Annotated in this window: 218 protein-coding genes, 4 tRNA genes and 9 pseudogenes (2 of these 231 running past the window's edge); 130 read left to right on the forward strand and 101 right to left on the reverse strand. The window is 67.2% G+C overall.

The window, feature by feature from the left end:
- On the reverse strand, positions 1–543 hold the 5' portion of the coding sequence (locus tag ATI37_RS04090; RefSeq protein ID WP_117237230.1) for a lipocalin family protein. It extends 444 nt beyond the left edge of the window; only the first 543 of its 987 coding nucleotides appear in the window; it begins with the start codon at positions 541–543; the stop codon falls past the left edge of the window.
- A gap of 62 nt (positions 544–605) precedes the next feature.
- Between ATI37_RS04090 and ATI37_RS04095 the strand changes: the two genes are divergently transcribed.
- The 3 genes from ATI37_RS04095 (at position 606) to aspS (ending at position 4,419) form a co-directional block, all read left to right on the forward strand.
- Positions 606–1,361, forward strand: a complete 756-nt coding sequence (locus tag ATI37_RS04095; protein ID WP_117237231.1) for a TatD family hydrolase — start codon at positions 606–608, stop codon at positions 1,359–1,361.
- Positions 1,362–1,637: 276 nt separating this feature from the next.
- Positions 1,638–3,002, forward strand: coding sequence for a magnesium transporter (gene mgtE / locus ATI37_RS04100; protein WP_117237232.1), 1,365 nt, complete (start codon positions 1,638–1,640; stop codon positions 3,000–3,002).
- A 148-nt stretch (positions 3,003–3,150) separates the two neighbouring features.
- Positions 3,151–4,419 (forward strand): aspartate--tRNA(Asn) ligase, encoded by a 1,269-nt coding sequence (gene aspS / locus ATI37_RS04105; RefSeq protein ID WP_117237233.1) that lies wholly within the window; start codon positions 3,151–3,153, stop codon positions 4,417–4,419.
- 42 nt (positions 4,420–4,461) lie between these two features.
- On the opposite strand, the gene ATI37_RS04110 is transcribed toward aspS, so the two are convergent.
- The 4 genes from ATI37_RS04110 to sdhC are packed head-to-tail and all read right to left on the reverse strand — an operon-like array spanning position 4,462 to position 7,655.
- On the reverse strand, positions 4,462–5,160 hold the full coding sequence (locus ATI37_RS04110; RefSeq protein WP_117237234.1) for a succinate dehydrogenase iron-sulfur subunit: 699 nt from the start codon (positions 5,158–5,160) through the stop codon (positions 4,462–4,464).
- A 9-nt stretch (positions 5,161–5,169) separates the two neighbouring features.
- Complete coding sequence (sdhA, locus tag ATI37_RS04115; RefSeq protein ID WP_117237235.1) at positions 5,170–6,903, reverse strand: succinate dehydrogenase flavoprotein subunit; 1,734 nt, start codon at positions 6,901–6,903, stop codon at positions 5,170–5,172.
- Position 6,904: 1 nt separating this feature from the next.
- Positions 6,905–7,300, reverse strand: a complete 396-nt coding sequence (locus tag ATI37_RS04120; protein ID WP_117237236.1) for a succinate dehydrogenase hydrophobic membrane anchor subunit — start codon at positions 7,298–7,300, stop codon at positions 6,905–6,907.
- Positions 7,290–7,655, reverse strand: a complete 366-nt coding sequence (gene sdhC / locus ATI37_RS04125) for a succinate dehydrogenase, cytochrome b556 subunit (protein WP_117237237.1) — start codon at positions 7,653–7,655, stop codon at positions 7,290–7,292. Before sdhC ends, ATI37_RS04120 begins: the two co-directional genes overlap by 11 nt.
- A gap of 280 nt (positions 7,656–7,935) precedes the next feature.
- Here sdhC and speD point away from each other — a divergent pair, with 280 nt between their 5' ends.
- From speD to ATI37_RS04145, 4 genes are all read left to right on the forward strand, one after another.
- Entirely contained in the window at positions 7,936–8,370 is a 435-nt protein-coding gene (gene speD / locus ATI37_RS04130; RefSeq protein WP_232822513.1) for an adenosylmethionine decarboxylase, read from the forward strand.
- An 80-nt stretch (positions 8,371–8,450) separates the two neighbouring features.
- On the forward strand, positions 8,451–9,596 hold the full coding sequence (locus ATI37_RS04135) for an NEW3 domain-containing protein (protein WP_117237239.1): 1,146 nt from the start codon (positions 8,451–8,453) through the stop codon (positions 9,594–9,596).
- A gap of 1 nt (position 9,597) precedes the next feature.
- Positions 9,598–10,521: an ABC transporter ATP-binding protein gene (locus ATI37_RS04140; RefSeq protein WP_117237240.1), complete on the forward strand. Its 924-nt coding sequence runs from the start codon at positions 9,598–9,600 to the stop codon at positions 10,519–10,521.
- Positions 10,511–11,467 (forward strand): ABC transporter permease, encoded by a 957-nt coding sequence (locus tag ATI37_RS04145; protein ID WP_117237241.1) that lies wholly within the window; start codon positions 10,511–10,513, stop codon positions 11,465–11,467. Before ATI37_RS04140 ends, ATI37_RS04145 begins: the two co-directional genes overlap by 11 nt.
- Positions 11,468–11,527: 60 nt before the next feature.
- Here the strand turns inward: ATI37_RS04145 and ATI37_RS04150 are convergent, their stop codons facing one another.
- Both ATI37_RS04150 and ATI37_RS04155 read right to left on the reverse strand, forming a co-directional pair.
- Positions 11,528–11,905: a cupin domain-containing protein gene (locus tag ATI37_RS04150; protein ID WP_117237242.1), complete on the reverse strand. Its 378-nt coding sequence runs from the start codon at positions 11,903–11,905 to the stop codon at positions 11,528–11,530.
- Entirely contained in the window at positions 11,893–12,519 is a 627-nt protein-coding gene (locus tag ATI37_RS04155; protein ID WP_117237243.1) for a phosphoribosyltransferase, read from the reverse strand. Before ATI37_RS04155 ends, ATI37_RS04150 begins: the two co-directional genes overlap by 13 nt.
- 86 nt (positions 12,520–12,605) lie before the next feature.
- Between ATI37_RS04155 and ATI37_RS04160 the strand changes: the two genes are divergently transcribed.
- Positions 12,606–14,279 carry a long-chain-fatty-acid--CoA ligase gene (locus ATI37_RS04160; RefSeq protein ID WP_117237244.1) on the forward strand — a complete coding sequence of 558 codons (1,674 nt, stop codon included), beginning with the start codon at positions 12,606–12,608 and terminating at the stop codon, positions 14,277–14,279.
- Here the strand turns inward: ATI37_RS04160 and ATI37_RS04165 are convergent.
- The 4 genes from ATI37_RS04165 to ATI37_RS04180 are packed head-to-tail and all read right to left on the reverse strand — an operon-like array spanning position 14,276 to position 17,396.
- Entirely contained in the window at positions 14,276–15,394 is a 1,119-nt protein-coding gene (locus ATI37_RS04165) for a cysteine desulfurase family protein (RefSeq protein ID WP_117237245.1), read from the reverse strand. The genes ATI37_RS04160 and ATI37_RS04165 overlap by 4 nt on opposite strands.
- Positions 15,395–15,841 (reverse strand): RrF2 family transcriptional regulator, encoded by a 447-nt coding sequence (locus ATI37_RS04170; RefSeq protein WP_117237246.1) that lies wholly within the window; start codon positions 15,839–15,841, stop codon positions 15,395–15,397.
- A 15-nt stretch (positions 15,842–15,856) separates the two neighbouring features.
- Positions 15,857–16,663 carry a metal ABC transporter permease gene (locus tag ATI37_RS04175; protein WP_117237247.1) on the reverse strand — a complete coding sequence of 269 codons (807 nt, stop codon included), beginning with the start codon at positions 16,661–16,663 and terminating at the stop codon, positions 15,857–15,859.
- Positions 16,656–17,396: a metal ABC transporter ATP-binding protein gene (locus ATI37_RS04180; protein ID WP_117237248.1), complete on the reverse strand. Its 741-nt coding sequence runs from the start codon at positions 17,394–17,396 to the stop codon at positions 16,656–16,658. The genes ATI37_RS04175 and ATI37_RS04180 overlap by 8 nt, the downstream gene beginning before the upstream one ends.
- A gap of 86 nt (positions 17,397–17,482) precedes the next feature.
- Between ATI37_RS04180 and acpP the strand changes: the two genes are divergently transcribed.
- The 6 genes from acpP to ATI37_RS04210 all read left to right on the forward strand — a co-directional run bounded on the left by acpP (position 17,483) and on the right by ATI37_RS04210 (position 23,595).
- Entirely contained in the window at positions 17,483–17,725 is a 243-nt protein-coding gene (gene acpP / locus ATI37_RS04185; RefSeq protein WP_117237249.1) for an acyl carrier protein, read from the forward strand.
- Positions 17,726–17,795: 70 nt separating this feature from the next.
- On the forward strand, positions 17,796–19,022 hold the full coding sequence (fabF, locus tag ATI37_RS04190) for a beta-ketoacyl-ACP synthase II (RefSeq protein WP_117237250.1): 1,227 nt from the start codon (positions 17,796–17,798) through the stop codon (positions 19,020–19,022).
- Positions 19,023–20,150 (forward strand): deoxyguanosinetriphosphate triphosphohydrolase, encoded by a 1,128-nt coding sequence (locus tag ATI37_RS04195; RefSeq protein ID WP_117237251.1) that lies wholly within the window; start codon positions 19,023–19,025, stop codon positions 20,148–20,150.
- Between the two features lie 22 nt (positions 20,151–20,172).
- Positions 20,173–21,363, forward strand: coding sequence for a 2-aminoadipate transaminase (gene lysN / locus ATI37_RS04200; protein ID WP_117237252.1), 1,191 nt, complete (start codon positions 20,173–20,175; stop codon positions 21,361–21,363).
- Positions 21,364–21,393: 30 nt separating this feature from the next.
- Positions 21,394–22,530, forward strand: a complete 1,137-nt coding sequence (locus tag ATI37_RS04205) for a phenylacetate--CoA ligase family protein (protein WP_117237253.1) — start codon at positions 21,394–21,396, stop codon at positions 22,528–22,530.
- A gap of 144 nt (positions 22,531–22,674) precedes the next feature.
- Positions 22,675–23,595 carry a carbohydrate kinase family protein gene (locus ATI37_RS04210; RefSeq protein WP_117238510.1) on the forward strand — a complete coding sequence of 307 codons (921 nt, stop codon included), beginning with the start codon at positions 22,675–22,677 and terminating at the stop codon, positions 23,593–23,595.
- On the opposite strand, the gene hisH is transcribed toward ATI37_RS04210, so the two are convergent.
- From hisH to ATI37_RS04225, 3 genes are read right to left on the reverse strand one after another with little or no spacing between them, the layout of a single operon-like run.
- Positions 23,566–24,162, reverse strand: a complete 597-nt coding sequence (gene hisH, locus ATI37_RS04215) for an imidazole glycerol phosphate synthase subunit HisH (RefSeq protein ID WP_117237254.1) — start codon at positions 24,160–24,162, stop codon at positions 23,566–23,568. The genes ATI37_RS04210 and hisH overlap by 30 nt on opposite strands.
- The gene (hisB, locus tag ATI37_RS04220) at positions 24,159–24,743 is read right to left on the reverse strand and encodes an imidazoleglycerol-phosphate dehydratase HisB (protein ID WP_117237255.1); all 585 of its coding nucleotides are present in this window, start codon (positions 24,741–24,743) and stop codon (positions 24,159–24,161) included. The genes hisH and hisB overlap by 4 nt, the downstream gene beginning before the upstream one ends.
- On the reverse strand, positions 24,736–25,779 hold the full coding sequence (locus ATI37_RS04225) for a pyridoxal phosphate-dependent aminotransferase (protein WP_117237256.1): 1,044 nt from the start codon (positions 25,777–25,779) through the stop codon (positions 24,736–24,738). The genes hisB and ATI37_RS04225 overlap by 8 nt, the downstream gene beginning before the upstream one ends.
- A gap of 172 nt (positions 25,780–25,951) precedes the next feature.
- Here ATI37_RS04225 and ATI37_RS04230 point away from each other — a divergent pair.
- Together ATI37_RS04230 and ATI37_RS04235 are read left to right on the forward strand one after the other, a co-directional pair.
- Positions 25,952–26,285, forward strand: a pseudogene (locus ATI37_RS04230) (HEPN domain-containing protein).
- Positions 26,242–26,595 (forward strand): annotated as a pseudogene (locus tag ATI37_RS04235) (nucleotidyltransferase domain-containing protein); the annotation flags it as partial. The pseudogenes ATI37_RS04230 and ATI37_RS04235, both read left to right, overlap by 44 nt.
- On the opposite strand, the gene ATI37_RS04240 reads toward ATI37_RS04235, so the two are convergent.
- A complete protein-coding gene (locus ATI37_RS04240; protein ID WP_117237258.1) occupies positions 26,587–27,528 on the reverse strand; it encodes a thiamine-phosphate kinase in 942 nt (313 codons plus the stop codon). The pseudogene ATI37_RS04235 and the gene ATI37_RS04240 overlap by 9 nt on opposite strands.
- 27 nt (positions 27,529–27,555) lie before the next feature.
- Here ATI37_RS04240 and ATI37_RS04245 point away from each other — a divergent pair, with 27 nt between their 5' ends.
- The 5 genes from ATI37_RS04245 (at position 27,556) to darG (ending at position 33,190) form a co-directional block, all read left to right on the forward strand.
- Positions 27,556–28,272 (forward strand): 2-phosphosulfolactate phosphatase, encoded by a 717-nt coding sequence (locus ATI37_RS04245; protein WP_117237259.1) that lies wholly within the window; start codon positions 27,556–27,558, stop codon positions 28,270–28,272.
- Positions 28,260–28,964 carry a WecB/TagA/CpsF family glycosyltransferase gene (locus ATI37_RS04250; protein WP_117237260.1) on the forward strand — a complete coding sequence of 235 codons (705 nt, stop codon included), beginning with the start codon at positions 28,260–28,262 and terminating at the stop codon, positions 28,962–28,964. The genes ATI37_RS04245 and ATI37_RS04250 overlap by 13 nt, the downstream gene beginning before the upstream one ends.
- A 9-nt stretch (positions 28,965–28,973) precedes the next feature.
- Positions 28,974–30,875, forward strand: a complete 1,902-nt coding sequence (locus tag ATI37_RS11565) for a tetratricopeptide repeat protein (protein WP_157969078.1) — start codon at positions 28,974–28,976, stop codon at positions 30,873–30,875.
- A 736-nt stretch (positions 30,876–31,611) separates the two neighbouring features.
- Entirely contained in the window at positions 31,612–32,094 is a 483-nt protein-coding gene (darT, locus tag ATI37_RS04260) for a type II toxin-antitoxin system toxin DNA ADP-ribosyl transferase DarT (RefSeq protein ID WP_232822514.1), read from the forward strand.
- A 13-nt stretch (positions 32,095–32,107) separates the two neighbouring features.
- Complete coding sequence (gene darG, locus ATI37_RS04265) at positions 32,108–33,190, forward strand: type II toxin-antitoxin system antitoxin DNA ADP-ribosyl glycohydrolase DarG (RefSeq protein WP_117237261.1); 1,083 nt, start codon at positions 32,108–32,110, stop codon at positions 33,188–33,190.
- 178 nt (positions 33,191–33,368) lie between these two features.
- Here darG and ATI37_RS04270 read toward each other — a convergent pair.
- Together ATI37_RS04270 and ATI37_RS04275 are read right to left on the reverse strand one after the other, a co-directional pair.
- Positions 33,369–33,444: transfer RNA gene (locus ATI37_RS04270), tRNA-Ala, on the reverse strand.
- Positions 33,445–33,481: 37 nt separating this feature from the next.
- On the reverse strand, positions 33,482–33,820 hold the full coding sequence (locus tag ATI37_RS04275) for a hypothetical protein (protein ID WP_117237262.1): 339 nt from the start codon (positions 33,818–33,820) through the stop codon (positions 33,482–33,484).
- Between the two features lie 63 nt (positions 33,821–33,883).
- Between ATI37_RS04275 and ATI37_RS04280 the strand changes: the two genes are divergently transcribed.
- From ATI37_RS04280 to ATI37_RS04365, 18 genes and pseudogenes are all read left to right on the forward strand, one after another.
- Entirely contained in the window at positions 33,884–34,522 is a 639-nt protein-coding gene (locus tag ATI37_RS04280) for a Rad52/Rad22 family DNA repair protein (protein WP_117237263.1), read from the forward strand.
- On the forward strand, positions 34,519–35,262 hold the full coding sequence (locus ATI37_RS04285; RefSeq protein ID WP_117237264.1) for a metallophosphoesterase: 744 nt from the start codon (positions 34,519–34,521) through the stop codon (positions 35,260–35,262). The genes ATI37_RS04280 and ATI37_RS04285 overlap by 4 nt, the downstream gene beginning before the upstream one ends.
- Positions 35,255–36,073 (forward strand): 16S rRNA (adenine(1518)-N(6)/adenine(1519)-N(6))-dimethyltransferase RsmA, encoded by an 819-nt coding sequence (gene rsmA / locus ATI37_RS04290; RefSeq protein ID WP_117237265.1) that lies wholly within the window; start codon positions 35,255–35,257, stop codon positions 36,071–36,073. The genes ATI37_RS04285 and rsmA overlap by 8 nt, the downstream gene beginning before the upstream one ends.
- Positions 36,074–36,239: 166 nt before the next feature.
- Positions 36,240–36,599, forward strand: coding sequence for an NADH-quinone oxidoreductase subunit A (locus tag ATI37_RS04295; RefSeq protein WP_117237266.1), 360 nt, complete (start codon positions 36,240–36,242; stop codon positions 36,597–36,599).
- On the forward strand, positions 36,590–37,135 hold the full coding sequence (locus ATI37_RS04300; RefSeq protein ID WP_117237267.1) for a NuoB/complex I 20 kDa subunit family protein: 546 nt from the start codon (positions 36,590–36,592) through the stop codon (positions 37,133–37,135). The genes ATI37_RS04295 and ATI37_RS04300 overlap by 10 nt, the downstream gene beginning before the upstream one ends.
- Positions 37,136–37,138: 3 nt before the next feature.
- Complete coding sequence (locus tag ATI37_RS04305) at positions 37,139–37,759, forward strand: NADH-quinone oxidoreductase subunit C (RefSeq protein WP_117237268.1); 621 nt, start codon at positions 37,139–37,141, stop codon at positions 37,757–37,759.
- Positions 37,756–38,973: an NADH dehydrogenase (quinone) subunit D gene (gene nuoD, locus ATI37_RS04310; protein WP_117237269.1), complete on the forward strand. Its 1,218-nt coding sequence runs from the start codon at positions 37,756–37,758 to the stop codon at positions 38,971–38,973. Before ATI37_RS04305 ends, nuoD begins: the two co-directional genes overlap by 4 nt.
- A gap of 8 nt (positions 38,974–38,981) precedes the next feature.
- A complete protein-coding gene (gene nuoE, locus ATI37_RS04315) occupies positions 38,982–39,527 on the forward strand; it encodes an NADH-quinone oxidoreductase subunit NuoE (RefSeq protein WP_117237270.1) in 546 nt (181 codons plus the stop codon).
- Positions 39,524–40,837: an NADH-quinone oxidoreductase subunit NuoF gene (gene nuoF / locus ATI37_RS04320; RefSeq protein WP_117237271.1), complete on the forward strand. Its 1,314-nt coding sequence runs from the start codon at positions 39,524–39,526 to the stop codon at positions 40,835–40,837. The genes nuoE and nuoF overlap by 4 nt, the downstream gene beginning before the upstream one ends.
- A 2-nt stretch (positions 40,838–40,839) precedes the next feature.
- Positions 40,840–43,190 (forward strand): annotated as a pseudogene (locus tag ATI37_RS12435) (molybdopterin-dependent oxidoreductase).
- A 23-nt stretch (positions 43,191–43,213) separates the two neighbouring features.
- The gene (nuoH, locus tag ATI37_RS04330; RefSeq protein WP_117238511.1) at positions 43,214–44,278 is read left to right on the forward strand and encodes an NADH-quinone oxidoreductase subunit NuoH; all 1,065 of its coding nucleotides are present in this window, start codon (positions 43,214–43,216) and stop codon (positions 44,276–44,278) included.
- Complete coding sequence (gene nuoI / locus ATI37_RS04335) at positions 44,275–44,823, forward strand: NADH-quinone oxidoreductase subunit NuoI (protein WP_117237272.1); 549 nt, start codon at positions 44,275–44,277, stop codon at positions 44,821–44,823. The genes nuoH and nuoI overlap by 4 nt, the downstream gene beginning before the upstream one ends.
- Complete coding sequence (locus tag ATI37_RS04340) at positions 44,820–45,353, forward strand: NADH-quinone oxidoreductase subunit J family protein (RefSeq protein ID WP_117237273.1); 534 nt, start codon at positions 44,820–44,822, stop codon at positions 45,351–45,353. Before nuoI ends, ATI37_RS04340 begins: the two co-directional genes overlap by 4 nt.
- Positions 45,350–45,637 carry an NADH-quinone oxidoreductase subunit NuoK gene (nuoK, locus tag ATI37_RS04345; RefSeq protein ID WP_117237274.1) on the forward strand — a complete coding sequence of 96 codons (288 nt, stop codon included), beginning with the start codon at positions 45,350–45,352 and terminating at the stop codon, positions 45,635–45,637. The genes ATI37_RS04340 and nuoK overlap by 4 nt, the downstream gene beginning before the upstream one ends.
- Position 45,638: 1 nt before the next feature.
- Positions 45,639–47,459 (forward strand): NADH-quinone oxidoreductase subunit L, encoded by a 1,821-nt coding sequence (nuoL, locus tag ATI37_RS04350; protein WP_117237275.1) that lies wholly within the window; start codon positions 45,639–45,641, stop codon positions 47,457–47,459.
- Positions 47,453–48,862 (forward strand): complex I subunit 4 family protein, encoded by a 1,410-nt coding sequence (locus tag ATI37_RS04355; protein WP_117237276.1) that lies wholly within the window; start codon positions 47,453–47,455, stop codon positions 48,860–48,862. Before nuoL ends, ATI37_RS04355 begins: the two co-directional genes overlap by 7 nt.
- Positions 48,859–50,142 (forward strand): NADH-quinone oxidoreductase subunit N, encoded by a 1,284-nt coding sequence (locus tag ATI37_RS04360; RefSeq protein WP_117237277.1) that lies wholly within the window; start codon positions 48,859–48,861, stop codon positions 50,140–50,142. The genes ATI37_RS04355 and ATI37_RS04360 overlap by 4 nt, the downstream gene beginning before the upstream one ends.
- Positions 50,143–50,292: 150 nt before the next feature.
- A complete protein-coding gene (locus ATI37_RS04365; protein WP_117237278.1) occupies positions 50,293–50,661 on the forward strand; it encodes a hypothetical protein in 369 nt (122 codons plus the stop codon).
- Here ATI37_RS04365 and ATI37_RS04370 read toward each other — a convergent pair.
- Both ATI37_RS04370 and rocF read right to left on the reverse strand, forming a co-directional pair.
- Entirely contained in the window at positions 50,654–51,139 is a 486-nt protein-coding gene (locus tag ATI37_RS04370) for a DUF2939 domain-containing protein (RefSeq protein ID WP_117237279.1), read from the reverse strand. The two genes, ATI37_RS04365 and ATI37_RS04370, sit on opposite strands and share 8 nt — an antisense overlap.
- 42 nt (positions 51,140–51,181) lie before the next feature.
- Complete coding sequence (gene rocF, locus ATI37_RS04375; protein ID WP_117237280.1) at positions 51,182–52,048, reverse strand: arginase; 867 nt, start codon at positions 52,046–52,048, stop codon at positions 51,182–51,184.
- An 88-nt stretch (positions 52,049–52,136) separates the two neighbouring features.
- Here rocF and ATI37_RS04380 point away from each other — a divergent pair, with 88 nt between their 5' ends.
- The 5 genes from ATI37_RS04380 to fabG all read left to right on the forward strand — a co-directional run bounded on the left by ATI37_RS04380 (position 52,137) and on the right by fabG (position 55,624).
- A complete protein-coding gene (locus ATI37_RS04380) occupies positions 52,137–52,673 on the forward strand; it encodes a DUF177 domain-containing protein (RefSeq protein WP_117237281.1) in 537 nt (178 codons plus the stop codon).
- A gap of 60 nt (positions 52,674–52,733) precedes the next feature.
- On the forward strand, positions 52,734–52,916 hold the full coding sequence (gene rpmF, locus ATI37_RS04385) for a 50S ribosomal protein L32 (RefSeq protein ID WP_117237282.1): 183 nt from the start codon (positions 52,734–52,736) through the stop codon (positions 52,914–52,916).
- 92 nt (positions 52,917–53,008) lie between these two features.
- Positions 53,009–53,977 carry a beta-ketoacyl-ACP synthase III gene (locus tag ATI37_RS04390; RefSeq protein ID WP_117237283.1) on the forward strand — a complete coding sequence of 323 codons (969 nt, stop codon included), beginning with the start codon at positions 53,009–53,011 and terminating at the stop codon, positions 53,975–53,977.
- Complete coding sequence (gene fabD / locus ATI37_RS04395) at positions 53,977–54,894, forward strand: ACP S-malonyltransferase (RefSeq protein ID WP_117237284.1); 918 nt, start codon at positions 53,977–53,979, stop codon at positions 54,892–54,894. Before ATI37_RS04390 ends, fabD begins: the two co-directional genes overlap by 1 nt.
- Positions 54,887–55,624, forward strand: a complete 738-nt coding sequence (gene fabG, locus ATI37_RS04400; RefSeq protein ID WP_117237285.1) for a 3-oxoacyl-[acyl-carrier-protein] reductase — start codon at positions 54,887–54,889, stop codon at positions 55,622–55,624. Before fabD ends, fabG begins: the two co-directional genes overlap by 8 nt.
- Positions 55,625–55,688: 64 nt before the next feature.
- On the opposite strand, the gene ATI37_RS04405 is transcribed toward fabG, so the two are convergent.
- From ATI37_RS04405 to ATI37_RS04415, 4 genes and pseudogenes are all read right to left on the reverse strand, one after another.
- A complete protein-coding gene (locus tag ATI37_RS04405; protein ID WP_117237286.1) occupies positions 55,689–56,522 on the reverse strand; it encodes an ABC transporter ATP-binding protein in 834 nt (277 codons plus the stop codon).
- A 57-nt stretch (positions 56,523–56,579) separates the two neighbouring features.
- Positions 56,580–57,515, reverse strand: a pseudogene (locus ATI37_RS04410) (ABC transporter substrate-binding protein); the annotation flags it as partial.
- 8 nt (positions 57,516–57,523) lie between these two features.
- Positions 57,524–57,817, reverse strand: coding sequence for an IS4 family transposase (locus ATI37_RS12005; RefSeq protein ID WP_332871153.1), 294 nt, complete (start codon positions 57,815–57,817; stop codon positions 57,524–57,526).
- Positions 57,774–58,427 (reverse strand): hypothetical protein, encoded by a 654-nt coding sequence (locus ATI37_RS04415; protein WP_232822445.1) that lies wholly within the window; start codon positions 58,425–58,427, stop codon positions 57,774–57,776. The genes ATI37_RS12005 and ATI37_RS04415 overlap by 44 nt, the downstream gene beginning before the upstream one ends.
- A 255-nt stretch (positions 58,428–58,682) precedes the next feature.
- Here ATI37_RS04415 and rpmH point away from each other — a divergent pair, with 255 nt between their 5' ends.
- Genes rpmH through prmC form a run of 6 tightly spaced genes read left to right on the forward strand, consistent with a single transcriptional unit; the run spans position 58,683 to position 62,085 of the window.
- Positions 58,683–58,829 (forward strand): 50S ribosomal protein L34, encoded by a 147-nt coding sequence (rpmH, locus tag ATI37_RS04420; protein WP_117238512.1) that lies wholly within the window; start codon positions 58,683–58,685, stop codon positions 58,827–58,829.
- Between the two features lie 35 nt (positions 58,830–58,864).
- Positions 58,865–59,164, forward strand: coding sequence for a ribonuclease P protein component (rnpA, locus tag ATI37_RS04425; RefSeq protein ID WP_117238513.1), 300 nt, complete (start codon positions 58,865–58,867; stop codon positions 59,162–59,164).
- A 5-nt stretch (positions 59,165–59,169) separates the two neighbouring features.
- Positions 59,170–59,418, forward strand: coding sequence for a membrane protein insertion efficiency factor YidD (gene yidD, locus ATI37_RS04430; protein WP_117237287.1), 249 nt, complete (start codon positions 59,170–59,172; stop codon positions 59,416–59,418).
- Positions 59,415–60,707 (forward strand): YidC/Oxa1 family membrane protein insertase, encoded by a 1,293-nt coding sequence (locus ATI37_RS04435; RefSeq protein WP_117237288.1) that lies wholly within the window; start codon positions 59,415–59,417, stop codon positions 60,705–60,707. The genes yidD and ATI37_RS04435 overlap by 4 nt, the downstream gene beginning before the upstream one ends.
- A 9-nt stretch (positions 60,708–60,716) precedes the next feature.
- Positions 60,717–61,304, forward strand: coding sequence for a Jag family protein (locus tag ATI37_RS04440; RefSeq protein ID WP_117237289.1), 588 nt, complete (start codon positions 60,717–60,719; stop codon positions 61,302–61,304).
- Complete coding sequence (gene prmC / locus ATI37_RS04445) at positions 61,267–62,085, forward strand: peptide chain release factor N(5)-glutamine methyltransferase (RefSeq protein ID WP_117237290.1); 819 nt, start codon at positions 61,267–61,269, stop codon at positions 62,083–62,085. The genes ATI37_RS04440 and prmC overlap by 38 nt, the downstream gene beginning before the upstream one ends.
- Here the strand turns inward: prmC and ATI37_RS04450 are convergent.
- Together ATI37_RS04450 and lptB are read right to left on the reverse strand one after the other, a co-directional pair.
- A complete protein-coding gene (locus ATI37_RS04450; protein ID WP_117237291.1) occupies positions 62,032–63,441 on the reverse strand; it encodes a DUF3084 domain-containing protein in 1,410 nt (469 codons plus the stop codon). The two genes, prmC and ATI37_RS04450, sit on opposite strands and share 54 nt — an antisense overlap.
- Positions 63,442–64,170, reverse strand: a complete 729-nt coding sequence (gene lptB, locus ATI37_RS04455) for an LPS export ABC transporter ATP-binding protein (RefSeq protein ID WP_117237292.1) — start codon at positions 64,168–64,170, stop codon at positions 63,442–63,444.
- A gap of 53 nt (positions 64,171–64,223) precedes the next feature.
- Here lptB and gltX point away from each other — a divergent pair, with 53 nt between their 5' ends.
- Together gltX and ftsY are read left to right on the forward strand one after the other, a co-directional pair.
- Positions 64,224–65,630: a glutamate--tRNA ligase gene (gene gltX / locus ATI37_RS04460; RefSeq protein WP_117237293.1), complete on the forward strand. Its 1,407-nt coding sequence runs from the start codon at positions 64,224–64,226 to the stop codon at positions 65,628–65,630.
- A 140-nt stretch (positions 65,631–65,770) separates the two neighbouring features.
- Positions 65,771–66,685 (forward strand): signal recognition particle-docking protein FtsY, encoded by a 915-nt coding sequence (gene ftsY / locus ATI37_RS04465; protein ID WP_117237294.1) that lies wholly within the window; start codon positions 65,771–65,773, stop codon positions 66,683–66,685.
- Here ftsY and ATI37_RS11570 read toward each other — a convergent pair.
- A complete protein-coding gene (locus ATI37_RS11570) occupies positions 66,682–66,831 on the reverse strand; it encodes a DUF5522 domain-containing protein (protein WP_157969079.1) in 150 nt (49 codons plus the stop codon). The two genes, ftsY and ATI37_RS11570, sit on opposite strands and share 4 nt — an antisense overlap.
- Before the next feature lie 29 nt (positions 66,832–66,860).
- Here ATI37_RS11570 and ATI37_RS04470 point away from each other — a divergent pair, with 29 nt between their 5' ends.
- Together ATI37_RS04470 and ATI37_RS04475 are read left to right on the forward strand one after the other, a co-directional pair.
- Positions 66,861–67,271, forward strand: coding sequence for a disulfide oxidoreductase (locus ATI37_RS04470; protein WP_198665502.1), 411 nt, complete (start codon positions 66,861–66,863; stop codon positions 67,269–67,271).
- 338 nt (positions 67,272–67,609) lie between these two features.
- On the forward strand, positions 67,610–70,123 hold the full coding sequence (locus ATI37_RS04475) for a cation-translocating P-type ATPase (protein ID WP_117237296.1): 2,514 nt from the start codon (positions 67,610–67,612) through the stop codon (positions 70,121–70,123).
- A gap of 21 nt (positions 70,124–70,144) precedes the next feature.
- On the opposite strand, the gene ATI37_RS04480 is transcribed toward ATI37_RS04475, so the two are convergent.
- Together ATI37_RS04480 and ATI37_RS04485 are read right to left on the reverse strand one after the other, a co-directional pair.
- Positions 70,145–70,858 (reverse strand): hypothetical protein, encoded by a 714-nt coding sequence (locus ATI37_RS04480; RefSeq protein WP_117237297.1) that lies wholly within the window; start codon positions 70,856–70,858, stop codon positions 70,145–70,147.
- A gap of 9 nt (positions 70,859–70,867) precedes the next feature.
- Entirely contained in the window at positions 70,868–72,970 is a 2,103-nt protein-coding gene (locus ATI37_RS04485; protein WP_198665503.1) for an ATP-dependent helicase, read from the reverse strand.
- A gap of 34 nt (positions 72,971–73,004) precedes the next feature.
- Between ATI37_RS04485 and ATI37_RS04490 the strand changes: the two genes are divergently transcribed.
- Both ATI37_RS04490 and ATI37_RS04495 read left to right on the forward strand, forming a co-directional pair.
- Positions 73,005–73,898, forward strand: a complete 894-nt coding sequence (locus tag ATI37_RS04490) for a phosphohexomutase domain-containing protein (RefSeq protein WP_117237299.1) — start codon at positions 73,005–73,007, stop codon at positions 73,896–73,898.
- Entirely contained in the window at positions 73,895–74,848 is a 954-nt protein-coding gene (locus tag ATI37_RS04495; RefSeq protein WP_117237300.1) for an MBL fold metallo-hydrolase, read from the forward strand. The genes ATI37_RS04490 and ATI37_RS04495 overlap by 4 nt, the downstream gene beginning before the upstream one ends.
- 98 nt (positions 74,849–74,946) lie before the next feature.
- On the opposite strand, the gene ATI37_RS04500 is transcribed toward ATI37_RS04495, so the two are convergent.
- The 4 genes from ATI37_RS04500 to ATI37_RS04515 form a co-directional block, all read right to left on the reverse strand.
- Positions 74,947–75,822: an HD domain-containing protein gene (locus ATI37_RS04500; protein ID WP_117237301.1), complete on the reverse strand. Its 876-nt coding sequence runs from the start codon at positions 75,820–75,822 to the stop codon at positions 74,947–74,949.
- A gap of 73 nt (positions 75,823–75,895) precedes the next feature.
- Positions 75,896–76,717 carry an enoyl-CoA hydratase/isomerase family protein gene (locus ATI37_RS04505; RefSeq protein ID WP_117237302.1) on the reverse strand — a complete coding sequence of 274 codons (822 nt, stop codon included), beginning with the start codon at positions 76,715–76,717 and terminating at the stop codon, positions 75,896–75,898.
- A gap of 1 nt (position 76,718) precedes the next feature.
- Entirely contained in the window at positions 76,719–77,426 is a 708-nt protein-coding gene (locus tag ATI37_RS04510) for a phosphorylase family protein (protein WP_117237303.1), read from the reverse strand.
- Between the two features lie 14 nt (positions 77,427–77,440).
- Entirely contained in the window at positions 77,441–78,070 is a 630-nt protein-coding gene (locus ATI37_RS04515) for an ABC transporter ATP-binding protein (RefSeq protein WP_117237304.1), read from the reverse strand.
- A 92-nt stretch (positions 78,071–78,162) separates the two neighbouring features.
- On the opposite strand from ATI37_RS04515, the gene ATI37_RS04520 reads away from it, so the two are divergent.
- Positions 78,163–78,906 carry a 2-phosphosulfolactate phosphatase gene (locus ATI37_RS04520; protein WP_117237305.1) on the forward strand — a complete coding sequence of 248 codons (744 nt, stop codon included), beginning with the start codon at positions 78,163–78,165 and terminating at the stop codon, positions 78,904–78,906.
- On the opposite strand, the gene ATI37_RS04525 is transcribed toward ATI37_RS04520, so the two are convergent.
- Genes ATI37_RS04525 through ATI37_RS04535 form a run of 3 tightly spaced genes read right to left on the reverse strand, consistent with a single transcriptional unit; the run spans position 78,863 to position 81,674 of the window.
- Positions 78,863–80,179 carry a dipeptidase gene (locus tag ATI37_RS04525; RefSeq protein ID WP_117237306.1) on the reverse strand — a complete coding sequence of 439 codons (1,317 nt, stop codon included), beginning with the start codon at positions 80,177–80,179 and terminating at the stop codon, positions 78,863–78,865. The two genes, ATI37_RS04520 and ATI37_RS04525, sit on opposite strands and share 44 nt — an antisense overlap.
- A complete protein-coding gene (hspR, locus tag ATI37_RS04530) occupies positions 80,176–80,874 on the reverse strand; it encodes a heat shock protein transcriptional repressor HspR, fused homodimer type (protein WP_117237307.1) in 699 nt (232 codons plus the stop codon). Before hspR ends, ATI37_RS04525 begins: the two co-directional genes overlap by 4 nt.
- 41 nt (positions 80,875–80,915) lie before the next feature.
- Positions 80,916–81,674 (reverse strand): IclR family transcriptional regulator, encoded by a 759-nt coding sequence (locus ATI37_RS04535; RefSeq protein WP_117237308.1) that lies wholly within the window; start codon positions 81,672–81,674, stop codon positions 80,916–80,918.
- A gap of 97 nt (positions 81,675–81,771) precedes the next feature.
- On the opposite strand from ATI37_RS04535, the gene aceB reads away from it, so the two are divergent.
- On the forward strand, positions 81,772–83,334 hold the full coding sequence (aceB, locus tag ATI37_RS04540) for a malate synthase A (protein WP_117237309.1): 1,563 nt from the start codon (positions 81,772–81,774) through the stop codon (positions 83,332–83,334).
- A 66-nt stretch (positions 83,335–83,400) separates the two neighbouring features.
- Positions 83,401–83,613 carry a CDGSH iron-sulfur domain-containing protein gene (locus ATI37_RS04545; protein ID WP_117237310.1) on the forward strand — a complete coding sequence of 71 codons (213 nt, stop codon included), beginning with the start codon at positions 83,401–83,403 and terminating at the stop codon, positions 83,611–83,613.
- Here ATI37_RS04545 and ATI37_RS04550 read toward each other — a convergent pair.
- Positions 83,607–84,680 (reverse strand): radical SAM protein, encoded by a 1,074-nt coding sequence (locus ATI37_RS04550; protein WP_117237311.1) that lies wholly within the window; start codon positions 84,678–84,680, stop codon positions 83,607–83,609. The genes ATI37_RS04545 and ATI37_RS04550 overlap by 7 nt on opposite strands.
- A gap of 18 nt (positions 84,681–84,698) precedes the next feature.
- On the opposite strand from ATI37_RS04550, the gene ATI37_RS04555 reads away from it, so the two are divergent.
- Genes ATI37_RS04555 through wecB form a run of 5 tightly spaced genes read left to right on the forward strand, consistent with a single transcriptional unit; the run spans position 84,699 to position 88,938 of the window.
- A complete protein-coding gene (locus tag ATI37_RS04555; RefSeq protein WP_117237312.1) occupies positions 84,699–85,541 on the forward strand; it encodes a phosphotransferase family protein in 843 nt (280 codons plus the stop codon).
- Positions 85,542–85,551: 10 nt separating this feature from the next.
- On the forward strand, positions 85,552–86,178 hold the full coding sequence (gene upp, locus ATI37_RS04560) for a uracil phosphoribosyltransferase (RefSeq protein ID WP_117237313.1): 627 nt from the start codon (positions 85,552–85,554) through the stop codon (positions 86,176–86,178).
- Positions 86,175–87,263 carry an MraY family glycosyltransferase gene (locus ATI37_RS04565; protein ID WP_117237314.1) on the forward strand — a complete coding sequence of 363 codons (1,089 nt, stop codon included), beginning with the start codon at positions 86,175–86,177 and terminating at the stop codon, positions 87,261–87,263. Before upp ends, ATI37_RS04565 begins: the two co-directional genes overlap by 4 nt.
- Positions 87,260–87,823, forward strand: a complete 564-nt coding sequence (locus ATI37_RS04570; RefSeq protein WP_117237315.1) for a Uma2 family endonuclease — start codon at positions 87,260–87,262, stop codon at positions 87,821–87,823. The genes ATI37_RS04565 and ATI37_RS04570 overlap by 4 nt, the downstream gene beginning before the upstream one ends.
- Complete coding sequence (gene wecB, locus ATI37_RS04575; RefSeq protein ID WP_117237316.1) at positions 87,820–88,938, forward strand: non-hydrolyzing UDP-N-acetylglucosamine 2-epimerase; 1,119 nt, start codon at positions 87,820–87,822, stop codon at positions 88,936–88,938. Before ATI37_RS04570 ends, wecB begins: the two co-directional genes overlap by 4 nt.
- Here wecB and ATI37_RS04580 read toward each other — a convergent pair.
- Positions 88,913–90,109, reverse strand: coding sequence for an MFS transporter (locus ATI37_RS04580; protein WP_117237317.1), 1,197 nt, complete (start codon positions 90,107–90,109; stop codon positions 88,913–88,915). The genes wecB and ATI37_RS04580 overlap by 26 nt on opposite strands.
- 84 nt (positions 90,110–90,193) lie before the next feature.
- Between ATI37_RS04580 and ATI37_RS04585 the strand changes: the two genes are divergently transcribed.
- The 5 genes from ATI37_RS04585 to ATI37_RS04605 are packed head-to-tail and all read left to right on the forward strand — an operon-like array spanning position 90,194 to position 95,957.
- Positions 90,194–91,306 carry a site-2 protease family protein gene (locus tag ATI37_RS04585; protein ID WP_117237318.1) on the forward strand — a complete coding sequence of 371 codons (1,113 nt, stop codon included), beginning with the start codon at positions 90,194–90,196 and terminating at the stop codon, positions 91,304–91,306.
- 32 nt (positions 91,307–91,338) lie between these two features.
- Positions 91,339–92,328: a TAXI family TRAP transporter solute-binding subunit gene (locus ATI37_RS04590; protein ID WP_117237319.1), complete on the forward strand. Its 990-nt coding sequence runs from the start codon at positions 91,339–91,341 to the stop codon at positions 92,326–92,328.
- Positions 92,329–92,386: 58 nt separating this feature from the next.
- Positions 92,387–94,531, forward strand: coding sequence for a TRAP transporter permease (locus tag ATI37_RS04595; protein WP_117237320.1), 2,145 nt, complete (start codon positions 92,387–92,389; stop codon positions 94,529–94,531).
- Positions 94,532–94,554: 23 nt separating this feature from the next.
- Positions 94,555–95,532: a TAXI family TRAP transporter solute-binding subunit gene (locus ATI37_RS04600; protein ID WP_117237321.1), complete on the forward strand. Its 978-nt coding sequence runs from the start codon at positions 94,555–94,557 to the stop codon at positions 95,530–95,532.
- A 2-nt stretch (positions 95,533–95,534) separates the two neighbouring features.
- Positions 95,535–95,957 carry a hypothetical protein gene (locus tag ATI37_RS04605; RefSeq protein WP_232822446.1) on the forward strand — a complete coding sequence of 141 codons (423 nt, stop codon included), beginning with the start codon at positions 95,535–95,537 and terminating at the stop codon, positions 95,955–95,957.
- Here the strand turns inward: ATI37_RS04605 and ATI37_RS04610 are convergent.
- Together ATI37_RS04610 and purU are read right to left on the reverse strand one after the other, a co-directional pair.
- Positions 95,954–97,162 carry a S1C family serine protease gene (locus ATI37_RS04610; protein ID WP_117237322.1) on the reverse strand — a complete coding sequence of 403 codons (1,209 nt, stop codon included), beginning with the start codon at positions 97,160–97,162 and terminating at the stop codon, positions 95,954–95,956. The two genes, ATI37_RS04605 and ATI37_RS04610, sit on opposite strands and share 4 nt — an antisense overlap.
- A gap of 46 nt (positions 97,163–97,208) precedes the next feature.
- Complete coding sequence (gene purU / locus ATI37_RS04615; RefSeq protein ID WP_117237323.1) at positions 97,209–98,066, reverse strand: formyltetrahydrofolate deformylase; 858 nt, start codon at positions 98,064–98,066, stop codon at positions 97,209–97,211.
- Between the two features lie 19 nt (positions 98,067–98,085).
- Between purU and rraA the strand changes: the two genes are divergently transcribed.
- Complete coding sequence (gene rraA / locus ATI37_RS04620; protein ID WP_117237324.1) at positions 98,086–98,580, forward strand: ribonuclease E activity regulator RraA; 495 nt, start codon at positions 98,086–98,088, stop codon at positions 98,578–98,580.
- Here the strand turns inward: rraA and mutL are convergent.
- A pseudogene (gene mutL, locus ATI37_RS04625) lies at positions 98,489–100,103 on the reverse strand (DNA mismatch repair endonuclease MutL). The gene rraA and the pseudogene mutL sit on opposite strands and share 92 nt — an antisense overlap.
- The gene (gene mutS, locus ATI37_RS04630; protein ID WP_198665504.1) at positions 100,100–102,535 is read right to left on the reverse strand and encodes a DNA mismatch repair protein MutS; all 2,436 of its coding nucleotides are present in this window, start codon (positions 102,533–102,535) and stop codon (positions 100,100–100,102) included. The pseudogene mutL and the gene mutS overlap by 4 nt, the downstream one beginning before the upstream one ends.
- 146 nt (positions 102,536–102,681) lie before the next feature.
- Between mutS and ATI37_RS04635 the strand changes: the two genes are divergently transcribed.
- The 3 genes from ATI37_RS04635 (at position 102,682) to ATI37_RS04645 (ending at position 105,122) form a co-directional block, all read left to right on the forward strand.
- The gene (locus ATI37_RS04635; protein ID WP_117237326.1) at positions 102,682–103,905 is read left to right on the forward strand and encodes a sulfite oxidase; all 1,224 of its coding nucleotides are present in this window, start codon (positions 102,682–102,684) and stop codon (positions 103,903–103,905) included.
- 81 nt (positions 103,906–103,986) lie between these two features.
- The gene (locus ATI37_RS04640; RefSeq protein ID WP_117237328.1) at positions 103,987–104,682 is read left to right on the forward strand and encodes a c-type cytochrome; all 696 of its coding nucleotides are present in this window, start codon (positions 103,987–103,989) and stop codon (positions 104,680–104,682) included.
- Positions 104,679–105,122, forward strand: a complete 444-nt coding sequence (locus ATI37_RS04645; protein ID WP_117237329.1) for an MOSC domain-containing protein — start codon at positions 104,679–104,681, stop codon at positions 105,120–105,122. The genes ATI37_RS04640 and ATI37_RS04645 overlap by 4 nt, the downstream gene beginning before the upstream one ends.
- Positions 105,123–105,183: 61 nt before the next feature.
- On the opposite strand, the gene ATI37_RS04650 is transcribed toward ATI37_RS04645, so the two are convergent.
- Positions 105,184–106,827: a bifunctional metallophosphatase/5'-nucleotidase gene (locus ATI37_RS04650; protein WP_117237331.1), complete on the reverse strand. Its 1,644-nt coding sequence runs from the start codon at positions 106,825–106,827 to the stop codon at positions 105,184–105,186.
- 398 nt (positions 106,828–107,225) lie between these two features.
- Between ATI37_RS04650 and ATI37_RS04655 the strand changes: the two genes are divergently transcribed.
- The 10 genes from ATI37_RS04655 to ATI37_RS04700 all read left to right on the forward strand — a co-directional run bounded on the left by ATI37_RS04655 (position 107,226) and on the right by ATI37_RS04700 (position 118,347).
- Entirely contained in the window at positions 107,226–108,566 is a 1,341-nt protein-coding gene (locus ATI37_RS04655; protein ID WP_117237332.1) for a glutamine synthetase family protein, read from the forward strand.
- Positions 108,567–108,671: 105 nt separating this feature from the next.
- Complete coding sequence (locus tag ATI37_RS04660; RefSeq protein ID WP_117237333.1) at positions 108,672–109,844, forward strand: branched-chain amino acid ABC transporter substrate-binding protein; 1,173 nt, start codon at positions 108,672–108,674, stop codon at positions 109,842–109,844.
- Between the two features lie 68 nt (positions 109,845–109,912).
- A complete protein-coding gene (locus ATI37_RS04665; RefSeq protein ID WP_117237334.1) occupies positions 109,913–110,881 on the forward strand; it encodes a branched-chain amino acid ABC transporter permease in 969 nt (322 codons plus the stop codon).
- Entirely contained in the window at positions 110,878–112,206 is a 1,329-nt protein-coding gene (locus ATI37_RS04670) for a branched-chain amino acid ABC transporter permease (RefSeq protein WP_117237335.1), read from the forward strand. Before ATI37_RS04665 ends, ATI37_RS04670 begins: the two co-directional genes overlap by 4 nt.
- Complete coding sequence (locus tag ATI37_RS04675; RefSeq protein WP_117237336.1) at positions 112,203–112,982, forward strand: ABC transporter ATP-binding protein; 780 nt, start codon at positions 112,203–112,205, stop codon at positions 112,980–112,982. Before ATI37_RS04670 ends, ATI37_RS04675 begins: the two co-directional genes overlap by 4 nt.
- Entirely contained in the window at positions 112,979–113,710 is a 732-nt protein-coding gene (locus tag ATI37_RS04680; RefSeq protein WP_117237337.1) for an ABC transporter ATP-binding protein, read from the forward strand. Before ATI37_RS04675 ends, ATI37_RS04680 begins: the two co-directional genes overlap by 4 nt.
- 54 nt (positions 113,711–113,764) lie before the next feature.
- A complete protein-coding gene (locus tag ATI37_RS04685) occupies positions 113,765–115,273 on the forward strand; it encodes a glutathione ABC transporter substrate-binding protein (protein ID WP_117237338.1) in 1,509 nt (502 codons plus the stop codon).
- Positions 115,274–115,324: 51 nt separating this feature from the next.
- A complete protein-coding gene (gene nikB / locus ATI37_RS04690) occupies positions 115,325–116,245 on the forward strand; it encodes a nickel ABC transporter permease (RefSeq protein WP_117237339.1) in 921 nt (306 codons plus the stop codon).
- Entirely contained in the window at positions 116,238–117,257 is a 1,020-nt protein-coding gene (locus ATI37_RS04695) for an ABC transporter permease (RefSeq protein WP_117237340.1), read from the forward strand. Before nikB ends, ATI37_RS04695 begins: the two co-directional genes overlap by 8 nt.
- A 40-nt stretch (positions 117,258–117,297) precedes the next feature.
- Positions 117,298–118,347 (forward strand): protease complex subunit PrcB family protein, encoded by a 1,050-nt coding sequence (locus ATI37_RS04700; protein ID WP_117237341.1) that lies wholly within the window; start codon positions 117,298–117,300, stop codon positions 118,345–118,347.
- Here the strand turns inward: ATI37_RS04700 and ATI37_RS04705 are convergent.
- From ATI37_RS04705 to ATI37_RS04730, 6 genes are all read right to left on the reverse strand, one after another.
- Positions 118,304–119,488, reverse strand: coding sequence for a bifunctional folylpolyglutamate synthase/dihydrofolate synthase (locus ATI37_RS04705; RefSeq protein ID WP_117237342.1), 1,185 nt, complete (start codon positions 119,486–119,488; stop codon positions 118,304–118,306). The two genes, ATI37_RS04700 and ATI37_RS04705, sit on opposite strands and share 44 nt — an antisense overlap.
- A gap of 3 nt (positions 119,489–119,491) precedes the next feature.
- Positions 119,492–121,294: an ABC transporter ATP-binding protein gene (locus ATI37_RS04710; protein WP_117237343.1), complete on the reverse strand. Its 1,803-nt coding sequence runs from the start codon at positions 121,292–121,294 to the stop codon at positions 119,492–119,494.
- Positions 121,291–123,024 carry an ABC transporter ATP-binding protein gene (locus tag ATI37_RS04715; protein WP_117237344.1) on the reverse strand — a complete coding sequence of 578 codons (1,734 nt, stop codon included), beginning with the start codon at positions 123,022–123,024 and terminating at the stop codon, positions 121,291–121,293. Before ATI37_RS04715 ends, ATI37_RS04710 begins: the two co-directional genes overlap by 4 nt.
- A gap of 80 nt (positions 123,025–123,104) precedes the next feature.
- On the reverse strand, positions 123,105–123,935 hold the full coding sequence (locus ATI37_RS04720) for a hypothetical protein (protein WP_117237345.1): 831 nt from the start codon (positions 123,933–123,935) through the stop codon (positions 123,105–123,107).
- Positions 123,936–123,940: 5 nt separating this feature from the next.
- The gene (locus tag ATI37_RS04725) at positions 123,941–124,930 is read right to left on the reverse strand and encodes a M20/M25/M40 family metallo-hydrolase (RefSeq protein WP_117237346.1); all 990 of its coding nucleotides are present in this window, start codon (positions 124,928–124,930) and stop codon (positions 123,941–123,943) included.
- Positions 124,930–125,583: a response regulator transcription factor gene (locus ATI37_RS04730; protein ID WP_117237347.1), complete on the reverse strand. Its 654-nt coding sequence runs from the start codon at positions 125,581–125,583 to the stop codon at positions 124,930–124,932. The genes ATI37_RS04725 and ATI37_RS04730 overlap by 1 nt, the downstream gene beginning before the upstream one ends.
- Before the next feature lie 42 nt (positions 125,584–125,625).
- Here ATI37_RS04730 and ATI37_RS04735 point away from each other — a divergent pair, with 42 nt between their 5' ends.
- From ATI37_RS04735 to ATI37_RS04790, 12 genes are all read left to right on the forward strand, one after another.
- The gene (locus tag ATI37_RS04735) at positions 125,626–126,846 is read left to right on the forward strand and encodes a class I SAM-dependent RNA methyltransferase (protein WP_117237348.1); all 1,221 of its coding nucleotides are present in this window, start codon (positions 125,626–125,628) and stop codon (positions 126,844–126,846) included.
- A gap of 81 nt (positions 126,847–126,927) precedes the next feature.
- A complete protein-coding gene (gene aroQ / locus ATI37_RS04740; RefSeq protein ID WP_117237349.1) occupies positions 126,928–127,368 on the forward strand; it encodes a type II 3-dehydroquinate dehydratase in 441 nt (146 codons plus the stop codon).
- Positions 127,369–127,370: 2 nt separating this feature from the next.
- The gene (locus ATI37_RS04745; protein ID WP_117237350.1) at positions 127,371–127,796 is read left to right on the forward strand and encodes a cupin domain-containing protein; all 426 of its coding nucleotides are present in this window, start codon (positions 127,371–127,373) and stop codon (positions 127,794–127,796) included.
- A 78-nt stretch (positions 127,797–127,874) separates the two neighbouring features.
- Positions 127,875–130,292: a DNA gyrase subunit A gene (gyrA, locus tag ATI37_RS04750; protein WP_117237351.1), complete on the forward strand. Its 2,418-nt coding sequence runs from the start codon at positions 127,875–127,877 to the stop codon at positions 130,290–130,292.
- Positions 130,292–130,603 carry a divalent-cation tolerance protein CutA gene (cutA, locus tag ATI37_RS04755; protein WP_117237352.1) on the forward strand — a complete coding sequence of 104 codons (312 nt, stop codon included), beginning with the start codon at positions 130,292–130,294 and terminating at the stop codon, positions 130,601–130,603. Before gyrA ends, cutA begins: the two co-directional genes overlap by 1 nt.
- Positions 130,600–131,028: a nucleotidyltransferase gene (locus tag ATI37_RS04760; RefSeq protein ID WP_117237353.1), complete on the forward strand. Its 429-nt coding sequence runs from the start codon at positions 130,600–130,602 to the stop codon at positions 131,026–131,028. The genes cutA and ATI37_RS04760 overlap by 4 nt, the downstream gene beginning before the upstream one ends.
- The gene (locus ATI37_RS04765; RefSeq protein WP_117237354.1) at positions 131,025–131,249 is read left to right on the forward strand and encodes a hypothetical protein; all 225 of its coding nucleotides are present in this window, start codon (positions 131,025–131,027) and stop codon (positions 131,247–131,249) included. Before ATI37_RS04760 ends, ATI37_RS04765 begins: the two co-directional genes overlap by 4 nt.
- 76 nt (positions 131,250–131,325) lie before the next feature.
- Complete coding sequence (locus ATI37_RS04770; RefSeq protein WP_117237355.1) at positions 131,326–131,934, forward strand: helix-turn-helix domain-containing protein; 609 nt, start codon at positions 131,326–131,328, stop codon at positions 131,932–131,934.
- A gap of 22 nt (positions 131,935–131,956) precedes the next feature.
- Complete coding sequence (locus tag ATI37_RS04775; protein WP_117237356.1) at positions 131,957–132,604, forward strand: DUF502 domain-containing protein; 648 nt, start codon at positions 131,957–131,959, stop codon at positions 132,602–132,604.
- Between the two features lie 12 nt (positions 132,605–132,616).
- On the forward strand, positions 132,617–132,979 hold the full coding sequence (locus ATI37_RS04780; RefSeq protein WP_117237357.1) for a hypothetical protein: 363 nt from the start codon (positions 132,617–132,619) through the stop codon (positions 132,977–132,979).
- A complete protein-coding gene (locus tag ATI37_RS04785) occupies positions 132,976–133,650 on the forward strand; it encodes a response regulator transcription factor (RefSeq protein WP_117237358.1) in 675 nt (224 codons plus the stop codon). Before ATI37_RS04780 ends, ATI37_RS04785 begins: the two co-directional genes overlap by 4 nt.
- Positions 133,651–134,901: a sensor histidine kinase gene (locus ATI37_RS04790; RefSeq protein ID WP_117237359.1), complete on the forward strand. Its 1,251-nt coding sequence runs from the start codon at positions 133,651–133,653 to the stop codon at positions 134,899–134,901. It abuts the gene before it with no gap.
- On the opposite strand, the gene ATI37_RS04795 is transcribed toward ATI37_RS04790, so the two are convergent.
- The 14 genes from ATI37_RS04795 to ATI37_RS04865 form a co-directional block, all read right to left on the reverse strand.
- A complete protein-coding gene (locus tag ATI37_RS04795; protein WP_269801869.1) occupies positions 134,898–136,034 on the reverse strand; it encodes a Wzz/FepE/Etk N-terminal domain-containing protein in 1,137 nt (378 codons plus the stop codon). The genes ATI37_RS04790 and ATI37_RS04795 overlap by 4 nt on opposite strands.
- A gap of 20 nt (positions 136,035–136,054) precedes the next feature.
- On the reverse strand, positions 136,055–137,425 hold the full coding sequence (gene wbaP / locus ATI37_RS04800) for an undecaprenyl-phosphate galactose phosphotransferase WbaP (protein ID WP_117237360.1): 1,371 nt from the start codon (positions 137,423–137,425) through the stop codon (positions 136,055–136,057).
- Positions 137,426–137,486: 61 nt separating this feature from the next.
- Positions 137,487–138,440, reverse strand: coding sequence for a GDP-L-fucose synthase (gene fcl / locus ATI37_RS04805; RefSeq protein WP_117237361.1), 954 nt, complete (start codon positions 138,438–138,440; stop codon positions 137,487–137,489).
- On the reverse strand, positions 138,433–139,482 hold the full coding sequence (gmd, locus tag ATI37_RS04810) for a GDP-mannose 4,6-dehydratase (protein ID WP_117237362.1): 1,050 nt from the start codon (positions 139,480–139,482) through the stop codon (positions 138,433–138,435). The genes fcl and gmd overlap by 8 nt, the downstream gene beginning before the upstream one ends.
- Positions 139,479–140,225 carry a WecB/TagA/CpsF family glycosyltransferase gene (locus ATI37_RS04815; protein ID WP_117237363.1) on the reverse strand — a complete coding sequence of 249 codons (747 nt, stop codon included), beginning with the start codon at positions 140,223–140,225 and terminating at the stop codon, positions 139,479–139,481. Before ATI37_RS04815 ends, gmd begins: the two co-directional genes overlap by 4 nt.
- 12 nt (positions 140,226–140,237) lie before the next feature.
- Positions 140,238–141,428, reverse strand: a complete 1,191-nt coding sequence (locus tag ATI37_RS04820; RefSeq protein ID WP_408646644.1) for a glycosyltransferase family 4 protein — start codon at positions 141,426–141,428, stop codon at positions 140,238–140,240.
- Positions 141,355–142,656 carry a hypothetical protein gene (locus ATI37_RS04825; RefSeq protein ID WP_117237365.1) on the reverse strand — a complete coding sequence of 434 codons (1,302 nt, stop codon included), beginning with the start codon at positions 142,654–142,656 and terminating at the stop codon, positions 141,355–141,357. The genes ATI37_RS04820 and ATI37_RS04825 overlap by 74 nt, the downstream gene beginning before the upstream one ends.
- Complete coding sequence (locus tag ATI37_RS04830) at positions 142,640–143,716, reverse strand: glycosyltransferase family 4 protein (protein WP_198665505.1); 1,077 nt, start codon at positions 143,714–143,716, stop codon at positions 142,640–142,642. The genes ATI37_RS04825 and ATI37_RS04830 overlap by 17 nt, the downstream gene beginning before the upstream one ends.
- Positions 143,717–143,793: 77 nt before the next feature.
- Positions 143,794–144,945, reverse strand: a complete 1,152-nt coding sequence (locus tag ATI37_RS04835; protein ID WP_117237367.1) for a glycosyltransferase — start codon at positions 144,943–144,945, stop codon at positions 143,794–143,796.
- Entirely contained in the window at positions 144,938–146,056 is a 1,119-nt protein-coding gene (gene glf, locus ATI37_RS04840) for a UDP-galactopyranose mutase (protein WP_117237368.1), read from the reverse strand. The genes ATI37_RS04835 and glf overlap by 8 nt, the downstream gene beginning before the upstream one ends.
- Positions 146,046–147,278 carry a flippase gene (locus ATI37_RS04845; protein WP_232822449.1) on the reverse strand — a complete coding sequence of 411 codons (1,233 nt, stop codon included), beginning with the start codon at positions 147,276–147,278 and terminating at the stop codon, positions 146,046–146,048. The genes glf and ATI37_RS04845 overlap by 11 nt, the downstream gene beginning before the upstream one ends.
- Positions 147,279–147,407: 129 nt before the next feature.
- The gene (locus tag ATI37_RS04850; protein WP_198665506.1) at positions 147,408–149,729 is read right to left on the reverse strand and encodes an NAD-dependent epimerase/dehydratase family protein; all 2,322 of its coding nucleotides are present in this window, start codon (positions 149,727–149,729) and stop codon (positions 147,408–147,410) included.
- Complete coding sequence (locus ATI37_RS04860) at positions 149,729–151,123, reverse strand: UDP-glucose dehydrogenase family protein (RefSeq protein ID WP_117237370.1); 1,395 nt, start codon at positions 151,121–151,123, stop codon at positions 149,729–149,731. The genes ATI37_RS04850 and ATI37_RS04860 overlap by 1 nt, the downstream gene beginning before the upstream one ends.
- A gap of 12 nt (positions 151,124–151,135) precedes the next feature.
- Complete coding sequence (locus tag ATI37_RS04865) at positions 151,136–152,113, reverse strand: mannose-1-phosphate guanylyltransferase (protein ID WP_117237371.1); 978 nt, start codon at positions 152,111–152,113, stop codon at positions 151,136–151,138.
- A gap of 54 nt (positions 152,114–152,167) precedes the next feature.
- On the opposite strand from ATI37_RS04865, the gene ATI37_RS04870 reads away from it, so the two are divergent.
- Complete coding sequence (locus tag ATI37_RS04870; protein ID WP_117237372.1) at positions 152,168–153,550, forward strand: phosphohexomutase domain-containing protein; 1,383 nt, start codon at positions 152,168–152,170, stop codon at positions 153,548–153,550.
- On the opposite strand, the gene ATI37_RS04875 is transcribed toward ATI37_RS04870, so the two are convergent.
- From ATI37_RS04875 to ATI37_RS04885, 3 genes are read right to left on the reverse strand one after another with little or no spacing between them, the layout of a single operon-like run.
- Complete coding sequence (locus ATI37_RS04875) at positions 153,527–154,297, reverse strand: class I mannose-6-phosphate isomerase (protein ID WP_117237373.1); 771 nt, start codon at positions 154,295–154,297, stop codon at positions 153,527–153,529. The two genes, ATI37_RS04870 and ATI37_RS04875, sit on opposite strands and share 24 nt — an antisense overlap.
- Before the next feature lie 10 nt (positions 154,298–154,307).
- Entirely contained in the window at positions 154,308–155,414 is a 1,107-nt protein-coding gene (locus ATI37_RS04880; protein WP_117237374.1) for an LptF/LptG family permease, read from the reverse strand.
- Positions 155,411–156,031: a hypothetical protein gene (locus tag ATI37_RS04885; RefSeq protein WP_117237375.1), complete on the reverse strand. Its 621-nt coding sequence runs from the start codon at positions 156,029–156,031 to the stop codon at positions 155,411–155,413. Before ATI37_RS04885 ends, ATI37_RS04880 begins: the two co-directional genes overlap by 4 nt.
- Positions 156,032–156,566: 535 nt before the next feature.
- Here ATI37_RS04885 and ATI37_RS12010 point away from each other — a divergent pair.
- A pseudogene (locus ATI37_RS12010) lies at positions 156,567–157,019 on the forward strand (O-antigen ligase family protein); the annotation flags it as partial.
- A gap of 990 nt (positions 157,020–158,009) precedes the next feature.
- On the opposite strand, the gene ATI37_RS04900 reads toward ATI37_RS12010, so the two are convergent.
- Complete coding sequence (locus tag ATI37_RS04900; RefSeq protein ID WP_117237377.1) at positions 158,010–158,828, reverse strand: apolipoprotein A-IV repeat region-like domain-containing protein; 819 nt, start codon at positions 158,826–158,828, stop codon at positions 158,010–158,012.
- A 9-nt stretch (positions 158,829–158,837) separates the two neighbouring features.
- Positions 158,838–160,445 carry a hypothetical protein gene (locus tag ATI37_RS12440; protein WP_117238517.1) on the reverse strand — a complete coding sequence of 536 codons (1,608 nt, stop codon included), beginning with the start codon at positions 160,443–160,445 and terminating at the stop codon, positions 158,838–158,840.
- A 22-nt stretch (positions 160,446–160,467) separates the two neighbouring features.
- Here ATI37_RS12440 and ATI37_RS04910 point away from each other — a divergent pair, with 22 nt between their 5' ends.
- From ATI37_RS04910 to ATI37_RS04925, 4 genes are read left to right on the forward strand one after another with little or no spacing between them, the layout of a single operon-like run.
- Complete coding sequence (locus tag ATI37_RS04910; RefSeq protein ID WP_117237378.1) at positions 160,468–160,947, forward strand: hypothetical protein; 480 nt, start codon at positions 160,468–160,470, stop codon at positions 160,945–160,947.
- A 10-nt stretch (positions 160,948–160,957) separates the two neighbouring features.
- On the forward strand, positions 160,958–161,674 hold the full coding sequence (locus ATI37_RS04915; protein WP_117237379.1) for a (Fe-S)-binding protein: 717 nt from the start codon (positions 160,958–160,960) through the stop codon (positions 161,672–161,674).
- Complete coding sequence (locus tag ATI37_RS04920; protein ID WP_117237380.1) at positions 161,658–163,052, forward strand: LutB/LldF family L-lactate oxidation iron-sulfur protein; 1,395 nt, start codon at positions 161,658–161,660, stop codon at positions 163,050–163,052. The genes ATI37_RS04915 and ATI37_RS04920 overlap by 17 nt, the downstream gene beginning before the upstream one ends.
- Entirely contained in the window at positions 163,042–163,605 is a 564-nt protein-coding gene (locus tag ATI37_RS04925; RefSeq protein ID WP_117237381.1) for a LutC/YkgG family protein, read from the forward strand. Before ATI37_RS04920 ends, ATI37_RS04925 begins: the two co-directional genes overlap by 11 nt.
- Here ATI37_RS04925 and lepB read toward each other — a convergent pair.
- On the reverse strand, positions 163,598–164,404 hold the full coding sequence (lepB, locus tag ATI37_RS04930) for a signal peptidase I (RefSeq protein WP_117237382.1): 807 nt from the start codon (positions 164,402–164,404) through the stop codon (positions 163,598–163,600). The two genes, ATI37_RS04925 and lepB, sit on opposite strands and share 8 nt — an antisense overlap.
- Positions 164,401–165,156, reverse strand: coding sequence for a patatin-like phospholipase family protein (locus ATI37_RS04935; protein ID WP_117237383.1), 756 nt, complete (start codon positions 165,154–165,156; stop codon positions 164,401–164,403). The genes lepB and ATI37_RS04935 overlap by 4 nt, the downstream gene beginning before the upstream one ends.
- 47 nt (positions 165,157–165,203) lie before the next feature.
- Between ATI37_RS04935 and ATI37_RS04940 the strand changes: the two genes are divergently transcribed.
- The gene (locus ATI37_RS04940; RefSeq protein WP_117237384.1) at positions 165,204–165,977 is read left to right on the forward strand and encodes a serine/threonine-protein kinase; all 774 of its coding nucleotides are present in this window, start codon (positions 165,204–165,206) and stop codon (positions 165,975–165,977) included.
- On the opposite strand, the gene ATI37_RS04945 is transcribed toward ATI37_RS04940, so the two are convergent.
- Entirely contained in the window at positions 165,974–167,071 is a 1,098-nt protein-coding gene (locus ATI37_RS04945; protein ID WP_117237385.1) for an N-acetylmuramoyl-L-alanine amidase, read from the reverse strand. The two genes, ATI37_RS04940 and ATI37_RS04945, sit on opposite strands and share 4 nt — an antisense overlap.
- Before the next feature lie 48 nt (positions 167,072–167,119).
- Here ATI37_RS04945 and ATI37_RS04950 point away from each other — a divergent pair, with 48 nt between their 5' ends.
- Together ATI37_RS04950 and ATI37_RS04955 are read left to right on the forward strand one after the other, a co-directional pair.
- The gene (locus tag ATI37_RS04950; protein ID WP_117237386.1) at positions 167,120–167,536 is read left to right on the forward strand and encodes an OsmC family protein; all 417 of its coding nucleotides are present in this window, start codon (positions 167,120–167,122) and stop codon (positions 167,534–167,536) included.
- Positions 167,536–168,294, forward strand: coding sequence for a type III pantothenate kinase (locus ATI37_RS04955; RefSeq protein WP_117237387.1), 759 nt, complete (start codon positions 167,536–167,538; stop codon positions 168,292–168,294). The genes ATI37_RS04950 and ATI37_RS04955 overlap by 1 nt, the downstream gene beginning before the upstream one ends.
- Here ATI37_RS04955 and ATI37_RS04960 read toward each other — a convergent pair.
- Positions 168,257–168,622, reverse strand: coding sequence for a hypothetical protein (locus ATI37_RS04960; protein ID WP_198665507.1), 366 nt, complete (start codon positions 168,620–168,622; stop codon positions 168,257–168,259). The two genes, ATI37_RS04955 and ATI37_RS04960, sit on opposite strands and share 38 nt — an antisense overlap.
- A gap of 66 nt (positions 168,623–168,688) precedes the next feature.
- Between ATI37_RS04960 and ATI37_RS04965 the strand changes: the two genes are divergently transcribed.
- The 13 genes from ATI37_RS04965 to ATI37_RS05025 all read left to right on the forward strand — a co-directional run bounded on the left by ATI37_RS04965 (position 168,689) and on the right by ATI37_RS05025 (position 180,859).
- A tRNA-Asp gene (locus tag ATI37_RS04965) sits at positions 168,689–168,765 on the forward strand.
- 1 nt (position 168,766) lies between these two features.
- A tRNA-Phe gene (locus ATI37_RS04970) sits at positions 168,767–168,842 on the forward strand.
- Between the two features lie 640 nt (positions 168,843–169,482).
- On the forward strand, positions 169,483–170,898 hold the full coding sequence (locus ATI37_RS04975; RefSeq protein ID WP_117237389.1) for an HD-GYP domain-containing protein: 1,416 nt from the start codon (positions 169,483–169,485) through the stop codon (positions 170,896–170,898).
- Positions 170,899–170,948: 50 nt separating this feature from the next.
- The gene (locus tag ATI37_RS04980; RefSeq protein WP_117238518.1) at positions 170,949–171,443 is read left to right on the forward strand and encodes a DUF5317 domain-containing protein; all 495 of its coding nucleotides are present in this window, start codon (positions 170,949–170,951) and stop codon (positions 171,441–171,443) included.
- A 57-nt stretch (positions 171,444–171,500) separates the two neighbouring features.
- Entirely contained in the window at positions 171,501–172,505 is a 1,005-nt protein-coding gene (locus ATI37_RS04985) for a homoisocitrate dehydrogenase (RefSeq protein ID WP_117237390.1), read from the forward strand.
- Between the two features lie 193 nt (positions 172,506–172,698).
- Positions 172,699–173,832, forward strand: coding sequence for a type IV pilus assembly protein PilM (pilM, locus tag ATI37_RS04990; protein ID WP_117237391.1), 1,134 nt, complete (start codon positions 172,699–172,701; stop codon positions 173,830–173,832).
- Positions 173,825–174,445 carry a flagellar protein FliT gene (locus ATI37_RS04995; RefSeq protein ID WP_117237392.1) on the forward strand — a complete coding sequence of 207 codons (621 nt, stop codon included), beginning with the start codon at positions 173,825–173,827 and terminating at the stop codon, positions 174,443–174,445. The genes pilM and ATI37_RS04995 overlap by 8 nt, the downstream gene beginning before the upstream one ends.
- A gap of 98 nt (positions 174,446–174,543) precedes the next feature.
- A complete protein-coding gene (locus tag ATI37_RS05000) occupies positions 174,544–174,849 on the forward strand; it encodes a hypothetical protein (protein ID WP_408646646.1) in 306 nt (101 codons plus the stop codon).
- A gap of 713 nt (positions 174,850–175,562) precedes the next feature.
- Positions 175,563–175,793, forward strand: coding sequence for a hypothetical protein (locus ATI37_RS12020; RefSeq protein ID WP_117237393.1), 231 nt, complete (start codon positions 175,563–175,565; stop codon positions 175,791–175,793).
- Between the two features lie 5 nt (positions 175,794–175,798).
- A complete protein-coding gene (locus ATI37_RS05010; protein WP_408646678.1) occupies positions 175,799–178,051 on the forward strand; it encodes a secretin N-terminal domain-containing protein in 2,253 nt (750 codons plus the stop codon).
- Between the two features lie 56 nt (positions 178,052–178,107).
- A complete protein-coding gene (aroC, locus tag ATI37_RS05015) occupies positions 178,108–179,259 on the forward strand; it encodes a chorismate synthase (protein ID WP_117238519.1) in 1,152 nt (383 codons plus the stop codon).
- 9 nt (positions 179,260–179,268) lie between these two features.
- On the forward strand, positions 179,269–179,826 hold the full coding sequence (locus tag ATI37_RS05020) for a shikimate kinase (protein WP_117237395.1): 558 nt from the start codon (positions 179,269–179,271) through the stop codon (positions 179,824–179,826).
- A complete protein-coding gene (locus ATI37_RS05025) occupies positions 179,804–180,859 on the forward strand; it encodes a 3-dehydroquinate synthase (RefSeq protein ID WP_117237396.1) in 1,056 nt (351 codons plus the stop codon). The genes ATI37_RS05020 and ATI37_RS05025 overlap by 23 nt, the downstream gene beginning before the upstream one ends.
- On the opposite strand, the gene rsmF is transcribed toward ATI37_RS05025, so the two are convergent.
- On the reverse strand, positions 180,856–182,223 hold the full coding sequence (gene rsmF / locus ATI37_RS05030; RefSeq protein ID WP_117237397.1) for a 16S rRNA (cytosine(1407)-C(5))-methyltransferase RsmF: 1,368 nt from the start codon (positions 182,221–182,223) through the stop codon (positions 180,856–180,858). The two genes, ATI37_RS05025 and rsmF, sit on opposite strands and share 4 nt — an antisense overlap.
- Before the next feature lie 102 nt (positions 182,224–182,325).
- Between rsmF and ATI37_RS05035 the strand changes: the two genes are divergently transcribed.
- Complete coding sequence (locus tag ATI37_RS05035) at positions 182,326–182,700, forward strand: 4'-phosphopantetheinyl transferase superfamily protein (RefSeq protein ID WP_117237398.1); 375 nt, start codon at positions 182,326–182,328, stop codon at positions 182,698–182,700.
- Positions 182,701–182,781: 81 nt separating this feature from the next.
- Here ATI37_RS05035 and ATI37_RS05045 read toward each other — a convergent pair.
- Positions 182,782–183,367 (reverse strand): annotated as a pseudogene (locus ATI37_RS05045) (lysophospholipid acyltransferase family protein).
- Between the two features lie 78 nt (positions 183,368–183,445).
- On the opposite strand from ATI37_RS05045, the gene der reads away from it, so the two are divergent.
- Positions 183,446–184,744, forward strand: coding sequence for a ribosome biogenesis GTPase Der (gene der, locus ATI37_RS05050; RefSeq protein WP_117237399.1), 1,299 nt, complete (start codon positions 183,446–183,448; stop codon positions 184,742–184,744).
- A 153-nt stretch (positions 184,745–184,897) separates the two neighbouring features.
- Here der and ATI37_RS05055 read toward each other — a convergent pair.
- Positions 184,898–185,625, reverse strand: a pseudogene (locus tag ATI37_RS05055) (SIR2 family NAD-dependent protein deacylase).
- Positions 185,626–185,669: 44 nt separating this feature from the next.
- Here ATI37_RS05055 and ATI37_RS05060 point away from each other — a divergent pair.
- The 3 genes and pseudogenes from ATI37_RS05060 (at position 185,670) to ATI37_RS05080 (ending at position 190,045) form a co-directional block, all read left to right on the forward strand.
- Positions 185,670–187,118, forward strand: a complete 1,449-nt coding sequence (locus ATI37_RS05060; protein ID WP_117238520.1) for an NAD(P)H-hydrate dehydratase — start codon at positions 185,670–185,672, stop codon at positions 187,116–187,118.
- 1,327 nt (positions 187,119–188,445) lie between these two features.
- Positions 188,446–189,323: pseudogene (thrB, locus tag ATI37_RS05075) on the forward strand (homoserine kinase).
- A complete protein-coding gene (locus ATI37_RS05080) occupies positions 189,308–190,045 on the forward strand; it encodes a DUF4388 domain-containing protein (RefSeq protein ID WP_117237402.1) in 738 nt (245 codons plus the stop codon). The pseudogene thrB and the gene ATI37_RS05080 overlap by 16 nt, the downstream one beginning before the upstream one ends.
- A gap of 28 nt (positions 190,046–190,073) precedes the next feature.
- Here the strand turns inward: ATI37_RS05080 and ATI37_RS05085 are convergent, their stop codons facing one another.
- The 3 genes from ATI37_RS05085 to ATI37_RS05095 are packed head-to-tail and all read right to left on the reverse strand — an operon-like array spanning position 190,074 to position 190,895.
- Positions 190,074–190,157 (reverse strand): 30S ribosomal protein THX, encoded by an 84-nt coding sequence (locus tag ATI37_RS05085; RefSeq protein WP_117237403.1) that lies wholly within the window; start codon positions 190,155–190,157, stop codon positions 190,074–190,076.
- 9 nt (positions 190,158–190,166) lie between these two features.
- Complete coding sequence (gene rpsT, locus ATI37_RS05090) at positions 190,167–190,460, reverse strand: 30S ribosomal protein S20 (RefSeq protein ID WP_117237404.1); 294 nt, start codon at positions 190,458–190,460, stop codon at positions 190,167–190,169.
- A 57-nt stretch (positions 190,461–190,517) separates the two neighbouring features.
- Positions 190,518–190,895, reverse strand: coding sequence for a hypothetical protein (locus ATI37_RS05095; protein WP_117237405.1), 378 nt, complete (start codon positions 190,893–190,895; stop codon positions 190,518–190,520).
- Positions 190,896–190,917: 22 nt separating this feature from the next.
- Between ATI37_RS05095 and tyrS the strand changes: the two genes are divergently transcribed.
- A complete protein-coding gene (gene tyrS, locus ATI37_RS05100; protein WP_117237406.1) occupies positions 190,918–192,219 on the forward strand; it encodes a tyrosine--tRNA ligase in 1,302 nt (433 codons plus the stop codon).
- On the opposite strand, the gene ATI37_RS05105 is transcribed toward tyrS, so the two are convergent.
- The 23 genes from ATI37_RS05105 to ATI37_RS05215 form a co-directional block, all read right to left on the reverse strand.
- Positions 192,216–192,770, reverse strand: coding sequence for a Rieske 2Fe-2S domain-containing protein (locus ATI37_RS05105; protein WP_117237407.1), 555 nt, complete (start codon positions 192,768–192,770; stop codon positions 192,216–192,218). The genes tyrS and ATI37_RS05105 overlap by 4 nt on opposite strands.
- 2 nt (positions 192,771–192,772) lie before the next feature.
- A complete protein-coding gene (locus ATI37_RS05110; protein ID WP_117237408.1) occupies positions 192,773–193,756 on the reverse strand; it encodes a tetratricopeptide repeat protein in 984 nt (327 codons plus the stop codon).
- Complete coding sequence (locus tag ATI37_RS05115; RefSeq protein ID WP_117237409.1) at positions 193,753–194,175, reverse strand: cytochrome c-type biogenesis protein; 423 nt, start codon at positions 194,173–194,175, stop codon at positions 193,753–193,755. Before ATI37_RS05115 ends, ATI37_RS05110 begins: the two co-directional genes overlap by 4 nt.
- Positions 194,172–194,705 carry a TlpA family protein disulfide reductase gene (locus ATI37_RS05120; RefSeq protein WP_117237410.1) on the reverse strand — a complete coding sequence of 178 codons (534 nt, stop codon included), beginning with the start codon at positions 194,703–194,705 and terminating at the stop codon, positions 194,172–194,174. Before ATI37_RS05120 ends, ATI37_RS05115 begins: the two co-directional genes overlap by 4 nt.
- On the reverse strand, positions 194,702–196,633 hold the full coding sequence (locus ATI37_RS05125) for a heme lyase CcmF/NrfE family subunit (RefSeq protein WP_117237411.1): 1,932 nt from the start codon (positions 196,631–196,633) through the stop codon (positions 194,702–194,704). The genes ATI37_RS05120 and ATI37_RS05125 overlap by 4 nt, the downstream gene beginning before the upstream one ends.
- Positions 196,630–197,058, reverse strand: a complete 429-nt coding sequence (ccmE, locus tag ATI37_RS05130) for a cytochrome c maturation protein CcmE (protein ID WP_117237412.1) — start codon at positions 197,056–197,058, stop codon at positions 196,630–196,632. The genes ATI37_RS05125 and ccmE overlap by 4 nt, the downstream gene beginning before the upstream one ends.
- 91 nt (positions 197,059–197,149) lie before the next feature.
- The gene (gene ccsA / locus ATI37_RS05135) at positions 197,150–197,836 is read right to left on the reverse strand and encodes a cytochrome c biogenesis protein CcsA (protein WP_117237413.1); all 687 of its coding nucleotides are present in this window, start codon (positions 197,834–197,836) and stop codon (positions 197,150–197,152) included.
- A 57-nt stretch (positions 197,837–197,893) separates the two neighbouring features.
- Positions 197,894–198,559: a heme exporter protein CcmB gene (locus ATI37_RS05140; protein WP_117237414.1), complete on the reverse strand. Its 666-nt coding sequence runs from the start codon at positions 198,557–198,559 to the stop codon at positions 197,894–197,896.
- 41 nt (positions 198,560–198,600) lie between these two features.
- Positions 198,601–199,170, reverse strand: coding sequence for an ABC transporter ATP-binding protein (locus ATI37_RS05145; protein ID WP_117237415.1), 570 nt, complete (start codon positions 199,168–199,170; stop codon positions 198,601–198,603).
- 40 nt (positions 199,171–199,210) lie between these two features.
- Positions 199,211–199,879 (reverse strand): cytochrome c biogenesis protein CcdA, encoded by a 669-nt coding sequence (gene ccdA / locus ATI37_RS05150; protein WP_117237416.1) that lies wholly within the window; start codon positions 199,877–199,879, stop codon positions 199,211–199,213.
- A gap of 9 nt (positions 199,880–199,888) precedes the next feature.
- Entirely contained in the window at positions 199,889–200,437 is a 549-nt protein-coding gene (locus ATI37_RS05155; protein ID WP_117237417.1) for a c-type cytochrome, read from the reverse strand.
- Positions 200,430–201,713, reverse strand: coding sequence for a sulfite dehydrogenase (gene soxC, locus ATI37_RS05160; RefSeq protein ID WP_117237418.1), 1,284 nt, complete (start codon positions 201,711–201,713; stop codon positions 200,430–200,432). The genes ATI37_RS05155 and soxC overlap by 8 nt, the downstream gene beginning before the upstream one ends.
- A 67-nt stretch (positions 201,714–201,780) precedes the next feature.
- A complete protein-coding gene (locus tag ATI37_RS05165) occupies positions 201,781–203,067 on the reverse strand; it encodes an FCSD flavin-binding domain-containing protein (RefSeq protein ID WP_117238521.1) in 1,287 nt (428 codons plus the stop codon).
- 13 nt (positions 203,068–203,080) lie between these two features.
- On the reverse strand, positions 203,081–203,932 hold the full coding sequence (locus tag ATI37_RS05170) for a translation initiation factor 2 (protein ID WP_117237419.1): 852 nt from the start codon (positions 203,930–203,932) through the stop codon (positions 203,081–203,083).
- Positions 203,929–204,366, reverse strand: coding sequence for a rhodanese-like domain-containing protein (locus ATI37_RS05175; RefSeq protein ID WP_117237420.1), 438 nt, complete (start codon positions 204,364–204,366; stop codon positions 203,929–203,931). The genes ATI37_RS05170 and ATI37_RS05175 overlap by 4 nt, the downstream gene beginning before the upstream one ends.
- A 2-nt stretch (positions 204,367–204,368) precedes the next feature.
- A complete protein-coding gene (gene soxA, locus ATI37_RS05180) occupies positions 204,369–205,163 on the reverse strand; it encodes a sulfur oxidation c-type cytochrome SoxA (protein ID WP_117237421.1) in 795 nt (264 codons plus the stop codon).
- Between the two features lie 2 nt (positions 205,164–205,165).
- Positions 205,166–205,729: a sulfur oxidation c-type cytochrome SoxX gene (gene soxX, locus ATI37_RS05185; RefSeq protein WP_117237422.1), complete on the reverse strand. Its 564-nt coding sequence runs from the start codon at positions 205,727–205,729 to the stop codon at positions 205,166–205,168.
- Positions 205,726–207,447 (reverse strand): thiosulfohydrolase SoxB, encoded by a 1,722-nt coding sequence (gene soxB / locus ATI37_RS05190; RefSeq protein ID WP_117237423.1) that lies wholly within the window; start codon positions 207,445–207,447, stop codon positions 205,726–205,728. Before soxB ends, soxX (ATI37_RS05185) begins: the two co-directional genes overlap by 4 nt.
- The gene (soxX, locus tag ATI37_RS05195; RefSeq protein WP_117237424.1) at positions 207,444–208,016 is read right to left on the reverse strand and encodes a sulfur oxidation c-type cytochrome SoxX; all 573 of its coding nucleotides are present in this window, start codon (positions 208,014–208,016) and stop codon (positions 207,444–207,446) included. Before soxX (ATI37_RS05195) ends, soxB begins: the two co-directional genes overlap by 4 nt.
- Positions 208,017–208,025: 9 nt before the next feature.
- Entirely contained in the window at positions 208,026–208,811 is a 786-nt protein-coding gene (gene soxA, locus ATI37_RS05200; RefSeq protein WP_117238522.1) for a sulfur oxidation c-type cytochrome SoxA, read from the reverse strand.
- A 50-nt stretch (positions 208,812–208,861) separates the two neighbouring features.
- Positions 208,862–209,188 carry a thiosulfate oxidation carrier complex protein SoxZ gene (gene soxZ, locus ATI37_RS05205; RefSeq protein WP_117237425.1) on the reverse strand — a complete coding sequence of 109 codons (327 nt, stop codon included), beginning with the start codon at positions 209,186–209,188 and terminating at the stop codon, positions 208,862–208,864.
- A 12-nt stretch (positions 209,189–209,200) separates the two neighbouring features.
- Entirely contained in the window at positions 209,201–209,653 is a 453-nt protein-coding gene (soxY, locus tag ATI37_RS05210; protein ID WP_117237426.1) for a thiosulfate oxidation carrier protein SoxY, read from the reverse strand.
- On the reverse strand, positions 209,646–210,068 hold the full coding sequence (locus tag ATI37_RS05215) for a thioredoxin fold domain-containing protein (protein ID WP_117237427.1): 423 nt from the start codon (positions 210,066–210,068) through the stop codon (positions 209,646–209,648). Before ATI37_RS05215 ends, soxY begins: the two co-directional genes overlap by 8 nt.
- Before the next feature lie 256 nt (positions 210,069–210,324).
- Here ATI37_RS05215 and ATI37_RS05220 point away from each other — a divergent pair, with 256 nt between their 5' ends.
- The 6 genes from ATI37_RS05220 (at position 210,325) to ATI37_RS05245 (ending at position 215,286) form a co-directional block, all read left to right on the forward strand.
- On the forward strand, positions 210,325–210,771 hold the full coding sequence (locus ATI37_RS05220; RefSeq protein WP_117237428.1) for a c-type cytochrome: 447 nt from the start codon (positions 210,325–210,327) through the stop codon (positions 210,769–210,771).
- Positions 210,772–210,829: 58 nt separating this feature from the next.
- Entirely contained in the window at positions 210,830–211,780 is a 951-nt protein-coding gene (locus ATI37_RS05225; RefSeq protein WP_117237429.1) for an ABC transporter ATP-binding protein, read from the forward strand.
- Positions 211,777–212,388, forward strand: a complete 612-nt coding sequence (locus ATI37_RS05230) for a thiamine diphosphokinase (RefSeq protein ID WP_117237430.1) — start codon at positions 211,777–211,779, stop codon at positions 212,386–212,388. Before ATI37_RS05225 ends, ATI37_RS05230 begins: the two co-directional genes overlap by 4 nt.
- 39 nt (positions 212,389–212,427) lie before the next feature.
- Positions 212,428–212,503 (forward strand) — tRNA-Lys (locus tag ATI37_RS05235).
- A gap of 42 nt (positions 212,504–212,545) precedes the next feature.
- Positions 212,546–213,568, forward strand: a complete 1,023-nt coding sequence (locus ATI37_RS05240; protein WP_408646647.1) for a DUF815 domain-containing protein — start codon at positions 212,546–212,548, stop codon at positions 213,566–213,568.
- 65 nt (positions 213,569–213,633) lie between these two features.
- The gene (locus tag ATI37_RS05245; RefSeq protein ID WP_198665510.1) at positions 213,634–215,286 is read left to right on the forward strand and encodes a GmrSD restriction endonuclease domain-containing protein; all 1,653 of its coding nucleotides are present in this window, start codon (positions 213,634–213,636) and stop codon (positions 215,284–215,286) included.
- 36 nt (positions 215,287–215,322) lie between these two features.
- Here ATI37_RS05245 and ATI37_RS05250 read toward each other — a convergent pair whose 3' ends face one another.
- The gene (locus tag ATI37_RS05250; protein WP_117237433.1) at positions 215,323–216,981 is read right to left on the reverse strand and encodes a CTP synthase; all 1,659 of its coding nucleotides are present in this window, start codon (positions 216,979–216,981) and stop codon (positions 215,323–215,325) included.
- 128 nt (positions 216,982–217,109) lie between these two features.
- Here ATI37_RS05250 and rplM point away from each other — a divergent pair, with 128 nt between their 5' ends.
- Positions 217,110–217,343, forward strand: partial view of a 50S ribosomal protein L13 gene (gene rplM / locus ATI37_RS05255; RefSeq protein WP_117237434.1) — the 5' portion only. The gene runs 189 nt beyond the window's last position; only the first 234 of its 423 coding nucleotides appear in the window; the start codon lies at positions 217,110–217,112; the stop codon falls past the right edge of the window.

A 217,343-nucleotide genomic window follows, 5' to 3' on the forward strand; every position in this document is an offset into this window, starting at 1 on the left:
CTCCCTAAGGATCTGGCCCCGGACCAGGGCCCGGGTGTAGGACTGGTAGTAGAGGCGCCCCGTCTCCTCCGTGCCCGAGTAGCCGGGAGGGTGGACCACGGGGGGCTTCAGGGGGAGGAAGAGGAGGTCCACCCCCTCGGCCTGGAGGCGGAACCCCGCTCCCTCTCGGAAGAGGCGCCAGCCGGAAACCTCTAGCCTGGGCCCGGGCTCCGCCTGGCCCCTTCTCGCGAAGAGGTCCTGGTCGGAAACCTCCAGGAAGCGCCTCTCCCCCGTGCGCAGGTCGGTGAGGGCCAGGTGGGCGGCGTGGAAGGCGCCGAAGAGGCTTCCCGGCAGGCCCAGGATGCGGAAGGAGGGCGGGGCGTAGGCCTTGAAGAAGGCGAAGTGGAAGGCGTAGGGGTAGGCCCAGCCGGAGGCGTACCACCACTCCAGGGGGGCGGGCTTGGGGTCCCAGTCCTCGGGGTCGGGAAGGCGCCTTGGGTCCACGCCTACGAGGACCGGGGCACAAGCGGCGAGGAGGAAAACCAGGAGGAAGGGGCGCTTCATATTGGTATCATTCTACCCATAAGGCCTAGCCCCACCCTGGGGCCTGGGTTACAGTGGGGGCGATGACCGACACCCACGCCCATCTGGACTTCCTGGAGCCCGAGGAGCTTTCGGAGGCCAGGGCCCACCTCCCCGAGCTCAAAGCGGTCCTCACCCTGGGAGTGGACCCAAGGCGCTGGGAGAGGACCCTGGAGCTAGCCCAGGGTAATGTCTACGCCGCCTTCGGCCTCCACCCCACCTCTGCCCACCTCCTCTCCCCCGAGGTGGAGGAGGCCTTGAGGCACTATGCCCGAGGGGAGAGGGTCCGGGCCATCGGGGAGACGGGGCTGGACTACTACTGGACCCCGGAGACCAAAGGGGCCCAGCTCAAGGCTCTGGACTTCCAGGCGGCGTTGGCCGAAGAGCTCGGGCTTCCCCTTGTCCTCCACGTGCGGAGCCGGGACGGGAGGGCGGAGGAGGATCTGGCCGCCTGGCTCCTCCTCCATAGGCCCAGGAAGGTGGTCCTCCACGCCTACGGGGGCCATCCGGCCCTGGAGGAGGCGGGGCTAGAGGTAGGGGCCTACTTCAGCTTCGCCGGGCCCCTCACCTACAAGAAGAACGAGGCCCTTAGGGAGGCGGCGAGGAGGCTTCCCCGGGAGAGGCTCTTGGTGGAAACCGACACCCCCTTCCTCCCCCCAGAGCCCCATAGGGGTAAGAGGAACCGCCCCCTCTACATGCGCCACACCTTGCAAAGGCTCGCCGAGGTCCTGAGCCTTCCCTTCCCTGAGGCCGAGGCCCTCACCGACGAGAACGCCAAGGCCTGTTTTGCTTGGGCCTAATCCACAGGGTTGACAAAACCTCCCTCACCCCCTACCCTGAAAAGGGTGTGCGGAGAGGAGGTGAAACCAAGGTGCGAGAAGAAAGCCCGCGAAGTCACCCACGCCCTTGGGAAGCCTCCCCCTCCACCTGCCCTTCCCCCTAAAACCCCCAACCGGCTCTCCCAAGGGTGAGGCCAACGGCTAAAGTTGCCCCTAGGCGCCGTCCTCGTAGGTCGCGCTCGAGGGATATGGCCTGGAACGTCCGTTTAAATAAGGAAACCCTTGTGAGGTTGAGCCATGCCTTTGGTCTGCCGGAACCTCATGAGCCTGTTGGAGGAAGGAAACCTGCAGAGCGCCAAGCTCCTCCTGGGGCAAGCCAGCCTCCAGGAGATCGTGTTTTGCCTTAGGCTGTTGGAGTCCCCCCGCAGGGCCCTCGTCTTCCGCCTACTGGACAAGGAGCGGGCCCTGGCCGTCTTTGAGGCCTTGGACCGCTCCGAACAGGCCGAGCTGGTCAAGGCCATGGAGGACCCCGACCTCCTGCCCCTCCTGGAGGGCCTGGAGGTAGAGGAGCGGGTAAGGCTTTTTGAGGAGCTCCCCGCCAAGGTGGTCAAGCGGCTCCTGCAGGAGCTCTCCTCCGAGGCCCGGGAAGGGGTCAGCCTGCTCCTGGGCTACCCCGAGGGTAGCGCAGGCCGGGTGATGAACCCGGACTACCTGGCCCTCCCCGAGGAAACCACGGTGGAGAAGGCCTTGGAGCGGGTGGAAGACTCCCTCCTTCCCACAGAGAACCTGGAGGTGGTCTTCGTGCTGGGGCCGGGCAGGATTTACCAGGGCTACGTGCCCCTGGCCCGGCTCGTCAAAGGAGACCCCCAAACGCCCCTAAAGGACCTGGCGGTGGCCGGGGCCGCCGTCTCCGCCTACGACTCCCAGGACCAGGTGGCCGAGCTGTTCAAGCGCCACCAGTACCCCCTGGTGGCGGTGGTGGACAAGGAGGGGCGGTTGGTGGGGGCCATCGATGCCGGGCGCGGTGTGGAGCTGGTGGAGGAATACGAAGCCCAGCGGCTCACCACCTTTGGGGGCATCCTTCCCACAGGCGGCCCCGACGTGGACTACCTCAGGAGCCCTCTAGGCGTGCTCTTCCGGGCCCGGGTGGTCTGGCTGGCCCTTCTGACCCTCTTCGGGGTCATCACCTCCACCTACGTGGCCCAACAGGAGGAGATCCTGGAGCGCGCCATCGTCCTCGCCGCCTTCATCGCCCCCATTATCGACATGGGGGGGAATACGGGCAGCCAGGCGGCCACCCTGGTCATCCGCTCCCTGGCCCTGGGGCAGGTGCGGCCGCGGCTCAGGGACTACCTCCTCATCCTCAAGCGGGAGGTGCCCGTGGCCCTGAGCCTGGGTATCGCCATCGGCCTGCTGGAGGCCGTCCTGGCCTTCTTCTCCAAAGGCGTGGGGTGGGACATCCTGCTGGTGGTGGGTCTGGCCATGGCCACGGTCACCATCCTCGGGGGCTTGATCGGCTCTGCCCTTCCTGTCCTGGCTAAGCGCCTCGGCGCGGATCCCGCCACGCTAAGCGGCCCCGCCATCACCTCCATCATGGACCTCCTAGGGGTCTTCATGTACTTCGGCTACGCCTACCTCCTTCTGGGCCACCTGCTGGAGTGAGCAAGGGAGGCCTTGACCCGAGGGGCCAGGGCGCTTAGAGTTGGACCTAACATGCGCCCTCGCCTAGGCAACGAAACCTAGAAGGGGGGCCAGGGCCTAGCCCCCCCGGCAAGCCGCGGCCGGGGGGGTTTCGCGTAAGGAGGCAAAGATGCGGGTTCTGGTCAAGGACTTGGCAAACCACGTGGACAAGGAGGTGGAGCTCTGGGGGTTCTTGCACTGGCGAAGGGACCTGGGCAAGGTGCAGTTCCTCCTCCTCCGGGACCGGAGCGGGGTAGTGCAGGTGGTCACCGGAGGCCTAAGGCTCCCCCTCCCTGAGTCCTCCCTAAGGGTTAGGGGGGCAGTGGTGAGGAGCCCCAAGGCCCCGGGGGGCCTCGAGGTCCACGCCAAGGAGGTGGAGGTCCTCTCCCCCGCCCTGGAGCCCACCCCGGTGGAGATCCCCAAGGAGGCGTGGCGGGCCCATCCCGACACCCTCCTGGAGTACCGCTACGTCACCCTGAGGGAGGAGAAGGCCCGCGCCCCTCTAAGGGTGCAGGCCGCCTTGGTACGGGGTTTCCGCCGCTACCTGGACCGGCAGGACTTCACCGAGATCTTCACCCCCAAGGTGGTTCGGGCCGGGGCCGAGGGGGGCTCGGGCCTCTTCGGGGTGGACTACTTCGAGAAGCGGGCCTACCTCGCCCAGTCCCCCCAGCTCTACAAGCAGATCATGGTGGGGGTCTTTGAACGGGTCTACGAGGTGGCCCCCGTGTGGCGCATGGAGGAGCACAACACCAGCCGGCACCTCAACGAGTACCTCTCCCTGGACGTGGAGATGGGCTTCATCGGGAGCGAGGAGGACCTCATGCGCCTGGAGGAGGAGCTCCTCCAGGAGATGCTGGAGGAAGCCCTCACGGCCGCAGGCCGGGAGGTCGCCCTCCTCAAGGCGGAGTGGCCCTCCCTCCCCGAGGAGATCCCCCGCCTGACCCACGCCGAGGCCCGAAGGATCCTCAAGGAGGAGCTGGGGTACCCCGCGGGCCAGGACCTCTCGGAAGAGGCGGAAAGGCTCCTCGGCCAGTACGCCAAGGAGCGCTGGGGCTCAGACTGGCTCTTCCTCACCCGCTACCCTAGGGCCATCCGCCCCTTTTACGCCTATCCCGAGCCGGACGGGACCACCCGGAGCTTTGACCTCCTCTTCCGCGGCCTGGAGATCACCTCCGGGGGGCAACGCATCCACCGCCACGAGGACCTGTTGGCAAGCCTGGAGGCCAAGGGCATGGACCCGGAGGGCTTCCAAGGCTACCTCGAGGCCTTCAAGTACGGCATGCCCCCCCACGGCGGCTTCGCCATCGGGGCGGAAAGGCTCACCCAGAAGCTCTTAGGCCTCCCCAACGTCCGCTACGCCCGGGCCTTCCCCCGGGACCGGCACCGGCTCACCCCCTAAGAGCCCCGTCCTGGCCTAGGCCAGGGTGGGACCCCGAAATCCTTAGAACCGGTCAAAGAGGATGGCCCGCTTGACCTCCTCGATCAGTTGGGTCACGGAGATCTCCCGGGGGCAGGCCTCGGTGCAGTTGTAGGCGGTGCGGCACCGCCAGACCCCGCTCCCCGAGCCCAGGGCCTGGAAGCGCTCCCTTTTCCCCCGGTCCCGGGAGTCAAAGAGGAAGCGGTGGGCCTGGACGATGGCCGCAGGGCCGATGTAGGTGCCGTTGGTCCAGAAGACGGGGCAACTCGTGGTGCAGGCGGCGCAGAGGATGCACTTGGTGCCGGTGTCAAACCGCTCCCTTTCCTCCGGGGACTGGAGCCTCTCCCTCTGGGGCGGGGGCTCGTCGTTGATGAGGTAGGGCTTCACCGCCCGGTAGGCGGCGAAGAAGGGCTCCATGTCCACGATGAGGTCCTTCTCCACGGGGAGGCCGCGGATGGGCTCCACGGTGATCACGCTTCCCACGTCCTTCACCAGGGTCTTGCAGGCCAGGCGGTTCCTACCGTTGATGAGCATGGCGTCGGAGCCGCAGATGCCGTGGCCGCAGCTCCGGCGGAAGGCCAGGGTGCCGTCCTGGTACCACTGCACCTTGTGCAGAAGGTCCAAGACCCGGTCCCAAGGCTCGGCCTCCACCTGGTAGGTGCGCCACTCGGGCTTCCCGTCCTTGCTGGGGTCAAACCGGAGCACCTTGAGGGTGACCTGCATGCCGCCTCCCTAGTAGGTGCGGGCCTTGGGCTCAAAGCGGCCCAGGACCACGGGCTTGTACCGGAAACAGACCTTGCCGTCCCCCACCTTGTAGGCCAGGGTGTGCTTGAGCCAGTTCTCGTCGTCCCGCTCGGGGTAGTCCTCCCGGGCGTGGGCCCCCCGGGTCTCGGTGCGGTTCAGGGCGGAGTGGACCAAGGCCTCGGAGACCTCGAGGAGGTACCCCAGCTCCAGGGCCTCTACGAGCTCGGTGTTGTAGACCTCACCCTTGTCCTGGATGGCGATGCCCTTGTAGCGGTCCATGAGCTCCTTGAGGATCTCCACCTGCTTCTTGAGAAGCTCCCCGGTGCGGAAGACGGAGGCGTGGTCCATCATGGACTGCTGCAGCTCGGCCCTAAGGGCCGCCACCCGCTCCTTGCCCGCAGAGCTCTTGATGCGCTCAATCCGCTCCCGGCTCGGACCCAGGTGCTCCCGGCTCAGCTCCTGATAGTCCGCATCCTTGGCGAAGCGCGCGGCGTGAATCCCCGCCCTCCTGCCGAAGACCACCAGGTCCCCCAGGGAGTTGGTCCCCAGGCGGTTGGCCCCGTGGAGGCTCACGCAGGCAGCCTCCCCGGCGGCGTAGAGGCCGGGGACCACGGTGTTCCTCTCGTCCCGGATCACCTGGCCCCACAGGTTGGTGGGAATCCCCCCCATGGCGTAGTGGGCGGTGGGCATGACCGGCACGGGCTCCTTCAAGGGGTCTACCCCCAGGTAGATGCGGCTGAACTCGGTGATGTCGGGGAGCTTCTTCTCGATGACCTCCGGGGGCAGGTGGGTGAGGTCCAAAAGGACGTGGTCCTTCTTGGGCCCTACGCCCCGCCCCTCCCGCACCTCCAGGTACATGGCGCGGGAGACCAGGTCCCGGGGAGCCAGGTCCTTGATGGTGGGGGCGTAGCGCTCCATGAAACGCTCCCCTAGGGCGTTTCTGAGGATCCCCCCCTCGCCCCGGGCCCCTTCCGTGAGGAGGATGCCCAAGGGGTAAAGCCCCGTGGGGTGGAACTGGTAGAACTCCATGTCCTCCAGGGGAAGCCCCCGGCGGTAGAGGATGGCCTGGAGGTCCCCGGTGAGGGTGTAGGCGTTGGAGGTAACCTTGTAGATGCGGCCAAACCCCCCGGAGGCGATGATGAGGGCCTTGGCCTGAAAGAGGTGGAGCTCGCCACTGGCGAGCTCATAGGCCACCAGGCCCTTGGCTGCGCCGTCCTCAACGATTACATCGGTGACGTGGAACTCGTTGTAAAAGGTGATGCCCGCCTTGACGCACTGCTGGTAGAGGGTCTGGAGGATCATGTGCCCGGTGCGGTCAGCGGCGTGGGCCGCCCGGTGCACCGGGGCCTTGCCCCAGTCCTTGGTGTGCCCCCCGAAGCGGCGCTGGGCGATCTTCCCGTTGGGCAGGCGGTCAAAGGGGAGGCCCATGTGCTCAAGCTCGATCACCGCCTCGATGACCTCCTTGGCAAAGACCTCGGCGGCGTCCTGGTCCGTGAGGTAGTCCCCCCCCTTGATGGTGTCAAACATGTGCCACTCCCAGTGGTCCTCCTCCACGTTGCCCAGGGCAGCCCCTATCCCTCCCTGGGCGGCTCCCGTGTGGCTCCTGGTGGGGTAGAGCTTGGAGACCACCGCCACGTCCGCACCCTCCCTGGCCGCATACAAGGCGGCGGCCAGGCCCGCCCCGCCCCCGCCCACCACGATGACCTCGTGCCTGTGCGCCATATCACCTCACCCCGAAATCGTGGTTGAAGAGGCTGAAGCTCCCCAAGACGAAGATGAAGGCCAGGAGGCTATAGCTCACCACCTTGGCCCAGAAGCGCTTGGCCGGATCCCGGACCCAGTCATCCAGCACGTAGCGAAGCCCATTGCCCCCGTGGAGGAGGGCCAGGGCCAGGATGAGCCAGTCGTAGATCTTCCAGGTGGTCTGGGAAAGCCTCTGGACCACGTAGTCGTAGTCGATCTTGTTCAGGTCCATTAGAATGGCGTTCATCCACATGTGCCCGATGATGAGGAAGACCAGCACCACCCCGGAGATGCGCATGAAAACCCACCAGTAGAGCTCCAGGTTGGAGCTAGCCTCGAGGCGGGCCTCCTGGTACCGCTTGGACTTAATCGCCATGTCCGCCTCCCAGAATCCCGCCGCCGATCCTGATCACAAAGGGCAGGTAGAAGACCAAAAAGAGGACCCAGACCCCGTACCAAAGCGCCCGCTGGTGGCGCACCCCCCAGGAGGTGAAGTCCATGAGGATAATCCTCAGGCCATTGAACCCGTGGTAGAGCACCCCAGCGATGAGTACGAGGAGGCCCACCTGGAACACGGGCTGGTGGTAGAACTTCATCAGGGCATTGGACACCTCTGGGCCCCACATGGCGCTGGCGATGTTGGACACGTGGAGCACAAGGAAGACCAGGATGCCCAGGCCCGAGATCCGGTGGAGGTAAAACGCCCACTGCCCTTCCCTTCCCCTGTACATGACACCTCCTTGCCAACTGCCATCATACCACCTCCCCTACGACCCCTGAGCGTTCCCTAGACCAAAAAGGCCACCATATACCCCGTTTCCGTATCTAAAGCCCACCAACACGGGGAAATCCTCCCCGATCCCCCACCCCCCACGCCCCGGGAGGTGCCTAGGGGAGGGAAGCCAGGGATTCCTGCGTCAGGACAAGGTATTGACAGGGGGGGGAGGGGGGGGATAATGGGGGGCGTGCCGCAGGGGATACCCCGGGGGGCACGGGAAGGAGGTGGTCGCGGTGGAACTCTTCGGATTCGGTCCTCACCTGATGGTGGACGGCTACGACGCCAGTCCCGAGAAGCTCCAGGATGCCGCGCTGGTGCGGCGGGTCCTGGACGAGCTCCCCGAGGAGATGGGGATGACCAAGGTCCTGCCTCCCTTCGTCTATAGGTACGGCCGGGATGGGGAGGACGGGGTCACCGGGGTCGTGATCATCGCCGAAAGCCACATCGCCATCCACACCTTCCCCAAGAAGCGCTTCCTCTCGGTGGACATCTTCTCCTGCAAGGCCTTTGACATGGCCCAGGTCTTGAGGCGGCTAGCCGAGACCTTTGACATCGGCCGCTACGCGACCTACATGATCCACCGGGGCAAGGAGTTCCCTAAAGACCCCGAGCTGGCCCAAAAGATCGTCCTGGGGGAGCGGGAGTACTTGGAGGCTCGGGTGGGTTAGCCCTCCTCCCCCAGGGGCTACGGGCCCTTTTCATTGGACGCTCATGGTTTGTGCCTAGCCTTGATGGAGGAGGCTTAGGTATGTTGCGGAAACTGCTGACACTGGCCCTCCTAGCCCTCGGTCTAGCCCTGGCCCAAGGTTTTCGCGGCCTCTCCCTGGGAACCCCTTACCCCGAGATGGGCGTTCAGCCTGGGGAGAGCGTGAACCTCACCCTCACGGTGAAGAACCACGGCCTTTCCCCAGGGGTGGTGCGCCTGTCCCTGGCCGAGGTCCCCCAGGGCTGGCAGGCCAGCCTCGTGGGAGGCGGAAGGCTGGTCCGGGCGGTGTACCTGGCCCCAGATGGGGAGGCCACCGTGACCCTCAGGCTCCAGCCCCCTAGGGAGGTGAGCCCGGGAACCTACCGCTTCCTGGTGCGGGCTGAGGGCCTAGGCCAGACGGCCAGCCTGCCCATCGCTTTGGTGGTGGGCCAGGGCCTGCCCCAAAGGCTCGCCCTCGAGGCCGAGCTGCCCATCCTCAGGGGCCCACCCACGAGCGCCTTCCGCTACCGGGTTACCCTGAGGAACGAGTCCGACCGCGACCTTCTGGTCTCCTTGGAGGCCGAGGCCCCCCAGGGCTTCCAGGTCACCTTCACCCCCGCCTTCACCGGCCAGCAGGTGACCAGCCTGCCCATCCGGGCCGGGGAGAGCCGGGATCTGGACGTGGAGGTCTCCCTGCCCCGGGATACCCAGGCGGACACCTACGGCCTAACCGTCCGGGCGGTGGCCGGGGAGACCAGGGCGGATCTGGGGCTTACCTTGGAGGTCACCGGCCGCCCGGAGGTGCGCTTCAGGCCCAAGGAGGGGCGGTTCTCCGGCCAGGTGACCGCCGGTAGGGAGAACGCGCTGAGGCTGGTCTTGCAGAACGAGGGGAGCGCTCCCGCCAGGAACCTCTCCTTCAGCGCTTTCGAGCCCTCGGGCTGGGAGGTGAGGTTCGAGCCCGAAAGGATAGACCTCCTGGAACCTGGTCAAGAGGAGGAGGTCACCGCCCGGGTCAAGCCCTCCAACAGGGCGGTGACGGGGGACTACATGCTGACCTTCTCCCTGAGGGGGGACGAGGGCCTCTCCACCACCATGGACTACCGGGCCACGGTGGTGCGCTCCACCCTCTGGGGCCTGGTAGGCGTGGGCCTCATGGCCGTGGCCCTCGTGGTCCTGGGCTTGGCCGTGAACCGGTTTGGCCGGAGGTAACATGGCGGTCATCGCGACCCGGGGTCTCACCAAGCGCTACGGACAGGTGGTGGCGGTGGAGGACCTGGACCTGGAGGTGGAGGAGGGGGAGGTCTTCGGGCTCCTGGGACCCAACGGCTCAGGGAAGACCACCACCATCCTCATGCTCCTGGGCCTCACCGAGCCCACCTCCGGGGAGGCCCGGGTGCTAGGCCTGGACCCCATGCGGGAACCCCTCAAGGTGAAGGCCCGGGTGGGCTACCTCCCGGACCAGGTGGGGTTTTACGGCGAGCTCACCGCATGGGAGAACCTGCGCTACACCACCAGGCTCCTGGGCCTCCCCGAGGCCGAGGCCAAGGCCCGCATGGAGGAGGTGCTGCGGCGCATGGGGCTTTGGGAGGTGAGGGACCGGCGGGTCTCCGCCTTTAGCCGGGGCATGCGCCAACGCCTGGGCCTGGCCGAGGTGCTCCTCAAAAGGCCAAAGGTGGCCATCCTGGACGAGCCGACCCTGGGCCTGGACCCGGAGGCAGCCCGGGAGTTTTTGGACCTCATCAAGGGCCTGAAGACTGAGGGGATCACCATCCTCCTCTCTAGCCACCTCCTCCACCAGGTACAGGAGATCTGCGACCGGGTGGGTCTCTTCCACAAGGGACGCCTGGCCCTCTTGGGCACGGTGGAGGAGCTCGCCGCCCGGGTCCTGGGTGGGGGGTACGAGGTCTTGGTGGAAGCAAGCCCCGGCCTGGCCGATTCCTTCCGTGGCGTGGAGGGGGTGGGCCGGGTGGAGGCCGAAGGGGGGCGGTACCGGGTCCTGGCCATCCGGGATGTGCGGGCCGAACTGGCCCGCATTGCTACCGACCACGGAGCCCTTCTAAGCCTAGCCCTAAGGAGGCCCAGTCTGGACGAGGTCTATGCGCACTACTTCAAGGAGGTAGCCTATGCGGCGTGAGGGCTCCCCCTGGACTGGGCTTTGGGCGGTCTTTTTCAAGGAGATGGCCGACCACCTCTCGGGGCTCAGGATGCGGATCCTCGAGGTCCTTGTCCTCCTCTCCGCCCTGGCCGCCGTCTACACCGGCACCCAGATCCTGCGCCAGACCGTAGGCGAGGATCCCTACCTCTACCTCAAGCTCCTCACCACCGCCCAGGACCCCCTCCCCTCCTTCGTGGGCTTCCTCTCCTTCTTCGTGCCCCTAGCGGCCATCGCCCTGGCCTTTGATGCGGTGAACGGGGAACACAACCGCGGCACCCTCTCCCGGGTCCTTTCCCAGCCCATCTACAAGGACGCCCTCCTCTTCGGCAAGTTCCTGGCGGGGCTCGGTACCCTGGCCGTTCTCCTTTTGGCCCTCCTCCTTTTGGTCTTGGGTTTGGGGATCTTCACCTTGGGGGTGCCCCCCGGTGGGGAGGAGGTAGCCCGGATCTTCTTCTTCCTCCTAGCCACTCTGGTCTACGCCGCAGGCTGGCTGGCCTTGGGCCTCCTCTTCTCCGTCCTCTTCCGCCAGCCCGCCACCGCCGCCCTGGCTGCCATTGGGGTCTGGCTCTTCTTCGCCGTGTTCTTCCCCATACTCACGGATATAGCCGCAAGCGCCCTCTTCCTCCGAGCGGATCCCCTAGACCCAGAAAGCCAGCTTAGGCAGGCCAACCTGGCCCTGTGGTTCTCCCGCCTCTCCCCCAACACCCTCTACGCCGAGGCCCTCACCGCCACCCTGAACCCGGCGGTGCGCTCCCTGGGGCCCATCCTCATCACCCAGCTGGAAGGAGCGATCCTGGGCACCCCCTTGCCTTTGGGCCAGAGCCTCCTCCTCATCTGGCCCCAGCTCACCGGCCTCTTCGCCCTGGCCGTCCTCCTCTTCACCCTGGCCTACGTGGCCTTCCAGCGCCAGGAGGTGAGGGCCTAGCTCATTCGGTGCATATGCCCCTCTGGGGCCCCCACCACGGCCCAAGCCGTGGTGGGGTGCTCAGTCTAGCCACTCCGTGGCGTAGGCGCCCGTCTTGGGGATGATGCAGAGGAACTCCACGGGCTCCTCCCCTTCGTTGGCGTAGGCGTGGGGGGTTTCCGGGGGGATGAAGACCGCCTGTCCCGCGGAAACCTCCCGCACCTCCTCCCCCAAAACCACCTTCATGCGTCCGGAAAGCACGTACTGCTCGTGCTCGATGGTGGGGTGCTTGTGCTTGGGGATCCGCCCTCCGGGGAGCAGGGTGAACTTGCGCAGGACGAAGTGGGGGGCCCCCTCCTCGGGACCGATGAGGACCTGGATGAAGGCCTTCTCCCCCCGCTCCACGGGGCGGGCCTCGAGGCTCGCCACCTGCTTGACCACGGGCCTCATGCCGCCCATTGTAACAGAAGGGTCTCCACGTCCTCGTCCGTGACCTCGCCGAAGTCCATGTAGTAGGTCCCTACGGCGGCGAAGTCCGGGGGGGTGGAGAGGGCCAGAGCTTCCGCCCTTTCCTTTAGCCTCTCCACCGCCTCGGGGCTGGCCACGGGCACGGCCACCACCAGCCTCTTGGGCTCTTCGGCCAGGATGACGCTCAAGGCTGCCTCCACCGTGGACCCGGTGGCGATGCCGTCGTCCACCAAGACCACCTCCCTCCCCTTCAGGGGGACCTTAGGCCGCACCTTGCGGTAACGCTCGGCCCGCCTGCGGATCACCTCCTTCTGCCGGGCTGCCTCCCGTTCCAGGTAGCTCTGGTCCGCATACCGGAGGGCGTAGGGCTTCAGGACCGGTTCTCCCCTTTCCCCCACCGCTCCCAGGGCGAACTCCGGGTTGCCAGGGGCTCCCAATTTGCGCACCAGGACCACGTCCAGCTCGCCTCCTAGGCCTCGGGCCACTTCATCCGCCACCACCACCCCGCCCCGGGGGACGCCCAGGACCACGGGGCGCTCCAGGCCCAAAGGCTTCAGGGCCTCGCAAAGAAGCGAACCGGCGTGCCGACGATCGCGGAAGCGCATGGGAAACCTCCTTTTTCATGGTACACCCTCTGAGGCTTGAACTAAGTATAAGGCCTTTGGTAGGCTGTCGGGGAAGGAGGAGAGCTATGGTGAGCCCCAAACCCTGGCTGGCCCACTACAACCCTGGCGTACCCCATGGGGTAGAAGTTCCCCCCACCCCCCTTTGGCGCCTCCTGGAGGAGAGCGCCCGCCGCTTCCCGGGGAACATAGCCCTGGAATTCCTAGGGAAGACCCTTACCTACAGCGAGCTCTGGGACCAGTCCCGGCGCTTCGCCCAGGGGCTGAAGGACCTGGGGGTGAAGCCCGGGGACCGGGTGGCCATCGCGCTCCCCAACACCCCCCAGTTCGTCATCGCCTTCTTCGGCACCCTCCTCGCCGGGGGCGTGGGGGTGAGCGCGAACCCCCTTTACACCCCAAGGGAGCTTAGGCACCAGCTCCAGGACGCCGGGGCCGAGACCCTGGTCATCCTGGACCACCTCCTGCCTCGCTACTTGGAAGTGGAGCGGGAAACCCCGGTAAAGCAGGTGGTGGTCACAGGGATCAAGGACTTCCTCCCCTTCCCCAAAAACCTCCTTTACCCCCTGAAGGCCAGGAGGGACAAGCTCCCCCTGGGTTTTCCCAAGCGGGAGGGCTTCCACGCCTTCACCGACCTCCTGAAGCGCCCCCCCGCCACCCCCCACGCTTCGGACCCCGAGGACCTGGCCCTCCTCCAGTACACCGGCGGCACCACGGGGATTTCCAAGGGGGCCATGCTGACCCACCGGAACCTGGTGGCCAACGTGCAGCAGATTGACGCCTGGGACCCCACCTCCAGGGAGCTCTTGGGCAAGGGGGTGATGCTGGGGGCCCTTCCCTTCTTCCACGTCTACGGCATGACCGTGGCCATGAACCATGGCCTCTTCTCGGGGTACAAGATCGTCCTCCTACCCAGGCCCGAGATCCGCGCCATCGTGGAGGCCATTGAGAAGCACGGGGTGACCCACTTCCCTGGGGTCCCCACCCTCTACGTGGCCTTCAACACCTTCCCTGGCGTGGAGGGGCGCAACGTGAAGAGCATCCGCATCTGCCTCTCGGGGGCCGCGCCCCTGCCCGTGGAGGTGGCCAAGCGCTTTGAGGAGATCACCGGGGCCAGGCTCATCGAGGGCTACGGCCTCTCCGAGGCCAGCCCCGTGACCCACTCCAACCCCGTACTGGGCGAGGTCAGGAAGGGGTCCATCGGCCTACCCCTGCCCGGCGTGGAGGCCAAGGTAGTGGACGAGGAGGGCCATGAGGTGCCCCTAGGCGAGGTGGGCGAGCTCATCGTCAAAGGTCCCAACATCATGAAGGGCTACTGGAACCGCCCGGAGGAGACCCAAAAGGCCCTCAAGGACGGCTGGCTCTTCACCGGCGACCTGGCCCGGATGGACGAGGACGGCTACTTCTACATCGTGGACCGCAAAAAGGACATGATCATCGCCGGCGGGTACAACATCTACCCCCGGGAGGTGGAGGAGGTCCTCTACGGGCACGAGGCCGTCCAGGAGGCGGCCGTGGTGGGCATCCCCGACCCCTACCGCGGGGAGACCGTGGCCGCCTTCCTCGTCCTGAAGGAGGCCTACCGGGGCAAGGTCACGGAAAAGGACATAGAGGCCTTCTGCCGGGAGAACCTGGCCGCCTACAAGGTGCCCCGCATCATCCAGTTCCGGGAGAGCCTCCCCAAGTCCAGCGTGGGCAAGATCCTGAGGCGGGAGCTCAGGGACGAGTTCGCCAAGAAGGCCTAGGCCCGGGCCCGGCGCACCGCTTCCCGGAAGGCCTCTATGGCCCGGTCCACCTCCTCTGGAGTGGTGAAGCGCCCCAGGGAGAAGCGCAAGGAGGCCCGGGCCTCCTCCCGGGAGCGGCCTAGGGCCAGGAGGACGTGGGAGGGCTCGAGGCTCCCCGCCGAGCAGGCGGAGCCCGAGGAGACCGCCACCCCCAGGAGGTCCATGGCGAGGAGCAGGGCCTCCCCGTCCGCCCCCTTCACCGTGACGTTCACCAGCCTGGGGAGGCGCCTCTCCGGGTGGCCGTTCAGCTCCACCCCCTCCACGGAAAGGAGCCCCGCCTCGAGGCGCCTCCTCAAGGCGAGAAGCCGCTCGCCCTCCTCAGGGAGGAGCCTGTAGGCCTTCTCTAGGGCTACCGCCAGGCCGTGGGCCAGGAGGGGGCTCTGCGTCCCCCCCCGCCTCCCCCCCTCCTGCTTCCCGGGGACCAAGGGGAAGAGCTCCACCCCCCGGCGCACCAGGAGGGCCCCGATCCCCTTGGGCCCGTAGAACTTGTGGGCGCTCAGGGAGACCAAATCCGCCCCCACCTCCTCCACGCGGAAGGGCACCTGGCCCACGGCCTGGACCGCATCCGTGTGAAAGAGGGCTCCCCCATTGTGGGCCACCTCAGCCATGGCCTTCACGGGGTAGAGGTTCCCGAGCTCATTGTTGGCGGCCATGACGCTCACCAGGAAGGTGTCGGGGCGGAGGGCCTCCGCCACCTGCTCCGGGTAGACCATGCCCAAGGGGTCGGGCCTGAGGTAGGTCACGGCGAAGCCCAGCCCCTCCAGAAGCCTCAGGGCCCCGAGAAGGGCGCTATGCTCCACCGCTGTGCTCACCACGTGTCCCTTCCCCCGGGCCAGGGCCACCCCCAGGATGGCCAGGGCATCCGCCTCCGAGCCCGAGGCGGTGAAGACCACCTCCCGGGGGCGGACCCCAAGGAGGTGGGCCACCCGCTCCCGGGCCCCCTCCAGGATCCTCCGGGCCTCCTGGCCATAGCGGTGGACGCTATTGGGGTTGCCGAAGACCCCCTCCACCTCCCGCATGGCTTCCCCCACCTCGGGGTCTAGGGGCGTGGTGGCGGCGTAGTCCAGGTAGGCCATTTAGCTAGCAGGCTGGAGCTGGATCAGGCGCCTGGCCTCAATGAGCTTCCTCTCCTCAATGAGGTCCTTCAAAGTGGTGCTCCCCAGGACGTGGCGCATGGCCTGGTCCACCCGCTTCCAGAGGAGCTCCGTAGAGCACTGCCCCACCTGGGCGCAGGACTCGGGGTCCTCGATGCAGGAGACGGGGGCCAGGCTCCCCTCCAGGGCCTCCACCACCTCGAGGGCCGTCACCCGCTCCGGGGGCTGGGCCAGGCGGTACCCCCCCTTGGCCCCCCGCACGGAGCGGATGAAGCCAGCGCGGCGCAGTTGGGCCGCGATCTGCTCCAGGTAGTGCTGGCTGATGCCCTGGGCCTCGGCCACCTCCTTGAGGGGCACCGCCTTGGGGGCGCGGAGGCCAATCTCCACCAGGGCCCTCAGGCCGTATTGCGCCTTCGTGGAGACCCACATGGGACCAGTATACACCTATTTCCCGCCCGAGAATCTGGATTTTGCAAAGGCCAAGGCAAAGAGCAGGGCCTGGAAGAGGACCACGCTGGCCCCGCTGGGCCAGTCCAGGAGGAAGGAGGAGAAAAGCCCGCCAAAGGTGGAGAGGAGGGCGAGGAAGAGGGAGAGGAGGGTCATGCCGGCGAAGGTGCGGGCAAGAAGCCTCGCCGCCGCCCCGGGGATGACCAGAAAGGCGGCCACCAGGATCAGGCCCACCACCTTGACGGCCAGGACCAGGCTCACGGCCAGGAAACCGGAGAGGAGGTAGTTGTGCCAGACCACCGGAACCCGGTCCGCCAAGGCCAGCTCCCGGTCAAAGGTAGCGTAGGCCAGGGGGCCCCAGAAGGGCAGGAGGGCCAGGGCCAGGAGGACCATGAAGGCCACCGTCAAAAGGTCCCAAGGCCCCACGGCCAGGAGGGAGCCGAAGAGGTAGCCCATGACGTCCCCCACGTACCCCTTGGCCTTGGTCAAGAAGATGGCCCCTAAGGCCACGGACAGGGCGAAGAAGACCCCGATGGCCGTGTCCTCGGAAAGCTCGGTGCGCTCCTTGACAAAGGTGATGGCCAGGGCCACCAAAAAAGTGAAGGGAAGGGCGAACCAGAGGGGCTCCCCCCTGAGGAAGAGCCCCAAGGCCACCCCGGCGAAGGCAGCGTGGGCCAGACCATCCCCCAGGAAGGAGAGCCGCCTTTGCACCACCAGGGGGGAAAGGAAGCCCGAAAGGATGGCCAAAAGGACCCCCGCCAGGAGGGCCCGCTGGAAGAAGGGGTAGCCCAGGGCCTCAACCACGGCCTCCCTCCAGGAAGAGGCCGTGGGCGTGGCCCACGTGGCCGTAGGCCTGGCGTAGGCAGGCCTCGGTGAGGGCCCTTTCGGGAGGACCGAAGCCCATCACCTTGCGGTTCATCACCAGGACGTGGGTGGCGTGGTGGGCGGCCTCCCAGTCGTGGGTGATCATGAGGACCGTGGCCTCTGAAGTTTTCTGGTACAAATCCAAGTGATGGTAGAGATCCACTTCCCCTACCCGATCCACCCCAGTAGCGGGCTCGTCCAGGAGGAGGAGGCGGGGCCTCCGGATGAGGGCCCGGGCTAGGTAGACCCGCTGCAACTCCCCCCCGGAAAGCCGCCCGAGGGGGCGGAAAGCCAAGTCCTCCGCCCCCACCTGCCCCAGGGCCCTCAGGCCTTCCTCCCGTTCGGAAGGGCCGATGCGGAAGGGCCAGCGCCGCCTGAGCCCGGTGAGGACCAGCTCCAAGGCCAGGGCGGGGAAGGAACGGTCAAAGGTCTTGATCTGGGGCACGTAGCCGAACCAAAAGGGGTCCGCTTGGGAAAGGGGCTGGTCAAAGACCCGCACCTCCCCGAGGAAGGGCACAAGGCCCAGCACCGCCTTCAAGAGGGTGCTCTTCCCCGCCCCGTTGGGCCCCACCACGGCCACGAAGGCCCCCTTGGGCACAGAGAGGCTTATCCCCTCGAGGGCCCAGAACTCCCCAAAGCGCACGGAGAGGTCCCGGATTTCCAGGGCGGACACACCTGAGATGGTACTGGATTCTCAATATCCCGTCAAGGTAGGGCGCTGCCCCAAAGGCCGTGGTAAAATCCCGCCGGGAGGTTTGCATGAGCGAGCAGGAGATCTTTGAAAAGGTGCGGGGGGTTATTGCGGACAAGCTCCAGGTGGAGCCGGAGAAGGTGAGCCTCGAGGCCCGCTTCATCGAGGACCTGGGGGCGGACAGCCTGGACACCGTAGAGCTCATCATGGGCCTGGAGGACGAGTTTGGCCTGGAGATCTCCGACGAGGAAGCGGAGAAGATCCGCACCGTCAAGGACGCCGTGGCCTACATCCAGACCAAGCTAGGCTAACCCCGCTTATCCCGCCGGGCGGGAGCCTGGGTTCCCGCCCGGCCCTTTCCTTCCAAGGTATACTGGCCCCATGCAGCGCGTGGTCGTCACCGGCCTCGGGGCTCTCACCCCCATCGGGGTGGGCCAGGAGGCCTTTCACCAGGCCCAACTGGAGGGCAGGAGCGGGGTCAGGCCCATCACCCGCTTTGACGCCTCTCCCCTCCCCGTGCGCATCGCCGCCGAGGTGGACGTGGACCCCGAGGACTTTTTGGACAGGAAGGAGCTCCGCCGCCTGGACCGCTTCGTCCAGTACGCCCTGATCGCCGCCGAGCTGGCCCTAAAGGATTCCGGGCTGGAGCTGGAGGCGGTGGACCCCAGGCGGGTGGGCACCCTGGTGGGCACAGGGATCGGGGGGATGGAGACCTGGGAGACCCAGAGCAAGGTCTTCCTGGAAAGGGGCCCAAACCGCATCAGCCCCTTCTTCATCCCCATGATGATCGCCAACATGGCCTCGGCCCACATCGCCATGCGCTACGGGTTCCAGGGGCCCTCCTCCACCACCGTCACCGCCTGCGCCACGGGGGCCGATGCCCTGGGAAGCGCCATGCGCATGATCCAGCTGGGGGAGGCGGACCTCGTCCTCGCCGGGGGGACGGAGGCCGCCATCACCCCCATGGCCATCGGGGCCTTTGCGGTGATGCGGGCGCTTTCCACCAGAAACGAGGAGCCCGAGAAGGCCAGCCGCCCCTTTACCCTCTCCCGGGACGGGTTCGTCATGGGGGAGGGGGCCGGGGTCTTGGTCCTAGAGGCCTACGAGCACGCCAAGAAGCGAGGGGCGAGGATCTACGCTGAGCTTTTGGGCTTTGGCCGCAGCGCCGACGCCCACCACATCACCGAGCCCCACCCCGAGGGTGTAGGGGCCGCCTTGGCCATGGAGCGGGCCCTGAGGGACGCCCGGGTGGACCCGGAGAGGATAGGCTACATCAACGCCCACGGCACCTCCACCCCCATAGGGGACCGGGCGGAGGTCCTGGCCATCAAGCGGGTCTTCGGGGAACATGCCAGGAGGCTTATGGTCTCCAGCACCAAGAGCATGGTAGGCCACCTCCTGGGGGCCGCGGGGGCGGTGGAGGCCATCGCCACGGTCCAGGCCCTCTACCACGGGGTCATCCCCCCCACCCTCAACCTCGAGGACCCTGACCCCGAGCTGGACTTGGACTTCATCCCCGAGCCCCGGGAGGCCCGGGTGGACTACGCCCTCTCCAACTCCTTCGCCTTCGGCGGGCAGAACGCCGTCCTCCTCTTCGGGCGGATCTAGATGCTCTTTGAGCGGGAAAGGCTTTTGGAACTGGAGGAAGGCCGCCTCGCCCCCTACGCCCAGAAGGCCAGGGACACCCGGGGGCGGGCCCACCCGGAGCCCGAGTCCCGCTACCGCACCCCCTACCAGAAGGACCGGGACCGGATCCTCCACACCACCGCCTTCCGCCGCCTGGAGTACAAGACCCAGGTCTTCCCCAACTGGGCGGGGGACTACTACCGCACCCGCCTCACCCACACCCTGGAGGTGGTCCAGGTGGCCCGCTCCATCGCCCGGGCCCTGGGCCTCAACGAGGACCTCGCCGAGGCCATCGCCCTCTCCCACGACCTGGGCCACCCCCCCTTCGGCCACACCGGGGAAAAGGTCCTGGACAGGCTCATGCGGGAACATGGGGGCTTTGAGCACAACGCCCAGGCCCTCAGGATCCTCACCCACCTGGAGGAGCGCTACCCGGACTTTCGCGGCCTCAACCTCACCCACGAGGTCCTAGAGGGGATCGCCACCCACGAGACCGCCTACGCTCCGGGCTTCAAGCCCCTCTACGAGGGGCAGGGGACCCTCGAGGCCCAGGTGGTGGACCTGGCGGACGCCCTCGCCTACGCCGCCCACGACCTGGACGACGGCCTCCGCTCGGGCCTCCTCGCCCCCGAGGAACTTTCCCAGGTCACCCTCCTCGAGGCCCTGGCCCAGGAGGAGGGGCTCGCCCTCTTCCCCCTCACCGAGCTGGGAAGGCGGGTCCTTGTCCGCCAGCTCCTGGGCTACCTGATCACCGAGGCCACGGAGGCCACCCATAGGAGGGTGGAGGCGGCGGGGGTGGGGAGCGCCGAGGCCGTGCGCCGCCACCCCGAGCGCCTGGCGGGCCTCTCCCCCGAGGGGGAAAAGGCCCTGGGAGAGCTCAAGGCCTTCCTCATGGAAAGGCTTTACCGCCACCCCAGGGTCTTGGAGGAGAGGCGGAAGGCGGAGATCGTCCTCACGGAGCTCTTCCAGACCTACGCCCGCTACCCGGAGCTTCTCCCTCGGGAGGTCCAGGCGCGGATGGAGGCGGAGGGGCTAAGGGCCGTCTGCGACTACCTGGCGGGGATGACGGACCGGTACGCCCTGGAGGCCTACCGCCGCCTCTTCCCCTAGCCCTTAGGCGTAAACTGGTGGGGTGAAAACCCTAGAGTGGGATACCCTATTTGGCCAAGGCGCCGAGCGGATCCAGGCCTCCACCATCCGGGAGCTCCTCAAGCTCACCCAACGCCCCGGGGTCATCAGCTTCGCCGGGGGGCTCCCCGCCCCCGAGCTCTTCCCCAAGGAGGAGGCGGCCCTAAAGGCGGCGGGGATCCTCAGGGAGAAGGGCGAGGTGGCCCTGCAGTACGGCCCCACGGAGGGCTACCTCCCCTTGAGGGCCTTCGTGGCGGAGTGGCTTGGGGTAGGGGTGGAGGAGGTCCTCATCACCACGGGAAGCCAGCAGGCCTTGGACCTCATGGGCAAGGTCTTTCTGGACGAAGGGGCCCCGGTCCTCCTCGAGGCCCCCAGCTACCTGGGGGCCATCCAGGCCTTCCGGGCCTACGGCCCCCGCTTCCTCACCGTGCCCGCGGGGGAGGAGGGGCCAGACCTAGAGGCCTTGGCGGAGGTCTTCAGGGAGCGCCCCCGCTTCCTCTACCTCATCCCCTCCTTCCAGAACCCCTCGGGGGGCCTGATGCCCCTTCCCGCTCGGGAGAGGCTTCTGGAGATGGTGATGGAGAAGGGCCTCCTCGTGGTGGAGGACGACGCCTACCGGGAGCTCTACTTTGGGGAAGGCCGCCTTCCGAGCCTCTTTGAGCTCTCCCGGGAGGCGGGCTACCCTGGGGTGATCTACCTCTCTAGCTTCTCCAAGATCCTGGCCCCAGGCCTCCGGGTGGCCTTCGCCGTGGCCCACCCCGAGGTCCTCCTCAAGCTCACCCAGGCCAAGCAGGGGGTGGACCTCCACACCCCGGCCCTCAACCAGATGCTGGTCCACGAGCTCCTGAAGGAGGGCTTCCAGGAGCGGCTTGAGCGGGTCCGGCAGGTCTACCGGGAAAAGGCCAGGGCCATGCTGGAGGCTCTGGAGAAGGAGATGCCCAAGGAGGTGGCCTTCACTAGACCCCAGGGAGGGATGTTCGTATGGATGAGGCTTCCCAAGGGGCTTTCCGCGGAGGCCCTGTTGTGGAAGGCCCTGGAGGAAAACGTGGCCTTCGTGCCGGGAGGGCCCTTCTTCGCCTTAGGGGGCGGGGAGAACACCTTGAGGCTCTCCTACGCCACCATGGATGGGGAGCGCATCGCCGAGGGGGTGCGCCGCCTGGGGAAGGCCCTGAGGGGCCTCCTCACCCCCGCCTAAGGGTATAATCCCCGCCAAAGGAGGCCTGGTATGGAAAGGCTTTCCCGGCTGAGGGCGGTGCTCAAAGCGGCCAAGGACCACCCGGTCTACCGGGAGAAGTTCAAGGACCTGGACGCCGAGAAGGTGACCCTGGAGGACCTCGAGGACCTCCCCCTCACCACCAGGGAGGAGTGGGTGGCCTTCCTCAAGGAAAACCCCAGGCCCCCAGAAGGGGCGAGCCTCATGCACCTCACCCCAAGCCCCCTCCTGGGCTGGATGCCCGAGTACCTGTCCCAAGAGGACCTCCGCTACCAGGCCGAGGCCCTGGCGGAGCACTACCGCCGTCTGGGCCTCGTGGGCAAGAAGGTCCTGGTGGCCTTCAGCTACCACGTCCTCGCCGGGGGATGGCTCTTCCACCAGGCCCTCTGGCGGGCGGGGAACCTGGTCTTTCCCCACGGGCCCGGGGAGGCCTCCCGCATCGCCGAGCTCGCCCAGGCCTACGGGTTTGACGTCCTGGTCACCAACCCCTCCTTCGCCCTCAAGGTGGGGCAGGCGGGGGGGCGCTTCCCCCTCCTCCTCGCCGGGGGGGAGCCCTTCACCTCGGTGCCGGGCTTCCGGGAGCGGGTGGAGGCCGCCTTGGGCGGGGTGGCCCTGGACGCCTACGGGACCAGCGAGCTCGGCATCGTGGCCGGGGAGCGGCTGGAGAAGGACGGGCTTTGGGAGGTCCCGGAGATGGCGGTCCTCGAGGTCCTAGACCCCGAGACCCTAAGGCCCGTGGCCGATGGGGAGAAGGGGGAGCTGGTGGTCACCGCCCTAAGCCGCACCCTGATGCCCATGGTGCGCTTCCGCACCGGGGACCTGGCCATCGCCCTTAGGCGGGAAGGCCTCACCGTCCTGCCCCGGGGGGTGTTCGGCCGCACGGACGCCATGGTCAAGGTCAAGGGGGTGAAGCTCTACCCCACGGAGCTCGCCCCCATCCTGGCGGGCTTCGGCCTGGACCCCAAGGGCTTCCAGGTGGTGGTGGAGCGCAAGCTGGAGGGGACCGATAAGCTCATCCTCCGCCTCAAGGCGGAGAAGGTGCCCCCGGACCTTCTGGAGGCCATCGGCAAGGCCACCGGCCTCAAGGTGGACGAGGTGGAGCTGGCGGGGGAACTCGAGGGCGGCCTGGTCCAGGACCGGCGGTTCTAAGCGTCCCTACAAGCCCCCAACCCCGCCCTCGGGTGGGGGCTTGTTAATCCCCTCTCATGAGGGGAGGGTATACTCTTGGCTAAAGCAAAGGGGCCCTTGCGGTATAGTGAGGGCAAACCCTGTCCTTGGGCAGAAGGAGGCATGATGCGGTTTTTCGTGTTGGGCGATGTTTCCGTGGACCTGCTCTTCTTCGTGGAGCGCATCCCCGAACCCGGGGAGGAGCTCCCCTCCCGTAGGGCCCTCATGAAGCCGGGAGGGGCTGGGGGAAGCCTGGCGGCCCAGCTTTCCAGCCTGGGCCACCGGGTCTACCTGGCGGGCCGGGTGGGCCAGGACCCCTTTGCCGAGCTAGCCCTGAGCCGGGTGCGGGAGGTGGGGGTGGACCTGCGCCATCTCCAGGAAGACCCGGAGCGCACCACGAGCTCGGTGCTCATCCTCGTGGTCCCGGGAGGAGAAAGGGCCATGGTGAGCACGGAAGGGGCAAGCCGCTATCTAGACCCCTCCCTCTTCAAGCCCCGCTTCCTGGACCAGGCAGATGCCCTCGTCCTCTCCGCCTATGCCCTGGTGGGGGGGCCTTCCCGGAGCTACGCGGCGGAGGCCCTCGAGGCCGCCAGGAAGCGGGAGATGCCCATCTTCGCCGACCTGGGCACGGGGGCGGTGCGGGTGGCGGGGAAGGAGCTCCTCAAACACCTCAGGGGGGTGAGCTGGCTCCTCATGAACCAGACCGAGCTCCTGGCCCTCACCGGGGCCCCCTCCCTCTCCGAGGGGGTGGCAAGGTTACGAATAGAGGGCTTCGCCCACCTGGCCATCAAGGTGGGGGCCATGGGCTCCATCGTGGTCACCCCGGAAGGGGAGGAGCTCGTGGACCCCTACCCGGTGGAGGACATCGTGGACTCCACCGGGGCCGGGGACGCCTACACCGCCGCCTTCGCCCACGCCATCCTCTCGGGGAAGAAGCCCGTGGAGGCAGCCCGCCTGGCCAACCTGGCGGGGGCCCTGGCGGCCACGGGCCTGGGGGCCCAGGGGAGGCTGATCCGGCTAGAGGACCTGGAAGTGGCCTCGGGCTAGGGCCAGGAAGGCCAGGCCCGCCCGCCCGCTCTTCTCCGGGTGGAACTGGGGGGCGAGGAGGTTTTCCTTGGCCAGGAGGGCGGTGAAGGGGGTGCCCTCGTACTCCCCGGTCCCCAGGGAATGGGGGGTCAGGGGGCCGTAGTAGGAGTTGGCGAAGTAGAAGTGGCGGCCCGATAGGGCGGAAAAGGGGCCTTCCAGCCTGACCCGGTTCCAGCCCATCTGGGGCACCCGCCCCCGGGGGAAGCGGCGCACCACCCCGGGGAAGAGGCCGAGGCCCCTCACCCCAGGGGCCTCCTCGCTCTCCGCGTAGAGGATCTGCATGCCCACGCAGATGCCCAAGAAGGGGAGGCCCCTTTCTATGTGCGCCAGGACCCTTTCCACGAAGCCCGAGGCCCGGAAGGCGGCCATGACCTGGCCGAAGTGCCCCTGGCCCGGGAGGACCAGGAGGCTCGCCTCCGGGCTGGCCCTGGGGTCCAAGGAGACCGTCACGGCGAAGCCCGCGGCCTCGAGGGCCTTGGCGGCGCTCCGCAGGTTCCCCGAGCCGTAATCTATGAGGAGGGCCTTCATAGCACGCCCTTGGTGCTGGGAAGCCCCTCCCCGGTGATCCGGGTGGCCCGGTGGAGGGCCCGGGCCAGGGCCTTGAAGCTAGCCTCCACCACGTGGTGGGCCTCCCGCCCCGAGAGGAGCCTCAGATGCAGGGTGAGCCTTCCATGGTTTACGAAACCCCTAAGGAACTCCCGCAGGTGGTAGTGGTTCACCCCGCCCGCCTCCCCCACCACGGGCCACTCCTCTGGGCGGTACTCCAGGTGGGGCCTCCCCGAGAGGTCCAAGACGCAGAGGACCAGGGTCTCGTCCATGGGGGCGAAGGCCTCGGCGTAGCGCTCCAGGCCCCTCCCCTCCCCCAGGGCCTCCTTTAGGGCCAGGCCCAGGGCGATGCCCACGTCCTCCACCAAGTGGTGCACGTCCACCTCGAGGTCCCCCTTGGCCTCCACCTCCAGGAGGAGGCGCCCGTGCCGCTGGAGCTGGAGGAGCATGTGGTCCAGGAAGGGAAGCCCCGTGGCCACCTGCCCCCCCACGGGGCCGTCCAGGCCCAGGCGCACCCTCGCCCAGGTCTCCATCGTGGCCCTCTCCACCAAGGCCTCACGCATAGGCCATCGCAAAGGCCGCTCTTAAAAAGGCCTCCATCTCCTCCCCTAGGCCAATGGTCACCCGGATGCACCCTTCTAGGCCCGGGTAGCGGTCCTGCCGCCTTACCAGGATGCCCTGGCGGAGGAGGTGGGCGTGGGCCCCCTCGGCATCCGGGGTGCGCACCAGGAGGAAGTTGGTGCGGCTGGGGTAGGGGCGCCAGAGGGGGTGCTGGCTAAGCCTCCCGTAGACCCTATCCCGCTCCAAGCGCACGTAGGCCGCCACCTCCTCCGCATAGCCCGGGTTCTCCAGGACCACCTCCAAAATGGCCCCGGTGTGGGCGGGGAAGGCGAAGGGGGGAAGCACCTCCCGCACTGCCCCCGCCACCTCCGGGCTCGCCAGGAGGTACCCCGCCCGGATGCCCCCCAGGGAGAAGGCCTTGGAGAAGGTGCGCAGGAGGGCCACGTGGGGGTTTTCCCGCCCCAAAGGGGAAAAGTCCGTCCCGGAGAACTCCCGGTAGGCCTCGTCCACCACCAAGAGCCCCCCCGCCTCCCGGGCCCTTTCCGCCAGGGCCCAAAGGGCCTCCCTCGGGAAGAGGACCCCCGTGGGGGCGTGGGGGTTGGGGAGGAAGAAGACCCCCCCGGTGAAGGCGGAGAGGAGGCCTTCCAGGTCCAAGGCGAAGCCCTCCCCCAAGGGCACGGCCCGGTAAGGGGTCCCCGCCACCCTGGCGGCGTGGGCGTAGTGGGGGAAGGAGGGGCTTAGGTCCAAGACCCTTTCTGCCGCTACCGCCAGGGCCAGGATGAGGAGGTTGGACCCTGGGGAGAGGACCACCCCCTCCTCCGGCCAGTCCCAAAGGGCAGCTAGCCGCCTTCTCAGGCCTTCGGCATGGATCTCCGGGTAGCGGTTCCAGGGAAGGCGGGCCATACGCCTCAGGGCCTCCTCCTTAAGGGCATGGGGCAGGTCAAAGGGGCTCTCGTTCTGGTCCAGCTTGATGGGGGCCTCCACCCTAGCATAGGGGTAAGGGGAAAGACCCCGGAGGTGCGCCTTGAAGGCCCGCATATGGGGCAGTATACCGGGTAGACTGGAGGGGTGAACCGGGCTAAGTACCCCACCGCGGCTTTCGCCGCGGTGGGGGCCCCCAAAAAGCCCTCCCAAAGCCCCGTCTTGGACCTCCCATTTGCGAAACGGAAGCGCGGGTACTTAGCTGTTGCAGGCGGAAAGGGACCTGGAGATGGCCGAGATCGCCCGGGGAGCGGGAAGGCGCGAGTGGGCCTGCTTCGCCGCCCAGCAAGCGGCGGAGGGAGAAAGTTAAGGCCCTTCACCTGCACCTGGGCCAGGAGGCCTGGGGGCAGCCCATCGCCCGCCTTCTCAGGGAGCTTCCCCTAGAGGCGCCCCAGGACCTGGTGGAAAAGGCCCGGTATCTGGACAGCCTCTACATCCCTACCCGTTACCCCGACGCCTTCCCCGAAGGCCCTTCTGCGGAGCACTACGGTCCCCTTCAGAGCCAGGAGGCCCTGGGCTATGCCCGTGAGATCCTTGCGTTCGTCCGTGCTCCGATGGCCTAGCCGGGAGGAGGTGGAGGCGGCCCTCCGGGCCTGGCTAGCCCGCCATCCCATCCTAGGTCTCCTAGCCCTGGGCTACTTCGGCTCCTACGCCCGGGGGGACCACGGGGTGGGGAGCGATCTGGACCTGGTCCTGGTGGTGGAGGCCTCGGAGCTGCCCCCATGGCAGAGGGCGGCCCTACTCCCCCTCGAGGAGCTCCCCCTGCCGGCCGAGGCCCTGGTCTACACCCTGGCCGAGTGGCGGGCGCTCCCGAGGCGAAGCCCCCGCTTTGCCAAAACCCTCGAGCAGGAGGCCCGATGGCTCCTAGGGCCGGAAGTGGTCGTAGCCCCTTCGGGGGATGGGGCTACCCCTGAGGTAGACCCCCGCCCCCTCCCCCACCCGCCCGGCGCGGAAGAGGGGTAGGCCCGCCCCTTGCGCCCTGGACAAAAGGGCCTCCTCCGCCTCGGGGGGCACCAGGAGGACCGCCTCAAACTCCTCCCCCCCGTAGAGGACCAGCTCCAGGGCCTCTTCCTCGCCCCCCGCGAAGGCCAGGACGTCGGGGTGGAGGGGGAGGGCCTCGAGGTCCACCCGCACCCCAAGCTCGGAGACTTGCCAGAGGGTTTCCGCCAGGCCGTCGGAGGAGTCCAGGCCCCCCCGGGGGAGGCGGGCAAGGGCCAGGAGCTCCCGCCTGGGCAGGGGGTAAAGGGCGGCCTCCAGAATCTTAGGAAATCCTTCCAGGGAAAGCCCCTGGTAGTGGGCGCGGATGCCGGCCCCCGTCCGCCCCCAGCGGTCGCCAGCCAGGTAGAGGAGGTCCCCGGGAAGGGCCCTGCGGGGAAGGGGGGCCTCGCTTCTGGCAAAGCCAGAGACGGTGAGGGCCACCTCCTCCCCGGCGTTGGTGTCCCCGCCAAGCAGGGGGGCCCCAAGCCGCCTGGCGGCCTCCGCCGCCCCCTGGACCAGCTCCAGGGCGAAGGCCTCCTCGAGGTCCGGAGGGAGGAAGAGCCCCAGAGTGAAGCCCAAGGGGCGGCCCATCTTGGAGAGGAGGTCGGAGGCCGTGGCCGCCACCCCCCTGAAGCCCACCTCAAAGGGCCCCATGCCCAGGAGGGCCACCTCCCGGTAGAGGAAGCCATCGGTCTTGAGGAGCCAGGCCTCCTCCCCCACCCACACCCCTCCGGCATCGTCCCCAGGGGGGAGGGGGGCTCCCTCGGGGTAGCCCAAAGGGGCCAGTTTCTGCAAAAGGGCCCGCTCCCCTAGGTCTCTAAGCCGCATACACCCAGGCTACGGTATCATGGCGGGGTGTGCCGGGTTGACCTGTGCCTGAGGCCTGCCCCCGGACCCCTTTTCCTGGTGGAGGTCCTGCCCGCGGGAAGCGTCCTCACCCTCCTCCTGGCCCAGGGGGCCAAGGAGGTCTGGGTGGCCCCAGGGCCTAAGGTGGCCCGCCTCTTGGGGGCGGAGCTTGGGGAGGAGGCCCTCCTCCTGGGCGAGGTAGAGGGCTTTCCCCCAGAGGGCTTCCACGGAAGGCTCTCCCTGGTGGATCTGGAAGGGGCCGAGGTAAGGGAGAAAAGGGCCATCCTGGTGGCCCCCCTCCTGAACGGAAGCCTCCTCCTGGAGGAAAAGGAGGTGTTTCTGGCGAACCTCAGGAACGCCAAGGCCGCCCTGGAGCTGGCTCGAGGCCTCGAGGGGCTCACCCTCCGCCCCGCAGGGGCCCCAGAGCCCCTCCTTTCGGCCCTGGTGGCAACGGGCTTCTTCCAAAGGAGGCTCTTTCCCGAAAGCCCCACCACCCTGGCCTCCGCCCTCCTCAAGGCCTTCCCCGACCCCCAGGAAGCCCTCTTCCAGAGCCCAGAGGGCCAGGCCCTCCACAAGGAGGGGCGCACCGAGGAGCTGGCCCGGGCCAGCCTCATCGGGATGGACCCCGTGGTGCCCAGGCTGGCCGAGACCCGCTTCTTCCCCAAGGAGGCCTTCGGCCTCACCCAGGACCGCTTCGCCCAGAGGTTCGTGGCATGGCCCGCCTAGAGATCCTGGGCCTCCCCCTGGACCCCGTGGACATGGAGGAGGCCCTCCTTCGCATCGGAGGGTTTCTGGAAGAGGCCAGGACCCACCAGGTGGTCACGCTGAACCCCGAGATGGCGGTGCGGGCTCAGGAGGACGAGGCCCTTAGGCGGGCGGTCCTCGAGGCCGATCTCATCACCCCGGACGGGGTGGGGATCCTCTGGGCCGCCAGGCGGCTTTGCGGGGTGGTCCTAAAGGAGCGGGTCACGGGGGTGGACCTCACCCTGGCCCTCCTCCGGCGCTTCCCCGGGCTCAGGGTCTACCTCCTGGGGGGGAAGCCCGGGGTGGCGGAGCGGGCGGCTAGGGAGGCGGAGAGGCTTGGGGCGAAGGTGGTGGGCTTCCACCACGGCTACTTCCGGGAAGAGGGCCCCGTGGTGGAGGAGATCGGGAAGAGGGCCCCGGACCTCCTCCTGGTGGGCATGGGGGAGAGGCAGGAGGCCTTCATCCGCCGCCACAAGCCCCACCTGGGGGCCCGGGTGGCCTTGGGGGTGGGGGGCACCCTGGACGTGTTGGCGGGGGAGGCCAGGCGCCCGCCCCCATGGGCGCAGAGGCTGGGGCTGGAGTGGCTTGTACGGGTGGGCCTAGACCCCAGGCGTTGGCGGCGGGCCCCCAGGCTTTGGCGCTTCGCTTACCTTGTCCTCAGGGAAGGGCGCTAGACTGGTTCCATGCGCTCCCTAGCCCTTTCCCTCTTCCTGGGCCTCGCCCTGGCCCAGGGCTTGGTCCTCCCCTTTGAGGGCCCCAAGGGGCACAGCCTGGCCCAGGCCTTCGCCCAGGGGCTTGGGGCCCCGCCCCCTACCCTCCTCGCCCTCCTCCTCCCCGAGCTCCCCTGGCGGGACGGGTACGACCTCACCGGAGGGCTCTACTCCAAGGCGGGGGCCCGGCTGGCCCAGGCGGTAACGGGGGCGGACTGGGTCCTCCTGGGGCAGGAGGAGGAAAGGGGTCTCAGGCTCTTCCTGGCCCGGAAAGGGGGGGTAAGGGAGGGCCTCTTCTCCAGCCCGGAAGTGGCCTGGCTCTGGCTCCAGGGGGAGGGCCTGGCCCCCAGGCTTAGCCCCCTCCCCACGCCCAAGGAGGACGAAGCCCGCCTCCGGGCCCTGGCCCAGGGAGAGGACCCCGACCCCCTCCACCAGTCGGCTTTGGACCTGAGGGCGGGCCGGGGAGCGGGGCTTCTCGTGGGGCTTCTTCCCGAGAGGCTCCTCCTCTTTTGGCAGGGGCGGCTCCCTCGGGCCTACGTCGCGATCCGGCTCTTCGCCGAGGGAAGGCGGGAAGAGGCCCTGAAGGAGGCGGAGGCCCTCCTCGCTGGGGACGTCCTGGAAAGGACCGCGGCCCACCTGGTCCTTAGGGCCCTCGAGGACCCCCGCTGGCCCAGCTCGGCCCGGGCCCTGGCGGAAGCCTTCCCGGAACTCCCCCTGGCCTGGGAGGAGGTGAGCTTCGCCGCCTTCGGGGAGGGGAACGGGGAAGAGGCCCGGGACGCCCTCCTCAAGGCCCTCCGGCTCAAGCCCGACTCCTGGCTCTACTGGACCAACCTGGGCTGGGCCCATTACCTCACCGGGGACCTCCCCCGGGCCATCCTGGCCTCGGAGCGGGCGGTGCGGCTTCTCCCCAACGCCACCGCCTTCTACAACCTGGGCCTTTTTCGGGCCATCTACGGGGACTACCTGGGGGCCAAGACCGCCTACGACCGGGCCCTGAGGCTGGACGAGGGGGAGGACTTCGGGGAGGCCCTAAAGGACCTGGAGGCGCGCAAGGAGCCCCTCACCCTCTTCTTCCGGGCCTACCTCTCCGAGCGGGCGGGGCTCCCCGCTAAGGAGCTCTACCAGGCCTTCCTCGAGGCCTACCCCAAACACCCAGCCGCCTTCGCCGCCAGGCGGGCCTTGGCCCGGACGGAGGGGGTAGGGCTGGAGCTCTCCGTGGAGAAGCTCACTCTGATCCCCGGGGACCTCGAGGCCCGTCCCTTCCGGGCTGGGGAGGCCGTCTTCCCCGAGGTGCGCCTCTTGGGCAGCCCCTACCTCCCCCGGGGAACCCTGGAAACCCGCCTCCTGCGGGAGGGTGAGGAGCTGGACCGGGCGGAGAAACCCCTGGGCTTTCCACCCCTTACCGTGGGCCTTAGGGAGGTGGCCCCGGCCCTCATCCTTCCCGAACCGGGGCGGTACACCCTGGAACTCCGCTATGGGGAGGCGAGGGCCCTCCTCCCTCTGGAAGTGGGCCCGCCAAGCCTGGCGAGGAGGCTCTACGCCCTGGGTCTGGAGGCCCGCGACCTGGCAGACCGGCCCCTCCTCACGCCCAAGGAGGCCTTGGGCCTCGAGGGGGAGAGCCTCCTTTTGGCGAGAACCCTAACGGTCCTCCAGGAGGCCGCTCCCCTGGCCACCTCTCCCCTGCTCCTCACCCCCCTGACCAGGGGCCCGTACCAGGGGAGGAGCGTCCAGGAACTCCTCCTGACGGCTAGCCCCGAGGTGGCCCGGGCCTTCTACGAGGCCGTCCTGGCGAGCCCCGAACTCCTGGGGGGAAAGGATGTGGTGAACGCCTTCGTGGAGTGGATTCTAAGGCTTCAGCAAAGAGAAACCCCTTAGAGCCAAGCCGTTGCCTAACCCAAAGCCGGACCGCTTCACGGATGGCATCCATTTCCCGGAGCATGCGCACCATGGTGAAGCGGTGGCCCGTCTTCTGGGCCCAGAACTGGCTGACACCCTCCTTGCAGGTCTCCGGGGTTTGCGCCAGGTACTCCCCCTTGTACTCCACCACGAGGAGCTTGCCATTCCGCAACATGGCCAGAAAATCGGGGAAGAAGTTGCCTCCGGGGTAAGGAGGGCGAAAGGCGTAGCGCCAGGTGGGGTAGTTGCACACCCAGAACTCCACCTTGTCTAGGTCGTCCAGAAGACGGGCGTAAACTCCTCCGTGCCGTCCTTGAGCAATGCACACTTGAACTCCTTCCAGAACGATCTCTCCACTCGCCCTTAGGGGCTGGGGGACAAAGTCCAGGTGGGCGTCCCGATTGGCCAGGCTCCACCCCCCTCTAGGAAGTGATCGGCCTCCAGGTGCTCCCTGTGCCAGACAGGGAGGGGCACCTCTAGCACCCTGCCCTCCTAGGAGGAAGTGCGAACGGTTTGGGGAAGCTTCTTTCGGTCCTGCTCTACCAGTCCTCCTCAGTATAGGTGGAACCATGCCACAGCAAAACCCGGCTTATCCGGTACCCACGCCCATCTATCACATTACCCACCTGGATAACCTCGAGGGCATCCTGCACAAGGGGGGCTACTCCCCTACTCCCAAAGGCCCCCCTCACGGCAAAACGTAGCCTACGGGCACATCCAGGCCCGCCGGGCGCAAGTCGTAGTACCCGTGGGCCCAAGGGGCAAGCTCCACGATTATGTGCCCTTCTACTTCTGCCCCCGTTCCCCTATGCTTTACGCCATCCACACAGGGTGGACCGACTACCAAGGGGGCCAGCGCCCCATCCTGCACTTGGTCTCGTCTGTGCAAAAGGTAGCGCAGGCCCACCTACCCTTTGTGTTCACGGACCGGCATGCAGCCGTGAAGTACGTTCGCTTCTTCCAAAAGCTGGAGCACCTGAAGACCTTGAACTGGCAGGCCATCCAGGCCTTCTACTGGGCTGAGGTGCGCGAGGAGAAGCAGACCGAGTTCTTGGTAAAAGGCCTTTTCCCATGGGCGCTGGTTGATGAAATCGGCGTGATAGACGAATCTATCCAGACCCAAGTGCAGGCCATCCTCGCCCGGTTCCCCCATCTTCCACACCCCTCGGTGCGGGTGTACCGGAACTGGTACTATTAGGGGAGGGGGGCTTATGTTGTGCTTCGTGCGAGGCAACCTCCTCGACGCACCAGTAGAGGCCCTGGTCAACACGGTGAACACCGTGGGGGTCATGGGCAAGGGAGTAGCCTTGCAGTTTAAGCGCGCCTTTCCCGACAATTACCAGGCCTACGTAAAGGCTTGCAGGCGAGGTGAGGTTCAGATTGGGCGCATCTTCGTCCATGACCGGGGCCCCTTGGTCCAACCCCGCTACATCTTTAATTTCCCCACCAAAAAGCACTGGCGCCATCCCTCTCGTATGGAGTACATAGAGGAGGGGCTCAAAGATCTGGTGCGCCAGATCCAAAAGCTTGAGGTCCGCTCCATCGCACTGCCCCCCTTGGGAGCCGGAAACGGAGGTCTGCCCTGGACCGAGGTCAGACGGCGCATTCAAGAGGCTCTGGAGCCGCTCAAGGGCGTAGAGATCTGGGTCTACGAGCCAGCGGAAGACCCCAAAGCCCATCCCATCACCCCCCTGAAGGCCAAGCCCCCCCTTACCCCCGCCCGGGCCGCTTTGCTCAAGCTTTTCTGGCTATACGGGGCCCTTAGGGAGCCCCTAGGCCGCCTCGAGGCCCAGAAGCTGGCCTACTTCCTCCAAGAAGCCGGCCTAGACCTGAGGCTTGCCTTCGTCCGCAAGCAGTTTGGCCCCTATGCTGAGCCCCTAAACCATGTGTTGGCCCGCCTCGAGGGCCACTACATTCAGGGCTTTGGGGACCGCACAGGTGCTTCCCAAATCCACCTCGGGCCTCAGGCTCTGAACGAGGCCGTTCTCTTCCTCGCCGACCACCCCAGGGCTGACGAAGCTGCTACCCGGGCGGCGGAATGGGTCAAGGGATTTGAAACCCCCTACGGCTTAGAGCTCCTGGCCACAGTGCACTGGGCCGTGCGGCACGAAGCGGCTAGGGACTGGGTCAGCCTGCAAAAGGGACTCCAAGCCTGGAGCCCCCGCAAGGCCACCTTTCCCAAGACCCACCTCCAGGTGGCCCTAGATGCCCTCCTAAAGCGGGGCGCCCTCCGCCCAGAGGAGTGGCGAGACCGCCCCCCTAAACTACCTGCCAACGTCGCCCAGGAGGCCTAGCTAACCCCCGCCTTCCCCTCGCTAAAGCTCGCTCAAAGTCAGCTGGCTGGCTAAGGTTAGCCAGGAAGGAGCGGAAGCCAACCTTATCCCCAAAGGTGTTTGGCCCTTTGCTACATCCATAGCTACAGTACGCCGCCCCCCGGGCTCTTCCCAGGGGGCGAAAACATCGTCCTAGAGCTGGTGGAGCCGACGGGACTCGAACCCGTGACCTCCTGAGTGCGATTCAGGCGCGCTCCCAGCTGCGCCACGGCCCCACGCGCCCTACATGGTAGCGGGGGGCCCAGGGCTTGTCTAGTCCCCTTCCTTGAGGCGCACCTCTATCCGCCCCTTCTTGTCCTTCACGGAGAGCTTGGCCTTGGCCCTGCCCTTGCGGTACTCCGCCTTCCACTCGTCCTTCTTCACCTCGTACTTGGTCCTAACCCAGCCCCGGCGGCGCAGGTCCTCGTCGTGGTAGCGGAAAATGGCCTCGGCCCTAGAGAACCTATAGACCACCAATACCCCCTGGGGCTCGGAAACCCGCTCCACCACCACGGCTTGGGGGAAGAGTTCAAAGGTGAGGCTTCCGGAAACCCGGACCTCGAGGGCCCAACCCAGGGCCATAAAGGGAAGGAGCCAGAAGATCCTCCGCATGGGCCCCACCCTACGGTCAAAGCCCCAGGGGGAGATGAGAGCGGGCTAAAGTACAATAGAAGTATGGACGAAGTCTGGTGGAGGCTTGCCGAACCCTTTCCCCCGGGGGAGGTTCAGTGGCGGATTGAAGCCCTTTCCAAGGATAGGCGCAGGGCCTTGGTGGTGCCCTACGTGGACGCGCGCACCGTCTTGGACCGCCTGGACAAGGTGGTGGGCCCCGAGGGCTGGCACGACAGCTACGAGGTCCTCGCCGACCAGGAGCGGGCCCTCAAGGACGAACGGGGGGAGCGCCGGGAGCGGGTGGTGGAGGTGAAGTGCCGCCTCACCGTCCTCGGTGTCAGCAAGGAGGACGTGGGGGAGGGGGACTCCCTCAAGGCCGCCTTCTCCGATGCCCTAAAGCGGGCCGCGGTCAAGTTCGGCGTGGGGCGGTACCTCTATCGTCTGGAGAAGCAGTGGGTGGACTACGATCCCGAGAAGGGCCGCTTCACCCCACCCGCCCTCCCCGAGCCCGAGGCCCAGGGGAGGGAGGAAGGGGAAAAACCCGAGGCCTACCGCCTCATCGACCAGCTCCTGGAGCGCCTCAAAGAGAGGGGCCTGGGTAAGGAGGTGGCCAGGATCGTGACCAAGTACGGGGGCTACGGCAAGACCCCCGAGGAGACCCGCCGCCTCTACAGCGAGCTAAGGGCCCTCTTGAAGGGATGAGGGTCATCGCCGTCGGGGACCTCCACGGGGACTTCCCTGCCCTATGGCGCCTCCTCAGGGCGGAGGGGCTTGCGGACTCCAGGCTCCGACCTGCGGAGGGCCTGCGCTTGGGGAGGGTGCACCTCATCCTCCTAGGGGACCTGGTCCACCCCAAGACCCAAAGGGACTACGAGCGCCTCACGGGGCTTTCCCCCTATGACCCCCAGGACCCCGCCCACCTGCGCCTAGCGGCGGGGGCCCAGATCCGCGAGCTCTTCCGCCTCAAGGCCTTCCAGGAAGGGGCGGGGGGGCACGTGACTATCCTCTTGGGTAACCACGATGAGGCCGCCCTAAGGGGGGAGCCCATCCTGGGCAACCGGCACCTCAGGCACCTGGAGTTCCACCCCGAGCACGGGGGCAAGGCCTTGCCCGAGGCCTTGAAGGCCTGGTTCGCCCGTTTCCCCCGCGAGCTTGTGCTCTCGGGTGTCCACTTCGCCCACGTGGGGCCGGTCCCCTGGCTCCAGGAGTATGGCGAGCTCTTCTACGCCCAAAGCGAGCCCAAGACCTGGTGGTTCCGCACCCCGGACTACGTGGAGCGCATGGGCTTTCGCTTCGGCGTCTACGGCCACGTGCCCATGAAGGAGGGGATCCTCCTCAGGGACCGCTTCGCCCTCATCGACGCCCTGGACCTGGGGGAGTACCTGGAGCTAGACCCTGAGGCAGAGCCCCTCAAGGTTCAGGTGAAGCGCCTCCATGGCTAACCTCCTCGCTTCCCCCAAGGCCGTGAAAGAGCTTCTTGCCCGGCACGGCCTCTTCGCCGACAGGCGCCTCGGGCAGAACTTCCTGGTGTCCGAGGCCCACCTCCGCCGCATCGTGGAGGCGGCCAAGCCCTTCACCGGGCCCGTGTACGAGGTGGGGCCAGGGCTTGGGGTCCTGACCCGGGCCCTCCTCGAGGCCGGGGCGGAGGTGGTGGCCATAGAGAAGGACGAGCGTCTAGAGCCCCTGTTGGAGGAAACCCTGAAGGGCCTTCCTGTGAAGCTAGTCTTCGGGGATGCCCTGGCCTACCCCTGGGAGGAGGTGCCGGAGGGAAGCCTCCTGGTGGCCAACCTGCCCTACGGGATCGCCACCCCCCTGGTCACCCGCCTCCTCAAGTCGGGCCGCTTCGCCCGCCTGGTCTTCCTGGTGCAGAAGGAGGTGGCCGACAGGATGACGGCAAAGCCCAAGACCCCCGCCTACGGCCTCCTCTCCCTCCGGGTAGCCCACCACGCCGAGGCGGAGAGGCTTTTGGACCTCCCCCCCGGGGCCTTCCTCCCCCCGCCCAAGGTGTGGAGCTCCTTGGTGCGCCTCACCTGCAAGAAGGTGCCCGATGACCCCGGGCTTTTTGCCTTCCTCGAGGCCGCCTTCGCCAAGAGGCGCAAGACCCTCGCCAATGCCCTGGCCTCCGCAGGTTACCCCAAGGAGAAGGCGGAAGCGGCCCTTGCCGCCCTGGGCCTGCCCAAGGCCTCGCGGGCAGAGGAGCTGGACCTGGAAACCTTCCGAAAGCTGAAGAACCTGCTTTGCCCTCTGGTGTAGCCTTTTCCTAGGCCTAAGCATGCGCCCTACACCGACCTTCCCCGACCTGTGTAACCTCTTCCTCCCTGTCCGGGGGCAGGAGTTGTAAGATGGGCGGGAAGTGAGGGGGGCCTAAGGGGGGTGTCGAGGCCCTACCTCGTGAAGAGATGCACGAAAGGAGGGGACCTTGGCGCCGATCGCAGAGTACGTGAACATCCTGATCTACCTGGGGGTGGCCCTCTTCATCGGGGTGGCGGCCCTCGTGGTGGGGGCCCTCCTGGGCCCCAAGAGGCCGGGACGGGCTAAGCTCATGCCCTACGAGTCGGGGAACGACCCCGCCGGGGAGGTGAAGCGGTTTCCCGTCCACTTCTACGTGGTGGCCATGCTCTTCATCCTCTTTGACGTGGAGATAGCCTTCCTCTGGCCCTACGCCGTGAGCGCCGGGGAGCTTGGCCTCTATGGCTTCATAGGGGTGGTGGGCTTCACCCTGCTCCTCCTCGTGGGGTTCCTCTACGAGTGGTGGAAGGGGGTGATGCGGTGGCACTGAAGGACCTCTTTGAGAGGGATGTCCAGGAGCTAGAAAGGGAGGGCATCCTCTTCACCACCTTGGAGAAGCTGGTGGCCTGGGGGCGGAGCAACTCCTTGTGGCCCGCCACCTTTGGCCTCGCCTGCTGCGCCATCGAGATGATGGCCTCCACGGACTCTAGGAACGACCTGGCCCGCTTCGGGAGCGAGGTCTTCCGCGCCTCGCCCCGGCAGGCGGACGTGATGATCGTGGCCGGGCGGCTTTCCAAGAAGATGGCCCCGGTCATGCGCCGGGTCTGGGAGCAGATGCCCGACCCCAAGTGGGTCATCTCCATGGGGGCCTGCGCGAGCTCCGGGGGGATGTTCAACAACTACGCCATCGTCCAGAACGTGGACTCGGTGGTCCCCGTGGACGTCTACGTGCCCGGGTGCCCCCCTAGGCCCGAGGCCCTCATCTACGCGGTGATGCAGCTCCAGAAGAAGGTGCGGGGCGAGGCCAGGAACGAGCGAGGGGAGAGGCTTCCCCCCGTGGCCGCCTGGAAGCGGGCAAGGGGGTGAGGGATGCGGCTCCATCGCGTTTTGGAGGAGGCTAGGGCCAAAGGCTATCCCGTGGAGGACAACGGCCTCGGCAACCTCTGGGTGGTCCTGCCCAGGGAGCGCTTCAAGGAGGAGATGGCCCACTACCGGGACCTGGGCTTCAACTACCTGGCGGACATCGTGGGGCTGGACTACCTCACCTACCCAGAACCCAAGCCGGAGCGCTTCGCCGTGGTCTACGAGCTGGTCTCCCTGCCGGGGTGGAAGGACGGGGACGGGAGCCGCTTCTTCGCTCGGGTCTACGTGCCGGAGAAGGACCCCCGCCTGCCCACGGTCACGGACCTCTGGGGAAGCGCGGGCTTCCTGGAGCGGGAGGTCTACGACCTCTTCGGCATCGTCTTTGAGGGCCACCCCGACCTCAGGAAGATCCTGACCCCGGAGGACCTCGAGGGCCACCCCCTGCGCAAGGACTTCCCCCTGGGGGAAACCCCCACCCTCTTCCGCGAGGGGCGGTACATCCTCCCCAGCGAGTTCCGGGCTAGCCTCACCGGGAAGGACGCTGGCCTTACCCTCTACCGCGGAGGAAGCCGCAAGGGCTACCGCGCCCTTTGGGCCGACCTCGTGAAGGCCAAGGAGGCCCAATGAAGGACTACCTGGAACTGGATGCCCCCCCAACTGAGCCCCGGGAGCTCCGCACCGAGGTCATGACCCTGAACGTAGGCCCCCAGCACCCCTCCACCCACGGGGTCTTGCGCCTGGTGGTGACCCTCTCCGGGGAGGAGGTCTTGGAGGTGGTGCCCCACGTGGGCTACCTCCACACGGGCTTTGAGAAGAACATGGAGCACCGCACCTACCTCCAGAACCTCACCTACACCCCCCGGATGGACTACCTTCACTCCGTGGCCCACGACCTGGCCTACGCCCTCGCCGTGGAAAAGCTGGTGGGAGCGGTGGTGCCCAAGAGGGCCGAGACCATCCGCATCATCCTCAACGAGCTTTCCCGCCTGGCCAGCCACCTGGTCTTCCTGGGGACGGGGCTTTTGGACCTTGGGGCCCTCACCCCCTTCTTCTACGCCTTCCGGGAGCGGGAGGCCATTTTGGACCTCTTCGAGTGGGTCACGGGCCAGCGCTTCCACCACAACTACATCCGCATCGGCGGGGTCAAGGAGGACCTCCCCGAGGAGTTCGTCCCCGAGCTCAAGAAGCTCCTCGAGGTCCTCCCCCACCGCATCGACGAGTACGAGGCCCTCTTTGCCGAAAGCCCCATCTTCCACGAAAGGGCCCGGGGCGTGGGGGTGATCCCACCCGAGGTGGCCATCGGGCTGGGCCTCACCGGGGGCTCCCTCCGCGCCAGCGGGGTGAACTACGACGTGCGCAAGGCCTACCCCTACGGGGGCTACGAGGCCTACCGGTTTGAGGTGCCCCTGGGGGAGAGGGGGGACGTCTTTGACCGCATGCTCATCCGCATCCGGGAGATGCGGGAGTCGGTGAGGATCCTAAAGCAGGCCCTGGAGAGGCTGGAGCCCGGGCCCATCCGCGACCCCAACCCCCAGATCACCCCGCCCCCCAGGCCCCTCCTGGAGACCTCCATGGAGGCTGTCATCTACTTCTTCAAGCACTACACCGAGGGCTTCCACCCCCCCAAGGGGGAGGTCTACGTGCCCACGGAGTCGGCCCGGGGGGAGCTCGGCTACTACATCGTCTCCGACGGGGGGAGCATGCCCTACCGGGTCAAGGTGCGGGCTCCCAGCTTCGTGAACCTGCAAAGCCTCCCCTACGCCACCAAGGGGGAGCAGGTGCCTGACCTGGTGGCCATCATCGCCAGCCTGGACCCCGTGATGGGGGACGTGGACCGATAGGAGGGAAGATGGGCTTCTTTGACGACAAAAAGGACTTCCTGGAGACCACCTTCGCCAAGTACCCCCCCGAGGGGCGCAGGGCGGCCACCATGCCCCTCCTGAGGCGGGTACAGCAGGAGGAGGGCTGGATCCGACCCGAAAGGGTGGAGGAGATCGCCCACCTCGTGGGCACTACGCCCACGGAGGTCCTGGGGGTGGCGAGCTTCTACTCCTACTACCAGTTCGTGCCCACGGGCAGGTACCACCTCCAGGTCTGCGCCACCCTAAGCTGCAAGTTGGCCGGGGCGGAGGAGCTTTGGGACCACCTCACGGAGAGCCTGGGCATCGGTCCCGGGGAGGTGACCCCGGACGGGCTTTTCAGCGTGCAGAAGGTGGAGTGCCTGGGAAGTTGCCACACCGCCCCCGTGGTCCAGGTGAACGACGAGCCCTACGTGGAGTGCGTGACCCGGGAAAGGCTCAAGGCCCTCCTCGAGGGCCTAAGGGCGGGCAAGCGCCTGGAGGAGATCGCGCTTCCCGGGAGGTGCGGCCACCACGTGCACGAGGTGGAGGGATGACGGGCCCCATCGTTTCCGGTCTGGACCCCCGCTTTGAGCGGACCCTCTACGCCCACGTGGGCAAGGAGGGCTCCTGGACCCTGGACTACTATCTGGCCCAAGGCGGGTACGAGACGGCCAAGAGGGTCCTAAGGGAGAAGACCCCGGAGGAGGTCATAGAGGAGGTGAAGCGCTCGGGGCTCAGGGGCCGGGGCGGGGCAGGCTTCCCCACCGGGCTCAAGTGGAGCTTCATGCCCAAGGACGGGAAGCAGCACTACCTCATCTGCAACGCCGACGAGTCCGAGCCCGGAAGCTTCAAGGACCGCTACATCCTGGAGGACGTCCCCCACCTCCTCATCGAGGGGATGATCCTTTCGGGCTACGCCATCCGGGCCACGGTGGGCTACATCTACGTCCGGGGGGAGTACCGGCGGGCGGCGGACCGCCTCGAGGCCGCCATAGGGGAGGCCCGGGCCCGGGGGTATCTGGGGAAGAACCTCTTCGGCACGGAGTTCTCCTTTGACCTCCACGTCCACCGGGGGGCTGGGGCCTACATCTGCGGGGAGGAGACGGCCCTCATGAACTCCCTGGAAGGCCTAAGGGCGAACCCCCGGCTCAAGCCCCCCTTCCCTGCCCAGTCGGGGCTTTGGGGCAAACCCACCACCATCAACAACGTGGAGACCCTGGCCGCGGTGGTACCCATCCTGGAAAGGGGGGCGGACTGGTTCGCCCAGATGGGCACGGAGGGGTCCAGGGGGATGAAGCTCTACCAGATCTCGGGGCCCGTGAAGCGCCCCGGGGTCTACGAGCTCCCCATGGGGACCACCTTCCGCGAGCTCATCTACGAGTGGGCGGGAGGCCCCTTGGAGCCCATCCAGGCCCTCATCCCCGGCGGGTCCTCCACCCCGCCCCTCCCCTTCACCGAGGAGGTCCTGGACACCCCCATGAGCTACGAGCACCTGCAGGCCCAAGGCTCCATGCTGGGCACCGGGGGGGTGATCCTGATCCCCGAGCGGGTGAGCATGGTGGACGCCATGTGGAACCTGACCCGCTTCTACGCCCACGAGTCCTGCGGCAAGTGCACCCCCTGCCGCGAGGGGGTGGCGGGGTTCATGGTGAACCTCTTCGCCAAGATCGGCACCGGGGAGGGTGAGGAAAAGGACGTGGAGACCCTCGAGGCCCTCCTCCCCCTCATCGAGGGCCGGAGCTTCTGCCCCCTGGCCGACGCCGCCGTCTGGCCGGTGAAGGGCTCCCTGAAGCACTTCAAGGACCAGTACCTGGCCCTGGCGCGGGAGAAGAGGCCCGTGCCGAGGCCTGCTCTCTGGAGGTGAAGGTGGTCCGGGTCAAGGTCAACGACCGCATGGTGGAGGTGCCCCCGGGCACCAGCGTCATGGACGCCGTCTTCCACGCGGGGTACGACGTCCCCCTCTTCTGCTCGGAGCGTTACCTCTCCCCCATCGGGGCCTGCCGCATGTGCCTGGTGCGGATCGGCCTCCCCAAGCGGGGGCCGGACGGCAAGCCCGTCCTGAACGAAAAGGGGGAGCCGGAGATCGCCTGGCAGCCCAAGCTCGCGGCGAGCTGCGTCACCGCCGTGGCCGAGGGGATGGTGGTGGACACCCTCTCGGACGTGGTGCGGGAGGCCCAGGCGGGCATGGTGGAGTTCACCCTCCTCAACCACCCCTTGGACTGCCCCACCTGCGACAAGGGCGGGGCCTGCGAGCTCCAGGACCGGACCGTGGAGTACGGCCTCTACGAGAAGCACTACCAGAAGGACCCCCTCGCTCTCCCCGTCTACACCCGCTTTGAGTTCACCCGCCGCCACGTGGACAAGCACCACCCCCTCTCCCCCTTCATCGTCTTGGACCGGGAGCGGTGCATCCACTGCAAGAGGTGCGTGCGCTACTTTGAGGAGATCCCCGGGGACGAGGTCCTGGACTTCATCGAGAGAGGGGTGCACACCTTCATCGGCACCATGGACTTCGGCCTCCCCTCCGGGTTTTCCGGCAACATCACCGACATCTGCCCCGTGGGGGCCCTTCTGGACCTCACCGCCCGCTTCCGTGCCCGGAACTGGGAGATGGAGGAGACCCCCACCACCTGCGCCCTCTGCCCCGTGGGGTGCGGGATCACCGCCGACACCCGGAGCGGGGAGCTCCTTAGGGTGCGGGCCCGGGAGGTGCCCGAGGTCAACGCGATCTGGATCTGTGATGCGGGCCGCTTCGGCCACGAGTGGGCGGATACGGGCCGCCTCAAAACCCCCCTGGTGCGCAAAGGGGGGAGGCTAGTGGAGGCCACCTGGGAGGAGGCCTTCCTAGCCCTGAAGGAGGGGCTTAAGGGGGCGAGGGGGGAGGAGGTGGGGCTCTACCTGGCCCAGGACGCCACCCTCGAGGAGGGCCTCATGGCGGCCGAGCTCGCCAAGGCCCTCAAGACCCCACACCTGGACTTCCAGGGCCGCACCGCCGCCCCGGCGAGCCTCTTCCCCGCCGCCACCATGGAGGGCCTCCTGGAGGCCGACTTCGCCCTGGTCCTGGGGGACCCCACGGAAGAAGCCCCGGTTCTCCACCTGAGGCTTTCCGAGTTCGTCCGGGACCTCAAGCCCCCCCACCGCTACGCCCACGGCACCCCCTTCGCCGACCTGAGTATCAAGGAAAGGATGCCCCGCCGCACGGACAAGATGGCCGTCTTCGCCCCCTACCGCACCCCCCTCATGGCGTGGGCGGAGGTCCATGGGGTCCACGCCCCAGGGGAGGAGCGGGAGATCCTCCTAGGCCTCCTAGGGGAAAAAGCGGGCGGCGAGGCGGTGGAAAAGGCCAAGGCCCTGTGGGAAAGGGCGCAAAACCCCGTCCTCGTCCTGGGGGCAGGGGTCCTGCAGGACACCGTGGCCGCGGAGAGGGCCAGGCTCCTCGCCGAGCGCAAGGGGGCCAAGGTCCTGGCCATGACCCCGGCGGCGGGCGCCCGGGCCTCGAGGTCATGGGCATCTGGCCTGGGGAGAAGGGGGCGGCCTGGGACGAGCCCGGAGCGCCTTTCGCCTACTACGGCTTCGTGCCCCCCGAGGAGGCCCTCAAGGGCAAGCGCTTCGTGGCCATGCACCTGAGCCACCCCCACCCCCTGGCGGAGCGGTACGCCCAGGTGGTCTTCCCCGCCCCCACCTTCTACGAGAAGCGGGGGCATATGGTGAACCTGGAAGGCCGGGTCCTCCCCCTGAGCCCCGCCCCCATAGAGAACGGGGAGGCGGAAGGGGCCCTGCAGGTCCTGGCCCTCCTGGCCGAGGCCCTGGGGGTGAGGCCCCCCTTCCGGCTCCACCTGGAGGCGGAAAAGGAGCTTCGGCGAAGGAGGGTGCCCGAGGCCATGGGCCTCCTCGCCTACCGCACCAAGGCCCTCCGCCCCAAGGCCCAAGGGGGGCGGCTCTACCTAAGGCCCAGCATGTGGAAAGCCCATCAGGCCGTTGGCAAGGCCGAGGAGGCAGCGCAACCCGAGCTATGGGCCCACCCGGATACGGCCCGGGCTGAGGCCCTCCTCGAGGGGGCCCTGGTGGCGGTGGAAACCCCCTATGGCCGTACGGAGGCCCGGGTGGTCCACCGGGAGGACCTCCCTAGGGGCTTCCTCTACCTCTTTGCCCTGGGCCCGGCCGCAGGACTTCGCGTGGAGGGCCGGGTCCTGGTGCCCGCAGGGGGTGAGGCGTGAGCTACCCCGTAGACCCCTACTGGATGGTGGCCCTGAAGGCCCTCTTGGTGGTCATCGGCCTCCTCACCGCCTTCGCCTTCATGACCCTCATTGAGAGGAGGCTTTTGGCCCGCTTCCAAGTCCGCTTGGGCCCGAACCGGGTGGGGCCAGGGGGGCTTTTCCAGCCCATCGCCGACGCCATCAAGAGCATCTTCAAGGAAGACATCGTGGTGGCGCAGGCGGACAGGGTCCTCTTTGTCCTCGCCCCCCTGATCAGCGTGGTCTTCGCCCTTCTGGCCTTCGGGGCCATCCCCTTCGGACCCCCAGGGAGCTTTTTCGGCTACCAGCCCTGGGTCATCAACCTGGACCTGGGCCTCCTCTACCTCTTCGCCGTGAGCGAGATGGCCATCTACGGCATCTTCCTGGCGGGCTGGGCCTCGGGGAGCAAGTACAGCCTCCTTGGGTCCCTCCGCTCCTCCGCAAGCCTCATCTCTTACGAGCTGAGCCTAGGGGCCGCCCTTCTTGCCCCCGTCCTCCTGGTGGGGAGCCTGAACCTCAACGACATCGTCAACTGGCAAAAGGAGAACGGCTGGCTCTTCCTCTACGCCTTTCCCGTCTTCCTGATCTACGCCATCGCCGCCCTGGCCGAGGCCGCCCGTACCCCCTTTGACCTTCCCGAGGCGGAGCAGGAGCTGGTGGGCGGGTACCACACGGAGTACAGCTCCATCAAGTGGGCCCTCTTCCAGATGGCGGAGTACATCCACCTCATCACCGCGAGCGCCCTCATCCCCACCCTCTTCCTGGGGGGCTGGACCATGCCCTTCCTGGAGGTCCCCTACCTCTGGATGTTCGTGAAGATCGCCTTCTTCCTCTTCCTCTTCATCTGGATCCGGGCCACTTGGTTCCGCTTGCGCTATGACCAGCTCATCCGCTTCGGCTGGGGCTTCCTCTTCCCCGTGGCCCTGGTCTGGTTTTTGGTCACCGCCCTGGTGGTGGCCCTGGGCCTCCCCAAGGTCTACCTCCTCTACCTCTCCGCCCTAAGCTTCCTCGTCCTCCTGGGGGCCCTCCTCTATAGCCCCAAGCCTGTACGCAAAGGAGGTGGCGCATGACCCTGAAGGCCCTGGCGCAAAGCCTGGGGATCACCCTCAAGTACCTCTTCTCCAAACCCGTTACCGTCCCCTACCCCGACGCCCCCGTGGCCCTGAAGCCCCGCTTCCACGGGCGGCACGTCCTCACCCGGCACCCCAACGGCCTGGAGAAGTGCATCGGCTGCTCCCTCTGCGCTGCCGCCTGCCCCGCCTACGCCATCTACGTGGAGCCTGCGGAGAACGACCCGGAAAACCCGGTGTCGGCGGGGGAGCGGTACGCCAAGGTCTACGAGATCAACATGCTCCGGTGCATCTTCTGCGGCCTCTGTGAGGAGGCCTGCCCCACGGGGGCCATCGTCCTGGGTTACGAGTTTGAGATGGCGGACTACCAGTACTCCGACCTGGTCTACGGCAAGGAGGACATGCTGGTGGAGGTGGTGGGCACGAAGCCCCAGCGCCGCGAGGCCAGGATCACCGGCAAGGGGGTGAAGCCGGGCTACGTGGTGCCCTACGTCCGCCCCGAGCTGGAGGGCTTCCAGGCCCCCTTGGAGGGGAGGAAGCCATGAGTTTGCTAGAAGGTCTGGCCACGCTTCTCCTCCTCGTTAGCGGGGCCTTGGTGGTGACCCTAAGGAACGCCATCCACGCCGCCTTGGCCCTCATCCTGAACTTCCTGGTCCTGGCTGGGGTCTACGTAGCCCTGGACGCCCGCTTCCTAGGCCTGATCCAGATCATCGTCTACGCCGGGGCCATCGTGGTCCTCTTCCTCTTCGTAGTCATGCTCCTCTTCGCCGCCCAAGAGGCGGTGGGCTTTGACCCCTTGGTGGGCTCTAGGCCCTTGGCCGCTCTCCTGGCCCTGGGCGTGGCGGGCCTCCTCCTTTCGGGGCTCTTTGGGCTTGGGCTCGTTTTTGGGAAAGACCTCCAAGGCGGCCTGCCCCAGGCCTTGGGCCCCCTCCTCTACGGGGAATGGCTCTTTGTCCTCCTCGCAGTGGGCTTCCTCCTCATGGTGGCCACGGTGGTGGCTGTGGTCCTGGTGGAGCCCAGTAGGCCCCCTGGGGCCCCAAAACCTCAGGAGAAGGAAAAGGAGGTCTCGCGATGAGCTTCCTTTACGCCTCCGCCCTTCTCTTCGCCCTGGGGGTCTACGGGGTACTGACCCGCAGGAGCGCCATCCTGGTCTTCCTCTCCATCGAGCTTATGCTGAACGCCGCCAACCTCTCCCTGGTGGGCTTCGCCCGGGCCTACGGCCTCGAGGGCCAGGTGGCCGCCCTAATGGTTATCGCCATCGCCGCCGCCGAGGTGGCCGTGGGCCTGGGCCTCATCGTGGCCATCTTCCGCCACCGCAAGAGCACTGCGGTGGACGAGCTTTCCGAGCTTAGGGGGTAGTGTGGCGCTTCTATCGGTAATCCTCCTTCCCCTCCTGGGGTTCGCCCTCCTGGGCCTCCTGGGCAAAAGGATGCGGGAGCCCTGGCCCGGGGTCCTGGCCTCGGGGTTCGTCCTCCTCTCCTTCCTCATCGGGGTGGGCCTCCTCCTCGGGGGCGGGGCCCGCTTCCAGGCGGAGTGGCTTCCCGGCATCCCCTTTAGCCTCCTCCTGGACAGCCTCTCCGGCCTCATGCTCATCATCGTGGCGGGCGTGGGCTTCCTCATCCACGTCTACGCCATCGGGTACATGGCAGGAGACCCAGGCAATAGCCGCTTCTTCGCCTACTTCAACTTCTTTATCGCCATGATGCTCCTCCTGGTCCTGGCCGACAGCTACCCCGTCATGTTCATCGGCTGGGAGGGGGTGGGGTTGGCCAGCTTCCTCCTCATCGGCTTCTGGTACAAGAACGCCCAGTATGCGGACAGCGCCCGCAAGGCCTTTATCGTGAACCGCGTGGGGGATCTGGGCTTCATGCTGGGCATGGCCATCCTCTGGGCGCTTTACGGGACGCTTTCCATCAGCGAACTCAAGGAGGCCTTGGAGGGCCCCTTGAGGAACCCCAGCCTCCTGGCCTTGGCAGGCCTCCTCCTCTTCCTGGGGGCCATCGGCAAGAGCGCCCAGATCCCCCTCATGGTCTGGCTTCCCGACGCCATGGCCGGCCCCACCCCGGTCTCCGCCCTCATCCATGCGGCCACCATGGTGACCGCGGGGGTCTACCTCATCGCCCGGAGCTCCTTCCTCTTTAGCGCCCTTCCCGATGTATCCTACGCCATTGCCGTCATCGGCCTCCTTACCGCCTTTTATGGGGCCCTTTCCGCCTTTGGCCAGACGGATATCAAGCGGATCGTGGCCTATTCCACCGTCAGCCAGCTGGGTTACATGTTCCTGGCGGCGGGGGTGGGGGCCTACTGGGTGGCCCTCTTCCACGTCTTCACCCACGCCTTCTTCAAGGCCCTCCTGTTCCTGGCCTCGGGGAGCGTGATCCACGCCCTGGGCGGGGAGCAGGACGTGCGCAGGATGGGCGGGCTTTGGAAACATCTGCCCGCAACCCGATGGCACGGCCTCATCGGGGCCCTGGCCCTGGGCGGGCTTCCCCTCCTCTCCGGCTTCTTTTCCAAGGACGCCATCCTCGCCGCCACCCTCACCTACCCCTTTGGGGGGGTGGGCTTCTACCTGGGAGCGCTTCTGGTGGCGGCCCTCACGGCCATGTACGCCATGCGCTGGTTCGTCCTGGTCTTCCTGGGGGAAGAGCGGGGCCACCACCACCCCCACGAGGCCCCGCCCGTGATGCTCTGGCCCAACCACCTCCTGGCCTTAGGCTCCCTCCTCGCGGGGTACCTGGCCCTGCCCCATCCTTTCCCCAACGCGCTGGAGCCCTTCCTGAAGCCCGCCTTGGCGGGGCTTAAAGCCCAGCACCTCTCCCTTCTAGCGGAGTGGGGCCTCATCGCCCTATCCGCCCTGGTGGCCCTCCTCGGGCTTTGGTTTGGCTACACCTTCTTCCAGAGAAAGGTCCTCCCCGGCTGGTACCTGGACTTTGAAACCTGGAGCCGGGAGGCCTTCTACGTGGACCGGGTCTACAACACCCTCATCGTGAACCCCTTGAAGGCCTTGGCGGAGTCCCTCTTCTACGGGGACCGGGGGCTTCTTAGGGGCTACTTCGGCCTGGGCGGCTTGGTGCGGGAGGTGGGCGGGACCTTAAGCCGGATCCAGATAGGCTATCTCAGGGTCTACGTCCTCCTCTTCGTCCTGGGGGTGCTGGTCCTCTTGGGGGTGATGCGGTGGTAATCCTGGCCATCCTCCTACCCATTCTCTTCGGAACGCTCCTCCTTTTGGGGCTTCCCCGGACCCTGGGGGTCTTGGGGGCGGGCCTCGCCTTCCTCCTCAACCTCTTCCTCTTCCTGAACCATCCTGGCGGCGTGGCTTACGAGGTAAGGGCCCCCCTCCTGCCCCAGGCGGGGGTCTACTGGGCCTTCGGGCTAGACGGGCTTGCCGCCCTCTTCTTCGTCACCATCGGGCTCACCGTCTTCCTGGGAGCCCTGGTGGCCCAGGTGGAAGGGCGTTTCCTAGGCCTCGCTCTCCTCATGGAAGGGCTCCTCCTCGCCCTCTTCGCCGCCCAGGACCTCCTCGTCTTCTACCTCTTCTTTGAGGCGGCCCTGATCCCCGCCTTCCTCATGCTCCTCTTCTACGGGGGCGAAGGGCGGCTTAGGGCCCTTTACACCTTCCTCCTCTTTACCCTGGCGGGGTCTTTGCCCATGCTAGCGGCCATCCTTGCGGTGAAGGCCCTGGGAGGGAGCCCCACCTTCCTCCTCGAGGACCTCCTGGCCCACCCGGTGGGGGGCGGGGCTGCTCTCCTCGTCTTCCTGGGCTTCGCCCTGGCCTTCGCCATCAAGACCCCCCTCTTCCCCCTGCACGCCTGGCTTCCCCTCTTCCACCAGGAGAACCACCCCTCGGGCCTGGCGGACGCCCTGGGGACGCTCTACAAGGTGGGGGTCTTCGCCTTCTTCCGCTTCGCCATCCCCCTGGCCCCCGAGGGCTTCGCCCAAGTCCAGGGGCTCCTCCTTTTCCTCTCGGCGCTTTCCGCCCTCTACGGGGCCTGGCTGGCCTTTGCCGCCAAGGACTTCAAGGCCCTCCTGGCCTACGCCGGGCTTTCCCACATGGGGATGGCTGCCTTGGGGGTCTTCTCCGGGACGGAGGAGGGGGCCTTGGGCGGGCTCTACCTCTTGGCGGCAAGCGGCGTCTACACCGGGGGGCTCTTCCTCCTGGCGGGGAGGCTTTACGCCAGGACCCGCACCCTGGAGATCGGCCGCTTCCGGGGCTTGGCGCAAAGCGCTCCTGGGATGGCCGCCTTGGCCCTCTTCCTCTTCCTGGCCATGGTGGGCCTGCCCGGGCTTTCCGGCTTTCCCGGGGAGTTCTTGACCCTCCTGGGGATCTACAAGGCCAGCCCCTGGCTCGCCACCTTGGCCTTCCTCTCCGTGATTGCCTCCGCCGCCTACGCCCTCACCGCTTTCCAGAAGACCTTCTGGGAGGAGGCCACCTGGTCCCTGGATGACCTCAAGGGGGCAGAGTGGGGCTTCGCCGTCCTTAGCGTCTTGGCCTTGGTCCTCATGGGGGTCTTCCCCGGTTTCTTCTTGGAGGGCCTGAAGCCCCTGGCGGAGGCCTTTGTCCGGATCCTTGGAGGTGGCGCATGACCCTTTTGGTGCTCGCCCTCTTCTCCGTGGCCCTCACCCTCCTGGGCTTCCTCGTCTCTGTGCCCCTTTTCAAGCGCCTGGTGATCCTGGGCCTCTCCCTAAGCCTCCTCTCCCTCCTCCTCACCTGGGGAAGGCCCTTCGCCTTCGGGCCCTACGAGGTGGACGGGGTCTCCCAAACCTTCACCCTCCTCGCCCTCATCGGGGCCCTCTGGACGGTGGGCCTAGTGCGCACGGGGCGGTTTGAGTTCTACCTGCTGGTGCTCTACGCTGCCCTCGGCATGCACCTTCTCGCCTCCACCAAGAACCTCATCCTGATGCTCGTGGCCCTCGAGGCCCTCTCCCTCCCCCTTTACGCCCTGGCCACCTGGCGGAAGGGACAGGGCCTCGAGGCGGCCCTCAAGTACTTCCTCCTGGGGGCCCTGGCCGCGGCCTTCTTCCTCTACGGGGCCGCCCTCCACTACGGGGCCACGGGGAGCCTCGAGGCGGGGACCCCGGGGGAAGGCCCCCTCTACGCCCTGGCCCTGGGCCTCCTCCTGGTGGGCCTGGGCTTCAAGGTGGCCCTGGCCCCCTTCCACTTCTGGACCCCGGACGTCTACGGGGGAAGCCCCACCCCAGTGGTCCTCTTCATGGCCACGGGGGTGAAGGCAGCCGCCTTCGCCGCCCTCCTCCGGGTGGCGGCCCCTGAGGTCCTCGGGGGCCTCACCCTTCTCGTCGCCCTCTCCGTGGTCCTGGGGAACCTAGCGGCCTTGGTGCAGAAGGAGGCCAAAAGGCTCCTCGCCTACAGCTCCATCGCCCATGCGGGCTATATGGCCCTCGCCCTCTACACCGGGAACGCCGGGGCCCTGGCCTTCTACCTCCTCACCTATGTCCTCGCCACGGGGCTCGCCTTCGCCGTGCTCTCGGAGATCTCCCCGGACCGCATACCCCTGGAGCGCCTCCGGGGCCTCTTCCACAAAGACCCCCTCCTGGGCCTCGCCCTCTTCCTCGCTTCCCTCTCCCTCCTGGGCCTGCCCCCTTTGGCGGGCTTCTGGGGCAAGTACCTGGTCTTCACCCAGGCCGCCGAGGCGGGGGCCTGGGAGCTTCTGGTCCTGGCCTTGGTCACCACCGCCATAAGCGCCTACTACTACCTAGGCCTGGGGCTTGCGGTCTTCCAGAGGGGGGAGGCGGAGGCCAGGCCGAGGCCCATCCCCCGGAGCCTGGCCCTCCTCGCCGCCCTCTCCCTCCTCCTCCTGGGCCTCTTCCCCGGGGTGATCCTGCCCGCCCTGGCGGCTGGCGGCTAGACCGTTGGCCTTCCGAGAGGGCCCTTCGGGGCCCTCCGGTTCTCCTTTCCCCCGCCACCTGGGCGCCCCAGAAAAGATCCCCCCACGCAGCAAAGCAGGCCCTTCGTGTTGCCAGGTTTCCGCGCGGGCGCTTAGACTGGAAGGCGAGGGATGGAAGACCCCAAGCCCCTTCTTTTTCGGGACCCTCTGGCCTATGTGGCCCGGGAGGCAGAGGCCTGGAACCCACCCCTGCGGGGCGCTTGGCTTCTTGGGGTGGTGAGCGGTTTCCTTTGGCCCGAGGCCCCACCTCCCAAGGACCTCGCCGCCCTCTTCCGCCGCCTCCAGGGAGCCTGGCGGGAAGCCGAGACCTATTTCCTGGAAACCGGCTTGGACTTCCCCCTTCTGGTGAGCGAGTGGGCCCGGGAGGCCTTGGAGGACCGCAGGGCCCAGCGGGCTGGCCCGCCTTACGGGGAGCTGAGGGCGGTCTTCTGCTTGGGCCAAGGGGTGGGCCGGGCCCTGAAGCGGCGCTTCCCTAGTTGAGGCCGAGCTTCATGGCCACCACCCGCCAACGCAGGCCCTGGCGCTCCAACACGAGGCCGGCGTTGGGTTCGTCCTTGTGGTGAATGAAGGCTCGGTCCAGGCCCTGAAGGCGGAGCCGCCAGTTGCGCACCTCCTCCAGGGGGACTTCCCCCGGCTCCTGGCCCGTGCCCAAGGCCGCTAGGCCCTCTGGGGTCAGGAGGGCGTCTACCAAGGCATTGACGAGGCCCGCGGCCAAGAGGGTGCCCAGGGCGGCGAAGGGGTCTTGCTGCTGCCGGAGGTCCTGCAGGATCTTGGCGTTCAGATCCGCCTTTAGGCCCTCACGTACCCGGGGGAAGTCCACGTACCGCTCCAAGGCCTGGGCATCCTGCCGCTCTACCGCCGCCACCAGGTTCCTCAGGGTGAGGAAAGGGGAAACCACCAGGTACCCGGCCCCAAGGGCCACCACCAAAATGCCGGCCAGGATGAGCCTCGCCTTCATGCGAAGAAGATACCACATATACCCCCCGTGGGCCTTAAGGATTTATAGAATCCGCTTACCCAAGAGGCTCAGGGCCAGGCCCACCATCATCTCGGCGGTGCGGTTTCTCTCGTCCAGGATGGGGTTCACCTCCACCAGGTCCAGGCTTTGCACCCGGCCGGAGAGGGCGAGGATCTCCATGAGGAGGTGGGCCTCCCGGTAGGTGAGGCCCCCGGGCACCGGGGTGCCCACCCCTGGGGCTAGGGTGGGGTCCAGGGCATCGGCGTCCAAGGAAACGTGGAGGGGAAGGTCGGAAAGGCGCTCCAGGACCTCCTCGGCGATGCGGGCCATCCCCAAGCGGTCCACCTCGTGCATGGTGTAGACCCGAACCCCCAGCTCCTCGAGGAGGCGGGCCTCCCCCGGGTCCACGCTTCTGACCCCGATGAGGACCACGTCCTCAGGGTCCACCGCCCGGAAAGCCTCCGTGAGGCGGGCATGCCCCAAGCCCGTGAGCACCGCCAGGGGCATGCCGTGGACGTTTCCGGAGGGGCTGGTCTCCGGGGTGTTGAAGTCGGCGTGGGCGTCCACCCAGACGACCCCAAGCCGCCTTTGGACCACCCCGGACACCGAGCCCATGGAAAGGGAGTGATCCCCCCCGAGGACAATGGGGAAGACCCCCTCGGGCAGGGCCTTGAGCCTTTCCTTGAGCTCCAAGGCCGCCTGGCGGACCTCCTCTAGGTAAGGCCCCTTCCTCCCCCGCAAGGTCTCCGCCAGGGGCACCCGTACGTTTCCCAGGTCCTCTACAGCGAAGCCCAGGGCTTCAATCCCCTCAAGAAGCCTGGCGTAACGGAGGGCAGAAGGCCCCATGTCCACCCCGCGCCGCCCCGCCCCCAGGTCCATGGGCACGCCCACCACGGCCACGCGTTCCATGGGCTAGAGGGTAGCAGAAAGCCCTATGCGCTGCCCAGGAAGTTTATGCCCCATAGGAAAAGGGGGGAGCGGCGCTATACTGGTGGGGATGGACTACCGCGAGGTGGCAAGCATCAACCTGGCCCGCCTCTTGAAGCAGGGGGGTACCGCACGCGCCTCGGGGGCGGTACGGGAGGCCTTCCACGTGGGCAAGGAGCGTTTCCCCCTGGAGGGGGAGGCCTCCTGGAAGGCGAGCGTCGCCTCCGTGGGCGGGCACGAGTACTGGCTTTCCGGGGAGGTGGAGGGGGTGGTCCTCATGGAGTGCCGCCGCTGCCTCAAGCCCACCCCCACCCATGTGCGCGCCTACTTCCAGCACCTCCTCCGCTACCAGCCCGGGCTCAAGGAGGTGGTCTTCCACGAGGAGGCGGAGGACGAGTACTACGCCTTTGGGGAACCCGACCTGGACCTTCTGCCCTTCCTCACCGAGGCCTTTGTGAGCGAGATGCCCCTCACCGCGCTCTGCCAGGAAGGGTGTCGGGGCCTCTGTCCAGTGTGCGGGGTGGACCGCAACCTGGTGGACTGCGGCCACGAGGCAAAGGCCTACCACCCCCTCCTGGGCCTCAAGGACCTCCTTCCCGAACCCTAGGGCTTCTGCTATACTGCCTAGGGTTTGGCGGGGGCATCCGCCCCTCACGGAGGACTGGAGATGGCCAAGCACCCGGTACCCAAGAAGAAGACCTCTAAGGCGCGGCGCGACGCCCGCAGGAGCCACCACGCCCTCACCTCCCCGACCCTGGTCCCCTGCCCCGAATGCAAGGCGATGCGTCCCCCCCACACCGTCTGCCCCGAGTGCGGTTACTACGATGGGCGGAAGGTCCTGGAAGTCTAGACCCGGTCAAGGTAAAGGGGGGGCCGGAGAGCAGGCCCCCAACCCTTTTCGGGCCCGCCGGGTATAGTGAGGCCCATGACGGGAGGTCAGGCATGAGCGGCATCCTGGCCCTGGGGGCCTACGTGCCCCAAAGGGTGATGAAAAACGAGGCCTTTGAGGCCTACCTGGACACCTCCGACGAGTGGATCGTGACCCGCACGGGGATCCGGGAAAGGCGGATCGCCGCCCCTGAGGAGTACACCTCGGACCTGGCCTTCAGGGCGGTGGAAGACCTCCTCCGGCGCCACCCCGGGGCCCTCGAGGGCGTGGACGGGGTCATCGTGGCCACCAACACCCCGGATGCCCTCTTCCCCGACACCGCCGCCTTGGTCCAGGCCCGCTTCGGCCTGAAGGCCTTCGCCTACGACCTCCTGGCGGGCTGCCCCGGCTTCGTCTACGCCCTGGCCCAGGCCCACGCCCTGGTGGAGGCGGGGCTTTCCCGGAAGGTCTTGGTGATCGGGGCCGAGGCCCTCTCCAAGATCCTGGACTGGAACGACCGGGCCACCGCCGTCCTCTTCGGGGACGCAGGGGGCGCGGCCGTGGTGGGGAAGGTGCGGGAGGGCTACGGCTTCCGCTCCTTCGTCCTGGGGGCGGACGGCACGGGGGCCAGAGAGCTCCACCACGCCTGTGTGGCCCCCAGGCTTCCCGATGGCACCTCTATGGGAAAGCGCCTCCACATGAACGGCCGCGAGGTCTTCAAGTTCGCGGTGCGGGTGATGAACACCGCCACCCTCGAGGCCATAGAGAAGGCGGGCCTCACCCCCGAGGCCATCAAGGTCTTCGTGCCCCACCAGGCCAACCTGCGCATCATTGACGCCGCCCGGGAGCGCCTGGGCCTCCCCTGGGAACGGGTGGTGGTGAACGTGGACCGCTACGGGAACACCTCCACGGCCTCCATCCCCTTAGCCCTCCAGGAGGCGGTGGACGAGGGGCGCATAGGGGAGGGCGACCACGTCCTCCTGGTCTCCTTCGGGGCCGGGCTCACCTGGGCCGCCGCGGTCCTCACCTGGGGAGGTGCCTGATGTACGCCGCCCTTTTCCCCGGGCAGGGCTCCCAGAGGTTGGGCATGGGCCAAGCCCTCTACGGGGCCTCCTCCGCCGCCAGGGAAGTCCTGGACCGGGCCGAGGCCGCCCTCCCTGGCCTCCTCAGGCTCATGTGGGAGGGGCCGGAGGAGGCCCTCACCCTCACGGAGAACCAGCAGCCCGCCCTCCTCGCCGTGGGCTATGCCGCCTACCGGGCCTTTCTGGAAGCGGGGGGCAAGGAGCCCCTCCTAGCCGCCGGCCACTCCCTGGGGGAGTGGACGGCCCACGTGGCGGCGGGCACCCTGGCGCTGGAGGAGGCCCTCCGCCTGGTGCGCCTCCGGGGGCGGTACATGCAGGAGGCCGTCCCCCCGGGGGAAGGGGCCATGGCCGCCATCCTGAAGCTTTCCCGGGAGGAGGTTGAGGAGGCCGTAAAGGGCCTAAAGGGGGTGGAGATCGCCAACCTCAACGCCCCCGAGCAGACGGTGATCTCCGGGAAGAAGGAGGCGGTGGAAAGGGCGGCCGAGGCCCTGAAGGCCAAAAGGGCCCGGGTGGTCCTCCTCCCCGTCTCCGCCCCCTTCCACTCCTCCCTTATGGAAAGCGCCCGGGAGCGCCTAGCGGAGGACCTGGCCCAGGTGGCCTTCAGGAAGCCCCGTTTCCCCGTGTATTCCAACGTAACCGCCAGGCCCGAGGAGGACCCCGAGCGCATCCGGGGCCTCCTCCTCGCGCAGATCACCTCCCCCGTGCGCTGGGTGGAGATCCTCTGGGACATGGAAAAGCGGGGGATAAGGCGCTTTTTGGAGTTCGGAAGCGGGGAGGTCCTAAAGGGCCTGGTGGCGAGAACCCTAAACGAGGCGGAGGCCCTAAGCGTTGCAGACCCTGAAAGCCTGAGGAAGGCGCTGGAGGTGGCCCATGCGTAAAGCTTTGGTCACGGGAGCGAGCCGGGGCATCGGCCGGGCCATCGCCCTGAGGCTGGCGGAGGACGGCTTTGCCCTGGCCATCCACTATGGGCAGAACCGGGAGAAGGCGGAGGAGGTGGCGGAGGAGGCCAGGGGGCGGGGAAGCCCCCTGGTGGCCCTCCTGGGGGCCAACCTCCTCGAGGCCGAGGCGGCCACAGCCCTGGTCCACCAGGCAGCCGAGGTCCTAGGGAGCCTGGACACCCTGGTCAACAACGCCGGCATCACCCGGGACGCCCTCCTTTTGCGCATGAAGGACGAGGACTGGGAGGCGGTCCTGGAGGCCAACCTCTCCGCCGTCTTCCGCACCACCCGGGAGGCGGTGAAGCTCATGATGAAGGCCCGTTTTGGGCGCATCGTCAACATCACCAGCGTGGTGGGCCTCCTGGGCAACCCGGGGCAGGCCAACTACGTGGCCTCCAAGGCGGGCCTCATCGGCTTCACCCGGGCGGTGGCCAAGGAGTATGCGGGAAGGGGCATCACCGTGAACGCCGTGGCCCCCGGCTTCATAGAGACGGAGATGACGGCCAAGCTCCCCGAGGAAGTGAGGAAGGCCTACCTGGCCCAGATCCCCGCCGGGCGCTTCGGCCGCCCCGAGGAGGTGGCCGAGGCCGTGGCCTTCCTGGTGTCGGAGAGGGCGGGGTACATCAACGGCCAGACCCTGTGCGTGGACGGGGGGCTCACGCCCCACTAGGCGCCCCGGCGGGGCAAGGGCCTTGGGAAGAGGCGTTGCCAACGCCCCCCATGGGCGTTAGAGGCTACATGAAGCGCTTCCGCCGCTTGTAGGCCTTGACCTCCCTGAAGCTCTTCCGGCCGCCTCCCTTGGCGACCCCCAGGTAGAACTCCTGCACGTCCGGGTTTTCCAAAAGGTAGTCCCGGTCGCCCTCGAGGACCACCCGGCCCGTCTCCATGATGTAGCCGTAGTGGGCCACGGAGAGGGCCATCCGGGCGTTTTGCTCCACCATCAAGACCGTGACCCCCTCCTCGGCGTTGACCCGGGCCACGATGTCAAAGATCTCCCGCACCAAAAGGGGGGCGAGGCCCAAGGAGGGCTCGTCCAAGAGAAGGAGCCTCGGCTTGGTGAGGAGGGCGCGGCCGATGGCGATCATCTGCTGCTCGCCCCCGGAACAGTACCCGGCCAGGCGGTGCCGCAGATCGGCAAGGCGGGGAAAATAGTGGTAGATGCGCTCCAGCTCCCCCCTGAGGTCTGCCCCCCTCCGCGTCAGGGTGCCCACCAGGAGGTTCTCCTCCACCGTGAGGTGCTTGAAGACCCGCCGCCCCTCGAGGACCTGGACGATGCCGAGCTTCACGATCTCCTCAGGGGGGCGGCCTTGGATGGGCTCCCCCCGGTAGAGGATCTCCCCCCGGACCACCTCCCCGTCCTCGGGGATGAGGAGGCCGGAGATGGCCCTAAGCGTGGTGGTCTTTCCCGCCCCGTTGGGGCCCAGGAGAGCGGTGATGTACCCCTCCGGCACCTTGAGGGAGACCCCCCGGAGCACCTGGATGATGTCGTGGTAGACCACCTCGATGTTGTTGACCAGAAGCAGGATGGGCCCCAGGTCCTCGGGACGGGTGGGGTTTAGGGTGTCCATGCCTGGCCTCCAGGGAAGGGGGCCTAGGACAAAGCCCCAGGCCCCCTAGGGGATGGACTACCTCCCGTAATGCACCCTGCGGAAGAGGGCCGAGGTAAAGGGGTCGGTGATGGGCACGAACCGGCCTCCCTGGGCCTCGAGGATCCTCAGGCCCTCGGCCCCGGTGCGCTCGCTTCGGGTGAAGTCCACCTCAATCCCCTGCTTGGTGGAGACCGCAAGGCCAGGCCTGAAGGCGGCCGGCCCGTTCATGCCGACGATGGCCTGGTAGACGGTCTCGTTGGTGATGCGCCGGAAGCGCTCCTGGGCCCGCCGCATGGCCTCCACGGCGATGGCTGCCGCCAGCATCCCGGCGGCGTAGTTGTGGTTTTGGACGTAAGCCGCGGGCCGGCCAAAGCGGCCGATCAGCTCCCGCTGCAGGCGGATGCCCGGGGTGTCCTCCTCGGGGGTGAAGTAGGGGCTCGCCCAAAGGAACCCCTCCGCCGCCTCCCCCGCCAGCTGCAGGAGGTCCACCCCGCCGGTGTACACCGCCCCCAGGTGGCGGATCTGGCCGGAAAGGCCCAGGCGCCGGGTGTCCCTCAGGATGTTGGCCACGGGCCCAGCCACGTTCTGGTGGACCACGAACTCCACCCCGGCCCCCTCAAAGCGGCGGAGGAGGGCGGTGTTGTCCAGGTTGCCCGCCCCCACCTCCTGCACGTCCACGATCTGCAGGCCCAGCTGCTGGGCCGCCCTGCGGGCCGCCTCCACGGGGGCCCGGCCGAAGGGGGAGGGGTGGACCACCAGGGCCACCCTGGCCCCCCGTTTCTGCCTGGCGATGTGCTCCAGGAGGGCCACCACCTGTTCGGAGTAGGTGGAGACGGGGATGAAGAAGTAGTCCCCATTCGGGGGGTCGATGAGGCCCACGTGGTTGGAGGCGGGCATGGTCACGATCCTGAGCTCCTGGACCAGGGCCTTCATCTGGAGCATGGCCCCGGTGGAGTAGCCCAGGTAAACGGGGCAGGACTTTACCCAAAACTTCCCTCCTCCTCTTCCAAGGCCTCCTTGGTGACCTCGTAGTTGAGCAGGCGGACCAAGCCCCGCAAGAGCAGGTAGGGACCATCCCGCTCACTGGCTATCCCCAGCTTTCCCCCAAGCCGCAAAAGGAGACCCTCCAAGGCACCCCCAGACCGCCGCACCTCCCAAAGAAACACCGCCAGCCCCAGCAAAACAGCCACCCCCTTGCGAATCCGGCTAAGCCCCCGCACCGGAAAGCTCTCAAGCCCCAACCCCGCCTTCAGAAGGCGGAAAAACTCCTCCACCCCCCACCGCCTCCGGTACATCTCCACCACCCGCAGCGCCTCCCTCTCCCCCCTCACCTCCAAGCCGGTCAAAAGCCACCACTCCCCCCGCCTCCCCAAAGCCGGTATCCGGCTCACCACCAGATGAAGCCTCCGCCCCTCCACCTCCCTCCATCCCAGCCCAAGCTCCACACCCCAGCACCTGCCCAAACACCTTCCGGTCGTCAAAACCCCGGTCCGCCACGTACACCAGCCGCCGCCCCTCCCCCCCAAGAACCCCCCGCGCCCCCGCAATGGCCCGCTCCACCTCCCGGGGCAGGCTGGCAAACCCCCGCTCCCCGTAGGCCACCAGGTGGGCGTACCCCACCAGCCGCCCCTGGACATCCATCCCCAGCGCGGTCAGGAGCTCATACCCGGTCTCCCGCTTCCTCCCCACCCGGGCTATCCCCTCCAGGGCCAGGACGCTCTCCCGGCACACCCTCTCCAGGAGGGCCTCGGCCCCCACCCGGGGGTTGGCCAGGAAGCGGTAGAGGGCTTCGGCCTGGTGGAAGGGGCGCTGGAGGTGGGAGGGCAGGGTAGCCACCATCTCGCTTACCCGGGCAGAGCCCGCAGCCAAGAGGCCTCGGCTCATCTCCTCCAAACGCCTGAAGAGCCGCTTATCGGGGGAAAAGGTCGGCCAACCGGGCCGTGAACTCGTGGAGCCTGCTCTCTGCAACCTTGAGCGCCTTCATGGCTCAACTTCGGCTCCGAAATCTACCACGCAGGCAGGATGTGGGTAAAGTCCTGTATGCTGCCCGGGTGCAAAAACCCGTTAGACCAGGTACAGGGCCCCTTGTGCTACACTCTTTAGGGTATTGGGGCCCATGGGGCCCGGGGAGGGAAATGGATGAAAAGGACCTGGCAGCCCAACCGGAGGAAGCGGGCCAAGACCCACGGCTTCCGGGCCCGCATGCAGACCCCAGGCGGCAGGAAGGTGCTAAAGCGCAGGCGGCAGAAGGGCCGCTGGCGCCTGACGCCCAAGGTGAGCGGCTAAAGAAGAGCCCCCTTCCGGGGGGAAAGCTGCTTTCCCTGAAGGGGGACCGCGCCTTTCAGCGCCTGCGCAAGGGCAAGGCGGGTTGGGGGCGGTTTGTCGGCGTGAGGTGGCTTCCCGCCCCGGAGGTCCGGGTGGGTATCGTGGTCTCCAAGAAGGTGGGCAAGGCGGTAGTGCGCAACAAGGTCAAGCGGCGCCTGAGGGAGATCCTCCGCCGCCTCCACCTGCCCAAAGCCCACCTCCTCCTGGTGGCGAGCCCCGAGGCCCGGGAGGCCACCTACGCCGAGCTCTTCCAGGACGTGGTCCGGGCCCTCAAGAAGAGCGGGCTGATACAATAGGCAGCGTGCGTGGCCTTTTGATCCTGATGGTGAAAGCCTATCGGCGGCTCATCTCCCCCCTGAAGCCCAGGACCTGCCGCTTCCACCCCACCTGCTCCGCCTACGCCCTCGAGGCCCTGGAACGGCACGGGGCCCTTTGGGGAAGCTACCTGGCCCTAAGGCGCCTCCTGAGGTGCCACCCCTTCCACCCCGGGGGGGTGGACCCTGTACCCCTGGCCGTTCCCCCTAGGAGGGCCAAGGAGGGCCAGGGATGAGGTGGCTTCTCGCCTGGGCCCTCCTTCTCCTCCCCGCCTGGGCCCTCGAGGCGGGCTTCAAGGAACTAGACGTCAACGGGGACGGGGTTTTGGAGAAGATCGCCGTAACCAACCTCATGGACCTGGCCTTCAACGAAAAGGGCGAGGTGGTGGGCTGGTACGTGAAGACCTACAAGGGCACCGTCATCGGGGACTACGCCAGAGCCCCCAACCTGGCGGCCAACGGGCCTGTCCTGAGCCCGGCGGGCTTCATCCCTTTGAAGGCGGACTTCCGAGTGGAAAACGGCCGCCTCCTGGCCCACTTCCAGGGGGAGGAGGGCACCCTCACCTACGAGATCGCCACCGGGCGCTACACCGTGAGGGTTCGGGCGGACTTCCCCCTCACCCTGAGGCTGTCCGCCCAGGGCACCCCCAAGGTCCTCCTGGAGGGCCAAGAGGAGCCCCTCCCCAGCGGGGAGGGCAGCCTCCGCTACCTGGCCTGGCAGACCCGGCCCAAGGCGGGCTACGCCCTGGTGGCCTTTGGGGAAGGGCCCCTCGAGGGCAGGCTGGTGGGGAGGGAGGGGGAGGTTAGGCTGTCCCCAGGCCAAACCCTGAAGGTCTACGGCGGGCAAAACGAGCTGGTGCGCTTCCATGTGGAGGGCCTTCTCTCCCTGCCTGGCCTCTTCTTACCCAACATCTGGGGCCAGCTCTCCTTGGGCCTCCTCTGGATCATGGAGACCGCCTTCCGCTACACGGGGAACTGGGGCCTGGCCATCCTCTTCCTCACCTTGGTGGTCCGCCTCCTCCTCTGGCCCCTCATGCACCAGCAGTTCAAGAGCATGGCGGAGATGCAACGCCTCCAGCCCCTCATCCAGAAGATCAACCAGAAGTACAAGGACGACCCCAATAAGCGGGCTGAGGCTACCATGAAGCTCTACCAGGAGCACAAGGTCAACCCCGCCGCTGGGTGTCTGCCCCTTTTGCTCCAGATGCCCATCCTCTTCCTCCTCTGGAAGGTGATCTCCAGCTACGAGTTCGGCCAGGGCCTCCTCTGGATCCCGGACCTGGCCCTGCCCGACCCCTTCTACATCCTCCCTCTCCTCTACGTGGTCTCCACCTTCCTCTCCACCTGGCTCTCCGCCCAAGGCAACAAGGACCTGATCCGGCAAAGCCTCTTCATCAACCTCATCTTCATCTTCCTGGTGCTGCAGTTCCCCTCCGGGGTCACCCTCTACTGGGTGCTCTCCAACCTCGTTGGCCTTGGCCAGCAGTGGCTTATCAACAAGAGCCTGAAGCCCCTGAAGGCGTAAACTTGGGCCATGGAGGAGAAGAAAAGGAGCATTGACGACCTCCTCTCCGACCTGGGCGTCTTGGAAGAGGGCTCGGTGGAGGTGGGGCTGAGGGAGGCAGGTAAGGAAGCTAGCCACAAAGGCCCCAAAGAGGTGCTGGAAGAGTTTCTGATAGGCCTTCTCCTCCGCCTGGACCCCGCCCACTACGTGGAGGTGCGCCAGGAGGGAAACCTCCTCAGGGCGGAGGTCAAAGGCGGGGACCTGGGCCGCTTCATCGGCAAGGAGGGGCGCACCCTGAAGGCCGCGGAGTACCTGGCAGGGGTGGTCCTGGCCAAGCACTTCGGGGGGGGCTACCGGGTGGTCCTGGACGCCGCCGGCTACCGAAAGCGCCAAGAGGACAGGATCCGCAAGCTGGCGGAAGAGGCCGCCCTCACCGTGGAGCTTACGGGCGAGCCCCTGCCCCTACCCCCCATGCGCCCCTCGGAAAGGCGCATCGTGCACATGCTCCTCAAAAACCACCCCAAGGTGACCACGGAGAGCCAAGGGGAGGGGGAGGGGCGGCACGTGGTGGTCTACCCCCGTGATAAGGCTCCTCCGGGAGCTAGAGAGGAGGCTTGAGGCGGCGGGCCTCCCCAGGGGGGAGGCCCTGGACCTCCTGGCCCTGGCAGCGGGCCTTTCCCGGAAGGCGCTCCTCCTAAGCCTCCCCCAGCCCCCGCCCCCAGGAACGGAGACAAGGGTCCAGGACCTCCTCAAGAAGCGGCTTTCCGGCTACCCCCTCCAGTACCTCCTGGGGGAGGTGGAGTTCTTCGGCCTCCCCCTGAAGGTGGCCGAGGGGGTCCTAATCCCCAGGCCAGAAACCGAGGGGCTGGTGGAGCTGGCCCTAAGCCTTCCCCTCCCCCAAAGGCCCCGCATCCTGGACGTGGGCACGGGCACGGGGGCCATCGCTCTGGCCCTAAAGCGGCACCTTCCCGAGGCCGAGGTCCACGCCACCGAGGTGGACAAGAAGGCCCTGGCCCTGGCGCAGGAGAACGCCAGGCGGCTCGGCCTGTCCATCCGCTTCCTCGAGGCCCCCCTCACGGGGGGGATGGGGGACCTGGACCTCATCGTGGCCAACCCCCCCTACCTCCCTGAGGCCTACCGGGAGGCGGCCCCCAAGGAGCTTGCCTTTGAGAACCCCCTGGCCCTCTATGCAGGGCCAGAGGGGCTCTCCGTGGCCCGCCCCCTGGCCAAGGAGGCCCGGGAGGCCCTGGGGCCCGGGGGCTTTCTCCTCCTGGAGATGGCCCCAGAAAACGCAAGGCTTCTGGCGGAGGAACTGAAGGCTTTGGGCTTCCAGGAGGTGGAGGCGCTACGGGACCTGGCGGGCCGGGAACGGTACCTCCGGGCCCGGCGGCCCTCCTAGGAGTTGGAAGGCGAGCAGCGGCCTCTCCGTGGTCCAGAGGTCCTTGGCCGCCACCACCCCTACCCGCACCACCCCCGTCCTCCCTTGGAGCTGGACCAGGCCCCGGGCCAGCTCCTCCGGGGAGGGGAAGGCGGTGTACTCCGGGGGGAAGCCCGCCTCCAGGAGCTTTCCCCTGACCTCCTCCCCCAGGCGCTCCAAGACCTCCTGGTTGCGGGCTGGGGTGGCGAGGCGGAAGGTGGCGGTGGCCAGGGCTTCCCCGGCAGAAAAGGCCTTCCTTTCGGGATAGAAGCGCACCCGCACCAGAAGCCTCCCCTCCTCGTACCCAGCCCCCTCGAGGACCGCCACCCCAGGCCCCCGCACCTCCCCCCCTAGGAGCTCCGCCCCCCGGAACCCCTGGAGGAGGGCCCGGCGCTCCGCCACCCGCTCCAGAGCGGTCCTTCCCTCCTCTGCCCCTAGGCGCACCTCCCCCAGGTAAAGCCCCTGGCTCAGGCGCAAGAGCCTTTGGGAAAGCTGGCTCCGCTCCCCGGCCAAGGCCTCCGTCTGCTGCGAGAGGGCCCGCACCCGGGCCTCGGCCTGGGAAAGCTCCCTCTGCGCCTGGGCGAGCCGGGAGCGCGTGGCCTCCAACTCGCCCTGGAGGGCCCGGCGCTCCCGCCGCACCTCCTCCAGACGGGTCTGCAGGAAGGCCAGGTCGGCCTCGAGGCGGCCCCTCTCCTCCTCCAGGCGCCTCCTTTCCACTTCCGCCTTCTGGGCAGCCTCCTCCAGGCCCTTAAGCCTCGCCTCCAGGGCATCCAGGGCCTGGGCCCTCTCTTCCAGGGCCCTGTCCTTGGCCGCAAGGGCCCGTTCCCGCTCCTGGAGGAGGGCAGCAAGCCGGGCCCGTTCCGCCTCCAAACCGGCCTTCTCCCGCTGCAAGACCGCCACCCTGGCCTCCAGGGCCCCCGCCTCCTCCTCCAGGCGCTTTCTGAGAGCGTCCGCCTGCTCCAAGGCCTGGGCGAGCTCCCTGCGCTCCGCCCTCAAGGCGTTGAGCTCCGCCAGGGCCCGGGCGGCCTCCCCCTCCATGGCCTCCTTGGCCCTCAAGAGGGCCTCCCGTTCCCCTTTTAGCCGGTCCCGCTCCTGGCGGATGGCCTGGGCCTCGAGGATGGTCTCCCGGGCCTCGCGGAAGACGAGGAGGAAGCCCAGGTAGCTGAAAAGGGCGATCCCCACCCCGGTGAACACCGCCACCAGGGTGGCCGTCTGCCTGGGCCTCAGGCCCAAGAGGCGGTAGTGGCGCTTCCCCGCCCACTTGGCCACCCGGTCCCCCAGGTAGGCCACCAGGGCGGAGAGGAGGAGGATGAGGACGAGGAGGGCCCAGAAGGTCATCTAAAGCTCGTAGTCTTCCCCCAGGTAGTGCCGCCGCACCCCCTGGTCCTTGGCGAAGGTCTCGGGGTCGCCGTGGAAGAGGATCTCCCCATCGTACATCACGTAGACCCGGTCGGTGATGGCCAGCGTCTCCCGCACCGCATGATCGGTGATGAAAATGCCCACGCCCCGCCTCTCCCTAAGCTCGGCGATCACCTTCTGGATCTCCCGCACGTTCTTGGGATCCACCCCGGTGAAGGGCTCGTCCAGGAGGATGAAGTCGGGGTCGGCGGCTAGGGCTCGGGCCATCTCCAGCCTCCGCCTCTCCCCCCCGGAGAGGGTGTAGGCCATGCGCTCCTTGAGGTGGTAGATGGCCAGTTCCTCCAGGAGGGCCTTGGCCCTCTCCAGGCGCTCCTTTTTGGATAGGGGCCGGAACTCCAGGACAGCGAGGAGGTTCTCCAAGGCGGTCATGCGCCGGAAGGCGCTGGGCTCTTGGGGCAGGTAGCCCAGGCCCAACCGGGCCCTTCGGTACATCGGCAGGTGGCCGATCTCCTGCCCTTTCAGGAAGATGCGCCCCCCCGTGGGCCTTACAAACCCCACCACCATGTAGAAGGTGGTGGTCTTCCCCGCCCCGTTGGGGCCAAAGAGGGCCACGATCTCCCCCCGCTTGAGGAAAAGGTCCGCCCCCTTCACCACCTCCTTGGGGCCATAGCGCTTCCTGAGTCCCTGGGCCACAAGCTCGCCGTCCATCGCCCTCAGGCTAAGGCCTAACCTTTAGCCTCGGGTGAGATAATGGGCGAGGTATGGTGGTGACCCGCATCGCCCCAAGCCCCACGGGGGACCCCCACGTGGGCACGGCCTACATCGCCCTCTTCAACCACGTCTGGGCCAGGAAGAACGGGGGGCGCTTCATCGTCCGCATCGAGGACACAGACCGGGCCCGCTACGTGCCCGGGGCCGAGGAGAGAATCCTGGCCGCCCTGAAGTGGCTCGGGATCCCCTACGACGAGGGGCCTGATATCGGTGGGCCCCGCGGGCCCTACCGCCAGTCGGAAAGGCTTCCCCTCTACAAGGAGCACGCCGAGGAGCTCCTCAGGCGGGGGTGGGCCTACCGGGCCTTTGAAACCCCGGAGGAGCTGGAAAGGATAAGGCGGGAAAAGGGGGGCTACGACGGCCGCGCCCGGGACATCCCCCCTGAGGAAGCGGAGGAGCGGGCCAGGCGGGGGGAGCCCCACGTGATCCGCCTCAAGGTGCCCCGCCCCGGCGCCACCGAGGTCCGGGACGAGCTGAGGGGGGTGGTGGTCTACGACAACGGGGAGATCCCCGACGTGGTCCTCCTCAAGTCCGACGGCTACCCCACCTACCACCTGGCCAACGTGGTGGACGACCACCTCATGGGGGTCACCGACGTGATCCGGGCCGAGGAGTGGCTGGTCTCCACCCCCATCCACGTCCTCCTCTACCGGGCCTTCGGCTGGGAGGTGCCCAGGTTCTACCACATGCCCCTCCTCCGGAACCCCGACCGGACCAAGATCTCCAAGCGCAAGAGCCACACCTCCTTGGAGTGGTACAAGGCCGAAGGGTTCTTGCCCGAGGCCCTCAGGAACTACCTGGCCCTCATGGGCTTCTCCATGCCCGATGGGCGGGAGATCTTCACCCTGGAGGAGCTCATCGCCGCCTTCACCTGGGAGAGGGTCTCCCTGGGGGGACCCGTCTTTGACCTGGAAAAGCTCCGCTGGCTGAACGGGAAGTACATCCGGGAGGTCCTCTCCCTGGAGGAGGTGGCCGAGCGGGTGAAGCCCTTTTTGGAGAGAGCGGGCTTCTCGTGGCCCGACGAGGCCTACCTGAGGCGGGCCGTGGCGCTCATGCGCCCCCGGTTTGACACCCTGAAGGAGCTCCCGGAGAAGGCCCCCTACTTTTTCACCGAGAGCTACCCCTTCTCCGAGGGGGCCAGGGCCAAGCTGGAGGAGGGCCTCGGGGTCCTGAAGGAGGTCTTTCCCCTCCTAGAGGCTCAGGAGAACTGGGGCGAGGCCGCCCTGGAAGCCTTCCTCCGGGGCTTCGCCGCCGAGCGGGGGCTAAAACTAGGCCAGGTGGCCCAGCCCCTCCGGGCCGCCCTCACGGGGAGCCTGGAAACCCCAGGCCTCTTTGAGATCATGGCCCTTTTGGGAAAGGAGCGGGTGATAGCCCGCTTGCGCCGGATTCTTTCGTAAAGGAGGCCGAAAGCCAAGCTATACTGGAGGCGTGAGGAAGGTTCTTCCGTGCCCCTCCCCTGGCCCCTTGACCGAAGCCGTATGCGGCTTCGCCGGCTTTCCCAAGGCCTGGCGCTTTGACCTGAGCTGAACTTCCGCTGATGGGCTTCTTCGACCGGCTAAGGGCGGGCCTTGCCAAGACTCGGGAAAGGCTCCTCAAGGCCATCCCCTGGGGCGCCCCCCCCGAGGAGGTCCTGGAGGAGCTAGAGGTGGCCCTCCTCGCCGCCGACGTGGGCCTTCCCGCTACCGAGCAGATCCTGAAGGAGGTCCGGGCCTCGGGGCGGAAGGACCTGAAGGAGGCGGTGAAGGAAAGGCTCGTGGGGATGTTGGAGCCGGACGAGCGCCGGGCCACCTTACGCAAGCTAGGCTTCAACCCGCAAAAGCCTAGGCCGGTGGAGCCCGGGGGCCGGGTGGTCCTGGTAGTGGGGGTGAACGGGGTGGGCAAGACCACCACCATCGCCAAGCTGGGCCGCCACTACCAGGAGCTGGGCAAGCGGGTCATGTTCTGCGCTGGGGACACCTTCCGGGCCGCTGGGGGAACCCAGCTTTCCGAGTGGGGAAAGCGCCTTTCCATCCCGGTGATCCAGGGGCCCGAAGGGGCGGACCCCGCCGCCTTGGCCTATGACGCCGTCCAGGCCATGAAGGCCCGGGGCTACGACCTCCTCTTTGTGGACACCGCGGGCCGCCTCCACACCAAGCACAACCTCATGGAGGAGCTGAAGAAGGTAAAGCGGGCCATCGCCAAGGCGGACCCCGAGGAGCCCAAGGAGGTCTGGCTGGTGCTGGACGCGGTCACTGGGCAAAACGGCCTGGAGCAGGCCAAGAGGTTCCACGAGGCCGTGGGCCTCACCGGGGTCATCGTCACCAAGCTGGACGGCACCGCCAAGGGCGGGGTCCTCGTCCCCATCGTGCGCACCCTCAAGGTGCCCATCCGGTTCATCGGGGTGGGCGAGGGCCCGGACGACCTCCAGCCCTTTGACCCCGAGGCCTTTGTGGAGGCCCTCCTCGAGGCCTAGCCCTCCCCTTCCTCCCCTTTCCAGGGGCAGTGGCGGCATCCCGATCCACAGCAGTAGCCCCGCCTCCGGTGGTAGGCCTCGGTGAAGACCATGCGCCCATTCTCCCAGTAGAAGTCTTCCCCCTCCTTCAGGTCCTCTCCTTGCACACCCCCAGTTTAGGGGTATGCTGGGGCCGATGAAGCGCGCCCCTCTAATCCTCAGCTTCGCCTGGGTGGTGGCCCTGGTGGCCACTCTGGGAAGCCTCTACTACTCGGAGGTGCGGCTCTTCCTCCCTTGCGAGCTCTGCTGGTACCAGCGCATCTTCATGTACCCCCTGGTCATCCTCCTGGCCATGGCCCTCTGGCGGCAGGACTTCGGGGTCTGGCCTTACAGCCTGGCCTTCTCCCTCGTCGGGGGAAGCTTAAGCGCCCTGCACCTCATCCAGCAACGGTTCCCTGACCTCTTCACCCTGGCCTGCAAACCCCCGGTGCCCTGCACGGTGGAGTACATCCCCAGCTTCCCTATCCCCCTGCAGGCCCTCATCGCCTTCACCCTCATCGCCCTCAGCATGGTGCTCCTCGCCCGGGAAGTCCGCGCACCGAGGTGATCCCAGTGCCCCGTAGTTCCCACCCATCTCGTCTGGGCGTCGCCCGTGGGGTCCAAGGCCCCGGCCAGGCCGTCTGGAATGCAAGGGCCCCCTGTCGTTCGCTCAACCCTCAGGGGCTGAACTGGGCGGAAGGAGGGGTGGCGCCCAGGGCCAGGACCCTGGGGCTCCCCCCTTCGTCCTGCCCACCGGTATTCAGCTACACAACCGAAAAGGAGAACTGGATCATGGTATGATCGCCAAAAGGATGGCCGATCGGGGCAGTTGAGCCGGCGCCCGGCAGGCCTTTCCAATAGCCCCTTGAAGGCCAGGTCCTGCTCGAAAGGGTTCAGAACATGGGAATGGGTTACAAAACGCCACACCGCATAACCGCCGAGGAAGTCCTCCAGGAACTGGAGACCACCCCTCTTGGCCTTTCCGAAGCGGAAGCCCAAAGGCGGCTCCAGGTCTACGGGCCCAACGAGTTGGAGGAGAAGAAGGAAAGCCTGTGGGCCCTCTTCGCCAGGCAGTTCACGAACCCCCTTATCGTCATCCTGATCGTGGCCGGCTTTCTGGCCCTCTTTCTAGGAGATTGGTACGACACCCTGGTGGTGTGGGGCCTGGTGCTGCTCAACGGCATTCTTGGGTTCTGGCAGGAGCTCAGGGCCCAGGCCTCCATAGAGGGCTTGAAGGCCCTGACCAGGCAGAGGGTCCGCGTCCTGCGGGAGGGTGTGGAGAAGGAGGTGGACGCCTCCTTGCTGGTGCCGGGGGATGTGATCCTCCTCGAGGAGGGGGACGTGGTCCCCGCGGACACCAGGCTCCTGGAGGCCACCGGCCTCATGGTGGACGAGGCTATCCTCACCGGGGAGTCGGTGCCAGTGGAAAAACACGCCCATGCGGTCCTGGAGGACGACACACCCATCTACGAGCGGGTCAACTGCGCCTACAAGGGCACCGTAGTTGCCCGGGGTAAGGCCCGGGGCGTGGTCTTCGCCACGGGTGGGAACACCCAGATGGGCCTCCTGGTCAGCAAGCTGGAGACCAAGGCCCCGCAGAGCCCCCTAACCCTGGCCCTGAGCGACCTGGCGAGGAAGTGGGTTCTGGTCATCTCCCTGATCCTCACATCCCTGGTCCTGGTGGGGCTGGTCCAGGGCAGGGAGTGGCAGAGCCTGGTGTTTCTCGCCGTAGCCCAGCTGGTCTCCGCGGTGCCCCATGGGCTTCCCATCGTGATCACCCTGACCCTGGTCATAGGCGGGATCTTCCTTGCCAGGAACAAGGTCTTGGTGAGGCACCTGCCGGCGGTGGAGACCCTGGGAAGCGCCACCTTCATCTGCTCCGACAAAACCGGAACCATAACCGAGGGCAGGCTCCAGGTGGCGGGCCACCACGCCCTGGAGGAGGAAGCCCTTTACCTCTGCGCCGCCTTGGCCAACGACGCCGATGGGGAGAAAGGGGATGCCATAGACCTGGCCCTGTTGCGGTGGCTGGAGGGCGAGGGCATAAGCTGGGTGGAGTACCGGGAGGCCTACGAGCGGACGTGGGAGTACCCCTTTGACACCACCAAAAGGCTGATGGCCGTGGCGGTGAGGAACGGACCCCACCACGACGTGTACGTGAAGGGGGCCTTTGAGAGCCTGCTCAAGATGGCCGAGGGCGCCCCGGCTGAGCTGCAGAGGATCCACGACAGCCTGGCGGAGCAGGGCCTGCGGGTCCTGGCCTTCGGGAAGGGCACGGCCTCCTCCCCGCCCCAGAGCATAGAGGCCGTGAGGATCCGGATCGTCGGGTTAGTGGGCTTTCTGGACCCCCCCAAGGAAGGGGTTAGGGAGGCGGTGCGGAAGGCCAAGGGGGCAGGCATCCGGGTGCTGATGATCACCGGGGATAACCTCCTCACCGCCAAGGCGGTGGCGCGGATGGTGGGCCTGTACGAGGAAGGGGACACCGTCTTGGAGGGCAGGGAGCTCGCCCAGTACACCGATGAAGAACTCTACCCCCTGCTGAAAAAGGCCAGCGTGGTGGCCAGGGCCCTCCCCGAGGACAAGCACCGCATCGTCAGGGTGCTGCAATCCAAGGGCGAGATTGTGGCGGTCACCGGGGACGGGGTAAACGATGCCCCTGCCCTCAGGGCGGCGGATCTGGGCGTGGCCATGGGCTCGGGGGCCCAGGTGTCCAAAGACGCCTCGGCCATGATCATCACGGACAACAACCTCGCGGTGATCGTCCAGGCCATCATGGCGGGGAGGCAGATCACCACCAACATCGCCAAGGTGATGCGGTACCTCTTTTCCACGAACATATTCGAGGTGCTCTACATAAGCTCCTCCATCCTAGCGGGGCGGCCCCTTCCCCTCTACCCCACCCACATCCTCTGGATCAACCTGGTGACCGACGGCGTCCTGGACAAGGCTTACCCCTTCACCCGGCACGAAGGGGACCCGATGAAGGAAAAGCCCAGGCGGCCCCGCGAGGTCTTCACCGGCAGGAGGCAGTTGGGGTTCATCTTCTTCAACGGCGGTTTTATGGCCGCCGCCCACTTCGTCCTCTTCGGCCACCTCCTCGAGACCTACGACTACGAGACCGCCATCACCATAAGCTTCGCCTCTGCGGCCATTAGCCAGTGGGCCGTGGGCCTCCAGGAGGTGGGCCTCAGGCCCATACTCCTGAACCCCCTGGCCTACCTCCGGCTCAACCCCTATATTTACATAGGCCTGGCCCTGGGGATCGTGCTCCAGGGGCTGGCCCTTTTCGTCCTCACCGACTTCTTCAGGCTGGTGCCCTTGGGCTGGGAGGAGCTCAGGCTGGCCTTTGTGGTGCCCCTCCTGACCTTCGTGGCCCTGGAACTCAGGAAGTGGGTCCTGTACCTCAGCCGCCGGGAATGAGCCCGGGGAGGTTCCCAAACCCTAAAGGGCGTACCCGAGCCCCTCCAGGACCGCCCTGGTCCGGAAGTCCCAAACCTCCTCCGGACCGTGGGCCTCCAGGACCCGCTCCCGCACCCCCCGCTCCACCGGGGCCAGGGCCAGGAGGGTGTGGAAGGGCTGGAGGAGGCTCAAGGGCAACCTGCCCCCGGCGAAGATAACGAGGTCCGCCTTTAGGGCCAGGGCGTGCACCTCCTCGGGCCTCAGGGCCACGTGCCCCCGGGCCCTTTCGGGCAGGCGGGCCAGGAAGCCATCCCCCTCGGCGAAGCTTCCCGCCGCCACCGAGACCCGCCCCAAGGCCCTCAAAAAGGGGGCCAGGGGGGCGCGCAGCGGCCCAAGCCAGAGGGCCTTGGCCCCGGGAAAGGCGGCGGAGAGGAACCGCTCCAGGGCCAGGCCCTCCGTGTAGTGACCGAGAAGCCCGAAAGCCCCGGCCACCACCAGGTCCACCCGGCCCGCCTCCTGGGCCTCGGCCTCAAGGCGCACCCCCTCAGGGGGAGCCAGGGCCTCCTCCAGGACCATTCCGGCGAAGTCCAAGGGCCTCAGGCACGGGAGGGCCTCCCAGGGGTCCAGGGCCTCCACCGGGTAGGGGAAAAGGGGGAGGCGGTTTGCGGCGATGGCCGCCGCCAAAGGGTCAAAGAAGGTAGAGGCTTCCCGGTAGAAGACGGGAAGGGGTCTTGCCTTGTGGTAGGGGGGCCACATGCCGGCCTCCTAAGCGGGCCTCAGGTCCGCGTACTTCAGGGAGAGGCGCTTGAGCCCCACCCCCTCAAAGTGCACGGTGACCTCGTCCCCCAAAGCCGCCACCACGGTGCCGGGGCCGAAGCGGGGGTGGACCACCTTCTCCCCGCCCCGGAAGGCCCCGGGGAGGGCCCGGTGGGGGGGCGGGGTGGGTTTCCTGGATGCGCCCCGGTAGGGGTCGTAAAGCTCGTAAAGGCCCTCCCCCACCTCCTTCAGGAAGCGGCTTGGGCGCACGGGCTCAGGGCGGCCGTAGACCTCCCGCTCCCCGGCGTGGGAAAGGTAAAGCCTATCCTGGGCCCGGGTGACCCCCACGTAGAAGAGGCGGCGCTCCTCCTCGAGGCCCTCGAGGGTGGCGAGGGAGGAGCGGTGGGGCAGAAGCCCCTCCTCCACCCCCACCAGGAAGACCACGGGGAACTCCAGCCCCTTGGCGTTGTGCAGGGTCATGAGGGCGACCCGCCCCTCCGCCTGGGCGGGCTCCTCCGCCCGGGCGGTGAGGGCCACCTTGTCCAGGAAGTCCATGAGGCCCTCCGCCTCCCTGGCGGCCCTTAGGAGCTCCTCCACGTTCTCCAGGCGGTCCTCGGCGTCCTCGGGGTAGGCCTCCTTCAGGTAGGTGGGGTAGTCCGTGGCCAGGAGGAGGTGGCGGAAGAAGGCCTCCGCCGGGCCGAAGGCCAGGTCCATGAGCTCCTCCATGAGGGCCAGGAAATGGCGCAAGGGCTCGGGGCGGGGAAGGGCCCCCGCCGCCACCTTCAGGGCCTCAAAGAGGGGCAGGCCCCGTTCCTGGGCGATGGTCTGCATTTTCTCCAAAGTAGCCGGGCCGATCCCCCGGGGCGGGGTGTTGAGGACCCGCTTCAGGCTCACGGCATCCAAGGGGTTCAGGCTCAGGCGGGCGTAGGCCAGGAGGTCCTTCACCTCGGCCCTTTCGAAGAAGCCCACGCCCCCCACCACCCGGGCCGGGATGCCCCGGCTCGCCAGGGCCTGCTCCAGGAGGCGGCTTTGCGCGTTGGTGCGGTAGAGAACGGCCACCCGGTCGTAGGGGGGCCCGAGCCTCCCGATCTCCTCGGCCACGAAGCGGGCCTCGTCCCGGGCGCTCTCCGCCCGGTAGAGCCGCACGGGCTCCCCGCCCCTCTTTATGGGCCTTAGGGTCTTCTCCAGGCGCAGGGCGTTCTTGGCGATGACGGCGTTGGCGAAGCGGAGGATGGCCTCGGTGGAGCGGTAGTTTTCTTCCAGGCGGTAAACCCTGGCCTCCGGGTAGTCCCGGGTGAAGTCCAGGATGTTCCTTATGTCCGCCGCCCGGAAGGAGTAGATGCCCTGGTCCGGGTCCCCCACGGCCATGAGGTTGGCCTCCTCCCCCGCCAGAAGCCGGGTGAGGCGGTACTGCACCGGGCTCGTGTCCTGGTACTCGTCCACGTGGATGAAGCGGGTTCGCTTCCTGACCCGCCTCAGGACCTCCTCGTCCCCCTCGAGGAGCCTCAGGGCGTAAAGGAGGATGTCCCCGAAGTCCAAGGCCCCTTGGGACTTGAGGGCCTCCCCGTAGCGGAGGAGGACGTCCTGAAGCCTGCCCCGGGAAAGCCCAGCGTAGAACTCGGGCAGGTCGGCGAGGAGGCCCTCCGGGGCCACCCCCTGGTTCTTGGCCCGGTCCAGGAGGCTCTTGATGGGACCAGGTTTGGCGGAAAGGCCAAGCTCCCTGAATATTTCCTTCAGGAGAGCGGCCTGGTCGTCCTCGTCGTAGACCACGAAGCCGGGCTTCAGGCCCACCCGCTCCCCATAGACCCTGAGAATGCGGAGGGCGGCGGCGTGGAAGGTGGAGACCCAAACCTCCCCCGCCCCCCTTACCATGGCCCTGAGGCGGGCTTTCATCTCCTCGGCGGCCTTGTTGGTGAAGGTGACCGCCAGGATCTCCGAGGGGAAGACTTCCCGCCTTTGGATGAGGTAGGCCACCCGGTGGACCACGGTGCGGGTCTTGCCGCTCCCCGCCCCCGCCACCACCAAGGCGGGCCCCTCAAAGTGAAGGACGGCCTGGCGCTGGGCCTCGTTCAGGGAGGAAAGCACGTCTTCTCCAGAATGCGCCTCGCCCACGGGGGTGAGTCTACCACGGGGTAGACTCTAAGGCATGGAGCTCTACCCCACGCCCGAAGGCTTCGTAGGCGAGATCGCCAAGGGCTTCACCTTCCAAGGGGTGGCCCGCCTGGCGGCGAGCTTCGGCCAGGCGCTCCTCGCCGAGGGGCAGAGGAGGGTGGTGGTGGGCCACGATGCCCGCTTCCTAGCCAACGAGATGGCTGAGGAGGCCGCCCGGGTCCTCTCGGGCCTGGGCCTGGAGGCCTACCTCCTGAAGGGCCCCGCCCCCCTTCCCCTCTTCGGCTTCGCCCTGGAGACCCTGGAGGCGGGGGGCTTCTACCTCACCGCCAGCCGCAGGCCCGCCCGCTTCCAGGGGGTGAAGCTCCGCCTAGGGCCGGGAAGGCCCCTTCCCGGGGAGGCCCTTTCCCTGCCCGAGGCCCTCCCTAAGCCGGGAGGCTTCGCCCCCTTGGACCTGCGCCAGGGCTACTCGGACCTGCTGGCGAGGAGCCTGGGGGAGGCCCCGAAGGACCGGGCCGGGGTGGTCTACCTGGACGCCATGGGCGGGGCCGGTGGGGGGATCCTGTCCCAGGCCTTTCGGGCCCTGGGGCTTGCGGCCGAGCTTCGCGAACTCCACCCCCTCCCCCACCCCCTCTTCTACGGGGTGGACCCCGACCCCAGGCCGGAGAACCTCAAGACCCTCAGGGCCCTCCTCAAGGCCCAGGAACCCCCGGCGGTGGGCTTCGCCCTGGACGGGGACGGGGACCGCTTGGCGGTCTACCAGGTGGGCGGGGAGGCCCTGCCCCCGGAGGAGGTCCTGGCGGGGCTAAGGGAGGCCCTGGGGGGCCTCGAGGTGGAAGCGGACGGGGAGGGGGGCTTCCGCTTCCCCTGGCACCTCCCGGAAAAGGATCCCTTCCTGGCGGCCCTCCTCTTGCTGAAGGTGCTCTTGTGAAGGAGATTCTCCCGGGCGTTTACCTCCTTCCCGTCCCCATCCCCTACCCCCTGAAGACGGTGAACCTGTACCTCCTGAGGGGGAGGGAGGAGGTGGCCCTGGTGGACACCGCCTTGGGCACCCGCACGGCCCAGGGGACTTTGGAGCTCTACCTGGCGGAGCTTGGCCTCTGCTTCGCTGACATCCAGGCCGTCCTCCTCACCCACCACCACCCCGACCACTACGGCCTCGCCGGGTTCTTTGAGGGGCTTGGGGCCAGGGTCTACCTGCACGAGGAGGAAATCTCCAGGGGGCACCGCTTCTGGCGGGAGCCTGCCCTGTTTGAGGCAGGGGGCTGGCGGCTCTTTCTGGACCACGGCACCCCGGAGGAGGCCCTTTTGGGCATCCGGGAGACCATGGGGAAGACCCGGGAGCGGGTCCACCCCCCGGAAAACCCCATCCCCCTGAAGGACGGGGAGGTCCTGGAGGTGGCGGGAAGGCGCCTGAAGGCGGTCTGGACCCCCGGCCACGCCGACGGGCACGTGGTCTTCCTCCTGGAGGAGGAGGGCGTGCTCCTGGCGGGGGACGCCCTACTGGAGCGGGTCTCGCCCAACGTGGGCCTTTGGGCCTACACCCGGGAAAACCCCCTAGCGGACTTCCTCCGCTCCTTGGACCTCCTTGGGGAGCTCCCCGCCCGGGTGGCCTACGCCGGCCACTTCGGCCCCATTCCCCAGGTGAGGAAGCGCGCGGAGGAGCTAAAGGCCCACCACCAGGAACGCCTTTCGGCCCTCCTCGCCCACCTGGACCGCCCGCAAACCGCCTGGGAGCTCTCCTTGAAGCTCTTCCCGCAAGAGCTGGACACCGCCGGCCGCCGCTTCGCCTTCGCCGAGACCCTGGCCCACCTGGAGTACCTGCGCCAGGAGGGCCTCCTTTCGCGGGAAGGCCCCCCCTACCGCTACTTCCGCCCCTAGGTGCCTGTGGGGAAGCCCCCCAGCACGGTTCCCCGCCCCTGGTGCCCGAGCGGGTCTTCCCTGGGGCCCCCACCGTGGCGAAAGCCACGGTGGGGTACCTAGTCCAGGACGAAGCGGTCCTCCCTTTCGTGCAGGCGCACCCGGTGGACGATGCGCTGGTCCTGGCCCCCGTTCCCCTCGGTCATGGCCACCACGGTCACGTAGGAGCGCAAAGGGCTCCTTAAGACCTTCTTGGTGAGGGTTTCCTCCACTTGGAAGATCCCGGCGGAGTTGTTCATGAGGACCTGGATCTCCACGGGCACCCTCTCCCCCTTCAGGATGCGCACCTCGTCCACGGCCAGGGCGCTGATGGAGTGGATGTCTATGCTCCCCAGGGCGAAGGCCTTCCGCCCCCGGCCCTTGGTGATGTCGGTGCCGTCGGCCACGGCGGTGATGCCGGCCTCGAGGGTCAGGGGCTCGGGGTTCAGGTCGTGGCAGTAGATCCCGTGGAGGATGAGGGCGCGGAGGGCGGTGCGCTGCTCGGGATCGGGGTAGATCTTCTCCAGGATGCGGTTCAGGATGGGCAGGGCCAGGGTGACCCCGAAGGCCTCGTGCCCCACCCGGTGCACCCCGTTGCCCAGATCGTGGAGCATGGTGGAGAGGAGGACCACCAGGTAGGCGTCCTCCAACTCCCCGGCCCCGGACTCGAGGGTGTCCAGCCTCACCCCTGCCTCGGCCAGGAGGCGCAGGACGGCCACGCCCGCCGCCCCCGTGAGGAGGGCGTGGACCCGGCCGTGGTCGTTGTAACCCAGCTTGCGCACGGTGAGGTAGTTGGCCATGTTCCACCCGGCCCGGGCCTCGGGGTCCTGGATGAGGAGCTCGTAGGCCCTAAGGGCTTTGGGAAAGGCCTTCAGGTACTCGCGGATGGCCTGATCCGCCTCCACGTACAGCTTGGCCTTGGGGCTAGCTACGTGGACCACGCGCCCTTCCGCCATGAGTCATCCTTACCTTACACCACTACCGGCGGGAAAAGGACGCCCCAAGGCTCCGAGGGCCCCGGGGGTGGCGTTACTCCCCCTTGAAGTGGGGCGGCCGCTTCTCCAAAAAGGCCCGCACCCCCTCCTTCATGTCCTCGGTGGCCGCGGCGTAGCCAAAGAGGTCGGCCTCGATCTCCAAGGCCTCGGAAAGGTCCAGCCCCTCACCCCGCACCACGCTCTCCTTGGCCAGGGCCAGGGCAACGGGCCCGTTCTTGAGGATCTTCTCCGCCAGCTTCTTGGCCTCTTCCAGGGCGTCCTCCCCCACCCGGTTCACCAGGCCCATGCCCAAGGCCTCCTCTGCCGACACGTGCCGCCCGGTGAGGATCAGGTCCAAAGCCCGCCCCCGGCCAATGAGGCGGGGCAGGCGCTGGGTGCCGCCGAAGCCGGGGATGAGGCCCAAGCCCACCTCGGGAAGGCCCAGGCGGGCGTCCTTGGAGGCCACCCGGAGGTCGCAGGCCAGGGCCAACTCCAACCCTCCGCCCAAGGCGTAGCCGTGGATGGCGGCGATGGTGGGGATGGGCAAGGCGGCGATCTCGGCGAAGACCCCTTGGCCCAAGAGGGCGTACTCCCGGGCCATGAAGGGGTCCTTGAGGGCGGCGATCTCCTTGAGGTCCGCCCCCGCGGCGAAGGCCTTCCCCTCCCCGGTGAAGATGGCCACCCGGGCCTCGGAGTCTTGGGCGATGACCTCCACCACCTCGGCGAGTTCCCGCAGGAGGTCTTGGGAGAGGGCGTTCAGGGCCCCGGGCCGCTTTAGGGTGACCAGGGCGACTCCCTCCTCCACCCCGTAGGAGAGGTGGGCAAACTCGGGGATCTCTAGGACGAACTCGCGTTCCTGCTCATGCTCGTGGGCCATCTCACACCTCCAAAAGGGCCCTTAGGGCCACCTCCACCATACGGCGAACCCCCTCCCAAAGGACCTCCTCCCGGGCCAGCTCCGGGTCGCCGATCCGGTTGGAGACCGCAAGGATGGCCCCGGCCCGCACGCCCCGCATCTTCCCAAGGAGGAAGAGGGCGCTGGCCTCCATCTCAAAGGCCAGCACCCCAAGGCGGCTCCAGGCCCCGGCCCCCTCAGGGGTGGTGGCGTAAAAGGCGTCCTCCGTGGCCACCAGGCCCACGTGGTGGGGGTAGCCCAGGGCTTCCGCCCCCCTCCAGAGGGCCAGGAAGAGCCCAGGGTCGGGCACGGGGGCATAGGGGCGGCCCTCCAGGTACTGGCGGGTGGCCCCGTCCAGGGGCACGGCCCCTTGGGGGATGACCAGGTCCCCGGGGGCCAGGGCCGCGTCTAGGGCCCCGCAGGTGCCCACCCTTAGGAGGACCCGGGCCCCAAGCCCAATGAGCTCCTCGGCCACGATGCTGGCCGAGGGGGCCCCCATGCCCGTGGTCTGCACGGAGACGGGAACCCCCTGAAAGCGGCCAGTGAAGCCCAGAAGCCCCCGGTTAGCGGTGTAGAGGACGGGGTCCTCGAGGAAGGTCTTGGCGATCCACTCCGCCCGGCCCGGGTCCCCGGGGAGGAGGACCCGCTCGGCCACCTCTCCCGGCCTTCCCCGCACGTGGATGGGGCTCATACCGCCTAAGGATACTACAGCCTGAGGGCGGGAAGGCCTTCCACCAGGGCCTCGTCGTGGGTGGCCAGGACCAAGGCCGCCGCCACCTCCCGGGAAAGTTCCAGGAGGAGCCGCAGGACCTCCTGGGCCTGGCGGCGGTCCAGGCTGGCCGTGGGCTCATCGGCGAGGAGGAGGCGGGGCCTCAGGTAGAGGGCCCGGGCCACGGCCACCCGCTGCCTCTCCCCCCCAGAAAGCCTCTGGGGGAAGAAGTGGGCCCTTTGGGAGAGGCCGAGGCGCTTCAGAAGGGCCAAGGCCCTTTCCCGGTCCACCCGGCCCACCAGGTACCCCGGGGCCAGGACGTTCTCCAAGGCGGTGAGCTCGGGGAAGAGGAAGTGGTGTTGGAAGACGAGGCCCAAAAACCCCAGCCGCCTCCTGGCCAAAACCCCCTCGGAAAGCCCGCGGATGGCCTCCCCCTCCCAGTAGATCTCCCCCTTCTGCAGGGGAAGGAGCCCCGCCAGGAGGTGAAGCAGGGTGGTCTTGCCGCTTCCCGAAGGCCCAAGAAGGGCCAGGACCTCCCCGGGCCCAAGGGCGAAGGAAACCCCCTGGAAAAGGAAACCGTCCCCGTAGGCGAAGCCCAGGTTCCGCGCCTCCAACACGGGGTTCACGCCCCCATCCTCTAGGCAAAGGATGAAGCTTCGGTTAGAGTGGGAGCCGACGCTTGGCGGGATCGCCTGCGGCTTTTTGTAGGGGAGGAAGCGTGCGCCTCAGGGTAGACCCCTTGCCCACGGAAGCGCTGGTGTACCCCGATGTGGTCCTCGTGGTGGACGTGATCCGGGCCACCACCACGGCCGTGGCCCTTCTGGAGACGGGGGCGGAGGCCTTGTACCTCACGGCGGGCCTCGAGGCCGCAAGGGCCTTCAAGGACGCCGACGTCCTCCTCTCCGGCGAGGTGGGCGGGCTTAAGCCCCCGGGGTTTGACCTGGGGAACTCCCCCCGGGAGGCCCTGGGGGCCCCCGTAGGGGGGAGGATCGTGGTCATGAGCACCACCAATGGCACCAAGGCCGTCCACACCGCCGCCAGGACGGCCAAGCACGTCCTCCTCGCCTCCCTCTACAACGCCCACGCCGCCGCCAGGCTGGCCCGGGAGCTGGCCACGGAGGAGGTGGCCATCCTCTGCGCTGGGAAGGAAGGGCGGGTGGGCCTGGACGACCTCTATGCCGCCGGGGTCCTGGCGGAGTACCTGGGCCTCATGGGGGAGGTGGAGCCCGAGGACGGGGCCCGGATCGCCCTGGCCGTGAAGCGGGCCTACGGGGACCCCCTGGAGGCCCTAAGCCTCTCCGCCGCCGCCCAGGCCCTGAGGGCGGTGGGCCTGGAAGGGGACGTCCCCTTCTCGGCCCAGGTAGCCAAGAGCCCCATCGTCCCCGTTCTTTCGGGGCGGGTGGGGGAGGCCTTGATCTTCAAACGCGCCCTGCCCCAAGAAGTTCGTAAAAACGCCGGATGACGGCGATCCCCCTCTCCAGGTTGACGAGGTCCAGCTTCTCGTTGGGGGCGTGGAGGTTGTCGTCGGGAAGGCCCAGGCCCAGGAGGACGATGGGGGCGGAAAGGGCCTCCTTGAGCTCCGCCACCACCGGGATCGTCCCCCCCTCCCGGGTGTAGACGGGCGGGCGGCCCCAGACCTCTTCCAGGGCCTGGGCCATGAGGCGCATGGGGGGGCTATGGGGATCGGTGAGGACGGGCCTCCCCCCGTGGAGCCTCTGGACCCGAAGGCGGTAACCGGGGGGGCAGACCTCCTTCAGGTAGGCCTCCGCCAACTGGGCCACCTCCTCCGGGTCCTGGTCGGGGACCAGGCGCATGGAGAGCTTCAGGCCGGCCTCCATGGGGATCACCGTCTTGGAGCCCTCCCCCTGGTAGCCGCCAAAGACGCCATTGGGGTCCAGGGTGGGCCGGGCCCAGAGCCGCTCTAGGGGGCTAAATCCCTCCTCCCCCGGAAGGACCTCCACCCCGAGCTCCCCCTTCAGGGCCTCCTCGCTAAGCTTGGGCCAGAGGGCCTTCTCCTCCTCGGGGACGGGCTGGACCCTCTCGTAGAAACCGGGGATGAGGATCTTCCCCGTCCTCTCGTCCTTGAGGCGGGCCAGGATCCACCCCAGGGCCTGGATGGGATTGGGGGCCACGCCGCCGAAGGCCCCGGAGTGGAGGTCCCGCTTAGCCCCTTGGAGGCGCACCTCCAGGTAGCAGAGGCCCCGGAGGCCATAGGTGAGCGTGGGAACCCCGGGGGCGAACATGGCCCCGTCGGAGATGAGGGCCACATCCGCCAGGAGCTTCTCCCGATGGGCTCGCACGAAGGGGAGGAGGTTGGGGCTTCCGATCTCCTCCTCCCCTTCCACCAGGAACTTCACGTTGACCTCGGCCTCGAGGCCCTCCAGGGCCGCCACGTGGGCAAAGAGCTGCCCCTTGTCGTCCGAGGCCCCCCGGGCGTAAACCCTCCCCTCCCGCACCGCGGGGGAAAAGGGGGGGCTTTCCCAGAGCTCCAGGGGGTCTGGGGGCTGGACATCGTAGTGGCCGTAGACCAGAACCGTGGGGGCCCCCTCCCGCACCAGGCGCTCGGCGTAGAGGATGGGGTGGAGGGGGGTGTCGTGGAGCTCGGTGCGAAAGCCCAGGGCCTTTAGCCTCTCCTCAAGCCAGAGGGCCGCCCGGCGCACCTCCTCCCTGCGGGCGGGGTCGGTGGAGACCGAGGGGATGGAAAGCCATTCCAAAAGGGGCTCTAGCGCCTTCACGGACCCATGCTACTCCCTCGGGGCAGGCCCTTGCCCTCCTCCAGGAGGAGGAGCTTGAGCCGGGCCACCTCCGCCTCAAAGCGGGCCTGGAGGGCCTCGAGCTCGGCCCTGAGGCGCATGATCTCCTCCACCCCCGCCAGGTTCACCCCAAGCTCCTGCGTCAGACGCCGGATCTCCCTCAAGCGCTCAATGTCCCGCTCCGAGTAAAGCCTCGTCTTCCCCCCAGAACGCCTCGGCTTGATCAAACCCTTCCGCTCATAAAGGCGCAGGGTCTGGGGGTGCATCTCCACCAGCTCCGCCGCTACGCTGATGATGTAGACGGGACGGTCCTTGGAGGAGGGCTTTTCCGTTTCCCCGGGGGCGGGGAGGGCCTTGCGCTCCAGCTCCCTGAAGCGCTCCCCGATCTCCGCCTTGAGCCTGACGATCTCCGCCTCAAAGCGGGCCTGGAGGGCCTCGAGCTCGGCCCTGAGGCGCATGATCTCCTCCACCCCCGCCAGGTTCACCCCAAGCTCCTGCGTCAGACGCCGGATCTCCCTCAAGCGCTCAATGTCCCGCTCCGAGTAAAGCCTCGTCTTCCCCCCAGAACGCCTCGGCTTGATCAAACCCTTCCGCTCATAAAGGCGCAGGGTCTGGGGGTGCATCTCCACCAGCTCCGCCGCTACGCTGATGATGTAGACGGGACGGTCCTTGTCCATGGCCCTTAGCCCCTTCCGCTAAAGCCTCCTAACCTAAGTTATTATACGGGCCCTGTGAAGCCTAGGCGCAGGGAAGCTCGCCTGGCCGCCTCCACCACCCGGGGGGCCAGGCGGTGGGCCTCCTCTAGGGAGAGGCGGCTTGCGGGGGCGGAGAGGGAGAGGGCCGCCACCACCTCCCCCCCAGGGCCGAAGACGGGAGCGGCCACGCACCGCACCCCGAGCTCCTTCTCCTCGTTGTCCAGGGCGTAGCCCTGGGCCCGGACCCGCTTTAGCTCCGAAAGAAGGGCCTCCCGGCAGGTGAGGGTGTTGGGGGTGTAGGCCTCCAGGGAAAGCCCCTCGGGCACCCCCCGGTAGGCCAGGAGGACCTTCCCCACCCCCGTGGCGTGGAGGGGAGCGCGGCTTCCGGGGGCGGTGAAGAGGCGCACCAGCTTCTTCCCCTCCGCCTGGTCCAGGTAGAGGGCCTCGAGGCCCGCCATCACCGCCAGGTTCACGCTCTCCCCAAGTTCTTCCGCCAGGGCCTCCATCTCGGGGCGCACCGCCTGGAGGAGGTTCTGCCTGGGGTAGGCCTGGCCTACGGCGAAGGCCCGGGGGCCCACCCGGTAGACCCCGCCCCCCTCCTCCACGAACCCCCTCTGGGCCAGGGTCTGGAGGAGGCGGTAGAGGGTGCTCTTGGAAAACCCCGTGGCCCTCGCCAAAGGGCCAAGCCCCGCCTCGCCGAGCCCGGCCAGGGCCTCGAGGACCAAAAGCCCCCTTTCCAGGGTCCTCACGCCCTGGGCACCCCTTTCCCTGGGCCTGGGCATGGCCCCAAAGTAGCACGGCCCCGCTTGTTTTTCAATATAAGAAAAACTATTTTGCTCCTTGACAAACTCCATCCCTCTCCCTTAGGCTTGGGGCACCATGAAGGGCGTGGAGATCCTCAAGGACCACCCCCTGTTAGGGGAAGTGCTCACGGAAGAGGCCCTCCGGTTCGTGGCGGCCCTGCAGAGGGAGTTCAACCCCGTGCGCAAGGCCCTTTTGGAGCGGCGGAAAGCGCTTTGGGAGCGGTACAAGGCCGGGGAAAGGCCGGACTTCCCGGAGGAGACCGCCTTTGTGCGGGGAGGGAGCTGGCAGGTGGCCGAGGCTCCGCCCGACCTCCTGGACCGCCGGGTGGAGATCACCGGCCCCGTGGACCGGAAGATGATCGTGAACGCCTTAAACTCCGGGGCCAAGGTCTTCATGGCCGACTTTGAGGACGCCCTCTCCCCCACCTGGGACAACGTCATAAGGGGCCAGAAGAACCTCTACGATGCGGTGCGCCGCCAGATAGACTTCGTCTCCCCAGAGGGCAAGGAGTACCGGCTCAAGGAGAAGGTGGCCACCCTGGTGGTGCGCCCAAGGGGCTGGCACCTCCACGAAAAGCACGTCCTGGTGGACGGGGAGCCCATGTCCGCCAGCCTTTTTGACTTCGGCCTCTACTTCTTCCACAACGCCAAGGAGCTCCTAAGCCGGGGAAGCGGCCCCTACTTCTACCTGCCCAAGCTGGAGAGCCACCTCGAGGCCCGGCTTTGGAACGAAGTCTTTAACTTCGCCCAGGACTACCTGGGCCTCCCCCGGGGCACCATCCGGGCCACGGTGCTCATTGAGACCATCCTGGCGGCCTTGGAGATGGAGGAGATCCTCTTTGAGCTCAAGGAGCACGCCGCCGGCCTCAACGCCGGGAGGTGGGACTACATCTTCAGCTGCATCAAGAAGTTCGCCACCACCGCCCCCATCTTCCCCGACCGGGCCCAGGTCACCATGACCGTCCCCTTCATGAAGGCCTACACCGAGCTCCTGGTGAAAAGCTGCCACATCCACGGGGCCCACGCCATCGGGGGCATGGCCGCCTTCATCCCCAGCCGCAAGGACCCCGAGGTGAACGAAAGGGCCTTCCAGCAGGTCAGGGCCGACAAGGAGCGGGAGGCCTCCCAGGGCTTTGACGGCACCTGGGTGGCCCACCCCGACCTGGTGCCCGTGGCCATGGAGGTCTTTGACCGCTATCTGGGGGATAGGCCCCACCAGAAGGAGGTGAGGCGGGAGGACGTGGAGGTGAGGGCCGAGGACCTCCTCAACTTTGAGGTGCCCGGGGGGAAGGTCACGGAAGGGGGCCTCAGGAACAACATCTCCGTGGCCCTCCAGTACCTGAACCAGTGGCTTCTGGGCAACGGGGCCGCCGCCATCTTCAACCTCATGGAGGACGCGGCCACCGCCGAGATCAGCCGGGCCCAGCTCTGGCAGTGGGTGCACCGGGGGGCGAGGCTCGAGGACGGCCGCACCGTTACCCCGGAGCTTTACCAGGAGATCAAGGAGGAGGAGCTCGCCAAGCTGGGGGAGCGGGAAAGGGAGCGCTACCGGGAGGCGGAGGAGATCCTGGACCGGCTGGTCCTCTCCCAGGAGTTCACCGAGTTCCTGACCCTGGTGGCGTACGAGTACATCGATTAGGGTCTAGGGTCGGGGGGTTTTGCAAAGGCCCTTGATCCTCGGCTCTGGACCCTTGACCCTAGAGCTGTGCGCCTGCGCTTTCGGGAAAACGGGCCCTACGTCCTGGACCTGCCGGAAGGGGCCACCTTTCGGCTGAACGGCCAGGAGATGCGTCTAGAAAAAGCCAAACTGGCCCTTTGCCGCTGCGGGGGGTCCAAGAACAGGCCCTTCTGCGACGGCACCCACAAGGAGCAGGGCTTCCAAGGGGAGGCGGGGTACCTGGAGGCGCAGCCTCAGTAGAGAAACTCCCGGATGTCATAGCGGGCCGCCCGGAGGCCCATCCTCCGGATGGCTTCTGCCCAGAGGGAAAGCTCCGCCTCCACCTGGGGAAGGGGCTCCAGCCCCAGGGCGGCGTAGGGGGTACCCGGGATCTCCTGGAAGGGGGAGAGGTAGACGATATCTCCCCTATCCAGGGGAAGCTCTGCCAAAAGGTTGAGGCTCTCCTCCCGGTGGGCCTTTCCGTAGGCCTTCCCCCCCGCCCCCACCATGAGGATGACCCCAAGGCCGAGGCCCGCCCCCTTCAGGGCCCGGGCCAGGGGCAGGACCTCCTTGGGGTGGCCGGGCTTCCCCAAAAGGGCGAGGAGGGGGGCATGGCCCGTCTCCAGGCCGATGTAGACCCGCCTCAGGCCCAGGGCGTAAAGCCTCGCCCACCAGGAGGCCTCCTTCCTTACCCCCGCGAAGAGGTCCAGAAAGCCCAGGACGGGCTCCCGGGGAAAGCGCCTCCCCACCTCCTCTAGGAGGGGAGTGAGGGGCTCGGAGAGGGCCAGGGCGTTCCCGTCCGCCAGGAAGACCCCCCGCCGCAGAAGCCGCCCCCGGCCCAGGAGGTCCAAGACGGCCTCCACGTGCCCTCCGAACTCCGCCGCGCTCCGCTTCTGGAAGGGGCGGTCCTGGTAGAAGGAGCAGAAGGCGCAGCGGTTCCAGGTGCAGCCCGTGGTGGCCTGGAGGACCACGGAGAGGTAGGCGTCGGGGGGGAGGATGCCCACGGGCCAAAGGTAGGCCCTCCGGTAGGGGGTGGGGTCCAGGAGGGCCTCTGGGGTCCACCTCAAGGCCTCCCGCCGCCGCTCCGGGTCCTGGAGGTGGCGCCGGGCCAGGTCCAGGGTCTCCCCGTAGATGGCCAAAGCCTCCTCCCGGGGAAGCCGCCGCCTCTTCCTCTCCCCTTCCCGAAAGCGGAGGTGGAGGCTCCCGTCCAGGGCCCTTTTGTAGGTGAGCCCCTGGCGAAAGTAGTGATAGGGCCGCCCCTCCCGGTCCAAGGAGAGGACCCGGTCCCCTAAGGAGAGCGTGGTGGCCTCGAGGCGGAGGAGCTCCACAGGGCTAGAATAAGCCCCGTGGCCGTGGCCGCCCTCAAGGGCCTCCTCCCCGAAGAAGGCTTCGCCCGCCTCACCCCCCTGGGGGGGTTTGAGGCCCGGGTCTACACGGACGGGGAAAGGGTCTACAAGGTCTACGGGCGGGAAGAGGCCCACTTGGCGGCCCTCGAGGCCAGGCGCATGGCCCGGGCGGGGCTTGGGGACCTGGTCCTGGGGGTGGTGGAAGCGGAGGGGCAGGGGGTTCTGGTCACCCGGCGCTTCCCCGGGAAGCCCTTCTCCCCCGGGGCTTTCACAGAAAGGACCCTGGCCGCCCTCTCCCACCTCTTCCTCGCCCTCCACCGCCTGCCCGAACCCGGGGTGGTGACGCGGGAGGAACTCCTGGAGCGGCTTGAGCGCTTCTGCGAAAGCCTCCACCCCGTCCCCGAGGCCCTGGACCTTCTCCGCGCCCTGAAGCGGGAGGTGGACCTGGCCGCCGGGGTGGAAAGGCGCTTCTGCCACCGGGACGCCTGGGCGGGAAACCTCCTCCTGAAGGATCCAGGGGCGGAGGGCCTCGAGGTCCTGCTGGTGGACTGGGTGCGCTCAGGCGGGGACGACCCCGCCCGGGACCTGGCCCTCCTCAAGACGGGAAGCCTGGACCTCCTAGGGGAGGCCAGGGCCCGGGCGGCCCTCTTCCGCCTGGGCCGCTTCTACCCTCTAGAGGTGCGGGAGCGCCTGGCCTTTTACGTGCCCCTCACCTACCTCCACGACCTCCACTGGTTCCGCGGCAAGCGGCCCGAGGGGTTCCCGGAGGCCCTTAGGGAAAAACTGCCCAAGGCCCTCGCCTTCTTCCAAGACTGCTTTCCCCGGAAGGGGAAGGCGTGTTAGGCTCCTTGGGATGAGGATCACCCTGGTGGACCACCCCCTGGTCCAGCACAAGCTGGCCCACCTTCGGGACAAGGGCACGGGCGCCAAGGACTTCCGGGAGCTAGCCCAGGAACTCTCCCTCCTCATGGCCTACGAGGCCATGAGGGACCTGGAGCTTACCGAGACCACCGTGGAAACCCCCGTGGCCCCCGCGCGGGCAAAGGTCCTTTCCGGCAAGAAGCTCGCCCTGGTGGCCATCCTACGGGCAGGGCTGGTCATGGTGGAGGGCATCCTCAGGCTCATCCCCCACGCCCGGGTGGGGCACATCGGGATCTTCCGGGACCCCGGGTCCCTGAAGCCCGTGCCCTACTACGCCAAGCTCCCCGCTGACATCGCCGAAAGGCGGGTCTTCCTACTGGACCCCATGTTGGCCACAGGGGGTAGCGCCAGCCACGCCCTCTCCCTCCTGAAAGCGAAGGGGGCTGCGGGCATGAAGCTCATGTGCCTCATCGCCGCCCCGGAAGGGCTAGAGCGCATCGCCCAGGACCACCCCGACGCCGAGGTGGTGGTGGCGGCCATCGACGAGCGCCTCAACGAGCACGGCTACATCGTCCCCGGCCTGGGCGACGCCGGGGACCGCATCTACGGCACGAAATGACCGAGATCCTAAAGCGCATCGGGGTGGCCGAGCCCACGGGATCCGGTTGGCTCACGGTAGTCTTCGTCTTCCTCCTGGCCCTCTTCTTCACCTGGCGCTTCATCCCCCATGTGCGCCGCTTCGCCCTCAAGGTGGGCTGGGCCGACCTCCCCAACGAAAGGCGCCTCAACCAAAAGCCCTTGCCCAACGCCGGGGGGCTGGCCGTCTACGGGGGGGTGGTCCTAGCCCTGGTGGCAGCCGCCCTTCTCAGGCCCATCCTGGTGGAGGGGGTCCTGATCCAGGTCCTGGCCATCCTCCTGGGGGGAGCCTGGCTGGTCCTGGTGGGTTTCATCGACGATCAGTTTGGCCTTCCCCCCCTTTTCCGCCTCCTGGCGCAGACCCTGGCCGCCCTTCTCCTCATGGCGGTGGGGGTCCGGTTTGAGGCCGCCTTCGGCACCCCTTTGGACCCGGCCTTGGGCCTCTTCCTCACCTGGCTCTGGGTCGTGGGGATCACCAACGCCCTGAACCTCATGGACGGGCTGGACGGCCTGGCGGGGGGCATCGCCTACATCAGCGCCATGAGCCTCCTCTTCGTCTCCGCCCAGTTTCCCTTCTGGGCGGCGGGCACCTTGGTCCTCTCCGCCCTGGCGGGGGCCGCCCTGGGCTTCCTCAGGCACAACCTCCACCCCAGCCGCATCATCCTGGGGGATGCTGGGGCCTACTTCCTGGGCTACACCCTCGCCGCCACCGCCCTCCTTGGCCAACTGAAGCTCACCACCTTCCTGGGCCTCCTCCCTCCCGCCCTCTTCCTCCTCCTCCCCATCCTGGACACCACCCAGGTGGTGGTGCGAAGGCTCCTAAGGGGACAGAACCCCCTTTCCACCCCCGGCAAGGACCACATCCACCACCGCCTCCTGGCCCGGGGGCTTTCCCAGAGGCGGGTGGCCTTCGTCCTATGGGGGTTGGCCCTCCTCTTCAACCTTCTGGCCATGGCCTACCTGGGGATGCCCTGGGAGGCCATCCTGGCGAGCCTCCTGGCCATCCTCCTCGGCCTGAGCTGGGTCACCTACCGCAGGCTCAGGGCCCTCCTAAGGGAGGTAGAATGAGGGCCGTGGTCAGGCGGAGGCCCTTCACCGCCAAGGAGTACCACCGCCTCCTCGAGGCCGGCATCCTGCGGGAGGACGACCGGGTGGAACTCATTGAGGGGGAGATCCTGGAGATGAGCCCTATCGGTAGCCGACACCTGGCCGCAGTGAACCGGATCGCCCGGCTTTTCTTCCAGCGCTTCGGCGACCGGGCCATTGTCAGCGTGCAAAACCCCATCCACCTAGACCCCCGAAGCGAGCCCCAACCTGACCTCACCCTCCTCAAACCCAACCCCTCCGACTACGCCGAGGCCTTACCCACGCCCCAAGAGGTCCTGCTCCTGGTGGAGGTCATGGACACCTCCCAGGCCTACGACCGGGAGGTGAAGCTCCCCCTTTACGCCAGGGCGGGGATCCCCGAGGTCTGGCTTTTGGACCTCGAGGCCCGCCGCCTAGAGGTCTACCGAAAGCCCACCCCGGAGGGCTTCGCCGAGGCCCGGGCCCTGGGCCCTGAGGAAACGGTGGCTCCCCTGTCCTTCCCCGAGGCCCGCCTCCCCGTGGCCCACCTCCTCGTCCCATGAAGCGGGTGGTCCTGGCCTTCGGCACCCGGCCCGAGGCCACCAAGATGGCCCCGGTCTACCTGGCCCTGAAGGAGACTCCCTATATAAAACCCCTGGTCTTCCTCACCGGCCAGCACCGGGAGCAGCTCCAGCAGGCCCTCTCCCTCTTCGGCATCCGGGAGGACCGCAACCTGGACGTGATGCAAGAGCGCCAGGCCCTCCCCGACCTGGCGGCCCGGATCCTGCCCCAGGCAGCCCGGGCCCTCAGGGAGATGGGGGCGGACTACGTCCTGGTCCACGGGGACACCCTCACCACCTTCGCCGTAGCCTGGGCGGCCTTCCTCGAGGGCCTGCCCGTGGGCCACGTGGAGGCGGGCCTCCGGAGCCACAACCTCAAGGAGCCCTTCCCCGAGGAGGCCAACCGCCGCCTCACTGACGCCCTCACCGACCTGGACTTCGCCCCCACCCCCTTGGCCAAGGAGAACCTCCTCAAGGAGGGGAAGCGGGAGGAGGGCATCCTGGTCACGGGCCAGACCGGGGTGGACGCCGTCCTCCTGGCGGCCCGGCTGGGAAAGCTCCCCGAGGGCCTCCCCCCTCCCCCCTACGTCACCGTCACCATGCACCGCCGGGAAAACTGGCCCCTCCTCCCCGAGCTCGCCCGGGCCCTGAGGAGGGTGGCTGAGGCCTTCCCCCACCTCAACTTCGTCTACCCCGTGCACCTAAACCCCGTGGTGCGGGAGGCGGTTTTCCCCGTCCTCAAGGAGGTAAACAACTTCGTCCTCCTCCCCCCCCTGGAGTACGGCCCCATGGCCGCCCTCATGCGGGAAAGCCTCCTCCTGGTCACGGACTCCGGGGGGTTGCAGGAAGAGGGGGCGGCCCTGGGCGTGCCCGTGGTGGTCTTAAGAAACGTCACGGAGCGGCCCGAAGGGCTTCAGGCGGGCATCCTCAAGCTGGCGGGCACCGACCCCGAAAGGGTCTTCCAGGTGGTCAAGGGGCTCCTGGAGGACCCGGAGGAGCTTGCCCGCATGCGCCAGGCCAAGAACCCCTACGGGGACGGAAAGGCGGGGGTCCGGGTGGCCCGGGGCGTGGCCTGGCGGCTGGGCCTCGGCCCTAGGCCGGAGGACTGGAGACCCTAGGCCAGGGCTTAAGCTGGTAGAGCCCCAGCGCAAGGACCGCTCCCCCCAGGACCAAGGCGGCCCACCGTCCCCCTAAAAGCTCAAAGAGGAGCCCCGTGAGGTAGGCCCCTAGGGGCCCCGTGCCCAGCATCACCAGACTGTAGACGGCCATGACCCGGCCCCGGAGACGGTCGGGTACGGCAAGCTGCACCAGGGTGTTGGCGTTGATGAGGACGGAGATCATGCCAAACCCGCCGAGGGCCAGAAAGAAGGGTGCCCAGAGGGGGTAGGGCAGGAAAAGGCCCAGGTGGGCCAATGCCAGGGCGAAGACCCCGAGGAGGAGCCGGCCCGGTTTCGGCCTCCCCGTGAAGGCCATGACCAAGGCGGCCAGGAGGGCCCCCAGCCCCACGGCGGAGAGCAAGAATCCATACCCTGTGGCGGAAAGGCCCAAGACGAGCCGGGCGTAGGCGGGCACCAGGGTTTGGAAGTTCATCCCGAGGAGGCTAGCGAAAAGGACCAAGCCCACAGCCCGGCGCACTAGGGGGTGGGCGAGGACAAACCCTATTCCCTCCTGGGCCTCCCACCACCAGCGCCCGTTCCCCCCCTCCCCTCCGGGCCCCGGAGGCAGGCGCAGGAGGACAAAGACCAGGGGCAAGAAGGAAAGGGCGTTGGCCAGGTAGGCTACCTCCACCCCGTAGAGGGCGATGAGAAGCCCGGAGAAGGCCGGCCCCAGGAGGCGGCTTAGGTTAAAGCCAAAGGAGTTTAAGGCGATAGCCCCCGGGTAGCGGTCCCGGCTCGCCAGCTCCACGGTGAAGCTTTGGCGAACCGGCAGATCCATGGCGTTCAGGGCCCCGTAGAGGAAGGCGAAGATCAAGACGTGAGCGTAGCGCACGAGCCCGGTGAGGATGAGGACGGCCATGAGGAGGGCCAGGAGCATCATCCCCCCTTGGGTGAGGAGGAGGAGGTTCCGCTTGGGGTAGCGATCCGCCAGGACCCCGGCGGGCAGGGAGAAGAGGAGAGCGGGCAGAAACTGGAGGGCCACCACCAGGCCGAGCCTCTCCGCACTCCCCGTGAGGAGGAGGACCAGCCACGCCTGGGCGGCAGCCTGCATCCAGGTCCCCATCTGCGAGGTGAAAAGGGCCAGCCAGTAGGTGCGGTAAAGGGGGTCCTTGAGAAGGGCCAGGGCCAGCACCTCCCTAGCTTACGACTGACCGCCCAGTCAACTCCAGCCCCGTGCCACGGGGACCTACACGCCACGGGGACCTATACTGGGAGCATGCTGCAACGCGGCTTTCCCCTCTTGCGGATTCTGGGCATCCCCGTCCACTTGGACTTCACCTTCCTCCTCATCCTGCCCCTCCTGGCCTTCCTCATCGGCCGCAACCTCCCCCTTTACCTAGGGCTCTTCGGCCTGCCCCGGGACCCCAGCCTCCTCGAGGGTCAAACCCCCTACCTCCTGGGCCTTGCGGCCGCCTTGGGCCTTTTCCTCTCCGTGCTGCTGCACGAGCTGGGCCACGCCCTCACCGCCCGGCACTTTGGCATCAAAACCCAGCGCATCACCCTCTGGCTGCTGGGCGGGGTGGCCCAGATGGAAAGGATTCCCAAGGAGCCCAAAAAGGAGTTCCTCATCGCCATAGCTGGACCTCTGGTGAGCTTCGCTCTGGCCATTCTCTTCTGGCTCCTGCGCCAGGAGGCGGGGGCCTTGGGCTTCCTCACCCATTACCTGGCCCTGGTGAACTTCATCCTGGGTGTTTTCAACCTCCTCCCCGCCCTGCCCTTGGACGGGGGACGGGTCTACCGGGCCCTCCTAGCCACCCGGCAGCCCTACGTGAAAGCCACGCAAAAGGCCCTGACCCTGAGCCAGGTGGTGGCCTTCGTCCTGGGGCTCTTCGGGCTTCTGGTCCTGAACCCCTTCCTCATCCTCATAGCCTTTTTCGTGTACATGGCCTCGAGGGCCGACGCCGAGGCCACCTTCCTGGCCCAGGCCCTGGAGGGCCTGAAGGTCAAGGACCTCATGACCCAAGACCCCATCGTGGTCCCCAAGGACCTGCCGGTGGCCGAGCTGCTGCAGCTCTCCCTGGCCCACCGGGTCTCCGGCTTCCCCGTGGTGGAGGCGGGGCGGGTCCTGGGGGTGGTGGGCCTCGAGGGCCTGGAGGGGGCGGACCCCATGGCCCCTGTGGACCGCTACCTGCAGGAGCCTCTCCTCCTCTCCCCCGAGGACTCGGCCCTAAGCGCGCTGCAGCGGATGGGGGAGCGGAACTACCCCCGGGCCTTGGTGATGGAGGGGGAGGCCCTTTTGGGTATCCTCAGCAAGACCGACCTCTTGAGGGCCTTCCAGGTGCGGCTCCTAGGGCTTTCCTCCCTTGACAAGCCCAAGGGTATGGGGTAGGTTAGAGGCGCAAAAGTATACGGGAGGTAGGCATGAGGAGAGTCCTTCTTGTCATCGGTCTGCTGGCCCTGGGTCTGGCCCTGGCCCAAAAGCCCAGGGTCATCATCGGCACCGGAAGCACCGGCGGGGTCTTCTTCTTCTACGGCACCGCCTTGGCGGACATCTACAACAGGGCTGGGGTGGCGGAGTTCCAGCCGGTGCAGACGGGGGGCTCCTACGATAACCTCCTCCTCCTCCGGGACCGCACCGACCCCAGGAACAACACCTACTACTGCGCCCTCACCACCACGGACTCGGCCTTTGTGGCCTACAACGGAGAGGAACCCCGCTTCCGGGCCCGGCCCGCCAGGGACCAGAGGGTCCTCTTCTACATGTACCCCTCCTTCATCCACCTAGTGGCCAGCGAGAAAAGCGGCATCAAGGTCATCCAGGACCTGAGGGGCAAGCGGGTCTCTACCGGCCAGCCCGGCTCCAGCACGGAGAACCTGGCCCTCTTGGTCCTCCAGGCCGCGGGGGTGAGGCCGGAGACCTTCGCCAAGCGGGAGCGCCTCCCAGTGGCCGAAGCGGCCAGAGCCCTAGGGGAGGGCACCCTAGACGCCTTCTTCTGGGTGGGGGGCGTGCCCACGGGCTCGATCGTGGAACTGGGCCAAACCCTGGCCCGAAAGGGGGACCGCATCTACCTGGTGCCCATTGACCCGAAGAGCACCACGGCCCAGGTGGCCCTGAAGCGCTTTCCGGGCCTCTTGGACCCCACGACGGTCCCCAGAGGGGTGTACAACACCCGCACGGATGTGCCCGGCCTGAACACGGGGAACATCCTGGTCTGCCCAGAAAGCCTACCCAGGGAGGTGGTCTACGGAATGATGAAGGCCACCTTTGACAACCTGGACACCCTGAGGAGCGCGGTGGCCGCTGCCCGGGACACCTCCATCCAAAACACCGCCAGGCTCTATGGCCAGCTGGCCATCCCCTTCCATCCCGGGGCCGAGCAGTACCTGAGGGAAGCGGGAGCCATAAGGTAACGGAGAAAGCCCCTTTCAGGCCCGGGCGACCGCCCTGGGCCCCTTTTGGAGGCAAACGATGGCGGAAACTTCCAGTCCCATTCCGCAAAGCCCCCTAGGGTGGCTCGCACGGCTAGTCCTCATCCTGGGTTCCCTCTACAGCCTCTACCTGGTCCTCCACCCCTTCACCCCCCTGGCCAAGGCCCAGATTGACCTCCTGGACATCGTCCAGCTTCAGCGGAGCACCCACGTCCTCTTCCTCCTCCTGGGAGCCTACCTGGTGAGCTTCTTCGCCCCCCCCAGAAAGGCCACGCCGGGGGCCTGGGTCTTCCTGGCCTTCAGCCTGATCCCCCTCTACAGCTTCCTCTTTCCCAGGCCTCCCACCCTGGAGCTGCCCCTCGAGGTCCGCCTCTTCGGCCTCCTGGTCTGGGCGGTGGCCGTCCTCCCCGCAGTGGTCCCCAGGCTCCAGCGCCCCACGGCCCTCCTGGGGGCCCTTTTGGCCATCCTCCCCACCTGGTACCAGGCCCGGTACTTTGAGGAGCTGGTCTACCGGGCGGTGATCCCTGAGGCCTGGGACGCGGGGATGAGCCTCACCCTCATCCTCCTCCTCCTGGGGGTGGTCTACCGGCTCCTGGGGCCGGTGATGCCCGTCCTCGTCCTCTTCTTCTTCAGCTACAACCTCCACGCCCAGCTCTTCCCCGGGGCCTTCCGGGGGGCGCCCCAGCCCGTGGACCTCCTCCTGGGCAAGAGCTTCAACGAGACCGAGGCGGGGATCTACGGCCTTATCACCGGGGTCTCGGTCAAGTACCTGGTCTACTTCACCCTCCTCTCGGGGATGATCACCGCCTTGGGCCTGGGGCGGGTGGTGGCCAACATGGCCCTGGCCCTGGTGGGGAAAAGCCCCGCCACCCCCGGCCGGGTCACCGGCCTCGCCGGCACCTTCATGGGGATGTTCTCGGGCTCAGGGGCCGCGGACACCCAGTTCGTCTCCACCCTGACCAAGCCCCTTTACGAAAGGGCCGGCTACGACCGCCTCACCGCCGCCGGGATCGCCGCCACCGCCGGCACCATTGCCCTCATCATGCCCCCCATCATGGGGAGCATCGCCTTCATCATGGTGGAGATCCTGGAGATCCCCTACCTCAAGGTGATGGCCATGGCCCTCGGGCCCGCCCTCCTCTACCTTCTCGCCATCCTGGCCTTCAACGAGTTCTACGCCCGCAAGGCGGGCCTGCCCGCGGTGGCCACGGAGATCGGCATGGCCCGCCGAGCCTACGTCCTCCGCTATAGCCCCATCTTCCTCCCCATCCTCCTCATCGTGGTCCTCCTCTACCTGGGCTACGAGGTGCGCACCGCCGCCAGCCTAGCCCTTTTGGGCTTCATCCTCCTGGCCTACCTGGACCCCACCCTGAGGCCCAAGGGGATCGCCCCCATCTTCCGGGGCCTCGAGGAGGGCTTCCGGGCCCTCCTCCCCATCGGCACCGCGGTGACCTCCGCCAACCTCATCTTCTCCATGATGGTCATCTCCGGCCTGCCCTCCAAGTTCAGCCAGCTCCTGCAGCAGGTCTCCGGGGAAAGCCTCCTCCTCGCCACCCTGATCACGGCCATCTTCAGCCTGATCCTGGGCATGGGGGTCCCCCCCACGGCCACCTACGTCCTCACCTCCGCCCTCACCGCCCCGGCCATCATCGCCCTGGCCACCAAGAACTTCACCGCCTTCGGCCTGGATCCCGAGGCCGCCAGGGTGGCGGCGATCTACGCCACCCACATGTTCCTCTTCTACTACGCTGTCCTGGCGGACGTGACCCCGCCCGTGGCCCTCTCCGGCTACGCCGCCGCCAGCGTCTTCGGCACCCACCCCCTCCCCACTGGGGTCTACGCCGCCCGGGTGGCCCTATCCAAGTACCTGATCGGCTTCTTCTTCCTCCTCTCCTACACGGGCACGGGCCTCCTCATCCTGCCGGTTTTGGAAACCCTGCCCCCTGAGAAGGCCTGGCCCATCATCCTGGAGCGCTTCCTCTCCGTGGGCTTGGGAATCGTCTACCTCTCCGCCGCCGCCGCCGGGTTTACCCGGAGGCCCCTAGGCCGCCTCGAGGCCTGGACCCTGGGGCTCCTGGCCCTCCTCCTCTTCATCCCCCAGACCTCGTTGAACCTCCTGGGCCTCCTCCTGGGCCTTCCCTTCTTCCTCAAAGGGGGCTTGACGGGGCTCTGGCGGAGGGCGTAGGGTAAGCGAGAAAGGAGGCAAGGATGCTACGTGCCCTGTTGGTCATCGTGGCACTTTCCGGCCTGGCCTTGGCCCAGAAGCCCCGGGTGGTCATCGCCACCGGAGGGGTGGGCGGGGTCTACTTCTTCTACGGCACGGCCCTGGCGGAGATCTGGAACCGGGCAGGGGTGGCCGAGGCCCAGGCCACCCAGACCGCCGCCTCCATAGATAACCTCCTCCTCCTGGAAAACCGCACCGGGGGCGGCACCTACTACTGCGGCACCGTTCTGCCCGACTCCGCCTACCTGGCCTACACCGGGGAGCACGAGCGCTTCCGGGGCCGGCCGGCGAGGAGCACCCGCATCCTCTTCGCCATGTACCCCAACTTCCTCCACGTGGTCACCCGGGAGGGGGCGGGAATCCAGGTGGTCCAGGACCTGAAGGGGAAACGGGTCTCCACCGGGGCCCCAGGCTCGGGCACCGAGGTGCAGGCCCTCCTGGTCCTTCAGGCGGCGGGGCTTTCCCCCAGGGATTTCGCCAAGCATGAACGGCTCGGGGCGCAAGAGAGCGCCAGCGCCCTGGCCGAGGGCACCATAGACGCCTACTTCTGGTCCGGGGGCCTGCCCACGGGCTCCATCACCGAGGTGGGGGCGAGCCTGGCCCGCAGGGGCCAGCGGCTCCACCTGGTGCCCATAGACCCCAGGGGCACCGTGGCCCAGAACTTCCAGAGGCGCTTCCCCGGCCTGGCGGGCACGGGGGTCATCCCCAGGGCGGTCTACGGGACCAGGGGCGACACCCCCACCCTCACCTTCTGGAACCTCTTCGTCTGCCCGGCAAGCCTGCCGGAGGAGGCTGCCTACGCCCTGACCAAGGCCACCTTTGACAACGTGGAAACCCTGAGGAACGCCGTGGCCGCTGCCCGGGACACCACTTTGGAGAACGCCGTGCGCTTCGTGGGCGGCACCATCCCCTACCATGAGGGGGCCCTGCGCTACTTCCGCGAGGTGGGGGCCCTGAGGTAGCGGTGTGGGCCCTAAGGCGGGAAAGCTCCCTGGCCCGGCTCCTCCGGAGCTGGGCCTTTTGGCTCATCCTCCTGGCCGCCTCCCTCCTTCGGGTGGTGGAGGTGGAGGCCGAAGGGGAAAGGGCCTACCTGGTCCTCCTCCCCTTTGAGGAAGCCCGGGTGGAGTTCGTGAACTCGGTGACGGGAAGGCCGGTCCTCCTGGAGTTCCGCCCCCTCTTCCGCTTCCAGGACTTCCGGGCCTACACCGATCCCGAGACCGAGGCCTACTACACGGGGGGGACCTATCCCTGGAACCAGGCCCTGGCCAAGGAGAGGCGCAAGGCGCTTCGCTACTGCTCGGAGTCGGGCCTGGCCCTACGGCTTGGGGGGGAGTGGTTCCGGGTAGAGGGGGGGTGCGTGGGCCTCCGCCTCCTCTTCCCCCCCTAGCGGATCACCTGGGGGACCACCCTGACCGTGAGGGTGCGCCCCTGGCGGAAGACCTCGAGGGCCACCGCCTCCCCTGGCCTCTTGGCGTAGAGGACCTGGCGGAGCCTTGCGATGGAGGTGAGGGGCACCCCATCGGCCCTTAAGAGCACGTCCCCGTCCACCCCCACCTGGAGGGCCTCCCCCGTGGGCAGGGCGAGGTTGGCGAAGCGGGAGGGGGCTCGGAGGCCCGCCCTTTGGGCGGGGCTGTTCCGCTCCACCTCCTGGACCATGAGGCCGGTGTCCGGGAGGCCGTGCTGCCGCCTCAGCCTCTCCGGATAGAGGGATAGGGGGACGAGGGAGACCCCGAGGCGGGGGCGGCTGCGGATGATCTCCTCCGCGGTGAGGACCCTCCCCGCCTTGAGCTCCGGCAGGTACTGCTTGACCAGGTTGATGGGCAGGGCGAAGCCCACCCCAGCGAACTGGGCGGCCCCGAACTGGCCCGTGGGGGTGAGGATGGCGGTGTTGATGCCGATGACCTCCCCCCGGGAGTTGAGGAGGGGCCCCCCGGAGTTCCCGGGGTTGATGGCGGCATCGGTCTGGATCACCTGGGGTACCAGGCCGGTCTCGTCCCCGATGGCCCCGGGGTTCTCCCGGATGGCGGAGACGATCCCCTGGGTCACGGTGAACTCCAGGCCGAAGGGGTTCCCCAGGGCGATGGCCTTCTGGCCCACGCGGATCCGGTCCGAGTCCCCGAGGACCAGGGGCACGAGCCTCTCCCTGGGGGCCTCCACCCTCAGGAGGGCCAGGTCCAGGGGCGGGGCTGCGCCCACCAGGCGGGCCTGGTACTCCTGGGGGTCGCCGTGAAACCTCACGGTGATGCGGCCCGCCCCCTCCACCACGTGGTGGTTGGTGAGGATGTGCCCCTCCCGGTCTATGACGAAGCCCGAGCCCGTCCCCCGCTGGGGGGGCACCTGGAGGAAGGGGGCGAAGAACTCAAACCCCGGGGGCAGGGGAAGGCTCTGGGGCCGGGTGACCACGGCCACGAAGACCACGCCCCTGCCGTAGCGCTCCACGATCTCCACGGTGTTCCGCTCGTACTCCAAAAACCCCTGGTCCCCAAGGGGGGCCTGGGGCCTCCCCTGACCGCTGGAAAGCCCCCACCAGAGCACCCCCCCCGCCAGGGCGGAGAGGGCCAGAAAGCCCACGAAGGAACGGCCAAGGTTCATGGCGTACCTCCCAGGCTCACCCTACGCCCCACGGGTTAGGGGGGGATTAGACGAAGACCACGGTCTTGTTGCCGTGGACCAGGATGCGGTCCTCCAGGTGCCAGCGCACGGCCCGGGCCAGGACGGTGCGCTCCAGCTCCCGGCCTAGCCGCTTGAGCTCCTCCACGGCGTGGCGGTGGGAGACCCGGGCCACGTCCTGCTCGATGATGGGGCCCTGGTCCAGCTCCTCGGTGACGTAGTGGGCCGTGGCCCCGATGAGCTTCACCCCCCGCTCGTAGGCTTGGCGGTAGGGGTCGGCCCCCGCGAAGGCGGGGAGGAAGGAGTGGTGGATGTTGATGATGCGCATGGGAAAACGGGTCACGAAGGCGGGGGAGAGGATCTGCATGTAACGGGCGAGGACCAGGAGCTCCACCCCCGCCTCCTCCAGGAGGGCCAGGATCATGGCCTCGGCCTCTTCCTTCCTCCCCTTCGCCACGGGGACGTGGTGGTAGGGGATGCCGAAGCGCTCCACCTCCTCCCGGTGGTGGGGGTGGTTGGAGACCACCAGGCGGAGGTCCATGGGAAGCTCCCCCACCCTGTAGCGCCAGAGGAGCTCCAAGAGGGCGTGGGCGGGCTTGGAGACCAGGATGGCCGTGCGCTTCCTTTCCGAGGCGAAGGCCAGGCGCCAGGCCATGCCGAACCGGTTGGCCACCACCTCCTGGAAGGCCCGCTCCAGGGCGGGGCGGGCCAGGTCCAGGTGGGAGGCGGTGAAGGCCACCCGCATGAAGAAGGTCCCCCCTTCGGGGTCGGTGGAGTGCTGCTGCAGGTCGGTGATGTTGGCCCCGTGGGCGTAGAGGAAGCCGCTGACCGCAGCGACGATCCCCGGCCGGTCAGGGCAGGTGATGAGGAGGCGGGCCTCGTCCATCCTGGGGTACTATACCGCCATGACGCTTTCCACCGCGGACCTCTGCGACCTCTACCCGGAGGCCGTCCTCCTCCGGCCCATCTTTCAGGACTTTGGGGGGAAAGGGCGTTTTGCCGGAAGGGTGCGCACCCTGAGGGTCTTTGAGGACAACGCCCTGGTGCGAAAGGCCCTCGAGGCCGAGGGCCAGGGCCAGGTCCTGGTGGTGGACGGGGGCGGCTCCCTGCGCACCGCCCTCCTGGGAGGGAACCTGGCCCGGCTGGCCCTGGAGCGGGGCTGGAGCGGGGTGGTGGTCCACGGGGCGGTGCGGGACCGGGAGGAGCTGCGAAGCCTTCCTCTGGGGGTCAAGGCCCTGGGGGCGGTGCCCAGGAGGAGCGCCAAGGCGGGCCGGGGCCTGGTGGACGTGCCCGTGGCCTTCGCCGGAGCTAGGATCCTCCCTTCGTGGTTTCTCGTGGCCGATGGGGAGGGGATCCTCCTCCTCCCCGAGCCCCCGAGCGGCGGCCAAAGCGGCGGATGAGGTCCTCCTCCTTCAGGGCCAGGAGGACGGGCCGGCCGTGGGGGCAGACCCAGGGGGTCGCACAGGCCAGGAGGGCGTCCAGAAGGGCCTGCCCCTGGGCCTGGGCCAGGGGGTGGCCCGCCTTGAGGGCGGGGAGGCAGGCCAGGCGGGCCAGGAGCCCCTTCAGCCCCCTCCCCTCCCCCCGCAAGGCCTCCTTGAAGATCTCGGGCAGGAGGAGGGGGTAGGGGTGGAGGAAGGAGGGGGCGGAGAGGAGGCGCACCCACCCGGGGCCGAAGGCCTCCCAGGCGAAGAGGGGGTAAGGCCCCTCGGGGAGGAGGGCCGCCTCCTCCGGGGTGAGCTCCACCAGGACCGGGTAGGGTAGGGGCGCGAGGCCCTCGTTCTGGAGGCGGGCGAGGAGCTCTTCAAAGAGGACCCGCTCGTGGGCGGCGTGCTGGTCCACCACGTAGAGGGTGTCCCCGGCCTCGGCCAGGAGGAAGCTCCCCCGGAACTGGCCCAGGTAGCGCAGCCGGGGCAGGCCGGAAGGGGCGGGGGCCTCGAGGGGGAGGGGGGCCTGGGCTCGGGCAGGGCCCGGGCTAGGCCGCGCCCGCGCAGGGCCTCCCTCAGGGCCTCCTCCAAGAAGGCCTCCGCCCCCGGGCCCAGGGCCACCTCCTCCTTCCTGGCGTCCAGGCGCAGGCGGAAGGCCCCGGGGGGCAGGGTGAGGTTCAGGACCCCCACGGGGTGGTGCCCCTCGGGGAGGAGGTCGCGGTAGGCCCGGCGCACCGCCCCCAGGGCCGCCTCGGGGAGGAGCACGGGCCTGCCGTTTACCGAAAGGAAGAGCAGGTCGGGCCGGGTGCGGGAGGCCTGGGGGCCGGAGAGGAGGCCGGTGAGGGCCATGCCCCCTCCCCTGTGCTCTAGGGGGAAGAGCCTCTCGGCCAACAACCGGCCGAAGGCCAGCCTGGCCGCCTCCCCCAGCCCCGACCCGGGGAAGAGGAGCCTCGCCTCCCCCTCCAGGAAGAGGGCCAAGGAGAGGTGGGGGTGGTGGAGGAGGTAGCGCCTGAGGAGGTCCAAAACCCCTCTGGCCTCCGCCCTGGGGTCCCTGGCCTCCCCGGCGAAAAGCCCCAGGACCTCCACCCGGGTGCCCGGGGGGCGGGCGCGGGCCGCACCGCCACCGCCTCCCCCTCGGCCACGAGGAGCCCCCCGCCCACCTGCCCCCGGGGGCGGGAGCGGATCCTGAGGGAAGCCGCCTGCCTCAGGGCGTAGAGGGCCTGGCCGCGAAAGCCCAGGGTGGTGATCCCCATCGGGTCTTGGAGCTTGCTGGTGGCGAAGGGCTCCACGGAGAGGGGAAGCTCCTCCAGGGGAATCCCCTCGCCGTCGTCCTCCACCACCAGCCTCTCCAGCCCCCCGCCCCAGAGCTCCACCCTGACCCGCCTGGCCCCGGCGTCCAGGGCGTTTTCCAGAAGCTCCCGCACGGCGTCCCTCACGGAGAGGAGGACCTCGCCCCGGGCCAGGAGCCCCCGGAGGCTTTCCGGAAGGGGCCGGATCACCCCTTCATGCTACCCAAGGGGGCCCCCAGGGCCAAGGCCCTGAGCTCGTGGAGGAGGCGGAGGGCCTCGAGGGGGGTAAGGCGGTCGGGGTCCAGGGCGAGGAGCCTCTCCAGGACCCCTTCCAAGGCTCCCTCCCGCCTGGCGGAGGCGGCCCGGAGGAGGGCCCGGGCCCGCTCCACCACCCCCTGGGGCAGGCCCGCCAGGGAGGCCACCTCCACCCCGTAGCTCTTGGAGGCGGGGCCGGGGAGGACCTGGTGGTAGAAGACGAGCCCCCCCGCCTCCTCCTTGGCGGCCACGTGGAGGTTCTTGAGGCGGGGGAGGGCCAGGGCGGTGAGCTCAAAGTAGTGGGTGGCGAAGAGGCCGTAGCACCGCCTCTCGTGGAGGGCCTCGGCCACCGCCGTGGCGATGGCCACCCCGTCCAGGCTGCTGGTGCCCCGGCCCACCTCGTCCAGGAGGACGAGGCTCCTCTCCGTGGCCTCCCTTAGGATCAGGGCCACCTCCTCCATCTCCACCATGAAGGTGCTCTTCCCCCCAGCCAGGTCGTCCGAGGCCCCGATGCGGGTGTAGATGCCGTCAAAGAGGGGAAGCTCGGCCTCCTCCGCGGGCACGAAGCTCCCCACCTGGGCCAGGAGGGCGATGAGGGCGGTCTGCCGCAGGAAGGTGGACTTCCCCGCCATGTTGGGCCCCGTGACCAGGACGAGGTCGTGGGCCATCTCCAGATCGTTGGGCACGAACTCCGTGCGCCTTTCCACCACAGGGTGGCGCCCGGCGCGGATCCGGAGGCGATCCCCGAAGCGGGGCCTCACGTAGCCATGGCGCACGGCCACCTCGGCCAAGGCGGCGTAAACGTCTAGCTCGGCCAGGATCCTGGCCGCCTCCCTCAGGGCCTCGGCCTCCTTTTTGGCCCTTTCCCGCAGCGCCAGGAAGACCTCCTCCTCCCGGCGGCGGATCAGGGCCTCGAGGCGGTAGAGCTCCCGCTCCCGCTCCCGCATCTCCGGCAGGGCGTAGCGCTGCCGGTCCTTGAGGGTCTGGACGGGGCGGTACTCGGGGGGCACCCTCTCGTAGTAGGGCCGCGTCACCTCCAGGTAGTAGCCGAAGACGGCGTTGTACCCCACCTTGAGGGTGGGGATCCCCGTCCTCACCCTCTCCCGTTCCTCCAGCTCCGCGAAGTAGGCCACCCCCTCCCCGTGGGCCCGCCTCAGGGCGTCCAGCTCCGGGTCGTACCCCGGGCGGATGAGGTGGCCCTCGGAGAGCTTCGGGGGAGGGTCCTCCACCAGGGCCGCCCTGAGCTCCTCCAGGAGGGGCGTCAGGTCGGGAAGCCCCGCCTCCTCCCCCAGGAGGGCCCAGAGCTCGGGAAGGACCTCCAGGCTCCGCCTAAGGGCCCCGAGGTCCCTGGGGCCCGCCCGCGAAAGCTCCAGCCGCGTGGCCAGGCGCTCTAGGTCGCTCAGGCGAAAGAGGAGGCGGCGCACCCCCTCCCGCAAGCTCCCCTCCCGCACGAGGCCTTCCACCCGGGAAAGCCGGGCCTCGAGGGGGCCCGGGTCCAGAAGGGGGTGGCGGAGCCAGGCCTGGAGGAGCCGCCTCCCCGGGGCGGTTCGGGTCTCGTCCAGGATGGATAGCAGGGTGTCCTGGCCCCGCATGGGCTCAAAGACTTCCAACGCCCTTAGGGTGGCCTCGGGCAGGCGCATGAAGGCCCCGGGGTCGTAAGGGCGGAAGGGCTGGAGGCTCAAACTCCCCCCTTGGGTCCTCTGGGCGTAGGCCAGGAGGGCCCCCCGGGCCCGCCTCAGGGCCAAAGGCCCCTCCCCCTCGGGCGCAAAAGGGGCCTCGGAGAGCATGACGGGAAAGCGCTTCCTGAACTCTTCCAAAAAGGCCTGGTTCTCCAAGAGCTCCGGGGCCAGGAGGACCTCCGCGGGACGGTGGCGGAAAAGCTCGTCGTAAAGGGCGCTTTTGCTCCTGAGAAAGGTCCCCTTGAACTCCCCGGTAGAGACGTCCATGAGGGCCAGACCCCACCCGTCCCCGGTGGCGATGGCCGCTAGGTAGTTGGCCTCCCGGGGAAGCAGGCTCTCCTGGACCAGGGTCCCAGGGGTGAGGAGCTGGGTCACCTCCCGCCTCACGAGCCCCTCCGCCTCCTCAGCAGACTCCACCTGGTCGGCGATGGCCAGGCGGAAGCCCATCTTCAAGAGCCTCCCGGCGTAGGCGTCAAAGGCCCTCAGGGGGATCCCCGCCATGGGGGTGGTGAAGTCCTTGCTGGTCTTGTGGGTGAGGACAAGGCCCAGGGCGCGGGCTAGCCTCTCGGCGTCCTCCCCGAAGCACTCGTAAAAGTCCCCCACCTGGAAGAGGAGGAGGTAGTCCGGGTAGCGGTCCCTGAGCTCCACGTACTGCTGGAGAAGGGGGGGAAGGGGGCCCGGGCCTTCGCCCTTGAGCATGCCTCCCATCTTAACCCGCCCGGCCGGAGGGAGGCCCAAAGGGCTACGAGGGCATACCCTCGCCCCCTACCCTTGACAGGATGGGATTGCAGGGGTATAGTCTTGGGTAAGTTGAATGAGGTAGGGACAAAAGTTCCCTAGAGAAGGAGGACCGTATGGAGAGGCTAGATCGGCGCACGACCCTGAAGCTCATGGGTATGGGGGCTGCCCTTTTGGCAGCCGGACCCCGGGCCTTCGCCCAGCAGGCCCCCACCGCGGACCAGTTGGTGAGGGGGAAAAACCCCAGGCTGCTCGTCCTCTCCCAACGCCCCGTGGTCCTGGAAACCCCCTATGACCTCCTGGTGACCCAGCCCGAGAGGACCTCCAAGGAGATCCTCTTCATCCGCAACAACGTGGACCTCCCCGGTTACAACACCGTGGAGGGGGCGAGCCTGGAGGGCTGGAAGATCGAGGTGGGGGGCCTCCTGGACAAGCCCTTCACCCTGGAGGCCAGGGAGCTCCTGGCCCTGCCCCAGACGGAGGTGGCCATGGTCCTCCAGTGCTCGGGGAACGGGCGCTCCCTCTACAACCCCCGCCCCTCCGGCAACCCCTGGGTCCGGGGTGGGATGGGCAACGTCACCTTCCGTGGCGTGAGGCTCAAGACCCTCTTGGAGAGCAAGGGGGTGAAGCTGGGGGAGAAGGCCCTTTTCATCACCGCCCACGCCAGCCGCCAGGGAGGCGCCCCCGAGTTCGTCAGGAGCGTCCCCATCCACGCCTTGGAGAACGCCCTCCTGGCCCTTTCCATGAACGGGGAACCCCTGGCCGCCGTCCACGGGGGGCCGGTGCGCCTGGTCTTCCCCGGCTACTTCGGAGTGAACAACGTGAAGTGGGTGGAAAGGATCGAGTTCGCCGACGCGGAGAACACCACCCCCGAGCAGATGCCCCGCTACCGGGTTCCCGTCATCCCCAACACCCACCTCCCCTTCCTGCCCCAGGAGCCCGGGAGCCGCTACCCCTATAGCTTCACCAACTCCCGGCCCAACTGGCTGGTGAACGTGAACAGCTTCATCTTCGCCCCCCTCGAGGGCCAGACGGTGGAGGGCCCCTACGTGCGGGTGGAGGGCGTGGCCTTCAACGACGGCATTGTCCCCATCGTGAGCGTGGAGGTCTCCACCAACGGCGGGCGCACCTGGTCCCGGGCCAACCTCGCCACCCAGGAGAGGACCTTCAGCTGGGTCGGCTGGCGGACCACCCTCCTCCTCCGCTCCGGGCAACACGAGGTCATGGTGCGGGCCTGGGACGCCGCCGGGCGCAGCCAGCCCCTGGACGGCAACCTCGCCTGGAACGAGCGGGGCTACGAGTGGAACGGCGTGATGCGGGTCAAGTTCAACGTGGCCTAAGGCCCGCCATCCCCCGGCCTGGGGTCCAGCGAGGGTATAGGGGGGCACAAAGCCGATACCCCTTTGGAGTAGATTAAGAACATGGATAAGCGCGCCTACTTCCTAGCCCTGCCCCTTCTCGGGCTTCTGGGCTACCTGGCCCTAGGGCAGCACACCCTGCCCGAGGGACCGGGGAAGGACCTCGTCCTGGCCAAGTGCCAGGCCTGCCACGACATCGGCCTGGTGGCCCGGGAAAGGCTTTCCCGGGACCGGTGGGACGCGGTCATAGAGGAGATGGAGCTTCAGGGCCTAAGGCTCACCAAGGAGGAGCGGGAGGCCATCCTGGACTACCTGGCCACCTACCTGGGCCTCACCCCACCCCCAGAGGCGCCCCCCGACCCTGGGGCCCAGGAGCCTAGGACAGGAGCCCAGGTCTACGCCGCCTGCTCCGGCTGCCACGGCCCCCAAGGGGAAGGCAACCCCCCGAACTTCCCCCCCCTTAGGGGCCACGTGGAGGTCCTCCTGAAGGCAGAAGGGGGGCGGGAGTACCTGGCCCTGTCCGTCCTCTTCGGCGTCATGGGGAGGATCACCGTCTTGGGCCAGACCTACGAAGGGGTCATGCCCGGCTTCACCTGGCTCAGCGACGAGGAGATCGCCCTGGTGCTGAACCACCTGGCCTCCTGGGGAGCCCCCCAGGGCTTCAAGCCCTACACCCCCGAAGAGGTAAAGGCCCTGCGGGCCAAGGCCCTCACCCCGGAGAAGGTCCTCGAGGCCCGCCGGGCCCTGAAGCTGCCATGACCGGAAAAGTCCTCTCCCTCCACCTGGGCAAAGGGCCGGGCCTCCCCAAACCCCAGGTGGAGGCCTTGGAGCTGGTGGCCGGGCTTGGGGCCCTGGGGGACCGGCACGCGGGCCAGGACCCCGATCGGGCGGTCCTGGTGGCGGGCCTTCTTGCCTACGAGAAAGCCAAGGGGGCGGGCATCATCCTGCCCTATGGGGCCCTCGGGGAGAACCTCCTCCTGGACCTGGACCCCCATGGCCTTCCCCAGGGGGCCAGGCTCCAGGTGGGGGAGGCCCTTTTGGAGCTCTCTTACGCCTGCACCGTGTGCAAGAGCCTCTCCCAGTTTGACCTGAGGCTTCCCAAGCTCCTCTACGGGGGGCGGGGGCTCTATGCCCGGGTCCTCCAGGGGGGTAGGGTGCGGGTAGGGGACCCCGTGAGGGTCCTGACCCTCGCAGGGTAGCCCCGGCGGCCGGGGCCGCCGGGGCGGGTCCCATCCCAGCCTGTGCCGGGACGGAGCGGCGTCAGACCCCCACCAGGCCCGGCACCCCGTGGGCAGGCCTTCCCCCCCGGGGCTCGTTCAAGACCTCAATCCGCCCCTCCACCTGGGCCTCCACCGCCCTCAACTCCTGGATGTAATCCATAAAGGCCTCGGCATCGGCGAAGCCGGTGTCCGCCCTGAAGCCCTGGGCCTCCCTAAGCACGGTAAAGCCGTCGCCACCTGCGGCGATGAAGCTGTTCACCACCACCCGGTAGGTGGCCTCGAGGTCCAGAGGAACAAATCCCCCTTCGGTCCTCACCTCCACCCGCACCACCCGGCTCCCCGCGGGGCGGGAGAGGTCAAAGGCGTAGCGGAGGCCCGCCACCTGGAGGAAGCGCCCCGCCGTCCCCTCCCACTGGGAAACCCCGTTCTCCAGGGCGGCCAGGATCTCCCTCCCCTTCAGGTCCATGACCACCAGGGTGTTGCCGAAGGGCAGGACCTCGTAGACCTTGCCCACGGTGATGGGCCCCTTGGGGATGGAGGCGCGGATGCCTCCGCCGTTCTGGAGGGCGATCTGGGTCCTGGCGCTCCGGGTCTTCCACAGCATCCCCTCGGCGATCAGGTTCCCCAGGTTGCTCTCCCGCCTGCGGACGATGGCCCTCTCCCCCACCAGGTCCACCCTGGCCTCGGCGATGACCTGGGCCACGAGGGCCGCCACCGGCTGGGCGTAGGCCAGGAGGGCCTCCTTGGCGAAGAGGTCCTCGGGGGCCACCTCGGGGGTCATGAGGAGGGCCTCCCCCCTATAGGCCACGAGCTCCCCCCTGGGGCCAAAGGTGACCTCGAGGAGCCCCACCACCTTCCCCCACTCCCAGGCCTGGACCACCAGGACGTCCTTGCCCTCGGGGTTCTTCACCACCGTGGGGTAAGGGCCCTGGGGCCGGAGCTCCGGGTGGGGGAAGCTCCCCAGGAGGGTGTGGGAGTGGCCGCCCACGATGACCTGGGCCCCCACGAGCCTCCTCGCGAGCCTCAGGTCCTCCCCGTAGCCCAGGTGGGAGAGGACGACGATCTTGTTCACCCCCCTGGCCAAAAGCTCGTAAATGGCCTTCTGGGCGCTCTCGTAGGGGTCCAGAAAGGCCACCGTGGGGCCGGGGTTGGAGATCTCCTTGGTGTCCGGGGTGGTGAGGCCCACGACCCCCACCCTCTCCCCGCCCACCGGGACCACGGCGTAGGGGGTGAATAGGCCCTGGAGGCGGGGCTCCCGGCTCGCGTCCACGTTGGCGGAAACCACCCTAAACCTCGCCCCCCGGAGGAAGCGGGCCAGGCCCTCGGGGCCCAGGTTGAACTCGTGGTTGCCCAGGGCCATGACCCGGTAGAGCATCCGGTGCATGAAGTAGCGGTCCGCCAGGCCCCGGTACTGGTTGAAGTAAAGCGTCCCCTGGAAGACATCCCCAGCGTCCAGGAGGAGGAGGTTCCTCCGCTGGGCCCGGAGGCGGTCAAAGAAGGCCACCCGCTGGGCCACCCCTCCCACCTTGACCTTGTTGCCGGACAGGGTGAGTTCCATGGGCTCCAGGTGGGCGTGGGTGTCGTTGGTGTGGGCCAGGGTGAGGGTGAAGCCCCCCTGGGCCCGGCCCAAAGCCGACAGGCCCAGGGCACCGATACCCGCCTTTAGAAGATGGCGCCTTTCCATACATTTCCATCGTATCAGCGCTCGGTCAGAGAGCGGTCATAGACGGACTGGGTTATCCAAGAGCTTCCCCTCCTCCCCGTCGTCCACGAGGGCCATCCCCTTGAAGGCGGGGACACCCGAGACGGAATCCAAGGGGCATCCCAGGACCTGGTTCGCCCAAACCCCCTGGGAAGGCTTCCTCTAGACGAAGGTGTCTTTGGTCTAGTTGTAAGGCGAAGTGTGGACACGGAGCACTGGGCTTTATACCGTAATCATTCTTCATAACATTCGCACAGGTTGTTTTGCACAAAAGGGCGGAAAACTTGACTTAAACCCGAGGATAGGGTAGCCTATCTGTGACAAAGGGCTAACGACCTTTGTCCAAAAGTCCAATAAGGTCGGTACAGGAGGTTAGGGAGATGGGGCAGACTAAGGCAGAGATCCTCAAGGCGCTCAAGTCGGAGAACGTGCGTTTCCTCAGGCTGCAGATCACGGACATCCTGGGCGTGGTCAAGAACGTGGAGGTGCCCGAGTCCCAGTTTGAAAAGGCCCTGGACGGGGAGATCATGTTTGACGGCTCCTCCGTGGAAGGCTTCACCCGCATCGAGGAGTCGGACATGCTCCTCAAGCCCGACTACGACACCTTCGTCATCCTCCCCGAGACCCTGGAGGAGCCGGGGAAGGGCCGGGTGGCCCGCCTCATCTGCGACGTCACCTACCCCGATGGCCGCCCCTTTGAGGGGGACCCCCGGTTCGTCCTCAAGCGGCAGATCGAGCGGCTGAAGCGGCTTGGCTTTGACAACATGTACGCCGGCCCCGAGCCCGAGTTTTTCCTCTTCCTACGCACCCCCGAGGGCCTCCCCACGGTGGAGACCCACGACAAGGCGGGCTACTTTGACCTGGCCCCCATCGACAAGGGGGAGGAGGCCAGGCGGGACATGGTGAACACCCTGGTGGCCATGGGCTTTGAGATCGAGGCCAGCCACCACGAGGTGGCCCCGGGCCAGCACGAGATCGACTTCAAGTACGCCGATGCCCTCACCACCGCGGACAACATCGCCACCTTCAAGTGGGTGGTCAAGCGCATCGCCCTCAACCACGGCCTCCACGCCACCTTCCTCCCCAAGCCCATCCGGGGGATCAACGGCAGCGGCATGCACACCCACCTTTCCCTCTTCAAGGACGGGGAGAACGCCTTCTTTGACCCCAACGCCGAGTACCAGCTTTCGGAAACCGCGCTCCACTTCATCGCCGGGCTTCTGGAGCACGCCGAGGGCATGGTGGCGGTCACCAACCCCCTGGTGAACTCCTACAAGCGCCTCACCCCAGGGTACGAGGCCCCCACCAACATCGCCTGGTCCGCCGCCAACCGCTCGGCCATGATCCGCATCCCTGCCCGCCGCGGTGTAGGCACCCGGGCGGAGCTCCGGATGCCCGACCCCTCCTGCAACCCCTACCTGGCCCTGGCGGTCATGGCCGCCGCGGCCGCGGACGGCATCGAGCGCAAACTCCTTCCCCCACCCCCCATCCAGCGCAACATCTACCAGATGAGCGTCCGGGACAAGCGCAAGCACAAGATCCGGGAGCTCCCGGGGACCCTTAGGGAAGCCCTCGAGGCCCTGAGGAAGGACCCCGTGATCCGGGAGGCCTTGGGGGAGCACGTCTACGGCCATTTCCTCCAGGCCAAGCAGATGGAGTGGGACGACTACCGGGTCACGGTGCACGAGTGGGAGCTGGACCGGTACCTGGCCACCTACTAGGGGGGTTGGCCTAGGGTCAGGCATAAACTTGCGGCTAGGCATTGACAAGTGCCCCCCCTCCCCCTATAGAATGGTCCCGCAACACGGACACGTGCGGAGGTACCTATGAGAAAGATCGGCCTTCTGGTAGCAGGTGCAGCAGCCTTGGGGATGGCCCTAGGCCAGGCCAACGTCATCAAGATCGCCACCCAGTCCCCCCTCTCGGGGCCCCAGGCGGCTTTGGGGGAACAGATCCGCCTGGGGGCGGAGCTGGCCATCGAGGAGGCCAGGGCCCGCTTCAGGGCTTTGGGGTTTGAGCTCCAGCTGGTCCCCTACGATGACCAGGCCAACCCCGACGTGGGCGTGGCCAACGCCAACCGCATCATCAACGACCCCGACATCCTGGGCGTGGTGGGCCACCTGAACTCCGGGGTGGCCATCCCCGCCAGCGAGGTCTACGCCCGGGTGGGCCTGGTCATGGTTTCCCCGGCCAACACCGCCCCCCGGGTCACGGACCGCAGGCTGCCCAACGTGAACCGCATCTGCGGCCGCGACGACGTCCAGGGACCAGTGGGGGCGGAGTACGCCTTCAACAACCTAAGGGTTAGGAACGTCTTCGTCATCCACGACAAGACCGCCTACGGCCAGGGCCTGGCGGAGGAGTTCCGGAAGCGCCTCGAGGCCCTGGGCGGCAGGGCAGTGGGCTTCGTGGGCACCGAGGAGCAGGCCAACTTCGTACCCATCATCAACCAAATCCGCGCCGCCCGGCCCACCCCCGAGCTCATCTACTTCGGGGGCATCTACAGCCAGATCGGCCCCTTCGCCAAGCAGCTGAGGGAGCGGGGGGTCAGGACCCGGCTCATGGGCGGGGACGGCCTGGACTCCAGCGAGTTCGTGCGCCTGGCTGGGAGGGAGAACGCCGCCGGCACCTTCTACACCACGGTGGCCGGTCCCGTTTCCGCCTTCCCCAAGGCCCGGGAGGTGGCCCAGAGGTTCCGCCAGCGCTACGGCAGGGAGATCGAGGGCTTTGGCATCTACGCCTACGACTCGGCCAACGTGATCCTCGCCGCCTTGGAGAACGCCATCCGGGCCGCAGGGGGCCGGAAGCCTACTCGGGAGCAGGTGAGCCAGGCGGTGCGCCAGCTGCGGATGGAGGGGCTCACCGGAAGCATTGAGTTTGACGACAAGGGGGATAACCGGAAGGCCCGCTACTTCGTCATGCAGGTGGCCGAAACCGGCAACTGGGCGGAAAACCGGGTGATCCGGACCATTGAGATGGCAGCCCCCGGCTCCCGCTAGACTTCGGGTGCCTGGCCCAAGGGGGGTGGCCTCCGGGCCACCCCCTTGGGCCAGGGAAAGGAGGCACCTTGCTAGAGCAAATCCTAGCTCTCTTGCCCCAGGTCATCTTTGATGGTCTCGTCCTGGGCTTCGTCTACGCCATGGTGGCCCTGGGGTACACCATGGTGTACGGGGTCCTGGAGCTCATCAACTTCGCCCATGCGGAGATCTTCATGATTGGGGCCGTGGTGGGGGTGGAGGTCTTCCGCTACCTGGGCCCCCAAATAGAAAACGGCCTCATTCTTCTCCTGGTGGCCCTGATCCTGGCAGGGGCCATCTCGGGGGCCACCGCCATCCTGGTAGAGCGCTTCGCCTACCGCCCCCTACGGAAGCGGGGCACCACCAACCGCCTGGTCCCTCTGGTCACGGCCATCGGGGTCTCCTTCGTCCTCCAAGACCTGGTCCGCCTCATCGAAGGCCTTTGGCACAACGAGTTCTTCCTACGGATGCGCACCGTGGAGGACCTCGAGGGCTCCTTTGACCTCTTCGGGGGGGCCATCTTCGTCCAGAGCAAGTCCCTCATCGTCATCGTGGTCTCCATCCTCATGCTCCTGGGCCTCACCTACTTGGTGAACCGCACCAAGCTGGGGGTGGCCATCCGGGCCGTGGCCCAGGACCTGCAGACCGCAAGCCTCATGGGCATCGACCCCGACCGGATCATCTCGCGCACCTTCCTCATCGGGGGCTCCCTGGGCGGGGTGGCCGGGGTCCTCTTCGCCCTGCAGTACACCATCATCACCCCCTATGTGGGCTTCCTGCCCGGCATCAAGGCCTTCACCGCCGCCGTCTTGGGCGGCATCGGCAACATCCCCGGGGCCATGCTGGGCGGGCTTGTCCTGGGGCAGCTGGAAAACTTTTTCGGCACCTATCTCCCCATCCTCACCAACGGCAACTTGGGCACGGAGTACAAGGACGTGGTGGCCTTCCTCCTCCTCGTCTTCATCCTTTTGGTGCGGCCCCAGGGCCTCCTGGGCCAGGTGGTGCGGGAGAAGGTATGAGCGGGCTTTCCTTCCTCCTCAGCCTGGCCTATCTGGGCCTGGCCCTCTGGGCCCCCGGGGCCCTGAGCAACCTCTTCGGCCTAGGGGCGCTAGGGGCGACCGCCCTCTTGCGCCTCCCCCCCCAGACCCGCATCCTTAACCTGGCCCTCCTCACCCTGGCCTTCACCCTGGGGCTCTGGCGCTCCGGCAACACCCTGGGCCTCATCGGCCTGGTGGGCATCCTGGTGGCCCTCTCCACCCTGCCCCGCATTCCCACCTGGATCCGGGCCCTCCTGGGCCTGGCCATCCTCCTCATCTCCGTACCCCTAGCGGGCTTCGCCAACACCTTCATCTTTGAGCTAGGCATCCAGATCGGCATCTACGCGGCCATGGCCCTGGGCCTCAACGTGGTGGTGGGCATGGCGGGGCTTTTGGACCTGGGCTACGCCGCCTTCTTCGCCGTGGGGGCCTACACCTGGGCCATCTTCGGCAGCCCCCAGGCGCAGAACTTCATGCAGGGGAACTTCCCCCTCCCTGGGGAGTACATGTACCCCTTCATGCTCATCGCCATCGTCACCACCGCCATCACCGGCCTCCTCATCGGCCTCCCCGCCGTCCGCCTTCGGGGGGACTACCTGGCCATCGTCACCCTGGGCCTGGGGGAGGTGGTGCGGATCCTGGCCAACAACCTGGACCACCCCATCAACCTCACCAACGGCCCCCAGGGGATCACCCCGGTGGAGCGCCCCCCCATCGGCTGGTTTGAAGACCTCATAGGGTCCCTGGGGATCCAGCTGGACGCCACCACGGACTACCAGCTCTTCTTCTACCTCCTGGTCCTCCTCATGATCGGGCTCGTGGTCCTCGTCAACCTCAACCTGGCCAACTCCCGCTTCGGCCGGGCCTGGGCGGCCATCCGCGAGGACGAGATCGCTGCCCGCTCCATGGGCATCCCCCTTCTGCCCACCAAGCTCATCGCCTTCATGACCGGGGCCGCCTTCTCCGGGGCCATGGGGGTCATCTTCGCCGCCCAGCGCACCTTCGTCTCCCCCGAGTCCTTCACCCTCCTCGCCTCCATCACCATCCTGGCCATGGTGATCCTAGGGGGGATGGGCTCCATCCCCGGGGCCATCCTGGGGGCCGCGACCCTCACCATCCTGAACCTGGACATCCTCAAGACCTTTAGCGAGTTCGTGCGCACCAACCTACCCCAGATCCCCAGCCAGGTGGACCCCGCCAAGTACGAGCGCCTGGTCTTTGGGCTGATCCTGGTGCTGATGATGATCTTCCGCCCCACCGGCCTCATCCCAGAAAGGCGCCACCGGGCGGAGATGGAGGAAGAATGAAGGCCCTCGAGGTGCAAGGGGTCACCAAACGCTTCGGCGGTCTGGTGGCGGTGGACAAGGTGAGCCTGGAGGTGAGCGAGGGGGAGATCTTCTCCGTCATCGGCCCCAACGGCGCCGGCAAGACCACCTTCTTCAACCTCCTCACCGGCATCTACGCCCCCGACGGGGGCCGCATCTTCCTCTTCGGCAAGGACGTGACCGGCCTCCCCCCCGACCGCATCGCCAGGGAGGGGGTGGGGCGCACCTTCCAGAACATCCGCCTCTTCGGGGCCATGACCGTCCTGGAAAACCTCCTGGTGGGGATGCACATCCACATCCGCGTACCCTACTTCCACGCCCTCTTCCGCACCCCTCTGGCCCGGCGGGAGGAGAGGCGGGCCAAGGAGGAGGCGGAGAGGCTCCTGGACTACGTGGGCCTCCTCCACCGCAAGGACGAGCTGGCCAGAAACCTTCCCTACGGGGAGCAGCGCAAGCTGGAGATCGCCCGGGCCCTGGCCCTGAGGCCCAGGCTCCTCCTCCTGGACGAGCCCGCAGCGGGCATGAACCCCAGGGAGACCGAAGAGTTGCAACACTTCATCGGGCGCCTGCGGGAAGAGCTCGGGATCACCATCGTTCTCATCGAGCACGACATGCGCCTCGTCATGCGCCTCTCCGACCGTATCGCCGTCTTGGACTATGGGGCCAAGATCGCCGAGGGCATGCCGGAGGAGGTGCGCAAGAACCCCAGGGTCATCGAGGCCTACCTGGGTAAGGGGGCCGCGGGAGGTGCCGCATGAGCCAGGGGGGCCGCAGCGTAACCCTGGAGCTCAAGGAAATCCACACCTACTACGGTCACATCCACGCCCTAAAGGGCGTCTCCCTCCGGGTGGAGCAGGGGGAGATCGTGACCCTCATCGGTTCCAACGGCGCGGGGAAAAGCACCACCTTGAGGACCATCAGCGGCCTGGTAAAGCCCAGGAAGGGGGAGGTTCTCTTCCAGGGAAAGCCCATCCATCACCTCCCCGCCCACCAGATCGCGGCCCTGGGAGTGGGGCACGTGCCCGAGGGGCGGAAGATCTTCCCCAGGCTCACCGTGGAGGAGAACCTGGAGATCGGGGCCTACCTGGAGAAGGACCGCAAGGTGGTCCAAGAGCGCAAAGAACAGGTCTACGCCCTCTTCCCCCGCCTCTACGAGCGCCGGGGCCAGAAAGGGGGGACCCTTTCCGGGGGCGAGCAGCAGATGCTGGCCATCGGCCGGGCCCTCATGCAAAATCCGGGGATTCTCCTCATGGACGAGCCCTCCATGGGCCTGGCCCCGGTCCTGGTGGAGGCCATCTTTGAGACCATCCAAAAACTGAACCGGGAGGGGAAGACCATCCTCCTGGTGGAGCAAAACGCCCGCATGGCCCTGCAGATCGCCCACCGGGGCTACGTGCTGGCCACGGGGGAGATCACCCTCTCCGGCTCCGCCAGGGAGCTTGCGGAAAACCCCGAGGTGCAGAGGGCCTACCTGGGGGAGGGCTAGGGCCTTGCCCAACCCCGGGGGAGGCCGGTATAGTGGCAGGCGTAAGGAGGAAACATGCGCAGGTTTTTGGCTATCCTAGGCGTTTTGGCCCTCCCTTGGACCCTAGCCCAAGGGAGGCTGGTGGTGGCCCAGGGCACCGACCCCATCACCCTGGATGCCCCCCTGGCCCAGGATTCCCCCTCGGCCACCGTGGTCACCCACATCAGCGAGACCCTTTTCGAGCTCACCCCGGAAGGCCGGATCGTCCCCCACCTGGCCGAGGGGCACAGCTTCGCCGACGGGGGCCGGACCCTCACGATAAGGCTCCGCCGGGGCATCACCTTCCACGACGGAACCCCCTTCAACGCCGAGGCGGTCAAGTTCAACCTGGAAAGGTTCGTCTCCCGGGAGCTGGCCAGCCCCTTCGCCTTCCTCCTCTCCGAGCTGGAGCGGGTGGAGGTGGTGGACAGCCACACGGTGCGCCTCCGCCTCAAAAACCCCTTCGCCCCCATCCTGGCCCACCTCACCCACAGCTCCACCGCCATGCAAAGCCCCACCGCCATAGGGCGCCTGGGGGCCCAGTACCGGGACAACCCCGTGGGCACGGGACCCTACCGCTTCCAGGCCTGGCAGAAGGGGCAGTACGTGGACCTGGTGCGCAACGAGAACTACTGGGGCCAGAAACCCGCCATCCCCCAGGTGCGCTTCGTTCCCGTGCCCGAGGGCACCACCCGGGTGGCCCTGGTGGAGACGGGGCAGGCCCACGTGGCCGTGCGCATCCCGCCCCAGGACATCCCCCGCCTCCAGGCCAACCGGGCGGTCCAGGTGGTGCGCAGCCCCAGCCTTAGGACCATCTACATCTACTTCAACACCCAGCGCCCCCCCTTCAACGACGCCCGGGTGCGCCAGGCCATGAACCACGCGGTGAACCGGGAGGAGATCCTCCAGTTCGTCCTGGGCGGGATCGGCCGTGTTTCCGATGCCCCCATCGCCCCTGGCATCTTCGGCTACGCGCCCGTGGGCCAGTACGAGTTCAACCCCGGGCGGGCCCAGGAGCTTCTGCGCCAGGCCGGGGTGAGCACCCCCTTGCGCATCACCCTGCACTGCCCCACGGGCCGGTACTTCCAGGACATCCAGGTGTGCGAGGCCATCCAGGGCCAGCTCCGCCGCGTGGGGGTGGAGGCCACCATCCGGACCCTGGAGTGGGGGGCCTACCTCCAGGAGACCCAGCGCCCCTTGCAGGAGAACCGCATCCAGATGGCCATGCTGGGCTGGGGCGCGGTGACCGGGGACGCGGACTACGGCCTCTACCCCCTCTTCCACTCCAGCCAGTGGGCCCCGGGCTTCAACCGGGCCTTCTACAGGAACCCTGAGGTGGACAGGCTCCTCGCCCAGGCCCGTATCTCCACCCTGCCCCAGGGGCGCCAGTCCCTCTACAGGGAGGCCATGACCCGCATCTGGCAGGACGCCCCCTGGCTCTTCCTCCACTCCGAGCTCCAGGTCACGGCCATCCGGCAGGAGGTCCAGGGCTTCATCGTCCACCCCACGGAGCGTTACCTGGCCTACCAGGCCAGCTTCCGCTAAGGCCATCCCCCCGCGGGCGGTGGGAAGCCCCCGCGGGGCCTTTTCCTGCCCATGACCGCGTACCTCCTCCGGCGAGCCCTCATCGCCCTGCCCACCCTCTTTGGGGTGGTGGTCCTGGTCTTCCTCATGGTGCGCCTGGCCCCAGGGGACCCCGCTGTCCTCCTGGCGGGGGAGTTCGCCACCCCGGAGACCCTCGAGGCCATCCGGGCCCGCTACGGCCTGGACCGAAGCCTGCCGGAGCAGTTTCTCATCTACCTAGGGGCCCTGCTCCGGGGCGACCTGGGGGAGTCCGCCCGAAGCCGCCGCCCCGTGCTGGAGGAGCTCAAGACCTACTTCCCCAACACCCTGGAGCTGGCCTCAGCCGCCATCCTGGTGGCCGTGCTCACCGGGATTCCCCTGGGCATCCTGGCCGCCCTGAGGCCGGGAAGCGGCCTGGACCTCTCGGTGATGGTCCTGGCCCTCCTCGGGGTCTCCATGCCCGTCTTCTGGTTCGGCCTTCTCGCCATCCTCATCTTCTCCGTGGAGCTGGGCTGGTTCCCTGTGGCGGGGAAGGGGACCTTGGCCCACCTGGTCCTCCCCGCCATCACCCTAGGGATCAACGCCACCGCCCTTCTTGCCCGCATGACCCGGGGGACCCTCCTGGAGGTCCTCTCCCAGGACTACATCCGCACCGCCCGGGCCAAGGGGCTCGCCGAGCGGGTGGTCGTCTTCAAGCACGCCCTGAGAAACGCCCTGATCCCCGTGGTCACCGTGGTGGGCCTGGAGTTCGGCACCCTCCTCGCGGGCGCGGTGATCACCGAGACCATCTTCGCCTGGCCGGGGCTGGGGCAGCTCCTCGTGGGCTCCATCCTGGCCCGGGACTACCCCGTGGTCCAGGGGGCTGTCCTCCTGGTGGCCATCACCTTCGTCCTCATCAATCTCTTGGTGGACCTCCTCTATGCCACAATAGACCCGCGGGTGCGCTATGACTAGGCCCTGGCGCCGCTTCCGCCGCCACCGCCTGGCCCAGGCGGGCCTCCTCCTCCTCTCCCTCTACCTCCTGGGGGCGCTCTTCGCCCCCTTCCTGGCTCCTTACGGCCCCTACACCCAAGACCTCCGCTCCGCCTACATCCCGCCCTTGGCGGGCCTCTCCTTCAGGGGGCCGGAGGGGGAGTGGGGGCTTTGGGTGAGCCCCGCCTTCCGCCACCCCCTCGAGGGGGTCCAGGTGCGCTGGGAGGAGAGGTACCCGGTGCGGTTTTTCGTCCGCGGGGAGGCCTGGACCTGGCTTGGGGTGAGGGGGGAGGTGCGGCTTTTCGGGGTGGAAGGACCCGCCCGCCTCCACCTCCTGGGCACGGACGAGCAGGGCCGGGACCTCTTCTCCCGCATCCTCCACGGAATCCCCATCTCCCTGAGCATCGGCCTGGTGGCGGTGGGGATCGGCCTCCTCCTCGGCACCCCCCTGGGGGCCATCCCCGCCTACCTGGGGGGGAGGTGGGACCTCCTGGCCCAGAGGCTGGTGGACATCCTCCTGGCCTTCCCGGGCATCCTCCTGGCCATCGTCCTGGTGGCCGTCCTGGGCCCGGGGCTTCTGAACGGGATGATCGCCGTGGGGATCGCCGCCGTCCCCGTCTACGCCCGCCTGGTCCGGGGGGTGGTCCTGAGCCTCAAGGCCCTGGACTACGTGGAGGCCGCCCGGGCCCTAGGGGCCTCCCACAGCCGCGTCCTCCTCCGGCACGTCCTCCCCAACGCCCTCACCCCCATCCTGATCCAAAGCAGCCTGCAGATGGCCATCGCCATTCTCTTCGCCGCCGGGCTGGGCTTCCTGGGCCTTGGGGCCAGGCCCCCAGAGCCCGAGTGGGGGCTGATGCTGGCCCGGGGGCGGGAGTACCTGGCGGTGGCCCCCCACGTGGCCACCTTCCCCGGCCTGGCCATCGTGGGCCTGGTCCTGGCCTTCAACCTCCTAGGGGATGCCCTCCGGGACGCCCTGGACCCGCGCTCAAGGTAGGCTAAAGGAAAGGCCCTAGGGCATGGGGTATCATGGCCCCATGGGTAGAGCCCTTCTCCTCCTCCCCCTTCTTCCCCTCCTCGCCGCCTGCCAGGTGCTGGAGGGCACGGGCTACCGGGTGGCCGAGGCCCAGCTCCTCTTCCCCGAGGCCACGGAACGCTGGACCTACTTCTACGGCGAGCCCCGGGAGGTGCGGCTTGGCGGGAGGAGCCTGAGGCTGGAAAGCGCCACGGGGGAGAGCCTTTGGGCCGTCCCCGGGGCCCTTTGGGTGGACGGGAACCCTCTCCTAAGGGAGGTGGGCCCCGCCCTTAGGCTCCAGGTGGAGGCGGTGCGGGGGATCTCCGGGAGCCTTTTGGAGGTGCGCACGCAAACCCCCTTGCGCTCCAGCTGGCTTTACGACGGGGCGGGCTGGGTGCGCCTCACGGGAAACCTTAGGCAGGGGGAGAGGCGCGCCCTGGTCCAGCCCATAGGCTACCAGACCCCCGAGCTCCAGGCCTTCACCGGGAGCGAGGCCCGGGTCCTCCTGCGCGAGGTGCTGGCCCGGAGGGCCGGGCGGCAGGTGGTGGTCTTTGAGCTGGCCGAACCCCTCCTGAGGCCCCTGTCCCTGGACCCTGCCCCGGACTTCTACCGGGCAGGGGCCCTCCTGGTCCAGTACGGGCTTAGACTGGAGTTCGTGGCCCCTCCCCCTCCCCTCTTCCGCATCCTGGACCGAGGGACCAACGCCGCCTACCCGGAGACCGAGGCCCGGGCCTACCTGGCGGGGAACCCCACCCGCTTCGCCGAGGTCTGGAACCTGGTGGTGGGCAACCGCCTCCCCCGCCCCCCCGCCCCCCCCGTGGACTTCCGCACCCGGAGCGTGGCCGCCTTCTTCTGGGGGCTGAAGCCCACGGGAGGCTACGGGATAGAGGTCGTGGGGGTGACCTACGCCGGGGACACCGCCCGGGTGGTCCTGAACCTCACAAGCCCCAGGCCCGGGGCCATCGTCACCCAGGCCCTCACCAGCCCCTACGTGCTCCTGGAGCTGGAAAGGGTGCGCCGGGTGGTCTTCACCGATCCTGGAGGCAGGATCCTGGGGGAGGCCCGGGAGTGAGCCTTCCCAAAAGGACCCCCACCAGGTAGAGGGAGCCCGTGGCCAGAACGGGAAGCCCGTCCTCCCTCGCCCGCGCCACAGCATGGAGGAGGGCCTCCCAAGGGTCGGGGAGGAAGGGCGCCCCCAGCTTCCGCCCCAAGGCCCCCTCCCCCGCCAGGGTGTAGCGGACGCTCTTCGCCTTGGGGAGGAGGTGGGCTAGCACCCCCTTCACGTCCTTCCGGGGAAAGGCCCCGAAGAGGAGGTGGTAGGCGGCAAACTCCCGGGCCAAGGCCTGGGCGGCGGGGGGGTTGTGGGCCCCGTCCAGGTAGACCTCCACCCCCTCGAGGAGAAAGCGCTCCAGCCGCCCCGGGTGGCGGGCGGCCCTCAGCCCTTCGGCGATGGCCCCCTCGGGGAAACCGAGGAGGCGGAGGGCGGCAGAGGCCAGGCGGGCGTTGGCCTCTTGGAAGCCCCCCTTCAAGGAAGGGAGGGCGGGGAGGCTAAAGAGGGGGTCCTCGGGGTCCAGGAGGTGGAGGGGGGCCCCTCGGGAGCGGGCCACCTCCCGGATGACCCGTAGCCCCACCCCTTGGGCCCCCGTGACCACGGGGACCCCTTTTCGGATCGCCCCCGCCTTCTCCCGGGCCACGGCCTCGAGGCTCCCCCCCAGGGCCTCCAGGTGGTCCTCCCCCACGTTGGTGATCACGGTGAGGACCACCCGGGAAAGGGCGTTGGTGGCGTCCTTCTCCCCCCCCACCCCCGCCTCCACCGCCGCCAGGGCCACCCCCACCTCCCGGAAGTGGCCGAAGGCCAGGGCGGTGGCCAGGTCAAAGAACCCTGGGGGCTCGGGGAAGGCCTCCTCCTTGGCCCAGCGGACGAAGGCCACCACCCCCTCCTCGGGGATGAGGCCCAGGTGGGTGCGGATCCTCTCCCGGAAGTCCAGGAGGTGGGGGCTAGTGTAGGCCCCGTAGGGGAGGCCCAGGGCGCGGAAGGCGGCCTCCAGGTAGGCCACCACGCTCCCCTTGCCGTTGGTCCCCAGGACGTGGACCGCGGCAAAGGCCCCCTCGGGGTGGCCTAGGCGGGAGAGGAGGGCCCGCACCCTCCCCGTGCCCCTCGGGCCCTGCCGCCTCCTCCAGTAAAGCCAGTCCAAGGCCTCCCCGTAGGTCATGGCCTACTCGGCGTACTGCAAACGGTACAAGGTGGCGTAGTACCCCCCCTTCTCCAGGAGGGCCTCGTGGCTCCCCTCCTCCAGAAGCCGCCCCTTGCGGAAGACCAGGATCCGGTCCACCTGGCGGATGGTGGAGAGGCGGTGGGCGATGAGGATGGAGGTCCGCCCCTCCATGGCCTTTTGCAGGGCCTCCTGCAGCCTCCTCTCCGTCTCCGAGTCCACGCTGGCCGTGGCCTCGTCCAGGATGAGGAGGACATCGGGGCTATGGAGGAGGGCCCGCACCAGGGCGAGAAGCTGCTTCTCCCCCGTGGAAAGCCCCGCCCCCCGCTCCCCCAGGAGGGTGTGGTAGCCCTGGGGCAGGTGGAGGATGGCCTCGTGCACCCCCAAGAACCGGGCCACCTCCACCACCCGCTCCTCGGGGACGGCGGGGTCAAAGAGGCGGAGGTTGTCCAGGACCGTGCCCGAGAAGAGGAAGGGGTCCTGGAGGACGAGGCCGATCCTGCGCCTCAGCTCCTCCTGGCGGTAGCTCCGCACGTCCTCCCCGTCTATGAGGACCTGGCCCCTTTGGGGATCGTAGAAGCGGGCGATGAGGCTCACCACGCTGGTCTTCCCCGCCCCCGTGGCCCCCACCAGGGCCACCTTCTCCCCGGGGCGGATGCGGAAGGAAACCCCCTTCAGCACCCAGTCCCCCTCCTTGGGCTCCACCCCCTTGGGGGTGTAGGCGAAGTAGACGTCCCGGAAGGCTACCTCCCCCCGGAAGCGGGGGATGGGCCTGGGGTCCTTGGGGTCCTCGAGCTCCTCCTCGGCATCCAGGACGCCGAAGATGCGCTCGGCGCTGGCCATGGCCCCCTGGAAGAGGTTGAACTTGTCCGAGAGGTCCTGGAGGGGCTGGAAGAGCTGGCGGGTGTAGTCCACGAAGGCCACGAGGAGGCCTAGGGTCACCATCCCCTGGACCACCTGCCCCCCGCCGTAGAAGAGGAGGCCCGCCACGGCCAGCTCCCCCAGGAAGCCCACCACGGGGAAGAAGAGGGCAAACCAGCGCACGATCTCCAACCAGGCCTGGAGGAGGTCCCGGCCCAGGCGGTCAAACTTGCCCTCCCGCTCCCCCTCCCTGACGAAGAGCTGGACCGTCTCCACCCCGGAGAGGTTCTCCTGCAGGGCGGCGTTCAGCCGGGCCAGGCGGAGGCGCATCTCCCGGTAGGCGGACCGCATGCCGTTGCGCACCCAGGCGGTGACCCAGAGGAGCACGGGGACCACGAGGAGGACCACCAGGGTGAGCTCGGGGCTCAGGACGAACATGAAGGCCAGGAGGCCCAGGATGGTGAAGAGGTCGGCGATCACCCCCACGAGCCCCCCGGTGATGAACTGGTTGATGGCGTCCACGTCGGAGGTGGTCCGGGTCATGAGGCGGCCCACGGGGTTCTTGTCGTAGAAGCCCGGGTGGAGGCGCATGAACTTGGCGAAGAGGGCGCTCCTCAGGTCAAAGAGGACCCGCTGGCCCACCCACTGGATGAGGTAGGTCTGCCCGTAGGTGGCGGCGAAGTTGAGGGCCCGCACCAGGAGGAAGCCCAGGCTGACCCAAAGGAGGAGGGAAAGCCGCTCGGCGGGGGGCTTCTCCTCCGTGGGCACCAGGGCCCCGTCGATGGCCCACTTGAAGAAGAGGGGGGTGGCGGCGGCGGTGAGGGTGGTGAGGAGGAGGAAAAGGAGGGCCAGGGCTACCTGGGAGCGGTAGGGCCTGAGGTAAGCCAGGATCCGGGCAAAGAGAACCCGGTCAAAGGCCTTGGCGTAGGCGTCCTCCCCGCTCACTCCTCCACCTCCATGCGCTGGAGACGGTCCAGCTCGGCGTAGAGGCCCCCGGCCTCGAGGAGGCTCTCATGCGTCCCCTCCTCGGCGATCCTCCCCCCGTCCAGGACGATGATCCAGTCGGCGTGGCGCAGGGTGGCCGTGCGGTGGGAGATGAGGAAGGTGGTCTGGCGGCCCAAGACCCCCTTCAGCCCCTGGAGGATCCTGGCCTCGGTCTCGGCGTCCACGGCGCTTAGGGCGTCGTCCAGGATGAGGACCTTGGGCCCCTTGGCCAGGGCCCGGGCCAGGGCCACCCGCTGCCGCTGCCCCCCGGAAAGCGTGATCCCCCTCTCCCCCAGGACCGTCCCGTAGCCCTGGGGGAAGGAGAGGATCTCCTCGTGGATCCCGGCAAGCCGGGCCGCCCACTCCACCCTTTCCCTATGGGGCTCCTCCAGGCCGAAGGCGATGTTCTCCAGGAGGGTCTCGCTGAAGAGGAAGGGCTCCTGGGGGGCCACGCCCACCGCCTGGCGGAGGACCCTTAGGGGAATCCTCTTGGCGGGGTACCCCCCCACCCAGACCTCCCCCTCCGTGGGGTCCAGGAGCCTGGGGACTAGGGCGGCGAGGAGGCTCTTCCCCGAGCCCGTGCGCCCGGTGATCCCCAGGGTCATCCCCTCGGGGACGGTGAGGGTGATGTCCTTCAGGACCCACCGCTCCCCGAGCCTCAAGCCCACCCCCAGGAGGCGCACCTCCCCCGAGAGGTCCGCCACCGAAAGGGGCAGGGGGGCCTCGTCCCTGATCCTGGGCTCCTCGTCCAAAAGCTCCAGGAGGCGCCTTAGGCTGGTGAGGCCCCGCTGGTACATGGCCATCACCCAGCCCAGGCCCAGGATGGGCCAGGTGAGCTGGGCCAGGTAGGCGTTGAACTGGACCAGCTGGCCCAGGGTGAGCTCCCCCCGCACCACCATCCCGCCCCCCACCCAAAGGACGGTGAGGAAGGCGAAGCCCATGAGAAAGCCCAGGAGGGCCTGCATGGGCCCCTCCACCCGGGCCAGGGCCAGGCTCCTCGCCACGTAGGCCCGGTTGAGGTCCTGGAAGCGGGCGAGCATCCGGCCCTCGAGGGCGTACCCCTTCACCACCCGGATGCCGCTGAAGGCCTCCTGGGCCAGGGTGCTGATCCGGTCAAAGGCCTCCTGGGCCTCGCGGTAGCGGCAGTCGATGAGCCGCAGCAGGTAGAACATGGCGAGGGCGATGGTGGGGAGGATCAGGGTGAGGTAGAAGGCCAGCGAGGCGTTCACCGCGTACATGGAGAGGAAGGCCAGGAGGACCAGCACGGAGAGGCGGCTTCCCATCATGACCCCGGGGCCCACCATGTCCCGCACCGCGGAGAGGTCGGTGTTGAGGCGGTTCATCAGGTCCCCCACCCGGGTCCCCTGGTAGAAGCCCCGGTCCAGGCGGAGGAGGTGGCGGAAGAGGTCCTTCCTGAGGTCGTACTCCACCCGGCGGCTGGCCGCGACCGAAAGCCGGCGCATGTAGTAGGAGAGAAGGGCGGAAGCCCCGCCGGAGAGGAGGAGGAAGAGGGCGTAGCGCCCATAGTCCCCCCCCTCGCCTATGGCGTCCACCGCCAGCCGCAGGAAGTAGGGGCTTAGGACGAAGAAGGAGATGGAAAGGAGCCCAGCCCCCACCCCCAGGAGGTAGGGCTTTCGGTAGGGGGCCAGGTAGGGGAGGAGGCGGGCCAGGGGGGCTGACCGCTCGGTCATACCTTCCAGTCTACCCCTTCCCCGACCACCCGTAAGGGGGTGGACGCTGGGTCCCGGGGTCCCTAGGGGTCCACTGTGGCCTAGACCCCCATCTCCCGCCTCAGGGCCCCAAGCTCCTCCCCCCAGTCCTCCCCTAGGGTGAGGAGGCGGTAGGGCTTGGAAAGCCTCCTCGCCGCCCGCCTCAGGACCCCAGGGATGGGGGGGCAGGCGTAGGAGACCACGAGGAGGAGGCCTTTCACCTGGCCCAGGCGGTGGAGGTAGTGGACCATGCCGAGGAGCTCCCGGTCCGTGGGGAGGTCCATGGGGAGGAGCCTTTCCCCCTCTTCCCTGAGGCGCTCCGGGGGCAGGTCGGGGAAGTGGGGGAGGAGGCCCACCTGGGCCAGGGCCTCCCGCACCCGCTCCCGGAAGCCCTCCTCCTCCAAGAGGTAGGGCTGGGCCACCACGCCCACGCTCCCCCCTAGGGTCTTCGGGGGGGGTGGGGGCTTGAGGAGGCTTTTGGTCTGGTCCAGGGCCCGGCCCACCCGCATGGGGTTTTGCGTGAGGATCTGCCCCACCTCCCCCGCCCGGCCCAGGACCTTCTCGGAGAGGGCCGCGGGCACCTTCAGGACCGGGGGAAGCCCGGGGTAGTAGCGCCGCAGGGTGGCCTCGAGGTCCAGAAGCCAAGGGCACTGCCCCCCGCCCCGCTGGGAGTCCACCCCGCCCTGGAGGTCGGGGAGGAGGAGGTAGTCCACCCCCTGGGCCTTCAGGGCCTCCACCTGGGCCAAAAGGGCCTGGACCGGGAGGCAGTAGGGCTGGCGGAGGTCCGGCGGGGCCTCCGCCCGGACCACCTCCACCCCCAGGGCCTTCAGGTAGGCCTCCCAGAAGCCCAGGTACCGCCGGGAGAGGAAGCCCTCCAGAACCCCTACCCGCATACGCCCTATCCTACGCCAAGGGCCTTGAGGAGGGCCAGGAGGGCCCTCCTCCCCTCCACGAGGCTTTGCGGCAGGACCCACTCCTCCTCGGTGTGGGCCCCACCCCCCCGGTAGACCCCCAGGGCCAGGGCGGGGATCCCCCGCTCCACCGCGGCGCCGGCGTCCGTGGAGCCCGCCTGGAACTGGGGCTTCTCCCCGATGCTCCTGAGGGCCTCCTCGGCCGCACGCCTCAAGGCCTCCGTGGCCGTGTTCCCGGCGGGCCTCCTGCCCAGGACCTCCAGGACAAGCTCCACCCGGTGCCGCCTGGCCACCTCCTGGAGGAGGCCCTGAGCCTGGGCAAAGAGGCGGTCCATGTGGGGGGCCTCTAGGGCCCGGACCTCCAGGAGGGCCGAGGCCTCCTGGGGGATGGCGTTCACCGCCTCGCCCCCTTTTAGGCCGCTGGCGTTTAGGCTCGCCTCCTTTTCCCCCAGGAGGAGGGAGTGGAGGGCGGCAAGCCCCTCGGCCAGGGCGAAGACGGGGTTCGGCGTCCCCCTGTCCCCCCAGGCGTGCCCCCCAGGGCCCAGGAGGCGCACCCGAAAGCGCACCGAGCCCAGGGCCCGGTCCACCACCCCGGGGAGGTACCCGTCCACGGCCACCACCACCTCGGGTTCCAGGGCCGCCACCAGGGCCCTCGCCCCCCTCAGGTTCCCCAGGCCCTCCTCCCCCACGGTGAAGCCCCGCACCACCCCGGGGATCTCCGGCAGGGAGAGGAGGACGGCCACCCCGCTGGTGTTGTCCCCCACCCCGGGGCCGTAGAGCCGCTCCCCGGACCGCCTAGGGGAAACGGGTGGCAAGACGGTGTCCAGGTGGGCCAGGAGGAGGACCCTCCCCTCCCCGGCGAAGACGTTGCCCACCCCGTCCCTCCGGGCCCCGGGGAGGCGCCCGGCCACGAAGGCCCCCCGGGCCTCCTCCCCCGCGATGGGGGCGAGCTCCAGGAGCAGGCGGATGGGGTCCACTACTCTTCCGGCTCAGGCTGGGCCAGGCCCTCCCGGATGGCGTAGAGGGCGGCCTGGGTGCGGTTGTTCAGGTGGAGCTTCTGGAAGATCTCGGAAAGGCGGTTGCGCACCGTCTTCTCCGAAAGCTGGAGCTCGGCGGCGATCTCCAGGTTGGTGTACCCCTGGGCCACCAGCTTGAGGATCTGGATCTCCCGCTCGGAGAGCTCCGCGTGCAGGGGGGCGCTGGCCTCCCTCTTGGCCCGGAAGTCCCGGATGATGCGCCCGGCGAGCTCCGCGTCCAGGAGGACCTCCCCGGCGTAGACCTGGCGGATGGCCTCAATGAGCTCCTTGGCGTCCGTGTCCTTCAGGAGGTACCCCCTGGCCCCCGCCTTCACCGCCTCAAAGACGTAGGCATCCTGGCGGTACATGGTCAAGATGATGACCTTGGCCTGGGGCCACTCCTGGAGGATGGCCTGGGTGGCCTGCACCCCGTCCAGGCCCGGCATCTGGATGTCCATGAGGATCACGTCGGGCTTGGCCTCGAGGACGTGCCTTAAGGCCTCCCAGCCGTCCTTGGCCTCCCCCACCACCCGGAAGTCCCCCTCGGCCTCTAAGAGGCTCCTCAGCCCCTGCCGGAAGAGGGCGTGGTCGTCCGCTAACACGATGCGAATCACTTCCCCATCTTAGCGCCAAGGCCCTCGGGGTAGGGTAAGGGGATGAGGGTTCTCGTGGAGAAGCTCGTCCCCGGGGGGTACGGCCTGGCCCGCACGGCGGAGGGGGCGGTTTTGGTCAAGGGGGGGCTTCCCGGGGAGGAGGTGGAGGGAAGGCCCGTGCGCCGCAGGGGGACCCTCTTCCTAGAGGACGCCGCGGTCCTCAAGCCCCGCCCCGACCGCTACCCCCACCCTTTGCCCCCTTCGGCCGACCTCCCCCTCCGCTACGAGGCCCAGCTTCCCCTAAAGGAGGCCCTGGTGGCCGAGGCCCTGGAGCGCCTCGCCAAGCTCCCTTTCCCCCTGAGCCCCATCCGCCCCTCGCCCAGGGCCCTGGGCTACCGCACCGCCGCCCAGTACGCCCGCCACCCCTTGGGGGGGCTGGCCTACCGCCTTCCGGAAAGCCAAAGGCTCGTCCGGGTGGAGGAGGACCCCCTCCTGGCCGAGCCCTTGGCCTGGGCCCTGGGGGTCCTTAAGGCCTGGCCCCTTCCCGTGGAGGAGGTGGCCTTAAGGGGAAGCTTCCTGGAGGGCAGGGTCCTCCTCGGGCTCATCGGGGGCTCCCCGGAGGCCCTGAAAAGGCCCGCCAAGGCCCTGGTCCAGGAGGGCTTCGCCGGGGTGGTCTGGGCCGAGCCCTCCCCCAGGGGGCGCTTCCGCGGCCGGGTCCGCCCCCTCCACGGGGAGGCCGCCCTCCTCGAGGCCTTCGGCCCCCTCACGGCCACGGTGAGCGTGGCGGGCTTCGCCCAAGTGAACCCCCTGGCGGCGGGCCTCCTCCTGGATGAGGCCCGGGACCTGGCCCAAGGGGGCGGAAGGGCCCTGGAGCTCTATGCGGGCTCGGGCCTCCTCTCCCTCCTCCTCGCCCCCAAGTTCAACGAGGTGGTGGCCATTGAGATCAGCAAGGAGGCGGTGGGGCGGGGGGAACGGGACCGGGCGCGGCTTGGGGTGGAAAACGTCCGCTTCCACCGGGGGGACGCCCGGGAGGCCCCTCGCTTCGGGGCCTTTGACCTGGTGGTCCTGGATCCCCCCAGGGCCGGCCTTTCCCCCGAGGTGCGGGCCTACCTCCTCCAAAGCCGCCCCAAGGCCATCCTCTACATCGCCTGCGACCCCGCCACCTGGGCCCGGGACGTGGGGGAGCTCAGCAAGGGAGGCTACGTTCTGGCCTTCGCCCGGCCCTACGACTTCTTCCCCTTCACCCACCACGTGGAGGTCCTCTCCCTCCTAAGGCTAGGGTAGGGGGTCTCCCCGGGGGCCACCACGTGGGTCTGGGCCAGGGCCAAAAGGCGCATGGGCGTATCCTAGGGGAAAGGAGCCCCTATGGTCCTGGTCCTAAACGGCCCCAACCTGAACCTCCTGGGCAAGCGGGAGCCGGAGCTTTACGGCAGGACGACCCTGGAGGAGCTCGAGGCCCTCTGCGAGACCTGGGGGGCGGAGCTTGGGCTTGGCGTGGTCTTCCGCCAGAGCAACTACGAGGGCCAGCTCATAGACTGGATCCAGCAGGCCCACGGGGAGGGCTTCTTGGCCATCGTCCTGAACCCGGGAGCCCTCACCCACTACTCCTACGCCCTTCTGGACGCCATCCGGGCCCAGCCCCTTCCCGTAGTGGAGGTCCACCTCACCAACCTCCACGCCCGAGAACCCTTCCGAAAGCACTCCGTCACCGCCCCCGCCTGCCGGGGAATCGTCTCCGGCTTCGGCCCCCTCTCCTACAAGCTGGCCTTGGTGTACCTGGCCGAGGTCCTGGAGGTGGGAGGTTAGGGATGGAGATCCATCGCCTGAGGAAAACCGAAGGGGGCGCCTCAGGCTGGTTCTCGGGGCAAGTGTACCTGGAGGTGCTGGTGCCAGCGAGGCCCGAGGGGGAAAGCCTCTTCCTGGTGCGCTTCGCCCCCAGGGGCCGCACGGCCTGGCACACCCACCCCCAGGGCCAGGTGCTCTACGTGGCGGAAGGGGTGGGTCTGGCGCAAAGCCGGGGGGCGAGGGCCCAGCTCCTCCTGCCGGGGGACATGGTGGTCTTCGCCCCCGGGGAGGAGCACTGGCACGGGGCCCTTCCGGACCGCTTCATGGCCCACCTGGCCCTGCAGAAGGCCGACGGGGAGGGCAAGACCGCCTACTGGGGGGAAGAGGTGGCGGAGGAGGCCTACCTGGAGGCGGCCCGGGAGGCCCTCGAGGCCACCCCACTTCTTTAGAATCCCACCCACTATAGCCCCGTCTCCCAGGGGTGTGCTATACTGAGAGGTGGCGTCTAAACGCCCTTTAGGAGCGCTATGGCCCAGGTCTTACCTGTAGAAATCACCGAGGAACTCAAGCAGAGCTTCATCAACTACGCCATGTCCGTGATCGTGGACCGGGCCCTCCCCGATGTCCGGGACGGGCTCAAGCCGGTCCAGAGGCGCATCCTCTTCGCCGCCTACCAGGAGGGGGTCCTCCCCAACCGCAAGCACGTGAAGAGCGCCAAGGTCGTGGGCGAGGTCATGGGCAAGTACCACCCCCACGGGGACGCCGCCATCTACGAGGCCCTGGCCCGCCTGGCCCAGCCCTGGAACCTCCGCTACCCCCTCGTGGACGGCCAGGGGAACTTCGGCTCCATCGACGGGGACCCCCCGGCCGCCCAGCGCTACACCGAGGCCAGGCTCTCCCCCCTAGGGGCGGAGATGCTCTTGGACATGGACAAGGAGACGGTGGACTTCCGCCCCAACTACGATGGCTCCCTTAAGGAGCCCGAGGTCCTGCCCGCCGCCATCCCCAACCTCCTGGTAAACGGCGCCAGCGGCATCGCCGTGGGCATGGCCACGAGCCTCCCCCCCCACAACCTCTCCGAGGTGGTGGACGCCCTGGTGGCCATGATCGACAACCCGGGGATCACCCTCGAGGAGGTCCTGCGCCACCTCCCCGGCCCCGACTTCCCCACCGGGGGGAAGCTCTCCAAAAGGGGCATCCGGGAGGCCTACGCCACGGGCCGGGGGAGCCTGAAGCTCAGGGCCAAGGTGCGGGTGGAGGAGAAGGGCTCTAGGCCCATGCTGGTGGTCACCGAGATCCCCTACCAGGTGAACAAGGCGGGCCTCATCGCCCAGATCGCCGCCCTGGTCAAGGCCAAGAAGATCGAGGACATCGTGGCCCTAAGGGACGAGTCCGACCGCCAGGGCCTCCGGATCGCCATAGAGCTCAAGCGGGGGACCAACCCCCAGGTGGTCCTCAACCAGCTCTACAAGCACACCGCCCTCCAGACCTCCTTCACCGTGAACCTCCTGGCCATCGTGGACGGGGAGCCCAAGGTCCTCCCCCTCCTCGCCCTCATGCGCCACTACCTGGACCACCGCAAGGAGGTCCTAAGGCGCCGGAGCCTCTTCGACCTCAAGAAGGCGGAGGAAAGGGCCCACGTTCTGGAGGGCCTCCTCCTCGCCCTGGACCACATCGACGAGGTCATCGCCCTGATCCGGGCCTCCGAGGACGCCCCGGCCGCCAGGCGGGGCCTCATGGAGCGCTTTGGCCTATCCGAGGCCCAGGCCCAGGCCATCCTGGACATGCGCCTCCAGCGCCTGGTGGCCCTGGAAAGGGAGAAGCTCCAGGAGGAGTACCGGGAACTCATGGAGGAGATCGCCCGCCTCAGGGCCATCCTGGAGGACGAAGGGCGGCTATGGGGCGAGGTGAAGCGGGAACTCCTCCGGGTCAAGGAGCGGTACGGGGACGAAAGGCGCACCCTCCTCACCGAGTTTGAGGAGAGCTTCAGCCCCGAGGACCTCATCGAGGACGAGCCCATGGTCATCACCCTCACCGCCCAAGGGTTCCTGAAGCGCCTCCCCCTGGAGGCCTACCGGGCCCAAGGAAGGGGCGGTAAGGGCCTCCTGGCGGGCAAGACCAAGGAGGAGGACGAGGCCATAGGGGTCTTCGTGGCCGACGCCCACGACGATCTCCTCCTCTTCACCCAAAGGGGCCGGGTCTACCGCCTCAAGGTCTACGACCTCCCGGAGATGGGCCGCCAGGCCCGGGGGGTGCACGTGAAGACCCTCCTGCCCCTCTCCGAGGAGGAGGAGGTGGCCGCCCTCCTCCCCGTGCGGGGCCTCGAGGGGGAGGGGTACCTGGTCTTCGCCACGGAAAGGGGCCTCGTCAAGCGCACCGCCCTCAAGGAGTACGCCAACCTGGGCACAGGGGGCCTCATCGCCATCCGGCTCCAGGAGGGGGACCGCCTGGTGGGCGTGGCCCTCTCCGCCCCCGAGGAGGAAGCCATCTTGGCCACGCAGGAGGGCCAGGCCATCCGCTTCCCCCTGGAGGAGGTGCGGGCCACGGGCCGGGACACCCAGGGGGTGGTAGGCATCCGCTTCAAGAGGCCCCAGGACCGGGTGGTCTCCCTGGTGACCGTGAGCCCCGGGGAGCTGGTGGACCTCCTCTCGGTGAGCACCCGGGGCTACGGCAAGCGCACCCCCCTCCAGGAGTACCCCCTCCAGGGCCGGGGCGGGATGGGGGTCATCACCTACGCCCCCTCCGTCAAGGTGGGCCGCCTGGCCGCCCTCCTCAAGGTCCGGGGGGAGGAGGACCTCCTGGTCCTCTCCAAGCGGGGCCTCGCCCTCCGCACCCCGGTTTCTGAGATCCGCCAGGCTTCCCGGGCCACGGCGGGGGTTAGGATCATGAACCTCCCCGAGGAGGACGAGATTGCTAGCGCCTTCGTGGTGGAGGAGGAGAAGTGATGGAGGAGGTGGTCCTGATCACCGCCCCCAACGAGGAGGTGGCCAAAGGCCTCGCCCGGACCCTGGTGGAGGAGCGGCTGGCGGCCTGCGTGAACCTGGTCCCCGGCCTCACCTCGGTCTACCGCTGGCAGGGGGAGGTGGTGGAGGACAAGGAGGTCCTCCTCATCGCCAAGACCACCACCTTCGCCTTCCCGAGGCTTAGGGAAAGGGTGCTCGCCCTCCACCCCTACACCGTGCCCGAGATCATCGCCCTCCCCATCGCCGAGGGGCACGGGGCCTACCTGGCCTGGCTTAGGGAGAACGTGGGATGACCGAGGACATGCTGGACTTTCTCCGGGCTCTCCACAGGGCGAGAGCCAGGTTTTTGGTGATCGGCGGCTACGCCCTGGCCTTCCTGGGCCGCCCCCGCTTCACCAGGGACCTGGACCTCTGGGTGGACGCCAAGGAGGCGGAAAGGCTCCTAAACGCCATCCGGGACTTCTTTGGTGGGGACGACCTTGGGCTCACCCTAGAGGACCTCTCCACCCCGGGGGTGGTCCAGCTGGGCTACGCCCCCAACCGCATCGACCTAGTTCTCCTGGAATCCCCCTCCTTTGACGAGGCTTTCGCTCGGAGGAGGACCTACGAGGTGGCGGGAGTGGAGGTCTCCGTGGTCCACCCCGAGGACTTCAAGGCCCTGAAGCGGGCCTTCGGCCGGCCCGTGGACCTCCGGGACCTGGAGGAGCTGGAGCCATGAGGCGAATCCGGCCCATCGCCCGCAGGTTCCCCCTGGAGGAGGCGCCAAACGATCTGGCCGAGTGGCGGACCCTCTCCGTGGAAGAAAGGCTAAAGGCGGTCTTTGAGATGGCCCTCTTCTGGGCCAGGTGGGAGATGGAGGAGGCCAGAAAGCGGGGGGAGACCCCGGAGATCGCCCTAGACCGCCTCCTCCCCGTGGCCCGGAGGCGGCCCCTAAAGTAACCCGGGCTAGATTTTTTCAACTCCTAGGTTTACAAAATCCCCGGGGCCGTGGTAGCCTGGGGGTAAGGAGGAAGCTATGACCCAGGCCCGCGAAACGGTGAGCTTCAAGCCCGGCGAGGTTATCCTCTACCCAGGGGTCCCCGGTCCCCGGGACCGGGCCTTCAGGGTGCTCGAGGGCCTCGTCCGCCTCGAGGCCGTGGACGAGGAGGGAAACGCCCTCACCCTGCGCCTGGTCCGCCCCGGAGGCTACTTCGGGGAGGAGGCCCTTTTCGGGCACGAGCGGGGCTACTTCGCCGAGGCGGTGACCGGGGTGCTCCTGGAGGCCCTGCCCAAGGAGCCCACCCCGGAGGAGGTGGAGGCCCTGGCCCAGCACCTGTCCCAGGCCCTTTCCGAGTCCTACCGCCGCATTGAGCGCCTGGCCACCCAGCGCCTCAAGAACCGCATGGCGGCGGCCCTCTTGGAGCTTTCGGAAACGCCCTTGGCCAAGGAGGAGGAGGGGGCCATCGTCCTCCACGCCACCCACGACGAGCTGGCCGCCGCGGTGGGGAGCGTGCGGGAGACGGTGACCAAGGTCATCGGCGAGCTTTCCCGGGAGGGCTACATCCGCTCCGGGTACGGCAAGATCCTCCTCAAGGACGTAAGGGGCCTTAAGGAGCTGGCCCAAAGCCGCGGGGACGGCCGCTAGGCGCTTTGGTAAACTGGGAGGCATGCGGCTTAGGCAACGCCTCCTCACCGGCCTGGTCACCCTCCTCCCCCTCCTGGTCACCCTGTACTTCCTGGGCTGGGTCTACACCTATTCCGGAGGGTACATCCAGACCGTCCTCCGCCTGGTGGACTTCGAGGTGCCCCGGGCCTACCAGCCTGCCCTCCCCTTCGTGGGCCTCTTCCTGGCGGGGGTCCTCATCTACCTGGTGGGGACCCTGGCGGAGAACTACCTGGGAAGGCGGTTCATCCACTCTCTGGAGCGCTCGGTCCTCCTCATCCCCATCGTGCGGGACATCTACAAGGCGGTGCAGCAGATCGCCCACACCCTCTTCGGCCAGAAGGAGGTGCAGTTCAGCCGGGCGGCGGTCATCGAGTACCCCAGGCGGGGCCTCTACGTCCTCTGCTTCGTGGTCCAGAGCGTGGAGGGCCGCCTCCCCCCTCTACCCGAGGGGTACACCGCCGTCCTGGTGCCCACCAGCCCCGTGCCCGCTAGCGGCGTGGTCATCCTGGTGCCCTCCGAGGAGGTCATTCCCCTGGAGATCAGCGTGGAGGAGGCCCTGAAGTACGTGGTCTCCGCGGGCTTCCTCCTCCCCGAGAAACCTTCAGGCCCCTTAACCCCCCTCCCACAAAACACCGCTAGGCCCTCCTAGAATGGGGGAAAGATGCGGCGGCTTCTCCCCTTGGCCCTCCTCCTCTCCGCGGCCCTGGCCGCCTTTCCACCCCTCTTCGGCCCGGCCCTGCCCCCGGGGACGGAGCTCAGGCTCTCCTCCCCCGACCTCCGCACCCTCCACGGGGCCTGGCGGGTGGAGGGGAAAACCTTGAGGCCCCTCTCCCCTCCCCTCCCCCCCAGGCCGGGGCAGGAGGTCCAGCTCCTCCTCTCCCTCCCTGGCGAGAGGCCCAGGGCCTTCCCTGCCCTGGCGGAGCGGGGGGATGTCCTCCTCCTCTGGGAAAGGGAGCGGGTGAGCCTCCTCAGGCTCCTCAGGGAGGTCTACGGCCTCGCTCCCCCGGATAGGCTCTGGCCATGAAGCGGATCCTCCTCATCGAGGACGACCCCGAGGTAGCCCGGCTGGTGGAGCTGGAGCTCAAGGAGGCGGGCTTCGCCGTGGACTGGGCCAAGAGCGGCATGGAGGGCCTGGTGCGCCACCGGGAAAGGCGGCCTGACCTGGTGATCCTGGACCTGGGCCTTCCCGACCTGGACGGAGGGGAGGTGGCCCGCAGGATCCGGGCCACCGACGACACCCCCATTCTGGTCCTCACCGCCCAGGACGCCGTGAGCCGCAAGGTCTCCCTCCTCTCCGAGGGGGCGGACGACTACCTGGTCAAGCCCTTCCACCCCGCAGAGCTCCTCGCCCGCATCCAGGTGCAGCTCAGGCACCGGGAGGGGAGCGAGGTCCTGGCGGTGGGGGAGCTGGAGCTCTACCCCAAGAGGCGGCAGGCCTTCTTCCGCGGGCAGGAGGTCAGGCTCTCCCCCAAGGAGTTTGACCTCCTCATGCTCCTCATGGGCCGCCCAGGGCGGGTCTTCCCCCGGCAGGACATAGAGGAGAAGGTCTGGGGCCGCCCCCTGGGCAAGGACTCCAACGTCCTGGACGTGCACATGGCCAACCTGCGGGCCAAGCTGAGGGAGGCTGGGGCCTACGGCTACCTGCGCACGGTGCGGGGGCTGGGCTACGCCCTCCGCCCTAAGGGGGAAGGGTAGGTGCTCCCCTTCCGGGCCCGGCTCTTCCTCGCCTTCAGCCTCCTCTGGCTCCTCTTCCTAGGGGGGGCCTTCTTTCTGGCGGGCCGGGGGGTGGAAGGGGCCTTGCGGGGCTACCTGGAGGCCACCCTCCTAGCGGACGCCAGGCAGGCGGCGGAGGCCTACGGGAAGGGGCAGGCGGGCACCCTCCTCGCCACCGGGGGGGTCTACCTCCACCTCTACGCCGAGGACGGGGAGCCCCTGGTCCTCACCCGGGAGGACCACCGCCTCCCCAAGGAGGCCCTCAGGGCGCTGGGGGACACCCCCAGGGTCTTTTGGGCGGAGGGCTTCGCCTGGACCGCGGCCCGCACCCCCTTGGGCCTCCTCGCCCTCACCGCCGAGGCCAAGCCCATTGAGGGGGCCCTCTCTGCCCTGAGGCGGGCCCTCCTAGAGGCCTTCTTCCTCCTCTTCCCCTTGGGGGTGGCCCTGGTCTACCTCACCGCCCGCCTGGCCACCAGGCCCCTGGAGGAGGCCGCCAGGGAGATCGGGGGGAGGAGCCCCGAGCGCCTGGACCCCATCCCCCTCCGCCTCCCCCAGGACGAGTTCGGCCGCATGGTGGAGGCGGTGAACGCCCTCCTCCAGGCCCTGAAGGAGGCCAAGGAGCGGGAGCGGGCCTTCCTGGCCCAGGTGAGCCACGAGCTCCGCACCCCCCTCACCGTCCTCCTGGGCCACCTGGACCGCCTGGAGAGGAACCCCCTGGGCCTCGAGGGCCTGAGGACCGCCCGGGCCACGGCGGAGAGGATGCGCCGCCTGGTGGGGGACCTTCTGGACCTGGCCCAGGGGGAGGTGGGCTTCGCCCTGGACCCCCACATCCTGGACCTGAAGGCCCTGGCCCTGGAGGCCGCCCGGGAGCAGGGGGTGGCCTTCCACGGGGAGGAGGCCGAGGTCCTGGGGGACCCGGATCGCCTCCTCCAGATGCTCCGAAACCTCATCGCCAACGCCGTCCGGGCCGCGGGGCGGGAAGGGGTGCGGGTGCGGGTGAGGAAGACCCCCCCCTTCGGCCTGGTGGAGGTGGAGGACGAGGGACCAGGCATCCCCCAAGACCTCCTCCCCCACCTTTTCCAGCCCTTCCGCAAGGGCCCCGGCGGGGGCACCGGCCTCGGCCTCGCTGTGGCCCAGGCCATCGCCAAGGCCCACGGGGGGGAGGTAGAGGCGGAAAGCGCCCCCGGCAGGACCATCTTCCGCGTGCGGCTTCCCCTTCTGGAGGAGGACTAGGCGGGGGCAGGCTCCCCCTTGGGCCTAAGGGCCTCGGCCACGAAGGCGGCCATCACCCCCAGCATCAGGCCCAGGCCCAGGGCCAAAGCCAGGAAGAGGCCGCGCCTGGGGGCCACCTTCTCGTAGACGGGGTAGGCGGGGGCCAGCACCGAGGCCCATTCTCCCTGCGAACGTGCGAGGCGGATCTCGCTAGCCTGTTTATTCAAAGCTAGGTAGATCTCCTTGGCACGAGCGACCGCTTCGTCTAGAGCCGCCAGTTCCTCCTCTGCCTGAGCGATACGCTCCTGGAGAACCCTTATGCGCTCTTCCAACCTTTGCAGTTGAAGTTCCAAGCGTTTTTTTTCAGCTAGAAGAGCCTGGCGTTCTCCTCCTTCTGCCAAGGTCAGGCGGTCCTCTATCTCGTAGATTCTCCTGAGAATCCGGAGCCTCTCTCCATACGGCTCATCACCACCTGCGTTGGATAAGGTAAGCAAAATCGCCTGCTGTCCAGAGATTTGAATACCCTGTATGAAATCCAGCTCAACCCTGTCCTGCAACAGCGTGGTCTTGCGCATGAAGGACTGCCTGCGCTCCAGGGCCTGACGATAGCCCTCCTCGGCCAAAGTGAGCTCCGTCCGGAGGCCCTCTTCCACCCGCTGCCAGTTTTTCTGGAAAAAAGCGTCCACCTCACGCTTAACGGCGTCCGCCCAAAGGTTTGCCGCTCTGGCGGCCACCTCCGGTTCGGAAGCTTTCACGGTCAGGCGTACCCATAAAGTGGTGCCTGCCCCCCTATTGCTCATGTCCTTCAAAGAGAAATCCTTGCGTAAGCGATCCGCTCCCCGGAAAACGTCCGCAGCCCGCCATCTGAGAGGGAGTTCGCCCTCTTTGTCCAAAGCCTCCCAAACTGGCCCCAAAACCCCTTGGGAAAGGGCTACATCCTTAACGGACTCAAAAGTGACGCTAGGGACCTGCTGACTGGAGGAACCTATAGCCAAGGTGGCCGTGGAGGCGTAGGTGGGCTCGGCGATCAGGAAGCCGTAGATGAGGGCCAGGGCGGCGAGGATAAGGGGAATGGCCCAAAGGTAGGTGAGGTGCCGCTTGAGCACCTCCACGATGTCCCGTAGGGAAAGCTCCTCTTGGGGGGTCTCCACCATAACTTCCCCCAGTCTAACGCTCAGTACGCCCCTTTGCGGGTGAGGACCACCCAGACCGTGCGGGCCAGGATGTGGAGGTCCAGCCAGATGGACCAGTTGCGGATGTAGTAGGTGTCCAGGGCCTCCTGGACCTCGAGGTCCCCCTCGCTCCGGACGGAAACCTGCCATAGCCCCGTAAGGCCAGGTAGGACGCTTCGCCTCAGCTCCCGGAACTCCGGGCTGAACTTCTCCAGGTGGTACCGGGGAAAGGGCCTTGGCCCCACCAGGCTCATCTCCCCTTTCAGGACGCTGAAGAGCTGGGGAAGCTCGTCCAGGCTGGTACGGCGGAGAAACTGCCCCACGCCGGGGAGAACCCGGGGGTCCTCCTTGAGCTTGAAGAAGCGCTCCCACTCCTCCCGGGCCTGGGGGTTTTCCTCCAGGTGGCGCTGGAGGCGCGCCTCCGCATCCGGATACATGGTGCGAAGCTTAAGGATGCGGATGGTGCGCCCCTGGTACCCCTCCCGCTCCTGGGTGAAAAAGGCGGGCCCAGGGCTTACCCGCTTGATCCAGAGGGCCGCTAAACCCATCACGGGCAGGGCGAGAAGGGTAAGGGGAAGGCCCAGAAGGTAGTCCAGAAGGCGCTTTAACACCCAATTCCTGCGAAGGAGGAGGTTCTTCTTCACCTCCAGCCCCAAGACCCCTCCCAGGTCCCGGCTGGAAACCCAAAGGCTCTGGAGGCCGAAAAGGTCTGGGATCAGGATCACGTGGGGAAAGGGCAGGCCTTGCAGGAGGGCGGCGAGCCTCTCCCGGCCCACCCCCGGCATGGCCAGGATGGCGTAGCGTATCCCCCCCTTGCGGAAGGCCTCCACCTGGTCCACCCCCCCCTCAACGGGAATCCCTTCCACCTCCGTTCCCCACTTGGCGGGGTCGTCGTCCAGGAGGGCCACGGGGCGAAGGCCCAGAACAGGGTCTTCCCTCAGTTTCCTAACCACCAAAGCCCCCGTCTTTCCCGCCCCAAGGACAAGGACCGGAACCCCCCAAAGGCCCAGCCGGGCCAGGACCTCCCGGGCCAAAGCCCCTCCCAAGGGGACGAGAACCAGGGAAAACCCCATGGCCAGAAGGAGCACCCCCCGGCTCCAGCCTTCCTGGATGAAGAGCCAGTTCCAAGCGATAAGGGCCAGGAAGAGGAGCAGGGTGACCTGGACCTTCCGCCGCACCCTCTCCACGGCGGGAAGCCCATAGCCGGGGTAAAGGCCCGCCAGGGCGTAGCCCAGGGGGAAGAGGAGGAGAGCCCAAGCCACGGGGAGAAGGGCCTCGAGGGGCACCTGGACGGGAAGAAGAGCCCCTCGCACCAGGTAGGCCAGAAAGAGGGAGGCCTCGAGGGCCAGGGCATCAAAGAGGAGCAACGCCATGCCGGCCCACTTCCCATCCCTCGAGGGCGGGAGAGGGAGGTTTTTACCCCGTGTTTTAACTTCAGGCTTTACCAAGGCCCCGTGCCCCCACCCAGTTGTTTCTAAACCACGCATAAGTTTGCCGCAAACCCTCCTCCAAGGAAACCTTGGGCCGCCACCCCATGGCGAAGAGGCGGGAAACGTCCAGAAGCTTTCTGGGGGTGCCGTCCGGCTTAGTGGGATCGTAAACGATCTCCCCTTCAAAACCCACCACACGGGCGATGAGCGAAGCGAGTTCCCGGACGCTTATGTCCTCGCCCACTCCCACGTTGATGATCTCCTCCTCCTCGTAGTGGCGCATGAGAAAAACGGCGGCGTCCGCCAAGTCGTCCACATGGAGGAACTCCCGCCTAGGAGTCCCCGTGCCCCAGACCACCACCTCCTTCTGCCCCGCCTCCTTGGCCTCATGGAATTTGCGGATAAGGGCAGGTATCACGTGGGACGTTTCCAGATCAAAGTTGTCCCCTGGCCCGTAGAGGTTGGTGGGCATTAGGCTGATGGCCCGGAAGCCGTACTGGCGGCGGTAGGCTTGAACCATCTTGATCCCGGCGATTTTGGCCACGGCATACGCCTCATTGGTGGGCTCCAGAGGACCGGTGAGCAAGTACTCCTCCTTCATGGGCTGGGGTGCGAGCTTGGGATAAATACAGCTAGAACCCAGGAAAAGCAGCTTCTTGACCCCATAGCGGTAAGCAGCGTCGATGACGTTGGTCTGAATGAGGAGGTTCTCCCGGATGAAGTCGGCCGGATAGGTGGCGTTAGCCAGGATACCCCCCACCTTGGCCGCGGCTAGGAAAACGTACTCCGGCCGCTCCTCCTCAAAGAAGCGGTAGACGGCCCGCTGATCGGTGAGGTCAAGCTCTTGGCGCGTTCTCAGCACCAGGTTTTCATAACCCTCCGCCCGTAACCGGCGCAGGATGGCCCCCCCCACCAAGCCCCGGTGACCAGCCACGTAAATCTTGGACCCCTTATCCACGATCCACCACCCCCAGAAGGGCGATCCGGTGCCCCGCGTCCACCAGGGTGCGCTCTTGTTTGGCGAGCTCCAGGTCATGTTCCACCATGCGGCGCACCAATTCCTTGAAGGTGACTTTAGGTTGCCAACCCAACCTTTCTCGGGCCTTAGAGGCATCGCCCAATAGGAAGTCCACCTCTGTGGGCCGGAAGTAGCGGGGGTCAATCTCCACGTGAGCGGAGGGGTCCAACCCCAGAAGCCCAAAGGCTTCCTCTAGGAACTCCCGCACCGAGTGGGCCTCCCCGGTAGCCACCACATAGTCGTCGGGCTCGGGTTGCTGGAGCATGAGCCACATGGCCTCCACGTAGTCCGGGGCATAGCCCCAGTCCCGTTTGGCTTCCAGGTTGCCCAGGTAAAGCTTCTTTTGTAACCCCATCTTGATGCGACCCGCAGCCCGGGTAATCTTTCGGGTGACAAAGGTTTCCCCACGCCTTTCCGACTCGTGGTTGAAAAGGATACCGTTTGCGATGAAAAGGCCGTAGGCTTCCCGGTAGTTCACAGCGTACCAGTAGGCGGCCACCTTGCTCACCGCATAGGGGCTCCGGGGATAAAAAGGGGTCTTCTCGTTCTGGGGTGGCGGGGCAGCGCCAAACATCTCCGAAGAGCCGGCCTGATAGAAGCGCACCTGCCTGCCCCAGGTCTGGGCGTAGTCCCGCACCGCTTCCAGCAGCCTCAAGGTTCCCAAGGCCACCACATCCGCTGTGTACTCGGGTTGCTCAAAAGAAACCTTGACATGGGACTGGGCCCCCAAGTTGTAGATCTCGTCCGGCTGAACCTTTTCAAGGATGCGCCTGAGCCCGGTGCCGTCCGTCAGGTCTCCGTAGTGAAGAAAAAGTTGCGCACCCGGTTCGTGGGGATCCCGGTAAAGGTGGTCTATGCGGCTCGTGTTAAAAACGCTGGAACGCCGGATGATGCCGTGAACCTCATACCCCTTGGCAAGGAGAAACTCGGCGAGGTAGCTGCCGTCCTGCCCCGTGATGCCAGTAATCAAAGCCCTTTTCATGCAAACCTCCGCATCCGCGTTAACTCCAAAAAGACCAAAAGGAGAAAACGGGGATTGTGCTTAAGGTAGCGGCGCCAAAGCCGCCCGGGCTCCTGGAAAAACCTGAAGAGCCACTCCAAACCCATCCTCTGCATCCAGGCTGGAGCCTGACGCACCCGCCCCGCATGGAAATCAAAGGCGGCCCCCACACCCAGCATCACCGCCCGGACCTTGCCCTTGTGCTCGGCCATCCACCGCTCCTGCTTGGGACAGCCCAGCCCCACGAAGAGGATCCGGGCACCCGAAGCGTTGATCTCCTCCGTCACCCTTTTGTCTTCCTCAGGGGTCAGGGCGCGGAAGGGAGGGCTATAGGAATAAACCACCTGGAGGCCAGGGAAGCGGGACTTTAGGTTGCCTACCAAGGCTTCCAGGGCCTCGGGGTGCCCCCCGTAAAAGCCCACGGGTACACCCCGCCTGGCCGCTTCCTCGCAGACCCTCAAGGTGAGCTCGGGGCCGTAAACCCGCTCCTGGTGGGGGTGGCCAAGCCTACGGAGCATCCAGACCAGGGGCATCCCGTCCGGGGTAACCAGGTCGGCGGCGTTCACCAGGGTGCGGAAACTGGGGTCATCGTAGGCCTCCATGACCATGTGCACGTTGGCCACGCAGATGTAGCGGCTCTCCCCCGCTTCCGCCCAGGCGATTGCCTTTCCCGTGGCCTCCTCATAACTGGTGGGGTCCACCCGCATGCCCAGGATCTGAACCATCTCCCTCCTATTCTATCGCCCCCCTTCCAAAACCCCTTGATAGATGGCCATCAGCCGCTCGTAGTTCCGCTCCGCCGTGTACTTGGCCTCGTACTCCGCCCGGGCCTCCTTGCGCATCTGGGCGAGCTCCACTGGGTGGGTGAGGAGCCACTCCACCTGGGCCGCCAAGTCCTCTGGATCCCCGGGGCGGAAGTGGAGACCGGTGCGGCCATGGTCCACAATGCTTCCGTGCGAGCCCAAAGCCGAAGCCAGTAGCGGAAGTCCTTTTGCGAAAGCCTCCACCAAGACCCTGGGGAAGCCCTCGTACCACTCCGAGGAAAAGACCAGGAAGCTGGCCTCCCCCATAAGGGCGTAGACCTCGTCCGGCCCCTTGCGCCCCAGCACCTCCACCCCCGGCACCTCCTGGGCCAGGCGGGCCACCTCCGGCATGAGGGGCCCATCCCCCACAACCTTGAGGAGAACCCTCCCCCCAAGCCGCTTCCAGGCCTCCAGCAAGGTGAATACCCCCTTTTCTGGAGACAAGCGCCCCACGAAGAGGGCGTACCCTCCCCGCCCCTCTCCCGGCCCCGGATCCGGGTGGACGAAGTTGGGCTTCACCACCACCTTCTCTGGGGGAAAGCCCGCCTGGAGGAACTTTTCCCGTGCGAACGCCGTGAGGGCGATGAAGCGGTCCACCAGGTTCCAGGTGCCCAAAGCCCGGTGCAGGGTGAGCATTCCCGCCACCACGGCGCTGGCCGGGCGGCTTTCCCGGTAGCACCCGTGGAGGACCCCGCGCCAGGGGAGGCCTCCCAGGCACTCCTCACACACCCGCCCCTGGCGAAAGAAGAGGGCGTTCACGCACAGGAGGCGGAAGTTATGGAGGGTCATCACCACCGGCACCCCCTCGGCCTTGGCGGCGTGGACGACCGCCGGCGAGGCCAGGGGAAAGGTGTTGTGCACGTGCAGGAGGTCTGGCCGGTGCTCCCGGATGGCCTCCCGCACCCGCCGGTAGGCTTCCCGATTCCACAGGGTGAGCCCCGCCTGCCGCCAGGGGGGGAGGCCCTCGAGGTCCTTGTTGTGGAAGACAAGGGGACGCACAAGGTGCCCTCGCTCTTGAAGGAGAGCGACTTCGGCGGCAAAGGACGAGTCCTCACCGCCCGGTTGCTGGTAGTGGGTGTGGAGCTTGAGGATGCGCATCTTTACCCTGCGAGAAGGCAAGACCATAGCCTGTAAGCAGATAAAAGGGTATAGCCCCAAAGGGTGTTTCAAAAAAGTTCCCAAAAAAAGCCGAGGACGACAGGGCGGCCCAAAGGATGAAGCTCAAGGCGGGAAAGGGACTTCCCGTTTGCCTAAAGTTGCGCCATAGGAGGGCGCCTAAACCCGCGAGGAAGGAAAAAAACACAGCCACCCCCACCCAACCGCCGTACCCCAAGGCGTAAAAAAACACGTTATGGGGTGTCCTAATACCCTCCGGAATGGCATAATAGAGGCTCCAAAGAGGGAATCCATACCCCAATCCCACAAAGGCCGATGCGTCCTGACGGTGCACTTCCTCCCATATCGCCGCCCACCAGGGGATCCGCCATCCCTGTATCGTCCCCGCCATGCTGTAGGCTTCCTCACCAATCAGCTCCGCTGCGGCCTCGGGGTTCAGGGGGGCCAAGATGCGGGCAACCACACCCCTTACCGAGAGTTCGCCTCCGCGGCCCTCAGGCGCGGGCACCCGGACGTCCCCAACGTACAAGATGGAAAAGAGGAGAAAGGCTACCAAACCGGCGAGCGCAAGCCGCCCAACCCGCCTCATGAGAAGGGCCCAAAGGAGCAGGCCCACACCCAAGGCCAGCCACTCTCCCCTAACCTGAACCCCTAGGAGGACCACGAGATTGAGAAAGAGAAGCACCCCCTGGCGTAGAGACATTCTTTCCAGAGTCAGAAGCGCCAGAATGGCCACCACCGAGGAAGCGGGTTGGCCAAAAAGGGGAACCTCGGGAGCCCAAGGAAGGTACAGTCCCAACCTATTGAGGAGAAACAAATAGGAAATCCCATAGATGGCGTTCAGCCAGGCAAACCACCCAAGGGTCCTCCGGAGAAGAAGGGGATACCTTTTGGCTAACGTAAACCCAAGAAACAGGTAGAGGGGGTATAGGTTGAAAACGAAATTTTGAAGGATAAGTAGGGGGTCGTGCCCGCGAAGGAGCCCGTAAATAATCTGAAAAGCACCATAGGAAAGAAACGCCAGAAGGCTCCAGCCCAAGAAGCCCTCCCTCCCCCCCCGTAGAAGCCAGGCCGCCCAGATCCCCAAGACGCGCCTCGCTTGCGTGAGGAGAAAGGCCCCCAAAACGGCCTCGCCAACGAAGAGCTTCAAGGCAGGTATGCCCAAATAGGCGAAAGAGCGGCCAAAGAGGCCGTAACCCAGCACCAGGAAAACCCAGGCTCTAGCCCAAATCCCCATAGAACCTCTTCCACGCTTCCCCAAAGGGCTCCACCCCGTAAGGGGCTACCGCCTTCTGGGCGCGCTCCCCCATACGCCTCCGCTCCTCCGGGGGAAGGGAGATAAGCCGCCTCAACCCCTGGGCCACCCCCCCCACGGAACGCTCCACCACAAAGCCCGTCTCCCCGTCCTGCATGAACTCCTCCACCCCGTAAAGGGGGGTGACTATCAAAGGGAGGCCCGCGGCGGCCGCCTCTAAGCTCACCAACGGGAAAACCTCATAAAGCGAGGGGAACACGAAAGCGTCGGCCCCCCAAAGGAAGGGGCGCACGTCCCTCTGCATGCCGAAGAAGGTTACCCTGCCCGCCAGGCTCATCCTCTCCACCCTTTTCCGCCATTCCCCCACTAGGTCCGCCTCCCCTCCCACCACCCAAAGCCTCACCGGCAAGTCCCCAAGCTCCCGTAGGGCCTCCAGAACCAGGGGCAGGCCCTTCCGCTCAAAGTGCCCCAGGGCCACAAAGACCAGAATCACCTCGCCAGGCCCCGCACCGCGCTCCCGGCGGAAACCCTCGCGGTCAAAATCCTCCGGAGGGCGCATCCGGTCTAAGTCCACGGGATTGGGGATTACCGTGACCTTGCCGCGGATAAATGGATAAGTCTCTTCTAGCTCACGCTTGAGGCCCTGGGAGGCAACCACAATGTGCCGCACGCGGCGGTATACCCAAGGCTCCAGGAGGGCATGGAGCCAGTGGTCCAACCAGCGGAGCCAGCCCCGAAGCCCCTTGGCCCCCGCCTGCTTCCAATGCCGCTCAAGGTAGGCTCGGTGACAAAACTGCGCGTAGGAAACCTGTCCAAAGCTAAGGTTGCTCTCCACCATCTGGACTAGGTCAAACCGGTCCCCCGTCCGCAAGCGATGGAGCCAGTAGACCATGGGAGCCACCAGGTGGTAGGCCAGGAAAAGCAGGGCCAGGGGCCGGGTGGGCACCGGCACCCGCACAAACCGGATCCGCTCAGGGCATGGGTTGTCAAACTCCACTGCAAACACGGTGAACTCGTGCTCGTAGCACAGCTCCTGGAGCATATGGAGATGACAAGAGCCGATCGGATTTGTAGGTATGATTCTGTAATCAAAGATTGCTATATGCATATACTCGCCTTTTACCTTGTTCGACCATGGAGAATGCTTCTTGCTGTTTTAAGAATGTATTTTACAAAACTCTTAAATTTATTTGGATGGGTAAACATTCGTATGTACATGCCGCGATAGCTACAAGGAATAAGAAGGGATGTCCAAAACATAAACAGTGCGCCAAGTTTTTGTAGCGGTGTGTAAAGATCATCATTTAAGATGTCCACACTTATTCTGTGCACATTATGTAGCAGCACCCAAGTAGCTTGGCAGGACAACAATTCCAAAAAGAGTTTTTGTTCCTTGTAGTTCAAATTATTGTTAATGCACAAAGAAGGTAAACCGAGTTCCTTTAACTTTTTATTCACACCTTCCATAACGCGCTCTATATTTTTAAGCGTCCTTTCAATGCCGTTCACAGTTATGTCGCCAGCTCCAGTAATATTGCTCCCATGCAATCTGTATATTGTCAAAATTCTGTCTATAAAATCAACCGAAGCTAAAATCGGTCCCAAAGTAAAGACATAGGCGTCAGCTACTGAACGAAACAACTGCTCATCAATAGGAAACAATTGCTCCGCAACTTCCCTGCGCAAGCATATCGCGCTAGCTGGCATGTAGCGCCAGCGCCCTCCACGCCTATATAGTTTGGGGGCCAGGAAACCCTTTTCAAAAGGTGTAAATATGGGAATAGAACTTACATATCTACCATCGGCATCCCTTATTTCCATGGCATGAACAATCATTCCACACTCTGAATTTCGTTTGAATGCAGTAACTACGGACTCTAATTTAGTTGGAAGAAATTCGTCATCAGAATCGAGAAAACAGACAACATGGCCCTGGCTCTTGGCGTAAGCCCTGTTTAGAGCTGAAGCCATGCCTCCGTTTTCCTTTGTAATCGATACGATTCGATTATCTTTTTCAGCGTAGGTACGGATAATATCTAAGGATTCATCCTGCGAACCGTCATCGCAAATAATCAATTCGAAATCTGGATAAGTTTGACTGAGAACGCTTTCGATGGCCTTCGCTATGTAACGTCCATAGTTATAGTTGGGCATTAAAACAGATACAAGTGGACGATCGGGCAAGGCTGGGAAATTTAAAGGCTGGAGCTGGAGGGTGTGTTTCCTCTCAAAGGGCATTTTGTCATTAAAAGAAGAGTCTCTCTCAAGCATGCGTGAGCTCTTCAAATAGCTTCAGGGCTCGGGCTACGGCTTGATCCATATTGTAGTAGCGGTAGTCTCCAAGCCTCCCAGCGAAGTAGACGCTTTTGAGCTTCCTTGCCTCTTCCAGGTACTTCCGATAGCGAGCCTCGTTCTCGTCTTTGGGCACCGGGTAGTAGGGTTCATTCCTCCCAGGCTCGTAGGCTTCCGAGTATTCGAAGGCCACCGTGGTGTGAGGTAGATAGTCCTGCCCCGTGAGCCTCTTGAACTCCGTAATGCGTGTGTAGGCATGCTCATTGGGATAATTGACCTGAGCCACGGACTGGAAGAAAGGTAAACGCAAGGTTTCCATATGAAAACGCAAGGAACGGTACGGTAGAGCTCCGTGGAGGTAGCCGAAGAACTCGTCTATGGGCCCGGTGAAGATGAGGCGGTCAAAGCGCACCTCGCCCTCCACCTCCTTCCAGTCCGCTCCCAGGAGGACCTTGATGCCCGGGTGGGACAGCATCCGCCGGAAGAGGGCGGTGTACCCCTCCTTGGGCATGGCCTGGTACGTGTCCTGGAAGTACCGGGTATCGTAGCTCACCAGGATCGGGACCCGGGCGGTCACCGTGGGGGAGAGCTCCTCGGGGCGCAGGCCCCACTGCTTGAGGGTGTAGCCCTCAAAGACGTTCCGGTAAACGTAGTCTGCCAGGAACCGGAGGTCGGGGTCTTGGGTTTCCCTCAGCTTCAGGATGGGCACCCGGGCCCCGTAGCCATACTGGGCGATGAGTTTCTCCTCCAGCCTGTCCGCGAGCCTTGGGGAGAAGAGGGCCCTTAGGGAGGCCAGGCTGAAGGGCAGGGGAATTTCCTTCCCCTCCACCACCGCCCGCACCCGGTGGTAGTAGGGGCGCCACTCGGTGAAGCGGGAGAGGTAGTCCCACACCCTCTGGCTGTTGGTGTGGAAGATGTGGGGGCCGTAGCGGTGGACCAGGACCCCGTGGGAGTCCATCTCGTCGTAGGCGTTCCCCCCGATGTGGTCTCGGCGCTCCACCACCAAGACCCTCTTCCCCGCCGAGGCTAGGCGCTCCGCCAGGGTGGCCCCGGTGAAGCCTGCGCCAACGATGAGGTAGTCAACCTTCATGTACCCTCCAGGGCAATCGCCCCTTCCACCAAAGATAAACTACCACAGCCCCGGTCACCCAGGCCTCCGAAAGAACCACGACCCAGGCCATCCCTAGGGCTCCATAGCGGGGAACTATCAACAAGGCGAGAGAAACATTCAGCAATCCAGCGATAAAAATGATGATGTTGAAGAGGCGGTCCATCCTCTGTGCCAGCATCCACTGGATGCCCAAGAAATTGGAGAGGGCGATCAGGGGAAGAAGCCAGGCTAGAACCCGCATTAGGGGTACCGCCCCTTCGTACCCGGGCCCCAAGAGCATTCGGACTAGGAAGGGCGACCCGTACATCAAAACACCCGCCGCAATAAGGCCCAGTAGGAGCATGATGCTCCCCACTCGTCGGGCGAGCCGCGATGCATCTTTCGGACTCTTCTCTAAAAGGTAAGAAAAGCGGGGAAGGAAAAGCCTACTAAAGGGGTCCCACATGGGGATCAAGGCCTTACTGAGCTTTTCCGCACCAGCGTAAAGGGCCACCTGAGCTGGGGGTAGGAAAAGCCCTACCAAAAGGACGTTCGCCGTGGTATATAGGCTCACCACCAAGCGAAACAGGAAGAGGCTAAAGCCTCGTCTGAGCCAGCCCCACGCTTCCCCAAATCTTGGCCAGCGAAGCCCCACCCAGGATGCTGCCCACGCGAGGCCCGCGAAGCCCAACACAAAGGACGCCAAGGCCTGGAGGTACAAGGGCCAAGCCACCTGCTCCGGGGAACGCACAAAGCAGAAAATCCCGACCGTCGCCAAAAGGCGGACAAAGAACTCCATCAGGGCTACGAAACCCATCCGCTCCATACCTTGGAAGAACCAGACCGGGCTCAAGCTCATTCCCAAGGCGAGAAGAAAGCTTCCCCCTATCAGGCCGAACTCTCCTCGCAGGGGCGGAAATAGGTAAAGGGCGAGCAAAGCGGTTCCCGCCCCAGGCAAGGAGAGCAACACCCGAGCCCCTAAGACCCCCCCCAAGGCCCTCTGGAGGGCCTCCGGTCGGTCCCGCCACTTGGCCACCTCCCGGGCGGCCGAAAGGGAAAAACCGTACTCCAAGACGATGTAGAGGTACTGGGAGGCTGCCTGGGCCAGAGCGAGTTTGCCAAACCCCTCGGGCCCCAGGACACGGGCAAGGTAAGGCAAGGTGATAAGAGGGAAAAGGTAGTTAGCCGCCTGAACGGCATAGAGGTAGAAGAGATTACGCAAGGTTGAGCTTCGTAGAAGCGCTCCTGCTTTGTACCAAAGATGCACTAACACATCCGAACTCCATCTGCGCAATCTGAAAAAATTTTCATCCCCCTAGGAGTGCAACAGGAGTGCCTGCTCGCCACCACCTTAATGCTCTACCAATTCCCGGAAGTAGACAATGGTGCGCTCGAGGCCTTCGCGCACCGGCACCCGGGGTTCCCAGCCGAGGAGCCTCCTGGCCAGGGTGATGTCAGGCCGCCGTTGCTTGGGGTCGTCCTCCGGCAGGGGCTGGAAGAGGATGGGGGAGGGGCTTCCCGTGAGCTCCTTCACCAGATGGGCCAGGTCCAAAACCCGGTACTCCTCCGGGTTACCCAGGTTCACGGGGTAGGGGTAGTCCACCTCCATGAGGCGGCGGATGCCCTCAATGAGGTCGTCCACGTAGCAGAAGGAGCGGGTCTGGCTCCCGTCCCCAAACACCGTGAGGGGCTCCCCCCGCAGGGCCTGGACGATGAAGCTGGACACCACCCGGCCGTCCTCCGGGTCCATGGCGGGGCCATAGGTGTTGTGGCAGAAGACCCCATTGCCGGCCACGAAGTTCTCGGCCCCCGGCACGGAAAAGTCGTATACCGTGGCCGTGCCAAGGACAGGCTGGACCTCTAGGACCTTGCTCCACACTATGTCCCCTTGGCGCTTGGCGTTTAGGTTCTGCCGTACCTCCTTGTCCCAGTCCAGAATGTTAAAGTCGTCAAGGGAACATACCGTAAGGCGGTAAAAAGGAAACCTTCGTTGGGTAGCTTCCTTCTTGCCCACCCAGCTCTCGTACTTGCCTAGAGAGGCCACTATGCCAAACCGTAGGAGCACGTAGGTAAGCCCATAGGCCAGCTCTTCGCTGGCTGTGTCAAAGACAAGCTCGTTGACAAGCTTCTTGCCGCTATGCGTTCCGTCTCCGCAGCGGAAACCTTCCAAGAAATATTTGAGGCGCGATAGAGGGAGCTGAAGAACCCAGGGAGGTATGCGCTTGCGCAACCCCAAAATCTTAGTGAAGAGAACGTGGAGCGGGCGGGAATGGACGTAAAGGTACGGGGCCCGCCCTGGTCTAGGCTTTACGAGCCCAACCCTTACGCGGAATGTGTTCTCGAGGATTTCTTTGGCTCTCTCCACATATTCAAAGTCGGACGAAAGCGTTATGAAATACCTCCCCTTACCGCCAAACTCTCCCCCTTCCGCCAGGTAAAGCCCAAAAAGCCAAAGCAACTCCTCCGTCACCTGGATCTCATTGGGAATCCAAACGGCGGAACTGCCCAAAAGGCCAAACTCCACGTCCTTAGGTAGCGGCCACTTTAGGGAAGCCACAACCGCCAGAGGCACAACGCCCTCTCTAATCCAACGCTTAGTGGCGCAAACAGCAGAGTTCCTGGCGTTTTTACCTCTATACCGCCCATGGGCAAGGGCCAACCTGTGAACCTCCTCGCGGTTAGCCTCGAGCCTGGCACCCAACTCAGGATGGCGAAGAGCCCAGCGCCAAAGCCAAGCTGGCGAGGAATCTAGTTGTGCGAAGCGCTCTGCTAGATTAATGCGCTCTAGATCCCGCTCCAAGACGGGTAAACGGGCAGGAATGGCCACATAGTCCCCGGGCTTCACGGATCGCACCGGCTTGGCCACAGGCTTGCCATTAGGCCCTCTGACGAAAAGGCTATGGTCTCCTGTAACCTTTATGGTCCTCCCGTATCGGAGCTTGACCTCAAAAGCCTCCTGAACAATGGGATGCCCGATGAAATGCGAAGCGGGTTTCAAGCTGATCCGCAAAGTATCGGGATCAAAGGCGGGAACCAACACCTTATGATTGCCCACGGGATTTAGAGCCACGCGGGAGGCGTAGCTTTGGGCAGTTTCCAAATGAGCTTCGCCATCGTTGAAAAAGAACAGATACTCGTCCGCAAGAACGCTGTTGAATATCCTGACAACCCGCACCGGCAACCCGTAAGCCCGGTGGTAGGCCATGGTCAGGGCCTCGGCGTAGCGCTTCCCCTCATCGTAGATGCTCCTGGGGCCAATGGGGTTCACGTTACCCCAGTAGCTCTCCGCCTGGGGGTGGACCAGGGGGTCCCCGTAGACCTCGCTGGTGGAGGCGAGGAAAAAGGCCGCGCCCTTGGCCCGGGCTAGGTCTAGGAGGTGGCGGGTTCCCTCGGCGTTCACCAGGAGGGTTTCTATGGGGAGCTTCAGGTAGCGGGGCGGGGAAGCGGGGGAGGCGAAGTGGAGGACCCAGTCCAAAGGCCCCTCCACCCCTAGGGGGCGGCTGGCATCCGCCCGGAGAAAGCGGAAACCAGGGTACTGGGCCAAGCGGTCCAGGTTTCGGCTCTGGCCCGTGGAGAGGTTGTCCACCCCCAGGACCTGGTGGCCCTCCCTCAGGAGCCTCTCGGCCAGATGGCTCCCCAGAAAGCCCGCCGTGCCCGTGAGCAGGACCCGCATCAAGACCTCACCCCTTCCAGGTTGCCTAAGGCGGGCACCCCCATCCCCAGGTAGCGGTAGCCCAGGGCCTCGAGGGCCTTCCCGTCCAGGAAGTTCCTCCCGTCCACCACCAGGGGGGTGCGCATGAAGGGCCTTAGCTCCTCCCAGGGCCAGGTGCGGTACTCCGGCCAGTCCGTGGCCAGGACCACGGCGTCGGCTCCCTTTAGGAGCTTTCGGGGATCCTCCTCATACTCCAGAGAAAGGGCCAGCTCCCGCCGGGCCCGGGGGATGGCCACCGGGTCGTGGGCCCGGACAAAGGCGCCCCGATGGAGGAGGCGCTGGGCCAGATCCAGGGCCGGGCTTTCCCGAAGGTCATCCGTGTGGGGCTTGAAGGCGAGCCCCAGGAGGGCGATGGTCCTTCCCTTCAGGGTCCTAAGCTCGGAAAGGAGCTTCTCCACCACCCATTCCCTCTGGCCCTCGTTGACCACCCGGGCCGCCTCCGTGATGGAAAGCCTAAGGCCGTACTCCCGCCCCATGGAGAGGAGGGCGGCCGTGTCCTTTGGGAAACAACTCCCACCCCAGCCCAGGCCCGCCCCCAGGAAGCGGGGGCCGATGCGGCTGTCCAGGCCGATGCCCCGGGCTACCTCCCGGATGTCCGCCCCCACCCTCTCCGCCAGGCGGGCCAGTTCGTTGATGAAGCTGATCTTGAGGGCCAAGAAGGCGTTGGCCCCGTACTTGATGAGCTCCGCCGAGGCCAGGTCCGTGGTGAGGAAGGGCACCGCCCCCATGCGCTCGGGCCGGGGAAGAAAGGGGGGTGGGGTAAAGCTCTGCTCCAGGATGGGCTCATAAAGCTCCCGCAACACCTCAATAGCTCCCCGGTCCTCCGCCCCCACCACGATCCGGTCCGGATAAAGGCTGTCATAAAGGGCCTGCCCCTCCCGCAGGAACTCGGGGTTGGAGGCCACGGCCAGGCGGCCGTTGGGCTCCCCTCCGTGCGCCTCCTGGAAGGCCCGGCGCACCAGGGCCTCCACGTAGTTGCCGCTTCCCACGGGCACCGTGGACTTGTTCACCACCACGGTGAAGCCCCCTCCCAGGTGCCTGCCGATGGCCTCCGCCGCGCTCCGCACCTGGGAAAGGTCAGGGGAGCCATCGGGCAGGGAGGGCGTCCCCACGGCGATGAAGATCACCTCGGCCTGAGGGATGGCCTCCTCGGGCCTGGCGGTGAAGCGGAGCCGGGGCCCCACCAGGCCCATGAGCTCTTGCAAATGAGGCTCGTAAAAGGGGGGCTCGCCCCGCCTTAGGGCCACCAGCTTGGCCTCGTCCACGTCCACCCCCACCACCTCGTGCCCCAGGTAGGCCAGGCTAACCGCGGTGGTGAGGCCCACATACCCAGTTCCCAAAACGGCTACCTTCATGTTCTTCACCTCTTAAACTCCAACCCGCCTCAAGGTGGCCAACAACTTTTTCAGCTCCTCAACCCTGTCCTTCCTAGCGATCAGGGTAACCTTCTCTTCCCTGACAATGACCACATCCTGCAGTCCTAGGGTGACGATCAGCTCGTCCCCTTGGGCGTAAATGATGGCCCCCCGGGTGTCCAGGCCCACGTGGCGGGCCAGTTCTACGTTGTCCCCGTTTCCCTTGAGGTAGCGCTCCAAAGCCCGCCAGTCGCCGAGGTCATCCCAGGGGAAGGAGGCCGGGACCATAAAGGCACGGTCGGTCTTCTCCATGAGGGCGTAGTCTAGGCTGATCTTGTCTCCTCTCCCCTCCAAAACCTCGGGGGCGTGGCGGGCAAACTCCTCCCACCACACCTTCTTCGGGGCCACGAAAATCCCGGCATTCCAGTAAAATCTTCCGGAGGCGTGCAGGCGCTCCGCCTTCTCCCGATCCGGCTTCTCCAAAAAGCGGGCTACTTTAAAGACCCGCTCCCGCACCTCTTCCCCCCGCTCCAGGTATCCATAACCCGTGGCCGGGTAGGTGGGGGCCACGCCCAGGGTCAGGATCCCCTCCAGCTCGGAGGCGGCCTCCAAGGCCAAGCCCACGTCTCGCCGAAAAGCCCCTTCGTCCCCCACGTAGTGGTCGGCGGGGAAAAAGGCTATGACGCCTTCAGGAAGATGCCGAAGAGCGAAGCTCACGGCAAAGGCCGTGTCCTTGGGCTCGGGCTCCAGGAGGATGTTGGCGGGGGGAAGCCAAGGGAGATGCTCCCTGACCAGGTCCTCGAGGTGGGGCGGGACCACCACATAGATGGCCTCCTCGGGGAAAACGCAAAGAAGCCTTTCTCCCGTGGCCTGAAGGAGGCTCTTTTCCCCCACCAACCTCAAGAAAGGCTTCGGCCTCTCCGGGGTAGAAAGCGGCCAGAAGCGCTCTCCCTTACCTCCAGCGAGGATAACCGCGTAGGAGAACCTCATAACCTTCGTAATTTTAGCGCAAGCCGGCTTGGACAGGTGCTAAACTTCTTGAGGATGGATGGGGATATTCGCTTCGGGACCGATGGCTGGCGGGGGGTGATCGCCAAGGATTTCACCTTCTTCAACCTGGGGCGGGTAGCCACCGCTTACGGGCACTACCTCCTGGAAAGGGGAGGCAAAAGGGTGGTGGTGGGGCACGACACCCGCTTCCAGGCTAAGGTCTTCGCCGAGGAGGCGGCGGGCATCCTGGCGGGGATGGGCCTCGAGGTCCTCCTCCTCCCAGGCCCCCACCCCACGCCCATGCTCTCCTTCGCCGTGCGCCACGTGGGGGCGGATGGGGGCCTCATGCTCACCGCCAGCCACAACCCTCCCCAGTACCTAGGGGTGAAGCTCAAAGGGCCTTACGGGGGAAGCGCCCTCCCCGAGGAGGTGAAGCGGGTGGAAGCCCTCATCCCCAAGCGCCCAGCGGAGGGCCGGGGAAAGCCCGAGGCGCTGGAAATTAGGGCCGCCTATTACGACCACCTCAAGGGGCTTTTGGACCTGGAGGCCCTGGCCCGCTTCCCCGGCCTCCTCTACCACGATGCCATGGGAGGAGCCGGGGACAGCCACCTCTCCGCCTTCTTCCGCCACGTGGGCCTGAACCTAGAGGTGCGGGAGCTCCACAACCTCCCCCACCCCCTCTTCTATGGGGTGAACCCTGAGCCCCTCCCCAAGAACCTGGGGACCCTCCTGGCCCTCATGGGTCCGGAAAAGTCCCCAAGCTTCGCCGTGGCCACGGATGGCGACGGGGACCGCATGGCCGCCGTGCTCCCCGGGGGAGTCTTCTTCAACCCCCACCAGGTTTTCGCCGTCCTCCTCCGCCACCTCCACAAAAAGGGGCTCTCGGGCCTGGTGGTCAAGAACTTCGCCGTCTCTTGGATCGTGGACCGCCTGGCCGAGGGGCTGGGCCTCCCTGTGAGGACCACCCCTATTGGCTTCAAATGGATCACCGAGGCCTTCCTCCGGGAAGACGTGCTCATAGGGGGAGAGGAATCAGGGGGGATCGGGGTCAAGGGACACCTACCCGAACGGGACGGGCTCCTGAACGCCCTCCTCCTCCTAGAGAGCGTGGCCCAAACGGGCTTAGACCTGGCGGACCAGTTCAAGGAGATAGAGGGGATGGTGGGCCTCACCCACGCCTACGACCGCCTAGACCTGGCCGTCCCCACGGCGGGGCTCCTGGAAAAGTTGAGGGAACCCCGCCCCCTGGCGGGCCTTTCCCCTGCAGGCCTAGAGGATCTAGACGGGGTCAAGTGGGTCTACGGGGAGGCCTGGATCCTCTTCCGCCTCTCGGGCACCGAACCCCTCCTCCGCATCTACGCCGAAGCCACGGAGGAGAAGACGGTAGGGGCCCTCCTAAGGGAGGCCGAGGCCCTAGTCCGAAGCCTCATCCCCTAACCCCGCCCCCAGGAAAAGCCCCTCCCCCCGGAAGCGCGCCTCCTCCCCCGGGGAGAGGAGAAGTGTAGCTGGAGGCCGGAGGACCTCCTCCAAAAGCCGGGCCTCCCCCTCCAAAAGGGTGAGGACCAGGGGAGTCCCGGACCTCAGGACCAGCTCCCCCTCTAGGGGGTAGCGGTAGAGGCGGAAGTGGGGGGTGGAAAGGAGGATCGCTCCCCCAGGCACAGGCTCGGGGGAGAGGGAGGGGATGGGGGCAGGCAGGAGGTGGGCCACCTCCAGGGCCTTCTCCAGATGGAGCTCCCGGGGCCTGCCGTAGTCGTAGAGGCGGTAGGTGAGGTCCGAGGGGGTCTGGACCTCGTAGACCCGCACCCCGGGACCCAGGGCGTGGACCACCCCGGCGGGCAGGTAGACCACCTGGCCCGGCTCCACGGCTACCTTCCGGAGAAGGGCCTCCAGGGTTCCCTCCTGGGCCCGCCTCAAGACCTCTTCCCGACTCGTGGGCCTCTTGAAGCCGTAGACGATCTCCCCCGGGGAGAGAACGTACCAGGCCTCGTACTTCCCTGGCTTCCCCTCTACCCTCAGGGCGTCGGCGTGGGGCGGGTGCACCTGAACGGAAAGCCACTCCGCCGGGTCCAGAAGCTTCACGAGAAGCGGCTCCTCGCAGAGCCAGACCTGCCCGATCCCCGGGCCGAAGCCCAGGGCGCTTCCACCCCAGATCCGGGGCACGGGCTTGGGGAAACAGGGGCGCATATCCCTCTTCCTACCGTAAGACCCGGATCCCTAGAACTAAAAAGGCCAGGTTCGCCCCCCAGGCCCCAAGCTCCGGGGGGATGAGCCCCACCCCGGCCAGGGAGCGCCCCAGGAAAAAGGCCCCGTAGTACCCCAGGGCCAGGACCACGCTGAGCCCCAGGGCAAGCCCCGTGCTCTGCCCATAGCGCAAGGCCATGGCCGCCGAAAGGAGGACCAGGACCAGGTTGGCCAGGGGCAGGGCCAGCTTGGAGTGGAACTCCAGCCTGGCCCGATCCCGCTCCAGGGGGGGCAAAAAGGGATCCCGGGCCTTGCGCCAGGCCTCGGAGAGGCTGTTTTGGCCGAAGCTGAAGGTGTCGGCGTAGTCGGCGATGGCCCGGGCCCGGGAAAGGTCCGACTCCACCTCCAGCACCTCCCCCCGGCTCACCGCCCGGAAGACCCGCCGCACCTGGGCCAGGAGGTCCCCCGCCCTTTCCAGCCCCTCCACCTGGCCGAAGTCCACCCGGTAGAAGCGGTAGCCCCTTAGGGTGATGCGCTTGTCCTCCCAGGCGCCCCGCTCGGCGAAGAGGAAGGTGCCCACCTCCCCCTGGAAGGAGAGGATGCGCACCCCCACCATCTCCTTCCTCCCCATGTCAAAGTCCTCAAAGTAGAGGCTCCTCCCCTGGCCGATGGGGATCTGCACGCCCTTAAGGCGGAAAAGGCCCGCCCCCTGGGTGTGGATCTCGTCCCACCAGGCCACCCGCACCCGGTTGTTGGCCTCGGGAACCACGTACTCCTGGAGGTAGAGGGCTACCCCTGAAAGGAGAGCCCCAAACCAGAGCAAGGGAAGGGCGGCCCGCCAGAGGGGGATGCCCCCGGAAAGGAGGGCGAACTGGGCCCCCTCCGCCGCCATGCGGCCAAAGACCAGGACCGTGGTGGTCACCAAGGCGATGGGAAAGGCCTGCACCAGCACCCCGGGCACGTGGTAGGAGAGCCAGCGAAGGATCTTGGGGATGGGCACCCCCTCCAGCCACCTGGCCCCGGCGTAGAAGAAGCCGAAGAGAAAAAGGGCGGTGAGGAAGAGGAGGGTGAGGAGGAGGAGGGGCAGGCTCTCCTTCAGGAGGTGGCGGTAAAGGGTCATGGGAGCTTGTTGGCGTAGGTGGCGAGGCGGGAAGCCTCAGGGGGGAGCTTGGTGCTGGCCTGGACCTTGTCCCCGGCGAAGCGGAGGTGGAGCCTGGCGGCAGGCCCCTGGCCCCTCAGGGTGGCCCTCCCCTCCCGGTAGAGGAAGCTTCCGAGAACCAAGGCCTCCCGGGCCTTCAGGTCCACCACCAGGACCTCGGCCTGAAGGTCTGGGGAGGCCGCCCGCACCTGGCCCTTGAGGACCACGATGTCCTCGTTGAAGAGGGCCAGGGCCCTCCCCGCCCGCAGGTCCTTGAAATCGGCGTTGGCGAAGGCCAAGGCGGTGAAGCGGGCCTCTCCCTTGGGGATGTCGTGCTCCAGGGTCTGGGCGCGGAAGGTCTCCTTGGCCGAGAGGAGCTCTAAGGCCCTCGCCCGGATGAAGGCCCCCTCCTTGTACTCTATGTAGTCCGCCTTGAGGCGGAGGCCGTTCTCGTTGTCCACCAGGACCCCGCCCTGGGGCAGGGTGGTGACCCCGGTGTCTAGGTTGAGCCTTTGGGGGCCAGAGGGCTCCACGCTGAAGGCGGCGAAGCGGGCCGCCAGGGCCAGGGAGAAGAAAAGGGCCAGGGGCCAAAGCCTCATGGGAACCACTATACCCCCTCTTCCTGAGAGGGGTCTTATACCCTTTTTTTGTTTCCTTTGCTCAGCCAGCTCAGAAAAGCCTCCCGGGCACCTTCTGCCGGGGCCCCCATGCTGGCCCCAGCCAGCATGGGGTGGTATTACGGGTATATTTAGGCCCGTGCGGCTCCTGGCCTGGGGGCTGGCCCTAAGCCCCCTCCTCCCTCCCCTAAGCCTCCTGAGCCCCCTCTTCCTCCCCCACCTGCGGAGGCTTCCCAAGGCCGCCTGGGCCCTCCTGGGAATCTACGGCCTATCCCTCCTCCTCCCCGCCCTGCCCCTGGGAGGGGAGGCCCTTCTCCTGGCCGCTCTTCGCCTTCTCTACGTGCTGGGCCTGGTGGGGGCGGGGGTGGCCTTAGCCCCCGTGGGCCTCAGGCCCCTGGGCTACGGCCTCTTCCTCCTCTACCTGAGCGCCCTCCTGGCCTCCTACTTGGCCTTGGGGGACAAGGTGGCCACGGAAAGGCTCCTCCACCCCTTCCACTCCCCCGTGGGCCTGGGGTTCATGGGAACCTTGGGCCTCCTCCTCGCCCTCCACCTCCGCTACCCCTGGCCCTTTAGGGTCCTCCTGGGGCTTCTGGGCGGCGCGGTCCTCCTCCTCTCCGCCAGCCGGGGGGGGCTCCTGGCCCTGGCCCTGGGCGGGGCGGGCAGCGTCCTCTTCCAAAGGCGGGGGTGGCTGGCCCTGGGGACGGCGGGGGCGGTCCTCCTCCTGGCGTGGACCCTCGAGGTGCCCATCGCCGAGCGCTTCTTCCAGACCCACCTCTCGGGGCGGGAGGGGCTTTGGCTTAGGGCCTACGAGGTCTTCCAGGCCCACCCCCTCACCGGGGTGGGGCCCTACCTCCTGGGGGACAGGCTCAAGGGGGTCCTCTTCGGGGAGTGCTTCCTCTTCCCCTTCCTGGAGATGCGGGGGGTGGGGTGCCCCGAGGCCCTAAAGCCCTTGGGCGGCCTCTGGGTCTTCGCCCACAACCACCTCCTCCAGGCCCTGGGGGAAAGCGGCCTCTTCGGGGCCTTGGGCCTCCTCCTCCTGGTGGGGGGGTTTCTGGCCGGGGCCTGGGGGAACGGCCCCCTCTTCGCCCTCCTCCTGGCCTTTTTGGCCATGGGCATGGTGGACAACCCCTTCAGCGTGCCGAGCCCCTTCCGGGGAGAGGTCTTCTTCCTGGCGGGGGGGATGGCCCTCCTGCGGGGCTTCCGCCCGCCCCTGGCCCTGGGCCTGGCCGGGGCCTCCGCCCTTCTCCTAAGCCTCCCCTTCCTCTACCTGGCCACCCGGCCCGCCCCCCACCCCCCAGCCTCCTCTACGCCGCCATCCCCCCCGGGGAGGGGGTGGGGATCGTGCGGCTCCAAGGCCAGGGGTACCGGGCCCAGGTCTGGCTGTGCCAGGAAGCGTGCCGGAGGCTCGGGTGGGAGTGGGAGGCGGACAAGCCCATCGTCTTCGCCTTCCCCAAAGACCTCCCCCCGGGGCGGTACGGGCTCAGGCTCGTCCTCTTCAGCGGGCACCGCCTGGCCCAACGCCCCCGGTACCTCCTCCCCTTGGAGGTGGGGCCATGAGGGGGTGGGCCCTGGGACTCCTCGCCCTCCTCCTGGGCTTTGGGGGAAGCCTTCTCCTCCTGGAAAGGGCCTTCTCCACCCAAAAGACCCTTCCCCTCGCCTGCACCCCTGGCCCCCTGCCCCAGGAGGGGGCGCTTTACAGCAACGGGGCCCTGGAGATCCCCCTATGCCGGAGGGCCCGGGTGGGGATGGTCCTCGAGGGCACCCTGGCCCAGGGGCGGGGGCCTTGGGCCATGGTGGTGGAAGGAGGGCGGGTCCTCTGGCAGGGGGAGGTGCGGGGGCGGGTGGAGGTGGAGGTGGAGACCACGGGGGAAGGCACCCTGGCCCTGGTCTTCACCAACGACCTCTACCAGCCCCCCGAGGACCGGAACCTCTTCCTGCGGGGCCTGAGGGTAGCGCCCCCCTAGCGGAGGAGGGCCAGAAGGGCCAGGACCACCCCGATGGCGGTGAAAAGGAGCATGGCCTTGTTGAAGGCGGTGTTGATCTCGGCCTTGACCTCCTGCCTATGGGCGGCGAGGCCCCCCTCGAGGGCCATCAGCCTTCCCTCCAAGCGGGCGTCTAGGATGCGGATCTTCTCCTCCAACCGGCCCTCCGTGGCCCGGACCCCCTCCAAGAGCTCCAACTTAACCTCCCGGATCTGCCCCTCCAGCCGCTCCTCCACGCCCTGAATCCGGGCCTCGAGACGCTCCTCTACATCCTGGATGCGGGCCCCCAGCCGCTCCTCCACGCCCTGAATCCGGGCCTCGAGACGCTCCTCTACATCCTGGATGCGGGCCCCCAGCCGCTCCTCTACATCCTGGATCCGGACCTCTAGCCTGCCCTCCACCCCCTGGATCTGACCCTCCAGCCGGCCCTCCACCCCGCGGACCTGATCCAAAAGCTCCGCCTTCACCCCTTGGATCTGACCCTCCAGCCGGCCCTCCACACCCCCTATGTGGGCTCCTAGCCGATCCTCCACACCCTGCATCCGGGTCTCTAGCCTGGCCTGGAGGTCCTGCAAGCCAGCCTCAACCTTCCCCTCCACGCCTTGGAGGCGGAGCTCCACCCCTTGTACCCGGGCCGTGAGGCGGGCCTCGGTTTCCCGAAGGTCCCCCTTGAACTCCTCCCGAAGCTCGTCTATGCGTCGGGAGAGGTCGTTGATAAGGGGCGGGAGGACCTGGACCGTGGCCTCCACGATCCCCTCCAGCTTCTCCAGGCGCTCCAGGAGGCGGTCTTCCGGCATGGCCCCATTCTACCGTAGACGCAGGGCAAAGGTCAGGGAGAACTCCGTGGCCTCGGCGTACTGGCCCTTGAGGACGTTCTGGGCCTTGAGCTCGTAGGCGAAGCAGCCGTCGTAGAGGCGGAGGGTGAGGCCATAGCGGCTTACCCCCTCCTGGCTAAGACCCACCTCGGGAGCAAGCCAGAGGGCCTGGCAGCAGGACCGGTCCGGCTCGGGCATGGCGTAGCCCAAAAGCCACTCCGGGTAGCTCCCCTCCCGCCAGCCCACCCGGAAGCGGCCCAGGGCCCGGTCCTGGTAGCTCACCTCCACCCCTACCAGCCGGTTTCCCAGGGGGTTTTCCAGATAGGAGCGTCCCTCCAGGGCCCCGTAGCCCAGGGCCAGGTCCAGGCGCTGCCCCTCGGGCCTGGCCTCAAAGGCGAAGCGGTTCCTGGGGCCAAAGGGCTCCCACCGGCCCCGGTAGGCGAGCTCGGCCCACAGCTCCCCCTCCCGATAGCCCCCTCGCAAGGCCCCTCCCAGGGAGAGGTAGGGGTCCGCCCCGGGGTAGAGGGCCAGGAGGAAGCCGGGGTCCAGCCCCAAGGACCAGGGCCCCTCCCGGAGGGCCCAGGGGTAGCGGGCCTCGAGGCCCAGGGTCCACCCCTCCGCCCTCCCCGTCTCCGTATAGCGCAGGAAGGGCCTGAGCTCGGCCCCCTCCACGGAGAGGCGGGGGGTGTAGCGGGCCTCCAGGCGGGGGGTGTCCGCATCGGGAGGCGAGGGGGTGGCGGCGAAGAGGAGGTCGTCAAAGAAGGCCCGGACCCCGGCCCCGTGGCCCAGGCGCACCTCCATTCCCCGCCCCCCTTCCCTCAGGCCCAAGAGGAGGGCCTCCTTGGGGGTGGTGAGGCCCGTGGCCAGGAGGGTGAGGCGCCTTTCCCACCGGCCCACCTCCTCCCCCGGCCGGGGCAGGGGGAAGCCCTGGAGGCCCAGGGTGTACCCCCCGGTCTCGGAGGCGGAGAGGACCAGGGGGCTTTCCAGCCTGGGGGGGCGGTTCAGGTCCACCTGGGCCTCCCCCAGGGGCACCTCGAGGCCCCAAAGCCCCAGGCTGGCCTCCCCCTTGAGCTCCCCGGTGTCCACCAGGAAGGTGGCCTCCTCTAGGGAAAGGCGCAGGTCCTCCCCGCAGGGGCAAGGGGTGGCCAGGAAGCCCCGGAGGCGGGCCTCTCCCCGGGTAAAGGCCGCCCTCTCCGCCCGCACCCGGTACGCGGGGGCGGTGAGGAGGACCCCCCTCCCCTCAGGGGGAGAGGCCAGGGAGAGCTCGGCCACCTCCGCCAGAAGCCTCCCCCGGGAAAGGCGCACCCCCCTTAGGGCCCTCCCCTCGAGGCGTTCGGCTTCAAGCCGCCAACCCTCCGCCTCTCCCCTAAGCCCCTCCGCCCGGAAGGCGCCCTCCGCCTCCAGGTAGGCGATGCGGGGGGCCTCGAGGCGGAAGCCCTTCCCCTCCAGGCAGGCCCGGCCCTCAAAGACCAGGGCCTCCCCGTCGTAGCTCATCTCCTCCCCTCCCAGGAGGCCCTCCTGGGTTTCCAGGGTGTAGGGCCTGTCCCCGCAAGCCCAGGCCAGGGAGAGGAAGAGGAGAAAGGCAAACGCGCGCCGCACGGGGCCAGTATAAGCTAGGGCCATGCGGACCTTGGCCTTCTTCCTGGTGGTCCTATCCCTGGCCCTGGCCCAGGACTGGCGGCTCACCAAGAGCCTCAGCGAAGGCCTAGGGGAAAGGGGCGCCTGGCGCTACACCCTAAGCCCCCAGGGCAAGGAGGCCCGGGAGCTTTGGCAGGCCCTCCTCCCCCAGTACCGGAACCACCTGCAAGCGGGCTACCGGGTGGACCTGGGGGCCTACAGCCTCTACTTCCGGGGCGGGGCCCTCTGGCTTTCCCGGGCCTGCCCCACGCCCCACCCCGCCTGCCTCACCCCGGGGGCCCTGCCCATACCCAAAGAGCGGCAGGACCGCTTCCTCCTGGAACTGGCGGGGCTTTTGGAGAAGGCCCTGGCCGAGGCCAGGGGCACGGGGGGCCGCCTCACCCTCACGGGGCTTTTCCGGGCCGACCTCTCCCAGGGCCAGGCCCCGCCCTTCAGGGCCCACCCCTCGGGCTGGAAGCCGTAGACTTAGGGTAATGCGGGTAGCCCTCTTCATCACCTGCCTGGCGGACCAGTTCTACGCGGAGGCTGGGGTGGCGGCCGTCCGCCTCCTCAGGGCCCTGGGGGTGGAGGTGGACTTCCCCCGGGGGCAGACCTGCTGCGGCCAGCCCGCCTTCAACGCCGGGCACTGGGGGGAGGCCCGCCCCCTGGCGGGGCGCACCCTCCAGATCTTCCAGGAGGCGGAGCACGTGGTCCTCCCCTCGGGAAGCTGCGCCAGCATGGTGAAAAACCACTATCCCGAACTCTTTCCAGGCAGCAAGGAGGTCCTCTCCCTGGCGGAGAGGACCTACGAGCTTTCCCAGTTTCTGGTGCGGGTCCTGGGGGTGGAGAGGCTGGGGGAGGGCCTGAAGGGGAAAAGGGTGGCCTACCACCACGGCTGCCACGCCCTCCGGGAGCTTGGGGTAAGGGAGGAGCCCCTCCTCCTCCTGAGGAACGCCGGGGCCGAGCTCCTCCCCTGGGAGGCGGCGGAGGAGTGCTGCGGCTTCGGGGGCCTCTTCAGCGTGAAGCTCCCCGAGGTCTCCCTGGCCATGGCCGACCGGAAGCTCGCCACCCTCCCCGAGGCCGAGGTCCTCACCTCCACGGACGCGGGCTGCCTCCTCCACCTCTCGGGAAGGATGGCAAGGAAAGGGGTAAACCTGAGGGTGGCCCCCCTGGCCACCCTCCTCTGGGAGGCGTATGCAGGCCAAGGCTAGGCTCTATCCCAAAGAAGCGGCGAGGCTCCTAAAGGAAAAGCCCGGGGTGCGGGAGGCGGTCACCGGGGCCACCCTGCACTTTGAGAGGAACCGCCTCAGGGCCTACGGGGAGGTGCCAATCGGGGAGTGGCGGGAGCGGGCCAAGGCGGTGAAGGACCACGTCCTCTCCCACCTGGACCGGTACCTGGAGGAGGCGGAAAGGCGCCTATGGGAAAACGGGGTCCAGGTCCACTGGGCCGAGGGGCCGGAGGAGGCCCACCGGGTCCTCCTGGAGATCGTGAGAAGGCGGGGGGTGAGGCGGGCCGTCAAGGCCAAGAGCATGCTCACGGAGGAGCTTGGGGTGAACCCCCTCCTGGAGTCCTTGGGGGTGGAGGTCTTGGAGACCGACCTGGGGGAGTACCTCATCCAGCTTCTGGGGGAACCCCCGAGCCACATCGTGGGCCCCGCCATCCACCTCTCCCTGGAGGAGATCAGGAGGCTCTTCCACGGGCGCTTCGGCACCCCCCTCGAGGCCAGCCCCGAGGAGCTGGCGGGGGTGGCGAGGAGGGTCTTGAGGGAGGCCTTCCTCACCGCCGACCTCGGCATCAGCGGGGCCAACTTCCTGGTGGCGGAGACGGGGACCATCGCCCTCATGGAAAACGAGGGGAACATAAGGCTTTCCACCAGCCTCCCCAAGGTCCACGTGGCCTTCGTGGGGATAGAGAAGCTCCTCCCCCGCCTCCAAGACCTCGCCCTCTTCCTCCCCCTCACCGCCCGGGCGGCCACGGGGCAGCGGCTTTCCACCTACGTCTCCCTGATCCAGGGGCCGGCCAAGGCGGGGGAGGAGGGGCCCGAGGAGGTCCACGTGGTCCTGGTGGACGGGGGGCGCACCGCCCTCCTCGCCGACCCCGAGGCCTGGGAGACCCTGAGGTGCCTCCGCTGCGGGGCCTGCCTCAACGCCTGCCCCGTCTACCGCCAAACGGGGGGGCACCCCTACGGCTACGTCTACTCGGGGCCCATCGGGGCGGTCTTGGACCCGGGCCTCCTCTCCCTGGAGGAGGCCTACCCCCTCCCCTACGCCTCCACCCTGTGCGGGGCCTGCTATGAAGCCTGCCCGGTGAAGATCCCCATCCCCAGGCTCCTCCTCACCTGGCGGCACCGGGCGGTGGCCGAGGGCCTGAGCCCGGCCTGGGAAGGGGCGGCCATGAGGGCCTTCCGCAAGGTCATGGAAAGCCCGAGGCTCTACCGCCTCTTCTCTAGGGCCCTCAGGGGGCTTCCCCTCCCCCAGGACCTCCTCCCCCTCCTCCGGGCCTGGACCGAGGGGCGGGGCCCCGTCAAGCCCAGCCCCAGGCCCTTCCACGAGCTTTGGCGGGAACTGGAGGGGGAAGGTGGACGCTAGGGGCCGCATCCTCTCCCGGGTGAGGCGGGCCCTAGGGGAGCGCCCCAAGGCGGAGCTCCCAGGCCCTCTCCACCCGAGCCCCATCCCCGATCCCGTGGGGCTTTTCCTGAGGCGCCTTGGGGAAAACGGGGGGGAGGGGCACCTGGTCCGGCGGGAGGAGGCCCGGGCCTTCCTGGAGGCCCTGGCCCAGGGCCTCCCCGGGGTGGCCTTGGGGAAGACCCTCCCCCAGGACCTTAGGCCCCCCCTCCCCGAGCTCCCCCCGGAGGAGGCCCCCCTGGGGGTGTCCCAGGCCCTCTTCGCCGTGGCGGAGACGGGCACGGTGGCCCTCTCCTCCGAGGAGGGGAGAAGGGTCCACCTTCTCCCCCCCACCCACCTGGTCTTCGTGGAAGCGGAGAGGGTATACGGGACCCTCCTCGAGGCCCTGGCCGCCCTGGAGGACCTCCCCCCCGCCCTAGGCCTCCACTCCGGCCCCTCCAAGAGCGCGGACATCGGCCAGGTGATGGTGAAGGGGGTCCACGGGCCGGGGAGGCTTTTGGTGGCGGTCCTCACCTGACCTGGTACACCTCGGGAGGGGAAACCCGCCTCAGGTTGAGGCGAAGGCCGTTCCCATCGCGGACGAAGATGGGCCACCAGACGTAGCTGGCCCGGCCGGCGATGGCCTCTTTGGGCACGGGGCCGAAGGTGCGGGAATCCTCCGAGCCCCCCAGGGTGCGGTTATCCCCCATGACGAAGTAGTACCCCTCCTTGAGGCGGATCCGCCCCACCTCGCAGGCCTCCTCCAGGCGGCTCCTCTGCAAGACCCCTTCCGAAGGGGGAAGGAGCATCTCCTTGAGGGGCCTGAGGTAGGCGGGGAGGAACTCTATGGGGAAGTCCCCCTGCTGGGTGAGGATCCGGGTCATGCGCCCGTCCCGGTAGCAGACCCCGGGGAAGGAGTCGGGCCAGGGGTTGAGGCGGTCAGTGATGTGGGTCTCCGGCAGGGGCACCCCGTTCACGAAGACCACCCCCCTTTCCACGTAGACCTCGTCCCCGGGGACGGCCACGATGCGCTTGATGAAGAAGGCACGGAAAGAGAAGCCCAGGACGGGAAAGCGGGCGGTGGCGTGGGGGGTGCCCTCCGGGGGCTTCAGGATGGCGATCTCCCCCCGCCGCCACTCCCTGAGGCCAAAGCGGACGGGCCAGGTCTCCCACTTGGGCACCAGGACCCGCTCCCCGTTCCCTAGGGTGGGGAACATGCTCTGCCCCACCACCCCCACGGTGGTGAAGATGAAGGTGGTGACCAAAAAGGCCACCAGAAGGGCCTCTCCCACCTGCCGGAACCACTCCTTGAAGAGATAGGTCCAAAACGCCTTCATAACGCTCCCGCCTTATCCGCAAGGGCCAGCCTCGCCGCCCCCCTTCCCGCCTCCACGATCTCCTCGAGGCGGCGGAAGTCCTCCAGGCCCACCCCCTGGAGGGGGGGGCGCACGTACACCTCGGGGGCGTACAGGGTGAGGCGCACGGAGGTGAGGTGGAACTGCATGAGGTCCACCGCCCGCCGGGCCAGGGCCAGAAGGCCCCTCGGGACCTCCCCCACCGTCCGCTCCGGCGTCACGTCCACAGCATAGACCTCCGTGGCCCCCAGGAAGCGGGCCGCGTCCACGGGCAGGCTGTCCAGCACTCCCCCGTCAAAGAGAAACCGCCCCTCCCGCTCCACCGGGGCCAGGAGGCCGGGATAGGCGGCGGAGGCCAGGACGGCGGCGGGCAAATCCCCTTGGGTGAGGAAGACGAGGCGCCCTGAGACCACGTCCACCGCAGTTACCGCCAGGGGCCGCTTCAGGTCCTCAAAGCTTGGGGGCAGGTGCTCCGCCAGGAAGTCCTTTAGCTTCTTCCGGGAGAAGATTCCCTCCTGGGGGGAGAAGCCCAAAAGCCCTAGCCAAGGGGTCTTGCGGGCCACCTCCAGCATCTCCTTGGGGGACTTGCCCGCGGCGAAGAGGGCGCCCACGATGGCCCCCATGCTGGTGCCCGCCACCACCTGGAAGTCCAGCCCAGCCTCCAGGAAGACCTCGAGGGCCCCGATGTGGGCGAGCCCCCTGGCCCCACCTCCGGAAAGCGCCAAGCCCCGCACGGGAAAATCCTACCGGCTTCCAGGTGAAAGGGGTGAGGAAGGGTATAGTGGGGGCGGTGAGCCTGGCGGGGAAGACCCTCCTAGAGCGCTACCGGGTGGTGCGCCCCCTGGGCCAGGGAGCCCTGGCCACGGTCTACCTGGCCTTTGACCCCTTCGGCACCCCCTACGCCCTCAAGGTCTTCCCCCAAGGGGCCGAGGCCCGGCGGAACCGGGAGTTCTGGGTGGGGAAGCGCCTGGACCACCCCAACCTCAACCCCGTCCTGGAGAGGCTGGACCTGGAGGAGGGGCCCGCCCTCCTCCTGGCCTACGCCCCCGGGGAGGAGATGGGGCGGTGGATGGCCCGGAAGCCCGGGAGGCCCCGGGCCCTAGAGGTCTTCCGCCAGCTCCTCCTGGCCTTAAGCCACATGCACGAGAAGGGCCTGGTCCACCGGGACGTGAAGCCGGAGAACATCATCGTGGCGGGCACGGCCGAGGCCCGCCTGGTGGACTTTGACCTCTCGGGACCGGCGCTCGAGGCCTTCCGGAAGCCCCTAAGGGTGGGCACCCTCCCCTACCTGGCCCCGGAGCAGGTCCTGGGGAAAAGCCCCGGCCCCGAGGCGGACGTCTACGCCGCCGGGATCATCCTCTACTGGATCCTCTCCGGGGAGCACCCCTTCGTGGGGGCCCCGGAGGAGGTCCTCCTGGGCCACCTCCAAGGGGCCATCCCCCCCCTCCCCGGGCTGATGGGGGGAGAGAAGGACTACCTGGAACGCCTCCTAGCCAAGCGTCCGGAGGAACGCTACCAAAGCGCCTTAGAGGCCTTGCGGGCCTTTCCCTTCTAGCGGGAAAAGGCCCCGTTGGAGAGGAAGGTGAGGACCCCGGAAAGAAGCCCCTGGGCCACCCTGTCCCGGTAGGCGGACTCCTGGAGCCGCCTTCCCTCCACCGGGTGATCCCCGAAGCCGATCTCCACCAAGACGGCGGGCACCCTGGCGTAGCGGAGGACGAAGAAGTCGCCGGGGAAGCTTCCCCTATAGGGGCTTCCCGTGGCCTGGGAGAGGTGGTGCCCCAGGGTTTCCGCCAGGCGCTGGCTGAAGCGCTGGTTGGCCTGGGCCACCACGTCGGAGAGGATCCTCTCCGCTGCGCTCCTGGCCTCCTCGGTGAGGCGGCGGCCCACCTCCCCTCCGCCGTTTTCCCGGATCACCTGGGCCAAGACCCGGGGGTCCTGGGCCCGGCCAAAGTAGAAGACCTCCACCCCCCGGGCGGTGCGGGTGGGGGAGGCGTTCACATGGATGGAGACGAAGAGGTTCACCTGGGAGCTGTCGGCCATCTGGGAGCGCAGGAAGAGGTCCGTGCGCTTGTCCCGGGAGAGGTGGGTGTCCCGGTCCCGGGTGAGGCGGACCTCCACCCCTTCCCGCTCCAAAAGGGACTTCAAGCGGAGGGCCACGTCCAGGACCACCTCCTTCTCCACCACGTACCCCACCATCCCCGGGTCAACCCCCCCGTGGCCAGGGTCCAGGAGGACCACGGGCCTCCTGGGGTTGGGAGGGCGGGTCTGGGGAGGAGCCCCGCTAGGAGCCTGGGGCCTCGCCGGGGCCTCCCTCCTTAGGCTCAGGTCCAAGACTAGGCGCTCGGGGTCGCCAAAGCGGCGGGTGGTGACCTCCACCGCTCCCTTGAGGCGCACCAGGACCCGCACGCCCCTCCCCTCGGGCACCACCTGGACCGAGGCCACCTCGGGGGAGTTGACCACCAGGTCCCTGGCAGGGACAGAAAGCCCGGGAAAGGAGAGGGTGAGGAGGCCTTCCCCCTCCTCGAGGCGGTAGTCCACCTGGGGGGAGGGCAGGTCAAAGACCAGGCGGGTGAAGCCCTCGTGCACCCCCACCCTTGGGAAGGCCAAGGCCAAGCTCCATACCCAGGCGAGGCATAAGAGCCACCGCATCCACGCCCATTCTAGCGGCTTCCATGAAAGCCTGGTAAAATCGGGCTCATGACGAAGAAGGTGGTGGTCTACAACCTGGTGGGGCACCGCTTCCTGGGGGTAAGCGAGCAGGGGGACAAGGTGATGATTGACGGGGACCAGCCCGCCGCCGGGCCCCGCCCCATGGAGCTCCTCCTCATGGCCCTGGGGGCCTGCACCGCCTACGATGTGGTGGACATCATGGCCAAGAAGAAGCAGCCCCTGGCCCGCTACCGGGTAGAGGTGGAGGGGGTGCGGGCGGAAACCCACCCCCGGCGCTACACCCAGATCACCGTGACCCACATCGCCTCGGGGCCCGGGGTGACCCTCGAGGCCCTGGAGAGGGCCGTCCACCTCTCCCACACCAAGTACTGCTCCGTCTCCGCCAGCCTCAACGCCGAGATCACCACCCGGGTGGTCCTGGAGCCCTGGGAGGAAGAGGCCTGATGCTCCTGGCGGTGGACATCGGCAACACCTCCACCGCCTTGGGCCTCTTTGAGGGGGAGAGGCTCATCGCCCACTTCCGCATCCACACCGACCGGATGCGGATGGAAAGCGAGTATAGGGTCCTCCTCAAAAACCTCTTCACCCTGGAAGGCCTCCCCCCGCCCACGTCCGCCATCCTCTCCAGCGTGGTCCCCCCGGTGGAGCGGGAAATGGGGCGGGCCATTGAGGGGCTTTTCGGGGTCCAGGCCCGGGTCGTGGACGCCGAGGCCACGGGGCTTGTGGTGGCCATAGAAAACCCCAAGGAGGCGGGGGCAGACCGCCTGGTGAACGCCGTGGGGGCCCTGGCCTACCCTAGCCCCACGGGCCGCTACATCGTGGTGGACTTCGGCACCGCCACCACCTTTGACCTGGTGGAGGCCCCAAACCGCTACCTGGGCGGGGCCATCACCATCGGCCCTCAGACGGCGGCGGACGCCCTGGCCCAGCGCACGGCCAAGCTCCCCCGCATTGACCTGGTCCCTCCCAAGGGGGTGGTGGGGAAGAACACCCTCGAGGCCCTCCGCTCGGGCCTGGTCCTGGGCTACGCCGCCTTAGTGGAGGGGATGGTGCGCCGCTTCAAGGAGGAGGCGGGGGAGGCCCTGGTCATCGCCACCGGTGGGTTCGCCGAGACCCTAAGGCCCATCTGCCCCTCCTTTGACCTGGTGGACGAGGACCTGACCCTTAGGGGCCTCCTCCGCATTCATCTGGCGCGAGGGTGAACCAGTAGACGTACCGCCCCTCCTCCTCCAGGAGGGCGTAGCGCCACCCCTCCACCCGGAAGGGCCCCAGGTCCCGCCAGCGGCCTGGGGCCTCCCGCAGGAAGACCCTTAAAGGCCTTCCCTCCCGGTGGGCCAGGAGGAGGCGGAGATTTCCCCCAGTGGGCTCCTGGTGGCCCCGCTTCCCCTCCCCCATGTAGAGGATGCGCCCGTCTGGCAGGAAGAGGTTCTTGTAGCCGGACTCCCCCCGGTCCACCAGGAGGCTCCGCCCCCCAATCCCCCTCCGGGTGCGGTGGTAGGCGAAGACCTCGGCCCAGCTCAAGCTTGACACTTTCCCTTCCCCCGGCATATCATCCTAGATGCCCGGTCGGACGCCCCCGACCCGGCACCAACCCTGGGCCCCGTGGTGTAGTTGGTTAACACACCCGCCTGTCACGTGGGAGATCGCGGGTTCGAGTCCCGTCGGGGCCGCCAGGCCGAGGTAGCTCAGTCGGTAGAGCACGCGACTGAAAATCGCGGTGTCGGCGGTTCGATTCCGCCCCTCGGCACCAGGAAGACCCGCCCCCTTGGGGCGGGCCGGTTTTTTGCTACAATGGCCCCGAAGGGGGTGGGAAGCTGAGAGAACCCTTGTGATTCCAAGAGAGGTATTTGAGGCAGTGATTCTCGGGGCGGTTTCGCATGTATTTTCCGGTATTGCCCGTGCATTCTAGGGGTGTATTCAAGCAGGTGCATTCTTGGGCCCGCGTGGGAGGCTTTCCTTCCACGTGGCCTAGTGCTTTGTAGGCGGTTCCGCCCTCAGACCCTGGAGGTCTCGCCCCTGTTGCTCCAGCCCCGCTACCCAGCCGGCACCGGATGTGCTAAGCTGGGTAGTATAAATCTGACCCCATCCAAAATAATGTAATCTCATAAGGTTTTTTTGCCGTCTCCATACTTATTCTTTCCCTCTTGACACCATTGACCGGTCCCTCTAGAGTGAAAACCAAGCAAACGGGGCCGACCCCCCGGGAGCGGGAGAAAAGGAGGGATGAAGATGAAGAAGCTGATCGCTCGTGTGTTGGCTCTTCTCAGCAGCTTGATCGCGCTTGGGCTTGCGGCTGGGGCTTCTGTATTCTGGGAGTAAAGACGGGGCCAGTTTAGCTGGCCCTTTTTTCTATTGCGTGAGGGGGAAAGGTTTGCTACACTCGGGCTACCATGGCCCTCAAGCGCTTGGAGCTTCCTCCCTCCAGGGTACTTTTTTTAGTCCTCTCAGCCTTCCTGGCCTTCTTGGCCCTGGAGGGCTTCTTGCTCTGGGCGTATCGGGATGTCCCCCTCCGCTTGGGCTTTCTGGAGCTCCTCTTTTGGGGTGGGCTCATGCTTTGGAGCGTGCAGGTCCGGGTGCGCCTTCCCCTAAGCGCCAGCATGAGCCAATTCTTTATCTTCGCCCTGACCCTAGTCGTTTTAACACCCCCCTGGATAGCCCCTCTCTTGAGTTTTTTCTTTCAATGGAACCGAAAGGTCTGGTATAAAGACCTCTTCAATCGCCTCCAGAACGGCCTGGCCACCGCCTTGGCGGCCCTGGCTTGGCACTTCTTCCAGCAGAACCCCGTCTACATGGGCCCCTGGAACCTGTCCGCGGGGGTGGGCATCGCCGCCGCCGCCTTAGCTTTCTTTGTAGTGAATACCACCTTGGTAACCACCGCCATTCACCTAGCAAACAAAGTTTCCTGGCGCCAAGCATGGGGGAAAAACATCAAGTGGCTCGCTCTAAGCTACCTCCTCCTCTCCCCCATTGCCCTCCTCCTAGCCCGGGCCTATGAGACCCCCCTCCTGGGCAACTGGGGCGGGTGGACGGTGCTCTTCTTCCTCATCCCCCTCTACTACAGCCGCTTCTACTGGGACGAGAAGGTGCGCCTGGAGGAGGCCTACGAGGCCACCTTGGAAACCCTGATGCACGCCCTCGAGGCCAAGGACCCCCAGACCCGCCTCCACTCCGAGCGCGTGGCCGAGATCGCCCGGGACCTGGCCAAGAAGGTGAAGAACGGGGACGAGGCCTACGCCCAGGCCGTCTACCGGGCAGCCCGCCTCCACGACATCGGCAAGATCGCCATCCCTGAGTTCGTCCTGCTGAAGCCCGGCTCCCTCACCCCCGAGGAGCGCCAGGCCATAGAGAGGCACCCCGAGTTTGGGGCGGAGATGCTGAAGCCCGGGGCCAAGATCGCCTTCGAGCCCCTGGTCTACAACGTCGTCCTCCACCACCACGAGCGCTGGGACGGCCGGGGCTACCCCAGGAGGCTCGCCGGGCACGAGATCCCCGAGGAGGCCCGCATCGTGGTCCTGGCCGACGCCTACGAGGCCATGACCGCAGGCCGTCCCTACCGAAGGGCCAAGACCCCGGAGGAGGCCTTAAGGGAGATGCAGGAGCTTTCCGGCCTCCAGTTTGACCCCCGCCTGGTGGAGGCCTTCGCTGAGCTTTGGCAGGAAGACCCCATCTGGCGCGACCGGGAGGCCTACCTCAAGGCCAAGGCAAAGAAGGAGGGATCCGTATCACGCTTTATCTTGCCGCCGCTCTCTTCGCCCTGGGCCTCGCCCTCGCCCTCGGAGCCCGGCCCAAGGACCTCGGAGGAATAGAGCTAAGGGCGGCCTGGGCGTTTTTGCTGGCGGCCCTCCTGGAGGGCGGCCTGGCCTACGGCACCTACCGGGGCCTTTTCCAGCCCCAATGGGCGGGCCCCTTGGCCAAAGGGCTGGTCCTCCTCCTGGTGGGCTACGGCCTTTACCAAAACCGCCACCTCAAAAGCCTCCACCTGGTCCTCTTGGGGCTTCTCCTGAACGCCTTGGTCATCTTCGCCAACGGGGGGCACATGCCCGTAAGCCTGGCCGCCCTGGAGAGGGCAGGCCTGGGCGAGCTGGAGGACTTCCTGAGGGAACGGAGGGATGCGGTCCACACCCTCATGGACGAGACCACCCGCCTCCCCTTCCTGGGGGACGTGATCCCCCTGCCTCCCCTGCAGAAGGCCATCAGCCCGGGAGATATTCTCATCCTCCTCGGCATCATGGGGGTGGTGGTGGAGGGAGCCTTGAGGGCCGGGGGCTTTCGCCTCCCCCTCCGCCTGGCCGCCCTAAGGGTCTTGGGCTACCTCCTTTTGGTGCTCCTCCTCCTCGCCTGGCGGGGCTAGAGGGCCTTGCGGTGTAGTGTATATTCTTGGGGGGGCATACCCCTAACCGGAGGCAGCATGGCGTACCGCATCTGCTTGATTGAGGGGGACGGGATCGGCCACGAGGTGGTGCCCGCGGCCAGGAAGGTCTTGGAGGCCACCGGCCTTCCCCTGGAGTTTGTGGAGGCCGAGGCGGGCTGGGAGACCTTTGAGCGAAGAGGGGTCTCGGTCCCAGAAGAAACGGTGGAAAAAATCCTCTCCTGCCACGCTACCCTCTTCGGGGCCGCCACCAGCCCCACCCGCAAGGTGCCGGGCTTCTTTGGGGCCATCCGCTACCTGAGGCGCAGGCTGAACCTCTACGCCAACGTGCGCCCCGCCAAGAGCCGCCCCATACCCCAAAGCCGCCCCGGGGTGGACCTCGTCATCGTCCGGGAGAACACCGAGGGGCTTTACGTGGAGCAGGAGAGGCGCTACCTGGACGTGGCCATCGCCGACGCCGTCATCTCCAAAAGGGCCAGCGAGCGCATCGGGCGCGTAGCCTTGAAGATCGCGGAAAGCCGACCCCGGAAGACCCTCCACATCGCCCACAAGGCCAACGTCCTCCCCGTGACCCAGGGGCTTTTCCTGGATACGGTCAGGGAAGTAGCCAGGGACTTCTCCTTGGTCAATGTGCAGGACATCATCGTGGACAACTGCGCCATGCAGCTCGTGATGCGTCCCGAGCGCTTTGACGTCATCGTCACCACCAACCTCCTAGGGGACATCCTCTCCGACCTCACCGCCGGGTTGGTGGGGGGCTTAGGCCTCGCCCCCTCCGCCAACATCGGGGACAGCACCGCGGTCTTTGAGCCCGTGCACGGCTCGGCCCCGGACATCGCCGGCCAGGGCATCGCCAATCCCACGGCCGCCATCCTCTCCGCCACCATGATGCTGGAGTACTTGGGGGAAAAAGAAGCGGCCAAAAGGGTGGAGCGGGCGGTGGAGCTAGTCCTGGAAAGGGGCCCCCGCACCCCGGACCTGGGGGGCAACGCCACCACGGAGGCCTTCACCCAAAAGGTGGTGGAGGCGCTGAAAACCCTCTAGGCCTTTCGGGCATCCCCCTCTCCGGACGTCGGGGAGGGACTTGCTCGTGGTCCAGGTCCGTGGGTCAGCCCTGCGCTTGGCGGATGGGCCTTGACCCCCCTTCCCCATTTTGGGGGAAGGGGTATATACTGCGAGTAGGTTCGTTATGAATCGCAGCCTGCTTCACCCAAAGCAAGTGGAATAGGGAGGCGCCGTGCTCTCGGGCTTCAGAAAGCTATTCAAACCCCGGGTGGAGGCCTTGGGACTGGAGATCGGCGCCGGCAGCCTAAAGCTGGTGGAGCTCTCCGGTTACCCGCCCACGCTGAAGGCCCTGGCCACCCGGCCCATGCCCCCGGGAACCCTGGTGGAAGGGGTGGTGGCGGAACCCGCCAGCCTGGCCCAGGAGATCCGGGAACTCCTGGCTGAGGCCCGCACCCGGAAGCGGTACGTGGTCTCTGCCGTCCCCAACCCCAGCGTCATCCTGCGGACCCTCCAGGTCCCCAAAATGCCCCAAAAGGAGATGGAGGAGGCCGTGCGTTGGGAGGCGGAGCGCTACATTCCCTTCCCCATTGACGAGGTGGTCCTGGACTTCGCCCCCCTGGACCCCCTGGCCGAGGTGCCGGAAGGGGAGCAGGTGGAGGTCATGGTGGCGGCAGCCCGTCAGGAGGCGGTGGCCTCCCTCATCGAGGCCCTCAGGGGGGCAGGCCTCATCCCTGTGGTGCTGGACGTGAAACCCTTCGCCGGGCTTTACCCCTTGGAAGGGGAGCTCATCAGGGACCCGGAGGGGGTAGCGGTAGCGATAGAGATCGGGGCCGAGAGCACCAGCCTGGTCCTTTCCAAAGGGGACCGCCCCTTGGCGGTGCGGGTCCTGACCCTCTCGGGGAAGGATTTCACCGAGGCCATCGGCAAGAGCTTCGGCTTGGACCACCTTAGCGCCGAGGAGGTGAAGCGCACCTACGGCTTGGCCACCATCCCCACTGAGGACGAGGAGCTCCTCCTGGACTTTGACGTGGAGCGGGAGCGCTATAGCCCGGCGCGCATTTACGACGCCATCCGCCCCGTCCTGGTGGAGCTCACCCAGGAGATCCGCCGGAGCCTGGAGTTCTTCCGGGTGCAGCTTGGGGAGGTACAGCCGGAGGTGGGCTACCTCTTTGGCGGGGGGAGCCGCCTTAGGGGGCTGGCTACCCTTCTCACGGACACCCTGGGGGTGAACTTCGTCACCCCCAACCCCTGGGAGGGCATTCAGGTGGACCCCAGGCGCTTTGACCTGGAAAGGCTGAAGGAGCTGGGCCCCGAACTCGTAGTGCCCGTGGGCCTGGCCCTGAGGGGGGTGGGTCCCCTTGATTAGGCTAAACCTCCTCCCCAAAAACCTCCGCCGCCGGGTGGAGTCCGGCTGGTGGGGGCTTTCCGCCCTTCTCTTGGCCCTGGTGGTCCTGTTGACCCTGGGTATCCTCCACTACACCGCCTACACGGAACTCTCACTGGCCAAAGCGGAGCGGGACGCCCTGAGGGCGGAGGTGGAGGCCCTGAGGCCCTTCATTGAGGAGCAGAACCGGCTGCAGCGGGAGAGGAGGACCCTCGAGGCCCTCCTGGCCATCCGCGAGGGCCTGCGCAAGGACTTCGTCCCCTGGTCGGAGTACCTGGCCGCCTTCATCGCCCAGATTCCCCGGGAGGGCGGGCGCTTCCCCGTGGCCTTGCGCTCCGTGGGCACCCGGGCCCTCCCGGAGGAGGAGGCCCTCCGGCAGGCTCAAGGAGGAGCCTTCGACGGAAAGCGGGTACGGGTGGAGTTCAACGTCCAGGGGGAGGCCCTGAACCAGTCCGCCCTGGTGCGCTTCGTCCAGGCCTTCGAGACCTCGCCGCGGTTTGGCATAGAGTTCCAAGGGGCGTCCATGGACGAAAGGGGGCTTTACACCTTCAGCGCCCGCATTGGAACGGTGGGGGGTGAGGGCAGTGCTCGCTAGGCTCGGAGGGCGGGAGTGGGCCCTCATCGCCATGGCCCTGACCCTGGTGGCGGCCCTCCTCCCTGCGCGCCCTGCCCCGGGAGGAACGCCTGGCCGAGGTGCTCTCGGAGATCCTGAGGGAGGCCGAGCGCAGCGGGGTGGTGGTGCGCTCCTTCACCCGCTCCCCCACCTCGGCCCCGGTGCCGGAGGTGCGGGCGGTGAACCTGGCCCTCTCCCTCGAGGCCCCCTTCCCGGAAACCTTCGCCTACCTGAGGCGCCTAGAGGGCCTCTCCCGCTTCAGCTCCCTCTCCGGGCTGAACCTCAGCGTGCAGGGCCAGGAACTGAACCCGAGGCTTTCCACCAGCCTGACCCTCACCCTCTACATGCTGGCCAGGGACCTGGAAGCCCAAGGAGGTGAGCGGTGAAGGAAACCCTAGCCCGCCTAAGCACCGCCTGGGCCAATCTGCCCCAGTCCACCAAGCTCCTCTTGGCGGGACTCCTTCTGGTCTCTGCGGTGAGCCTCTGGTACGTAGGCCTCTTCTTGCCCACCCAGGTGCCCCAGGAGGCCCTGGCCCCCACACCCCAGGGACAGGAGATCCCCAGGGCCCTGGAGGTACCCCCCATCCCCCCCTTGTCCCAGACCACCCAGGCGCAACCGGAAGGGCAAGAGCCACCCCCCAGAAGGGAGGCGGTCCCAGCCGCCTCCCCGGTCCAGGCGGCGGGGCCCGCCGCCCTGCCCGTTCCCCAACCCAGGCCGGAGGCCCCACCCCCCAACCCCTTCGTGCCCCTCATCGTAGAAGCCCCCCGGCCCCAACCCCCGCGACCCCCGCGGCGCCCGCCCCGCCATCCGCCCCAGCCCCGTGCCCACGGGCGCCCCAGTCCGTGTGGACCAGGGCGCCCCTCTGCCTACTCCCAGCCTCCCTACCCCTCCCCGGCCCCTTCCGGGGACCGCTGGGGTGCTTCCCCCGCCCCAGGTGCTCCGGCCCACCCTCGAGGTGGAGGTGCCCGAGGTCCAGTTGGACACCCCCGTGCGGGTGGCCCCGCCTCCGGGGCTGGTGGAGATTCCCCTCGCCCAGGCAGCCTCAGGGGCAGAGGGCCCCGGGGCTACCCCTCCTCCACCCCCCCCAAGACCCCCCTGGTGGCCCTGGTGGAGGAAAGGGGGCTTAGGCTCTCCGGCACCCTCTTGGGCCCGGTGAGCGTGGCTATCCTGGAAAGTAAGGAGGGCTACCTGGTCCTCCCCGCAGGAAGCTCCATCCCGGGAAGCGAGGCGCTCCTCCGCCGCATTGAGGGCGACCGCGTGGTGCTCGCCATGAAAGACGAAACCCTGGAGATCCCTTTGGAAGACCCGCAAGCAGGAGGTGAACGGTGAAACTTATAAAGCCCCTTATCCTGGCCCTCGCCGCCTTGGGCGCGGGCGCCTTGGCAGGGAGCTTTCCCGAGGAGCCCCGCTTCCAGGCCAAGGTGGACCTGAAGGTTTCGGAAAGCCAGGTCAGGGCCGGGCTCACCCTGCCCCTGGATGTGGTGCTGGAAGCCCTGGCCAGGAGCGTAGGTCTCCAGCCCCTCATCTACCGGGCCTACGACCCCTCAGGGGACCCGGCCAAGGCCCAGCCCCCTTTGCCCAACATCAAGCTAGACTTCCAGGGCAAGCCCTTCCTTCAGGTCTGGGACCTCCTCTTCGCCACCTACGGGACCCAGTTCGGGCTGGACTACCTCTTCCTGCCCCCCGACGTGGTGGTGGTAGCGCCCACCCAGGTGATCACCGCCCTCGTGGATGCCCCAAGCCGCGTGGGGGCGGCGGAGAGGCGGCCCTACATCGTGGGCATCCCCGAGATCGCCTACCGGCGTACGGAGACCGATCCCCAGGGGCAGGTCCGCACCCTGGTCAACATAGAAGGGGCCAAGGCCTGGGTCCAGAACGACCTGCTGCCCTTCCTATCCCGGGAGGCGGCGGGGCTTAGCGTGAACTGGATCGTGGTGGAGGAAGGGGGGAGGCTTAAGGCCATCCTCTCCGTCCTGGCCACCCCGGAGCAGCACGCCCGTTTCTCCGATATCCTCAAGCGGGCGGGGATCGACTTCCGGCCCCTGCCTCCCCTGGCGGCCCCCAGGCCCTTGGTGGAGAAGGCCTACGCCCTCACCCACGCCACCTTCCCCGAACTCCTGGCCTTTCTCCAGGCCCGCCTCCCCGGAGTCCAGGTGAGCGTGGTGCCCACGGACCCCAGACGGGCCATCGTCTTGGCCACGGAGGAGGACCACGCCCGCCTGGCGGCACTCCTCCAGGCCGCCGACCTCCCCAGAACCCTCCGCCGGGTCTACCCCCTGCAGAACCTCACCTTTGAGGAGGCCAGGGCCCGTCTGGGGCCCCTTTTGGAGAGGGAGCTCAAGGGGGCTCGCCTCGAGGCCATCCCGGGAAACCCCAAAGCCCTCCTCCTGGAGGCCACCGAGGCCGACCAGGCCCTCTTCGCCGAACTCCTGAGGGCCGCCGATGTGGCGGTCCCACCCGCCCCGCCCCGAGAGGAGGCCACGGTGCGCAGGCTCTTCCCCTTGCGCTTCGCCGACGCCGAGAAGGTGGCCCCCTTCCTGGCCCGGGAGGTGCCGGGGATCGTGGTCCAGACCGTCCCCGGCCAGCCCGTCCTCTCCGTGCGGGGCACGGAGAGGCAGCTTTCCGAGGTGGAAGGCCTCCTGGCCCAGATTGACCGGGCCCCGGAGCAGGGCCCCCCGATCTTCCAGCGGGCCTACCAGCTCTCCAACGCCAAGGCGAGCGACCTGGCCAGGGTCCTCCAAGAGGCCCTGCAGGCGCAAAGGCCCCAGGTCCAGCAAGGCCAGGAGCGGGTCCAGACCCGCCAGGCCACCGTGGTGGCGGACGAGCGCACCAACACCCTCATCGTCACCGGCACCGCCGAGGAGCTGGCCCTGGTGGAGGGCTTGATCCCGAAGCTGGACCAGCAGGTGCCCCAGGTAAACCTAAGGGTGCGCATCCAGGAGGTGCAGTCCAACGTCACCCGGAACCTGGGGCTCAGGTGGAACACCGTCGCTGGAGGAAACCTAGTGGCCAGCATCCTAGACTCGGGGCTGGCCCTCATCTTTGACTCCACGAGAAGCCTCGCCGCCCTGAACATCGTGGCCACCCTGGACGCCCTCCAGCGCCAAGGGCTTTCCCGGGCCCTCAGGGACGTGAACCAGACCGTCCTCAACAACCAGACCGCCCGCCTCCAGTCGGGGGAGACCTTCCTCATCCGCCGGGTGGTGGGGGACCGGGTGGAGCGGGTGCCCTTTGACATCGGCATCATCGTGGAGGTCACCCCCCAGATCACCGCCGACGGGCAGATCCTCCTCAACATCCGGGCCGAGGTCTCCGGCAACGTCCAGCGCAACCCGGTGGACGGGGACGTGGACCGCTTCACCAAGCAGGTGGTGACCACCACCCTACGGGTGCAGGACGGACAGACCGTGGTCCTGGGAGGCCTCGTTTCCCAGGAGAACACCCAGACCGTCCAGGGGGTACCCCTCCTCATGGATATCCCCCTGATCGGGGAGCTCTTCAAGCAGCGCACGGGGGAGACCACGGACCGGGAGCTTCTGGTGGTCATCACCGCCGACATCCTGAAGGAGACGGCCACCAGGCCTTAAGGGGGCTTTGGGAGGCCGGGGTGGTTTTACCCCGGCCCCTTCCCTACAATGGGCCCATGAGGTTTCTCACCGCAGGCGAGTCCCACGGGCCCGAGCTTCTCGCCATCATTGAGGGGCTTCCCGCCGGGCTGCCCCTCACCGAGGAGGACATCAACCCCTGGCTGGAAAGGAGGCAGGGGGGCTACGGCCGGGGGCGGCGGATGGTCATCGAGAAGGACCGGGTGGAGTTCCGCGCAGGGGTGAGGGCCGGGCGCACCACCGGGGCCCCCGTGGCCCTGGCCATCCGGAACGCCGACTTCAGGAACTGGACGGAGGTCATGGACCCAGCCCCCGGGAACGAGCCCCGCAAAAGGGCGCTCACCGCCCCCCGGCCCGGCCACGCGGACCTCGCCGGGGGGATCAAGTACGGGCACAAGGACCTCAGGGACGTCCTGGAGAGGGCCAGCGCCCGGGAGACCGCCATGCGGGTGGCGGTGGGGGCCGTGGCCCTGAAGCTCCTTTCCCTTTTGGGGGTGGAGGGGGTGGGGTACGTGCCGGGGATGGCGGGGGTGTGGAGCCAGGTCCCCTTCTCCTGGGACCTCCTGCCCCGGATTGAGGAAAGCCCCTTGAGGATGACCGACCCCGAGGCGGAGGCCGAGGCCATCCGCCGCATTGACCGGGCCAAGGCCGAGGGGGACACCCTGGGGGGGGTCATTGAGGCCCGCTTCCGCGGCCTGGTGCCGGGCCTGGGGAGCCACGTCCACTGGGACCGGAAGCTGGACGGGAGGCTAGCCCAGATGGCCCTGTCCATCCCCGCGGTCAAGGGGGTGGAGATCGGCCCCGCCTTTGAGAACGCCATGCGGCGGGGTTCCGAGGTCCACGACCCCATCTCCTGGAGCCCGGAGAGGGGCTTCTACCGGAAGACCAACCGGGCGGGGGGCCTGGAAGGGGGGATGACCACGGGGGAGGAGCTCGTCATCCGGGCCGCCCTGAAGCCCATCGCCACCCTGATGCAACCCCTCCCCACCGTGGACGTGGTGACCCACGAGCCCAAAGATGCTGCCCGGGAGCGCTCGGACACCACGGCCGTCCCCGCCGCCAGCGTGATCCTCTGCGCCCTTTCCGCCATCGTCCTGGCCCAGGCCTACCTGGAGAAGTTCGGGGGGGATACCCTAGAGGAACTCCGGGAACGGGTGGCCCGCTACCAGGAGCGGGTGCGCGCCTATTGAGGGCGTAGGATGGCCCCCCGCCTCGAGGTGCCCCGCCCCGCCACCTTCGTGAGCCTCACCGGCTTCATGGGGGTGGGGAAAAGCCGCATCGGCAGGGAGCTCTCCCGGGCCCTCATGCTCCACTTCATTGACCTGGACCGCTACATCGAGCGCCACACGGGGATCTCCATCCCCGACATCTTCCGCCACCTGGGGGAGGAGGCCTTCCGGCGCATGGAGAAGGAGGCGGTGCGGGAGCTCATCCAGAAGGACTACCTGGTCCTGGCCTTGGGCGGGGGCACCTTCCTGGACCCGGAAAGCCGGAAGGCTCTCCTCGGGCGGGGCCCCGTGGTGGCCCTCTGGGCGAGCCCCGAGACCATCCTAGAAAGGGCCACAAGGAAGCCGGGGGAGAGGCCCCTCCTCCAGGTGGAAAACCCCCTGGAGCGGATCCAGGCCCTCCTCACGGCCCGCGCCCCCATCTACCGGGAGGCCCACATCCACGTCTCCACCGACGGAAGGCGGGTGGAGGAGGTGGTGGAGGAGATCGTGGACAAGCTTTGGGCCTATGCCAAGGATAGAGGTCCGTAAGCCCACGCCTTACCCCATCCTCATCGGGGAAGGGGTCTTGAGGGAGGTCCCGAGGCCCAAGGGCCCCGCCGCCCTCCTCTACGATGAGCGGGTGGAGCCCTTCGCCCAGGAGGTGGCCCAGGCCCTAGGGGTCCCCCACCTCCTCCCTCTGGGGGGAGGCGAGGGGGCCAAGACCCTGGAGATCTACGGAAAGGCGCTCTCCTGGCTAGCGGGGAGGGGGCTTCCCCGGAACGCCACCCTCCTCGTGGTGGGGGGCGGGACCCTCACCGACCTGGGGGGGTTCGTGGCCGCCACCTACCTGCGGGGGATCGCCTACCTGGCCTTCCCCACCACCACCCTGGCCGTGGTGGACGCCAGCGTGGGGGGGAAGACGGGCCTCAACCTCCCCGAGGGGAAGAACCTGGTGGGGGCCTTTCACTTCCCCCAAGGGGTCTACGCCGAGGTGGGGGTCCTGCAGACCCTTCCCCCCTTCACCTTCCAGGAGGGGCTGGTGGAGGCCTTCAAGCACGGCCTCATCGCCGGGGACGAGGGGCTTCTGGAGGTGGAGGGCCTTTCCCCGGAAAGCCCCTCCCTGGCGGACTACCTGGCCCGGGCGGTGGCGGTGAAGGTGGCCATCGCCGAGGAGGACCCCTTGGAGAGGGGGAAGAGGCGGCTTTTGAACCTGGGCCACACCCTGGGGCACGCCCTCGAGGCCAGCACCCGCCACGCCCTTCCCCACGGGGCCGCTGTGGCCTACGGCCTCCTCTACGCCGCCCTCCTGGGAAGGGCCCTGGGCGGGGAGGACCTCCTGCCTGCCATCCGGCGCCTCCTCCTCTGGCTTTCCCCCCCCAGGCTCCCTCCCCTGGAGTGGGAGGAGCTTCTGCCCTACCTCCTTCGGGACAAAAAGAAGGTCTCGGAAAGCCTCCACTGGGTGGTGCCCCTGGGTTTGGGCCGCCTTTCGGTCCGCCCCCTGCCCCAAGGGCTCCTGCGGGAGGCCTTCGCCCTCTGGCGGGAGGAGCTTGCCCAGCTGGGCCTCCTGGGGCCAAGCCCCTAAAGCCCCACGCCCACCGGCCTCAGCACCCCCCGCTTGGCCTTGCCGAAGTCCAGGGGGAAGGCCCCCACGGGGGTCCTGAGGGCCACCAGGGCCAGGGGAAGGTCCTCTCCCTCCCAGGCCACCCCCTCCCCGGTGGCGAAGGCCAGGGCCCGGGGGTCCTCGAAGGCAAGCTCCAGCGGGGGCATCCTGGGCCAGGGCAAGGTGGCCCCAAAGCTCAGGGCCAGGGCCTTGGCGGGAAGGAAGCGGCCCTTCTGCGCCTTGCCCAGGTAAAGCCCAGGGGCGGGGGCCCTCAGGCCGGAAAGGGCGGGGAGGCCCTCCGGGAGGAGGTAGAGGTGCCCAGCCCGTTCCAGGATGGGCCCTTCCAGCTCAAACCCCACCTCCTCCAAGAAGGCCCTGAGGGCCCGCCTCGCCTCCGGGGAAAGGGGGGGTGTGCGCTCCTTGGGGGGCGTGCTGAAGGCCCCGCCCTCCCTGCGGAAGCGGGCCAGGAAATGCCCCTCTCCCTGAAGGCGGTGGGGCCAGAGCCTGGCGGTCTTGGCCAGTTCCGGGTTCCCGTCCCCCCACTCCGGTACCCCGGGGGCGAAGAGGGGGTGGAGGCGGGCCTCCTCTAGGTAAAACTCCGGATGGGCCTTCAGGAAGTGGGCCACCACCCCCTCGTTCTCCTCGGGGGCGAAGGTGCAGGTGGCGTAGACCAGAACCCCCTCAGGCCCCACCAGGTGGGCCGCCTGGGCGAGGAGGGCCCTCTGCACCTCGCTGGCCCGCCTGGGGGCGGAAGGCCCCCAGTGGCGCACCGCCTCCAGGTCCTTGCGGAACATCCCCTCCCCGGAGCAGGGGGCGTCCAGGAGGACCCGGTGGAAGTAGGCCCCAAAGGCCTCGGCCAGGGCCCACACGGGGCTTTGGGTCACGGCCATGGGGGCGCCCCACCGCTCCACGTTTTCCAAAAGCCCCCGCACCCTTCTGCCGTCCACCTCGTTGGCGAGGAGAAGCCCCCTTCCCCCCATGCGGGCGATGAGGTGGGTGCTCTTCCCCCCGGGGGCCGCCGCCAAGTCCAGGACCCTCTCCCCAGGCCCCGGGTCCAGGAGCACGCCCACCGCCTGGGCGCTGGGCTCCTGGATGTAGTAAAGCCCGGCGTAGAAGAAGGGGTGGGGGCCGGGCCGGGCCTCCTCGGGGTAGTAGAACCCCTCCCCACACCAGGGGATGGGCTCTAGGGGCCAGGGGGAAATCTTCAGGAAGCTTTCCGGGGAAAGCTTCAGGGTGTTCACCCTGAGGCCATAGGTGCGCCTTCCCTCCGTGAGGGCCTTGAGGAAGGGGGGAAACTCCTCCCCCAGGAGCTCGGCCATGCGGGAGAGGAAGGCCCTGGGCAACACCCAGGCACCTTAGCACGGGAAGCAGGACCCCCTCAAGGGCTAGGATGGGAACATGGCGGAGCACAAGGGCTTCCCGGAAACGTACCTGGAGGGGATCGTCCCGTGATCCTGGCCCTGGGCGCCGACCTGGTGGAGATCGCCCGGGTGCGGAGGCTCCTTGCCCGCCACGGGGAAAGGGCCCTGAGGCGCCTCTTCCACGAGGAGGAGCTAGCCCACGCCCTGGCGCGCCAGGACCCCGCCCCAAGCCTCGCCGCCCGCCTGGCAGCCAAGGAGGCCTTCCAGAAGTGCTGGCCAGAGGGCCTCTCCTGGAGATCGGTCTGGGTGGGGATGGAGGGGAGGAAGCCCTTCCTGCGCTTCGCCCCGGCCCTCGAGGCCGCCATGCGGGAACAGGGCCTCCTGGCCCACCTCACCCTGAGCCACGAGCGCACCCACGCCCTGGCCGTGGTGGTCTTGGTCAGGGCACCAGGCGGAGAATGAGGGCGTAGCGGTACAACTCCCCCCGCCCCACCGCCAGGGCCCATGACCATGGGCCAAAGAGCTAGGGCCAAAAGATCCAAGCTACCCAGCTTCCGCCTCCACCACCTCCTCCCGGATGCGGATGGGGCCCTGCTTCTCCGGCCCAAGGCCCGCCTTGTCCTGGTAGAACTCCCGGATGAGGGCGAAGTCCCCCTGGATGTCCCCCGTGGGGTGTGGGGTAGAGGTAGCCCCCGATCCCCACCTCCTTGCGGCGGTAGTCGGCGTAGCCCAAGGCGATGGGCAGCCCCGCCTTCAGGGCCATGTAGTAAAAGCCGGTGCGCCAGTAGGGGGCCTTGCCCCGGGTGCCCTCCGGGGCAACGAGGATGGCGATCTCCTTCTCCCTCCTAAAGATCTCCGCCACCTGGTCCACCAGGTTGGCCCGCCGGGAGCGGTCCACGGGGATCCCCCCTAAGGCCCGCATGAGATAGCCCAAAGGAGGCCTGAAGAGCTCCTTCTTCCCCAAAAAGCGGGCGCGGATCCGCCCTCCCCAAAGCCCGAGAAGCCCCACGATGAAGTCCCAGTTGGAGGTGTGGGGCGCCCCGATCAGCACGTACTTCTTGCTCGGCAGAGGCTCTATCTTTAGACTCCAGCCGAAAGGCTTGAGCAGGAAAAGGGCTAGCTTCTGCATGCCTCTGTAGGATACCGGATGTGCTATACTTGGCCTAGTGCGGGCGGGGGCCTCCCCGCCCCTTTTCCTGGGGTGAGGATGCACAAGGTCGTGATCGTGGGCCGGCCCAACGTGGGCAAGTCCAGCCTCTTCAACCGCCTCCTGGGCAGGAGGAGTGCGGTGGTGGCCGACGTGCCCGGGGTCACCCGCGACCTCAAGGAGGGCGTGGTGGAAACCGAGGAGGGCCGCTTCCTCCTGGTGGACACCGGGGGGCTTTGGTCCGGGGACCGCTGGGAGAAGAAGATCCAGGAGAAGGTGGACCAGGCCCTGGAAAGCGCCGAGCTCGTTCTCTTCGCCGTGGACGGGCGCTCGGACCCGACCCCGGCCGACCACGAGGTGGCGGAGTACCTGAGGCGGAAGGGCAAGCCCGTCCTCCTGGTGGCCACCAAGGTGGATAGCCCCAGCCACGAGGCCTACCTGGGCCCCCTCTACGCCCTGGGCTTCGGCGACCCCATCCCCACCTCCAGCGAGCACGCCCGGGGCTTAGGGGAGCTTTTGGAGGCCATCTGGCAGAGGCTTCCCGTGAAGCAGATGGACTCCGGGCCCGAGGTGGCGGGCCTCCGCCTGGCCATCGTGGGCCGGCCCAACGCGGGGAAGTCCAGCCTCCTCAACGCCATCCTGGGGGAGGAGCGGGTCATCGTCTCCGAGGAGCCCGGCACCACCCGGGACGCCATTGACGTGGAGGTCTTTAGGGAAGGGAACCGCTTCATCCTCCTGGACACCGCCGGCATCCGCAAGCGCCCGGAAAGCCTGGTGGAGGAGCTCGCCATCCGGCGGAGCTTCCGGGCCATAGAGGAGGCCGACGTGGTCCTCCTGGTGGTGGACCCCTTCCAGGTGGGGGACCGGGAGCTGAAGCTGGCGAACCGCGCCCTGGAGGGGGGCAAGCCCGTCCTCCTTACCATCACCAAGTGGGACCTGGTGAAGAGGGAGGAGGCCCCCAAGGTCAGGCGGGAGCTCCGGGAAAGGCTTGCCCACCTGGAGCACCTGCCCCGGGTCTACACTTCCGCCTTCACCAAGCAGAACCTGGACAAGCTTTTCCGCGAGGCGGTGCGCCTTCACGGGCTGAACCACGCCCGCGTGCCCACCTCTGAGCTCAACCGCTGGGTGGCCCTCTGGACCAGCAAGGTCCAGCTCCCCAACTTCAAGGGAAAGCCCCTCAAGATCCTCTACGCCACGCAGGCCCAGGTGGCCCCGCCCACCTTCGTCCTCTTCGTCAACCACCCGGAGTTCGTCACCCGGGCCTTTGAGAACTACCTGAAAAACCGCATCGGCGAGGACCTGGGCCTCAAGGAGGTCCCCTTCCGCCTGGTCTTCCGGGGAAGGCGGGAAGAGGGTTAATACCACCCCATGCTGGCCCAAGCCAGCATGGGGACCCCAGCAGAAGGTCCCCAGCAGGCTTTTTGAGCTGGCCGAGCGAAGGAAACAAAAAGGGTATAAGTACCCCACTGCAGCTTTCGCCGCGGTGGGGGCCCCTAAAAAGCCTTCAAGCCCTTAAGGAAGAAGGAGGGCCAGCCCCTCCACCGCCCCCTGGCGCAGGGAGAGGTGGGCCAAGGGGGTGAGGGACGTGGGCTCGGGGTTCACCTCCACCAGGTAGGCCCCCGAGGTGTAGGCGATGCGCCCTAAGGAGGCGGCGGGCTCTACCTCGGCGCTGGTGCCGATGACGAGGGCAAAGTCAGCTTCGGCAAAGGCCCTTTCCGCCCGCTCAAAGGCCCCTTCCGGCAGGAACTCCCCAAACCAGACCACGTCGGGCCGGGCCCGGTGGGCGCACCGGGGGCAGCGGGGGGCGGGGTGAAGGCCTGGGGCAGGGGGAAGCGGTGGCCGCAGGCCTCGCAGCGGGCCCTGAGGATGTTCCCGTGAAGCTCCACCAGGTTCCGGCTCCCCGCCCGGGTGTGGAGGCCGTCCACGTTCTGGGTCACGAGGAGGAACTCCCCGCCCCGCCTGAGCACCGCCTCCTCGAGGCGCACCAGGGCGCGGTGGGCGGGGTTGGGCTCCGCCTCCCGCACCTTGGCGATGCGCCAGGCGTACCACTCCCAGACCTTCGCAGGGTCCTTGGCGTAGGCCTCGGGGGTGGCGTAGTCCAGGGGGTTGAAGTTCTTCCACAGGCCCTCGGCGTCCCGAAAGGTGGGGATCCCCGAGGGCTTGGAGATCCCGGCCCCCGTGAGGACCGCCACTTTGCCCGCCCCCTCCAGCCGCTTTCTCGCCTCCTGAAGGTCTCCCATACCCCACATCCTAGGCCATGGCCGGGGGGTATCCTAAGGACGCCATGCGGCTTTTCACCCCAGAGGCCATGCGGGAGGCGGACCGGAAGGCGGTGGAGCTAGGCTACCCGAGCCTGCTTCTCATGGAGTGGGCGGGGATGAAGGCGGCGAGGGTCTACCTGGAGCTCTTCGGCAAGGTCCCCGCCCTCGTCCTCGCGGGCAAGGGGAACAACGGGGGGGACGGCCTCGTCCTCGCCCGGCACCTCCTCCTGGAGGGGGTTAGGGTGCGGGTCTATGCCGCCCAAGGCCACACCGGGGACGCCCTCCTCGCCCTCCAGGCCCTCCTCGCCCACGGGGTGGAGGCGCGGCCCCTAGAGGAGGTTTCCTTCCAGGAAGGGGAGGTGGTGGTGGACGCCCTTTTCGGCACCGGGCTGAAAGGGCCCCTCACGGGCTTTTACGCCGGGCTCGTGGAGCGGGTGAACCAAGCTGGCCTTCCCGTCCTCGCCCTGGACCTGCCCTCGGGCCTACCCTTTAGCCCCCACGTCCGGGCCACGGCCACGGTGGCCTTCGCCGCCCTCAAGACCCCCCATCTCCTAGAGCGGGAGGCCTGCGGCAGGCTCTACCTGGCGGAGATCGGCCTGCCCAAGGCCCTCCTGGAGCGGGAGGACCTCCCCGAGGTGGCCACGCCGGAGGCCCTGAGGCCCCTCCTCCCGAAGCGCCCCCTCACCGCCCACAAGGGAAGCGTGGGCCGGGTGGGGGTGCTGGGGGGGTACCGGGGGGAGGGCCTCCGCTACGCCGGGGCGCCCCTCCTCGCCGCCCTCGGGGCCTACCGCATGGGAGCGGGCCTCGTCCACCTGGTGGCCCCGGAAGGGACCCCCTTGGAGCCCATGGAGGCCGTCTTCCACCCCGTGCCCGCCCCCACCCTTCCCCCCGTGCGGGTGGAGGCCCTGGCCGTGGGCATGGGGGGAGGCCCCTGGGGGCCCCTCTGGGCTATGCGGGCCCTCGAGGCGGGCCTCCCCACGGTCCTGGACGCCGATGCCCTCCACCTGGAGGTGGTCTCCGCCTACCGCCACTCCGGGGTCAAGGCCGTCCTCACCCCCCACGCCGGGGAGGCGGGAAGGCTTCTGGGAAGGCCACCCGAGGAGGTGAGCGGGGACCCCCTGGAGGCCGCCCGGGCCCTAGCCCGGGAAACGGGGCTCACCGTGGTCCTAAAAGGGAACCCCACGGTGGTGGCGGAAGGGGAAAGGCTTTCCGTGAACCCCACGGGGAACCCCGCCCTGGCCACGGGGGGGACAGGGGACGTGCTCTCGGGGGCCATCGCCGCCCTTCTCGCGGCGGGGCTTAGGCCCTTTGACGCGGCGCGGCTTGGGGTCTTTCTCCACGGCCTGGCGGGGGACCTCCTGGCGGGGGAAAAGGGGGTGGGCCTCCTCGCCCGGGAGGTGGCGGAGGCCCTACCCCAGGCAAGAAAGCGCCTCCAGGAGGGCCGGGTTCCCCCCACCTTTTTCCTGCGGTAACCCCCAAAGGAGAGGGGAAGAGAACTTTACCCGCCCCGGGGTCTCCTCATAAACCGAGATGGGCTCCTTGCCTTCCCGGCCCCTGGCGCATCCCCGGCTCACGTACCGGCCTCAGAAGGAGGAGGCCCAACAGAACCCCCACAATGAAGGGCTCCTTAGCCAGGGAGTCCAAGCGATGGGTCAAGGCCTCAGGAAAAACAAAGCCAAAAGCGAGGTAGAAAAGGACTACGGCAAGAAGGGAAAAGGCCCAAACCTTGGGCAGGTTAAAGGCCACACCGCCACCCCAGAAGAAGTAGAAGGCGAGCACGGACCCCAAACCCAAAAGGAACGGGACCCCGCCCCAGATGCCCTGTCGCCCCAGGAAGGAGCCGAGGATCACAGAGGCCACAAAGATACCAAGCCAGAAAAGCCTTTTCGCAAGCTTTCCATCAAACCGGAGCATCTTGCCATCCCCCCTTACCGGCATTGTTGCTCGCACATTCCATAGCATTTTAAGCTATAGACGACCACCCTGCAACCAGATTTCCAAAGAGGGAAAACGAAACCGTCCGCCCACACTCTAAGGTTAGAGGCCAAAATACAAGCAAGGTAGCTTCGTCCCTTATCAGTGTTGGGATTGGAGATAGGCAGCCCAGATGATTCCGAGAAGAGCGCTAGCATAAGGTAGGCCTATACGCCCCCAGGCAAACCAGAGGGCCAGAAGGAGGAAAAACACCACGAAAACGTCCCCGGTTTCAAGCCTGCCATTGCGAAAAAGATTATCAAAAACGGAGAGCCACAGCTTAAATTGCAGCGCAGCTAAAGAAGAGTAGAAGGCAACATCCACCAAAGTCCGAAGCTTTGCGCTCACCGAACGCAATACGTTTGACATCTTTCCTCCTGCCTTGGGGTGCAAATTTGCTGCCAGTCATAAGCAGTGCAGACAAAAGCTGTTGTTGCACAAACCGCCCTTCCCCTAGAATCCGTGGTCCAATAAACACATGTTGCGGCAAAGGTTGCGCAAATCCATCGCCACACGCAATCGTTGACGGTTATAGTCTCACACCTTGTAAAGCAGTTATAGCTCCCACATACCGCTGAACCACCATTTCCGGGGTCCAAGCACTGGTCCTCTAGAGGTTTCACCATCTCATCGCCCGGCAATGGGCAAGAAAGCCCCTCTTGAGAGAAGGGCATGGCCTGGGCTATAGCCACCGGCAACCCAAAGACCATAAACACGGGCCCTCCTAGCGTTGCCAACTTCATTGTACCACCTCCACCCCTAAGATAGGGCTTCTTCTTCTTGTCAAGACCCCAGGGAAAGTCCTGGTATGCTGGGGCGGGACACATGGAGCCCCTTCCTCGCCTCTATGTCCCCGCCACCCTGGCCAACCTGGGCTCGGGCTTTGACGCCTTGGGGGTGGCCCTGGACCTCTACCTGGAGGTGGAGGCCGAGCCCGCCAAAGAGGACGCCTTCCTCTACGAAGGGGAAGGAAGGGTGGAGGGGACGGAGAACCTCATCCACGAGGGATACCGGGCGGGGATGCGGGCCCTTGGGCTTGCCCCCGAACCCCTCGCCGTGCAAGCCTACAACCCCATCCCCCTGGCCCGGGGTATGGGCAGCTCCTCGGCTGCCCTGGTGGCGGGGGTGGCCCTGGCGGACCGCCTTTCTGGGGGAAGGCTTGGGCGGGAGGGGGTCTTCCGGGTGGCGGCCCAGTTGGAGGGCCACCCCGACAACGTGGCCCCCGCCGTCTACGGGGGCTTCGTGGCCGCCCTGAGCCACCCCCCCTTGGCCATCCCCCTGCCTAGGCCGGAAGGGGTGCGCTTCGTCCTGGCCGTACCCCCTTACGAGGTGCCCACCCCCCTGGCCCGGGAGGCCCTGCCCCGGGAGGTGCCCCTGGGGGACGCCATCTACAACTTGGCCCGAAGCGCCCTCTGGCCCGCCGCCCTCTTCGCGGGCAGGCTCGAGGCCCTGAGGGAGGCCTGCCGGGACCGCCTCCACCAGCCCTACCGGGCCCACCTGATGCCGGGGGTCCTGGAGGCCATAGAGGGGGCCTTGGAGGCCGGGGCCCTGGCCGCCTTCGTGGGGGGGCGGGGCCCACGGTGGCCGCCTTGGTGCCGGAGGGGGGAGAGGCCAGGGTCATGGAGGCCCTGGGGGCCTACCGAGGGGAGGGGCGTATCCTGGTCCTGGGATTCGGGGAGGGATACCGGTGGAAGGCGACCTGAGCGTCATCTCCCTTACGGAGGTCCTGGAGCTGATCCACGGCCACCGGGGTTCCGGGGTGCTAGAGCTTAGGACAGGCTTCCTGCCCCTTAGCCTACGCTTTGCCGCCGGGGAGGTGGTGGCGGCGAACATCCTGGACTGGGAGGGCCTCGAGGCCCTCTTCACCTTCCCCCTGCACCCCCAGGAGGGCCCCTTTCGTTTCCGGGCCGGCCCTTCCGCCGGGGGAAAGCCCCTCCTGCCCTTCCCCACCCTCCTAGGGGAATGGGCCCGGGTCAACGACGAGTGGGACCGCTTCCGCACCCTGATAGACTCCCCCAGCCGGGTCCTGGAAACCATCCGGCCCACCCCCCTCCTGGAGGTGTTCCAAGGGGGAAGGAGCGTCCGCGCTGCCGCCAAGGCCTGGGGGGTTCCCCTCCTCATCGCCATGGAGAGGGCCTACATGGGGGTGAGGGAGGGGGACCTCTACCCCCTTCGCCGCTACACCTGGTACGCCCTCAGGATCCGCTACCAGGGAAGGAGGGGGAAAACCCTGGAGGAGTTCGGCCAGCTCCAAGGCCTCTTGGACGGCAGCAAGAACCTGGGGGAGGTCATCGCCCAAGGGGTTCCGGAAGCCCTCGTGCGCCGCTACTTGGTCCAAGCCTTGGCCTCGGGGGAGATCTCTCCCCCGGGGCGGGGGTGGCTCCTCAGGGACCTCACCTGGGAGATGGAAGGGCGAGGGGCCTAAGGAGCTGGGCCCCGGAGGGTAGCGCCCTTCACCTCCTCTTGCGGGGCCGGTACTTGCCGTAGGTACCGCGCCAGATCTTGCCCCTGCGGGTGCGGCGGTCGCCCTTGCCCATGGGCCCCCCTTAAGCGCTCACGGCGGAAAGGAGCCTCTGCACCTTCCGCACCAACCGGGACTTCCTGCGGGCGGCGGCGTTCTTGTGCAGGGTGGACCCCTTGGCCGCCTTGTCGATGAGGCTCTCGGCCTTGCGCAGGATCTTGAGGGCCTCCTCCGCCTGGCCCTCCTGGGCCAAACGGACGGCCTTCTTAGAAATGGTCTTTATAGCCGACTTCTTAGCCTTGTTGCGGAGCCGGCGCTTCAGGGACTGCCGGTGCCGCTTCAGGGCGGACAGGTTCCTCTTGGGCTTCTTCGTGGCCATCGCTCTCCTTCAATGCCCCCAAGGGGCAAGCCAGGCCTAAGTGTAGCACACCCCGCCTCAAGGGGCAAACTTGGTGGTCACCCAGTCGTAGCGCACCTGGCCCTTGGCCCCCTCGAGGCGGAAGCGGAGGGCGTACTCCCCCGCCTGGACGGGGAAGCGGAGTTCCTCCCGAAAGGCTCCGGCGAAGGCGCGCTCCCCTACCGCCCGGCCGTCCCTTAGGAGGGCCACCCGGAGGCGACCCTCCTGGAGGCTCCCCGAGACCACGACCTTCACGCTGTCGTAAAGTCCGGTGACCCGGATGGGGTATAGGGCCTCCCCCGTGTACTTCCAGTAAAAGACGGGCAGGAAGGGGGGATACCCTACGGCGAGCCCGTACCGCTCCGCATACCAGTAAAGCCCCAAAGCGGCCAAAACCAGAAGGAGTAGGCTCCGCATTGGCTTCAGTATACTTGGCCTCATGGCGGACCCTAGGCCATCCCCGGAAGAGGCCCTCTTCCTCCTCAAGCGGGGGGTGGAGGAGATCATCCCCGAGGAGGAGCTTCTGGAGAAGCTCAAGGAGGGGCGCCCCCTCACGGTGAAGCTGGGGGCCGACCCCACCAGGCCCGACCTCCACCTGGGCCACGCGGTGGTCCTGAGGAAGATGCGCCAGTTCCAGGAGCTTGGGCACAAGGTGGTCCTCATCATCGGGGACTTCACCGGGATGATCGGGGACCCCTCGGGAAGGAGCAAGACCCGCCCCCCCCTCACCCTGGAGGAGACCCGGGAGAACGCCAAGAGCTACGTAGAACAGGCGGGGAAGATCCTAAGGCAGGAGCCCGAGCTCTTTGAGCTCCGCTACAACTCCGAGTGGCTGGAGGGCCTCACCTTCAAGGAGGTGGTGCGCCTCACCTCCCTCATGACCGTGGCCCAGATGCTGGAACGGGAGGACTTCAAGAAGCGCTATGGGGAGGGAACCCCCATCTCCTTGCACGAACTCCTCTACCCCTTCGCCCAGGCCTACGATTCCGTGGCCATCCGGGCCGACGTGGAGATGGGGGGGACGGACCAGCGCTTCAACCTCCTGGTGGGGCGGGAGGTACAGCGGGCCTACGGGCAAAGCCCCCAGGCCTGCTTCCTCATGCCCCTCCTCCTGGGCCTAGACGGCCAGGAGAAGATGTCCAAGAGCCTGGACAACTACATCGGGGTGGCCGAGCCCCCCGAGGCCATGTTCAAGAAGCTCATGCGGGTGCCAGACCCCCTCCTCAAGGACTACTTCCGCCTCCTCACGGACCTAGGGGAGGAGGAGGTGGAAACCCTCCTCAAGGCGGGCCCCGTCCCCGCCCACCGGGTCCTGGCCCGGCTCCTCACCGCCGCCTACGCCCTCCCCCAGATCCCCCCCCGGATAGACCGGGCCTTCTACGAGGGTCTGGGCTACAGCCTGGAGGCCCTGGGGAAGGACAAGGAGGCGGGCCCCGAGGCGGTGAGGCGGGCGGAGGCGCGCTACGACGAGGTGGCCAAGGGGGGTATCCCCGAGGAGGTCCCCGAGGTGGAGATCCCCGCCTCGGAGCTCAAGGAGGGGCGGATCTGGGTGGCCCGGCTCTTCACCCTGGCGGGCCTCACCCCCTCCCACGCCGAGGCCAGGAGGCTCATCGGGAACCGGGGCCTAAGGATAGACGGGGAGGTGGTGGCGGACCCGGGCCTCGAGGTGACCCTCTCCCGCCCCCTGGTCCTCCAGCGGGGAAGGGACCGCTTCGTCCGGGTGCGGCTCAAGGAGGGCTAGCCCCCCTCCATGGGCCTCAGGGGCACCTCGTGGCCGGTGGCGTAGAGGTCCTCCCCCTCGGCCTCGAGCCTGAGGCGGGGCAGGGGGTGGCGGGGCGGGCCGTAGACCGCCTTCCCCCCCAGGAGGGGGTCAAAGGCCCCGAAGTGGCAGGGGCAGCCCAGGAAGGGCCTTTTGTGGCGGAAGTTGTAGAGGAGGGAGCCCGCCTCGGGGTCGGGGACGTAGTGCAGGACGCAGGCCTGGTGGGTGCAGATGCGGCTTAGGGCGATGTAGTGCTCCTCCTCCAGGGAAAGCCCCCCGGGAGCGGGCTCGGGAAGGCGGAGGAGGAAGGCCCGCAAGGGCCCTGTGGGCAGGGGGTACTCAAAGGACCGGACCCCCCAAACCCCTAGCTCCCCCTTCCTGCCCACGAGAACCCTGGGGCCCTCCCTCCAGGTGGGCTCCCCCGCCTGGGGCCGGGAGCGGAAGCGGAGGTTGTAGACACGGGCGCCAAACCAGACAAAAAACCCCCCAGCCACCGCCACCGGCAGGTAGAAGAAGAGGTCGCGCCGCTTCATGGCTATAAGCTTTCCAGGTAATCCAGGAGGGCCTCGAGCTCCTCCTGGGAAAGGGGCACGGCGGGCATGGTCCCCCGGCCCTCCAAGACGATCTCCCGCACCGCCTCCCGGACCCTAAGGACGGGGTTCCCTTTGAGCCTGGGTCCCACGCCCCCTTCCCCAGCCGCCCCGTGGCAGGCGGCGCAGTGGGCCTGGTAGACCCCCCGGCCGTCCTTCCCCCTTTGGGCCTGGGCCCGGGCCATGGCGATGAGGCCCTGGACGCGCTCCCTGGCCTCCCCACCCGTCTCCAGGTACCGCTCCCAGGCGGCGATGGCCTCCCCGTACCTGCCCTCCTGGAAGTAGAGGTTCCCCAGGAAAAGCCAACCCTCCGCCGCCTCAGGGTCGGCGTGCTGGGCGATCTCCAGGAAGAGCCGGGCCTCGGGAAGGCCGGACATGAAGAAGAGGATGCCCACCCGCCGGACCGCCTCCACGTTGGTGGGCTCCTTCCGCAAGAGTTCCAGGTAGGCCTCCGCCGCCTGTTCGTAGACCTCCAGCTCATAGGCCTTTCGGCCCCAGGCGAGGAGGTCCTCCGGGCTTCCCGTTCTCCTGGCCCTTTCGGCCAGAGCCCTAAGCTCCCGGGCCTCTTCCACCCGGAAGACGGCCACGGTGGTCTCCCCGGGCAGGCGGGGCAGGGTGTACTGCCAAAGCCCCACGCCCAGGAGGGCCACCGCCCCGAGGAGAATGGCCAGGGGCAGGGGCCTCAAGGAAGAGGGCTTCGGGGGACGCCAGCCCTCCAAGGCCCGCTCTAGGGCCACGATCCGGGCCAGGGCCAGCTTCTTCTCCTCCCCCTCCAGGGCCTTCACCTCCTCCTTCAGGACTTCTAGCTCCCTGAGGAACTCCTCCCTCCGGGGGGGTTCGGGGAAGGGTTCCTTGGGGCCAAAAAGGGGCCTCAAGGCCAGGAAGAGGGCCAGGAGGAAAAGGGCCAGGAAGATCAGGGTGGCCATCACGATGGCGGCTCCTTCAGGCGGCGCTCCGCCTCCTCCAGGAGCTCCTGGGGAAGGGGCTTGTGGGGCCGGAAGTGGGCGAAAAGCCCCAGGCCCAAGAGGAAGATCCCCACCACCGGAAGCACCCAGACCCAGAGGGTCAGCCCCCGCCTAGGGGGCTCGTAGAGGATCCACTCCCCGTATCGCTCCACGAAGAAGGCCTTGATCTCCTCCCTGGTCTTCCCCTCCTCCAGCATCTCGGCGATGAGGCGGCGCATCTCCACCGCCACGCCCGCGTTGCTCTCCGCCGTCGACTCCCCCTGGCATACGGGGCAGCGCAGCTCCCGGGCGATCCGGAAGACCTCGGGGGAGAGGTCAGGGGGTGGCCCCTCTTGGGCCCAGGCGGCTAGGCCCAGGGTAAGGAACAACAGGAGGAACCTCATGGCAGCATCTCCTTCAGGTACCGCTCCAGGGTGGCCTGGTCCACGGCGCCCGCGTGCCGGGCCAAGACCCGGCCTTCCTGGTCGATGAAGAAGGTCTCGGGGACCCCGTACATCCCGTAGTCCACCCCCACCCGTCCCCGGGGGTCAAAGACGTTGGGAAAGGTGAGGCCGAACTGGTCGATGAACCTTAGGGCCTCCGGCTCCCGGTCCTGGACGTTCACCCCCAGGAAGAGGACCCGCTCCCGGTGGCGGCGCCAGGCGGCCTCCAGGATGGGGGCCTCCTCGTAGCAGGCGGGGAAGCACCAGCTGGCCCAAAAGTTGAGGACGATGGGCTTCTTCCCCAGGTACTCCCCCAGGCGAAAGGTCTCCCCCCACGCCTCCCGATAGGGGGGAAGCAGGGGCAGGGCGAAGTCGGGGGCGGGGCGCCTCTCTTTGGCTAGGACCGAGGGGAGCTCCCGAGGGTCCCGCTGCATCCCCCACCAGAAAAGCCCTGCCAAGGCCAGGGGCAGCAGGAACCAAAGCCCCCTCACGCCGGGCTCACCCCCTTGGCCTCCTGCCGCCTCGAGGCGGGCCAGAGGATGTACAGGGTCCCTAGGGCCATCAGCCCGCCCCCCACCCAGATCCATAGGACGAGGGGGGTGAGGATGACCCTCAGGGAGGCCCACTCCCCCCTCTCCCGGTCAAAGTCCATGAGGACGAAGTAGTAGTCGTCCTTGAGGGTGTAGACCACATGGGGAGAGGGCAGGGGGGCGTTCATCTGGGGGTAGAAGTGGAGCCTGGGACGCACCTCCCCAAAACGGTCCGTGGGCAACAGGGCCTCCACGGCGAACCGCCGCCCCTCGTCCAGGGCCCGCACCCCCTCAAAGCGCAGGGTCACCGTCCCCACCTCCCAGGCCTGGCCCCGGTAAAGGGTCCGCTCCTGCTCCACGCGGTAAGTCTGGCTGAAGGCAATGGATACCGCCATAAGGGCCACCCCCAGATGGGCCATCAGGCTACCCACGCGCCTCCTGTTCCCCCAAAAGCCCCAAGGGGAGAGACCGCCCCGGAGCCGACCCCGGATCTCCTCCCCCACCAGGAGGAGGATGGCCGCTAGGTTGTAGGCGAAGAGCCCCACGGCCAGGGAGGTCCCAGGGGTATAGCCCCTGAGGAAGCCCATGAGGGTTCCTACGGCCAGGACGCCGAGGAGGATGGCGAGGTTGCGGAAGACCTCCGGCCGGGTGCGGCGCCAAGGCAGGAGGGGCCCAATGCCCATGAGGAGGAGGATGCCTATGGCGATGGGGATGGAGACCTGGTTGAAGAAAGGGGCCCCCACGCTCACCTTGGCCCCGCTCACCGCCTCCACCAAAAGGGGGTAGAGGGTGCCCAGGAGGACCACCAGGGTCCAGCCCAGGAAGAAGAAGGCCCCCAGGAGCAGGGCCCCCTCCCGGGAGAAAAGGCGGAAGACCACGGGATCCTGCACCTCCTGGCCCACCCGGTAGAGGAGGAACATCCCCAACAGGAAGAAGGCCAGGAACCCGAAGAGGAAGACCAAGCCCACCGGCCCCTCAGCGAAGGCGTGCACGGACATGATCACCCCGCTGCGGGTGAGGAAGGTGGCGAAAAGGGTAGCGGAGAAGGCGAGGGTGACCAGGGCGAAGTTCCAGAGCTTCAAGGCCCCACGGGTCCGCTGCACGTAGGCGGTGTGGAGGAAGGCGGTGGCCAGGAGCCAGGGTAGGAAGCTGGCGTTCTCCACCGGGTCCCAAGCCCAGTACCCACCCCAGCCCAGGACCTCGTAGCTCCACCACATCCCCGCCACCTTTCCCGCGGTGAGGAAACCCCAGGCGATCAGGGTCCACCACTGGGTTTCCTCTACCCAGGTCTGGTAGCGCCGGGTGGCCATGGCCGCCACCGCGTGGGCAAAGGGCACGGAAAAGCCCACGAAGCCCAGGTACATGAGGACGGGGTGGACGGCCATCATCCAGTGGTTCTGCAGGAGGGGGTTGGGGCCCACGCCGTCCGCTGGGGGGTTGGGCAGGGTCTGGAAGGGGCTGGCCACCGTGGCCATGACGGCGAAGAAGAAGGCCTGGATGCTGAAGAGGACCGAGAGGATCAAGGAGGCCCGCCAAGGGTCGGGGAGGCGCCTCGAGGCCATCCAGGTGTACAGGGTCTGGAGGAGCCCCCAGAGGAGGAGGCTGCCCTCCAGGGCCGCCCAAGGCGTCACCAAGGTCACCCACAGGGGGTCGTTGAGGGAGTGGTTCCGGGCCACATACTCCAGGCTAAAATCGTGGGTGAGGAGGGCCCACTCCAGGGCCAGGAAGGCGGCCAGGGCAGCGAGGAAAGCCAGGAGGACCAGGCGCCTCGCCCCCTTGAGGAACCGGGCATCCCCCTGGAGGTAGGCGAGGAGGGCTAGGACCAGGCCCAGGAGGCTGAAGGCCAGGGTAAGGGTTACTCCCAGGTTACCCAGGAGGGCCGGGGTCATCTAGCCTCCTCCAGGAGCTTGCGCACCTCCTCTGGGGTCCAGCCCTCCTTGGGAGCCTGGTAGGCCTCCGAGTGCTTCACGAGGAGGTTACTCCCCTGGAAGATGCCCTCTTGGAAGCGCCCCTCCACCACCACCCCCTGGCCTTCCCGGAACATGCCGGGGGGGGTGCCCCGGTGGAAGACGGGCACCTCCGCTACCCCGTCTGTGAGGATGAAGCGGAGCTCCAGGCTGTCCCTGTCGTACTGGACGGTGCCCTCTTTGACCAGGCCCCCGAGGCGCAGGGGGCGGTTCTGGTACCTGGCCTCCTCCAAGAGGTACTCCGAGGGGGTGAGGAAGTAGACCAGGTTCTGCCCCAGCCCCCCGAAGACCATGTAGGCCAGCGCTCCCAGGATGACGAGAAGGCCAAAGAGGTGCTTGGTCCTCACTTCGCCCTCCGGTAGCGGAAGAAGAGGTAGGCCAGGTAGCCGAAGACCGTGAGGTAAGTGAGGGCGTAGACCCAGGTTACGAAGACCTCGCTCAACTCTCCTCCTTTCTGGCCTCAAGGGCCGCCACAAAGCCCCGGAAGCGCACGAAGCCCAGGTAGAGCAGGGTGAAGACGAGGAGGTTGAATAGCAGGGCCTGGAGCATCTCCGGGGCCAGAATGACCCTGCCCGTGGTGAGGTCAATGGACTGCGTCTGATGCAGGCTCCGCCACCACTTCACCGACATGTAGCTGATGGGCACGTTGATGAAGCCCAAAATCCCTACGGCCGCCGCCGCCTTGCGCCTGAGCTCCGGGTCCTCAATGGCCCCCCGGAGGAGGAAGTAGCCTACGTAGACGGCAAAGAGGATGGCGGTGGTGGTGAGCCTGGGCTCCCAGGTCCAGTAGACCCCCCAGGTGGGCCTGGCCCAGAGCATGCCCGTAAGCAGGGCTAGGCCCATGAAGACCAGGCCGATTTCGGCGCTGACCATGGCCACCCGGTCGTGCCTAGGGTTTTGGCGGAAGAGGTAGAGGAGGGAGTAGAGGAAGGTGACGAAGAAGGCCAGGTAACCCAGCCAGGCGGTGGGCACGTGCAGGTACATGATCCGGACCAGGTAGCCCTGGTTCACGTCCGGGGGAGCGGATAGGGCCACGAGGAGCCCCGCAGGAAGCAGGAGCAGCCCCAAGGCCAAAAGGGCCCAAGTGAGGGCATCGGGCCGTTCAGGGTTCGCCGCTTTTAGCATCTCGTTCCTCCTACCCAAGTAGAGTATAGGTCCGCTAGGGCTCAGAAGTCTGTGAACTCATCCCTCCATGACCACGGGGAAGAGGAGGGCGCAGGCGGTTATGTAGACCACGTCAAAGACCAAAAGGAGCCGCCACCAGTCCGCCAGTTCCGCCAGGGGAAGCCCCTCCACCAGGCCCACCGTGGCCCGCACCGAGGCCAGGACCACGGGCACCACCAAGGAGAAGAGGAGGAGGGGCAGAAGGGCCTCCCGTCCCCTCAGGCGGGCCAGGAGGCCGGCGTAGAAGGTGGCCACGCTGGCGTAGCCCAAGGCCCCTAGGGAGAGGGTGAGGAGGAGGGGAAGCCCCCGCTCTAGAGGCAGGTGAAAGAGGCCCGCCGCCAAGAGGAGGGCGAGGAGGCCTAGGGGCAAAAGGAGGAGAACCTGGGAAAGGAGCTTGCCAAAGTAGATCCACTCCTTGCCCCCAGGGGTGAGGAGAAGGTCATCCAGGGTGCCTTCCTCCACCTCTAGGGCGAAGGCCCGGGTGGAGAGGAGGGTGCTCATGAAGGCCAGGGCCACCCAGAGGACCCCAGGGGCCGCCCGGCGCAAGGGGCCCTCCTCGGGGCCCAAGGCCAGGGCCATGACGAAGAGCATCACGGCGAAGAAGGCCAGGAGGGAGAGGATCCCGGTCCGGTCCCGCACCTCGAGGCGCAGGTCCCGCAGGGCGAGAAGCCAGACCCGCCGCATCGGTTGAAGCGCCTCCCGCGCCACCCGAACCTGGGCCGATCTCATCTTCCTCCTAGCTCCAGGGCGCGATCCGCCACCGTCCCGGCCAAGGCCCGGTCGTGGGTGGCCAGGACCACCCCTCCCCCTTCCCGCGCCTCCCGAAGGACTTGCAGAAGAAGCCCTCTTCCCTCGGCATCCAAGGTGGTCTCTGGTTCGTCCAAAAGCCAAAGGGAGGGGCGCAAGAGGAGGAGGCGGGCCAAAGCCAGGCGCTTCCTCATGCCGCTGGAGAAAGCGGCCAGGGGCAGGTCAGAGGGCAGGGCGAAGCGGCGCAAAACCCCGGCCCAATCCCCCCTCCGGCCGTGGAAGGCCAGATCGTAAAGGAGGTGCTCCCTGGCGGTGAGGTGGCGGTGAAAGGCCGGGGGGTTGGGGAGAAACAAGGCCTCCTCCTTCCGCTCCACCCGCCCCCGGGTGGGCTTGAGAAGGCCAGCCATAAGCCTCAGCAGGGTGGTCTTCCCCGAGCCGTTGGGGCCCAGGAGGGCCACCACCTCTCCCCGCTCCAAGGCGAAGTCCAGATCCTTCAAGACCCAGTCGCGGCCAAAACGCTTGGAAACACCCACCAGGCGCAAGAGCATGCCTTCTCCAGTCTAGGGGTATCGGGCCGGGACAAAGGTCCTAGAGGTACCTCTGCAGCCACTCCGGCGTAAGGCGAAGGAAAAAGGCGTTAAGGGCGGTGAAGGAGTCCGTGAGGAGGAGAAGCCCCACCAGGATCAGGACCACGCCGGCAAGAAGTTCCACGCGGTGGGAAAGCCGCCCCGCCCGCCTCAAAAAGCCCTTGAGGCGTTCAGCGAAGAGGGCCACCAGCAGGAAGGGCACGGCCAGGCCCAGGATGTAGGCCAGGAGGAACCCCACTCCCCCTCCCACCGCGGTGAGGGTGAGGATGGCCCCCAGGATGGGACCGATGCAGGGGGTCCAGCCCAGACCCAGGGTGGCCCCCAGGAGGAAGGCTCCCAAGGGGCGGCCGGTCTCCCCCTCGTAGCGGAGGGAGACCCCCCACCTGGGCCTCAGGCCCAACATGTAGAGGCCGAAGAGCACCAAAACCGCCCCCCCTATCCGGGCTAGGGTCTGGCGATGTTCAAAGAGGAGGCTCCCAAGGAGGGTGAAGGGCAGGCCCAGGAAGAAAAACACCGCCCCAAAGCCCAAGACGAAGAAAACGGCGTTGAAGACGGGGCGCCCCCGCTCCCCCCCCAAGTAGAAGAGGTAGGTGGGCACCAGGGGCAGCACGCACGGGGAGAGGAAGGAGAGCACCCCTGCCAGGAAGGCTGCGCTCAGGGAAAGGGCCATGCCTCCATCCTAGGGCAGGGTGAGCCAGGGGAAGCGGCGCCGGGTCTCGGGGTCCAAGTCCAAAAGCTCCCGGGCGGGCATCCGGATCGTGGGCAGAGTCTTCTGGTTGATGGGGGTGTCCGCCTCGGTGATGCCGTTCATGTAAAGGAGGAAGGCCACCAGATGGTAGACCTCCTCGTCCGTGAGCGTGCCCGCCGCCCCAAAGGGCATGGCCCGGCGGATGTAGTCGAAAAGGGTGGTGGCGTAGGGCCAGTAGTTGCCGATGGCAAACTCCACAGGATCCGTGTCCGGGGTGATGGGGAAGGGCTCGGCCACCAGGCGGTTGAAGGGGTAGCCCTCCCCCCGGGCCCCGTGGCAGGAGGCGCACTTCTCCGCATAGATGCGCTCTCCCTCCACGACCTTTCCCTCCCCAGGGGGAAGTCCCCGGCCGTCGGGTAGGACCACGGGCCTGAGGTCGTACTGGGCTATGAGCTCCTCCGCAATGGGGGTGCCCAGACCGTAGCGGGCGGCAAAGGCTAGTCCGAGCAGGGCTAAGGCCAAGAGGGCTTGCTTAAACATCCAACACCTCCCCACCGCAACCCCCCGCGGGGCCAAAGGCCTGGCCACCCAAGGGCTGATCCCCGTTCACCACCTGTCCATCCCCCTGGATGCGCCAAGCCTGTATGGCGTTGTAGTGGTAGCGGTTGTTCCTCCCCCATCTCCTGAAGAACTCCTCCCGGGTGGGCTGGGTATTCCCCGCCTCGTCCCAGGCCCGGCTCCAAAGGACCACCTCCTTGCCGTCCCAGTACCAGGGCATCTTGAAACGCACAAAGGCGTAGCGCTCCACCGGAGGCTCCAAGGTAGCCCGCCTCCAGGTCCTCCCCTGGTCAAAGGAGATCTCCACACGGGTGACGCGGCCGTACCCACTCCAGGCCAGGCCCCTTATCTCGTGGAAGCCGGGCTTGATCTGCTGGAGCCCTGAGGGGGAGGTGATGATGGACTGGGGCTCCATGATCCAGGTAAAGGCCAGGACCCGACCATCCGCCATCACATCCGTGTACTCGCTGGTCTCATCCTTGGCCATGGCGGGTAGGTCCGTGACCAGGATGCGCCTGAGCCACTTCACCTGGATGCTCCCCTCCCAGCCCGGGACCACCAGGCGCACGGGGTAGCCCTGCTCCGGGCGGAGGGCCTCCCCGTTCTGGGCGTAGGCCACCAGGACATCCTCCATGGCCTTCTCCAGGGGGATGGAACGGGTGTACATGGCCGCATCCATCCCCTCGGGGACGAGCCATTTGGCCCCGGGCTTCACCCCCGCCTCCTTGAGGAGGAGGGCAAGGGGCACCCCGGTCCAGCTGGCGTTGGAGGCCAGGCCGCGGCTGCGGGTGGCGGTGAGGCTTGGGTCCGGAGGGTTGCGGTAGCCGTTCTGCCCGTTGCCGGCACACTCGATGAAGTAGGTGCGGGTCACCGAGGGGAAGCGCTTGAGGTCCTCCAGGGTGAAGATCAGGGGGCGCTCCACCATCCCGTGGATGACCAGGCGGTAGGCCTCGGGGTCCACCTGGGGCACGCCGGCGTGGTGGCGCTCAAAAAAGAGGCCGTTGGGGGTGATGACCCCCTCCAGATCCCCGATGGGGGCAAAGCTCGCCCCCGAGTGGCGGGTGCGCAGGTTGGGGGAGATGTAGCGCACCACGCCCTCTTCAAAGGGGCTCCGCCCTCCGTACTCGGAGAGGGGGGTGCCCAAGGGGGTAAGGGTCTCAAAGGTCTTTTCCGTCCATGGGGACCCCTGGGCTTTGGCCTTCATGAGGGAGAGAAGCCCCCCTACGCCAAGTAGCCGGAAGAACTTCCTTCGGTCCATATACCCTCCTAGTGTATCTTGGGCGCGTAGGAAATCCCGCCCCCCTTGGGGGCGGGACCCTGGCCCTTCAGGCAGGGCCAAACATGTCGTTCCAGATGCCCAAGGCCCAGCCGTAGGCGGCCTCGCCGCTGGCCTTGGAGCGCTGGTTGTCCACCGTGCTCTGCTGGACCACCCGGCGGGCAGCCTCGTCCCAGCTGTGCTGGTGGGCCACCCAGATGGCCTCCTCGGAGTTCACAAAGGAGTAGCAGATGTTGGTGGGGAGCTCGGGGGCGATCTCCGCCAGAGGCCTGCCCCTCAAGCGTTCGGCGATCTGCCGGGCCACGATGGTGCCGGAGACGTAGGCCACCATCCCGCTCTTGGGGTAGGGGGTGTTGCCCACGATGTCCCCCAGGAGGTAGACCCGGTCGTCCCTTTCGGAGAAGAAGTAGGGAAGGCGGATGTTGGCCCACCTTTCCCCAAGCCCCGCCTGCTGCACGATCTCCGCCGCCTTCATGGGAGGGATGATGTTGGCTACGGTGAAGGGAACGTCCCCGAGCTCGGTCTTTATTACCTTCTTCTCGTAGTCTAGGCCGGTGATGGTGGTGCTGGGGATATACTCCAAATAGTCCTTGTAGAGGTCGTTGTAGGCGGCGAGGAACCCGGGGGCCTTGGAGATGGGCTGGGGGTTGGCGTCCAGGACGATGAGCTTACCCTTGACCCCTTTGGTCTTGAACCGCCAGGCTAGAAGGGCCGCCCGCTCGTAAGGGCCGGGAGGGCAGCGGTAGGGGGGGTTGGGGATGTAGATGACGAACTCCCCACCCTCCTCCTCAAAGCGGTCGATCTGGCGGCGAAGGGCGACGTGCTCAAAGGGTCGGAAGCCCACGGGGAGGAAGTCCTTGGCCTCGGGGTAACCGGGGATGGCCTCGTACATGTAGGTGATCCCCGGGGCGAGGACCAGGAGGTCGTAGGCCAGGTAGCCCCCGGTGGTGCGGATGAGGCGGCGGTCCCGGTTGATCTCCAGGACCCGCTCCTGGACGAAGACCACGCCGTCCCGGATCACCTCGCTGTAGTCAAAGACCAGAAACTCCAAGGGCTGCAACCCCGCCAGGAAGAGGTTGGATATGGGGCAGGACATGAAGTAGCCCCGCTGTTCCAGGAGGACCACCTCGGCCTCGGGCACCGCCTGCTTGAGCTTGCGGGCCGCCGCGGTCCCACCCCAGCCGCCCCCCACCACCACCACCCGGGGAGCCCGGGTGCGGGGAAGGAGGGTGGGCGGACGGGCATAGAACTCCCGGGCGAATCCGCCGCTTCCCAAAGCCCCAGCCGCCGCAAGAGTGGCCCCCGTTTTCAGGACCTGACGCCGGTTGACCTTCATCTCCTCCCTCCCTTCATTGACCCGGGCGGTAAGGCACCCCACCCACGGCCTCCAAAACGGCGCCCATCACCTGCCGGGCCTCCTGGAGCATGGGCACTGCGGGCGTGCCCATCACCCCCGGCATGATGGTCATGAGCATGGGCTCAATGGCCCCCACCAGCACATCCGAGCCCATCTGCATGGCGAAGAAGCGGCAGGGCGCAGCGAAACCCCCGGCGGGCTGGGCGAGGAACATTATACGGGCCCACTCGCTCTTGCAGGGCATGATCACGGTCACCGGGCCCACCTGGACGTTGGGGAGGAGGTTCATCCCCAAGGAGGTGAGCTCGGTTTCCACCATGAGGACCACGTCCTCCACCTGGGCTGAGGGGACGCGGTAGAGGAGGGCGGGCATCAAGCCGCTACTGGGATCCGGCATCATGGGGGGGGAAAGCCGCCTCACCACCCCCAATTGGCCCAAGGCAGCCTCGAGGCGCCAGGTAAGCTCCCGCACCTTGCCCCCGTAGACCCCCATGAGGCCGAAGAGGAACCTGCCGTCCAGGGTCCCCACCAGGTGCCTCTCCCCCTCCCCGGTGATGAAGACCGTAGGGGGAAGGATGATGGCCGTCATGGGGTTCTTGGAGGCGGCCTCCAGGCTCCCTCCTCCGGGCTTGAGAACGACGAGGCGGTACTCGGGGAAGCCCGGGCCCGTCACCTGGCGCACCTGCTCCCCCAGGTTCAGGACCCGGTCAGGCTCCAGGCCCGCGCTCCTCAGGGCCTGGAGGGTCCTGGCCTCCACCTCCTCCAGGGAACCCCTCACCTCCACCACCAGGGACTGGGCCAAGGCCAGGCCCGAAACCGCCAAAAGGGCCCAAAGCTTCTTCAACCCTCCACCTCCACCTCGAGGCCGGCATCCAGCCAGCCTTTGAAGCCAAAGGCGATGTTCTTGGCGTTCTTGTACCCCAGGGCCTGAAGGTAGGCGGCGATCACCATGGAGACGCTCCCCGAGTTGCAGTAAACAAGGATCAAGGCCTCCTTGTCCTGGGGGAGCTCGTTGAGCCGCCTGGGGACCTCCCCCGCGGGGAGGTGGACCGAGCCCGGGATGTGCCCCCGCCTCCTCTCCTCCGCCGTGCGCACGTCCAGGAGCAAGGGCTCAAAGAGGAGGAGGTCCCTGGCCTCCGTGGGGAAGACCAGGTAGCTCGCCGGGGGGACCCGCCCGATGAAGGCCGCAAAGGCCTCGGCAAAATCCTCTCCCCCCTGCCCCTGGCCCTGGGCTAGGGGCAGGAAGGGGAGGGCGAGGAGAAGGTCCCGGCGGCGCATCCCTACCTCGTGAAGAAGGGCAGCTCCTCAAAGGCGTGGCCAGCCCTAGTGGCCTCGGCCAGGATGTAGAGGGTGAGGGCGATGTAGGGCTCGGAGTAGTAGGCCGGGGCGGGGATGCCTATGGAATCGTAGCAGAAGGCTATACGGTCCTGCATGGTGTAGAGCTTGTCCGCCTCAAACCGGTAAGCGGGCCACTCGCTACCCAAGCCCTGGCTGGGGCTCCGCAGGGGGGAAAGGCGGACCCGCCTCCCGGCGTAGCGGTCGTGGCAGGCGGAGCAGTTCATGTCCCGGTTGCCCGCCCGCATGTACCAGAGCTCCCGACCCAGGTTGTAAAGGGCATGCTCCTGGGGGTGTTTGGGCACCACCTGCATCCTGGCCCTGGAGGAGTAGCTGGCGATGTAAGCGGCGATGGCCCGCACCTCGTCCCGCTTGATCTCCTGGGGCTTATAGCCCTGAACGGTCTGCATGCAGGTGTAAATCCGGGTTTCCAAGTCCTCCACGCGCCTGGAGTCGGGGAAGTACCTGGGCAAGGTGGCGTAGCTCCCCTCCAGGACCCCGGGCCCCTTGCCGAAGTCGCAGGCCTCTAGGGTCTTCCCCGAGGGCCCCTTGCGGTAGAAGAGCTCCCTCCCCTCCTCCACGTAGAGCTCCCCAGGCAGAATCCCGAAGGTCTCCAGGTACATCTGCCTTTGCCGCATGGCCTCCTCAAAGGGGTCCAGGGGCTTCTGACCTTGGGTGTAGGCGAAGAGGGCCCCGAAGCCGAGGAGGGCCAGGCCAGAGAGCAGGTAGGTCCGCTTCATCCTCACCTCCGGTTCACGGGGGACTCAGGGTCCAGGAGAAAGGCCACGATGTGGGCCGCTTCCTCAGGGGTGAAGTGGCCCTGCACCCCACCCCGGTACATGAGGGAGCAGGGGAAGTAGGCCCAGGCGTTGTAGACCACCTCGTAGACGTAGCGTTGGAGCGCCTCCGACTGGCCCCTAAGGGCCCCGTACCCCCGGAGGTCAGGCCCCACGGTGCCGTAGGCCACCTCCGCCGGGTCCCCCGAGTGGCAGGCGTAGCAGTTGCCCCTCCTGGGGTCGGTGAAGATCTCCTCCCCCTTCCGCCAGTCGCCCATGAGCCTGCCGTCCTCCGGGTAGCGGATGAGGGCCCGCTGTTCGGCCAGGAAGAGGGGGAGGAGGTCCGGGGGGAGCCTGTCCCGGTACTGGGAGCAGAGGGCCTGTCCCCGGTCTTGGGAGCCCATCACTTTGAGGAAAGCCTCTCCCCCGGTCTGGAGGGCAGCCTCGAGGCGAGCCCTGAAAGGGCCCACCTGGGAAAACCCTAAGCCCAAGAGAAGAACGCCTATGAGCAAAACTCCTGTTCGCTTCATCCCATCACCTCGGGCAGGCGGTAGTTGCGCCCCAGGACCCTCACGTTGGGCTGGGGCAGGATCCGTACCCGGCCCACCGCCTTGAGGTAACCGGCTAGCACCTCGTAGATGGGCTTGGGCTCATACCCCAGCTTGGCCTCCCCCACCCGCTGGAGCCTCCCCCCGTAGGCGGCCACCAGATAGCGGCGGTTGGGATCCAAGGGCTTCCCGTTCACTTCCAGGTCCCGGATGCGGCCCCCCGTGGGGGCGTCGGGGTCCAGGACGTAGCGGAGGCCCACGGTACGGCTCACGTCCCCGCCCTGGTGGTAGAAGGGGTCGGGGCTAAAGACGTTGCTGGCGATGTCCTCCAAGACGCTTCGGATCTGCTCCCCCCTGAGGTAGAAGAGGTAGAGCTCAGGGTAGGTGAAGCCCAGGTAGGCGTAGAGGTGGTCCCAGGTGATGGCCTGTCCCGGGAGAACGGTGGTGCCCCAGCGCACCGCAGGGCTGAAGACCACCTCCACCTCGGGATAGACCGCCCGCACCGCCTCCCCTACCAGCTGGTCAAAGGTGGAGTAGAGGGTGTCCCGCTTGTAAAGTAGGGTTTCCGTGACCGCCAAGGGCTCCAAGAGGTGCTGGCGGTGAGGGGCAATCTGGGCCTCCAAGAAGGCCTCCACATCCTCCGCCTGGGGCAGATGGGCCGAAAGGACGGGCAGGACCCGAACCCGGAGGTTGGCGATCCCCCCCTTGCGGAGCCTGAGGTCTACCCGCATGAGGGCCTTGCCGGCGGCGCTTCCCCCCACGATCCAGGTCCGCCCCACCCGCCAGGGCAGGGGGGTGAGGTCGTGGGTGTGGCCGGAGAGGATGAGGTCTATTCCCTCCACCCGTTCCGCCAGGGCGGCGTCCAGCTGCAGGCCATTGTGGGAGAGGAGGACCACCGCATCCGCCCCCTCGGCCCGGGCCCTTCGCACCGCCTCCCCTAGCCTCCTCTCGTCCAGGGCGAAGGAGAGGCCCTCGGTGAACTCCTCGGGATGGGCCACCTTCACGTAGGGGTAGCTGGCCCCCACTACGGCCAGGGCATAGGGCCCCACCTGGTGGATGCGGTAAGCGGGGAAGAGGGGATCGCCGAAGAGCTCGTCCACGATGTTATAGGAGAGAAGCTCCCCTTGGAAGGCCTCGAGGAGCTCCTCCACCCTTTCCTGCCCCAGGGTCCACTCCCAGTGGGAGACCATGTGGTCCACCCCCACCCGGTTCTGCCAGTCCACGATGGCCCTCCCCTGGGTGAGGAGGGAAATCCCGGAGTTGGTCCAGGTATCCCCCCCATCCAGGACCAGGGCCTTGCCCCCTTCCGCCTCCACCTGGGCCTTCTGCTGACGGATGAGGGCGGTAAGCGGAGCCAGACCGCCGATGGGCCCCAAGGCCCGGGCCAGCTCCACGAAGTCCAGGTAGGAGAGGAGGTAGGCCAAGGGGGTCTTCCGGGCCACCCCGTAGTAGCGGAGGACGGCCTCCCCCGTGAGGTAGCCGGGGCGGCCCATGAGGGGCTTGGGGGCGATGAGGTTGGGGGGCTCCATGAAGTAGTGGGGGAAAAGCTGGGCGTGGAGATCGGAGAAGTAGAGCAAGGTGGCCTCCCCATAGGGTGGGAGGTCGTAGAGTCCCTTGGGGTCCTCCAACACCCGGGAAAGGGCCTTGGGGGAGAGGCCCGCCAGAGCGGAAAGAAGGAAGAGGAGCTCCCTGCGGTTCATCGGGACCCCACTGCAGGCTTGGTGTTGAAGTCAGACTCCGGGTCCAGGAGGTAGGCCACCACGTGGGCGATCTCCTCGGGGGTTAGGCCTCCCAGGGCCCCGAAGCGGTACATGACCGAGCAGGGGAAGTAGGCCCAAGCGTTGTAGATGACCTCGTAGGTGTAGCGCTGCATGGCCTCGGACTGGCCCCGGTTTAGGCCGTACTTCTCCAGGCTGGGCCCCACGTCCCCACCCAGGTGCACGGGGGAGCCATAGTGGCAGGAGAAGCAGTTGGCCTTCTGCAGGTTGTTGAAGATCTCCCCGCCCTTGCGCCAGTCCCCCATGAGCCTCCCGTCTGCGGGATACCTGATGAGGGCCCGTTGCTCCTCCAGGAACTGGGGCAGAAGTTCGGCGGGGAGGCGGTTGCGGTACTGGGAGCAAAGGGCCTGGTCGGGGCGCTGGTTGAGGAAGACCTCGGCGTAGGCCTTACCCCCAGTCTGGATGGGTTTTAGCTCCTCCTCGGTGAAGTACCGCTGGGCCAGGGCCAAGGCCAGAAGGGCCAAAAGGAGGAAAAGAAGGGCTTTTCTCATGCCTCCTCCTCACCGCACAAAGGCGGGCCACTCCTCCACCACCGCCCCATTGGCGTGGTAGGCCATGAAGAGCTCCAGGGCCAGGATGGGCAGGGAGTAGAGGGCTGGAGCGGGATGGCCGATGTTCCCGTAGCAGGCCCGGATGCGGTCCTGCATGGTCCAGATCTGGTCGTTGGAGTAGCGGTAGGCGGGCCAGTTGGTCCAGGACTTGTCCTTACCCAGGACATCAGCGTAGGAGAGGACCCCGGCCCGGCGGCCCACGTAGGTCACGTGGCAGGTGGCGCAGCCCACGTCCCGCTGGCCGGTGCGGGCGTAGAAGAGCTTTTCGCCCAGGGCGTAGAGCTCCCGCTCCTGGGGGAAGAGGAGGCGCACCTGGACCCTTTGCCCCGTGGACTTGCTGGCAATGTAGAAGGCGATGGACACCACCTCGGAGCGCTTCACCTCTTCCGGCTTGAAGCCCTGGACCCGGGTCATGCAGGTCACGATGCGGCTATCCAGGTCCTCCACCCTTCCCGTGTCCAGGAAATAACGGGGAAGCCTGGCGGCCGCCCCCTCTAAGACCCCTTTGCCCAAGCCGAAGTCGCACTCGGCCATGGTCTTGCCCGAAGGGCCCTTGCGGTTGAAAAGCTCCTCCCCCTGGGCCACGATGAGCTCCGTGGGGAGGATCCCCGCGGTCTCCAGGAGGAGCTGCCGCTGCCGCCTGGCCTCCTCCCGGGGGTCCGCCTCCTGGCCCAAAGCGGCCCCCAGGAGGAGGTTCGCCCCCAGGAGAAGGAATAGCAAGGCCTTCCACCGCATCCGCATAACCCAACCTCCATAAAGGCGCCCGGCCTCCCGGGCGCCCGCGCCTAGGCCAGCTCCAGCCTAACCGTGCCCTCGCCCGTGTCCCCGCCCGTGTCCCTCAGCCTAACGGTGTAGGCGCCTGGCTTTTCGGCCTTGAACTTGAAGCCGTAGAGGGGGTTGGCGCTGATGGAGGGGCCGGGACGGACTTCGGCCACCTTCTCCCCCTCAAAGAAGACCTCCACCTGGTTGATGTACCTGGCGGGGATCAGGTTGCCCCGCTCATCCCGGCGGGTGCCGGGCTCGTTGGGGTGCTGGGCCACCGCCTGGAGCCGGAACTCCTCGCCCGCCTTGGGCCTAGCCGGGGTCAGCCGTACGATCACACGGATGCTCATGCTCTACCTCCCTTAACCGCACCCGCCCACAGTGACCCGGGTGCTGGCCGAGGCCAAGAGGAACCTGCCGTCTTGGGTTTCCACCACCGCCCGCACCGCGCTGGTCTCTGCCAAGCGGACCCGGGTAGCGTAATAGGGCAGGGCCTTCATGGGCATGAAGCTGGCCAGCCTAGGGGTGGGGTTCTTGTCGGCGAAGAGGTGGATGGCCTTCACCTCGCCCGGGGGCAGGTTGACCTCCACTTCCGCCGGCACGTTGGCCCCGCTTTCAGCGATGGTGGGCATGGTGACCTTCACCAGGTCCGAGGGGGTGAGGTCCCTAAAGCCCTTGCCCAGAGCCTCCTGCAAGGCCTTCTCCAGGTTGGCCAGGTCCTCGCCCTCGAGGCCTTGGGCCCTCACAGGAAGCCCCGAAAGGGCTACAGCCCCAAGGGCCATGCCGGTAGCCTTGAGAAACGCTCGCCTATCCACACGCACCTCCTTTGGCGCACATCCGGCGCAGCTCCTCCAAAAACTGCGCCCGCGGCCGGCTGCCAAAAAACCGGCCTACCTCTTCCCATGTCCCCCTGCGGTGGACAAGGAAGACGAAGCTGGGGACGCCCAGCACCCGGAAACGCCGGGCCAGATTCTGCCCCTCGGGGATGGCGGTGCTCACGGAGGCCACCACGTAGCGGCCCCTTAAAAGGGCGTCCACCTGGGGGTCGGAGAGAACGAAGGTGTTCATCTGGTCGCAGTAGGGGCAGGCGGGGCTATGGAAGTAGACCAAAAGGAGCCGCCCATGGGCCTGGGCCAGGGCCTGGGCCTCGGAAAAGGGGTACCAACGGCCAAAGTCTGGGGCAGCCAGGGCCAAGCCCAGGGAGATGGCTAGGACGACCCATCTGCGCATGGTTGCCACCGCATACACCGCCTGGGTACACCCAGGGACATTTGTACTCTACCATCTGGGTTAGGGGAATGTCAAGGCCAAAGGTCCCCCGGGACACATTTTCGTGAGGACCTTATCAAGGCGTTCCGTCCCGTCCAAGGGCAAACGGTCCAAGCGTATACACCCCTACGGTGTAGCCGATCCTTAAGGAAGACTAAGGCTCCGCCCCTTGACGGGTAATGCCCGACCCCTATACCCTTATTGCGGGAGGATAGAAATGAGAAAGGGGATAGTGGCTCTTCTCCTTCTCGGCGGCCTGGCCCTGGCCCAGGCGGATGGGGCCAGGCTCTACGCCCAGTGCGCGGGGTGCCACCAGGCAAACGGGCAGGGCATCCCGGGGGCCTTCCCACCCCTGGCCGGGCATATGGCGGAGATCCTGGCCAAGCAGGGCGGGCGGGAGTACCTCATCAGGACCCTCCTCTGGGGCCTCCAAGGCCCGATCGAGGTCAGAGGGGTGAGGTACAACGGGGTCATGCCCGCTTACAACCAGTGGAGGGACGAGGAAATCGCCGCCGTCCTCAACCACATCGCCACCGCCTGGGGGGATGACAAGAAGGTCCAGGGCTTCAGGCCCTTCACCGCAGAGGAGGTCAGGAGGCTCAGGGGGCAGAGGCTTACCCCCCAGCAGGTGCTGGAGGAAAGGAGGAGGCTGGGCCTGAGGTAACCGCCTGAGGCCCACCTGCCCCAGGGCTTGCCCCTGGGGCCTCTGCTTTAATGGGGGGGTGCTGGCGCTCGCGGTGAGGAAGGCCTTCCCTGGGTTTCGGCTGGAGATAGCGCTGGAGGTCCAGGAAGGGGAGGTCCTAGCCCTCCTCGGCCCCTCGGGGAGCGGGAAGAGCACCCTCCTCAAGCTGGTGGCCGGCCTCCTCCAGCCGGATGCGGGGTCTGTCCGCTTCGGAGGGCTGGACCTCACCTCCTTGCCCCCGGAGAGGCGCAAGGTGGGCTTCCTCTTCCAGGACTACGCCCTCTTCCCCCACCTCACCGTGGCCGAGAACATCGCCTTCGGCCTCCTCGAGGCCCGCTGGCCCAAGGCGGCCCGGGAGGAGAGGGTAAAGGAGCTCCTCGCCCGCATGGAGCTCACCCCCCACGCCGGGAAGCGCCCCCAGGAGCTCTCCGGAGGGGAGCAGCAAAGGGTGGCCCTGGCCCGGGCCCTGGCCCCTAAGCCCCGCCTCCTCCTCCTGGACGAGCCCCTGGGGGCCTTGGACCTGAGGCTTAGGGAGGAACTCCTCCTCTTCCTGCGCCGCACCTTGCGGGAGGAGGGGGTTACCGCGCTCCTCGTGACCCACGACCAAGAGGAGGCCTTCCTCCTGGCCCACCGGGTGGCCCTCCTGCGGGAGGGGCGGATCGTCCAAGTGGGGAGGCCTGAGGAGGTCTACGCCCACCCCAAGGACCCCTGGGCCGCCCGCTTCCTGGGGCACAAGAACCTCCTTTCCCCCGAGGAGAGCCAGGCCCTGGGCCTTCCTCCCAAGGCCCACCTCCTCCCGCCCAAGGCCCTCTCCCTGGGGGGGCCTTTGGAAGGCGTGGTGGAGGAGCGCCTCTTTTTCGGCCCCCGGGTGGGGCTTTGGGTGCGACTCGGGGGGGTGCGGCTTTACCTGGAGGCCCAAGAGGGCCCCAGGGAGGGGGAGAGGGTAGGCCTCCATCTGGACGCTTTCCAGGTGGTAACCTTGGAGGGATGAGGCTAGCCCTGCTCTTGGGAGGGCCCCTCTTGGTGACGGAGGGGCTTAAGGAAAGGCTTTTTGGCTTCCGCCTCTGGGCCGCAGACTCCGGGGCCCGCCACGCCCTAGCCCTGGGCCTGCCCCTGGAGTTATGGCTCGGGGACATGGACTCTAGCCCCTCCTGGCTCCAGGAGGCCCTTGCCGCCCCCCGGCTCCTCCTCCCCCAGGACAAAGACCAGACCGATGGGGAGGCCCTGATCCGGAAGGCCCTGGAGCTGGCTCCCGAGGAGGTCCTCCTCCTGGGGGCCATCGGGGGGCGGTTGGACCACACCCTGGCCCACCTGGAGCTCGCCTTCCTCCTGGCGGAGGGGGGCGCCCGGGTGGAGCTCACGGATGGCCTCACGCGCACCCTTCCCCTCTCACCTGGAGAACACGCCCTCCCCTTGGAGCCAGAAGCCCCCTTCAGCCTCCTCCCCTTCCCCGAGGCCACCTTGGCGGTGGAGGGAGCCCGGTGGGACCTCCCCCCCACCCGCCTCAAGGCCACCACCCGCACCCTGGAGAACCGGGCCCTGGGGCCCATCCGGGTCCGGGTGGCCGAGGGGCGGGCCCTCCTCCACCTCTTCCCTTGACAGAGGGGAAAGGGGCGGCTACACTGGCCTTTGGCGCTTGGGCCGCTAGCTCAACCGGTAGAGCAACCGACTCTTAATCGGTGGGTTACAGGTTCGAGTCCTGTGCGGCCCACCAAGGGTCCCGGGGGAAACCCCTGGGGCTTTTATCATGGAATCCGTGGACCTACCCAAAAACCCTCTGGACCTTATTTACTTGGATCTCCCCCAAGGAGAGCCGTGGGGCTACGCCATGGCGCATGGCCTTCTAAAAGCTCCTTGGGCCTGGCGGGCCCTTCGGCCCACCCCGGGGCTTTTGGATATAATACAACAAGACCTCGAGGCCCACTTCCTGGAGTTGGAGCGGCTGAGACAGGAAGTCCCCCTAGGAAGCCTGGGAGAGCGCCCCCCCTCCCCCCCGGAGGAAGGGGCCTTGGAAGCCCTTCTCAAGCGGGACCCCGAGGCCATGGTTCGGGTGCTCAAGGCCCATGGCCCCTGGCCCTACGCCCTCTACCGGGCCTTCCGCTTTGACGGAGAGGTGCGCCCCCTTTCCCAGCCTCGCCTTCCCCGGGAAGACGAGCTTGTGGGCTACGAAGACCAGCTGAGGGCCCTTCGGGAAAACGCCCGGCGCTTCCTGGAAGGGAAGCCCGCCCTTCACACCCTCCTCTACGGGGCCCGGGGCACGGGGAAGAGCACCGCCGCCAAAAGCCTTCTCCACCTGGAGGGGGTGCGGATGGTGGAGGTGGAGCTTAGGGCCCTGGGCCAGCTGGAAGGGCTTCTGGAAACCCTGGCTCCCCTTCCCCACCGCTTCTTCCTCTTCCTGGACGACCTCTCCTTGGACCCCAGGGACGAGGCCTTCCACCCCCTCAAGGCCCTCCTGGAGGGAAGCCTCGAGGGGCCCCCGGAAAACGTCCTCCTCCTCGCCACCTCCAACCGCCGCCACCTGGTGCGCCACCAGGGGGAAAACCCCCTTCCTGGGGCCGACCCCGCCTCGTGGGACGAGCTCCAGGACACCCTGGCCCTCGCCGAGCGCTTTGGGCTAGTGCTCACCTTCCCCCCCTTTGACAAGGCGCTTTACCTGAAGGCGGTGACCCACCACCTGGGCCGTCCCCTCACGGAAGAAGAGGAAAGGGAAGCCCTCCGCTTCGCCCTGAACCGGGGCTTCTCCGGGCGGGTGGCGAGGCAGTTCGCCCTAAGTCGTTGACAGAGATGTGCTGATTGTAATAACCTCGGTATGTGCGGACAGGCTCATTCCGTATAAACCAACTATTGAGAAAAGTCAAGGTCGGCCAGTTTAGGCTTCCTCAATTTCAGCGAGATTTCGTTTGGAATGAAGCCCAGGTTGCCTTACTTATTGATTCAATCGCCCGCAATTACCCCATTGGCTCCTTACTCCTGTTGGAGCCTAGCCCGGAAATTCGCCTAAGTACCAGGCCTCTCGAAGTTGCGGCAAGTGAAGTAGACACTTACTTTTCCCCCGAGACACCTTTAGAGGATGAGGTATTAGCCGATGCGCAAGAGTTGCTCATTTTAGATGGACAGCAGAGAATGACCTCTATCGTTCGTGTGCTGCTGAACCTCAACCCCTCAAAAACATATTGGTTTGATTTACACGATATTTACGATTCATTTCAAGAGGAAAGATCGGATTGGATCAAAAAGACTTCAGGAAGGACAAAAGATACAACGCGCAATAATGGACGATGGATTCGAGCAGACCTGGTTATTGAAGGCGAGGAGCAAAAATATGTCATTAATTACTTTTTAGACTTTTTTGGCGATGAAAAGGAAAAGGCTATGCAGGCAATCCAAAAAGTTAGCCGAATATTCGAAACCATCCGCAACTACGAAGTACCCTACATCCTCCTGGAAGGCCAGGAAGGCGTAGAAGCTATTTGTCGGATTTTTGAAACGATAAACTCAACGGGCACACGTCTAACCACCTTTGATTTGGCCGTTGCACGCTATTTTCCCAATCCAGATCTGCGTTACCTGTACGAAACTGCACGCACTTCACATCAGGTGCTCAGTGATTTTGATGTAGACGGCGAGCGCATACTGCAAATAATTGTCCTCCTTGAAAAAAATACGGAGCCTTCTCGCGGTGAACAGCTTAGATTAACCAAAGAAGACATCCACAAGGATTGGCACAAAGCGGTTGAGGCTTTAGTAAAGGCCATAAAATGGGCACAAAATGAGTGCGGGCTTGAACCAAGGTATTACGTCGGCGAAAGCCAGCTAGTAGCCCTTGCTGGAGTTTTGTCTGGTTTAGAACCTTCTGAACAAAAGGCGTTTCTCGCCCGAAAGGGAGATTTGCTTGTTCAATGGTTTTTTTCAAATGTCCTGCAAAGTGGCTTCCGGGCAACAAATTATAGAATCTTCACTCATTATAGAAGCCTACAAAAATTACTGGAAGAAGGCGAGATTCCTGCTGACGATATACCCACGGTCAAACTAGACCTTGACACCTTGATAAATTTGGCAAAAAGTGATAACCGTTATAAGGCTATTCTTGCTCTTTTGAGGCGCTCAATCATGGAAGATTTTTACTCAGGGGCCAAAATAGAGTCTAGCAATTTGGAAATACACCATATATTTCCTAGATCCTTTGGAGCAAAAAAGAAGGTAGACTCCATAGCAAATTTGGTACCCCTGACTCGCGAAAGCAACCAACTGTTATCAAACAGAAACCCTTCCGAATACATAGCTGAACTTGGTAAGCGCACGAGCACATACAAAGCAAACAAGCGCCTGGCTGGTGCCCTTTTCCCCGTACGCCTTACTCCAACGGGGGAGATCAATCCTCAAATCCTATCTGATGACCAGTATGAAATATTCCTACAGGAAAGAGGTAAGCTCATCCTTAAGAAAATCAAAGAAGTTGTGGGTCCGCACTTTAGCGATGACCCACTAGAAGAGTAGTTTGCTTGCTTTCTACATCCTAGTCTTTCCCTTTGGTTATGAAGTTTTTAGTTTTCTAGAAAACCTCAAGGCCGCCTCCACGAACCCGGCGAAGGGCGGCGAGGGGCGCATGGGGCGGCTCTTGAACTCGGGGTGGCTCTGGAGGCCCAGGAAGAAGGGGTGGTCCTTGAGCTCGATGGCCTCCACCAGCCCCACCCCCCGGCTCTTCATCCCCGGGGTGGTGGCGGAGATGACGAGGCCCGCCCGCTCCAACTGGTCCACATAGAGGGGGTTCACCTCGTAGCGGTGGCGGTGCCGCTCCAAGGCCTCCTCCCGGCCATAGAGGCGGTGGAGGAGGGTGCCGGGCCTTATGCGCATGGGCCAGTCCCCCAGGCGCATGGTCCCTCCCAGGCCCTCCACCTCCAACTGCTCCGGCATGAGGTCAATCACGGGGTGGGGGGTGTAGGGGTCAAACTCCGTGGAGTTGGCCCCCCGGAGGCCCGCCACGTTCCGGGCGAACTCAATGACGGCGATCTGCAGACCTAGGCAGATCCCCAGGTAGGGGATCCCCTTCTCCCTGGCGTACTGGGCGGCCCGCACCTTGCCCTCAATCCCCCGCACGCCGAAGCCGCCGGGAACCAGAATGCCCGCCACGTCCGCGAAGGCCTCGTCCAGGTCGGCCCCCTCCAGGCCCTCGGCGTCCACCCACTTCACCTCCACCCGGGCCCGGTTCTTGATCCCGGCGTGCTTCAGGGCCTCGAGGAGGGAGAGGTAGGCGTCCGGCATCCTCACGTACTTCCCGGCGATGGCGATGCGCACCGTGCGCTCCGGGTTCTTCAGGACGCGCACCGCCTCCTGCCAGAAGGCCAGGTTGGGGAAGAGGGGCTCGAGGCCCAGGCCCCGCTCCACCGCCCGGCCCAGACCCTGCTCCTCGAGGAGGAGGGGGACCTCGTAGAGGTGCTCCACGTTGGGGCTAGAGAAGACATAGCCCGGGCGCACGTTGGTGAAAAGGGCCACCTTCCTCCTCACCTCCTCGGGCACGGGCTTTACCGAGCGGAGGACGATGGCGTCGGGCTGGATGCCCACGCCTCTCAGGGTGGCCACGGAGTGCTGCGTGGGCTTGGTCTTGAACTCCTCGCTGGTCTCCAGATAGGGGACCAGGGTCAGGTGGATGTAAAAGGTGTTTCCCTCCCCCTCGTCAAAGCGGAACTGGCGGATGGCCTCCAGGAAGGGGAGGCTCTCAATGTCCCCCACCGTGCCCCCCACCTCCACCACGGCGATCTCCGCCCCCTGCTCCTCCGCCACCTTGCGGATCCGGTCCTTGATCTCGTCGGTGACGTGGGGGATGACCTGGACCGTCTGGGAGAGGTACTCCCCCCGGCGCTCCTTCTGGATCACGGAGAGGTAGACCTGGCCCGTGGTGAGGTTGTTGCCCCGGGATAGGTCCAGGTCCAAAAAGCGCTCGTAGTGGCCGATGTCCAAGTCGGTCTCGGCCCCGTCGGCGGTGACGAAGACCTCCCCGTGCTCGTAGGGGCGCATGGTCCCCGCATCCACGTTCACGTAGGGGTCAATCTTGATGGCCGTGACCCGGTAGCCCCGGGCCCTTAGGAGGGCCCCCAAGGAGGAGGTGAGGATCCCCTTCCCCAGGCTAGAGACCACACCCCCGGTGACGAACACGTACTTCCTAGGCTTAGAGCTTTCGGAAACCCCGTTCACGGGACTTCAGCCTACCACATCTGGCGGAAGGGGCGGGGTTTGTGGTAGTGTCTTCTTTGGCGTTCCTGCGGGGTCCCCCGATCCCCCAGCAAGGACGAAAGAGCGTTCTGCCTAGAAGGAGGGCCCTGGTGAAGACGTACGTGCCCAAAGAGATTGAACCCCGCTGGGTTCTCATAGACGCCGAGGGGAAGACCCTGGGCCGGCTGGCCACGGAGATCGCCACGCTCCTAAGGGGCAAGCACCGCCCCGACTGGACCCCCAACGTGGCCATGGGGGATTTCGTGGTGGTGGTCAATGCCGGCAAGATCCGCCTCACCGGCAAGAAGCCCAAGCAGAAGGTCTACACCCGCTATAGCGGCTAC

The sequence above is a fragment of the Thermus sediminis genome (genome assembly GCF_003426945.1).
GTDB classification, from domain to species: Bacteria; Deinococcota; Deinococci; order Deinococcales; family Thermaceae; genus Thermus; species Thermus sediminis.

Bases quoted from the DNA above. Each gene is read 5' to 3' on its own strand.
- ATI37_RS04095 (WP_117237231.1), top strand. From the start codon at position 606: ATGACCGACACCCACGCCCATCTGGACTTCCTGGAGCCCGAGGAGCTT.
- mgtE (WP_117237232.1), top strand. From the start codon at position 1,638: ATGCCTTTGGTCTGCCGGAACCTCATGAGCCTGTTGGAGGAAGGAAAC.
- aspS (WP_117237233.1), top strand. From the start codon at position 3,151: ATGCGGGTTCTGGTCAAGGACTTGGCAAACCACGTGGACAAGGAGGTG.
- ATI37_RS04110 (WP_117237234.1), bottom strand. From the start codon at position 5,160: ATGCAGGTCACCCTCAAGGTGCTCCGGTTTGACCCCAGCAAGGACGGG.
- sdhA (WP_117237235.1), bottom strand. From the start codon at position 6,903: ATGGCGCACAGGCACGAGGTCATCGTGGTGGGCGGGGGCGGGGCGGGC.
- ATI37_RS04120 (WP_117237236.1), bottom strand. From the start codon at position 7,300: ATGGCGATTAAGTCCAAGCGGTACCAGGAGGCCCGCCTCGAGGCTAGC.
- sdhC (WP_117237237.1), bottom strand. From the start codon at position 7,655: ATGTACAGGGGAAGGGAAGGGCAGTGGGCGTTTTACCTCCACCGGATC.
- ATI37_RS04135 (WP_117237239.1), top strand. From the start codon at position 8,451: ATGTTGCGGAAACTGCTGACACTGGCCCTCCTAGCCCTCGGTCTAGCC.
- ATI37_RS04140 (WP_117237240.1), top strand. From the start codon at position 9,598: ATGGCGGTCATCGCGACCCGGGGTCTCACCAAGCGCTACGGACAGGTG.
- ATI37_RS04145 (WP_117237241.1), top strand. From the start codon at position 10,511: ATGCGGCGTGAGGGCTCCCCCTGGACTGGGCTTTGGGCGGTCTTTTTC.
- ATI37_RS04150 (WP_117237242.1), bottom strand. From the start codon at position 11,905: ATGGGCGGCATGAGGCCCGTGGTCAAGCAGGTGGCGAGCCTCGAGGCC.
- ATI37_RS04155 (WP_117237243.1), bottom strand. From the start codon at position 12,519: ATGCGCTTCCGCGATCGTCGGCACGCCGGTTCGCTTCTTTGCGAGGCC.
- ATI37_RS04160 (WP_117237244.1), top strand. From the start codon at position 12,606: ATGGTGAGCCCCAAACCCTGGCTGGCCCACTACAACCCTGGCGTACCC.
- ATI37_RS04165 (WP_117237245.1), bottom strand. From the start codon at position 15,394: ATGGCCTACCTGGACTACGCCGCCACCACGCCCCTAGACCCCGAGGTG.
- ATI37_RS04170 (WP_117237246.1), bottom strand. From the start codon at position 15,841: ATGTGGGTCTCCACGAAGGCGCAATACGGCCTGAGGGCCCTGGTGGAG.
- acpP (WP_117237249.1), top strand. From the start codon at position 17,483: ATGAGCGAGCAGGAGATCTTTGAAAAGGTGCGGGGGGTTATTGCGGAC.
- fabF (WP_117237250.1), top strand. From the start codon at position 17,796: ATGCAGCGCGTGGTCGTCACCGGCCTCGGGGCTCTCACCCCCATCGGG.
- ATI37_RS04195 (WP_117237251.1), top strand. From the start codon at position 19,023: ATGCTCTTTGAGCGGGAAAGGCTTTTGGAACTGGAGGAAGGCCGCCTC.
- ATI37_RS04205 (WP_117237253.1), top strand. From the start codon at position 21,394: ATGGAAAGGCTTTCCCGGCTGAGGGCGGTGCTCAAAGCGGCCAAGGAC.
- ATI37_RS04210 (WP_117238510.1), top strand. From the start codon at position 22,675: ATGCGGTTTTTCGTGTTGGGCGATGTTTCCGTGGACCTGCTCTTCTTC.
- hisH (WP_117237254.1), bottom strand. From the start codon at position 24,162: ATGAAGGCCCTCCTCATAGATTACGGCTCGGGGAACCTGCGGAGCGCC.
- hisB (WP_117237255.1), bottom strand. From the start codon at position 24,743: ATGCGTGAGGCCTTGGTGGAGAGGGCCACGATGGAGACCTGGGCGAGG.
- ATI37_RS04225 (WP_117237256.1), bottom strand. From the start codon at position 25,779: ATGCGGGCCTTCAAGGCGCACCTCCGGGGTCTTTCCCCTTACCCCTAT.
- ATI37_RS04240 (WP_117237258.1), bottom strand. From the start codon at position 27,528: ATGCGGCTTAGAGACCTAGGGGAGCGGGCCCTTTTGCAGAAACTGGCC.
- ATI37_RS04250 (WP_117237260.1), top strand. From the start codon at position 28,260: ATGGCCCGCCTAGAGATCCTGGGCCTCCCCCTGGACCCCGTGGACATG.
- ATI37_RS11565 (WP_157969078.1), top strand. From the start codon at position 28,974: ATGCGCTCCCTAGCCCTTTCCCTCTTCCTGGGCCTCGCCCTGGCCCAG.
- darG (WP_117237261.1), top strand. From the start codon at position 32,108: ATGTTGTGCTTCGTGCGAGGCAACCTCCTCGACGCACCAGTAGAGGCC.
- ATI37_RS04275 (WP_117237262.1), bottom strand. From the start codon at position 33,820: ATGCGGAGGATCTTCTGGCTCCTTCCCTTTATGGCCCTGGGTTGGGCC.
- ATI37_RS04280 (WP_117237263.1), top strand. From the start codon at position 33,884: ATGGACGAAGTCTGGTGGAGGCTTGCCGAACCCTTTCCCCCGGGGGAG.
- ATI37_RS04285 (WP_117237264.1), top strand. From the start codon at position 34,519: ATGAGGGTCATCGCCGTCGGGGACCTCCACGGGGACTTCCCTGCCCTA.
- rsmA (WP_117237265.1), top strand. From the start codon at position 35,255: ATGGCTAACCTCCTCGCTTCCCCCAAGGCCGTGAAAGAGCTTCTTGCC.
- ATI37_RS04305 (WP_117237268.1), top strand. From the start codon at position 37,139: ATGCGGCTCCATCGCGTTTTGGAGGAGGCTAGGGCCAAAGGCTATCCC.
- nuoD (WP_117237269.1), top strand. From the start codon at position 37,756: ATGAAGGACTACCTGGAACTGGATGCCCCCCCAACTGAGCCCCGGGAG.
- nuoE (WP_117237270.1), top strand. From the start codon at position 38,982: ATGGGCTTCTTTGACGACAAAAAGGACTTCCTGGAGACCACCTTCGCC.
- nuoF (WP_117237271.1), top strand. From the start codon at position 39,524: ATGACGGGCCCCATCGTTTCCGGTCTGGACCCCCGCTTTGAGCGGACC.
- nuoH (WP_117238511.1), top strand. From the start codon at position 43,214: ATGGTGGCCCTGAAGGCCCTCTTGGTGGTCATCGGCCTCCTCACCGCC.
- nuoI (WP_117237272.1), top strand. From the start codon at position 44,275: ATGACCCTGAAGGCCCTGGCGCAAAGCCTGGGGATCACCCTCAAGTAC.
- ATI37_RS04340 (WP_117237273.1), top strand. From the start codon at position 44,820: ATGAGTTTGCTAGAAGGTCTGGCCACGCTTCTCCTCCTCGTTAGCGGG.
- nuoK (WP_117237274.1), top strand. From the start codon at position 45,350: ATGAGCTTCCTTTACGCCTCCGCCCTTCTCTTCGCCCTGGGGGTCTAC.
- ATI37_RS04360 (WP_117237277.1), top strand. From the start codon at position 48,859: ATGACCCTTTTGGTGCTCGCCCTCTTCTCCGTGGCCCTCACCCTCCTG.
- ATI37_RS04365 (WP_117237278.1), top strand. From the start codon at position 50,293: ATGGAAGACCCCAAGCCCCTTCTTTTTCGGGACCCTCTGGCCTATGTG.
- ATI37_RS04370 (WP_117237279.1), bottom strand. From the start codon at position 51,139: ATGAAGGCGAGGCTCATCCTGGCCGGCATTTTGGTGGTGGCCCTTGGG.
- rocF (WP_117237280.1), bottom strand. From the start codon at position 52,048: ATGGAACGCGTGGCCGTGGTGGGCGTGCCCATGGACCTGGGGGCGGGG.
- ATI37_RS04380 (WP_117237281.1), top strand. From the start codon at position 52,137: ATGGACTACCGCGAGGTGGCAAGCATCAACCTGGCCCGCCTCTTGAAG.
- rpmF (WP_117237282.1), top strand. From the start codon at position 52,734: ATGGCCAAGCACCCGGTACCCAAGAAGAAGACCTCTAAGGCGCGGCGC.
- ATI37_RS04390 (WP_117237283.1), top strand. From the start codon at position 53,009: ATGAGCGGCATCCTGGCCCTGGGGGCCTACGTGCCCCAAAGGGTGATG.
- fabD (WP_117237284.1), top strand. From the start codon at position 53,977: ATGTACGCCGCCCTTTTCCCCGGGCAGGGCTCCCAGAGGTTGGGCATG.
- fabG (WP_117237285.1), top strand. From the start codon at position 54,887: ATGCGTAAAGCTTTGGTCACGGGAGCGAGCCGGGGCATCGGCCGGGCC.
- ATI37_RS04405 (WP_117237286.1), bottom strand. From the start codon at position 56,522: ATGGACACCCTAAACCCCACCCGTCCCGAGGACCTGGGGCCCATCCTG.
- ATI37_RS04415 (WP_232822445.1), bottom strand. From the start codon at position 58,427: ATGAGCCGAGGCCTCTTGGCTGCGGGCTCTGCCCGGGTAAGCGAGATG.
- rpmH (WP_117238512.1), top strand. From the start codon at position 58,683: ATGAAAAGGACCTGGCAGCCCAACCGGAGGAAGCGGGCCAAGACCCAC.
- ATI37_RS04435 (WP_117237288.1), top strand. From the start codon at position 59,415: ATGAGGTGGCTTCTCGCCTGGGCCCTCCTTCTCCTCCCCGCCTGGGCC.
- ATI37_RS04440 (WP_117237289.1), top strand. From the start codon at position 60,717: ATGGAGGAGAAGAAAAGGAGCATTGACGACCTCCTCTCCGACCTGGGC.
- ATI37_RS04450 (WP_117237291.1), bottom strand. From the start codon at position 63,441: ATGACCTTCTGGGCCCTCCTCGTCCTCATCCTCCTCCTCTCCGCCCTG.
- lptB (WP_117237292.1), bottom strand. From the start codon at position 64,170: ATGGACGGCGAGCTTGTGGCCCAGGGACTCAGGAAGCGCTATGGCCCC.
- gltX (WP_117237293.1), top strand. From the start codon at position 64,224: ATGGTGGTGACCCGCATCGCCCCAAGCCCCACGGGGGACCCCCACGTG.
- ftsY (WP_117237294.1), top strand. From the start codon at position 65,771: ATGGGCTTCTTCGACCGGCTAAGGGCGGGCCTTGCCAAGACTCGGGAA.
- ATI37_RS04470 (WP_198665502.1), top strand. From the start codon at position 66,861: ATGAAGCGCGCCCCTCTAATCCTCAGCTTCGCCTGGGTGGTGGCCCTG.
- ATI37_RS04475 (WP_117237296.1), top strand. From the start codon at position 67,610: ATGGGTTACAAAACGCCACACCGCATAACCGCCGAGGAAGTCCTCCAG.
- ATI37_RS04480 (WP_117237297.1), bottom strand. From the start codon at position 70,858: ATGTGGCCCCCCTACCACAAGGCAAGACCCCTTCCCGTCTTCTACCGG.
- ATI37_RS04490 (WP_117237299.1), top strand. From the start codon at position 73,005: ATGGAGCTCTACCCCACGCCCGAAGGCTTCGTAGGCGAGATCGCCAAG.
- ATI37_RS04500 (WP_117237301.1), bottom strand. From the start codon at position 75,822: ATGGCGGAAGGGCGCGTGGTCCACGTAGCTAGCCCCAAGGCCAAGCTG.
- ATI37_RS04505 (WP_117237302.1), bottom strand. From the start codon at position 76,717: ATGGCCCACGAGCATGAGCAGGAACGCGAGTTCGTCCTAGAGATCCCC.
- ATI37_RS04510 (WP_117237303.1), bottom strand. From the start codon at position 77,426: ATGAGCCCCATCCACGTGCGGGGAAGGCCGGGAGAGGTGGCCGAGCGG.
- hspR (WP_117237307.1), bottom strand. From the start codon at position 80,874: ATGGACAAGGACCGTCCCGTCTACATCATCAGCGTAGCGGCGGAGCTG.
- ATI37_RS04535 (WP_117237308.1), bottom strand. From the start codon at position 81,674: ATGCCCAGGCCCAGGGAAAGGGGTGCCCAGGGCGTGAGGACCCTGGAA.
- aceB (WP_117237309.1), top strand. From the start codon at position 81,772: ATGAAGGGCGTGGAGATCCTCAAGGACCACCCCCTGTTAGGGGAAGTG.
- upp (WP_117237313.1), top strand. From the start codon at position 85,552: ATGAGGATCACCCTGGTGGACCACCCCCTGGTCCAGCACAAGCTGGCC.
- ATI37_RS04565 (WP_117237314.1), top strand. From the start codon at position 86,175: ATGACCGAGATCCTAAAGCGCATCGGGGTGGCCGAGCCCACGGGATCC.
- ATI37_RS04570 (WP_117237315.1), top strand. From the start codon at position 87,260: ATGAGGGCCGTGGTCAGGCGGAGGCCCTTCACCGCCAAGGAGTACCAC.
- wecB (WP_117237316.1), top strand. From the start codon at position 87,820: ATGAAGCGGGTGGTCCTGGCCTTCGGCACCCGGCCCGAGGCCACCAAG.
- ATI37_RS04585 (WP_117237318.1), top strand. From the start codon at position 90,194: ATGCTGCAACGCGGCTTTCCCCTCTTGCGGATTCTGGGCATCCCCGTC.
- ATI37_RS04590 (WP_117237319.1), top strand. From the start codon at position 91,339: ATGAGGAGAGTCCTTCTTGTCATCGGTCTGCTGGCCCTGGGTCTGGCC.
- ATI37_RS04595 (WP_117237320.1), top strand. From the start codon at position 92,387: ATGGCGGAAACTTCCAGTCCCATTCCGCAAAGCCCCCTAGGGTGGCTC.
- ATI37_RS04600 (WP_117237321.1), top strand. From the start codon at position 94,555: ATGCTACGTGCCCTGTTGGTCATCGTGGCACTTTCCGGCCTGGCCTTG.
- ATI37_RS04610 (WP_117237322.1), bottom strand. From the start codon at position 97,162: ATGAACCTTGGCCGTTCCTTCGTGGGCTTTCTGGCCCTCTCCGCCCTG.
- purU (WP_117237323.1), bottom strand. From the start codon at position 98,066: ATGGACGAGGCCCGCCTCCTCATCACCTGCCCTGACCGGCCGGGGATC.
- rraA (WP_117237324.1), top strand. From the start codon at position 98,086: ATGACGCTTTCCACCGCGGACCTCTGCGACCTCTACCCGGAGGCCGTC.
- mutS (WP_198665504.1), bottom strand. From the start codon at position 102,535: ATGGGAGGCATGCTCAAGGGCGAAGGCCCGGGCCCCCTTCCCCCCCTT.
- ATI37_RS04635 (WP_117237326.1), top strand. From the start codon at position 102,682: ATGGAGAGGCTAGATCGGCGCACGACCCTGAAGCTCATGGGTATGGGG.
- ATI37_RS04640 (WP_117237328.1), top strand. From the start codon at position 103,987: ATGGATAAGCGCGCCTACTTCCTAGCCCTGCCCCTTCTCGGGCTTCTG.
- ATI37_RS04645 (WP_117237329.1), top strand. From the start codon at position 104,679: ATGACCGGAAAAGTCCTCTCCCTCCACCTGGGCAAAGGGCCGGGCCTC.
- ATI37_RS04650 (WP_117237331.1), bottom strand. From the start codon at position 106,827: ATGGAAAGGCGCCATCTTCTAAAGGCGGGTATCGGTGCCCTGGGCCTG.
- ATI37_RS04655 (WP_117237332.1), top strand. From the start codon at position 107,226: ATGGGGCAGACTAAGGCAGAGATCCTCAAGGCGCTCAAGTCGGAGAAC.
- ATI37_RS04660 (WP_117237333.1), top strand. From the start codon at position 108,672: ATGAGAAAGATCGGCCTTCTGGTAGCAGGTGCAGCAGCCTTGGGGATG.
- ATI37_RS04670 (WP_117237335.1), top strand. From the start codon at position 110,878: ATGAGCGGGCTTTCCTTCCTCCTCAGCCTGGCCTATCTGGGCCTGGCC.
- ATI37_RS04675 (WP_117237336.1), top strand. From the start codon at position 112,203: ATGAAGGCCCTCGAGGTGCAAGGGGTCACCAAACGCTTCGGCGGTCTG.
- ATI37_RS04680 (WP_117237337.1), top strand. From the start codon at position 112,979: ATGAGCCAGGGGGGCCGCAGCGTAACCCTGGAGCTCAAGGAAATCCAC.
- ATI37_RS04685 (WP_117237338.1), top strand. From the start codon at position 113,765: ATGCGCAGGTTTTTGGCTATCCTAGGCGTTTTGGCCCTCCCTTGGACC.
- nikB (WP_117237339.1), top strand. From the start codon at position 115,325: ATGACCGCGTACCTCCTCCGGCGAGCCCTCATCGCCCTGCCCACCCTC.
- ATI37_RS04695 (WP_117237340.1), top strand. From the start codon at position 116,238: ATGACTAGGCCCTGGCGCCGCTTCCGCCGCCACCGCCTGGCCCAGGCG.
- ATI37_RS04700 (WP_117237341.1), top strand. From the start codon at position 117,298: ATGGGTAGAGCCCTTCTCCTCCTCCCCCTTCTTCCCCTCCTCGCCGCC.
- ATI37_RS04705 (WP_117237342.1), bottom strand. From the start codon at position 119,488: ATGACCTACGGGGAGGCCTTGGACTGGCTTTACTGGAGGAGGCGGCAG.
- ATI37_RS04715 (WP_117237344.1), bottom strand. From the start codon at position 123,024: ATGACCGAGCGGTCAGCCCCCCTGGCCCGCCTCCTCCCCTACCTGGCC.
- ATI37_RS04720 (WP_117237345.1), bottom strand. From the start codon at position 123,935: ATGCGGGTAGGGGTTCTGGAGGGCTTCCTCTCCCGGCGGTACCTGGGC.
- ATI37_RS04735 (WP_117237348.1), top strand. From the start codon at position 125,626: ATGAGGGTTCTCGTGGAGAAGCTCGTCCCCGGGGGGTACGGCCTGGCC.
- aroQ (WP_117237349.1), top strand. From the start codon at position 126,928: ATGGTCCTGGTCCTAAACGGCCCCAACCTGAACCTCCTGGGCAAGCGG.
- ATI37_RS04745 (WP_117237350.1), top strand. From the start codon at position 127,371: ATGGAGATCCATCGCCTGAGGAAAACCGAAGGGGGCGCCTCAGGCTGG.
- gyrA (WP_117237351.1), top strand. From the start codon at position 127,875: ATGGCCCAGGTCTTACCTGTAGAAATCACCGAGGAACTCAAGCAGAGC.
- cutA (WP_117237352.1), top strand. From the start codon at position 130,292: ATGGAGGAGGTGGTCCTGATCACCGCCCCCAACGAGGAGGTGGCCAAA.
- ATI37_RS04760 (WP_117237353.1), top strand. From the start codon at position 130,600: ATGACCGAGGACATGCTGGACTTTCTCCGGGCTCTCCACAGGGCGAGA.
- ATI37_RS04765 (WP_117237354.1), top strand. From the start codon at position 131,025: ATGAGGCGAATCCGGCCCATCGCCCGCAGGTTCCCCCTGGAGGAGGCG.
- ATI37_RS04770 (WP_117237355.1), top strand. From the start codon at position 131,326: ATGACCCAGGCCCGCGAAACGGTGAGCTTCAAGCCCGGCGAGGTTATC.
- ATI37_RS04775 (WP_117237356.1), top strand. From the start codon at position 131,957: ATGCGGCTTAGGCAACGCCTCCTCACCGGCCTGGTCACCCTCCTCCCC.
- ATI37_RS04780 (WP_117237357.1), top strand. From the start codon at position 132,617: ATGCGGCGGCTTCTCCCCTTGGCCCTCCTCCTCTCCGCGGCCCTGGCC.
- ATI37_RS04785 (WP_117237358.1), top strand. From the start codon at position 132,976: ATGAAGCGGATCCTCCTCATCGAGGACGACCCCGAGGTAGCCCGGCTG.
- ATI37_RS04795 (WP_269801869.1), bottom strand. From the start codon at position 136,034: ATGGTGGAGACCCCCCAAGAGGAGCTTTCCCTACGGGACATCGTGGAG.
- wbaP (WP_117237360.1), bottom strand. From the start codon at position 137,425: ATGGCGTTGCTCCTCTTTGATGCCCTGGCCCTCGAGGCCTCCCTCTTT.
- gmd (WP_117237362.1), bottom strand. From the start codon at position 139,482: ATGAAAAGGGCTTTGATTACTGGCATCACGGGGCAGGACGGCAGCTAC.
- ATI37_RS04815 (WP_117237363.1), bottom strand. From the start codon at position 140,225: ATGGTTCAGATCCTGGGCATGCGGGTGGACCCCACCAGTTATGAGGAG.
- ATI37_RS04820 (WP_408646644.1), bottom strand. From the start codon at position 141,428: ATGGTCTTGCCTTCTCGCAGGGTAAAGATGCGCATCCTCAAGCTCCAC.
- ATI37_RS04825 (WP_117237365.1), bottom strand. From the start codon at position 142,656: ATGGGGATTTGGGCTAGAGCCTGGGTTTTCCTGGTGCTGGGTTACGGC.
- ATI37_RS04830 (WP_198665505.1), bottom strand. From the start codon at position 143,716: ATGCTCCAGGAGCTGTGCTACGAGCACGAGTTCACCGTGTTTGCAGTG.
- ATI37_RS04835 (WP_117237367.1), bottom strand. From the start codon at position 144,945: ATGCTTGAGAGAGACTCTTCTTTTAATGACAAAATGCCCTTTGAGAGG.
- glf (WP_117237368.1), bottom strand. From the start codon at position 146,056: ATGAAGGTTGACTACCTCATCGTTGGCGCAGGCTTCACCGGGGCCACC.
- ATI37_RS04850 (WP_198665506.1), bottom strand. From the start codon at position 149,729: ATGCGGGTCCTGCTCACGGGCACGGCGGGCTTTCTGGGGAGCCATCTG.
- ATI37_RS04860 (WP_117237370.1), bottom strand. From the start codon at position 151,123: ATGAAGGTAGCCGTTTTGGGAACTGGGTATGTGGGCCTCACCACCGCG.
- ATI37_RS04865 (WP_117237371.1), bottom strand. From the start codon at position 152,113: ATGAGGTTCTCCTACGCGGTTATCCTCGCTGGAGGTAAGGGAGAGCGC.
- ATI37_RS04870 (WP_117237372.1), top strand. From the start codon at position 152,168: ATGGATGGGGATATTCGCTTCGGGACCGATGGCTGGCGGGGGGTGATC.
- ATI37_RS04875 (WP_117237373.1), bottom strand. From the start codon at position 154,297: ATGCGCCCCTGTTTCCCCAAGCCCGTGCCCCGGATCTGGGGTGGAAGC.
- ATI37_RS04880 (WP_117237374.1), bottom strand. From the start codon at position 155,414: ATGACCCTTTACCGCCACCTCCTGAAGGAGAGCCTGCCCCTCCTCCTC.
- ATI37_RS04885 (WP_117237375.1), bottom strand. From the start codon at position 156,031: ATGAGGCTTTGGCCCCTGGCCCTTTTCTTCTCCCTGGCCCTGGCGGCC.
- ATI37_RS04900 (WP_117237377.1), bottom strand. From the start codon at position 158,828: ATGCCGGAAGACCGCCTCCTGGAGCGCCTGGAGAAGCTGGAGGGGATC.
- ATI37_RS04910 (WP_117237378.1), top strand. From the start codon at position 160,468: ATGCGGACCTTGGCCTTCTTCCTGGTGGTCCTATCCCTGGCCCTGGCC.
- ATI37_RS04915 (WP_117237379.1), top strand. From the start codon at position 160,958: ATGCGGGTAGCCCTCTTCATCACCTGCCTGGCGGACCAGTTCTACGCG.
- ATI37_RS04920 (WP_117237380.1), top strand. From the start codon at position 161,658: ATGCAGGCCAAGGCTAGGCTCTATCCCAAAGAAGCGGCGAGGCTCCTA.
- lepB (WP_117237382.1), bottom strand. From the start codon at position 164,404: ATGAAGGCGTTTTGGACCTATCTCTTCAAGGAGTGGTTCCGGCAGGTG.
- ATI37_RS04945 (WP_117237385.1), bottom strand. From the start codon at position 167,071: ATGCGGTGGCTCTTATGCCTCGCCTGGGTATGGAGCTTGGCCTTGGCC.
- ATI37_RS04950 (WP_117237386.1), top strand. From the start codon at position 167,120: ATGACGAAGAAGGTGGTGGTCTACAACCTGGTGGGGCACCGCTTCCTG.
- ATI37_RS04955 (WP_117237387.1), top strand. From the start codon at position 167,536: ATGCTCCTGGCGGTGGACATCGGCAACACCTCCACCGCCTTGGGCCTC.
- ATI37_RS04975 (WP_117237389.1), top strand. From the start codon at position 169,483: ATGGCCCTCAAGCGCTTGGAGCTTCCTCCCTCCAGGGTACTTTTTTTA.
- ATI37_RS04985 (WP_117237390.1), top strand. From the start codon at position 171,501: ATGGCGTACCGCATCTGCTTGATTGAGGGGGACGGGATCGGCCACGAG.
- aroC (WP_117238519.1), top strand. From the start codon at position 178,108: ATGAGGTTTCTCACCGCAGGCGAGTCCCACGGGCCCGAGCTTCTCGCC.
- ATI37_RS05020 (WP_117237395.1), top strand. From the start codon at position 179,269: ATGGCCCCCCGCCTCGAGGTGCCCCGCCCCGCCACCTTCGTGAGCCTC.
- ATI37_RS05025 (WP_117237396.1), top strand. From the start codon at position 179,804: ATGCCAAGGATAGAGGTCCGTAAGCCCACGCCTTACCCCATCCTCATC.
- der (WP_117237399.1), top strand. From the start codon at position 183,446: ATGCACAAGGTCGTGATCGTGGGCCGGCCCAACGTGGGCAAGTCCAGC.
- ATI37_RS05060 (WP_117238520.1), top strand. From the start codon at position 185,670: ATGCGGCTTTTCACCCCAGAGGCCATGCGGGAGGCGGACCGGAAGGCG.
- ATI37_RS05085 (WP_117237403.1), bottom strand. From the start codon at position 190,157: ATGGGCAAGGGCGACCGCCGCACCCGCAGGGGCAAGATCTGGCGCGGT.
- rpsT (WP_117237404.1), bottom strand. From the start codon at position 190,460: ATGGCCACGAAGAAGCCCAAGAGGAACCTGTCCGCCCTGAAGCGGCAC.
- ATI37_RS05095 (WP_117237405.1), bottom strand. From the start codon at position 190,895: ATGCGGAGCCTACTCCTTCTGGTTTTGGCCGCTTTGGGGCTTTACTGG.
- tyrS (WP_117237406.1), top strand. From the start codon at position 190,918: ATGGCGGACCCTAGGCCATCCCCGGAAGAGGCCCTCTTCCTCCTCAAG.
- ATI37_RS05105 (WP_117237407.1), bottom strand. From the start codon at position 192,770: ATGAAGCGGCGCGACCTCTTCTTCTACCTGCCGGTGGCGGTGGCTGGG.
- ATI37_RS05115 (WP_117237409.1), bottom strand. From the start codon at position 194,175: ATGAGGTTCCTCCTGTTGTTCCTTACCCTGGGCCTAGCCGCCTGGGCC.
- ATI37_RS05125 (WP_117237411.1), bottom strand. From the start codon at position 196,633: ATGACCCCGGCCCTCCTGGGTAACCTGGGAGTAACCCTTACCCTGGCC.
- ccsA (WP_117237413.1), bottom strand. From the start codon at position 197,836: ATGCTAAAAGCGGCGAACCCTGAACGGCCCGATGCCCTCACTTGGGCC.
- ATI37_RS05140 (WP_117237414.1), bottom strand. From the start codon at position 198,559: ATGCGGCGGGTCTGGCTTCTCGCCCTGCGGGACCTGCGCCTCGAGGTG.
- ATI37_RS05145 (WP_117237415.1), bottom strand. From the start codon at position 199,170: ATGCTCTTGCGCCTGGTGGGTGTTTCCAAGCGTTTTGGCCGCGACTGG.
- ccdA (WP_117237416.1), bottom strand. From the start codon at position 199,879: ATGGCCCTTTCCCTGAGCGCAGCCTTCCTGGCAGGGGTGCTCTCCTTC.
- ATI37_RS05155 (WP_117237417.1), bottom strand. From the start codon at position 200,437: ATGTTTAAGCAAGCCCTCTTGGCCTTAGCCCTGCTCGGACTAGCCTTT.
- soxC (WP_117237418.1), bottom strand. From the start codon at position 201,713: ATGGACCGAAGGAAGTTCTTCCGGCTACTTGGCGTAGGGGGGCTTCTC.
- ATI37_RS05165 (WP_117238521.1), bottom strand. From the start codon at position 203,067: ATGAAGGTCAACCGGCGTCAGGTCCTGAAAACGGGGGCCACTCTTGCG.
- ATI37_RS05175 (WP_117237420.1), bottom strand. From the start codon at position 204,366: ATGCGCCGCCGGGACCTTCTCCTCGCCCTCCCCTTCCTGCCCCTAGCC.
- soxA (WP_117237421.1), bottom strand. From the start codon at position 205,163: ATGAAGCGGACCTACCTGCTCTCTGGCCTGGCCCTCCTCGGCTTCGGG.
- soxX (WP_117237422.1), bottom strand. From the start codon at position 205,729: ATGAAGCGAACAGGAGTTTTGCTCATAGGCGTTCTTCTCTTGGGCTTA.
- soxB (WP_117237423.1), bottom strand. From the start codon at position 207,447: ATGAACCGCAGGGAGCTCCTCTTCCTTCTTTCCGCTCTGGCGGGCCTC.
- soxX (WP_117237424.1), bottom strand. From the start codon at position 208,016: ATGAGAAAAGCCCTTCTTTTCCTCCTTTTGGCCCTTCTGGCCTTGGCC.
- soxA (WP_117238522.1), bottom strand. From the start codon at position 208,811: ATGCGGTGGAAGGCCTTGCTATTCCTTCTCCTGGGGGCGAACCTCCTC.
- soxZ (WP_117237425.1), bottom strand. From the start codon at position 209,188: ATGAGCATCCGTGTGATCGTACGGCTGACCCCGGCTAGGCCCAAGGCG.
- ATI37_RS05215 (WP_117237427.1), bottom strand. From the start codon at position 210,068: ATGCGCAGATGGGTCGTCCTAGCCATCTCCCTGGGCTTGGCCCTGGCT.
- ATI37_RS05220 (WP_117237428.1), top strand. From the start codon at position 210,325: ATGAGAAAGGGGATAGTGGCTCTTCTCCTTCTCGGCGGCCTGGCCCTG.
- ATI37_RS05230 (WP_117237430.1), top strand. From the start codon at position 211,777: ATGAGGCTAGCCCTGCTCTTGGGAGGGCCCCTCTTGGTGACGGAGGGG.